The 226,346-nt window shown below is 69.3% G+C and carries 202 protein-coding genes, 3 tRNA genes, 1 pseudogene and 1 riboswitch (2 of these 207 cut by a window edge); of the genes and pseudogenes, 116 read left to right on the forward strand and 90 right to left on the reverse strand.

The genetic code is table 11. The features are described 5' to 3' along the window. Both A4W93_RS06575 and A4W93_RS06580 read left to right on the forward strand, forming a co-directional pair. On the forward strand, positions 1–646 hold the 3' end of the coding sequence (locus A4W93_RS06575; RefSeq protein WP_169726511.1) for a tannase/feruloyl esterase family alpha/beta hydrolase. 974 nt of this gene lie to the left of the window's left edge; the window shows 646 of its 1,620 coding nt (coding positions 975–1,620); its start codon lies off the left edge, out of view; the stop codon is at positions 644–646. 119 nt (positions 647–765) lie between these two features. Further along, positions 766–1,476, forward strand: coding sequence for an energy transducer TonB (locus A4W93_RS06580; protein ID WP_085749858.1), 711 nt, complete (start codon positions 766–768; stop codon positions 1,474–1,476). Positions 1,477–1,489: 13 nt separating this feature from the next. Here the strand turns inward: A4W93_RS06580 and A4W93_RS06585 are convergent, their stop codons facing one another. From A4W93_RS06585 to A4W93_RS06615, 7 genes are all read right to left on the reverse strand, one after another. Continuing rightward, complete coding sequence (locus tag A4W93_RS06585) at positions 1,490–2,683, reverse strand: serine hydrolase domain-containing protein (protein WP_085749859.1); 1,194 nt, start codon at positions 2,681–2,683, stop codon at positions 1,490–1,492. Positions 2,684–2,685: 2 nt separating this feature from the next. Continuing rightward, positions 2,686–3,438, reverse strand: a complete 753-nt coding sequence (locus tag A4W93_RS06590) for an SDR family oxidoreductase (RefSeq protein ID WP_085749860.1) — start codon at positions 3,436–3,438, stop codon at positions 2,686–2,688. A 10-nt stretch (positions 3,439–3,448) separates the two neighbouring features. Further along, positions 3,449–4,294, reverse strand: a complete 846-nt coding sequence (locus A4W93_RS06595; RefSeq protein ID WP_085749861.1) for a fumarylacetoacetate hydrolase family protein — start codon at positions 4,292–4,294, stop codon at positions 3,449–3,451. A gap of 46 nt (positions 4,295–4,340) precedes the next feature. Beyond that, a complete protein-coding gene (locus A4W93_RS06600; RefSeq protein WP_085749862.1) occupies positions 4,341–6,089 on the reverse strand; it encodes an IlvD/Edd family dehydratase in 1,749 nt (582 codons plus the stop codon). Beyond that, positions 6,082–7,422 carry a glycoside hydrolase family 1 protein gene (locus tag A4W93_RS06605; protein ID WP_085749863.1) on the reverse strand — a complete coding sequence of 447 codons (1,341 nt, stop codon included), beginning with the start codon at positions 7,420–7,422 and terminating at the stop codon, positions 6,082–6,084. Before A4W93_RS06605 ends, A4W93_RS06600 begins: the two co-directional genes overlap by 8 nt. A 297-nt stretch (positions 7,423–7,719) precedes the next feature. After that, complete coding sequence (locus A4W93_RS06610; protein ID WP_085749864.1) at positions 7,720–9,147, reverse strand: MFS transporter; 1,428 nt, start codon at positions 9,145–9,147, stop codon at positions 7,720–7,722. A 76-nt stretch (positions 9,148–9,223) separates the two neighbouring features. Further along, positions 9,224–10,270 carry a family 43 glycosylhydrolase gene (locus A4W93_RS06615; RefSeq protein ID WP_218919187.1) on the reverse strand — a complete coding sequence of 349 codons (1,047 nt, stop codon included), beginning with the start codon at positions 10,268–10,270 and terminating at the stop codon, positions 9,224–9,226. A 463-nt stretch (positions 10,271–10,733) separates the two neighbouring features. On the opposite strand from A4W93_RS06615, the gene A4W93_RS06620 reads away from it, so the two are divergent. Beyond that, entirely contained in the window at positions 10,734–11,501 is a 768-nt protein-coding gene (locus A4W93_RS06620; protein WP_085749866.1) for an SDR family NAD(P)-dependent oxidoreductase, read from the forward strand. Between the two features lie 73 nt (positions 11,502–11,574). On the opposite strand, the gene A4W93_RS29520 is transcribed toward A4W93_RS06620, so the two are convergent. Genes A4W93_RS29520 through A4W93_RS06640 form a run of 4 tightly spaced genes read right to left on the reverse strand, consistent with a single transcriptional unit; the run spans position 11,575 to position 13,986 of the window. Continuing rightward, a complete protein-coding gene (locus A4W93_RS29520; RefSeq protein WP_099959867.1) occupies positions 11,575–12,273 on the reverse strand; it encodes an energy transducer TonB in 699 nt (232 codons plus the stop codon). Further along, positions 12,270–12,704, reverse strand: a complete 435-nt coding sequence (locus tag A4W93_RS06630; protein WP_085749868.1) for an ExbD/TolR family protein — start codon at positions 12,702–12,704, stop codon at positions 12,270–12,272. The genes A4W93_RS29520 and A4W93_RS06630 overlap by 4 nt, the downstream gene beginning before the upstream one ends. A 3-nt stretch (positions 12,705–12,707) precedes the next feature. Further along, positions 12,708–13,136 (reverse strand): ExbD/TolR family protein, encoded by a 429-nt coding sequence (locus A4W93_RS06635; RefSeq protein ID WP_085749869.1) that lies wholly within the window; start codon positions 13,134–13,136, stop codon positions 12,708–12,710. A 22-nt stretch (positions 13,137–13,158) separates the two neighbouring features. Beyond that, complete coding sequence (locus A4W93_RS06640) at positions 13,159–13,986, reverse strand: MotA/TolQ/ExbB proton channel family protein (protein ID WP_085749870.1); 828 nt, start codon at positions 13,984–13,986, stop codon at positions 13,159–13,161. Between the two features lie 422 nt (positions 13,987–14,408). Here A4W93_RS06640 and A4W93_RS06645 point away from each other — a divergent pair, with 422 nt between their 5' ends. Together A4W93_RS06645 and A4W93_RS06650 are read left to right on the forward strand one after the other, a co-directional pair. Further along, on the forward strand, positions 14,409–15,089 hold the full coding sequence (locus tag A4W93_RS06645; protein ID WP_085749871.1) for a response regulator: 681 nt from the start codon (positions 14,409–14,411) through the stop codon (positions 15,087–15,089). Further along, entirely contained in the window at positions 15,086–16,456 is a 1,371-nt protein-coding gene (locus tag A4W93_RS06650) for a sensor histidine kinase (RefSeq protein WP_085749872.1), read from the forward strand. The genes A4W93_RS06645 and A4W93_RS06650 overlap by 4 nt, the downstream gene beginning before the upstream one ends. A 34-nt stretch (positions 16,457–16,490) precedes the next feature. Here A4W93_RS06650 and A4W93_RS29525 read toward each other — a convergent pair whose 3' ends face one another. Then, entirely contained in the window at positions 16,491–16,934 is a 444-nt protein-coding gene (locus A4W93_RS29525) for a hypothetical protein (RefSeq protein ID WP_157131600.1), read from the reverse strand. A 232-nt stretch (positions 16,935–17,166) separates the two neighbouring features. Between A4W93_RS29525 and A4W93_RS06660 the strand changes: the two genes are divergently transcribed. Further along, positions 17,167–18,342, forward strand: a complete 1,176-nt coding sequence (locus A4W93_RS06660; RefSeq protein ID WP_085749874.1) for a GGDEF domain-containing protein — start codon at positions 17,167–17,169, stop codon at positions 18,340–18,342. A gap of 94 nt (positions 18,343–18,436) precedes the next feature. On the opposite strand, the gene A4W93_RS06665 is transcribed toward A4W93_RS06660, so the two are convergent. Next, complete coding sequence (locus tag A4W93_RS06665) at positions 18,437–19,768, reverse strand: MFS transporter (protein WP_157782127.1); 1,332 nt, start codon at positions 19,766–19,768, stop codon at positions 18,437–18,439. A gap of 507 nt (positions 19,769–20,275) precedes the next feature. Between A4W93_RS06665 and A4W93_RS06670 the strand changes: the two genes are divergently transcribed. Further along, positions 20,276–22,654 (forward strand): glycosyl hydrolase, encoded by a 2,379-nt coding sequence (locus A4W93_RS06670; RefSeq protein WP_085749876.1) that lies wholly within the window; start codon positions 20,276–20,278, stop codon positions 22,652–22,654. A 49-nt stretch (positions 22,655–22,703) separates the two neighbouring features. On the opposite strand, the gene A4W93_RS06675 is transcribed toward A4W93_RS06670, so the two are convergent. From A4W93_RS06675 to A4W93_RS06695, 5 genes are all read right to left on the reverse strand, one after another. Next, a complete protein-coding gene (locus tag A4W93_RS06675; protein ID WP_085749877.1) occupies positions 22,704–23,099 on the reverse strand; it encodes a type 2 periplasmic-binding domain-containing protein in 396 nt (131 codons plus the stop codon). A gap of 12 nt (positions 23,100–23,111) precedes the next feature. Next, on the reverse strand, positions 23,112–24,197 hold the full coding sequence (locus tag A4W93_RS06680) for a hypothetical protein (protein ID WP_157131602.1): 1,086 nt from the start codon (positions 24,195–24,197) through the stop codon (positions 23,112–23,114). A 115-nt stretch (positions 24,198–24,312) separates the two neighbouring features. Further along, positions 24,313–25,902 carry a methyl-accepting chemotaxis protein gene (locus A4W93_RS06685; protein WP_085749879.1) on the reverse strand — a complete coding sequence of 530 codons (1,590 nt, stop codon included), beginning with the start codon at positions 25,900–25,902 and terminating at the stop codon, positions 24,313–24,315. A 22-nt stretch (positions 25,903–25,924) separates the two neighbouring features. Continuing rightward, positions 25,925–26,230, reverse strand: a complete 306-nt coding sequence (locus A4W93_RS06690; RefSeq protein WP_157782128.1) for an energy transducer TonB — start codon at positions 26,228–26,230, stop codon at positions 25,925–25,927. 105 nt (positions 26,231–26,335) lie between these two features. Beyond that, on the reverse strand, positions 26,336–27,349 hold the full coding sequence (locus tag A4W93_RS06695) for a LysR family transcriptional regulator (RefSeq protein ID WP_169726512.1): 1,014 nt from the start codon (positions 27,347–27,349) through the stop codon (positions 26,336–26,338). A gap of 498 nt (positions 27,350–27,847) precedes the next feature. On the opposite strand from A4W93_RS06695, the gene A4W93_RS06700 reads away from it, so the two are divergent. Continuing rightward, a complete protein-coding gene (locus tag A4W93_RS06700; RefSeq protein WP_085749882.1) occupies positions 27,848–28,033 on the forward strand; it encodes a hypothetical protein in 186 nt (61 codons plus the stop codon). A gap of 49 nt (positions 28,034–28,082) precedes the next feature. On the opposite strand, the gene A4W93_RS06705 is transcribed toward A4W93_RS06700, so the two are convergent. Then, on the reverse strand, positions 28,083–28,718 hold the full coding sequence (locus A4W93_RS06705) for a TetR/AcrR family transcriptional regulator (RefSeq protein ID WP_085749883.1): 636 nt from the start codon (positions 28,716–28,718) through the stop codon (positions 28,083–28,085). Between the two features lie 178 nt (positions 28,719–28,896). On the opposite strand from A4W93_RS06705, the gene A4W93_RS06710 reads away from it, so the two are divergent. The 18 genes from A4W93_RS06710 to A4W93_RS06795 all read left to right on the forward strand — a co-directional run bounded on the left by A4W93_RS06710 (position 28,897) and on the right by A4W93_RS06795 (position 46,086). Continuing rightward, on the forward strand, positions 28,897–29,718 hold the full coding sequence (locus A4W93_RS06710) for an alpha/beta fold hydrolase (protein WP_085749884.1): 822 nt from the start codon (positions 28,897–28,899) through the stop codon (positions 29,716–29,718). Between the two features lie 13 nt (positions 29,719–29,731). Further along, positions 29,732–30,031, forward strand: a complete 300-nt coding sequence (locus tag A4W93_RS06715) for an extradiol ring-cleavage dioxygenase (RefSeq protein ID WP_085749885.1) — start codon at positions 29,732–29,734, stop codon at positions 30,029–30,031. 9 nt (positions 30,032–30,040) lie between these two features. Beyond that, positions 30,041–30,877 (forward strand): DODA-type extradiol aromatic ring-opening family dioxygenase, encoded by an 837-nt coding sequence (locus A4W93_RS06720; protein ID WP_085749886.1) that lies wholly within the window; start codon positions 30,041–30,043, stop codon positions 30,875–30,877. 4 nt (positions 30,878–30,881) lie between these two features. After that, positions 30,882–31,226 carry a non-heme iron oxygenase ferredoxin subunit gene (locus tag A4W93_RS06725; protein ID WP_085749887.1) on the forward strand — a complete coding sequence of 115 codons (345 nt, stop codon included), beginning with the start codon at positions 30,882–30,884 and terminating at the stop codon, positions 31,224–31,226. Positions 31,227–31,238: 12 nt separating this feature from the next. Next, positions 31,239–32,633 carry an aromatic ring-hydroxylating oxygenase subunit alpha gene (locus A4W93_RS06730; protein ID WP_085749888.1) on the forward strand — a complete coding sequence of 465 codons (1,395 nt, stop codon included), beginning with the start codon at positions 31,239–31,241 and terminating at the stop codon, positions 32,631–32,633. After that, on the forward strand, positions 32,630–33,169 hold the full coding sequence (locus A4W93_RS06735; protein WP_085749889.1) for a 3-phenylpropionate/cinnamic acid dioxygenase subunit beta: 540 nt from the start codon (positions 32,630–32,632) through the stop codon (positions 33,167–33,169). The genes A4W93_RS06730 and A4W93_RS06735 overlap by 4 nt, the downstream gene beginning before the upstream one ends. Before the next feature lie 40 nt (positions 33,170–33,209). Further along, the gene (hcaB, locus tag A4W93_RS06740; protein ID WP_085749890.1) at positions 33,210–34,004 is read left to right on the forward strand and encodes a 3-(cis-5,6-dihydroxycyclohexa-1,3-dien-1-yl)propanoate dehydrogenase; all 795 of its coding nucleotides are present in this window, start codon (positions 33,210–33,212) and stop codon (positions 34,002–34,004) included. 8 nt (positions 34,005–34,012) lie between these two features. After that, the gene (locus tag A4W93_RS06745; protein ID WP_085749891.1) at positions 34,013–35,017 is read left to right on the forward strand and encodes an NAD(P)H-dependent flavin oxidoreductase; all 1,005 of its coding nucleotides are present in this window, start codon (positions 34,013–34,015) and stop codon (positions 35,015–35,017) included. 29 nt (positions 35,018–35,046) lie between these two features. Then, positions 35,047–35,823 carry a 2-keto-4-pentenoate hydratase gene (locus A4W93_RS06750; RefSeq protein WP_407081711.1) on the forward strand — a complete coding sequence of 259 codons (777 nt, stop codon included), beginning with the start codon at positions 35,047–35,049 and terminating at the stop codon, positions 35,821–35,823. 49 nt (positions 35,824–35,872) lie between these two features. After that, positions 35,873–37,018, forward strand: coding sequence for an ABC transporter substrate-binding protein (locus A4W93_RS06755; RefSeq protein ID WP_085749893.1), 1,146 nt, complete (start codon positions 35,873–35,875; stop codon positions 37,016–37,018). 22 nt (positions 37,019–37,040) lie between these two features. Beyond that, positions 37,041–38,843, forward strand: coding sequence for a feruloyl-CoA synthase (locus A4W93_RS06760; RefSeq protein ID WP_320409213.1), 1,803 nt, complete (start codon positions 37,041–37,043; stop codon positions 38,841–38,843). Positions 38,844–38,879: 36 nt separating this feature from the next. Continuing rightward, positions 38,880–39,827, forward strand: coding sequence for an acetaldehyde dehydrogenase (acetylating) (locus tag A4W93_RS06765; protein WP_085749895.1), 948 nt, complete (start codon positions 38,880–38,882; stop codon positions 39,825–39,827). Between the two features lie 14 nt (positions 39,828–39,841). After that, positions 39,842–40,876 (forward strand): 4-hydroxy-2-oxovalerate aldolase, encoded by a 1,035-nt coding sequence (gene dmpG / locus A4W93_RS06770; RefSeq protein ID WP_085749896.1) that lies wholly within the window; start codon positions 39,842–39,844, stop codon positions 40,874–40,876. Then, on the forward strand, positions 40,876–41,874 hold the full coding sequence (locus A4W93_RS06775; protein WP_085749897.1) for an FAD-binding oxidoreductase: 999 nt from the start codon (positions 40,876–40,878) through the stop codon (positions 41,872–41,874). The genes dmpG and A4W93_RS06775 overlap by 1 nt, the downstream gene beginning before the upstream one ends. Positions 41,875–41,970: 96 nt before the next feature. Next, entirely contained in the window at positions 41,971–43,020 is a 1,050-nt protein-coding gene (locus A4W93_RS06780; protein ID WP_085749898.1) for a branched-chain amino acid ABC transporter permease, read from the forward strand. 4 nt (positions 43,021–43,024) lie between these two features. Then, positions 43,025–44,878, forward strand: a complete 1,854-nt coding sequence (locus tag A4W93_RS06785) for a branched-chain amino acid ABC transporter ATP-binding protein/permease (RefSeq protein ID WP_085749899.1) — start codon at positions 43,025–43,027, stop codon at positions 44,876–44,878. Then, positions 44,875–45,639: an ABC transporter ATP-binding protein gene (locus A4W93_RS06790; protein ID WP_085749900.1), complete on the forward strand. Its 765-nt coding sequence runs from the start codon at positions 44,875–44,877 to the stop codon at positions 45,637–45,639. Before A4W93_RS06785 ends, A4W93_RS06790 begins: the two co-directional genes overlap by 4 nt. 12 nt (positions 45,640–45,651) lie before the next feature. Then, positions 45,652–46,086: a hotdog fold thioesterase gene (locus A4W93_RS06795; RefSeq protein WP_085749901.1), complete on the forward strand. Its 435-nt coding sequence runs from the start codon at positions 45,652–45,654 to the stop codon at positions 46,084–46,086. 2,260 nt (positions 46,087–48,346) lie between these two features. Here A4W93_RS06795 and A4W93_RS06800 read toward each other — a convergent pair. Both A4W93_RS06800 and A4W93_RS06805 read right to left on the reverse strand, forming a co-directional pair. Then, positions 48,347–48,616, reverse strand: coding sequence for a hypothetical protein (locus A4W93_RS06800; RefSeq protein ID WP_085749902.1), 270 nt, complete (start codon positions 48,614–48,616; stop codon positions 48,347–48,349). A gap of 167 nt (positions 48,617–48,783) precedes the next feature. Next, positions 48,784–49,215 carry a hypothetical protein gene (locus A4W93_RS06805; RefSeq protein WP_085749903.1) on the reverse strand — a complete coding sequence of 144 codons (432 nt, stop codon included), beginning with the start codon at positions 49,213–49,215 and terminating at the stop codon, positions 48,784–48,786. Between the two features lie 146 nt (positions 49,216–49,361). Here A4W93_RS06805 and A4W93_RS29530 point away from each other — a divergent pair, with 146 nt between their 5' ends. Beyond that, positions 49,362–49,514, forward strand: a complete 153-nt coding sequence (locus A4W93_RS29530) for a hypothetical protein (protein ID WP_157131603.1) — start codon at positions 49,362–49,364, stop codon at positions 49,512–49,514. A gap of 150 nt (positions 49,515–49,664) precedes the next feature. Here the strand turns inward: A4W93_RS29530 and A4W93_RS29535 are convergent, their stop codons facing one another. Continuing rightward, positions 49,665–50,345: a hypothetical protein gene (locus tag A4W93_RS29535; protein ID WP_157131604.1), complete on the reverse strand. Its 681-nt coding sequence runs from the start codon at positions 50,343–50,345 to the stop codon at positions 49,665–49,667. A 60-nt stretch (positions 50,346–50,405) separates the two neighbouring features. Here A4W93_RS29535 and A4W93_RS06810 point away from each other — a divergent pair, with 60 nt between their 5' ends. Further along, on the forward strand, positions 50,406–50,687 hold the full coding sequence (locus tag A4W93_RS06810) for a helix-turn-helix domain-containing protein (protein WP_085749904.1): 282 nt from the start codon (positions 50,406–50,408) through the stop codon (positions 50,685–50,687). 462 nt (positions 50,688–51,149) lie between these two features. Beyond that, on the forward strand, positions 51,150–51,557 hold the full coding sequence (locus A4W93_RS29540; protein ID WP_157131605.1) for a hypothetical protein: 408 nt from the start codon (positions 51,150–51,152) through the stop codon (positions 51,555–51,557). 199 nt (positions 51,558–51,756) lie between these two features. Here the strand turns inward: A4W93_RS29540 and A4W93_RS06820 are convergent. Continuing rightward, positions 51,757–52,877 (reverse strand): IS3 family transposase gene (locus tag A4W93_RS06820; protein ID WP_407081698.1). Its coding sequence is split into 2 segments (ribosomal slippage): positions 51,757–52,613 and positions 52,613–52,877, totalling 1,122 coding nucleotides; the frame shifts between segments, so codons are not numbered across the junction. A 627-nt stretch (positions 52,878–53,504) separates the two neighbouring features. Here A4W93_RS06820 and A4W93_RS29545 point away from each other — a divergent pair. Continuing rightward, on the forward strand, positions 53,505–53,975 hold the full coding sequence (locus tag A4W93_RS29545; RefSeq protein WP_157131606.1) for a hypothetical protein: 471 nt from the start codon (positions 53,505–53,507) through the stop codon (positions 53,973–53,975). After that, entirely contained in the window at positions 53,935–54,639 is a 705-nt protein-coding gene (locus A4W93_RS29550) for a hypothetical protein (protein ID WP_157131607.1), read from the forward strand. Before A4W93_RS29545 ends, A4W93_RS29550 begins: the two co-directional genes overlap by 41 nt. Positions 54,640–54,852: 213 nt before the next feature. On the opposite strand, the gene A4W93_RS06825 is transcribed toward A4W93_RS29550, so the two are convergent. From A4W93_RS06825 to A4W93_RS06835, 3 genes are read right to left on the reverse strand one after another with little or no spacing between them, the layout of a single operon-like run. Then, on the reverse strand, positions 54,853–56,667 hold the full coding sequence (locus A4W93_RS06825) for a coiled-coil domain-containing protein (protein ID WP_085749906.1): 1,815 nt from the start codon (positions 56,665–56,667) through the stop codon (positions 54,853–54,855). Next, positions 56,664–57,158: an ABC-three component system middle component 2 gene (locus tag A4W93_RS06830; protein ID WP_085749907.1), complete on the reverse strand. Its 495-nt coding sequence runs from the start codon at positions 57,156–57,158 to the stop codon at positions 56,664–56,666. The genes A4W93_RS06825 and A4W93_RS06830 overlap by 4 nt, the downstream gene beginning before the upstream one ends. Then, positions 57,146–58,303, reverse strand: a complete 1,158-nt coding sequence (locus A4W93_RS06835; RefSeq protein ID WP_237357713.1) for an ABC-three component system protein — start codon at positions 58,301–58,303, stop codon at positions 57,146–57,148. Before A4W93_RS06835 ends, A4W93_RS06830 begins: the two co-directional genes overlap by 13 nt. Positions 58,304–58,910: 607 nt before the next feature. Between A4W93_RS06835 and A4W93_RS06840 the strand changes: the two genes are divergently transcribed. After that, positions 58,911–58,987, forward strand: a tRNA-Arg gene (locus A4W93_RS06840). A 157-nt stretch (positions 58,988–59,144) separates the two neighbouring features. Here the strand turns inward: A4W93_RS06840 and lnt are convergent. From lnt to A4W93_RS06855, 3 genes are read right to left on the reverse strand one after another with little or no spacing between them, the layout of a single operon-like run. Then, positions 59,145–61,595: an apolipoprotein N-acyltransferase gene (lnt, locus tag A4W93_RS06845; RefSeq protein WP_237357714.1), complete on the reverse strand. Its 2,451-nt coding sequence runs from the start codon at positions 61,593–61,595 to the stop codon at positions 59,145–59,147. After that, positions 61,592–62,251: a hypothetical protein gene (locus A4W93_RS06850; protein ID WP_085749908.1), complete on the reverse strand. Its 660-nt coding sequence runs from the start codon at positions 62,249–62,251 to the stop codon at positions 61,592–61,594. The genes lnt and A4W93_RS06850 overlap by 4 nt, the downstream gene beginning before the upstream one ends. A 17-nt stretch (positions 62,252–62,268) precedes the next feature. Next, positions 62,269–63,360 carry a hypothetical protein gene (locus A4W93_RS06855; protein ID WP_085749909.1) on the reverse strand — a complete coding sequence of 364 codons (1,092 nt, stop codon included), beginning with the start codon at positions 63,358–63,360 and terminating at the stop codon, positions 62,269–62,271. A gap of 502 nt (positions 63,361–63,862) precedes the next feature. On the opposite strand from A4W93_RS06855, the gene A4W93_RS06860 reads away from it, so the two are divergent. From A4W93_RS06860 to A4W93_RS06875, 4 genes are all read left to right on the forward strand, one after another. Then, positions 63,863–63,938: transfer RNA gene (locus A4W93_RS06860), tRNA-Arg, on the forward strand. 10 nt (positions 63,939–63,948) lie between these two features. Then, a tRNA-Glu gene (locus A4W93_RS06865) sits at positions 63,949–64,024 on the forward strand. Between the two features lie 66 nt (positions 64,025–64,090). Next, the gene (locus tag A4W93_RS06870) at positions 64,091–64,654 is read left to right on the forward strand and encodes an HNH endonuclease (RefSeq protein ID WP_085749910.1); all 564 of its coding nucleotides are present in this window, start codon (positions 64,091–64,093) and stop codon (positions 64,652–64,654) included. Between the two features lie 114 nt (positions 64,655–64,768). Next, complete coding sequence (locus tag A4W93_RS06875) at positions 64,769–66,040, forward strand: acyl-CoA dehydrogenase family protein (protein ID WP_085749911.1); 1,272 nt, start codon at positions 64,769–64,771, stop codon at positions 66,038–66,040. A gap of 12 nt (positions 66,041–66,052) precedes the next feature. On the opposite strand, the gene A4W93_RS06880 is transcribed toward A4W93_RS06875, so the two are convergent. Continuing rightward, the gene (locus tag A4W93_RS06880; RefSeq protein WP_237357715.1) at positions 66,053–67,051 is read right to left on the reverse strand and encodes a LacI family DNA-binding transcriptional regulator; all 999 of its coding nucleotides are present in this window, start codon (positions 67,049–67,051) and stop codon (positions 66,053–66,055) included. Positions 67,052–67,261: 210 nt separating this feature from the next. Between A4W93_RS06880 and A4W93_RS06885 the strand changes: the two genes are divergently transcribed. From A4W93_RS06885 to A4W93_RS06905, 5 genes are read left to right on the forward strand one after another with little or no spacing between them, the layout of a single operon-like run. Continuing rightward, positions 67,262–68,203 (forward strand): substrate-binding domain-containing protein, encoded by a 942-nt coding sequence (locus tag A4W93_RS06885; RefSeq protein ID WP_085749912.1) that lies wholly within the window; start codon positions 67,262–67,264, stop codon positions 68,201–68,203. Positions 68,204–68,237: 34 nt separating this feature from the next. Continuing rightward, positions 68,238–69,767 carry a sugar ABC transporter ATP-binding protein gene (locus tag A4W93_RS06890; protein WP_085749913.1) on the forward strand — a complete coding sequence of 510 codons (1,530 nt, stop codon included), beginning with the start codon at positions 68,238–68,240 and terminating at the stop codon, positions 69,765–69,767. Then, on the forward strand, positions 69,764–70,735 hold the full coding sequence (locus tag A4W93_RS06895; RefSeq protein ID WP_085749914.1) for an ABC transporter permease: 972 nt from the start codon (positions 69,764–69,766) through the stop codon (positions 70,733–70,735). The genes A4W93_RS06890 and A4W93_RS06895 overlap by 4 nt, the downstream gene beginning before the upstream one ends. A gap of 10 nt (positions 70,736–70,745) precedes the next feature. After that, positions 70,746–71,804 carry a sugar phosphate isomerase/epimerase family protein gene (locus A4W93_RS06900; protein WP_085754062.1) on the forward strand — a complete coding sequence of 353 codons (1,059 nt, stop codon included), beginning with the start codon at positions 70,746–70,748 and terminating at the stop codon, positions 71,802–71,804. Further along, positions 71,801–72,973 (forward strand): Gfo/Idh/MocA family protein, encoded by a 1,173-nt coding sequence (locus A4W93_RS06905; protein ID WP_237357716.1) that lies wholly within the window; start codon positions 71,801–71,803, stop codon positions 72,971–72,973. The genes A4W93_RS06900 and A4W93_RS06905 overlap by 4 nt, the downstream gene beginning before the upstream one ends. A gap of 4 nt (positions 72,974–72,977) precedes the next feature. Here the strand turns inward: A4W93_RS06905 and A4W93_RS06910 are convergent, their stop codons facing one another. After that, a complete protein-coding gene (locus tag A4W93_RS06910) occupies positions 72,978–73,382 on the reverse strand; it encodes a hypothetical protein (protein WP_099959868.1) in 405 nt (134 codons plus the stop codon). A 155-nt stretch (positions 73,383–73,537) separates the two neighbouring features. Between A4W93_RS06910 and A4W93_RS06915 the strand changes: the two genes are divergently transcribed. The 3 genes from A4W93_RS06915 (at position 73,538) to A4W93_RS06925 (ending at position 75,838) form a co-directional block, all read left to right on the forward strand. Continuing rightward, positions 73,538–74,413, forward strand: coding sequence for a DMT family transporter (locus A4W93_RS06915; RefSeq protein WP_237357717.1), 876 nt, complete (start codon positions 73,538–73,540; stop codon positions 74,411–74,413). After that, positions 74,410–74,871: a GNAT family N-acetyltransferase gene (locus tag A4W93_RS06920; protein ID WP_085749918.1), complete on the forward strand. Its 462-nt coding sequence runs from the start codon at positions 74,410–74,412 to the stop codon at positions 74,869–74,871. The genes A4W93_RS06915 and A4W93_RS06920 overlap by 4 nt, the downstream gene beginning before the upstream one ends. Before the next feature lie 103 nt (positions 74,872–74,974). Then, complete coding sequence (locus A4W93_RS06925) at positions 74,975–75,838, forward strand: molybdopterin-binding protein (protein WP_085749919.1); 864 nt, start codon at positions 74,975–74,977, stop codon at positions 75,836–75,838. Between the two features lie 124 nt (positions 75,839–75,962). On the opposite strand, the gene A4W93_RS06930 is transcribed toward A4W93_RS06925, so the two are convergent. Continuing rightward, the gene (locus A4W93_RS06930; protein ID WP_157131608.1) at positions 75,963–76,961 is read right to left on the reverse strand and encodes a molybdopterin-dependent oxidoreductase; all 999 of its coding nucleotides are present in this window, start codon (positions 76,959–76,961) and stop codon (positions 75,963–75,965) included. Between the two features lie 88 nt (positions 76,962–77,049). On the opposite strand from A4W93_RS06930, the gene A4W93_RS06935 reads away from it, so the two are divergent. Then, on the forward strand, positions 77,050–77,454 hold the full coding sequence (locus A4W93_RS06935; protein WP_085749920.1) for a winged helix-turn-helix domain-containing protein: 405 nt from the start codon (positions 77,050–77,052) through the stop codon (positions 77,452–77,454). Position 77,455: 1 nt separating this feature from the next. Here the strand turns inward: A4W93_RS06935 and A4W93_RS06940 are convergent, their stop codons facing one another. Together A4W93_RS06940 and A4W93_RS06945 are read right to left on the reverse strand one after the other, a co-directional pair. Next, entirely contained in the window at positions 77,456–78,343 is an 888-nt protein-coding gene (locus tag A4W93_RS06940) for a GIY-YIG nuclease family protein (RefSeq protein ID WP_157131609.1), read from the reverse strand. Between the two features lie 26 nt (positions 78,344–78,369). Next, positions 78,370–79,416, reverse strand: coding sequence for an AraC family transcriptional regulator (locus A4W93_RS06945; RefSeq protein ID WP_085749922.1), 1,047 nt, complete (start codon positions 79,414–79,416; stop codon positions 78,370–78,372). A 147-nt stretch (positions 79,417–79,563) separates the two neighbouring features. Between A4W93_RS06945 and A4W93_RS06950 the strand changes: the two genes are divergently transcribed. From A4W93_RS06950 to A4W93_RS06965, 4 genes are read left to right on the forward strand one after another with little or no spacing between them, the layout of a single operon-like run. Next, complete coding sequence (locus tag A4W93_RS06950; RefSeq protein ID WP_085749923.1) at positions 79,564–81,030, forward strand: coniferyl aldehyde dehydrogenase; 1,467 nt, start codon at positions 79,564–79,566, stop codon at positions 81,028–81,030. Positions 81,031–81,067: 37 nt separating this feature from the next. Next, a complete protein-coding gene (locus A4W93_RS06955; protein ID WP_085749924.1) occupies positions 81,068–82,666 on the forward strand; it encodes a GMC family oxidoreductase in 1,599 nt (532 codons plus the stop codon). A gap of 38 nt (positions 82,667–82,704) precedes the next feature. After that, positions 82,705–84,657 (forward strand): alkyl/aryl-sulfatase, encoded by a 1,953-nt coding sequence (locus tag A4W93_RS06960; protein WP_085749925.1) that lies wholly within the window; start codon positions 82,705–82,707, stop codon positions 84,655–84,657. A gap of 29 nt (positions 84,658–84,686) precedes the next feature. After that, positions 84,687–86,327: an AMP-binding protein gene (locus A4W93_RS06965; protein WP_085749926.1), complete on the forward strand. Its 1,641-nt coding sequence runs from the start codon at positions 84,687–84,689 to the stop codon at positions 86,325–86,327. 25 nt (positions 86,328–86,352) lie between these two features. Here A4W93_RS06965 and A4W93_RS06970 read toward each other — a convergent pair whose 3' ends face one another. The 7 genes from A4W93_RS06970 to A4W93_RS07000 form a co-directional block, all read right to left on the reverse strand. Continuing rightward, on the reverse strand, positions 86,353–86,553 hold the full coding sequence (locus A4W93_RS06970) for a DUF6496 domain-containing protein (protein WP_085749927.1): 201 nt from the start codon (positions 86,551–86,553) through the stop codon (positions 86,353–86,355). 30 nt (positions 86,554–86,583) lie between these two features. Further along, complete coding sequence (locus tag A4W93_RS06975; RefSeq protein ID WP_320409214.1) at positions 86,584–86,871, reverse strand: hypothetical protein; 288 nt, start codon at positions 86,869–86,871, stop codon at positions 86,584–86,586. 97 nt (positions 86,872–86,968) lie between these two features. Beyond that, the gene (locus tag A4W93_RS06980) at positions 86,969–87,838 is read right to left on the reverse strand and encodes an EAL domain-containing protein (protein WP_157782129.1); all 870 of its coding nucleotides are present in this window, start codon (positions 87,836–87,838) and stop codon (positions 86,969–86,971) included. Next, positions 87,831–88,568 (reverse strand): GGDEF domain-containing protein, encoded by a 738-nt coding sequence (locus tag A4W93_RS06985; protein ID WP_085749929.1) that lies wholly within the window; start codon positions 88,566–88,568, stop codon positions 87,831–87,833. The genes A4W93_RS06980 and A4W93_RS06985 overlap by 8 nt, the downstream gene beginning before the upstream one ends. Positions 88,569–88,584: 16 nt before the next feature. Further along, on the reverse strand, positions 88,585–88,977 hold the full coding sequence (locus A4W93_RS06990; RefSeq protein WP_085749930.1) for a DUF1987 domain-containing protein: 393 nt from the start codon (positions 88,975–88,977) through the stop codon (positions 88,585–88,587). Between the two features lie 25 nt (positions 88,978–89,002). Then, positions 89,003–89,572, reverse strand: coding sequence for a SiaB family protein kinase (locus A4W93_RS06995; protein ID WP_085749931.1), 570 nt, complete (start codon positions 89,570–89,572; stop codon positions 89,003–89,005). A 10-nt stretch (positions 89,573–89,582) separates the two neighbouring features. After that, entirely contained in the window at positions 89,583–90,827 is a 1,245-nt protein-coding gene (locus tag A4W93_RS07000; RefSeq protein WP_237357718.1) for a SpoIIE family protein phosphatase, read from the reverse strand. 323 nt (positions 90,828–91,150) lie between these two features. Between A4W93_RS07000 and kdpF the strand changes: the two genes are divergently transcribed. From kdpF to A4W93_RS07030, 6 genes are read left to right on the forward strand one after another with little or no spacing between them, the layout of a single operon-like run. Beyond that, entirely contained in the window at positions 91,151–91,243 is a 93-nt protein-coding gene (kdpF, locus tag A4W93_RS07005; protein ID WP_085749932.1) for a K(+)-transporting ATPase subunit F, read from the forward strand. Then, positions 91,240–92,943, forward strand: coding sequence for a potassium-transporting ATPase subunit KdpA (gene kdpA, locus A4W93_RS07010; protein ID WP_085749933.1), 1,704 nt, complete (start codon positions 91,240–91,242; stop codon positions 92,941–92,943). Before kdpF ends, kdpA begins: the two co-directional genes overlap by 4 nt. A 7-nt stretch (positions 92,944–92,950) precedes the next feature. Further along, entirely contained in the window at positions 92,951–95,068 is a 2,118-nt protein-coding gene (kdpB, locus tag A4W93_RS07015; RefSeq protein ID WP_085749934.1) for a potassium-transporting ATPase subunit KdpB, read from the forward strand. Positions 95,069–95,081: 13 nt separating this feature from the next. Beyond that, a complete protein-coding gene (gene kdpC / locus A4W93_RS07020; RefSeq protein ID WP_085749935.1) occupies positions 95,082–95,699 on the forward strand; it encodes a potassium-transporting ATPase subunit KdpC in 618 nt (205 codons plus the stop codon). Further along, positions 95,696–98,410, forward strand: a complete 2,715-nt coding sequence (locus tag A4W93_RS07025; protein WP_085749936.1) for a DUF4118 domain-containing protein — start codon at positions 95,696–95,698, stop codon at positions 98,408–98,410. The genes kdpC and A4W93_RS07025 overlap by 4 nt, the downstream gene beginning before the upstream one ends. Continuing rightward, positions 98,403–99,089: a response regulator gene (locus tag A4W93_RS07030; protein WP_085749937.1), complete on the forward strand. Its 687-nt coding sequence runs from the start codon at positions 98,403–98,405 to the stop codon at positions 99,087–99,089. The genes A4W93_RS07025 and A4W93_RS07030 overlap by 8 nt, the downstream gene beginning before the upstream one ends. A 5-nt stretch (positions 99,090–99,094) precedes the next feature. On the opposite strand, the gene A4W93_RS07035 is transcribed toward A4W93_RS07030, so the two are convergent. Further along, positions 99,095–100,573, reverse strand: a complete 1,479-nt coding sequence (locus A4W93_RS07035) for an alpha/beta hydrolase (RefSeq protein ID WP_085749938.1) — start codon at positions 100,571–100,573, stop codon at positions 99,095–99,097. Positions 100,574–100,679: 106 nt separating this feature from the next. Between A4W93_RS07035 and A4W93_RS07040 the strand changes: the two genes are divergently transcribed. After that, entirely contained in the window at positions 100,680–101,675 is a 996-nt protein-coding gene (locus A4W93_RS07040) for an OmpA family protein (protein ID WP_237357719.1), read from the forward strand. Positions 101,676–101,702: 27 nt separating this feature from the next. On the opposite strand, the gene A4W93_RS07045 is transcribed toward A4W93_RS07040, so the two are convergent. Then, positions 101,703–102,395, reverse strand: coding sequence for a GntR family transcriptional regulator (locus A4W93_RS07045; protein ID WP_085749939.1), 693 nt, complete (start codon positions 102,393–102,395; stop codon positions 101,703–101,705). Positions 102,396–102,500: 105 nt separating this feature from the next. Between A4W93_RS07045 and A4W93_RS07050 the strand changes: the two genes are divergently transcribed. The 6 genes from A4W93_RS07050 to A4W93_RS29555 all read left to right on the forward strand — a co-directional run bounded on the left by A4W93_RS07050 (position 102,501) and on the right by A4W93_RS29555 (position 108,498). Then, positions 102,501–103,775: a glucarate dehydratase family protein gene (locus A4W93_RS07050; protein ID WP_085749940.1), complete on the forward strand. Its 1,275-nt coding sequence runs from the start codon at positions 102,501–102,503 to the stop codon at positions 103,773–103,775. A gap of 38 nt (positions 103,776–103,813) precedes the next feature. After that, positions 103,814–104,773: a TRAP transporter substrate-binding protein gene (locus tag A4W93_RS07055; protein ID WP_085749941.1), complete on the forward strand. Its 960-nt coding sequence runs from the start codon at positions 103,814–103,816 to the stop codon at positions 104,771–104,773. A 2-nt stretch (positions 104,774–104,775) separates the two neighbouring features. Then, on the forward strand, positions 104,776–105,345 hold the full coding sequence (locus tag A4W93_RS07060; protein ID WP_320409215.1) for a TRAP transporter small permease: 570 nt from the start codon (positions 104,776–104,778) through the stop codon (positions 105,343–105,345). Positions 105,346–105,353: 8 nt separating this feature from the next. Beyond that, positions 105,354–106,643, forward strand: a complete 1,290-nt coding sequence (locus tag A4W93_RS07065; RefSeq protein ID WP_085749942.1) for a TRAP transporter large permease — start codon at positions 105,354–105,356, stop codon at positions 106,641–106,643. A gap of 22 nt (positions 106,644–106,665) precedes the next feature. Beyond that, on the forward strand, positions 106,666–107,436 hold the full coding sequence (locus A4W93_RS07070) for an HpcH/HpaI aldolase family protein (protein ID WP_085749943.1): 771 nt from the start codon (positions 106,666–106,668) through the stop codon (positions 107,434–107,436). Positions 107,437–107,649: 213 nt separating this feature from the next. Beyond that, positions 107,650–108,498, forward strand: a complete 849-nt coding sequence (locus tag A4W93_RS29555; protein WP_099959869.1) for a hypothetical protein — start codon at positions 107,650–107,652, stop codon at positions 108,496–108,498. A 15-nt stretch (positions 108,499–108,513) separates the two neighbouring features. Here the strand turns inward: A4W93_RS29555 and A4W93_RS07085 are convergent, their stop codons facing one another. Further along, on the reverse strand, positions 108,514–110,940 hold the full coding sequence (locus A4W93_RS07085; protein ID WP_085749946.1) for a DUF3772 domain-containing protein: 2,427 nt from the start codon (positions 110,938–110,940) through the stop codon (positions 108,514–108,516). Between the two features lie 30 nt (positions 110,941–110,970). After that, positions 110,971–111,831 carry a CHAD domain-containing protein gene (locus A4W93_RS07090; protein WP_085749947.1) on the reverse strand — a complete coding sequence of 287 codons (861 nt, stop codon included), beginning with the start codon at positions 111,829–111,831 and terminating at the stop codon, positions 110,971–110,973. 176 nt (positions 111,832–112,007) lie between these two features. Here A4W93_RS07090 and A4W93_RS07095 point away from each other — a divergent pair, with 176 nt between their 5' ends. From A4W93_RS07095 to A4W93_RS07110, 4 genes are all read left to right on the forward strand, one after another. Further along, complete coding sequence (locus A4W93_RS07095) at positions 112,008–112,799, forward strand: MetQ/NlpA family ABC transporter substrate-binding protein (protein WP_085749948.1); 792 nt, start codon at positions 112,008–112,010, stop codon at positions 112,797–112,799. A gap of 64 nt (positions 112,800–112,863) precedes the next feature. Beyond that, positions 112,864–114,885, forward strand: a complete 2,022-nt coding sequence (locus A4W93_RS07100; protein WP_085749949.1) for a DEAD/DEAH box helicase — start codon at positions 112,864–112,866, stop codon at positions 114,883–114,885. Positions 114,886–114,926: 41 nt separating this feature from the next. Then, positions 114,927–116,039, forward strand: coding sequence for a 3-deoxy-7-phosphoheptulonate synthase (locus tag A4W93_RS07105; protein ID WP_085754068.1), 1,113 nt, complete (start codon positions 114,927–114,929; stop codon positions 116,037–116,039). A gap of 27 nt (positions 116,040–116,066) precedes the next feature. Further along, on the forward strand, positions 116,067–116,639 hold the full coding sequence (locus A4W93_RS07110; protein WP_085749950.1) for a restriction endonuclease: 573 nt from the start codon (positions 116,067–116,069) through the stop codon (positions 116,637–116,639). On the opposite strand, the gene A4W93_RS07115 is transcribed toward A4W93_RS07110, so the two are convergent. Both A4W93_RS07115 and A4W93_RS07120 read right to left on the reverse strand, forming a co-directional pair. Beyond that, a complete protein-coding gene (locus A4W93_RS07115) occupies positions 116,626–117,558 on the reverse strand; it encodes an electron transfer flavoprotein subunit alpha/FixB family protein (protein ID WP_085749951.1) in 933 nt (310 codons plus the stop codon). The two genes, A4W93_RS07110 and A4W93_RS07115, sit on opposite strands and share 14 nt — an antisense overlap. An 18-nt stretch (positions 117,559–117,576) precedes the next feature. After that, positions 117,577–118,326, reverse strand: coding sequence for an electron transfer flavoprotein subunit beta/FixA family protein (locus A4W93_RS07120; RefSeq protein ID WP_085754069.1), 750 nt, complete (start codon positions 118,324–118,326; stop codon positions 117,577–117,579). A gap of 126 nt (positions 118,327–118,452) precedes the next feature. On the opposite strand from A4W93_RS07120, the gene A4W93_RS07125 reads away from it, so the two are divergent. From A4W93_RS07125 to A4W93_RS07150, 6 genes are read left to right on the forward strand one after another with little or no spacing between them, the layout of a single operon-like run. Beyond that, entirely contained in the window at positions 118,453–119,637 is a 1,185-nt protein-coding gene (locus A4W93_RS07125; RefSeq protein WP_085749952.1) for an acyl-CoA dehydrogenase family protein, read from the forward strand. Between the two features lie 13 nt (positions 119,638–119,650). Further along, positions 119,651–120,772: an acyl-CoA dehydrogenase family protein gene (locus A4W93_RS07130; RefSeq protein ID WP_085749953.1), complete on the forward strand. Its 1,122-nt coding sequence runs from the start codon at positions 119,651–119,653 to the stop codon at positions 120,770–120,772. Further along, positions 120,769–122,244 carry a hypothetical protein gene (locus A4W93_RS07135; RefSeq protein ID WP_085749954.1) on the forward strand — a complete coding sequence of 492 codons (1,476 nt, stop codon included), beginning with the start codon at positions 120,769–120,771 and terminating at the stop codon, positions 122,242–122,244. Before A4W93_RS07130 ends, A4W93_RS07135 begins: the two co-directional genes overlap by 4 nt. Further along, the gene (locus A4W93_RS07140; RefSeq protein WP_085749955.1) at positions 122,241–123,023 is read left to right on the forward strand and encodes an enoyl-CoA hydratase-related protein; all 783 of its coding nucleotides are present in this window, start codon (positions 122,241–122,243) and stop codon (positions 123,021–123,023) included. Before A4W93_RS07135 ends, A4W93_RS07140 begins: the two co-directional genes overlap by 4 nt. A 2-nt stretch (positions 123,024–123,025) precedes the next feature. After that, positions 123,026–124,186, forward strand: coding sequence for an acyl-CoA dehydrogenase family protein (locus A4W93_RS07145; protein WP_085749956.1), 1,161 nt, complete (start codon positions 123,026–123,028; stop codon positions 124,184–124,186). Next, positions 124,183–124,944 carry an SDR family NAD(P)-dependent oxidoreductase gene (locus tag A4W93_RS07150; protein WP_085749957.1) on the forward strand — a complete coding sequence of 254 codons (762 nt, stop codon included), beginning with the start codon at positions 124,183–124,185 and terminating at the stop codon, positions 124,942–124,944. Before A4W93_RS07145 ends, A4W93_RS07150 begins: the two co-directional genes overlap by 4 nt. On the opposite strand, the gene A4W93_RS07155 is transcribed toward A4W93_RS07150, so the two are convergent. Next, positions 124,945–127,593, reverse strand: coding sequence for a winged helix-turn-helix domain-containing protein (locus A4W93_RS07155; RefSeq protein ID WP_085749958.1), 2,649 nt, complete (start codon positions 127,591–127,593; stop codon positions 124,945–124,947). A 203-nt stretch (positions 127,594–127,796) separates the two neighbouring features. Here A4W93_RS07155 and A4W93_RS07160 point away from each other — a divergent pair, with 203 nt between their 5' ends. The 6 genes from A4W93_RS07160 (at position 127,797) to A4W93_RS07185 (ending at position 138,412) form a co-directional block, all read left to right on the forward strand. Beyond that, a complete protein-coding gene (locus tag A4W93_RS07160) occupies positions 127,797–129,689 on the forward strand; it encodes a DUF1302 domain-containing protein (protein WP_085749959.1) in 1,893 nt (630 codons plus the stop codon). A gap of 27 nt (positions 129,690–129,716) precedes the next feature. Beyond that, positions 129,717–131,060 (forward strand): DUF1329 domain-containing protein, encoded by a 1,344-nt coding sequence (locus tag A4W93_RS07165; RefSeq protein WP_085749960.1) that lies wholly within the window; start codon positions 129,717–129,719, stop codon positions 131,058–131,060. Positions 131,061–131,064: 4 nt separating this feature from the next. Further along, positions 131,065–132,201, forward strand: coding sequence for a WD40/YVTN/BNR-like repeat-containing protein (locus tag A4W93_RS07170; protein WP_085749961.1), 1,137 nt, complete (start codon positions 131,065–131,067; stop codon positions 132,199–132,201). Continuing rightward, positions 132,198–134,573 carry an efflux RND transporter permease subunit gene (locus tag A4W93_RS07175; RefSeq protein ID WP_085749962.1) on the forward strand — a complete coding sequence of 792 codons (2,376 nt, stop codon included), beginning with the start codon at positions 132,198–132,200 and terminating at the stop codon, positions 134,571–134,573. Before A4W93_RS07170 ends, A4W93_RS07175 begins: the two co-directional genes overlap by 4 nt. Before the next feature lie 429 nt (positions 134,574–135,002). Next, positions 135,003–137,909 (forward strand): di-heme oxidoredictase family protein, encoded by a 2,907-nt coding sequence (locus A4W93_RS07180; protein ID WP_085749963.1) that lies wholly within the window; start codon positions 135,003–135,005, stop codon positions 137,907–137,909. A 53-nt stretch (positions 137,910–137,962) separates the two neighbouring features. Beyond that, positions 137,963–138,412, forward strand: a complete 450-nt coding sequence (locus A4W93_RS07185; RefSeq protein WP_157131610.1) for a hypothetical protein — start codon at positions 137,963–137,965, stop codon at positions 138,410–138,412. A gap of 1 nt (position 138,413) precedes the next feature. Here A4W93_RS07185 and A4W93_RS07190 read toward each other — a convergent pair whose 3' ends face one another. The 5 genes from A4W93_RS07190 to roxA all read right to left on the reverse strand — a co-directional run bounded on the left by A4W93_RS07190 (position 138,414) and on the right by roxA (position 143,945). Next, positions 138,414–139,325, reverse strand: a complete 912-nt coding sequence (locus tag A4W93_RS07190) for an oxygenase MpaB family protein (RefSeq protein ID WP_085749965.1) — start codon at positions 139,323–139,325, stop codon at positions 138,414–138,416. Next, entirely contained in the window at positions 139,322–139,738 is a 417-nt protein-coding gene (locus A4W93_RS07195) for a GFA family protein (protein ID WP_085749966.1), read from the reverse strand. Before A4W93_RS07195 ends, A4W93_RS07190 begins: the two co-directional genes overlap by 4 nt. Then, positions 139,735–141,156 (reverse strand): aldehyde dehydrogenase family protein, encoded by a 1,422-nt coding sequence (locus A4W93_RS07200; RefSeq protein WP_085749967.1) that lies wholly within the window; start codon positions 141,154–141,156, stop codon positions 139,735–139,737. Before A4W93_RS07200 ends, A4W93_RS07195 begins: the two co-directional genes overlap by 4 nt. A 13-nt stretch (positions 141,157–141,169) precedes the next feature. Further along, positions 141,170–141,796, reverse strand: a complete 627-nt coding sequence (locus A4W93_RS07205; protein ID WP_085749968.1) for a tetratricopeptide repeat protein — start codon at positions 141,794–141,796, stop codon at positions 141,170–141,172. Between the two features lie 127 nt (positions 141,797–141,923). Further along, on the reverse strand, positions 141,924–143,945 hold the full coding sequence (gene roxA, locus A4W93_RS07210; RefSeq protein ID WP_085749969.1) for a rubber dioxygenase RoxA: 2,022 nt from the start codon (positions 143,943–143,945) through the stop codon (positions 141,924–141,926). A 236-nt stretch (positions 143,946–144,181) separates the two neighbouring features. On the opposite strand from roxA, the gene A4W93_RS07215 reads away from it, so the two are divergent. The 6 genes and pseudogenes from A4W93_RS07215 (at position 144,182) to A4W93_RS07240 (ending at position 151,919) form a co-directional block, all read left to right on the forward strand. Then, on the forward strand, positions 144,182–145,327 hold the full coding sequence (locus tag A4W93_RS07215) for an NAD(P)-dependent alcohol dehydrogenase (RefSeq protein WP_085749970.1): 1,146 nt from the start codon (positions 144,182–144,184) through the stop codon (positions 145,325–145,327). Positions 145,328–145,368: 41 nt separating this feature from the next. Continuing rightward, on the forward strand, positions 145,369–146,493 hold the full coding sequence (locus A4W93_RS07220) for a CaiB/BaiF CoA transferase family protein (protein ID WP_085749971.1): 1,125 nt from the start codon (positions 145,369–145,371) through the stop codon (positions 146,491–146,493). 9 nt (positions 146,494–146,502) lie between these two features. Next, positions 146,503–148,059 (forward strand): acyl-CoA synthetase, encoded by a 1,557-nt coding sequence (locus A4W93_RS07225; RefSeq protein WP_085749972.1) that lies wholly within the window; start codon positions 146,503–146,505, stop codon positions 148,057–148,059. Position 148,060: 1 nt separating this feature from the next. Then, positions 148,061–149,209, forward strand: coding sequence for an acyl-CoA dehydrogenase family protein (locus A4W93_RS07230; protein WP_085749973.1), 1,149 nt, complete (start codon positions 148,061–148,063; stop codon positions 149,207–149,209). Positions 149,210–149,211: 2 nt separating this feature from the next. Further along, positions 149,212–150,792, forward strand: a pseudogene (locus A4W93_RS07235) (GMC family oxidoreductase); the annotation flags it as partial. A 65-nt stretch (positions 150,793–150,857) separates the two neighbouring features. After that, a complete protein-coding gene (locus tag A4W93_RS07240; protein ID WP_085749975.1) occupies positions 150,858–151,919 on the forward strand; it encodes a hypothetical protein in 1,062 nt (353 codons plus the stop codon). Between the two features lie 43 nt (positions 151,920–151,962). On the opposite strand, the gene A4W93_RS07245 is transcribed toward A4W93_RS07240, so the two are convergent. The 6 genes from A4W93_RS07245 to A4W93_RS07270 form a co-directional block, all read right to left on the reverse strand. Beyond that, the gene (locus A4W93_RS07245; protein WP_085749976.1) at positions 151,963–152,964 is read right to left on the reverse strand and encodes a Bug family tripartite tricarboxylate transporter substrate binding protein; all 1,002 of its coding nucleotides are present in this window, start codon (positions 152,962–152,964) and stop codon (positions 151,963–151,965) included. A 65-nt stretch (positions 152,965–153,029) separates the two neighbouring features. Next, positions 153,030–154,013: a LysR family transcriptional regulator gene (locus A4W93_RS07250; protein ID WP_085749977.1), complete on the reverse strand. Its 984-nt coding sequence runs from the start codon at positions 154,011–154,013 to the stop codon at positions 153,030–153,032. 80 nt (positions 154,014–154,093) lie between these two features. After that, positions 154,094–155,002, reverse strand: a complete 909-nt coding sequence (locus A4W93_RS07255) for a DUF2145 domain-containing protein (RefSeq protein ID WP_085749978.1) — start codon at positions 155,000–155,002, stop codon at positions 154,094–154,096. 5 nt (positions 155,003–155,007) lie between these two features. After that, the gene (locus A4W93_RS07260; protein WP_085749979.1) at positions 155,008–155,490 is read right to left on the reverse strand and encodes a hypothetical protein; all 483 of its coding nucleotides are present in this window, start codon (positions 155,488–155,490) and stop codon (positions 155,008–155,010) included. Between the two features lie 141 nt (positions 155,491–155,631). Continuing rightward, positions 155,632–156,636: an AraC family transcriptional regulator gene (locus A4W93_RS07265; protein WP_085749980.1), complete on the reverse strand. Its 1,005-nt coding sequence runs from the start codon at positions 156,634–156,636 to the stop codon at positions 155,632–155,634. Between the two features lie 8 nt (positions 156,637–156,644). Then, positions 156,645–157,544 (reverse strand): diguanylate cyclase domain-containing protein, encoded by a 900-nt coding sequence (locus tag A4W93_RS07270; protein WP_085749981.1) that lies wholly within the window; start codon positions 157,542–157,544, stop codon positions 156,645–156,647. 263 nt (positions 157,545–157,807) lie between these two features. Between A4W93_RS07270 and A4W93_RS07275 the strand changes: the two genes are divergently transcribed. After that, a complete protein-coding gene (locus A4W93_RS07275) occupies positions 157,808–160,285 on the forward strand; it encodes a TonB-dependent receptor (RefSeq protein ID WP_085749982.1) in 2,478 nt (825 codons plus the stop codon). A gap of 11 nt (positions 160,286–160,296) precedes the next feature. Then, on the forward strand, positions 160,297–162,144 hold the full coding sequence (locus tag A4W93_RS07280) for a phytase (RefSeq protein ID WP_085749983.1): 1,848 nt from the start codon (positions 160,297–160,299) through the stop codon (positions 162,142–162,144). Between the two features lie 143 nt (positions 162,145–162,287). Here A4W93_RS07280 and A4W93_RS07285 read toward each other — a convergent pair whose 3' ends face one another. Continuing rightward, the gene (locus tag A4W93_RS07285; RefSeq protein WP_085749984.1) at positions 162,288–163,178 is read right to left on the reverse strand and encodes an AraC family transcriptional regulator; all 891 of its coding nucleotides are present in this window, start codon (positions 163,176–163,178) and stop codon (positions 162,288–162,290) included. Positions 163,179–163,308: 130 nt separating this feature from the next. On the opposite strand from A4W93_RS07285, the gene A4W93_RS07290 reads away from it, so the two are divergent. Next, on the forward strand, positions 163,309–164,745 hold the full coding sequence (locus A4W93_RS07290; protein WP_157782130.1) for an SMI1/KNR4 family protein: 1,437 nt from the start codon (positions 163,309–163,311) through the stop codon (positions 164,743–164,745). Between the two features lie 34 nt (positions 164,746–164,779). Further along, positions 164,780–165,403 (forward strand): hypothetical protein, encoded by a 624-nt coding sequence (locus A4W93_RS07295; protein ID WP_085749986.1) that lies wholly within the window; start codon positions 164,780–164,782, stop codon positions 165,401–165,403. A 135-nt stretch (positions 165,404–165,538) separates the two neighbouring features. Here the strand turns inward: A4W93_RS07295 and A4W93_RS07300 are convergent, their stop codons facing one another. Continuing rightward, on the reverse strand, positions 165,539–166,735 hold the full coding sequence (locus A4W93_RS07300; protein WP_237357720.1) for a Fic family protein: 1,197 nt from the start codon (positions 166,733–166,735) through the stop codon (positions 165,539–165,541). Positions 166,736–166,792: 57 nt separating this feature from the next. Then, on the reverse strand, positions 166,793–169,495 hold the full coding sequence (locus A4W93_RS07305; RefSeq protein WP_085749988.1) for a winged helix-turn-helix domain-containing protein: 2,703 nt from the start codon (positions 169,493–169,495) through the stop codon (positions 166,793–166,795). Positions 169,496–169,692: 197 nt separating this feature from the next. On the opposite strand from A4W93_RS07305, the gene A4W93_RS07310 reads away from it, so the two are divergent. From A4W93_RS07310 to A4W93_RS07345, 8 genes are all read left to right on the forward strand, one after another. After that, positions 169,693–170,898, forward strand: coding sequence for an acetyl-CoA C-acetyltransferase (locus tag A4W93_RS07310; protein ID WP_085749989.1), 1,206 nt, complete (start codon positions 169,693–169,695; stop codon positions 170,896–170,898). Between the two features lie 4 nt (positions 170,899–170,902). Beyond that, positions 170,903–171,802 carry an enoyl-CoA hydratase-related protein gene (locus tag A4W93_RS07315; RefSeq protein WP_085749990.1) on the forward strand — a complete coding sequence of 300 codons (900 nt, stop codon included), beginning with the start codon at positions 170,903–170,905 and terminating at the stop codon, positions 171,800–171,802. Next, positions 171,799–172,770, forward strand: a complete 972-nt coding sequence (locus A4W93_RS07320; RefSeq protein WP_085749991.1) for an NAD(P)H-dependent flavin oxidoreductase — start codon at positions 171,799–171,801, stop codon at positions 172,768–172,770. Before A4W93_RS07315 ends, A4W93_RS07320 begins: the two co-directional genes overlap by 4 nt. A 75-nt stretch (positions 172,771–172,845) precedes the next feature. Next, a complete protein-coding gene (gene fadB / locus A4W93_RS07325) occupies positions 172,846–174,993 on the forward strand; it encodes a fatty acid oxidation complex subunit alpha FadB (RefSeq protein WP_085749992.1) in 2,148 nt (715 codons plus the stop codon). A gap of 28 nt (positions 174,994–175,021) precedes the next feature. Then, the gene (locus A4W93_RS07330; protein WP_085749993.1) at positions 175,022–175,804 is read left to right on the forward strand and encodes an SDR family NAD(P)-dependent oxidoreductase; all 783 of its coding nucleotides are present in this window, start codon (positions 175,022–175,024) and stop codon (positions 175,802–175,804) included. Between the two features lie 28 nt (positions 175,805–175,832). After that, positions 175,833–177,011, forward strand: a complete 1,179-nt coding sequence (locus A4W93_RS07335; protein ID WP_085749994.1) for an acetyl-CoA C-acetyltransferase — start codon at positions 175,833–175,835, stop codon at positions 177,009–177,011. Next, positions 177,008–177,817 (forward strand): enoyl-CoA hydratase-related protein, encoded by an 810-nt coding sequence (locus A4W93_RS07340; protein ID WP_085749995.1) that lies wholly within the window; start codon positions 177,008–177,010, stop codon positions 177,815–177,817. Before A4W93_RS07335 ends, A4W93_RS07340 begins: the two co-directional genes overlap by 4 nt. Then, positions 177,814–178,818: a phosphotransferase family protein gene (locus tag A4W93_RS07345; RefSeq protein WP_085749996.1), complete on the forward strand. Its 1,005-nt coding sequence runs from the start codon at positions 177,814–177,816 to the stop codon at positions 178,816–178,818. The genes A4W93_RS07340 and A4W93_RS07345 overlap by 4 nt, the downstream gene beginning before the upstream one ends. A gap of 94 nt (positions 178,819–178,912) precedes the next feature. Here the strand turns inward: A4W93_RS07345 and A4W93_RS07350 are convergent, their stop codons facing one another. Beyond that, positions 178,913–180,079, reverse strand: a complete 1,167-nt coding sequence (locus tag A4W93_RS07350) for a CaiB/BaiF CoA transferase family protein (RefSeq protein WP_085749997.1) — start codon at positions 180,077–180,079, stop codon at positions 178,913–178,915. A gap of 87 nt (positions 180,080–180,166) precedes the next feature. Here A4W93_RS07350 and A4W93_RS07355 point away from each other — a divergent pair, with 87 nt between their 5' ends. The 3 genes from A4W93_RS07355 to A4W93_RS07365 all read left to right on the forward strand — a co-directional run bounded on the left by A4W93_RS07355 (position 180,167) and on the right by A4W93_RS07365 (position 182,533). Then, complete coding sequence (locus A4W93_RS07355; RefSeq protein ID WP_085749998.1) at positions 180,167–180,946, forward strand: enoyl-CoA hydratase; 780 nt, start codon at positions 180,167–180,169, stop codon at positions 180,944–180,946. 145 nt (positions 180,947–181,091) lie between these two features. Further along, the gene (locus A4W93_RS07360; protein WP_085749999.1) at positions 181,092–181,667 is read left to right on the forward strand and encodes a BPSL1445 family SYLF domain-containing lipoprotein; all 576 of its coding nucleotides are present in this window, start codon (positions 181,092–181,094) and stop codon (positions 181,665–181,667) included. A 44-nt stretch (positions 181,668–181,711) separates the two neighbouring features. Continuing rightward, positions 181,712–182,533 (forward strand): amidohydrolase family protein, encoded by an 822-nt coding sequence (locus A4W93_RS07365; RefSeq protein WP_085750000.1) that lies wholly within the window; start codon positions 181,712–181,714, stop codon positions 182,531–182,533. On the opposite strand, the gene A4W93_RS07370 is transcribed toward A4W93_RS07365, so the two are convergent. From A4W93_RS07370 to A4W93_RS07410, 9 genes are all read right to left on the reverse strand, one after another. Further along, positions 182,530–183,993, reverse strand: a complete 1,464-nt coding sequence (locus A4W93_RS07370) for an efflux transporter outer membrane subunit (RefSeq protein ID WP_085750001.1) — start codon at positions 183,991–183,993, stop codon at positions 182,530–182,532. The two genes, A4W93_RS07365 and A4W93_RS07370, sit on opposite strands and share 4 nt — an antisense overlap. After that, a complete protein-coding gene (locus A4W93_RS07375) occupies positions 183,990–184,889 on the reverse strand; it encodes an efflux RND transporter periplasmic adaptor subunit (RefSeq protein WP_085750002.1) in 900 nt (299 codons plus the stop codon). The genes A4W93_RS07370 and A4W93_RS07375 overlap by 4 nt, the downstream gene beginning before the upstream one ends. A gap of 7 nt (positions 184,890–184,896) precedes the next feature. Continuing rightward, positions 184,897–185,103 (reverse strand): DUF1656 domain-containing protein, encoded by a 207-nt coding sequence (locus tag A4W93_RS07380; protein ID WP_085750003.1) that lies wholly within the window; start codon positions 185,101–185,103, stop codon positions 184,897–184,899. Continuing rightward, entirely contained in the window at positions 185,100–187,136 is a 2,037-nt protein-coding gene (locus tag A4W93_RS07385; protein ID WP_085750004.1) for an FUSC family protein, read from the reverse strand. Before A4W93_RS07385 ends, A4W93_RS07380 begins: the two co-directional genes overlap by 4 nt. Next, entirely contained in the window at positions 187,133–187,645 is a 513-nt protein-coding gene (locus tag A4W93_RS07390) for a MarR family winged helix-turn-helix transcriptional regulator (RefSeq protein ID WP_169726513.1), read from the reverse strand. Before A4W93_RS07390 ends, A4W93_RS07385 begins: the two co-directional genes overlap by 4 nt. 77 nt (positions 187,646–187,722) lie before the next feature. Then, positions 187,723–188,526 (reverse strand): ABC transporter permease, encoded by an 804-nt coding sequence (locus A4W93_RS07395; RefSeq protein ID WP_085750005.1) that lies wholly within the window; start codon positions 188,524–188,526, stop codon positions 187,723–187,725. 1 nt (position 188,527) lies between these two features. Next, positions 188,528–189,340, reverse strand: coding sequence for an ABC transporter permease (locus tag A4W93_RS07400; RefSeq protein ID WP_085750006.1), 813 nt, complete (start codon positions 189,338–189,340; stop codon positions 188,528–188,530). Continuing rightward, positions 189,340–190,335 carry an ABC transporter ATP-binding protein gene (locus A4W93_RS07405; RefSeq protein ID WP_085750007.1) on the reverse strand — a complete coding sequence of 332 codons (996 nt, stop codon included), beginning with the start codon at positions 190,333–190,335 and terminating at the stop codon, positions 189,340–189,342. Before A4W93_RS07405 ends, A4W93_RS07400 begins: the two co-directional genes overlap by 1 nt. 60 nt (positions 190,336–190,395) lie before the next feature. After that, positions 190,396–191,397 (reverse strand): SphA family protein, encoded by a 1,002-nt coding sequence (locus tag A4W93_RS07410; RefSeq protein WP_157782131.1) that lies wholly within the window; start codon positions 191,395–191,397, stop codon positions 190,396–190,398. Positions 191,398–191,660: 263 nt separating this feature from the next. On the opposite strand from A4W93_RS07410, the gene A4W93_RS07415 reads away from it, so the two are divergent. Then, a complete protein-coding gene (locus A4W93_RS07415) occupies positions 191,661–192,254 on the forward strand; it encodes a chalcone isomerase family protein (protein WP_085750009.1) in 594 nt (197 codons plus the stop codon). A 12-nt stretch (positions 192,255–192,266) separates the two neighbouring features. Here A4W93_RS07415 and A4W93_RS07420 read toward each other — a convergent pair whose 3' ends face one another. From A4W93_RS07420 to A4W93_RS07450, 7 genes are all read right to left on the reverse strand, one after another. Beyond that, positions 192,267–193,169, reverse strand: coding sequence for an aldo/keto reductase (locus tag A4W93_RS07420; protein ID WP_174694903.1), 903 nt, complete (start codon positions 193,167–193,169; stop codon positions 192,267–192,269). A gap of 39 nt (positions 193,170–193,208) precedes the next feature. Further along, positions 193,209–193,472, reverse strand: a complete 264-nt coding sequence (locus A4W93_RS07425; RefSeq protein ID WP_085750011.1) for a hypothetical protein — start codon at positions 193,470–193,472, stop codon at positions 193,209–193,211. 7 nt (positions 193,473–193,479) lie between these two features. Further along, positions 193,480–194,181, reverse strand: a complete 702-nt coding sequence (locus tag A4W93_RS07430) for a dienelactone hydrolase family protein (protein ID WP_085750012.1) — start codon at positions 194,179–194,181, stop codon at positions 193,480–193,482. A 97-nt stretch (positions 194,182–194,278) separates the two neighbouring features. Beyond that, a complete protein-coding gene (locus tag A4W93_RS07435) occupies positions 194,279–196,426 on the reverse strand; it encodes a TonB-dependent receptor (RefSeq protein WP_157131612.1) in 2,148 nt (715 codons plus the stop codon). Between the two features lie 143 nt (positions 196,427–196,569). Then, complete coding sequence (locus A4W93_RS07440; protein WP_085750014.1) at positions 196,570–197,265, reverse strand: response regulator transcription factor; 696 nt, start codon at positions 197,263–197,265, stop codon at positions 196,570–196,572. A 193-nt stretch (positions 197,266–197,458) separates the two neighbouring features. After that, entirely contained in the window at positions 197,459–200,155 is a 2,697-nt protein-coding gene (locus A4W93_RS07445) for an ATP-binding protein (protein ID WP_169726514.1), read from the reverse strand. Between the two features lie 75 nt (positions 200,156–200,230). After that, positions 200,231–201,619, reverse strand: coding sequence for an 8-oxoguanine deaminase (locus tag A4W93_RS07450; protein ID WP_085750016.1), 1,389 nt, complete (start codon positions 201,617–201,619; stop codon positions 200,231–200,233). Positions 201,620–201,741: 122 nt separating this feature from the next. On the opposite strand from A4W93_RS07450, the gene A4W93_RS07455 reads away from it, so the two are divergent. The 5 genes from A4W93_RS07455 to A4W93_RS07475 are packed head-to-tail and all read left to right on the forward strand — an operon-like array spanning position 201,742 to position 206,788. After that, entirely contained in the window at positions 201,742–202,704 is a 963-nt protein-coding gene (locus A4W93_RS07455; protein ID WP_085750017.1) for an aliphatic sulfonate ABC transporter substrate-binding protein, read from the forward strand. A 23-nt stretch (positions 202,705–202,727) separates the two neighbouring features. Then, entirely contained in the window at positions 202,728–203,513 is a 786-nt protein-coding gene (locus A4W93_RS07460) for an inositol monophosphatase family protein (protein ID WP_085750018.1), read from the forward strand. A gap of 55 nt (positions 203,514–203,568) precedes the next feature. Next, entirely contained in the window at positions 203,569–204,162 is a 594-nt protein-coding gene (locus A4W93_RS07465; protein ID WP_085750019.1) for a cysteine dioxygenase family protein, read from the forward strand. Next, complete coding sequence (locus tag A4W93_RS07470; RefSeq protein ID WP_085750020.1) at positions 204,159–205,733, forward strand: rhodanese-related sulfurtransferase; 1,575 nt, start codon at positions 204,159–204,161, stop codon at positions 205,731–205,733. Before A4W93_RS07465 ends, A4W93_RS07470 begins: the two co-directional genes overlap by 4 nt. Before the next feature lie 53 nt (positions 205,734–205,786). Then, entirely contained in the window at positions 205,787–206,788 is a 1,002-nt protein-coding gene (locus A4W93_RS07475; protein WP_085750021.1) for an aromatic ring-hydroxylating oxygenase subunit alpha, read from the forward strand. On the opposite strand, the gene A4W93_RS07480 is transcribed toward A4W93_RS07475, so the two are convergent. Continuing rightward, a complete protein-coding gene (locus tag A4W93_RS07480) occupies positions 206,789–207,232 on the reverse strand; it encodes a MarR family winged helix-turn-helix transcriptional regulator (protein ID WP_085750022.1) in 444 nt (147 codons plus the stop codon). Positions 207,233–207,308: 76 nt separating this feature from the next. Here A4W93_RS07480 and A4W93_RS07485 point away from each other — a divergent pair, with 76 nt between their 5' ends. Continuing rightward, positions 207,309–208,094 (forward strand): siderophore-interacting protein, encoded by a 786-nt coding sequence (locus tag A4W93_RS07485; RefSeq protein ID WP_085750023.1) that lies wholly within the window; start codon positions 207,309–207,311, stop codon positions 208,092–208,094. Between the two features lie 19 nt (positions 208,095–208,113). On the opposite strand, the gene A4W93_RS07490 is transcribed toward A4W93_RS07485, so the two are convergent. Next, the gene (locus A4W93_RS07490) at positions 208,114–209,106 is read right to left on the reverse strand and encodes a sensor domain-containing diguanylate cyclase (protein ID WP_169726515.1); all 993 of its coding nucleotides are present in this window, start codon (positions 209,104–209,106) and stop codon (positions 208,114–208,116) included. 173 nt (positions 209,107–209,279) lie between these two features. Between A4W93_RS07490 and A4W93_RS07495 the strand changes: the two genes are divergently transcribed. Then, the gene (locus A4W93_RS07495; protein WP_085750025.1) at positions 209,280–209,855 is read left to right on the forward strand and encodes a flavin reductase family protein; all 576 of its coding nucleotides are present in this window, start codon (positions 209,280–209,282) and stop codon (positions 209,853–209,855) included. A gap of 93 nt (positions 209,856–209,948) precedes the next feature. Here the strand turns inward: A4W93_RS07495 and A4W93_RS07500 are convergent, their stop codons facing one another. Further along, the gene (locus A4W93_RS07500; RefSeq protein ID WP_237357721.1) at positions 209,949–210,935 is read right to left on the reverse strand and encodes a ribonuclease T2 family protein; all 987 of its coding nucleotides are present in this window, start codon (positions 210,933–210,935) and stop codon (positions 209,949–209,951) included. A 69-nt stretch (positions 210,936–211,004) separates the two neighbouring features. On the opposite strand from A4W93_RS07500, the gene A4W93_RS07505 reads away from it, so the two are divergent. Continuing rightward, positions 211,005–212,180, forward strand: a complete 1,176-nt coding sequence (locus tag A4W93_RS07505; RefSeq protein ID WP_085750026.1) for a TolB family protein — start codon at positions 211,005–211,007, stop codon at positions 212,178–212,180. Positions 212,181–212,406: 226 nt separating this feature from the next. After that, positions 212,407–213,948, forward strand: coding sequence for a phospholipase D-like domain-containing protein (locus A4W93_RS07510; RefSeq protein WP_237357784.1), 1,542 nt, complete (start codon positions 212,407–212,409; stop codon positions 213,946–213,948). Positions 213,949–213,976: 28 nt separating this feature from the next. Here the strand turns inward: A4W93_RS07510 and A4W93_RS07515 are convergent, their stop codons facing one another. From A4W93_RS07515 to A4W93_RS07535, 5 genes are all read right to left on the reverse strand, one after another. Beyond that, a complete protein-coding gene (locus A4W93_RS07515) occupies positions 213,977–214,549 on the reverse strand; it encodes a TetR/AcrR family transcriptional regulator (RefSeq protein ID WP_085750028.1) in 573 nt (190 codons plus the stop codon). An 81-nt stretch (positions 214,550–214,630) separates the two neighbouring features. Beyond that, on the reverse strand, positions 214,631–215,431 hold the full coding sequence (locus A4W93_RS07520; RefSeq protein ID WP_085750029.1) for an SDR family NAD(P)-dependent oxidoreductase: 801 nt from the start codon (positions 215,429–215,431) through the stop codon (positions 214,631–214,633). A gap of 356 nt (positions 215,432–215,787) precedes the next feature. Further along, positions 215,788–216,774 carry an acrylyl-CoA reductase (NADPH) gene (gene acuI / locus A4W93_RS07525; RefSeq protein WP_085750030.1) on the reverse strand — a complete coding sequence of 329 codons (987 nt, stop codon included), beginning with the start codon at positions 216,772–216,774 and terminating at the stop codon, positions 215,788–215,790. 142 nt (positions 216,775–216,916) lie between these two features. Next, positions 216,917–217,624: a DUF899 family protein gene (locus tag A4W93_RS07530; protein WP_085750031.1), complete on the reverse strand. Its 708-nt coding sequence runs from the start codon at positions 217,622–217,624 to the stop codon at positions 216,917–216,919. 131 nt (positions 217,625–217,755) lie between these two features. Continuing rightward, a complete protein-coding gene (locus A4W93_RS07535) occupies positions 217,756–217,938 on the reverse strand; it encodes a hypothetical protein (RefSeq protein WP_085750032.1) in 183 nt (60 codons plus the stop codon). Between the two features lie 108 nt (positions 217,939–218,046). Between A4W93_RS07535 and A4W93_RS07540 the strand changes: the two genes are divergently transcribed. From A4W93_RS07540 to A4W93_RS07550, 3 genes are all read left to right on the forward strand, one after another. After that, on the forward strand, positions 218,047–218,961 hold the full coding sequence (locus A4W93_RS07540) for a LysR family transcriptional regulator (protein WP_085750033.1): 915 nt from the start codon (positions 218,047–218,049) through the stop codon (positions 218,959–218,961). A gap of 2 nt (positions 218,962–218,963) precedes the next feature. Continuing rightward, positions 218,964–219,887, forward strand: coding sequence for a 2-hydroxyacid dehydrogenase (locus tag A4W93_RS07545; protein WP_085754072.1), 924 nt, complete (start codon positions 218,964–218,966; stop codon positions 219,885–219,887). A 69-nt stretch (positions 219,888–219,956) separates the two neighbouring features. Continuing rightward, positions 219,957–220,181 (forward strand): hypothetical protein, encoded by a 225-nt coding sequence (locus tag A4W93_RS07550; RefSeq protein ID WP_085750034.1) that lies wholly within the window; start codon positions 219,957–219,959, stop codon positions 220,179–220,181. 3 nt (positions 220,182–220,184) lie between these two features. Here the strand turns inward: A4W93_RS07550 and A4W93_RS07555 are convergent, their stop codons facing one another. Next, entirely contained in the window at positions 220,185–221,090 is a 906-nt protein-coding gene (locus A4W93_RS07555; RefSeq protein WP_085750035.1) for a LysR family transcriptional regulator, read from the reverse strand. A gap of 112 nt (positions 221,091–221,202) precedes the next feature. On the opposite strand from A4W93_RS07555, the gene A4W93_RS07560 reads away from it, so the two are divergent. Together A4W93_RS07560 and A4W93_RS07565 are read left to right on the forward strand one after the other, a co-directional pair. Next, positions 221,203–221,970: an SDR family NAD(P)-dependent oxidoreductase gene (locus tag A4W93_RS07560; protein ID WP_085750036.1), complete on the forward strand. Its 768-nt coding sequence runs from the start codon at positions 221,203–221,205 to the stop codon at positions 221,968–221,970. A gap of 85 nt (positions 221,971–222,055) precedes the next feature. Continuing rightward, a riboswitch (FMN riboswitch) is annotated at positions 222,056–222,208 on the forward strand. Positions 222,209–222,307: 99 nt separating this feature from the next. Continuing rightward, the gene (locus A4W93_RS07565) at positions 222,308–222,781 is read left to right on the forward strand and encodes a 6,7-dimethyl-8-ribityllumazine synthase (protein WP_085750037.1); all 474 of its coding nucleotides are present in this window, start codon (positions 222,308–222,310) and stop codon (positions 222,779–222,781) included. Here the strand turns inward: A4W93_RS07565 and A4W93_RS07570 are convergent, their stop codons facing one another. After that, positions 222,782–223,687: a DMT family transporter gene (locus tag A4W93_RS07570; protein ID WP_085750038.1), complete on the reverse strand. Its 906-nt coding sequence runs from the start codon at positions 223,685–223,687 to the stop codon at positions 222,782–222,784. Between the two features lie 50 nt (positions 223,688–223,737). Between A4W93_RS07570 and A4W93_RS07575 the strand changes: the two genes are divergently transcribed. Together A4W93_RS07575 and A4W93_RS07580 are read left to right on the forward strand one after the other, a co-directional pair. Then, positions 223,738–224,295, forward strand: coding sequence for a helix-turn-helix domain-containing protein (locus A4W93_RS07575; protein WP_085750039.1), 558 nt, complete (start codon positions 223,738–223,740; stop codon positions 224,293–224,295). Between the two features lie 65 nt (positions 224,296–224,360). Beyond that, positions 224,361–225,653, forward strand: a complete 1,293-nt coding sequence (locus A4W93_RS07580) for an alanine racemase (RefSeq protein WP_085750040.1) — start codon at positions 224,361–224,363, stop codon at positions 225,651–225,653. Here the strand turns inward: A4W93_RS07580 and A4W93_RS07585 are convergent. Then, positions 225,650–226,346, reverse strand: partial view of a LysR family transcriptional regulator gene (locus tag A4W93_RS07585; RefSeq protein ID WP_085750041.1) — the 3' portion only. Its footprint extends 164 nt past the window's final position; the window shows 697 of its 861 coding nt (coding positions 165–861); the start codon falls outside the window, past its right edge — the gene reads right to left on this strand; the stop codon is at positions 225,650–225,652. The genes A4W93_RS07580 and A4W93_RS07585 overlap by 4 nt on opposite strands.

Raw genomic sequence — 226,346 nt, forward strand, 5'->3', positions numbered from 1 at the left:
GTTCAGCCCGGGGAGTGAGTACAAGGAAGGGTGGAGCCTCTGGATCACGGGGCCGACCCTTCCGCTGGTCGGCACGGTCAAGAGCATGACGGGCGGGAGTCTTCTTTCGACGGACTTCTTCCGTTGGATGGTGCACGCCGATCCGGACTGGGAACGTGAGCGGTTCGACCTCGACAAGGATTTGCCGCTTGCCCGCCAGCGCCTCGCGGCGACCATCAACTCCGACCAGCTCGACATGACCCCGTTCTTCGCCCGGAACGGCAAGCTGATGCTCTATCACGGCTGGTCCGATGCGGCGTTGCCGCCGATGAACACGGTTCGCTACTTCGAAAGGCTGCAGGCCCGTCACGCGGACGCGGCGACGCAGCAGCTGCGCCTGTTCATGGCACCCGGGATGGGGCACTGCATGGGCGGCCCGGGTCCCAGCGTGTTCGATGCCCTGGACGCCATGGATCGATGGACGGAGGGTGGGCCGCCGCCGGAACAGATGGTGGCCACCAAGTTCGACAAGGACGCTGCAGGCGCCTTGGGTCAGACCGCCAAGGTGCAGCGCACCCGCCCGCTGTGCGCGTGGCCCAAGGTGGCACGGTGGACGGGCCAGGGCTCGATCGACGCGGCCGAGAACTTCAGCTGCCAGACCCCGTGAGGGCCTCGGAGCAAGGTCGGTGAAGGTGATGCCGCGTGTCGCCGGTGTGTGTCGGGGCGACCTTGGAATTCATCGCGGGACACCCCGTGGAACGGGGTCGTCAGCCAGGAGTACCACTGATGATCAAGCGTGTCGTTCGATCGCGGGCGGCGGGGAAGCTCGCTCTCGCCATCTCCGCGGTCGTGAACGTGCTGACTGCGCAGGCGCAAGGCACCACGCCGACACCGTCGGCCGTCAGTCCGCAGGCCATCCGGGAGGCTGACAACCCGCTGCGGTTGATCATCGAAGCGGGCAAGCTCAAGCGCCGAGCCAAGGCGGATGAGCCCGCCGCAGCGGAGCCTGAGAACCGGCCGACACGGGCAGCACCAGCACCGCGCCAAGCCGCGCCCAAGCCTGCGCAGATGCCCGCGAAAGCCCTGCCGTCCGCCAGCGAGGGCGTGGTTGCCGCAGAGTCTCTTCGCGCGCCGCCGCCCGAGGCGATCGCCTCTGCGCCGTCCATGGCCAAGGCGGCAAGCGGAGCCGAATCGGCCCGCCTGCCCGAGCGCGCGTCCGTCGAGGCACCGGGGGCCACCCCGGTCCCTTCGCGGCTGGTGCAGGTCGTGGAGCCCGAGATTCCCCTGGCCGTGCTGCGCCGCATGACCAGGGACATCGAAGTGGTGGTCGACTTCATCGTGAACGTCGACGGCAGTGTTTCGGATGTGACCGTCCGTTCCAGTCCGATCAAGGCGGTGGAGCCCGCGGTGGTGCAGGCCGTGGCCCAATGGCGCTACGCCCCGGTCTCCGAGGCGCGGGCGCAGTCGGCGCAACTGGTGCTTCAGGCCGGGCCCTGAACGGGCCCGGGCGTCAGCCCTGTGCGCGATGCGAGGAGACCGCGTCGCGAAGCACGGGGGCGATCACGCTGGTCAGGTTCGCACCCGGCTGCTGCACCATCGACACCACCGCCAGTTCGAGCTCCGGATCCGACCAGGTGACGGTGCCGTAAGCGCCGCCCCATCCGAACGTTCCCAGCCCTCGCCCGTGGCCGCATGACGGGTCCTCCAGCACCGCGACACCCAGGCCGAATCCGAAACCTCCGGTCCAGTCCGGGTAGACCTCGTCGAACAGCTGACCAACGTGGTTCCGCGCCATCGATCGGACCGACTCCGGCTTGAGGATCTGGCGCCCCTCAAGCGTGCCGTGGTTCAACAGCATCAGTTCGTAGCGCAGGAAGTCGTGGGCCGTGCTGAACAGATTGCCGGCCCCCGAAAGATGCCGGTACGGGCCATCGCCGAACATCGAGGGAATGGCCTGCCAGCTGTCCCCGGCCCTCTGGACGACCGGGACGATGCGCCCGCGCTCCGCCGCAGGCACGTTGAAGGCCGTGTCCCGCATGCCGAGGGGCTGGAACAGGCGCTCCTCGAGGAACACGTCGGCGCTCAGGCCCGAACAGACCTCGACGATGCGAAGCAGCGTGTCGAAGCCGTCGGTCGGGGAATAGGCCCAGCGGCTGCCAGGCTGGAAGTCCAACGCCATCGATCCGAGGCGATCGACGTAGTCGGCCAGGCTGTCGCCCTGACGGCGCTCGACCTTGTTGATGAGCGATGCAACCGACGTCAGTCCGCCCATCGGGGCGCTGGAGAGGCCGCCGGTATGGGTCAGCAGGTCCTTGATCCGGAGCTCGCGTTGTGCAGGGACGAGCCGGACCTCTTCCGGTGAGGTCGTTCCCGGCGGGGCGACGGCGACCTGTTGATCCTTGAAACTCGGAATGAAGCGGCTGACCGGGTCATCGATGTCGAGGCGCCCGTCTTCCTGCATCATCAGCACGGCCACGGCCGTGATGGACTTCGTCGACGACATCATCCGGAACAGATCATGAGCCTGCAGGCGCATGCCGGATGTCGCGTCGCGGAACCCCTGAGCTTCATGGAAGATCAGTTCGTTCCTGTGTGCCACGGCGGTCACGGTGCCGAGGATCCGGTCCTGGTCGATCTGCTGCTGCAGCGCGGCTCTCAGCGCGTCCACAGGCGGTGGAAGATGTGTTCCGGATGTGTGGCTCATCGTCAGTACGTCGCCCGACCCGCCGAAAGGTCGAACACGGCGCCGGTGGCGCAGGAGTTCTCCTCCGACAGCAGCCAGCAGACCATGGACACCACTTCGTCGACTTCGACGAACCGGCCCCGCGGAATCTTGGAGAGCATGTAGTCGATCTGGGCCTGTGGCATCTGATCGAACATCTTCGTGCGCGCCGCCGCCGGCGTGATCGCGTTGACCGCGATGTTCAGCGTTGCCGTCTCCTTGCCCAGGCTCTTGGTCAGGGCGAGCATGCCAGCCTTCGCGGCACCATACGCTGATGCGTTGGGATTGCCTTCCTTCGCCGCGATCGACGCGACGTTGACGATCCGGCCGTAGTCGGCCGCGATCATCACCTTGACCACGGCCTGGTTCACGTGGAAGGTGCTCACGAGGTTGGTTTGGATCACGCGGTTCCAGTCCTCGGGGGGGTAGTCCGCCAGCGGCGTGGTGGGACCCGTGATGCCGGCGCTGTGCACGAGGCCATCGATGCGGCCGCGGCGGGCCATCACATCGCGCACGGCGTCATGCACGGCGGCGTTGTCGGTCAGGTCGATGGACCGCGTTCCAACGCGGTCCCCGCCGTTCAGTTCCTGGCTCGCCGCGTCCAGCGCGCCGGCGTCGATGTCCCAGAGCTCGATGCTCGCGCCACTGGCGAGCAGCCGGGCGGCGATGCCCTTGCCGAAGCCGCCGGCGCCGCCGGTGATGACCACCACGCGGTTCTTGAAGTCGTAAGCGTTCATGGGTCCTCCGTCAGCTCGCCACCGTGAATTGAGACTGCTCGCCCAGACCCTGGATGCCCAGGCGCATGCGTTGTCCGGCGCGCAGGAAGACGGGCGTGGGCTTGATGCCCATGCCGACACCCGGTGGCGTGCCCGTGGAGATGACGTCGCCAGGCTGCAGGCTCATGAACTGGCTGAGGTAGGCCACCAGTTGCGGCACCTTGAAGATCATGTGGCGGGTGTTGCCGTTCTGGTAGCGGTGGCCGTCGACGTCGAGCCACATGTCGAGCGCGTGCGGGTCGGCCACCTCGTCCGACGTGACCAGCCACGGGCCGATCGGACCGAAGGTGTCGCACCCCTTGCCCTTGTCCCAGCTGCCGCCGCGCTCGAGCTGGTAGCTGCGTTCCGAGACGTCGTTGATGACGCAGAAGCCCGCGACGTGCGCCATCGCGTCCTCTTCCCGGATGTAGGCGCCGCCCTGGCCGATGACGACACCGAGTTCCACCTCCCAGTCCGTCTTCTCCGACGCGCGCGGAATCCTGACGTCGTCGTTCGGGCCGACCACCGACGAGAGCCATTTGCTGAACACGATGGGCTCGTTCGGAATGGGCATCCCGGACTCCGCCGCGTGATCGGAATAGTTGAGGCCGATGCAGATGAACTTCCCGATGCGACCCACGCACGGCCCCACACGCAGGCCGGCATCCAGCGCCGGCAGGCGGGTGTGGTCGAGCGCGCGCAGTGCCTGCAGCCCCTGGGGCAACAGGACCTCGCCGCCGATGTCCGGGACCACACCGGACAGGTCTCGGATCACTCCGCTCGTGTCCAGCAGGGCGGGACGCTCTTGGCCGGGGGCGCCGACGCGCATCAATTTCATGGTTCCAAACTCCTCTGTCTTGTCTCGCGCTTGTCGCCGGGGGCGTTCAATGCGAATGGGCGGGAATGTCGGCGCCTCGGCAGCCGACGAGAAAATCGAAGTCGCAGCCTTCATCGGCCTGCAGGACGTGTTCGAGGTAGAGGCCTCGGTAGCCGCCGGGGGGAGCGACCGGCGCGGTCTCGGCGGGCTGTTGCTCGCGGGCGGCGAGGCGCGCCTGCAGTACCTCGTCGGAGATGTCGAGGTGGATGCGACCGCCCATGGCATCGATCTCGATCCAGTCCCCATCGCGCACGATGGCCAGGGGGCCGCCGGCCCGTGCTTCGGGAGACACGTGCAGGACGACGGTGCCGTAGGCCGTGCCACTCATGCGGGCGTCGCTGATGCGGACCAGGTCGGTGACGCCTTGGGCGAGCAACTTCGGCGGCAGGCCCATGTTGCCGACCTCGGCCATGCCCGGATAGCCGAGCGGGCCGCAGTTCTTCAGGACCATGACGGACTGGGCGTCGACCGGCAGGTCCGGGTCGTTGATGCGCGACTTGTAGTGGTCGAAGTTCTCGAACACCACGGCGCGACCCGCATGCTTCAGCAGGGACGGTGTCGCGGCCGAAGGTTTCAGGACGGCGCCCCGCGGCGCGAGGTTCCCACGCAGCACGCACAGTCCGCCGTCGGCGGCGAGCGGCTTGTCGATGGGACGAATGACCTCGTCGTCGTGGATCGGGGCTTCGCGAACGTTGTTCCAGAGGGTGTCCCCGTTGACGGTCAGTGCGTCCGGGAAGGGGATCAGTCCGGCTTCGCCCAGTCGCCTCAGGACGGCAGGCAGGCCACCGGCATAGTAGAAGTCCTCCATCAGGAACTTGCCCGACGGCTGCAGGTTGACGATCGTGGGCGCGCCGCGTCCCCAGCGCGTCCAGTCGTCGAGGTCCAGCGCCACGCCGATGCGCCCGGCAATCGCCTTCAGGTGGATGACGGCGTTGGTGCTGCCGCCGATCGCCGCGATGGTGCGGATGGTGTTGCAGAAGGCCTCGCGGGTGAGGATCTTCGACAGCCGCAAGTCATCCCAGACCATCTGCACGATCCGCATGCCACTCATGTGGGCCAGGACGCTGCGGCGCGAATCCACGGCGGGGATGGCGGCGTTGTGAGGCAGGGTCACACCGAGCGCTTCCGCCATGCTGGCCATCGTGCTGGCGGTGCCCATGGTGTTGCAATGGCCCGCGGAGCGCGACATGTCGGCCTCGGCCGCCATGAAGTCGTGAATGGAAATGGTGCCGGCCTTCACTTGTTCGGAGAGCTGCCACACACCCGTGCCCGAGCCGATCGTCCCGCCCTTGTGGCGGCCGTTGAGCATGGGTCCGCCGGAGACGACGAGTGCCGGCACATCGCAGCTGGCAGCGCCCATCAGCAGCGCCGGCGTGGTCTTGTCGCAGCCGGTCAACAGGATGACGCCATCGATCGGATTCCCGCGGATGGCCTCTTCCACGTCCATGCTCGCGAGGTTCCGGGTCAGCATGGCGGTGGGCCGCAGGTTCGACTCGCCGTTGCTGAAGACCGGGAACTCCAGCGGGAAGCCGCCCGCCTCGATCACGCCTCGCTTCACGTGTTCCGCGAGCTGGCGGAAGTGCGCGTTGCAAGGTGTCAGCTCGCTGAACGTGTTGCAGATGCCGATGATCGGTTTGCCTGCGAACTGATGCGAGGCGATGCCCTGGTTGCGCATCCATCCGCGGTGGATGAAGCTGTTCTTGTCCGCGCCACCGAACCAATGGGACGAGCGAAGCGGCTTCTTGGCCTCAGTCATGCGCCTTGTCCTTCGTCAGCAGGTCCCGCAGGTCCTCGCCGGGGTCCGGCTGTGGCTGCATCTGGACATCGTCGGGCAACGAGCCGATCCGCGCGATGTTGCCGTAGAAGTAGGCGCTGCTCTTGGGCTTGCGCTCCATCGTCGTGCGGTCGACCCCGATGAGGCCGAACTGCATCTTGTAGCCGAAGTACCACTCGAAGTTGTCGAAGGCGGACCAGTAGAAGTACCCCAGCACCTGGATGCCTTCGGCGATGCACTGGTGGACGCCCGCCAGCGATCGGCCGATGAACTCGACCCGGTCCTTGTCGTTGGCGACGGCCGCCCCGTTCTCGCTGATGAGGATCGGCTTGTCGGTCTCGCGGGCGATGGTCCGCAGGACGCCGGCCAGGGCCTCCGGCGCGAACTCGAACTTCATCTGCGTCTGCATGGTGCCGGCGGGCACGTGGTACCGGCCGCCGACGTCGTAGATGGTCCGGGTGTAGGTCTGCGTGGAAACGAAGTCGTCATCGGCGATCAACGGCAACCATTGGCGGAACTTTCGTTGCCAGGCATCCAGCGCGTACTTCTCCGCGCCGGGCTTGGCCTGTGCCTGCTGCAGGGACAGGGAGAAGCCGACCTTGGCATGCGGTGCGACACGGCGGATCACGGCCCGTGCGGCCCGGTGCGCGGCCATGACGGTGGCGACGCCCTTCGCATCGACGGCCCCGATGAAGCTGCAATACAGCGACTCGTCGTCGATGCCGCAGCGCTCCGCGGCGGTCTTCTTCCATTGGTTGTTCGAGATGCGGTCGATCGCATCCCGGTCCCCCTTCACGATGAGCTGCTGGACATAGTCGTGCAACACGGCAGAGATGTTGCATTCGTTCATCGTCACGACGTGCCGCACCCGCGCTCCCAGTCGCTGCATGACGCGCTCGACGTACTGCGCGAAGCGCACCGGCGTCTCGTCGCCTCGCCAGCCTCCGAACTTCATCAGCCACTGGGGCGAGGTGAAGTGGTGCAGCGTGATGACCGGCTCCAGGCCGTGCCGGATGCAGGTGTCGCAGACGTCGGCATAGTGGTCCAGAACCTCGTCGCTCCATACCCCCGGGGCGGGTTCCACGCGGGCCCACTCGATGGAGAAGCGGTACGCCTTCAAGCCGAGCCTGGCGAGCAACTCGATGTCGGTGGCGTAGCGGTTCCAGTGATCCAGCGCGTCACCGGACGGTTCGACGAAGGGCGAACCGGGCAGTTGTTCCTCGAGCCAGAGGTCGGCGTTGGTGTTGCGACCCTCGACCTGGTGGGCCGAAGTGGCGGCACCCCAGAGGAAGCCGGCGGGGAATGTTCGCTGCATGTGTTTCGATTCCGTGTTGGTCGTTCGGCGGGTGTTCCGAGGGATTCTCCGGACGGCACTGCGGCGCGCACACAGTGCTTGTCCGCGCACCGCATGGGTGGCCGGGGTTCGCTCGATGGGGGGCGGGGTTGGGGATACCCCCCGGTCTGGCGGGGCCGGACGGACGTTTCGAGCCGCGCCGGGGCGAGCTTCGCCCGCGCGCGGCCTCGCGGACGGCGATCTCGGAGGGCGGGACGCAGGAGGAGGCCCGGCATTAGCCGGGCTTATCCCGCAGTTCAGCTCGAACGTGTGGTGTCGTCAGGACGAACGTTTGACGGGCACGATCAGCGCCGCGGCCACGACGACGACGGCGGCGCCGACGATCCAGACCAGCTGGTAGGAGCCCGTCAGGGCGACGACCTGGCCCGCGACGATCGGGCCCAAGGTCATGCCCAGCGTGGTGGAGGCGTTCGTCATGCCGAGATCGCGGCCCGCGGATCCGTCCTTGTCGGGCAGCACCTCGATCATCAGCGCGGTGTCGATCGCGTAGTACATGCCGAGGGCGATGCCGGCGATGGCCTGCTGGATGAAGATCGCGGGGAGCGTCGGCCAGAAGGCGGGCACGAGGAAGGAGAAGGCCATGGCCAGCGACCCGACGATCACGAAGATCTTGCGCTTCTTCCAGCGGTCCGACAGCTTGGCGGAGAGGGCCATCGCGATCAGCGTGGCAGGCAATGCCACCAGGCCCATCAGCGGCGCGATCTTGGCGGCTTCGGTCACCGACAGCGCCGGCTGGATGTAGCTCTGCAGCATGTAGACGGCGAAGGTGCCGGTCAGCTGCCAGCCCAGCATGAAGACGGCGCGGCCGGTCCACACGAACGCGAAGTCACGGTCCTTCAGGGAGGCGAACAGCGAGCGGAACATGTCCCAGGGCGAGACCTTCGGCGCCCGCAGGTCGAGTGACGAACGGTCCGGCGCGAAGCGCAGGAAGGCGAAGCACAGGACGATCAATGCGACCCCCAGGGGGAGGGCCGCATTGACGCCCATCACGGCGTACAGCTGCCCCGTCGTCACGGCGCCGCACAGCGCGCCCAGCATCAGGCCCAGGCCACCCAGCGTCGATACGCGCGCGAGGTTGTCTTCCGGGACACGGTCGGCGACCGTGGTGTTGAGCGGGCCCTGGGCCAGGCTCACCGCCAGTTGAACGAGCGAGAACGCTGCGATCAACAGCCCCACGGTCGTCGAGAAGCGCAGTGTCGTGATCGCCGCCGCGCCGAGCACCGCTCCCGCGGCGATCCAGGGCGCGCGCCGGCCCCAGGCCGATCGCGTGCGGTCCGAGAGGACGCCGACGATGGGTTGAACCAGCATGGTGAGGGCGAACACGATGGTCATGCCCAGAGAGAGGGCGCCGGCACGGGCCACCTCGTAACGGCTCAGCAGGTCGAGGAGTCGGGTTTGCTCCGCATCGGGAACGACCTTGCCCGCCGTGATGGCGGCTTTGAGGTCGGTCAGCTGCTTCAGGTCGACGCTGGCGTCGGGCCCGACGAAGAACTTGGCGAACTCGATTCGCTGGAGCTCGAGGGGGAAGATGATGGACGACACGCCGCCGAGCGCCGCCGTGATGGCGAAGACGGCCAGCGGCATCGCGATCTTGTAGCGGCGGAAGGCAGGCCCCGGCGTGTACTTGCCGGTCGGCTCCGCCGCGGCCGCCTCGGGCCCTGCGTGTTCGTGGACGATGGTCGTCATTCCTGGTCTCCGGTGATCATGCCGGCGCGTGCGTCCGGCACATGAAAAGTGATGGCTTCAGCTTCGCCTCGGGCGCTCATTCGAATTCTTCGAGCGACCATTCCGATCGCCACTCGATGCGGGGCCGGTCGCCGTCGAAGCGCAGCGGAAGCCACACATGACCCGACTTCGATGTGTCGACCGCGGCAAACAAGGTGTGAGCCAGCTGCTTGTCTTCGTCGCTCAGCTCCTGCTTCGGGACCGCGAAGGCCTTCTCGAAGATGGACCACACACGGGCGGACAGTTCCCCGCTCTCGAATTCGGCGCCCTCCAGGGTGAGCCACCGGTCCGCGATGGCGATGTAGAGGTCGCGCTTGCCCGGATGCTTGAACACGGAGCTGATCTGCGAGTTGAAGGAGGTCCGGGTCACATCGGTCGGGTGCAGGTCACCCAGCTCCGTCCACGGGCCGTGGATGTTCTCCGCGACCGCCGCTTCCGATGGGTTGGGGAAGTAGTGGGTCGTTCCCGACGTCAGCAGGTAGTGCTTGCCTTGTCTGTGGAAGTGCGCCGGTGCCTCCCGGACCGACGGCACGCCGGGGCGAGGGAAGTGGGCGCTGTGGTGGCCGGTGAAGTCCGTGTAGTCGTCGGTCAGGTCGGCGCAGATCATGTCCGAGTGGACGCGTTCGAACACCATGGTGCCGCGCCCGGTGATCGAGTCCACGACCAGGTCGAAGTCGCCGGCGCTCATGCCCAGCGGCAACTGATCGCGGCGGACGAGTTCGTAGGGGCCCAACAGCGAATCCGCCGTGAGCACGGATCGGGTCTGCGCGGTCTCGCCCATGACCTTGATCCAGCACACGTACTTCCTGGTCTTTGCGTTGAAGACGATGTGAGGACGGTCCATCATCCGGGCCGGGTGCAGCGGCGAGCTCCGGTCTTCGGGCTCGGGGGCGATGATGACGCCGCGGTCCTCCCAGTGGTACAGGTCCTTGGACGAGTAGCACTTCACGCCCCAGTGCCAGATGTCGTCCTTGCCCGTGGTGCGTTCCTTGTTCTCGCCGTACCAGAAGAACGTATCGCCTTCCTGGATGACTGAGCCGCCATGAATTGCGATCGGTTTGCCGGAGATATCCAGCCAGGTCATTCCAGGGCGAAACATGGTTACTCCACGGTTACTGCGAGGTGGACGGGGGCTGCACGGCCGGGCCCGCCTTGGGGGGCTCGCCGGTACGGACCGGCGGGCGCGGTGCATTGTCGACGTCGTTCACGGGTGCGTCCTATAGCTCGCTGCTTCTGCTCAACATTCGATGTACTAATGTGGGCGGATCACGAATCGGCGGCGTTGGCGTCAGGCCAGAGAGGTGGGCATGTTGTGCGCGCGACATCTCGCGGTCGGTTGCGCCGAGGCGGTGGGCCTCGAACTTTTTACCGGGTTTTCACTGTTCAAGTGCTGCAGTGCATCAGATCCTGAAGCAGCACGAGCCTGATGCAGTGTGGTGAATCTCCAGTCGCTCCGGAATCGCTGCTGGGGCACCATCGTGCGGAGAACCGTGGTCATGCGGCGGGAGGCCGTTCGCCACGCCCATCCGACAAAGGAGCACATCCGCATGAAAAACTCTTCCGCCATCTATCCCAGCCTGGCCGGCAGGCACATCTTCATCACCGGGGGCAGTTCGGGGATCGGTGGCGACATGGTGGCCGCGTTCGCGCGACAGGGGGCCCGCGTGTCCTTCGTCGGACGCAGTGCCTCGTCGGCTGAGAAGGTCGTGCGCGCCTGTGAGGGTGCGGCGGTTCAACCGCACTTCATCCCCGTCGATCTCGCCGACGTGGACGCCTTGCGCGCCGCGTTCGGTGAAGCGATCGAGCGATCCGGTGACCTCGATGTCCTGGTGAACAATGCCGCCAACGACGAGCGCCACGCCTTCCTCGAGGTGACACCCGAGTACTTCGATCAGCGCGTGGCCATCAACCTCAAGGCGCACTTCTTCGCGGCACAGGCCGCGTTGCCGTCGATGCGGCGGCGTGGGGGTGGCAGCGTCATCAACGTCGGCTCGACCAGCTGGAAGCTCAAGGGGGCAGGCTACGCGGCCTACGCGACCTGCAAGTCGGCGGCCACCGGGCTGACGCGCAGCCTGGCTCGCGAGTTCGGTCCCGACAGCATCCGCGTCAACACGTTGACGCCGGGCTGGGTGATGACGGAGCGGCAGCTCGACCGGTGGGTGGACGAGGCCGGGGAACGCGCCATGGACGAGAACCACTGTCTGCCGGGGCGCATCCTGGGAAGCGATGTGGCCGATCTCGCCCTCTTCCTGGCTGCCGACGAGAGCCGGATGATCACGGCACAGGAGTTCGTCATCGACGCAGGGTGGACCTGAGTCGATCGCCCGGGCTGAAGTCTTTGAAGGCTGGCCTGGCGCCCGACGAGGGTCGCCAGGCCAGCTAGCCGGGTCACTGACCTCTGAAGACCACGTCCAGCGGCACGATCATCTCGGCCTCTCCGGTGGCGCTGCACTGGATGCGGCGAACCGCCGGCAGGACGTAGCGCTGATAGGCCTTGGGACCGGAGACCGGCTGCACGTCGACGATCCGGTTTCCTTGAACGCGAAGGGAAACCTTGACGGTGCCATCGATGCCGACTTTGTCGTAGACCCCATCGAGCGCCTGCTGGAGGGTCGCCATGTACCCCGGGCAGGCGATGGATGCCTCGACGCTCACGGGGGCCGGCGGCGGTGCGGGGGGCGCAGGCGGCGCGGGCGGCGGCGGCACGGGCTGCGTCGTCTGGACCGCCGTGATCGTCGGGGCCGCAGGCGCTGCCACGGCCACCTCGGGTGGGGGCACGTACGCGGGCGGCGGCGGCTTGGGCGCCTTCGGCGCATCCACGATCTTCTCGACCTTCCGCGGCGGTGGCGGCGGTGGCGGCGGGGGCGGAGGTGGTGGCGGCGGCAGCTTGACCTCCTGGATGATGCTCGCCTCGAGCGGTTTCTTGACCACCTCGACCGCCTTGCGGGCCAGGCCGGACACGAGGGCATAGCCCAGCAACCCGTGGAAGCCGACCATCACGGCCAGGCCGACGGGGCTGAACTTTCCTTTCGGCTTGAAGTCCCGGCTGGGACGTGGTGCGGGGGCGTTGATTGCGCTGGCATTCATTGGACGAACTGCTCCGAGCCGACGATTCCGATCTTGGTGAGCCCCTGCCGTTGCGCCGAGGCCATGACCCCTGCGACGACTTCATATCGCGCCTTGCGGTCCGGTCGCAGGTGCACCTCCGGCTGGATCGGTTGGGCCGCGATCAGCTCCATGCGACGCTGCAGTTCCGGCATGTCGGGGATGCTCTCGCCGTTCCACAGGATGGTGCTGCTCGCATCGATGTCCAGCCGCAAGACCTCAGGCTCCACCGTCGGCGGCGGCGGGTTGCCGGTCGGCATGTTGATGTCGACGGAATGAAGCTGGATCGGGATGGTGATGATCAGCATGATGAGCAGGACCAGCATCACGTCGATCAGCGGCGTGGTGTTGATGTCCATCATGGGTTCGTCCGCCGTCGCGGTGTATCGACGGGCTTTCGCCTTGTTTTTCATTCGTCACCCGTTGGATGGCGGTTCGGTGATGAACCCGATCTTCGAGATGCCCGCCCGCTGGCACGCATAGATGATGCGGCCGACGGGTTCGTAGTCGCTCTTCCAGTCGCCCCGGATGTGGACGCCCGGCTGGGGCGACATCACGGCCACCTTCTTCAGCCGGTCGACGAGCGCCTCCGTGTCCCTGATGGGCGCGTCGTACCAGTAGATGCGACCCGCACGGTCGACCGAGATGACGATGTCTTCCGGTTTGCTCTCCCGGACTTCGTTGCGCTCTTTCGGCAGATCGACCGGCACCGAGTAGTTCACCACCGGAATCGTGATCAGGAAGATGATCAGCAGGACCAGCATCACGTCGACGAGCGGCGTGGTGTTGATCGTCGAAACGAGCTGGTCTTCTCCGGCACCCGAAGAAGGAATGTTCATGCCCATGGCAGCGCTTCCTCGGCCGGCGTCAGGCCGTCTGCGGTTTCGCGAGCAGGACCGAGTGGAGTTCTCCGCTGAAGTCGCGCACGTTGTCCATCACGGCCGTGTTCCGGCGCAGCAGCCAGTTGTATCCCAGCACCGCGGGCACCGCCACGGCGAGACCGATGGCCGTCATGATGAGTGCCTCGCCCACCGGGCCGGCCACCTTGTCGATGGAGGCCTGGCCCGCGACACCGATGGCGGTCAACGCGTGGTAGATGCCCCAGACGGTGCCGAAGAGGCCGACGAACGGGGAGGTCGAGCCGACGGTCGCCAGCAGCGACATGCCGTTGGACAGGCGACGCTGCACCCGCTCGGTGGCGCGGTGGATCGACAGATCCACCCAGTCGTTGAAGTCCACCGCGGCCCGCAGGCCGCTGTGCTTCTGCGTCGCTTCGATGCCGGCTTCGGCAATGAACCGGAACGGGCTTCCATCGGCCAATCGGGTTGCGCCGGCCTTGACCGTTCCGGCCTCCCAGAAGTCCTTCTCGGCCTTCGCGGCCTGGCGGCCCATGCGGGACTGCTCGAGGAGCTTCGTCACGATGACGTACCAGCTGGCCATGCTCATGATCGCCAGCATCACCAGCACGCCCTTCGCGACGGCGTCACTCTGGCGCCACATCGCTTCCACGCCGTACGGGTTGTCCACCTTGGCGGCCGCGGCCTTGGCGACAGGCGCTGCGGACGCCACGGCGGCCGGCACCGACGACGCGGGTTGATCCGCCTGCGCCACCGCCGCATCCGTACCGACCAGCATTCCCAGGCAAAGGCACGCGGCCGAGGCCACCCGTTGCATCCAATACTTCCGCACACTCATCGTCACTTCTCCAACTGTCAGGTATTGATGGATTGAGCATCCGCGGACCCGAGGTGGTCTTCGCGACGCATGTCATGACGATAGTGAGGGGGGCTGTTCATCGCGATCGGACATGCCCGGGGCTGGGCGAAGCATGTGCCCGATGTGGGGTTCGGGCGCGTGCTCAGGTGACTCAGGGAATCCACCAATCTCCTTCGCCGCGAGATTTCGCTTCAACCCCTCTCCAACGGGGCCTCGGCCGTGGGAGTTCGACGCTTCGAAGCTCACATTAGGAAATCGAATGCAGCACATGGGCTGCGGGATGTCGCTCCCAAGTCCGCCTTTGTCGGTCAGAAGTCACTGAGCAGCGCCTCGCCTTGCGGGCCCTCGCGATCGGGCGGCTCTCTACAATCCGCAGTTCGCCAGCAAGCAGATCCATCATTGTGAAAATCCTGATCGTGGAAGACGAGCCGGAGCTGGCCCAGGCAGTCGCTGCGGCATTTCGAAGAGACAACGCAGTGGTCGACTGCGCCGAGTCGCGTCTGGTGGCCGAACACCTGGTTCTCTCGGGCTCCCACGACGTCGTCGTCCTGGACCGTGGACTTCCCGACGGGGATGGCCTGAAGCTGATCGAATTCATGCGGGACGCCGGATTGGCGGCACCTGTGCTGGTACTGACCGCGATGGGTGAAGTTGCCGAGCGGGTCAAAAGCCTGGACTGCGGTGCCGACGATTACCTGGCCAAGCCGTTTTCCATGGACGAGCTGACAGCGCGGGTGCGCGCGCTGACACGCCGGCCCAGCCTTCGCAGTGCCAACGTGAGCACGCTGGGGCGGCTTCGCTATGACCACGATCGACGCGAGGCGACCTGCGGCGAGGCGTTGCTGGTGCTGACCCGCCGGGAGCTCCTGGTTCTCGACACCCTGCTGCTGCATCGCGGCAGGACCGTGCTTCGAGACACCCTCCAGCAGGGCGTCTACGGCGATGCGGAAGACATTCGCTCGAACTCGCTCGACGCCCACGTTTCGCGTTTGCGGAGCAAACTGCAGGAGGCGGATGCGCAGGTCGAGATCCACGCCATTCGCGGCGTGGGTTACCTGATCAAGGCCACCGTCGCGGCATGAAGATCCAGTCCCTTCGTTGGCGACTGGTCAGGGACCTGGTGGTGCTGCAGGTCGCGGTCAGTTTGCTGGTGTTGTGCGGCCTCCTGATCTTGAGCTGGAGCCTGGACAAGCTTCGCGATGAATCCGGCGACCGGTCGGCAGCGATCCTGGTGGCGGCCCTGGGGCATGGCCCTGATGGGCTGAGTCTGGAGCCGACGGAGGACGTTCGGTGGCTTCAGTCCGAGGCCACGGACTTGTGGTTCGTCGCGCGAGACGACCGTGGCGGCGAGTTGAAGCACGGACACGTGCCTCCTCGCTACCTCTCGCTGATCGATTCGACTTCGGGCTTCGGCGCGGCCTCGCTCGATTTTCCCGTCGTGGAAGATGGGCGTCAGGCCGTGCGGTTGCGGCGCTGGCAGACCGCCGACGGGGCGATCAACCTCGTCGTGAGCACGGGCGCGCCGTTGCGTGTCCATGACGTCTTCCGCGGCACCCTGCTGGCCTTCCTCATCCTGATCGCCCCGATGGCCCTCTTCACGAGCCTCGCGTTCGTGGTGGCCGTGCCCTGGGTCGTCAAGCGCGGACTTCGCGGGCTGCAGCTGATGGGCAAGCGGGCCGAGCGGATCAGCATGACGCAGCGGTCGGAGCGCCTTCCGCTGGACTCGGCGCCGTCCGAGGTGCGGCCTCTGGTCGAGGCTGTCAATCGCGCGTTCGATCGGCTGAATCAGGGCTATCTGCAGCAGGAGCGGTTTCTCGCCGATGCGGCCCATGAACTGCGCACACCCATCGCCACACTTCAGGTGAACATCGAAGCGCTCCCGGAAGGCCCGGGGCGCGCCGCGCTGTTGCGCTCCGTGATTCGCCTCGGAACGTTGGCTGAACAACTCCTCGATCTGCAGAGGCTGGTGCGTCCGACGGCTTCTCGCGAATCGTTCGACCTGAAGCCGCTGTGCGAGAGGGTCGCGGCGGACCTCGCGCCGCTGGCGATCCAGAGCGATTGCAATCTCTCGGTCGAAGCACGTCCGCTCATCGTGACGGGGGACGAGACCTCCATCGAACGCGCATTGAGCAACCTGATCCAGAACGCCATCGAGCACGGTGGCCCGGGTTGTGACATCAATGTCGCGCTCGTGCATCCGGCATGCATCGAAGTCTCCGATTCGGGGCCGGGCATCCCGGAGGCCGAACGTGATCGGGTGGTCGAGCCGTTCCACCGCCTCAAGCCGCGATCTCGCGGCGCCGGTCTGGGCTTGCACTTGGTGGCCGAGGTCGCGCGTCTGCATGGCGGCCGCATGACCGTCGGACGCAGTTCTGCGGGCGGGGCGTTGATCCGGCTCTTCTTGAGCGACCAGGGCGAAACGCCTGCGGTCGATGCGAGTGCAGGGTGAATCCGGGAACGGGTGCCGGGCGCAGGGACGATGGTCAGATCAGTCGTTGGTGTTTCTCGAGTTGACGGAGCACCTGTTCTCCGTCGCCTTCGCACACGACTTCCACGATGGTCCGATGCCCGAAGTCTGGCAACTGTCGGCCAGCCAGCCAGCGCTTCGCCTTCAGCCGGTCGGCCTCCAGCTGGTACGCCAAGTCTGCGATCTCTCGCATCATCCGCCTTCTCATCGTCATGCGCTCGTTCCGGTCATCGATCTTCGACAGGATGATCGGCCTGGACCATTGCGCCAACATTGCGTGGTCACGGCATGCGCTTCGGGGGAGCGCGATAGCGATGGGCGGCAGGTCGCCGCCCTCACGCGCCGCAGTACCTCGAGGCTTCTTGTGAAAGCCGAGGTCCGTTGTCTCCGGTGAAGGCATTGGAACAGCGGTCAGGGTCTTTGCAGAGGCGGAGATGTCCTCAACGGCGACCGCGTTCACGGTGCGTCGGTGCAAGGGACATCTGCGCTTCGGATGAGGGTTAACGCTGAGCGGTACGGTCGCGAGTTCGGAATCACCCTTCGCTGCGGGCCGTGCCGGGCCGAAAACGCCTGGAACGGCGGCCCCATTAGTTCCACTAACCCAGAGGATGCTCGCCTTCGCGGCCATAAGAATCCGCGCGGGTGCGCAATAGTTCCAGAGGTTCCACGGACAACCTGACGATATCCCCGCGATGGAGTGGTTCAATCATCTCGACCCAGACGCGCTGCTGGCCTTCAACCTGATCCTCGGGATCTCCATGTCGGTGATCCTGGTGGTCACACGCCTCGGGCTCGGGAATGCCGCCGGCCGGGTCGACGTGTGGCTCGTCGGCTCGTTTCTCCTGCTCGCCGCGCGGCTTGCCGTTCCGCTCGGCCAGTTGCTGCTGCCCGTCGCCTGGGAGGTCGACACCTCGGAGATCGTCTTCCCGCTGGTGCTCGCGGGGCTGTACTGGCAGGCCGAGGGGATGCGGGTCCTGCACCGAGGGCCGACCCGGTTGAGACGGATCGTCATCGTCTCGTTGACGTTGGCCGTGGTCGCCGGCCTGGTGCAGTCACGCATCGACGAGCGGGTTCTCCCCGCGCTGCTGTGCGCCGTCAACCTTCTCCTGATCCGGAACGCCGTCCTTCTCGGGCGGCACTTCTGGGGCGGCCGGTTGCTGGCCGTGGCGGCATCCATCCTGCTGACGTTCAACGTGCTCATGGTCACGGCGGCAGGCCACTCTCCAGAGGAGATCGGGCGCAGGGCGCTGCTCCTGGAGATGGTCTGGGCCCTGTTCAGCACCGCGGGCTTCCTGCAGTGCCTGTACCAGGACATCCGCGACCGGCTGGCAGCCGCGGCCGTCACCGATGCCCTGACCGGCGCGATGAACCGCACGGGCCTGATGCCCATGCTCCGCCGGGACATCGAACTGGCGCGGCGTGACGGTGACCTGTCGGTCGTCCTCTGCGATCTGGATCATTTCAAGTCCATCAACGATACGCTCGGCCATCCCACGGGGGACAAGGTGCTGCAGCGCTTCGTGGCGAAGGCGAAGGGGTGCCTGCGGGCCAGCGACCTCCTGGGTCGATGGGGGGGCGAGGAGTTCCTGGTGGTGCTGCCGAAGAGCACCTTGGCCGAAGCCGTGTCCGTGGCCGAACGTGTCCAGCAGACCATCGCCGAATGCGAGGCGGCACCGAAGTTCACCTTCAGCGCGGGCATCGCGTGCGCCAGTGAGGCGCGAGTTCGATACAACCTGGAGGAACTCCTTGCCGTCGCGGACGAGCGCCTGTACGTGGCGAAGCGCACGCGCAACACGGTGGTGTCGACGGACGGCCCCGCCTCGAGTCAGAGGGAGTCCGAGCAACGGTCTGACGAACCGGCTTCGTGATGGGCGAGGCCTTTCCGGCGGGACGCGGCGATCAAGCGCCTGGTGTCTTGCGCAGGTGAGCGCGGCTGCTCGGCACGTGCAATGTCATGCAGCCTTATCTCACCCGCTTCACGGGAAAGATGGCGAGCGCCGCAATCAAGGTCAGCACCATCGCCGTCAACCAGATCATGCGATAGCCCCCGGTTGCCGCCAGAACTCCGCCAGCCATGATGGGACCGATGGCCTGGCCGAGATTGCTGGCCAGAGCCCCGATCCCGAGGTCGCGCCCTGCGGCGTCCTTGTCCGGCAGCACGTCGATCAGCAGCGCCTGGTCGACCACCAGGAACGTGCCCACGGCGATGCCGGCGAGCACGTGTTGGGCGTACAAGGCCCAGAGTGCCGGCCAGACGAATGGCACGGCCATGGAAACCGAGAGCAGGATCGAAGCGCCGATGACGAATGGCTTGCGCCGATGGATCCTGTCCGACCAGCGGCCCGAGATCACCATGGCGAGCAACGTGGCAGGCAAGCCAACGACATGCAGAAGCGGCATGGTCCGGGCTGCTTCCTCCGGGTTCAGGCCCGGCTCGATGTAGGACTGCAACATGTAGATGCCGAAGGTGCTGCTGACGCTGTAGCCGAACAGCATCACGACCCGCGCGACGAAGACCCAGCGGAAGTCGGCATGGCGCAGCGCCACGGTGAAGGACTTCAGGTGGCCGGCGACGGAAACCTTGTCCAGGGGCAGCGCCCCGGATGAAGCGTCACGGCTCAGCGTGACGAACAGCAAGGTGACCAAGCAGACGGTCACCCCGAAGATCAAGTAACTGCCGGTGCCGAGCTTGCCAAAGGCAGCGCCCGCCACCCCGAGGCCGATCACATAGCCGATGAGCAGACCGATGCCAGCCACTGCGGACATCATCCCGCGCTTCAAGGCGGGCACCCGGTCCACGATGGTCGCGCTGAGGGGGCCGCCGACGAAGGCATGAGCGACGGAAGCCAAGGTGTAGCCGGCGATCAACTGCCCGACAGAGTCTGCAAGGTACATCGTCAGCACTCCCAGCATCGCCAGCGCCGCCCCTGCGACCATCCAGGGCGCGCGGCGCCCCCAGCGGCTTCGTGTCCTGTCCGACGCCACGCCAACGGCTGGTTGGAGGGCCATGGTGGCGGCGATGGCCAACGAAGCGGCGAGCGAAACGTCGGAGGCCTTCGCGGCCTCGAAGGCTGTCAGCACGCCGAGCAACTTCTGTTGTTCGGCCGAGGGACTGACGGCACCCGCTGCCACCTGAGCCTTCAAGGCGATCAACTCCTGCAAGTTGACCTGGCCCATTGCGCCGACAAAGAATTGCGCGAACTCGAGCTGCTGGATGTGCAATGGCAGGATGACAGTGCCGATGCCGCCCAGGATGGCTGTCAAGGACAGCGCGACGAGGAGGTAGCAGGCCATGTAGCGCCCCATCGAAGAGCCGGTTGGGGCTGCGGAAGACGGGTCTCCGGACTCGGGGAAGGTCGCAGTGGCTGTTTTCATGACGAGGTGGATGCGCGAGGCCAGGGATGACACCCGCAAGCGTGGCTTCCGACAACGCGGGGACTTCGTTCGCGCAGGTGAAGGCCTTGCCACGCTGGGGTGCGCGGAGGTGGCGCAGTGAAGCTTCCACCTGAATTCATTGTGTCCACGGCGCGCGCCATATCAATTAGCGCGATTCGGCGCCCCGAGTAGCAAGGCTAATGCGGCCGGGCGAGAGCGTGTGCGGAGGCGCGGCCTTGCGGCGAATGCGACCGGTTCATAGGGGAATACCTTCAGGGTTCTCCGACGTCACCGAACCGGGACGCCGTTGGCGGGGGGGCTCGGTACAGGGAAAGCTGCGGTGCGTTCAGGGTGGGCGTCTTGCACGATTGCCGGTATCCACGCTGCCCCCAGTCCCGCTTCGCGAACGAACACCGGGGACCGGGCATGGGCGCGACTGACAACGACAACGGACCCATGCGCCAAAAGATTGCCGTCCTCATCGGGACCCCTGTTCTTGCCCTGGCCGCCTACGCGCAAACGGTGGACCCCCGCGACTTCGCTGCGCCCCCGGCCCGGCACCGGCCGACCGTGACGACAGAAGAAGGCGCGGGGTACCGTGCGCCGCTGGACATGGTGGCGCGACGTGCGGTTGAGGAACTCGATGCGGGCAGCATCATGGTCAGCCCGCAAGGAGACAAGGCTCGCGCGCTGCCGATCGACAGGGCGGGGCTTTCCCCTTTCGTGCTCGGCTTGTTGGATACCTATCCCAGAGGTGCGAGCCCGTGGCTTCCGAAGGCGCTGCCCGGTGAGGCCGGCTTGGGCAGCTACCTGGCGGACGGCATGTCTGGTCCCGGCCGGCCTGCCGGCCTGGGCTACATGACCCCCGAGTGGTTCGCCAAGATGCGTGAACTGCTCAACTTGGCCAAGGTGAATGGGCGAACCGCGATCTACTACGACGAGGCCGGCTTTCCGAGTGGCAGCGCCGATCACACCCTTCCGGCACGCTTCAATCGCAAGCTGCTTCGTCGCGAGGAATCGACGGTCTCATCCCGCCAGCCGTTCAGCTTCGACCTGTCCCAGGGCGAGCGTCCGGTGGCTGTCGTTGCGCTGGATACCTCAACCGGCAAGCGGGTTGACCTCCTGGCAGAAGCGAAGGACGAAAAGATCGAATGGCTCGCGCCGCGAGGCAACTGGCGTGTTCAGCGCTACTACGTTTCGACGTCGGTGTCCAAGAAGCTGAAGCCAGACTATTTCGCCGCGGCGGACTACCTCGATCCGGAGGCAGCCCGCTGGTTCATTGCAAACAGCTACGACCGCGCTTACGGCGGATTGTCCGAGTTCTTCGGTTCGACCATCCGCTTCACCTTCTTCGATGACGTGGGCATCTTCCCCGACGAGAAGACATGGCACCCCACCATCGCTGAACGATTCCAGAAGATCACCGGGCGGCCTGCAGCGCTGTACTACCCGGCTCTATGGGATGAGATCGGGCCGGACACCGCCGCTGCGCGCGTTGGCTTCTACAAGGCACGAGCCGAGTTGCTGGGCGAGGCCTTTCCCAAGCTCGTCACGGAGTGGGCGCATCAGCACGGCGTTCTCTCCACCGGGCACGCGCCTGGCAACTTCGACCTCCAGCCGACCGACATGAGCGGTGACCCGTTCAAGTTCTACGCCTACACCGACGTGCCGATGGCCGACGTGCTGTGGGGCCTGGGCTTTGCGCGCGGGGGCTTCAAGCTGGTCAGTTCCGTGTCCGCGCAGCGAGACCTCCCGTTGACCGCAGCCGAAGCATTCAGCGTCACGCATGACGCCAACGGCTATCGCCGCATGATCGAGCTCTTCACGCGCGGGTTCAACCACTTCATCCTCGGTGGTCGCAATCCTTCACAAGCTCACGGCACGGGGGCCGAGCTCAGCCAATGGGCTGGCAGAAGTTCCTATCTCCTGCAAGGGGGCCGGCACGTGGCCGACATTGCGATGCTGTTCCCGATCGAGTCGTTGCAAGCCTTCTTTGCTTTCAACGCGCCGGAGAATTCAGCCGCGTTGCCCACGGGCGCCCATGCCTATCGCGATGCCGACTACCAGGCTGTCGGCGAGATGCTGTTCAGCGAACTGCATCGCGACTTCACCTTCGTGCACCCTGATGCGCTCGGTGGTGACAAACTGCAGGTGCGAGGCCGCGAACTGGTGATGCAGAACAGGGTCAACGAGGAGCGATTCCGAGTGCTGCTGCTGCCAGGCGGCGACGTGCTGGCGGTGGCTGCACTCGAGAAGGCCAAGGCCTTCTTCGATGCCGGTGGCAGCATCGTGGCGACGTCGCTCTTGCCCACGCGCTCCGCCGAGTTCGGTGCGGACCGGCGAGTGAAGAAGCTGGTCTCCGAGATCTTCGGAGACTTGGCCGCCAGCGGTACGCCAGGCGAGATCCGCCGCAACGGTGCCGGCGGTCAAGCGGTGTTCTTGCCGAATCCGAGTGCAGGCCTTCTGGCCTCGACCTTCGAGCGCCTCGGGTTGCTGCCCGACCTCGCGTTCCAGCCGCGGCCGACGGCTACGACGGGCAACGGCGTCTTCAACTACATTCATCGCCAACGTGATGGCCGCGACATCTACTACTTCGGCAACTCCAGTGACACGCCCGTCCGCACGCTCGTCACATTGCGCGGCCGACTGGAACAGGTGCAACTGTGGAATCCGCACGACGGGAGGTCGCAGGATGCGGAAGGCTTGAAGTATCGATCGGTCCAGGGCGAGACGGTGACGGATGTCGAACTGTCGGTGCCTGCGGTGTCGTCGGTCGCGCTGGTCGGCCGAGCGGCCGCGCCGTGACGGGGACGCGTCCCGGCGCTGCAAGACGCCGTCCCGGCAAACGGTTCGACTAGTCGAGAGTCAAAAGCACCTTCACCGACCCATCGATGGCGGATGAATCGATGTATCCGATCGCCTTGGGATTGGCCGCGATTTCTCGCTTCAGCGCCGTGGCATCAGCGAACTCCTTGGGTGGTCGGCCCTTGCCCGTGAAGACGATGCGAGCCCAGGTTGCTTTCATCTGCGACACTTCGCGCCCCATGGCCTTGTCGTAGAACTGCGCCTTCGTGGGCGAAGCATCGGGGAGGTCGAGCGGCATCGCCAGCGCGCTCTTGCCGAGGTACACGTTGGCGACTTGTTCCTTCGTCAGGGGAGAAGCCATGGGATGCCCGACCACGACCACACCCGCATTGGCGGTCATGGCGCATGCAATGGCCAACAGGGCGACAAGCGATATTTTGTGCATCAGGCGCCTCGTTCAGAAGATGAAATCGAGGGCGATGCTCAAGACATTGGTCTTGTCGCCGGGGCCGATCACCACGGGCGAGAAGCTCGCTCCGACGGTACCCTTCGGGTCCACATGGTCGAACTGAAGCTTCAAGGCCGCGCCGGGAACAAGGTCCCAACGCACACCCGCGGTCTCACTACTCTGGTTGCCGCTGCTCCTTGACAGGATGGCCAGCTGGCCGGACTTCAAGCCGGCGACGGCAATGTACGGTGTCAGCGAGCCGAATCGGTACGCAGCCGTGGCGTACCAGCCTTTCGCGCCCATCTCGGGCAGCAGGCCCACCTCCCGCTTGACGTACTCCGCGGCGAACTTGAACCGGGCGCCTTCGTACTGATAACCCAAGCCGGTGAACGCATAGGGGATGTCGATGTCCGTGGGGAGGCCACTGCGGTACCACGGAAGAACGACGTCCGCCTTGAACTGACCGAAGCGGATGCTGCCAACGGGCGTATCGAACGTGGCGTTGTAGCCCCAGACCTTGTCGGCGTCCAGCTCGGTGTTGCCTTGGGGAATCGATCCCTTGCCACCCATCGCGGACAGCGTGAGGGAACTGGAGCCCATCGGGATGCGGTAGGTCCCGTCGACGCCGTACACACGTTTGAGAAAGTTGACCGCATACACCTCGTTGGGCATGCGCACCATCGTGTTCGAATAACCGATGTTTCGACCGTCGGACACCATGAACACGGCGGGCGCCATGCGCCCCAGGCGGAACGCCAGGTCCGGACTCGGGTTGGCGCTCAGGTAGGCCCATTCGAGGTCGGCGCGGATGCCGGGCTTCATGCGTTGCTCCGCGAGTACCTGGGCGGTCGCACCGAACCAGTCGGCCCTGAAGTCGGCCTGCACCCCCAGCTTGGAGTCGACCACCCAACTGCCGGAGCTGGTCGCGCCCTCGAAGGCGTTCTCACGCACGAACACGTCCTGGTCGTTGTCCGTGACCACGGCGCCGGCGGTGCCGAACCCGCTGAGCGTGACGTACTCCCCGAATGAGGTGGCTGCGTTCGCCGACGCGCCGGCCAAGGCGACGCACATCGCCAGACATTGTGTTCGTTTCATGGGTACTGCTTGTTGAACTCGTGGACCCGGACGACCTGCGCGCCCGCTACCACCATCGGGTATCGGGCGCGCAGTACGTGACTTGAACTCGCGCGGCGCCAGACCGCGAGAAATGTCACTGGAGGACTGGGTCGTGCGCGCCGGCCGTCTGGAAGAAGGAGACCGAGGTGGACAGATCTCGGGCACTGTCCTTCAGCGCCTGGACCGAGTCACCCAGGCGCACGACGAGGCCGCCGTTCTGCCGTGTGCTCTGGTCGACTTCGTACATCGCGCCGCTGACCTGTTCGACACCCTTGGTCTGTTCGTCGGCGGCCGCTGCGATCCGCTCGAGCAACTGGCTCACGGCGTTGACCTTGGCGATGACGTTGTCGATCTTCTTGCCCGCGTCACTGACGAACGTGTTGCCGGCCTCGACGTGCTCGGAGGACGTCTGGATCAGGTGCCGGACCTCCCGCGCCGCCTGGGCACTCCGCCCGGCGAGCGCTCGCACTTCGGAGGAGACCACGGCGAACCCCTTGCCGTGCTCGCCCGCCCGTGCGGCTTCCACCGCTGCGTTCAGCGCGAGGATGTTGGTCTGGAACGCGATCCCGTCGATGACGGCGATGATGTCCCCGATGCGGGCGCTCGACGATGCGATGGACTGCATGGTGGAGATCACGGTGTGGACCGCTTCGCCCCCGGCGGAAGCCGCCACGCGAGCGCCCTCGGCCATGCCGGCGGCTTCGACCGTGAGTTGCGTGGTGCCCTGCAGGGCGCTGGCGATCTGGTCGACGGACGCCGCGGTCTGCTGGAGGCTGCCACCGGTGCGGGAGGTGCGTGTCGCCAGCGCATCGTTTCCGTCCGAGATGGCGCTGGAGTCCTGGTCGATGCGGGCCGCGGCGTGGCTGACCTGCGTGACGACGCCGGCCAGCACGGAGCGCATCTGCTCCAGCTTGTCCAGCATTTCGCCGATCTCGTCGGCAACGTGGCCCTGGATGGGCGTCGACAGGTCACCTGCCGCGATCGTCTCCACGGCCATCTTGGCGCGGCGCACCGGCAGGAGAATCGAGCGTGCGATGACGATGGCGGCGAGGCTTCCCAGCAACACGGCCGCGGCAACCAGCCCGCTCGTCACCAGCACGGTCATGCGGGCCAGGTCGGTGCCCTCGGTCGAGCGCCTGGTGGCTTCGGCGGCTTCGTGCTGGACCATGTCTTCCAGCGCCCGTTGATAGGCGGCTTGCGCGGGGCGCATGTCCATCACCAGGACCTGCCTCGCGTCGTCCACCGTGCCGTCGCGCTGCGCGGTGCGGAACTTCGCGACCGACGCGGTGAACTTCTCCTTCTCCTGGAAAAGCGCCTGCAGCTTTTCAGCATCGGCACCGCCCACGTTCATCTGGCGCAACTCCACCTCGACGTCGTGCGCGCTCTGGAGGGCCTGGTCGATGAGCGCCTGCTGGCGGCGAAGCTGCTTCGCCTCGTCGAGCAACAGCAGATCGCGAGCGGCCGTCGAGATCGTCGACACGCCCGTTTGCAGCAACTGGGCTCGTCGAATCTGCGACAGGCCCGTGCTGGCCGTCTCTTCCATGTCCGTCGCCAGGCGATGCGCACCGTAGGCCCCGTAGGCGCCCACGACGATCAGCAGTGCGATCTGGAGCAGGAAGTTCAGCGTCAGGCGATGCCACAACCGGGGCTTGAGCATTCGTTCTCCGCGATTCATCTCGATCATTTGCAACTCCCAATCGACAAGTTCATTCGTCCTGCGAGAAGACGAGCTTGATCTCCGTGGCGTCCGCTTTGCCGGTGGATTCGAACTTCCATCGCGACAGCGCGCTGATCGCCGACTCGTTGAAGACCTTCGCCCGTTCCGGAACCGCCTCGATGATCTGCACGTTGGTCACGGCGCCCTGCCCATCGACGGACACCTTTGCCTTGAGGACGCCCTCGGAAATCTTCCGCCGGGCCGCCTCCGCCGGAAACTCCGGCGGGACCTTCTTGAGCACCTTGAGCGGGGTGGTCTGCGCGGTGGCGAGGGGCGACGCTGCCAGCAGGCCCAATGCGGCCAGGAAGACGGGGCCGCAGGATCTGGGAATGGGACGGAGTTTCACGGGTTCACCTTCGGTTCTGATGGAGTCGCACGGCGTGTGCCGTGGCAGTCCAAGCTACTTCGACGAAGGGGAGCCCGATCTGGAATCGATTAAATCGATGTCTAGCGGGGCGAGGTGTTCGCCGAGACCTTCCTGCAGATCTGGCGGCAAGGCGAAGGTGGCGCTGAGGTGGTCTCGCAGCGCGGCCGTCCAGGGGGTCATGGGCTGGTTCAGGTGCCAGAGCAGGCCGACATCGACGAGCGGGATGTCATCGTCGAGGGCGATGGCGCGGACTCTGCGACCCACGGGCGGCCAGGGCCAGAAGGTCGCGTCCGAGAGCACCGTGACGGCGAGGCCGCTGGCGATGAGTTCACGCGCGGATCCGACGGACGCGGTTCGCAGGACGTTCGACTGCGGCACACCGGCCTGTTGCCAGAGGGGGGCTGCGTCTCCCGCATCCTCTCCCGACCCGACCACCACGAATCGGTAGGGTGCCAGGTCCTTCAACGCGACAGAGGACCGCTCGGAAAGCGGGTGGCCGTCTCCCACCCACACGCGGCGGCGCACTCTCGTGAGCGTGCGCCTGGCGAGCCTGCGGTGGCTGTGGAACTCCGCGAGGCGTGCCGCGGCGAGGTCGATCTGGCCGCACTCCAGCGCGGCCTCCACGTCCCCGGTCTGCAACTGAACCGGGACGACGGTCACGCTGGGGCAGCATTCCTGGAATCGCGAGACCAACGGCAGCAGGGCGTAGCCGACCAGTGTTTCGGTGGCGCCGATGTGCACGGTGCCCGTGAGGCCCGAATCGACGGACTGCTCCGCGAGGCCGCTGGCGCTCACCGCGGACTCCAGTACCGCTTGGGCACGTTGCAGAAACGCCGAACCGGCCTCGGTGAGGGACACACCTCTCCGCTCACGACGGAAGAGCACCAGTCCCAGCGCGCGCTCCAGTTCCGCCACGGCGGCCGTCATCGTTGGCTGCGTGATGTGGCACTGCGCCGCTGCAACGGAGATCTGGCCCGTGCGAGCCACCGCGCAGAAGTACTGCAATTGACGCAACGTGAATCGGATCTTGGGAGTGGACTGGTCCATGCGGTGCCGGTCAGGCTGCGTGCCTGTGGGGATCGGTTGGGCGAGGCCACGTTGCGCCGCTCGTGTCGTGTGGCTTCTCCGACGCGGTGGGCGGAAACCAATGACGACGTCGCTGCGCGACATGTGACGAGAACAGAGCATCCATCAGCGGCGCCGTTGTCCAAAGCGGGCAACCACCGGGCGTTCATCGCGTCCGGGTCCATGCGCTGATCGCCAGATCTGCGGCGCTACTCGGGTTTGCCCTCGCCGGTGGACCGGCCTGCGGGCCGCCGCTGGGGAATCTCCTGCGGGAGTGGCGTCCCGAAGAATGCGCCGCATCCCCGAGGCCGCGGCGAAATAAGAGTTGCTTATGCCGGGGATCAGCGGTGCGAAGGGCGTGGAACTTCTCGAGGCGGCCCGAGTTCCGGTCTCTCGCCTTCGCTTGCTTCATTCCATACAGATGTGTACGCTGCAAGCCTTGCCGGCGAACGGGACGCGCCGCTGTCAACAGGAGTGCCAGTGGACCGACAAACCGCAAGCGACACGTGGATCCAGGGCTACGTCGACGGATTTCTTTCAACCGGACGACGCATCGTGCGGGTGCTCACGATGCCCGAGGTGCTGGAGCCGGCTATGCGGGATTCCCCGGAGTCGCTCTACCGCGTCGCGTACGAGCGGGGACGAAACGACGCCCTCGCGGCGTGATGCCGGCCGGATCGGGTCGAGTGCGCCGCTCCGCACTTGGGCGTCGACGTCATCGACTCGCTTCGTTCCAAGGGCGGCGGTCCATGACGACGCGCTCCGTGAACTCGCGCCGCTCGAGCTGCTGGCGCTCGGTGCCGTGGGCGCCCAGCAAAGACTCGGTGAGCATGTAGCCGTACAGCATGAACGCGCGGTGCCGGGCATCCGAAATGCCGAAACCGAGGGCAGAGAAGCACTGCGCGATGTAGGAGAGGCGCTGCGCGTCGACATCGTCGACCACCTGCCGCGCCATGGCGTCGCGTCGCGCCCATGCGCGGATCCCCAGTTCGATCGACGCTGAGTGAAGCGCGGCCCGGCCGCGGAACGGCAGCGAGACCAGCTCCCGGATCAGGTCATGGGGTCTCGCCCCGCTCTTCTCGAAGCGGTGGATGACCTGCGCGGTCGCCTCGCTGCGCCAGCGCTTCAAGAGCCGTTCGAGCAGGTCGTTGCGGTCCTTGAAATGCCAGTAGAAGCTGCCCCGCGTGACCTTCATCCCCCTCGCCAGGACGTCGATGCGCACGGAGTCGATGCTCTTGTCGACGAGGAGTTCGGCGGCGGCCGCGATCCAGTCCTCGGGGGTCAGTTGGCTTTTGCCTTGGGTGGTGAAGTCCTCGACTGCGTCATGTTCATCGACGCGGGCTGCGTTCATTGGGGAATTTCCTCGGGATCGGGGGGGGCATGCCGGTGGCTGGCGTTGCATCGGTCCAACCATACAACAGTGAACGGAAAATTCAATCCACTAGGGCAAACACCTGCAATTTGATCCTTGTCATGGCGCTTCCAATTCGTACCATTCACATACACAAGTGTATGGCGTGGAGCGCGACATGAGCGAACACCCTGGTATTGGCAGAACCCTCGTCGCCGCGGAGCACGAGACCAACTACTTCGACGAAGGCCGCGGCAAGCCGCTGTTCCTGTTGCACGGATCCGGTCCCGGCGTGTCCGCATGGACGAACTGGGCGAAGGTGATGCCTGACCTGGCGAAGGACTTCCGTGTGATCGCTCCGGACATCGCCGGCTTCGGCTTCACCGAGTTCAGGGCCGACAGCAAGTACGACATCAAGCTCTGGGTGAAGCACCTTGTCGGCATCCTCGACGCACTCGGCATCGAGAAGGCGTCGTTCGTCGGCAACTCCTTCGGCGGTGCACTGTCCGTCGGCCTGGCGCTCTTCGCGCCGCAGCGGGTCGATCGCCTCGTGCTGCTCGGCACGCCCGCGGGCGAGTTCGAGCAGACGCCGGGTTTGCGCTCGGCCTGGGAGTACGAGCCGAGCCTCGAGAACATGGAGCGCACGATGCGCCTGTTCCCGTACGACCAGTCGATCATCACGCCCGAGATGGTGTCCACGCGCTATGAAGCGAGCGCGCGGCCCGGAGCACAGGACGCGTTGCGCAAGCTGCTGCCGAAGCCGAACACGGAGGGCCCCACGATCGTCCGCGGCTTCCCGAAGGAGTCGCTCGAGAAGATCACCGCGCCGACGCTCGTGCTTCACGGCCGCGAGGACCGCGTGGTGCCGGTGCAATGTGGCCTGCTCCTGGCCAACAGCATTCCGCGAGCCGAGCTCCACCTGTTCGGTCAATCCGGCCACTGGGTGCAGACGGAGCACCGCGAGCGCTTCCTCCAGCTCGTCCGTGCCTTCGTGGCGTGACCGGAGCAACGCTGTGAGTCGCAACGTCCTCGAGAAGCTCATGCACCAGCTGTGCATCGACCGCGCCACGAAACAGCGCTTTCGTGACGAGCCGGAGAAGCTGCTCCAGCGTCTGGCCCTCACCGACGAGGAGAAGGCGATGCTCCTCTCCTTCGACGTCGCGGGCCTGCAGCGCCTTGGTGTGAACCCGATGTTGACGATGGGGTACTGGCAGGAGAACGCCCCGGACCGCTCGCCCGGTGCCTACATGAAGGCCCTCCGCCCCGACGCCGTTGACTCGTCGTCGGTCTTCTCCGCCGCCCTCAAGCGATAAGGATCCAACGTGGGAAAGATTGTCGGAGGCTTCCTCGTTCCGCACGACCCGGTGATGTTCGTGGCGCCCGAAGCGCCCGCTCCGGATGTGGCCAAGCGGATGTGGGCTGCGTTCGCGACGTGCGCCAGGCGGCTCGCGGAGCTCGAACCCACCAGCGTCGTGATCGTGGGCGCGGACCACTACATGTTGTTCGGCACCTCCTGCCTGCCGCAGTACGTGATCGGCACGGGTGACGTCGACGGACCGATCGACGCGTTGCCGGGCCTGCGGCGCGGTCCCATCCAGGCGAACGAAGCGCTGGCGACGCACATCGCCCGCCACGGGCACCAGAACGGTTTCGACTGGGCCGTGGCACGAGCCTTCACCGTCGACCACGCGGTCGGCATCCCCAACCAGCTGCTCGTGGATCCGCTGCGCGAGGGAGGTCGGCACGTGGGCACGGTGCCGATCTATCTGGCAGCGGGGGTGGATCCGTACATCCCGCTGCGTCGGGCGGCCCAGCTCGGCGGTGCGGTCCGGGCCGCCGTCGAGGCCGCGCCGTGCGACGAGCGTGTCGCCGTGATCGGCAGTGGTGGCATCAGCCACTGGGTCGGGCTTCCCGAGATGGGGCGTGTCAACGAGGCGTTCGATCGCGAGATCCTCGACTACGCGGTGCGTGGCGACCTGGACGGGCTGGTCGCGCTGAGCGACGACTACATCCTCGCCAACGGCGGCAACGGCGGGATGGAAATCCGCCAGTGGGCGTGTGCGATGGGGGCGATGCCGGGGGCGACGGGCGAGGTCATCGACTACGAGCCGGTGCCCGAATGGGTGACCGGTCTCGGTTTCGTTCAACTGCATGCATGAAGTCATGAGCCAACGGGTCCATCTTTTCAAGAAGGGCGAGCTTTCGCCGGGAAACATCCGCCGTGTCGACGTGCACGGCATGGCGGTCGCTGTCTACAACGTGGAGGGCGTGTTCTATGCCACTCAGGACGGCTGTACGCACGCCACCGCATCGCTGTCCGAGGGAGAGATCGTCGACGGCGACTGCATCGCCTGCCCGGTGCACGACGGCACCTTTCACATCCCGAGCGGACAGCCGCTGAGCTTCCCGTGCGAAGTGGCGCTGCGCACCTACAAGGTCATCGATGCCGGCGATGAGGTCGTCGTCGACATGGAGCAGGAAGCCGACGAAGCGTCCGGCGGCATCTGAGAGGAACAAGGCATGTGCAACGACACCCGAACCCAGCCCATCCGCCTGAAGCGACGTCCCGCGAGCGATGCGCGCGAGAACCTGGACCAGCTGCTCGACCTCGAGAACGGCCGCATGTCGCGAAACATGTTCTGGGACCATGACATCTACGAGCAGGAACTGGAAAAGATCTTCGCGCGTTGCTGGCTGTTCGTGGGCCATGAGTCGCAGATCCCGAAATCCGGCGACTACATCACGACCTACCTCGGCGAGGACAACGTCATCGTGGTCCGCCAGAAGGACGGTGCCGTCAAGGCGTTCCTGAACACGTGTCCCCATCGCGGGAACAAGGTGTGTTTCGCCGACGCGGGGAGCGCCCGGCAATTCGTCTGCAACTACCACGGCTGGTCGTTCGGGATCGACGGAGGCCTGAAGGGCATGCATGCGAGCGAGGCCTACGAGGCGTCGGGCCTCGACAAGAGCCAGCACGGCCTGCATCCGGTCGCGGGGATCGAGAGCTACCGGGGCCTGATCTTCGCCACCCTGGACCCCGCGGCTCCGTCCCTCGCGGAGTACCTCGGTGACTTCCGCTACTACCTCGATGCCGTCTTCGACATGGACGAGGGGGGAACCGAGTTCGTCGGCGGCTGCGTGAAGTCGGTGATCCAGTGCAACTGGAAATACGCGTCGGAGAACTTCGTCGGCGACATCCTGCACGCGGGGTGGACACACGACTCCGGCGCGAGGGCGATGATCGGCGGACCCGTGGCGGAAGTGCACAAGTTCCCCGAGCAGTCCTACCACGTGAACTTCAACGGCCACGGCTGGGAGTTCAACCAGGACATCGTGGGCAACGCCGCGACGCTCGGCGAAAAGGACCTCGTGAAGTACCTCTACAACCTGCAGCCGCGGGTGGCGGAGCGACTGGGGGAGGTCCGCTCGCGGATGATCGGCAGCATCTCGTCGGCCACGCTGTTTCCCAACACCTCGTTCCTTCCCGGGCAGAACACCTTCCGCACGTGGCATCCGCGGGGGCCGGGGCAGATCGAACTGCACACCTGGACCTTCGTCAACAAGGCGGCCCCGCAGGACATCAAGGACAAGTGGCGCAAGGGCACGATGATGACCTTCAGCCCCACCGGGGTCTTCGAGATGGACGACGGAGAGAACTGGGAGTACAGCACGAAGACCAACGCGGGCTTCGTCACCCGGCAGCAGGACCTCTACATGGGCCTCGGTTCCAACACCCGGCTGGCGGACAGCGGTCTTCCGGGCAACGTCTTCAAGGGCCAGATCAACGAAGCGAACCAGCGTGCGTTCTACCAGCGGTGGCTGGACCTGATGAAGTCGAAGACCTGGGCCGAGGTCCCGCAGCGCGACACGCCGATGCTCCCGACGACCGGCACGGCGCAGGAGAAGGCGGCATGAACGCGACCGAGAACGTCCTCGAGGAGCGTCTCGTCGGCGCGCAGGTTCATCGCGAGATCGAACAGTTCCTGTACCGCGAGGCGCGCCTGCTCGACACCGAACGCCTGGACGACTGGCTCGCCCTGATGGCGGACGACGTGCACTACTGGATGCCCAGCATGGAGAACCGGCGGCGCAACGACAAGCACGGCGCCTATCAGGCCGACGGCGGCGCCTTCTTCAATGACAACCTGCGCGACCTGACGCGCCGGGTCGCCCGTTTCAAGCAGCCAACCGCCTGGGCGGAAGACCCTCCGACCCGGCACACGCATGTCGTGAGCGGCATCGAGGCGTTCGCGGCGGGTCGGGACGATGAGTACGTCGTGCATTCGACCTTCGTGAACTACCGCAGCCGCGTCGAGAAGGACAACGACCTCCTGGTCGGGCGACGCGAGGACCTGCTCCGGCGGGTGGACGGAGGGCTCCGGATCGCACGGCGGAAGGTCCTGATCACGCAGTCGATCCTGATGGCGAAGAACCTGAACACGTTCCTGTGATGGAGCGTGGGAATCCATAGAGCGAAGAGCTGGAGGAGACATGGGCTGGTTGAAAGGGCAGGTCGCGCTGGTGACCGGAGGCGGCTCCGGCATCGGACGGGCGGTGGTGAAGAGATTCCTCGACGAGGGTGCCGAGGGGGTCGGGGTGTTCGTGCGCAATCCCGACCACGTCGCGCAACTGACCGAGGAACATGGAGACAAGGTCGTGGTGCACGCGGGTGACGTCCGTTCACCCGCGGACAACGACGCCATCGTCACGAAAACGGTGGCGCGTTGGGGAAAGCTGGACACGTTGGTCGGCAACGCCGGCGTCTGGGATTTCATGACCGGCATCGAGAAGCTGTCGATCGAGCAGGTGGCCGAGAGCTTCGTCGAGGTGTTCGGGGTCAATGTCCTGGCCTATGCGCTGGCGGCGAGAGCCGCCGCGGCGCATCTTCGGAAGTCGAGGGGAAGCATGATCTTCACGCTGTCGAACTCCGCGTTCCACGCGGGCGGAGGTGGCCCGTTGTACGTGGCATCGAAGCATGCCGGCCTCGGGCTGATCAGGCAGCTGGCCTACGACTTCGCGCCGGACGTGCGCGTCAACGGCGTGGCACCCGGGGCAACGATGACGCCCCTGCGCGGGCCGGTTTCGCTCGGCAAGAACGAGCGGCGCCTGTCCGACATCAAGGGCTTCGAGGAGAACATCGCCGCCAGCACGCCTCTCAAGTTCGTGGCCCAGCCGCACGAGCACACCGGCCACTACGTCCTGCTCGCCTCCAAGGAGAACAGCCGCGCCACGACGGCGCACGTCATCCACAGCGACGGCGGATGGGACATCCGCCCACTGCGTTGAAAGAACCCATGACCCTGGACAGAAACCTGACACCGTCCCAGCGCGACTTCCTGTCCCTGATGGACCGGAGCACGTTGCCGATGATGGCCGCACCCATGTTCCTCGTGAGTGGTCCGGAGCTCGTGATCGCCTGCGCCAAGGCGGGCATCATCGGTTCGTATCCGGCGGCCAATGCGCGCAACATCGAGGTGCTCGACGACTGGATGGCCCGCACCCGTGACGGCGTGCAGCAGGGCGATGCCGAGGCGCCGTGGGCGCTCAACATGATCGTCCACAGCAGCTACGACCGGTTCGATCGCGAGCTGGAACTCGTGTTGCGGTACCGGCCGAAGATCGTGTCCACCGCCCTCGGCAGCCCGCGCCGGGTGCTGGATGCCGTGCACGGCTACGGCGGCATCGTGATCGCCGATGTGGTCACGCCATCGATGGCAAGGAAGGCTGCGGATGCGGGTGTCGACGCCCTGGTGCTCGTGACCAACGGTGCGGGGGGCCACACCGGGCACTTCAACCCGTTCGCGTTCGTCTCCGAGGTGAGGGAGTTCTGGCAAGGCCCGCTCGGCCTCGCCGGTGCGATCACGTCCGGCCGCGACATCCGCGCGGCACAGCTGCTCGGTGCCGACTTCGTGCTCGCGGGAACCCGCTTCATCGCCACGCGGGAAAGCCAGGCCGCGGACGCCTACCGCGAGATGGTCGTGGCCAGCCGCATCGAAGACCTGGTGCAGACCCGCGCGGTCTCGGGCGTGCTGGCGAACTGGCTCAAGCCCACCGTGGAGGCCGCCGGCTTCTCGGAGGCGCAGCTGAACGAGGAGAAGAAGATCGACTTCTCCGGAGACATCGTCGACGCCCCGAAGGCGTGGAAGTCCGTCTGGTCCGCCGGCCACGGCGTCGGCGGCATAGAACGCGTGGCCTCGACCGCGGACGTCGTGGCCGAGCTGCACCGCGGTTACGTGACGGCCCTGCAGGACGAAAGCGTCCAGCTGCGCGCGCTCGCGGAACGGCATCTGAACCAGTGACCCAGCCCCAGGAGCATTCCATGAGCGACATGACCCCCATCCAGCGCGCGGCCCTGGACCTTCGCGAGGCCCGTTCGGCGCGGAAGCCGATCCCGCGGATCTCCGAAACGTACGGCTTGACCGGTGCCGAGCAGGCGTACGCCGTGTCGCGCCTGAACATCGAGGCCGGGCTGGCGGAAGGGCGCCGGATCTCCGGCAAGAAGATCGGACTGACCTCCAGGGCGGTGCAGCAGCAGCTGGGCGTCGACCAGCCCGACTACGGCGTCCTCTTCGCCGACATGGAACTGCTGGATGGCGAGGACGTGGACACCTCGAGGCTCATCCAGCCGAAGGCCGAAGGTGAAGTGGCCTTTGTCGTGGGCCGCGACCTGGCCGACGAGCAACTGACCTGGGCGCGCTTCCTCGCGGGGCTCGAGTACGCACTGCCCGCGATCGAGATCGTGGACAGCGCGATCCAGGACTGGAAGATCACGCTCGTGGACACCGTCGCCGACAACGCTTCGTGCGGTGTCTACGTGCTGGGGCACGAGCCGCGCCGCATCGGCGATCTGTCGCTCGCCGGCCTCGGCATGGACTTCCGCAAGAACGGACAGACCGCGTCGGTGGGCAGCGGCGTCGCCTGCCTCGGCAACCCGCTGCTGTCGGCCTACTGGCTCGCCAAGACGATGCGTTCCCTTGGCGAGCCGCTGAAGGCGGGCGACGTGGTGCTGTCGGGTGCCCTGGGTCCGATGTTCCCCTTCCTGGCCGGTGACGCACTGGATCTGGAGATCGCCGGTCTCGGCCGCGTCCGGAGCCGCGCGGTCTGATGGCTCCGTTCTGTCTCGTGCATTCCCTGAATTCTGCTGGAGAAACGACATGATCCGCCGCCACTTCATCCTCGCGTCGACGCTCGCTTCGCTCGGACTCTCTCTGGCCCCGGCCCAAGCCCAGACCTCTGGCGTGACGATCGGCGTGACGCTCAGCACCACCGGCCCAGCGGCGTCGCTCGGCATCGCCGAGAAGAACACGATCGAGCTGCTGCCCAAGACGCTCGGTGGCTTGCCCGTGAACTACATCGTGCTCGACGATGCGTCCGATCCGACCCAGGCCGCGAAGAACGCTCGCCGCTTCGTCGATGCCGACCGCGCGGACGCGATCATCGGCACGTCCAACGTGCCGGGTTCGCTGGCGGTCGCCGAAGTGGCGAACGAGACCAGGACGCCGCAGATCGCGCTCGCACCCTTCGCGCCGAAACAGATCCCGTGGGTGTTTCCGCTGCCGCAGTCGGTCGAGGTGATGTCGACGGCGCTCTTCGAGCACATGAAGTCGACCGGGGTGAAGACGCTCGGTTTCGTGGGGTTCAGCGATGCCTACGGCGAAGCCTGGCTGCAGGAGGTGCAGAAGACCGCGCCCCGCTTCGGCGTCGACGTCGTCGTGGTGGAGCGTTTCGCACGGACCGACCAGAGCGTCACGGCGCAGACGCTCAAGGTCATCCAGGCGAAGCCGGACGCCGTGCTGGTGGCCGGCAGCGGCACGCCGTCGGCCCTGCCGATGCGGGCGCTGCGTGAGCGTGGCTACAAGGGCCAGTTCTACCAGACCCACGGCGTGGCCAACAACGACTTCCTCCGTGTCGCCGGCTCTGCGGACGAGGGGGCGATCCTGCCCACGGGCAACGTGCTGGTGGTCGAGCAGCTGCCCGACGGCAACCCGAGCAAGAAGGTCGGCCTGGCTTACGTGCGGGCCTACGAAAGCAAGTACGGCACCGGTTCGCGCAGCCCGTTCGGCGCCTACGCCCACGACGCGTACCTGGTCCTGGACCGCGCCGTGGCGGTGGCGGCCGCGAAGGCCAAGCCGGGATCCCCCGAGTTCCGCGCCGCGCTGCGCGACGCGCTCGAGACCACCCGGGACCTGGCGACGACCCACGGGGTCGTCACGATGAGCGCCACCGATCACTCCGGCTTCGGCGCCACGAGCCGCGTCCTCGTGACCATCGAGAAGAACACGTGGAAGCTGCTCAAGTGACCACCGCCTCCGGGGAATGAACATGCCGCACACGTTCTTCGACAATCCCGCGATGCTGGCGCCACCCAGCGTGTACCGGGAAGAGCTTCCCGGGGGCGGGTTCGTCCTGCATGCCACCGAGGTGCTCGGAGGTGTCACTCGGTGCATCGGCGACTGGCTCGAACATTGGGCCCGGCTGACTCCCAACGCGTTGTTCCTCGCGGAACGCGACGAGTCCGGGCAGTGGGTCAGGCTGACCTACGGCGAGACGCGACGGCGGATCGGGCGCATTGCCCAGGGGTTGCTGGACCTGGGCATCGGGCCGGATCAGACGGTCGTCTGCCTGTCGGACAACAGCCTGGACCACGCGTTGTTGATGTTCGCGACGATGCACATCGGCCGGCCGTTCACGTCGGTGTCGAGCGCCTACTCGCGTGTTGCCAAGGATCACGCGAAGATCGGGGCCATCCTGGCGCAGCTGCCGGCCGGCGTGCTCTACGCGAGCGACGGAGCGGTCTATGGCGCCGCCATCCGGGCGTGTGTGCTGGGTTGCCCCGTCGTGCTGAGCCACAACACCTGCGAAGTCGCGGGCGCCCACTCGTTCGCGGAGATCGCCCGCACGCAGGAGTCTCCTGCGGTGATGGAGGCGTTCGCGCGCATCACGCCTCGCACGCATGCCAAGTACCTGCTGACATCCGGCTCGACGGGCAAACCGAAGGTGGTCGTGAACACGCACCGCATGCTGTGTGCGAACCAGCAGCAGATGCGCCAGAGCTGGCGGTTCCTGCGGGACGAGAAGCCGGTCGTGGTGTCCTGGCTGCCGTGGAGCCATACGTTCGGCACGAACCACAACATGAACCTGGTGCTTTGCAACGGGGGTTCGCTGTACATCGACGAGGGTCGGCCCGTTCCGGGACTGATGGAGAAGTCGGTCCGCAACCTCCGGGAGATTCAGCCCACGCTGTATTTCAACGTGCCACGGGGATTCGACACCCTGGTTTCCTTCCTCGAGGAGGACGAGACGTTCGCGCGCGACTTCCTCGCCCGCATTCGGGGGATCTTCTTCGCGGCCGCTGCACTCCCGAAGGTCACGTGGGATCGCATGGAGCGCTGCGCGCGGGCCGTGAAGGGCGACGACGTGTGGTTCACCTCGGCGTGGGGATCGACCGAGACGGCACCGGTCCTCACCAACGTCAGCTGGAAGCTCGACGGCCCGGGCTGCATCGGCCTGCCGGTCGCCGGCAGCAGCATCAAGTTCCTGCCCAACGGCGACAAGCTCGAGATGCGCGTGAAGGGACCGCAGGTCTTCACGGAGTACCTCGGCAACCCGGAGCAGACGGAGGCTGCCTTCGACAGGGACGGCTACTACCGCATCGGCGACGCCGGGCTTCTGATGGACGAAGCGCGGCCCGAGCAGGGCATCCGCTTCGACGGCCGCGTGGCCGAGGACTTCAAGCTGACCACCGGGACCTGGGTGTCGGTGGGAATGCTGCGCCTGCGCGTGATCGATGCCCTCGCACCGCACGTCCAGGATGCGGTGATCACGGGTCACGACAGGGACGAGATCGGGCTGCTGGTCTTCCCCTCGGCGGCGGCGAAGGGGCTTTCCCGCGCCCAGTGGGTGGACCACGTGATGGGTGGCCTCATGAAGTTGCGGAGCACCGGTGGGGGCTCCTCGCAGTGTCCCGCGCGAGCGCTGGTGATGGACGAACCCCTCAGCCTCGATGCGGGTGAGATCACCGACAAGGGCTACGTCAACCAGCGTGGCGTGCTGACCCGGCGCGCGGCACTGGTGGAGATGTTGCATGCATCGCCGAAGTCCGAACTCGTGATCCTGCTGGATTGACTGCGGCACGACTGGTTGTCGCACTTGGAGACATTGATGAGCAAGAAACTGAAGGCCGCGATCATCGGCTCGGGAAACATCGGCACCGATCTGTTGATCAAGATCATGCGCCATGGCAAGAACCTCGAGGTCGGCGCCCTCGTGGGCATCGACCCCGCCTCGGATGGCCTCGAACGGGCACGGCGCCTGGGTGTCGCGACCACGCACGAAGGCGTGGAAGGGCTCGTGCGAATGACCGAGTTCGCCGACATCGACGTGGTGTTCGATGCGACGAGCGCCTCCGCCCACCTCCGCAACGATGCGTTCCTGCGGCACAGGAAGCCCGGCATTCGCCTGGTGGACCTGACGCCGGCGGCCATCGGACCGTACTGCATTCCGGTCGTCAACGGCGATGCCCATCTGGACGCGGAGAACGTCAACATGGTGACCTGCGGTGGCCAGGCCACGATTCCCATCGTGGCTGCCGTCAGCCGCGTGGCGAAGGTGCACTACGGAGAGATCGTCGCCAGCATTTCCAGCAGGAGCGCGGGACCGGGGACGCGCGCCAACATCGACGAGTTCACCGAGACGACGTCGAAGGCCATCGAGGTGGTGGGCGGCGCGACGAAGGGGAAGGCCATCATCGTGCTCAACCCGGCCGAGCCGCCGCTCATCATGCGTGACACGGTCTACACCCTCAGTGAACCCGCCGCCGAAGGCGCGATCGAGCGTTCCGTCGAGGAGATGGTCCGGGCCGTGCAGCAATACGTGCCGGGCTATCGGCTCAAGCAGCGCGTGCAGTTCGATCGCATCGAAGCCGACCGGCCGATCAACATCCCGGGCATCGGCAGCCGGCTGACGGGACTCAAGACCTCGGTGTTCCTGGAGGTGGAGGGCGCCGCGCACTACCTCCCGGCCTACGCAGGCAACCTCGACATCATGACCAGCGCGGCGCTCCGCACCGCCGATCGCATGGCCGAGAAGATGCTGGCAACGACGGCGTGACGGAGGAGGCGACGATGAACGCGAAGAAGATCTACATCTCGGACGTGACGCTGCGCGACGGCAGTCATGCGATCCGGCACCAGTACTCGCTGGACCAGGCCCGGCAGATCGCCCGCGCGCTGGACGAGGCGAAAGTCGATTCGATCGAGGTCGCGCACGGCGATGGTCTGCTCGGAGGAAGCTTCAACTACGGTTTCGGCGCACACACGGACATCGAGTGGATCGAAGCCGTCGCGAGCGCGGTCAGGCACGCCAGGATCGCGACCCTTCTACTGCCGGGCATCGGCACGGTCCACGACCTGAAGGCGGCCTATGAGGCCGGGGCACGCGTCGTCCGTGTGGCGACGCATTGCACCGAGGCCGACATCTCCCGCCAGCACATCGAGTACGCGCGCCACCTCGGCATGGAAGCCGTGGGCTTCCTGATGATGAGCCACATGCAGACGCCCAAGGGTCTTGCCGAGCAGGCGAAGCTGATGGAAAGCTACGGCGCCACGGTGTGCTACGTCGTCGATTCGGGTGGCGCGCTCAGCATGAACGACGTCCGTGATCGCTTCCGCGCGTTCAAGGACACGCTGAAGCCCGAAACCCAGACGGGCATGCACGCGCACCACAACCTCAGCCTGGGCGTTGCGAACAGCATCGTCGCGGTCGAAGAAGGCTGTGATCGTGTCGATGCGAGCCTGTCGGGCATGGGCGCCGGCGCGGGCAACGCGCCGTTGGAGGTGTTCGTCGCCGCGGCGGATCGCATGGGCTGGAACCATGGCACCGACCTCCACAAGCTGATGGACGCCGCCGACGACATCGTGCGTCCCCTGCAGGACCGCCCGGTGCGTGTGGACCGCGAGACGCTCGCGCTCGGCTACGCCGGCGTCTACAGCAGCTTCCTCCGCCATGTCGAGGTGGCCGCGAAGAAGTACCAGCTCAAGACCGTGGACATCCTCGTGGAACTCGGCAGGCGCCGAATGGTGGGAGGCCAGGAAGACATGATCGTCGACGTGGCCCTCGACCTGCTCAAGCGGTCCGGAACACCTTCGACGGCGGGCTGATGATGGCGGAGGTGTTTCAGATCCGGCTCGAACCGCACGGCGCGGCGTTCGAGTGCGGCACGAACCAGACCATCCTCGATGCCGCGGTCGCGGCAGGCCACTGGTTGCCGCACAGTTGCCGTGCCGGCAGTTGCGACACGTGCTGCCTCGATCTGGTCGAGGGAGCAGTGATCCATCCGGAGGGCGTTCAATTGCCCGGTGGGGGAAAGTGTCGGACTTGCCAGGCCCATCCCGCGCGCGACGTGGTCCTGCTGGCCCCGAACGTGCCGAGGGAGCCCGGCCAGCGGGTCGTCACCGCGGGAGCTCGCGTGATCGACGTGTCGCGGCCCAGCGCGGACGTCACGGTGGTGAAGCTGCAGCTGCCGAGCGGGTCGGGCTTCAAGTTCCGGGCGGGGCAGTACGCCGACGTACTGATGAAGGACGGCGCACGCCGCAGCTACAGCATGGCCAACGTGCCCAACGACGAGGGTGTGATCGAGTGGCACGTTCGGCGGATGGAAGGCGGCAGGTTTTCCACCCACGCCTACGACAAGTTGAAAGTGAAGGACCTCCTGAGGGTCCAGGGGCCGTTCGGCTCCTTCATGCTGAGCGACCGACCCGCCCCGATCGTGCTGCTCGCCTCGGGCACCGGTTACGCGCCGATCGCGTCGATGCTGCAGGCCCACCATGCGGAAATCGCGGCGCGCGGCGCGGTGCTCTATTGGGGAGGCCGACAGTGGAGTGATCTCTACGCGGTGGATTCGATCGATGCGTGGGAGGCGACCTTCCCGGGCGTCCGCATCGTTCCCGTGCTGTCGGAGCCTGGTGCCGGCTGGCGTGGGCGCTCCGGGTTCGTCCATGCCGCCGTGCTCGAGGACTTGCCGGATCTTTCCATGCACGAGGTCTATGCCTGCGGCAACCCGCTGATGATCGATGCCGCGCGTGCAGCGTACGTCGGCGAGCGTGGGCTTCCATCCGAGCATTTCCACAGCGATGCCTTCGTCCTGACCAACAGGTAGCGCCAGGTTCACAGCGCCGCGTGCTGCTCGATCCAACGCGGACCCGCCACCCACCTCGACATCGGCGCCACCGTGGCGCGTGAGGAGATTTCGCAAATGGATTTCGGTATCGCGGTCATCCTGGCTCAGGATGGCATCACGAACGGGGCGGTGTATGCCCTGTTGGCGATGGCACTCGTGCTGGTGTTTTCGGTGACACGGATCATCTTTCTCGCGCAGGGCGAGTTCGTCGGGTTCGGTGCGCTGACCCTGGCTGGGTTGCAGTCCGGTCACTTCCCCCGGCTGGTCTGGCTGCTGATGGCGCTCGGCCTGTTGTCCTTCTGCGTCGATGTCGTGGCCGGACTGCAGCAGCGCCGCCACAAGCCCTTCCCGGTGGCCCGGATCGGCCGCAGAGCCATCGAGAACATCGCCTACCCGGCCGGCATGTGGGTGGCGTCGATGGCCGTGCCCTGGCAGGGCATGCCGATGGCCGTGCAGATCGTCTTCGTGCTGATGCTGACGGTGCCGATCGGCCTGTCGATCTATCGCCTGGCGTATCAGCCTGTTGCCGAAGCATCGGTTCTGGTGCTCATCATCGTGTCCGTGGCAGTCCATTTCGCCACCCTGTGCCTGGGCCTGCTGGTGTTCGGTCCGGAAGGTTCTCGTACCGACCCGTTCACCGACTGGGTCGTCTCGGCCGGCGGGGTGGACGTCGCAGGCCAGAGCCTGGTGGTGATCGCCGTGGCGACGGGGCTCATCGGGCTGCTGTACGCATTCTTCGAGCGCACGCTCAAGGGCAAGGCGTTGCGGGCCACCGCGGTCAACCGCAACGGCGCGCGTCTCGTGGGCATCGGCACGGTTCAGGCGGGACGGCTCGCCTTCGCGCTCGCCACGGGCCTGGGCGCACTCGCAGGCATCCTGATCGGGCCGATGAACACGGTGCAGTACGACACCGGCTTCGTCGTGGCGCTGAAGGGGTTCGTGGCCGCGATCATCGGCGGCCTGGCCAGCTACCCACTGGCCGCCGCCGGCGCGCTGCTCGTCGGCCTGCTCGAGAGCTATTCGTCGTTCTGGCACAGCGCCTACAAGGAGGTGATCGTCTTCACGCTCATCCTGCCAGTGCTCGCCTGGCGTTCGCTGCGCTCTCCGCATTCGGACGAGGAGTGAGCTCATGTCCGCCACCAAGGAAGACCTCGTGGATCTGATCGCTTCGACCCCACCGCGGCGCACGGCGCGCTTCGGTCCCGGGAGACTCCAGCTGGTCCTGCTCGTCGCGGCGCTCGCCGTGCCGTTGCTGCCCGTGCCGGGGTTCTGGATCACCCTCGGAAACTACATCGGTCTCTATGCCATCGTGGCGCTGGGCCTGGTCTTGCTCACCGGCGTCGGGGGACTGACCTCGTTCGGCCAGGCGGCGTTCGTCGGGCTCGGTGCCTATTCGAGCGCGTACCTGTCCACCGCGGCGGGCATGTCGCCGTGGCTCGGATTGCCGGCCGGGTGGGTCGTCTCGGGCCTGGCCGCCACGGTGATCGGCGCCGTCACGGTCCGGCTTTCGGGTCACTACCTTCCCCTCGCCACGATTGCGTGGGCACTTTCGCTCTACTACCTGTTCGGCAACCTCGAGTTCCTCGGCAAGTTCGATGGCCTGTCGGGCGTGCCCCCGCTGCAGTTCGGCTCGCAGGAGCTCGGGAGCCCCCGAGCCATGTACGTGGTGATCTGGCTTTGCCTCGCTGCCTGTCTCGTCCTGCTGATGAACCTGCTCAATTCGCGGCCTGGCCGTGCGATCCGTTCACTGTCGAAGGGCCGCACCATGCCTGAGGCGATGGGCATCGACACGGCGAAGTACAAGTTGCTGGTGTTCGTGCTCGCGGCGCTGATGGCGAGCCTGTCCGGCTGGCTGTACGCCCACCTGCAGCGATCGGTCAGTGCCACGCCATTCGGTCTCAACATGGGCATCGAGTACCTGTTCATGGCGGTGGTCGGTGGCATCGGCCACGTGTGGGGGGCGCTGCTCGGCGCCGCGCTCCTGACGATCCTCAAGAGTCAGCTTCAGCACGTGCTGCCGTCCCTGCTCGGCTCCAATGGCAACTACGAGATGCTCGTGTTCGGCGTGTTGATCGTCGTGTTGCTGCAACGCGCGCGACAGGGGCTGTGGCCGTGGATCGCCGACCGGTGGACGCGTGTCCAGACCCCGGACCCCGCGGTGATGCCTCCAGCGGCCACCCCCGCCGGATTCTCGAAAGTGCCGCGGCGGGCGAAGCCCGAGCCGGGATCGGTCATCCTGTCGGTGGACCAGGTTCGCAAGCAGTTTGGCGGGCTGGTCGCCATCAACGACATGAAGTTCGAGGTTCATGCCGCGGAGATCATCGGCCTCATCGGTCCCAACGGGGCAGGCAAGTCCACGATGTTCAACCTGATCACCGGCGTCCTCCCGGTGTCCTCGGGGGAGATTCGCTTCGCCGGCGGAAGGATCGACGGCCTCGATGCCCGCCGGATCGTTCAACGGGGCGTGGGCCGCACCTTCCAGCACGTTCACCTGATCCCTCACCTGTCGGTGCTGGAGAACGTCGCGATGGGCGCTCACCTGCGCGGGACCGCCGGTCCCATCGCGGCGGCGCTGCGGTTCGATCGCGAGGAAGAAGCAAGACTGCTGCACCTCGCTGCGGAGCAGGTTCGGCGTGTCGGTCTCGGGGAGGTCATGCACACCCCGGCGGGGAACCTGGCGCTCGGACAGCAACGCATCCTGGAGATCGCGCGGGCCCTGTGCACCGATCCCGTCCTGTTGCTGCTGGATGAGCCTGCAGCGGGATTGCGTCTGCAGGAGAAGAACGCGCTGGCCGAGTTGCTGCGGGCGCTCCAGCGGGAGGGCATGGCCGTGCTGCTCGTCGAACACGACATGGACTTCGTCATGGGACTCGCCGATCGCCTGGTGGTGATGGAGTTCGGTCGCAAGATCGCCGAGGGTCTGCCAGCCGACATCCAACGCGACGAGGCCGTTCTGGCGGCCTATCTGGGGGGCATCGAATGAGCGCGGACAGAAGAATGCGGGAGGAGAAGCCCGTACTGGAAACCCGGCATCTGGCCGTCAGCCATGGCCGTGTCGAAGTTCTGCATGACGCGTCGATCCGGGTGGGGGCCGGGCAGATCGTCACGGTGATCGGCCCCAATGGCGCCGGCAAGTCCACGTTGCTCAACGCCATCATGGGCCTCCTGCCCGACTCCAGCCGCATCCGCGGCGACGTCCGCCATGACGGGGTCGACGTGGGCCACGACGATGTCGAACAGCGTCTCGAGCGCGGTATCGCACTCGTTCCGGAGCGGCGCGAGTTGTTCGCGTCGATGACGGTGCAGGACAACCTCGCGCTGGGTGCCTATCGACGGCGAGCGTCGGGTCGGTCGAGAGCGCAGTCGCTCGAGCGGATCTATGCGCTGTTTCCTCGGCTGAAGGAACGGCGCCACCAGCAGGCGGGCACGATGTCCGGTGGCGAGCGGCAGATGCTGGCGATCGGCCGCGCGCTGATGAGCGATCCGAAGGTCCTGATGCTCGACGAACCGTCGCTGGGACTCGCGCCCCGGGTGATGGCAGACGTGTTCCAGATCATTTCGGATCTGCGCGGCACGGGCGTCGCCACGCTCCTGATCGAGCAGAACTCCCGTGCCGCCCTCAAGGTGTCCGACTACGGTTACGTGCTGGAGGTAGGAGAGATCACCCTGGAGGGGCCAGCGAAGGCACTGGCCGTGAATCCACGGGTGGTCGATGCGTACCTCGGGGTGGCCCGAGCGAACTGAACAGGAGGCGACATGGTGATCTGGTTTCGTGAATTCTCCGTGGCGGAGCTCAATGCCAAGGGCGCGGATTGCGCGAATGGGCATTTGGGCATCGAACTCACCGAATTCGGTGATGACTTTCTCCGTGGCCGCATGCCGGTGGACTACCGCACGCGACAGCCGGCCGGCGTGCTCCACGGCGGCGCGTCGGTGCTGTTCGCCGAGACACTGGCGTCATGGGCTGGCTCGCTCACGGTGGACCCCGCGCAGTTCCATTGCGTGGGCCTCGAGATCAACGCGAACCACGTCCGTGCCGTGAAGAGCGGACATGTCCACGGCCTTGCGACCCCGGCCCATCTGGGCGGCAAGAGCCAGGTATGGGACGTGCGGATCACGGACGACGAGGGGAAAGCAGTGTGTGTCTCTCGGGTGACGCTGGCCGTGCTGTCGGTGCCGAACGCCTACTGAGCGAGAGGGATCCCGCGCGAGTTGGAAGGGCGCCCGGTCGATCTGACGCCCGCCCAAAGGCAATGGATGGCCAGCAGTGCGCTCGAGCGGTCCTTGATCGGCGCGCGGGCGTGATTGCTTGACCGACTACTGAGACGCATTACAGAGAACGATTACAGAGAGAGATTACAGAGAAGGGTTTCGCTCAACTTGCCTCTTCGAGTCCTGCTTGAAACCAATCTGGGCGGGCAGGCGTTCCGGATCGGGCCCTGGCCACCCTGACTGATACTTCGCTTCCCAAAGTTTGGCGTGGGAGCGCAAGAGATGGCGAAGTTGCCGCCGCACGCCGCCGTAGGCGCAGTAGAACCTCACCCATTGCGCAGTCTCGTTTGCCAGAACACGGCCTTGGCCCGTGGACACCAACGTGGTCAGTCGGCGCTCGAGGCCAAGCATCGTGGACTCCTGGAGTCTCCATGTCCATGCGTACTGCTTGTCGTGCCGAGGCTCGTGAATCAGAACGTATTCGGAAAGCTCAGGGCACCTCGTGGCCCACGCCTCTTGAGCGAAGGGCGATGTTGCTGGCACCAGAAGGGCCGGAGGCGTCGCCATCAAGAAGCACTGGATGTGTTCGGGCATTGACACGACCGGGGCACCCAGTGACAGCGCACTCGGTAAGCCGCGCGCCTTGCGGTCCTGTCGCTTCCACGCGGGAAGCTGGGTTCCGTATCGTTCGGGCCACTTCAACTGCAGGATGGATTCGGCCTTCGTCCGGGGTAGGGGTGGCGTGACGGTCCAGCAGCGATAGCCCCGGGTCCAGTTCAACAAGATGGACTGCAGGGCCGGATTCAGGTGTTCATGGATGTGCATGGGGTAAGTGCTTGATTTCCCACGTGATAGCGAGCCGGCCTTATCACGTGGAATGAAGGTGGTGTTTGCGCGGCTCGTAGCGGGGGATGTGGCACATCACCGTGTATCAGGCACAAGCAAGGCGACCGAGTGGCAACTGCTCCCAGGCGGATCGACGGCCCCCCTGTGCATCCCGGCCGAGATGCAGAGGCGGGCCGCCAACCCGCCGAAGAACTCGTCATCGACCAGGAGCGCAATGCTCCAGAGGACCGCCAGTCCTCACGCCCGTGGGTCGCCAACCCAAGGGAGTCTGCTAGTTGGCGCCGGATGCAGTGAAAGTTGCATGTCCGGTGCGAGGGCGAGGGCAGGGATTAATCCGGCAGATGCCGAGTAACCCCCTGTTTTCAGCCCATGAACCAGACCGCATGAGCGGTTGGTAGGCGTGCGAGCAGGAAACGGCGACCGGGCGGAAATGCCTGGGCGACCTGATCGTGGTGAAAGGAGGTGCAAGCCCTCTCCTGGGAGGCGCGGGAAAGCCGCGCAACCAGTGCCGCAGACGATGGCAGTTCAAGTCGGAGCAAGACCGACGTCGGCATCACGGATGAAGCATCCGGGGATGTCGGGGGAGCTGATGGTGAACGGGGTCGCGCCCGGAAGCCTGAAGCCTCGACTGATAGCTTAAACGTCTAAAAGCGCCCGACTCGAAAGGGTGCGATGCGGAGAAGTTCGAAAGGTCGCTACGGCGACCGACAGGTGCTAGGGCTGCGATGCCCGCTGCTGACCTGAACGGCAACCAACTCGTAAGGGGATCTCTTTACCGCCTTCGGGCCCCCGAAATCTGGAAGATGCGTCCAGAGACAGAGGTTGGAACAGCCGGGTCACATCTAGAACTTCGTAGAACACAGCTGCGGTCTAACTGTGGAAATCTCGTCCGATTCGGCACACGTGGCAGTGTGTCGGCAACCCAGTAGCGATGGGTGGTCAGCGGATGGGGTGAGAGCGTGGTCCGTGTAGGCAATGAAGGCCTGGCCGAAAGCCAGTGCCGAGATCGAAAGATCACGATCGGTTGGCACCGATCGCGCCGACAGGCCGAGCTAGCAGAGTATCGATGACAAGCGGAGCCGGGAGGCTCCATGGGAGCGGTCGGGGGTGGTTCCCCGGCCGCGGTCACTTCTTGGGCGTTGGCGCGCCCTTCAATACAGAAAGGAAAGGAGCGGCCCTGTAGGCCGCATAGAAGTCGATGCGCGTGCGTGCGCGTCGATGATGAAGTGCTGGCTTCACGAGAGCCGGTAGACAAGGAGGACTCGTGCTCACGGCATGCGGTAAATGTCGACGGACATTTCCGCGGATCACGTGAGTTCAATCCAGACCTGGCGACAGGTCGACCCTCGAGCCCCCGGACAGCGTCCGGGGGCTACTTCTCACGATCAGTCCGTCACTTGTTTCGGTGGGACAAGTGAGCGAGCCGATTCATCTCGGTGTCGGCAATGCGCCGCACCAGTTCTTCTTCGGCGTCACAGGCTTGCTCGGCTTGCCGACGCTCACGCGCCAACTGCAGGTCGATCTCGACGCGTGCCTTCAGTCGCTGGCCCCAGCGCTGAAATCGCCCTTCCGGATTTCCGAGCAGCCAAAGCAGCCAAAGCAGCGGTGCGACGCCGATGACGGCACACGGTGCGGCGGAATAGAACCACAGAAGGGCTTCCATCTTCTGACTCCATGGCCGCAAGGCCTCAAGTTCGGACTCTCAGGTCCCGGCTGACCCGAGCGTGATGACAGCATTCCATTGCAGCATTGAATGCTGTCATGGAATGCTGTTAACCGATCCTGTTAAGCGCAGCCTAGCCACCGGACCTTGAGACGCTCGGATGCCTGTCAGTCCCAGCAGCCTCCACGGCTGCACCTGTTCGGATCGAGAAGACCATCGCCGCAGTACAGGGCGTCATAGGGCCGGAGCACGTCCTTCGCACTGAAGCTTTCGTCCTCCGTCAGCTGCCAGGGGAGTGCGTGACCCCCGAGCTGGGTGGATCCATCGATGTGGCTGGCGGTCGCTCCGGAGAGCGCCTGTCTGGCTGCCCATGTGGAGAAAGCCGCAGTAGAGATTCCTGCGACCCAGCAGGCGCCGGCAACGGTCACGACGTTTGCGAGGAGCAGAACGCCCGCGACAACCGCGCCGATGATCACGCCAGGAATCGCGCCGACGGTCGCAAAGCCGAGCATCACGACGAGTCCGGTGATCCATGACGACTTGTCTTGCGAATCGCTCGTGTCCGCATCGCTCAACGAAGTTGGCTGGAGGTTCTCCATGTCGCAATGTTATCAATAGACACGTGACTTCAGTTAACATGTGGCGTCGATTTGACGCTTCTCTCACGCTCCCCCGCCAGACCAATTGTTCGTTTCAGGCGCTCGCACTACCCTTGGCAAGAATCCGTTCACTACAGGACACCGGCATGGACATACTTCTGCTTCTGGTTTTGCTCGCAGTGATCGGCGGCGGCGGTTACTACGTGTCGCAACGGACAACGGTCACGAGGGCGCAGCAGGATGCCATCGTGCGTGGCGAACTCGATCCCGACACACTCCAGCGTAAGAACACGGGCTAGGCGTTTGGGCGGCGGGCGCATGCGCTGACTTGCGGCTGCCCGGACTGCCCGTGTGCGCAGTGGTTGCGACTGGCACTCGTACCGACCACAACCCGCAATCACGAGGTTGTAGTTGCAGGAGCGGCGAGCTGGCCCGCCACTCCCGTTCCGCTAGGCCGGACCGCACAGGCCAATGGCCAGGTTGCTCACGGGAAAACCGCAGGCGTGTACCTCAAGTCGTTCCAGCCGGAACGAAGGATCGATCCCAAGGGTGCGTGTCCGTTGCTGGATCCACGGCCAGATCGAGGCTGCATTGCACGTTTCCACGGCCTCGCACCGAGTGACCCGCTTGTGCGGAAGAGGCGGCGTGCCCAGCACCACGCGCCTGGGCGTGAAATCGCAGTCCCACCCCGTCATGACCACCTTGACGTCCTGCCGCCGAACCAGCTCTCTGTCGGCCGAGGGCGGCGCCAATGGGAATTCCTCCACACCTCCAATCGCCTGTCGGGCTGCGCTCGACAGTGACTCGGAGCTGATCTCGCCTCGGTCATGCTCGTACTGCCGCTGGGTCAGAACCGTGACGACCAGCCCCGGAGATTGGAAGCACCAGGATGCGCGGGCGACTGCGACATACCAGCTCGAGTCGCATCGGGCGAAGAACAGGTAGTAGGCCCGAAGCTCGTGGTGTCGACTGGGGTCGTTCAGCGGTACGCCTTTGCCGGTGTTCAGCACATCCAGAACGTCTGTGGCAGACAGGCCGGTGCGCTGGGCGATCCGCTTCCTCGCATGAGGATGAAGTCGGTAGTGAAGGACGGGATGTTCGCCCCGATGAGAAATAAAGTCGTTCTGCACCCTGAAATGTTATCTATTGACACGTGTCAAAAGTGAACGTGTTGCGCACAGTTGACGCCCATGCGTCCCAGCCGCAACCCAGTCCTGCTCGAAGCTCTCGGATCGTGTCTCAAAGACCGGCGGATCGAGCTCGGCATCACGCAGGAGGATGTGGCAAGCGCGGCTGGGATCGACCGCCCCTACATCACGTTGATCGAGTCAGCGCGCAAGCAGCCAACCATCAGCGTGCTCTGGAAACTGGCCGCCGCGGTGCAATTCAGCCCGGCCGAGTTCGCCGAAAGGATCGAACGGCGGCATCGCGCCTTGAAGAGGCGGGCGAGAGAAGCGCCCTCGGAGGTTTAACAGCAGCGCGTTGGCTAGTGCATCGATGCAGGCCGACGTGGAAGCAACACGCCACTCGGCTCTATGTCTGGCGGGTCTGTGCGCAAGCAGCCCTCTTCGCTCGACTAGGCTCGTTGCTTGGTCCCGAGTCGTTGCCCTCTGAGCCGCCCGCAGATTGCTCGGGAGTTCCATGCTGGGCCGCTCAGGGCCACTTGGACGTGACCGCGCGCGCTCCGTTCAATCGCACGTTCGGTAGCCGGCCTTCGACGGTGGCACATAGGCTTTGCCGCGAAACCGATGCTGGTGGGCTCTCCTCGGTGGGACAGAAGTCACACTTTGCGCTCCATCGCGCGTTCGTCCGCTGGCGCGGTTCAACGCTGCCGTAGCGTCCTGATTTTCACTTCGAATGTTGGTCATTGCCTTGGGTCACGACAACCCCCGTAGCGGCGTGACACCAACCCGTAACTCGAAAGTGAATTCATCATGATGACCATCAAAATTCATTCCGGCTCCGGCCGCTTGACCCATGCTGACCAACCTCATCCGGGCGATGCACACCTGAAGGGGCGTCTCTCTCTCCAACTCAGCGAGGATCCGAAACAGCCCGAGTTCTGCCTGGAGGCCGCAGGCTGGTTCGATGTCGATGCAGCGGGGCAGCCATACTATCGACTGACTTTCCAAGGTTATCCGGGAACGCTTCACCGTTGCATCGACAAGATCACCGAGGACTGCCCAGACTACTTTGGCAGTGTTGGATTCGACGAAGGCGACGGTCTCCTCGGTTGGAAGCGAGAGGATGAACATGGCCGTTTCATCGAATTGAAGATCTACAAGTGGATCCCCAATCCGTTCAAGAACGATGGCGGCGAAAAGGCCGGCATCGTCGGCTGAGCGTCCGTAACTCAAGTGAGCCCCGCGTCTATGACGCGGGGCTCTTTTCATGGTGCGCCCGGCACGGGCGCACTCTTGGAGGTGCAAGTCCTCCCGTAAGTTGATCACAGCGAACGGAGCGAAGCGCAACTGCATGAGGGCGACCGAGTGTGGGGAGGAAGCGTGGAGCGAAGCTGCGAGCCGATCGTAAGCTCCCCCGTCAAGTAGACATTCCATTCCTGGAGTCTGCGGCAGTGGTCAGCCTAGGCAGGAACTTGCGCGGAGGCAGCCCGCCCAGGGCGTCGTGAGGTCGGTGCTCGTTGTAGTCGAGCAACCATTCCTCGGTGATGTGTTGAACCTGCTGGATCGAATGGAACAGGTACGTGTCGAGCACCTCGGTGCGGTACGTGCGGTTGAAGCGCTCGATGTAGGCGTTCTGGTTCGGTTCGCCCGGTTCGATGAAGCGCAGCGCGATTCCCTTGGCCGCGGCCCACTCGGTGAACTCGTGCGAGGTCATCTCGGGGCCGTTGTCCAGGCGGATCGAATCGGGCCTGCCGTACCAGTCGATCAGGCGACTGATCGTGCGGATCAAGCGCCGCGCCGGGATCGATGTTCCGATCTCGATAGCGAGGGCCTCGCGATTCGCCTCGTCGATCACGTTGAGTGTGCGGAACCGGCGGCCGTCGTAGAGCGCGTAGTGCATGAAGTCCAGGGCCCAGCCCTGGTTGACGAACTCGCCCGCCTGCAGCGGCACCGGGTCGCGTTGAGGAACACGCTTCTTCGTTCGCCTCGGCAGGTTCAGTCCCATTTCGCAGTACACGCGCCAGACCCTCTTGTGGTTCCACGGCCGTCCGTCCAGGCGCAGCCGATCAAAGCACTTCCAGAAGCCCCAACGGCTGCGACGTTCGACCACAACGTTCAGGGCCTCGATCACTTCGGCATCTCGCACCAGGCCATCCACTGGCCCTCGGTAGTACGCCGCCCGCGACAGGCCTGCAGCTGCGCAGGCCCGCTTGATCGGCACACGGTGATCCTCGATCATGAGTTGCACCGCCTGCCGCTTCGCAGACGGCGTCACCACTTTCGGGAGACAACGTCCTTCAGTGCGGTGTTCTCCAGGGCCAGATCGGCGTACATGCGCTTGAGCTTGGCGTTCTCGGCCTCGAGCTCGCGCATGCGCGTCAGGTCGCTCACCGAGACGCCCGCGTACTTGCTCTTCCAGGCGTAGTACGTCGCTGCGCTGATGCCGTGCTTGCGGCACACCTCGGCGACGGCCAGCCCCGACTCGCCTTCCTTCAAGATCGCCACGATCTGGCTCTCGCTGAACTTGCTCTTTCTCATCGCGTCCTCTTCTTCCTTGTGAGGCCGCATTTTCCAGATTCAGGTGTCTATTGGTTGGGGGAGCTTACGATCGGCAACGGCTGCTCACTGACGAATTGCCCCGCGGGTCGCTCGGCATGCGCCGATCGGCTGGCGGATTGTTCGAACGATGCTGCCTATGGCCGTTAGCGCGCCCCATCAAGGCCGGACATCTGGCCCCGAAAGCTAGTTCCTTCTGGCGCTGGCCGATTGATCCCCTTGCCGACCAACCGCCCTTGGCGGGCGCAGTTCGGAAGGGGCAGACCCCAGCCAATCCTCCAAGGGAGCTCGCGTCTATGACGTGGGGCTGTTTTCATTGCTCACTCAGTTCCGCAGTGTTCCTGCACACGTCCAAATTGACGCGACAGGTGGTGGCGTAGCTGAGATCGAGTGGTTGCTGGCGCCAGGCAGACGATGGGCCATGAGGGGAGGTCGCCTCAGCGGGTGAGCGCAGGTACAAGCCCTACCCTTGACGTTATAGCATTGAGGCTATATATTGAAGTTGGGGCGTCATGGAACGTGACGTACGGGCCACTACACAAGGACGAGAGATGCAACGACCAAACCACTTGCTGGCTAGAGCTAGCCTGACCTCGGGGACTTTCACGAATGACCAAGGTATCGCTTCCGGCGATTGAGAGCTTCACGCGGCAACATGACTCGTTTTGCATTGCGAAATCTAGCAATCCATTGACCAAGCGCGAGCGTGTTTCGCTTTATTTCGCCATTATTCACGACGTGCCTCGCGGCTGTTCTTGTAAGGAAACAAAGGATTTTGCAGATTCAGTTTTAAACACCATTGAGGATGAGTTCTCTGGTGTTCCGTATGATGAGGGCGATTGGAAGCACGACGATCGGCTCTACCCGGCGAAGGAAGACAACCGCCGGCACTCTCCTGTGGATGAGGTATCGATTTATCGGCACAAGCAGCATGAATCTTACTTCGGTATAAACGGTGCAATTCGCGTAGTGCAACGCACCGGCAAGGTATTTTCGGTCGACCTCGCGGGGTCTGACGGACTAACGATTGGTGACCTCCTTGAATCAGGCACTCAGCAACTTCCTGTCAGCAGTTCATAGGACTGTTGGTGACTCGCTGTCTAGCGAGATTTCTGAACCATACGATCCTTCTGGGGTATGGTTTGTTGATCTCGCTTTGGATACTTATAAGCTCATTGTTCAATATTCGCCGCGGCTGGGTTTTGGCCTGTCAACTGAAGCATCTGATTTCGGTGACGCCCCCGATGAGCGATTCGAGTCTGAACATGCAGCTGCGCAGCGAGCCGTTCAGCTGCTGACGACTAAAGGGCAAACCATTCCGCCGACAACTCTGTTTGGCTTGCGTGGATCCCAGACCCAATCGCAGGTGGCTAGCTCAATGTCAATTAAGCAGCCTAGCTACGCCAGAATGGAGCATGCCCAACTTTGTTCGTTCGAAGTGAAGACACTGGCGCGTGCGGTAAAGGCGATGCATGCAACACTCCTTTTGGTGGTGCAAAGTGAGGATGGGAAGTTCTTTGTTCTTCAGGATAGCCAAGAGAATATGAAGGGAAGTTCAGCTTGCGCGAGTGAAGCTGATCATTTCCGTTTCTCTGGTTCGGCCGTTGGTTTGGTTGCATTGCCTTCGGTGGGAGTTCAGCACATTGATGCTTCGGACAATGTGGTCGTTGGCAACTTTGGAGCAGAATCTCCAGCGAAGCGGCGACCGAGGGTCAAGCCCGCGCTGGATCAGGCCCGCGAGTAGTCGTTCGTTAAGAGTAGCGCTACCATCCGACAGTCTCTTAGTTTGTCGGCGGTGCAGCTTGTCGAAGAATGCGCGATGCCGCTCTCGCGCGGCGTTGGGGAGCAGACCAAACGAGATGACTTCGATGTATTCCGAGCGAGTTCTTGTTCGCGTCATTGAAGCCAACCCCGTTCTCGCTGACCCTCGTCAGGGTTGCCCAAGCCGAGCGGCGGTCTAGTCTGAGGAATCCTGAGCGCCGGGGTAGAAACCTCGGCGCCCCTCGTCGTCGCCATCGCCAATGAATTCCAGCGGCTGCAGCAAGACTTTGGAGTCGTCCTTGATTTCCTGGTTTTCCAGAATGACGACTTGACCTGGACCTCTCCATTCGGCCAGCCACGCATAGAAGCGATCGGTAACGGTCGAAACCGCGACATCTCGCTGCTCCTTGCTTTTGGGGTCGGCATAGGACTTGAGCGGCGAATCCACGACGACAAAGCCCAGGTGCGGATGCCCTTTGCCAACTGCATGCTCCATGACGGCGATCGTCAGGGCAGTCAGGAAGATCGAGCGCTTGCCGGCTCCAAAATCGAGGCGGGCACGTCCGTCGAGTATCAGGTCGCAAGCATCGGCGTCAAGCAGCACGGACTGGATGCTGGTGAAACCCCAAGCGTGCAGGTACCGCTTTGCATGTGCGGCCACATCGTTTGCCGCAGCGCCGACATTGCGACTCAGCGGAATCTTCTTCTGCTTCTTGGCGGTCGCCAGCCTCGTGTGCTCGGTGACGAGTTGAGCCTCCTCGTCGAACTTTGCCAGTTGCTCCGACAGGGCACTGCGGCGGACGGCGAGGGACTTGGGATCACCGGAAAACTCGTAGCGCGTTTCGTTCACACGCGCTCTCTCGGTGGTTTCCAGTTCAGTCAGGTTCTCCCGTAACGTCGCGACTGTCTGCCCCATCCGGTTGGCACGGTCGCGTTCGCGCGCGAGTGCCACGGCGAGTCCTTGTCTCAGGATAACGATCTTCTCGACTTCTGCCTTCAACGCCTTTCGGTATCCGTCTTGGGCGCCCTGGCGCAATTGCCGCGGGTCGACTTGCGCGTCCGCCGAGGTTCCACACAATGGACACGGAACCTCTTCAAGCGCCTGGAACATTGCGACGCCCTCCCAGGTGGCACCGAGACGTTCGCTGTCACTCTTGTACTTCGCGTCCAGCAGATTGAACCGCTCGATCATGGACAGGCAATGATTCCGGTCCCTCTCAGCAGCTTTCAGCTCCTCGTTCTTACTCAGGACATCTTCTCGGACGCTCTTGAGCGAGTTGGCTCGGGCATCGTAGTGTCGCGTCATCGCACCGAGCGCGACGTCTACGCGTTCCAGGGCATCGGCGACGTCAGCCTTGGTTTGGTCGTTGGGCAGATCCGCACGGACACGTCGCAGCGCTTCCTCAACTCCTAGAATCTGTCCAGAGAGCCGGTCCAACTCTTTCGACGTCTTGACGAGTTCGATGGCGGAATCGTCCGTCCCGGTGAGAAGCATGTGAAACGCAGCGACCCGCTGGGTCGCGTTGGCGACCGGCCCGGCGGTCGCATCTTCACTAATCATCGTCGGCTGCGAAAGCAGGAACCAATGGCGCAGATCACCACTGGTAACACCGCCACGCTTCGAGCGTGACCTTAGCAACTGCTTGCCTGACGCACCCGCGTGGCGCACGAGGAAGTCGCTGATGTCTTCGTCATGAACGTCGCGCTGCGGCAGGGCATCCTCTCGCTCGTGCAACTTGATCAGGCCGGAGTCGCCTCCTGCGTGAGCGCGACGTACCTCGAATGTGCCCTCGTCGGTCTCCAGCGTCAGAGTGAGCAAGTCGTAGCCGGATGCTTCAGGGATCTTCTTGGGCAGCTTGTCCCCGCCAAGGAGATACCACAGGCAATCGCGGATGTACGACTTGCCGGTATCACTTGCGCCTCGTACGAGCATCGCAGGGTCACGAAAATCTACCCGCGCATCGGGTTTGCCCGGGCCGGTTGCGAGCAGTGAGACGAGCGTAACTGTCATAGGAGGTATGGCTGCTTCACAGCTTCAAGTTCAGCGCCCCAGAGGTGCCCGTTTTCGCCAAAGAGGCTCAGAAGCTCGTTCGAGCTCGCTCGGCCGAACCGTTCGGCTGCCCACACGCAGCGTTCCTGCAGGTCGCGCCAGTACTTCGACGACAACGATCCAACCATCGTGAAGCTGCTCTCGCCAGCGACGTACGTCATTCCTCGGTCGTCAAGGACCACGTCTATCAAGCCGCGCGTGCTCATGAGGTAGAGGCCTTGCTCTATCCGTTCCCGCCGGCTGAACAATTCGGCGTTCCGGTACGGCACCGGCGTATGCAGGCTCGAAGGGCCCCCCACGTCCTTGGAGTAGATGATTGCGTAGTCGAGCAACACCAGCTTCTGCAAGTCCGCCCCAGTTGGCCGAAGCGCGAACAGAAGGTAGACCATGCGCAGCCCGAGCTCGAACGGGGTGTTGAACAGCTCTGGCTGTTGGCGCTTTAACGAACCCATGTGAGCTTCTTCTCGTTGATCAGATGATGGCAGCTCCCGGGAAGGTCACCACCGCGCAACCGGGAGTGCAGCACGCTGTCGGTCACAGCGAGGGCGTGGGCTGCATCGATTGCGGCGTCGTGGCGCGCGAGGCCGGTTTTCAGCAGCGGGCTTTTCACCTTGAGCTTGATGCCCTTCAAGACCATCTCGAGCAGGTTCTTGAATTCGTCTTCGATGTAGATGTCGCGACTGAACCGCTTGAGCCCTTCGGCTGCATAGAATGCTTCGCGAGCTGCAGCGAGATGTTCGCCATAGACCTCGTTTGCCAGTACTTCCGCGAGATCCATCGGCACCCCTTCCGCCTCCGTGTAGGCACGGATGAGTTCGGAGATGTACGTCATCTCATACGCCTCGGCCTGCGCGGGAACCTCGGGATCATCGCCCCGCTCCGGTTCGATCCCGAACAGCTTGCAGTGGGCGTTGGTATCGATGGCATGCCATGCCAACAGGTCGACTACCTGGCACTCCCGGAACCGCGTGAAGTCGAAGGCATCGATGAAATCCTTCATCTTCGGTGTCAGCTTGGCCGCGTGGTCCTTGAGGCCGTGGCTGCCGGCTTTCCACGCGCTCAACAGTCCCGTGCGCAGGTTGTCAGGTTGAGCTAGCAGGTCGTGCAGTTCCGGACCCGCGTTCTTTGGCGCACAGAAGTAGTAGTGCCTCGGCACGGGGAAGCTGTTGGCAAGGAGGTGCCCGAAAAACTTCACGAGCTCCGGGTAGGCATTGCCGGGCGTCAGGCGTTGCTCGTAGTGCTTAGCCTGATAGAGGTCCCAGCCGTCGGGAACCAGCGCAGCCTGAAGCCGGGCCTCGACGTCGCGCCCTTTGTCACCGGCGTTTCCGAGCACTTTGACGGAGACGTACTTGGCCCTGCCGAAGGTCCGCTGGCGGCAGGCTGCTGCAATGAACTCTTCCCACTCCTTGTCGGAGACTGTGTGCAGAAAAACCGAGGGCGGGACAGTTCCGCGCTTCACCACTAGTCGATTTTTTTTCGGCTTCCGGAGCTTCGCAGGGGCGGGCGGCTTCTCGCCGTCGTCACCCGGGATCGGGACGTGTCCGCCGCTTTCGCTTGGCGCACCTGAGGCGGTCGCCGTTGGTCGTTCTTGTGCCATGCGCTTGCATGCCTCCCCTGAGACAGCTGGTCGTGGACCTGTTGATTTGCCACGCATTGTTACTCAAGTTGTCCCGGCCGGGTGTTGGCTCGACGGTTGCCAATGTCGGAATGCACACGATCCTTAGGACACTCAACTTGGATGCAGTTGGCCTGCCTCGGCAGTTGCGTCAGAGCGGGGAGCAGCTATGCCTCTTCGTCCGTCCACCGAACTAGCGAGCTGCCCCGTTCAAGCGGTGTGCGACACGTGCGTGACTGCGACTCTTTTGCCGAGGCTGCGGACCTTGCCGCCCAGAAGTTGGGGCGCTTTGTCCAGGCAAGGCCATTGGGGACTTTTGGGGGACTGACCTGCGCAAAACACCGCAAAGCGGGGAAGTGATGTTGGAACGAACGGCCACAAACCCCTTATGAATCAGCTACTTGGCGGCAAGGAGGAAACTACGAACCAAGGGGTCGTGGGTTCGATTCCTGCCAGCCGCACCAGAACTTACTGTTCTAGAGAAACGGGTCAGTCCGAAAGGATTGACCCGTTTTTCTTTGGGCGATCGCATCACGACGTCAGTCGAAGCGGCGATCACCCCTGAAAACAGGTTATAGTCGAGGGCTTCGCGGCTGTAGCTCAGCTGGATAGAGTACTTGGCTACGAACCAAGGGGTCGTGGGTTCGATTCCTGCCAGCCGCACCAGAACTTACTGTTCTAGAACAACGGGTTAGCTCCTCACAGGGCTAGCCCGTTGTTCTTTGTGTGGGCATGGGATGTCCTTGTGGCAGTGGGGGGCGGTCAGGCCGTCCGGCGGCGAACGGGTTGCCGCCGGCGTGGACCCAGCGGTTCTGACGCGAGGTCAGCCGCCGTAGATCCGGAACGCCAGCCACGCCGGCATGCCGAGGTACAGCACGGCGAGGCCGAGGCGTTCGAGGCCGCGTCGGACCGCGATGGCCATCCGGGGCCGCGCCGCCACGCTCAGCAGCGTGCCGGCCTCGGTCACCGCGCGCAGCGCCGCCGCCGTCACCACGACGCCGATGGCCCAGGACGCCCACCAGAGGGCGAAGCCGGTGAGGTAGGCCGCGGGGCCGTACGCGTGGTACTCGCCGAGCGGGTCGCCGAAGTTGATGTTCTGGTGGAGTACGAAGGCCGGGACGGCCAGCAGGAACGACAAGCCCGCGAACTTCACGAGCGGGTGATCCAGCCAGCCTCGGCGGGTGGTGGTGCGCACGGTGGTGAACGTGAGCGGGGCGGCGGTCGGCGAGGCACCACCGCGCGCGTCCGTCAGCACGCGGGCCAGTGCGGCGGGGTGGGCATGGACGAGGTGAAGGCGCTCGCCCGAGGCCATCCGCAGCGACGCCCCGGCGCCGGGGACCGGGACGCGCCACGGGGTGACCTCCGCGATCTCCGTGACCGGGAACGCCAGGCGCTGCCGGCCCTGCGTCAGCACGAGCATTTCCGACTCGAGGGTGGCGCGCGCCGCGAACGCCCGCAGCACCAGCCATGCGGCCAGTTCCGGCACGAGGCACAGGGTGGTGAACAGCCGGATCAGCGCGAGCGTGTTGGACGGCAGCGAACCGTCGCCCACGAGGAACGCGGCGGCCATCCACAGCAGGCTGCCGCGCGCGAAGGCGCGCAGCAGGCCGGCCACGGCCCGTGCGAGTGGGGGCAACACGGCCACGGTGGCGGGCAGGGCCGGGGCGTCGGCGGGGGCGTCGTCCAGTCGAGGCCCCCAAGCGCGGAAGGCCGCCACCGCGGCCAGCAGCACCAGGAAGGCCGCGGCCACGCGTCCCACCCAGTCGCCCCAGCGCACCATCAGCGTGGCCGGCGGCTCGCCCACCGGCAGATCGCCGATCACCAGCGTGCGTTCGCCCACCTTCGTGCCGGCGACCACCGTGCCCGTGCGGTCGATGGCAGCGCTGTGGCCGTTCGACGTGACGCGGAACTGCGGCAGGCGGGTCTCGATGCTGCGGAACGCCGCGGCGGTCTGGTGCATCGCCATGCCGAGCGGATCGGCGGTGAACCAGGCGTCGTTCGACATCGTCACGATGGCCTGCGCGCCCAGCCGGGCGCCGTCGATCGCGAGGCCGGTGTCGACGTCGTCGAGGCAGATCATCGGCAGCACCGGGACCTCGCGCCCGTCGCGCAGGCGCAGCGGGAAGACGCGCGCGCCGGTGCCGGGCCTCCAGGTGCCGGTCCAGGGCAGCCACTCCCGCAGCAGCTCGCCATCGAGCCATGCCGGCACGTATTCGGTGAAGGCGAAGAGACGGGTCTTGCGGTAGAAGCCGAGCGGCCCCACGCCTGGGTCCACGAATGCGGCGGCGTTGTACTCGCCCTCCGCGTCGGTGTCGTAGGTGCCGAACACGAAGGGTACGCCCGCGGCCCGCACGATGCCGACGATCTCCTGGTCGAGCTCGGCGCCGGCCTCGGTCTTCGGGTGGCCGAAGGTCAGCGGGTACACGGTCTCGGTCCACAGCACCGCGTCCGCGTGCTGGCGTTCGATCGCGTCGTAGGACATCGCGTAGTGCGTGTCGAGCACCTCGCGCAGCACGGCCTCGGCGCCCTTCTCGCGGCGCAGGCGGTCGTAGTCGGTGATGTTCGACTGCACGAGGCCCACGCGCATCGGCCGTTCCGCGGGCGCCGGCCGATCGGCCAGGCGCGACAGCGCGGCCTGTCCGTACCCGGCCAGCAGCAGCGGCACCAGCGCGGCCAGTCCGAGCGGCCAGGCGACGTCGCGGACACGGCCGGCCCGGTGCGCGAAGGCCGAGGCGAGGCCTTCGTTCGCGAGCAGCAGCAGCACGGTCAACCCGGCTGTGCCCCCCACGTCGGCGGCCTGCCGCAGCAGTGCGGACGGGTACAGCCCGTAGCCGAGCGTGTCCCCCAGCAGCTTCGGGAGCAGCCACTCCGCCGCCACCCAGGCCGACGCGCCGGCCGGCGCGCGCAGCGCCCGGCCGTGACGACGGCCCGCGGCGTGGCGCACCACCGCGAAGGCGATGAACTGCGGCTGCAGCAGCGGCGCGGCGAGCAGCAGCACCGCCATGCCCGCGGGCGTGCCCACCTGGGCGTAGCTGCCGATCGCGGTGCCGAACCAGCCGAACGCGGCGGCCGTGAAGGCGACCGACATCCCCCAGCCGCTCAGCAGCGCACCCGCGAACGAACGGGTGGTGTCGAGCGATCGCAACCAGGGCACGAAGGCGAGGAAGCCGAGCGCCCAGGCGCCCCGCGCGAAGAGGCCGGCCAGCGCGGCGCTGGCGAGGACACCGGCCACCAGGTGGACGCCGGGCCGGGAAAGCAGGGACGGAGGATTCACTTGTCGGGCGCGAGGGCAGAGGGGATCACGACACGGCGCAGCGGCAGGCCCGGCGGGGCCTGTTCCGGCCGCACGACACGGTCCGCGGGGATCGCGATCGGTCGGCCCGCGGCGTCGAGGACCTGGCGGTCTTGCGCGTACATCAGGATGGGCTCGATGTCCTGGCCGTCGTCGGTGGTCTGGAAGTGGCGGACGTAGCCGTCGGGCAGCACGAAGTCCGCGGGGACGGCGAGCCCCACGAGGTTGGGCCGCGTGTCGGGCGGGCTGAAAGCGCCGATGCCGGTGTGCACGCCGGCCGCATGCAGGCGGTCGAGCACGTCCTTCATCGTCGGCTGTTCACCGGGGTTGAGGTAGCTGCGCAGGTCGGGGGTGAGGTCGCCGTCGGCCTCGCGCACGGGCGATGCGGGCGATGGTCGGGAGGGCTCCGCGGCGGCAGTGATTGCCGATGCCGCCGTCGCGACCCGCTCCGGCGGCGGCACCGCTTCGAACGGAACCAGCGCACGGGGCCGCGCCGTGGGCACACCCGCGCCCGTGGGCGGGTCCGCCGGCAGCGTCAGCCAGTACAACCCCCCGCCGGCGACGCACAGCGCCACCAGCAGGAGACCGAACGAGGGGCGGAACGTCCCTCGTCCGTGCGCCGCGCCCGTTCCGTTCATCGGCGCCCCGCGACGGCTCAGGGCGCCGTCGGGTTGCCGACGGACATCGCCCAGCCGGTGCGCTCGTGGGCGTAGCGGTCCCAGATCGGGCTCTTGCCGTTCGTGAACGACGTGTAGCGCGGCGAAGCCGAGCCCGAGGCCGTGCCGGTCAGGCCCGTGGAGACGCTGCCGCCGGTGAAGGTCGGGTGCGTGTCGTCCGACTGGATGTAGTCGTACGTCGTGCTGGCCGTGATCTGCTTCAGGTTGGCGTCCTTGATCGTCGACCGCAGCGTCTTCGTGATGCGGGTGACGTAGGAGGCTTCGCTCTCGCCCGGCACGTACTTGATGGCCTCGGAGTCGACCAGGCCGTCGCCGTTGGTGTCGTAGTCGGCGGCGTGGTACATCGCGAAGCTGTCGACGTACACGAAACCCTTCTGGCGGGCGTAGTCGCCCATCAGCCAGTTCACGCGGGCGGCGTAGCCCAGCATCATCTCGGAGATGTTCACGCCCTTGCCGGTGCTGGCGTCCTTGCAGCTGCTGGTCTTGTTGTAGCGGTCGAGGCCGGGGTAGTGCAGGTTCGAGATGATCTTCACCTTCACGCCGGAGTACGCGTTGGCGTTGATGTAGTCCATGGCCTTCGCCACGTGGGTGCGGCAGCTTTCCGTGCCGGACTCCAGCTTGGCGTAGCTGCAGGTGCCCGTCTGGCCGTCGAAGTCGGAGCGGTTCTGCAGGCCGTCGTTGCCGCACATCTCGAACGCGACCACGCGGGTCGAGCTGTTCTGCATGTACGAGCGCTCGGCGACGATCTTGTTCTCGTAGATGTCCTTGGCGAGCGCGCCCGACTTCGTGCGGCGGATGCTCTCGATGTCGGCCTTCCACAGCGCGGACAGGTATTCGGCCTGAACCGTGGGGCCGGGGTACTTGGCCACGCTGGTGACGCCGGTGTTGAAGCCGGCGAAGATCGAGTCGCCGTAGGCCACGACGCGGTACTTCGTGGTGGTGAGGGACCGGTTGACGGTCCAGGAGGCGTTCTGGGTGATCGTGCTGGCGGCGGCGTCGGCACCCACGGCCAGCAAGGCCAGGGCGGGCAGCAGCGCGCGCAACGCGGCGCGGCGTCGGAAGGTCGTCATGGGAGTCTCCTGTGTCTTTGTAGTGAGCCATGACGTCGGGACACCCGGCGATGGGCTTCCCGCGTGCAGGCGTCTGAAATGTAGACGACCGTGCGTTTTTGCCGCCATCCGGAGAATCCCGCGAGTCCGGAGCCGTCAAGCGGTCCGTGACCCGGGTGCGATGTTGTAAAGAGTCTTCACGAATTCTTCCGGCAAGGGGTTGACGATTCCGTAAAGAGTCTTAACAATCTCGGGCACGGATCGCATGAGGCAGGTGCCTCGTGGTCCGCAGGAACACCCGAACGAATCGAAGGAACCACCGTGAACCGCCCTCGGCCCTTGACCACGAACCAGCCGCTGCCCTCGGGCGCAGCCGCGTTCGTTCGTGTCGGTGCGGAGCGCCGCAGCGACCTTCGCAGCCATGAGGATCCGAAACATCCGGGAGAGGGAGCGGCTTAGCCGCAACCTCGTCGCTCGCAAGAGGCCCGGACTCCGAAAGGATCCGGGCCCTTGTTTTTTCAACGCCTCGTTGGCTCAGTGGACAGAGCGTCTGGTTACGAACCAGAAGGTCACACGTTCGAATCGTGTACGAGGCTCCACGTCACCGGCGTCTCGCTCGTCCAGCGGTCCAGGACACCTGGCTTTCATCCAGGAAACAGGGGTTCGACTCCCCTGCGAGACACCAGCCATCCGTCGACCCCTTCCGAGCTGGTGGGGCGCGCAGCCCCACCTCGGAAAGGAGGAACCCGGAATGCACCACGACGTGCTCCAGCTCGACATCAACGGAACGCCCCAGGCCTGGATCTCGCCGCAGGAGGCCGCGCTGCACTACGCGACCCACGCGGTGGCATGGTTCGACGGCGACGGGCCGCTGACGACGCTGCGCGGCGGGATCAACGTGGCCACCGGCCTGCAGTCGCTGATCGAGGTGCATCCGATCATCGCGTTGCGCGGCATGTCGAAGGTCAACCTGTTCGACATCGAGACCGCGTTCTGCCGCAACAAGCTGATGCGCCGCGACCGCCACTGCTGCGCGTACTGCGGCCTCGCGTTCCCCGATCGCGAGCTCACGGTGGACCACATCCTGCCGCAGAGCCGTGGTGGCAAGGACGGCTGGATGTCGTGTGTCGCGGCCTGCGCGGCGTGCAACTTCCGCAAGGCCGACCGCACGCCGGACGAGGCCGGGATGCCGCTGCTGTACCTGCCGTACGTGCCGTCGCGTTTCGAAGCGTTCCTGCTCGGCGGGCGTCGCATCCGTGCCGACGTGCACGGATGGCTGGCCAGCCGCCTGCCCAAGGGCTCGCGGCTCAGCTGAACATCGTCTGATGCAGATCAACACGCGGCGGGCGAGACGTCACGGACACGACACGGCGACGGAGGGGGGCTTGGTACGGTGGGCGCTGTCTTCATTCGACACCCAAGGCACCCCATGGACTTCGACCTCTCTCCCCGGACCCGAGACCTGCAGCAGCGCCTGCAGGCCTTCATGGACCGGCACATCTTCCCGGCCGAATCGACGTACCACCAGGAGCTGGCCGCCAACACGCTCGCCGGACGGCGGTGGACGCCGCTGAAGACGATCGAGGCGCTGAAGGAGGCGGCGAAGGCCGAGGGCCTCTGGAACCTGTTCCTGCCGAACGACACGGCCGCCCTCGCGAAGAAGACCGGCGGCGGATTGACGAACCTCGAGTACGCGCCGCTCGCCGAGATCATGGGCCGGGTGCCGTGGGCCTCCGAGGTGTTCAACTGCTCGGCCCCGGACACCGGCAACATGGAGACGATCGCCCGCTACGGCACCGACGCGCACCGCGAACGCTGGCTGGTGCCGCTGCTCGCGGGCGAGATCCGCTCGGCGTTCGCGATGACCGAGCCGGACGTGGCCTCGAGCGATGCCACCAACATCGCCACGCGCATCGATCGCGTGGGTGAGCAGTACGTGATCAATGGGCGGAAGTGGTGGATCTCCGGGGCATCGGACCCGCGGTGTGCCGTGCTGGTCACGATGGGCAAGGCCGATGCGCAGGCGCCGAAGCACCTGCAGCAGAGCATGGTGCTCGTGCCCGCGGACACGCCGGGCGTGCGCGTCGTGCGCCCGTTGAACGTGATGGGCTACGACGACGCGCCGCATGGCCACGCCGAGATCGTCTTCGAGGACGTGCGGGTGCCGGTGGACAGCGTGCTGCTCGGCGAAGGCCGCGGCTTCGAGATCGCCCAGGGCCGCCTCGGTCCTGGCCGCATCCACCACTGCATGCGCCTCATCGGCCTGGCCGAACGGGCGCTCGAACTGATGTGCCGCCGCGTGTCGACACGCATCGCCTTCGGCAAACCCGTCGGTGCACAGACCGTGACACAGGAGCGCATCGCCGAAGCCCGCTGCCGCATCGAGCAGGCGCGCCTGCTGACGCTGAAGGCGGCGTGGCTGATGGACAAGGCGGGCAACAAGGTGGCGAAGTCCGAGATCGCGATGATCAAGGTCGTCGCGCCGACCATGGCGTGCCAGGTCATCGACTGGGCCATCCAGGCCCACGGCGGGGGTGGGATGTGCGACGACTTCCCGCTCGCGTTCTTCTACGCGCAGGCGCGCACGCTGCGGTTCGCCGACGGGCCGGACGAAGTGCATCGCAACGCCATCGCGAAGTGGGAGCTGGGCCGGTACGCGGCGGCGCCGGCCAGCGACACGATGCCGGTCACCCGCTTCTGAAGGGCAGAGGCGTCAGGCCGACTCGCGCACCAGCAGCGTGTGCGGCAGCGTGCGGGCCACGGGCTCCTCGCCGGCCAGGCGCTGCAGCAGCATCTCGGTGGCCGCGGCGCCCAGTTCGCGCATCGGCTGGCCGATGGTCGTGAGCCCCGGCTCGAACACTTCGGACAGCGGGATGTTGTCGAAGCCCATGACCGCGACGTCGTGCGGCACGCGCCGGCCCGCGCGGCTGAAGGCCTTGATGGCCCCGATGGCGAGGGTGTCCGACACCGCGAACACCGCGGTGGGGGGCGACTGCAGCGACAGCAGGGCCCCGGCCTCCTGGGCGCCCATCGCGAAGTCGGTGCCGGGTGCGATGCGCACCAGCGCCGGGTCGACGGCGATGCCGGCGCGTTCGAGCGCGAGTGCATACCCCTCGTGCCGCTGGCGCGCCCAGCGGAACCGTTCGTCGGCGGCGATCAGCGCGATGCGCCGGTGGCCGCGGTTCAGCAGGTACTGCACCGCGTCGATGGCCGCCTGGCGGTGGTCGATGCTGACGTACGGCATGCTGGCATCGGGCACGAACTCCGAACACGCGACCCAGGGCACGCGCCGCAGCTCTTCCAGCACCGGTTCGCTTTCATCGAGGTGGGCGAGGCTGATCACGCCGTCGGCGAGGCGGTCGTACACCGCGTCGAGGCCGGTGCGGTGCGGCTCGTCGTCGCCCGAGGTGTCGGCCAGCACGATCTTGTAGCCGCGCTGCCGGGCCACCGTTTCCACCCCCTGCACGATCTGGCCGTAAAACGGGTTGGCCACGTCCGGCACGAGCACGAGCAGCAGGTTGCTGCGGGCCCGCGCCAGGTTGCGCCCGAACGCGTTGGCCCGGAAGCCGAGGGCCAGCACGGCCGCCTCGACCCGCTGGCGCGTCTCTTCGCCCACCGGCTTGCTGTTGTTCAGCACCCGCGACACGGTGGCGATCGACACACCGGCGTGTTCGGCCACGGCGTTGATCGACGGAAGTTTCTTGATGCTCACGGGCGTGTTGTTGGGAAAATATTTTCCCCGAGCTTATCACCCTGATGGACCAGTAGGAGCAGCCGTTACCGTCGAGATTTCCCGTGGTGTTTACCCGGATTCGGGCAAATTGGGAAAACGCTTACCCTTCGCTCCGTCCGATCCCGAGGGGTGCCGCCGGCCGGTTCACGGCGCGCCCCCGACCCCTCCCAGAACCGAGGAACGAAGACCATGCAGCGCCGCCTTTTCTCCCTTGTCCCCGTGCTCGCCCTCGTCGCCGGTCTGCACGCCCCGCAGCTGGCCAGCGCGCAGGACGTGACCATCGGCATGTCGTTCCCGTCCGCCACGCACGGCTGGATGGGCGCGATCATCAAGAACGCCCAGGACCAGGCGAAGGCCAGCGGCGTGCGCCACGTGATGACCACCGCGGCGGACCCGAACAAGCAGACCAACGACGTCGAGGACCTGATCGCCAAGAAGGTGGGCGCCGTGGTGATGCTGCCGATCGAGACCGACGCGATGACCCGCGCGGCCGCGAAGCTGAAGGCCGCGAACATCCCGCTGATCATCGTGGACCGCGAGGTGAAGACGGACGACTACGCCGCGCTGATCAAGGGCGACAACGTGGGCATCGGCGCCAACGCCGCGGCCTACATCGGCCAGGCGCTGGGCGGCAGCGGCAGCGTGGTCGAGATCATCGGCGTGCCGGCCAGCGTGACCGTGCAGCGCTCGCAGGGCTTCCGCGACGCCGTGGCCAAGTCCTACCCCGGCCTGAAGGTCATCGCGAGCCAGGCCGGTGACTTCCAGCGCGAGAAGTCGCTCAACGTGATGCAGAACGTGCTGCAGCAGCACCCGAAGATCGATGCCGTCTACACCCACGACGACGAGATGGCCCTCGGCGTGCTGCAGGCCATCCGCGAGGCGAAGCGCACCGACATCAAGGTGGTGACCGGCGCCGGCGGCAGCAAGGCGGTCTACAAGCTCATCGCCGACAAGGACCCGGTGATGAAGGCGACGTTCGTGTACTCGCCGCTGATGGTCAAGGACGCCGTCAAGGTGGCGGTGGACGTCGCCCGCGGCAGCAAGCCCGCGAACAAGGTCATCACGATCCCCGCCACGGCGGTGACCGCGACGAACGTGGCCTCGCTGTACGACGCCAAGGCGAACTACTGAGCGGTCACCGGCAAGCGCTTTCCTGGTTGACTCGATGGACACCACCCCCAAGCCGCGCCTCGACATGCGGGACATCGCCGTCTCGTACGGCCCCGTGCAGGTCCTGCACGGCGTGGACCTGCGGCTCGCGCCGGCCGAAATCCACGCCCTGCTGGGCGAGAACGGCGCCGGCAAGTCGTCGCTGATGAACGTGCTGGGCGGCGTGGTGGCGCCGGTGCGGGGCACCGTGGCGATCGACGGCACGGTGCACCCGCTCCGCACGCCCCGCGAGGCGCAGCGCGCCGGGGTGGCGTTCATCCACCAGGAACTGAACCTGATCAACGACCTCGACGTCGCGGAGAACCTGTTCCTCGGCCGCGAACTGCGCACCGCCGGCTTCCGGCAGGCCGGGCGGATGCGGCAGCGCGCCGCCGACGTGCTGGACCGCCTCGGCGTGCGACTGCGGCCCGACACGCTCGTGGGCACCCTCGACGCCGCGCACAAGCAGTTCGTCGAGATCGCCCGTGCGCTGCTGTTCGACGCCCGCGTCGTCATCCTCGACGAACCCACCACGGCGCTCGCGGAACACGAGGTGGCCCAGCTGTTCGCGTGCATGCGGCAGCTGAGGGACCAGGGGGTCGCGATGGTCTACATCTCGCACAAGCTGCGCGAGGTGACCCAGGTGTGCGACCGCTACACGGTGCTGCGCGACGGCCGTGTCGTGGCGAACGGCGCCGTTGCGGACACCGACGAACACCGCCTCGCCGACGCGATGGTCGGCGCCACCCTCGCGGCGCGCAGCACGCCCGTGCCCCACGCGGTCGGCGAGCCGCTGCTGTCGGTCGAGGGCCTGCACGCGCCCGGCGTGCACGGCATCGACTTCCGCGTCCGCGCGGGGGAGGTGGTCGGCCTGACGGGGCTGGCCGGCGACGGCCGCGCCGAACTGATCGACACGCTGTGCGGCAACGTGCCGCCGCACGCGGGCCGCATCGGCATCGCCGGCCACACCCGGGCGCCGCGCTCCCCGCGGGCCGCGCTGCGCCAGGGCCTCGGCCTCGTGCCGCGCAACCGCAAGGAAAGCAGCATCCTCAAGGACCTCACGATCCAGCAGAACCAGTCGATCAGCGCGATGTCCGCGGTGTCGCGCTGGGGCGCGGTCGACGGGCGTGCCGAACGCGCCCGCGCGCAGGCCGCGCGCGAGCAACTGCGCATCAAGCTCCATCACCTCGACGATCCCATCACGAGCCTGTCGGGCGGCAACCAGCAGAAGGTGATCCTCGCCAAGTGGCTCGCGACCGGCGCCCCGGTGCTCGTGCTCGACAACCCGACGCAGGGCGTCGACGTGGGCGCGAAGGCCGAGATCTACCCGCTGATCCGCGGCCTCGCCGCGCAGGGGAAGGCGGTGGTCGTGTCGAGCGCCGAGATCCCGGAACTGCAGCAGGTGTGCGACCGCGTGCTCGTGTTCTACCGCGGGCGCATCGTCGCCGAGCTCACCAACGCCCAGGTCGAGGAAGACGCCGTGATCCGCTGCGCCACCGGCGTCGGGCACGCCCCGAGTCCTGTCCATTCCACCGAATCCCCATGACCGCACCCGCCACGCTCCCTCGGCCCGCGACCGCCCCCTGGCGGGACTTCGGCGCCCGCCTCTGGACCGACTACAGCGCCGTGTTCGCCCTCGTGGCGGTGGTGGTGTTCGCCGCCGTGATGAGCCCGCAGTTCGCCACGCCGCAGAACCTGCTCAACATCGTCCGCCAGGTCAGCGTGGTCGGCATCGTGGCGCTCGGCATGACGCTCGTCATCATCGTGGGCGGCATCGACCTGTCGGTGGGGGCGGTGCTCGCGCTGTCCGGCGGCGCCGCGCTGTGGACCCTCGGCCTGACGGACCAGCCGTGGCTCGGTGTCGCCGCGGGCCTCGCCACCGGCCTGCTGGCCGGGGCCGTCAACGGGCTGCTCGTCACGTGGGGCCGGCTGCCCTCGTTCATCGCCACGCTCGGCATGCTGGCGGCCGCCCGCTCGCTGATCCTCTACATCGCCGACGGCGGCAGCGTCTCGAACGACAACGCCGGCTACGGCGACATCGCGAACTCGCAGTGGCTCGGCCTCGCGACCCCCATCTGGTTCTTCGGCCTCACGGCGCTGGTGCTGCACGCCGTGATGAAACACTCGGTGTTCGGCCGCTACGTCTACGCGGTGGGCAGCAACGAACGCGCCTCGCGGCTGTCGGCGCTGCCGGTGGCGGGCGTGAAGTTCGCCGTCTACACGCTGTGCGGCGGGCTGGCCGCACTGGGCGCGGTGCTCGAGTCGTCGCGGCTCAACTCCGTCTCGTCGGCCAACTCGGGCCTCGCCTACGAACTCGACGCCATCGCGGCCGTGATCATCGGCGGCACACGCATGTCGGGCGGGCGCGGCAAGATCCTCGGCACCGTCATCGGCGTGCTGATCCTCGGCATCCTCAACAACGCACTGAACCTGATGAACGTCTCGCCGTACCTGCAGGGCATGGTCAAGGGCCTGATCATCGTGCTCGCGGTGCTGGTACAGAAGAAGGACTGATCCCTTGAGCATCGACAAACTCCGGGGCCCCGGCCTCTTCCTGGCGCAGTTCATCGACACGACGCCGCCGTTCGACACGCTCGACGGCCTCGCCGGCTGGGCGGCCGGGCTCGGTTTCCGTGCCGTGCAGATCCCCACCAGCGCGCCGCACATCTTCGACCTGCCGCTCGCGGCCCGCAGCCAGGCGTACTGCGACGACGTCCAGGGGCGCCTCGCGGCCCATGGCCTCGTCATCAGCGAACTGTCCACCCATCTGCAGGGCCAGCTGCTCGCGGTGCACCCGGCCTACGACTCGCTGTTCGACGGCTTCGCCGACGCGGCCGTGCGCGGCCGCCCGGCCGACCGCACCGTGTGGGCCGAGGAGCAGCTGAAGTTCGCGGCCCAGGCCTCGCGCCGGCTCGGGCTCACGTCGCACGTCACCTTCTCCGGCGCACTCGCTTGGCCGTACCTGTACCCGTGGCCCGCGCGGCCCGCGGGGCTCGTCGAGACGGCGTTCACCGAACTCGCGCGCCGATGGCGCCCGGTGCTGGACGCGTTCGACGACGCGGGCACGGACGTCTGCTATGAACTGCACCCGGGCGAGGACCTCTTCGACGGCACCACGTTCGAGCGGTTCCTCGACGCGGTGGAGCAGCACCCACGCGCCCGCATCCTCTACGACCCGAGCCACATGCTGCTGCAGCAGATGGACTACCTCGGCTTCATCGACGTGTACCACGCGCGCATCGGCGCCTTCCACGTGAAGGACGCCGAGTTCCGCCCGAGTGCGCGGCAAGGCGTGTACGGCGGCTACGCGCCCTGGATCGACCGGGCCGGCCGCTTCCGCTCGCTCGGCGACGGGCAGATCGACTTCACGTCCATCTTCAGCAAGTTCACGCAGCACGGCATCGACTGCTGGGCCGTGCTCGAGTGGGAGTGCTGCCTCAAGCACCCGGAGGACGGTGCACGCGAGGGCGCGGCCTTCATCCGCGACCACCTGATCCGGCGCACCGAACGTGCCTTCGACGACTTCGCCGAGGCCGGCACCGACACCGCGCAGCTGCGCCGGCTGATGGGGTTGTCCGCATGAGCGCGGCACCACGCCGGTTGCGCCTCGGCATGGTCGGCGGCGGGGAGGGCGCCTTCATCGGCAACGTGCACCGCATCGCCGCGCGGCTCGACGACGAATGGTCGCTGGTGGCGGGCGCCCTGTCGTCCGACGCGGCGCGGGCGCGCAGCAGCGCGGCGGCCCTGCGCCTCGACCCCGAACGCAGCTACACCGATTTCACCGAGATGGCCCGGCGCGAGGCCGAGCGCCACCGCGTGTCCGGCGACGGCATCGATGCGGTCGCGATCGTGACCCCGAACCACCTGCACGCCCCGGTGGCCCACGCGTTCCTCGACGCCGGCATCGACGTCATCTGCGACAAGCCCCTGGCGCTGACCCTGGACGAAGGCCGTTTGCTGGCGACCAAGGCGCGCGACACCGGCCGCTTCTTCGGCGTCACCTACAACTACAGCGGCTACCCGATGGTGCGGCGCGCGCGGGCCCTGGTGCGCGACGGTCGGCTGGGGGCGCTGCGCGCGATCCAGGTCGAGTACGCGCAGGACTGGCTGGGCGAGGCCATCGAGGCGGCGGGCCACAAGCAGGCCGCATGGCGCACCGACCCGGCCCTGTCGGGCCACGCCGGCTGCCTGGGCGACATCGGCACGCATGCGTACCACCTCGCGTGTTTCGTGACCGGGCTCACCGCGCGGTCGGTCAGCGCGGAACTGAGCACCTTCGTCGCAGGGCGCCAGGTCGACGACCACGTCCAGGCGATGCTGCGCTTCGATCACGGCGTGCGCGGCACGCTGTGGGCGAGCCAGGTGGCCAGCGGCGCGGCCAACGGCCTGCGCCTGCGGGTCCATGGCGACCGCGCCAGCCTCGAGTTCGACCAGCAGCGGCCCGACGAACTGCTGTTGCGCGACCAGGGCGGCGACGAGACGCGCCTTCGGCGCGGTCGCACGCCGGCCGGTCCCACCGAACACCTGCGGCTGCCGGGCGGCCATCCGGAGGGGTTCATCGAGGCCTTCGCGCAGCTGTACCGCGATGCGGCGCAGGTGATTCGCGCGCGCCGGTCCGGCGACGCAGCGCCCGCGGCCGCCGCCGACCTCAGCACGGTGGACGACGGTGTTCGCGGGCTGGCATTCGTCGCCGCGACGCTGCGCAGTTCCGCCGCGTCGGGGCAGTGGACCCCGATCGAGGCGGACCGCTGACGCGTCAGGGCAGGCGCTTCTCGCCCTCGGGCGTCATCACCCACCGTGTGGTGGTCTCCTTGATGACCCCGCCGCCCTGGACGGAGCCCTTGACCGTGGTGTTGCTGTCGTTGTTCACGCGGGACTGGCAGTCCGCGCGATCGGCCTCCGGCAGTGCCTTGCAGCGGGCCAGCGCATTCGCCTCGAGCTGCGAACTGCTGGTCAGGCCGCCCCGGCGCGACTCGTTCAGCGCGGCGCCGGCTTCGCGCAGGCAGGTGGCCTTGTCCTGGTTCGTGTTCCCGCTTTCGCAGTTGGCGCGCTCCTGCTGGTAGCGGGCCTTCGCATCGGCGGGCGGGGTGGGGGACGCGGCGACGGCGCCGAAACACATCGCGGCGGCGGCGAGGGCGAGGAGGGGGGAGCGAGCGGACATGGTGAAGTCTCCTGTCATTCGATCGGACATGGCACAACACTAGCCCCGCACCCGCCCGATCCCCATCGGAGCCGCCCGCGACACCGCGTAGGACATCACCCGGGCGGCTTCGGGTGCTAGAGTGCCGCCTTCCCTGCAGTCCGCCCCGCCGAACCGTGACCTCGCCGACGTCCTCGCTGCCCAAAGCCACCGCCTGGATGGCCGGCTGGCTGTCGCTGATGCTGGTGGTGGCCGTTGCGGGCCGCGAGGCCACGCGCGAGTTGCAGGTGTTCGAGCTGATGCTGCTGCGGTCCGTGATCGGGCTGTTCCTGCTCTACCCGCTCGTGCATGCGAACGGCGGCTTCGCGTCGATCCGCACCACGCGGCTTCGGGAGCACGGGCTCCGCAACGCCGTGCACTACAGCGCGCAGTTCGGCTGGTTCTTCGCGCTCACGCTCATCCCCATGGCCCACGTCGTGGCCATCGAGTTCACGATGCCCCTCTGGACGGCGCTGCTCGCCGCGGCCTTCCTCGGCGAACGGTTCACGGCCTGGAAGGGCCTCGCGGTCGCGCTGGGGCTGGTCGGTGTGTTGATGATCGTGCGGCCCAACGCCGGCGGCATCAGCACCGGCGAGGCCATCGCGTTCGCCGCGGCCATCGGCTTCGCGGTGTCGGTGACCATGACCAAGTCGCTGACCCGCACCGAGTCGCCCGTGACCATCATCTTCTGGATGCTGGTGCTGCAGTCGGTGCTCGGCCTCGTCCCGGCGCTGTCGGTGTGGCAGTGGCCTTCGGCCGCGGTGTGGCCATGGGTGCTGCTCGTCGCGTTCGGCGGCACGTTCTCGCACTACTGCATGGCCCGCGCGCTGCGCCACGCCGACGCCACCGTGGTGGTGCCCCTGGACTTCCTGCGCGTGCCGCTGACCGCGGCCGCGGGCTGGTGGTTCTACAGCGAACGGTTCGACCTGCTGACCGCGCTCGGCGCCGGCCTGATCCTCGCGGGCAACCTCGTCAACCTGATGCGCCAGCGCGCCGCACGGACCTCGCCATGACCGCACCTTCCCTCACCTGGCGCTGCCAGTCGTTCGGCGAACTCGACGCCGCCACGCTCCATGCGATCCTGCAGCTCCGCTCGGAGGTCTTCGTGATCGAGCAGCAGTGCATCTACCAGGACGTCGACGGCAAGGACCCGCGGGCCCACCATGTCTCGGCATGGGACGGCGAGCACCTCGTGGCGTATGCCCGCGCGCTGCCGCCCGGCGTGTCGTTCGACGAGGCGAGCATCGGCCGCGTGGTGACCTCGCCGCGGTACCGCACGATCGGCGCCGGGCGCGAGCTGGTGGCCCGCAGCATCGAGGCCTGCGAGCAGGTGTTCGGCGCCCAGCCGATCCGCATCGGGGCGCAGAGCCACCTGCAGCGCTTCTACGGCAGTTTCGGCTTCGTGCCGTGTTCGGACGAATACGTCGAGGACGGCATTCCGCACATCGACATGCTGAGGCCCGCCATTTGATCGATTTGTACCGGCCGAGGCGAGGATGCGGCGGTGCGGGTGGCCGGAACGGTGCGATAGGCATGCTCAAATACAACGGACCGTTCATGCCTCAGCGCCTCTCATGCAGCCTGCACTCCAGCGTTCCGAGCAGTTCATCCTGGGCGGTGATGTCGACCGCTCGGGTCCCGTCACGTTGTCCCAGCTGAGGGCGTTGCCCGCGTCACGGCAGGCCGCGTCCGGTGCACACGCCCAGGTCGGCGCGAGCCTCTGGTCCGTGCTGGACCGCGCGGGCCTCCAGATCGACGCCAGCCGCCGCAACGACCTGCTCAACCGCTACGTGCTGGTCACCGGCTCGGACGGCCGCAAGGTGGTGTTCTCGCTCGGTGAACTCAGCCCCCACTTCGGCAACCGGCAAGGGCTCGTGGCCTATGCCGACGCGGTCGACGGCGTGCTTTCGCCGCTGCCCGACAAGGGCCTGCTGCAGATCCGTGCGACCGGCGACCTCCAGGACGGCCGGCTCGTCGCGTGGCCGGCGCGGGTCGACGTGCGCAGCTCGGCGTCGACCGTGCCGGAGCAGGGCGACGTCGTCTCGAACGCCGTGCGCGTGAGCGGCGCGGTGCGCCGGCCCGGCACCTTCGACCTGGCCGCACTGAAGGCGCTGCCCGCCGTCACGCGCACGGTGGGCGCGGACACCTACGTGGGCGTCAGCCTGTGGCACCTGCTGAATACCACGCTGGGCCTCGCCGCCGGGCAGCCGCTCGGCATGTACGTCGTGGCCAGCGGCAGCGACGGCCAGAAGGCGGTGGTGTCGATCGGCGAGATCGACCCGGCTGCGGGCAACCAGTCCGTGCTGGTCGCGTACCAGGTCAACGGCGTGCCGATCGACGTCGACGGCTTCGCACGGCTCGTGGTGCCGAACGACGCGCGCAAGAGCCGGCACGTGTCGAGCCTGATGGCGCTCGAGATGTTCGTGGCCCGGCCGTAGTGGTTCGTCCGCAGACGTCCCGGAAGAGCCGCTGGAACACACCGCTGGCGTAGTGCGCCAGCACGCGACGGCGCGAGGAGGGGGCGCCGCACAGCGGCGGTGCGTCAGCCGGGAACCGCGGAACTCAGGGCGCGGGCCGCGCGGCGAGCACCTCGATGCCAACGAGGTTCGACACGAATCGCCCGGCCTTCGTGTCGCCGGGGACCACCAGCCGGGCGAAGCCGCTGGTGGTCAGGGGCGCACCGTCGACCTCGTACGCGATGAGGTTCGGCGCGTTGCCGAAGCCGGGCTCGATCTCGCCCAGCGCGATGAGTGCCCGGTAGCCGTCGCTGCCGGTGGCCACCACGTACTTGCCGAGCACGTCGTTCTTGACCGCGGGATCCAGCACGAGGCCCGTCGTGGTGTTGAGAAAGTCCCACAGGCTCACGCCGCGGTAGACGTTCGCACCCACCGTGCGGGTCACGGCGGGCAGGGCCTGCAGCGCAGCGAGGTCGTACGTTCCTGGTGACTTCACGGCACCGGAGACCGTGAACGAAGTGGTCACGCCACCTCCGGTGCCCGTGGCGGTCGAGCCGGCGTCGCGCACGTCCAGACGGGTCAGCGCGGAGACGTAGCGCCCGCCCTTGACGTCACCGGGCGCCGTCACGCGGACGGGGCCGTCGGTGCCGAGGGCGGACGACACGCCGCTCGCGGCCTCCTCGTAGACCACGAGGGACGGGCGGTTCCCGAAGTCGGGCTTGAGTTCGGCGAGCGAGAAGACGGCCTGGTAGCCGTCGGCGCCGGTCGCGAGGACGTACTTGCCCAGCACGTCGTTCTTGCGGGCCGCATCGACCTGGATGCCGGCCTGGTCCAGCAGGTTCCAGAGGTTCGTGCCGGTGTAGGTGTGGGTCTGAGGTCCCGCACCGCTGCCGTAGCTGACCGTCTGCGTCGTGGGCGGCAGGGCCTTCAGGTCGGCCACCGACAGCGACACCGGCCGGTCCAGTCCGCCCTGGACCGACAGCACCTTCGGCGAGGCCGCCGACGTCGGCACGACGTCGTCGGAGTCGCCGCCACACGCCGCGAACGAGGCGGCCGTGAGCATCACGGCGAGGGCGGCGGGCCATCGGGTTCGGAACGGGCGCATGCGGGGTCCTGGAAGTTCGATGTATTCATTCTGACATATCGATGTCCGGCTTCCGGCCCGCCGAGGCGCATCGGCTACGCTTGGGGCCATGGTCAAACTCCTTCGCAGCCGCGCCGCCCCCACCTCCGACAAGCCGCAGGTGCGCTTCCGCATGCGCGTCACCGTCGCGGAGGTCATCGCCATCGGTCCGGGCAAGGTCGCGCTGCTGGAGGCCGTGCGCGACCACGGCTCGATCTCGGCCGCGGCCAAGCAGCTCGACATGTCGTACCGGCGCGCCTGGGTGCTGGTGGACGAAACCAACCGGAGCCTGAAGAAGCCGGCGGTCGAGTCCGGTCACGGTGGGCAGAACGGCGGCGGCACCGCGCTGACGCCCGTGGGTGAGCAGGTGATCGCGCTCTACCGGACCATCGAGGAGAAGGCCGCGGCGGCCTGCGCCACCGAACTCAAGGCGCTCACGCGCCTGCTCGCCCCGCCGCCGTCCGGGGACGCCTGACCTACGCCGGCTCCGGCGTCGCCTCGCTGGTTTCCACGGGCGCCTCGGTCACCGGCCGCGCCGGCCTGTGTTCGTCGAACACGTCCTGCAGCGACCTGCGCGAGCAATTGCTCCAGTCCTTCGGGAACGTGCCGAACAGCGTGTCGAACGCACCGCTGGCCGTGATGCGGGTGGGCCGCGTGAAGGTGACCACGCCGGCCTCGTCGTCGAAGGTCGCGTCGCCGGCGTCCACCAGGGCCTGCACCTTCTCGAGCGTCTCGGGGAACTTGTTCACGCCGAGCCGGCTGTCGGCGTAGACCTCGATCGTTTTCGACACCGCGGACAGCACGCGCGCGCCGGCCTTGTCGAGCTTGCCGAAGCGGGCCCCGCGCGAGAGCGTGAAGAGCGCCTCGCGGTTGAACTGGAACACGTCGATGCCGGCGAACTCGAGGAGGGTGCGGATCGGGGCGAGGTACGCCTCCACCAGCTCGTCCGGTTCGGACACGTCGGCCATCGTGCGGTTCGCCACCTCGTAGCGACACGCTTCGCGCGCCCACTCGATGAAGGCCGACTCGACGGCCCGGGCGCGCGCCGTGGTCATCCACGGGCCCGCCGACGTGAAGACCAGCGCGACGGACCAGAAGGGCTTGTCCTTGTCCTGGAGGTCGCCGACCCGCGCGGGCACGCCCACGTGTCCGACGCTCAAGTACCGCTGCGCAGCCGTGGTTCTCGCATAGTCGTCGGCGAACAGGACACACACGCAGGCCTTGCCCAACTTCTCCACGCCGGCCTTGCGCCACTTCAGGTAACTCTCGCGGCTCATGCGGAGGATCTGTCCGTCCCACCCTGCCGCAGATATCTCTCTGATGCCGTCGAGGCCACTCGCCTCGATGCGGATGAATCTTGTCATCGGTGGATTATCGCGCGCGCGGGCGTTCAGCCCGGCGCCTCGCGGAACGCCGTGGGCGCCTGCCCGGTCCACTTGCGAAACGCCTTGCGGAAGTTCGACGCGTCCGAGAACCCGACGCGGTTCGCGATCTGCTCGACGGGCATCGCCGTGTCGCGCAGGTACTCGATGGCGAGCGAACAGCGCACCTCGTCCACCAGGGCCTGATAGCCCTGGCCCTCGTCGGCGAGGCGGCGGTGCAGGGTGCGCACCGACAGGCCGAGCCGTTCGGCCATCTCTTCCGCGCCGGGGAAGGTGCCGCGGCTGTTGAGGCAGGCCGTGCGGATGTGGCGTGCAAGTTCCGATTCTTCCGGCAAGCGTTCCAGCAGGCGCTCGCAGAACGAGGCGCACAGGCCGGCCGTGATCGGGTTGGCGTTGGGGCAGGGGCGTTGCAGCACGTCCGCGTCGAAGTGCCATTCCATCACGGGCTGCTCGAACCGGACGGGGCATCCGAAGAGGCGCTCGTAGGCCGCGGCGTACGCCGGGCGCCGGTACGGCAGCAGCAGCAGCCGTGACGGCAGCGGGGCCTCGAGCACGCAGCTCGTGAGTTTCAGGATGGAGGCGAACCAGAACTCGGTGGCGAGCGGCAGCACGTCGCCCAGGGCCATGACGTCGTGGCCTTCGAAGATCGCCATGCCGTTGTCGATCCGGAAGCGCTTTTCAAGCACCGGGCCGGCGAGGCGGATGTGCCGGATGCCGAAGTCCACCGCCTCGCCGAAGTTGGTGCTGCTGACGAGCGCGTAGCCGAGCACGCCGAAGTCGCTGAGGCGCTGGCGGCTGCCGGCGCGCAGGCCGACGTCGGTGGCCGACGACAGCCGCAGCGTGTTGCGGAAGATCGCCACCTTCTGCGCCGGCGAGATGCGCGCCTGCACGTCGTCCAGCTGGGCGGGCGTGAGGCCCGTGCCCTGCAGCAGCGCCGTGGCCTCGATGCCGTGGTCGGCCATTTCGGCGAACAGCGCCTGCAGGCCCAGCAGGTGGTGGGCGTCGGAGGCGAGCGCTCCGGATTCGCGGGCGATGACCTGGACGGTGGCGGTCATGGGGCTGTCGGGGTTTACGCGCAAGGGCCATCAGTTTGGCAGATTTCCACCCGTTGCTGGCGCCAAGCAACCTCGCCGGTGTGGGCAGTTCGACGCACCATCTTCCGGTTCGGCACGCATTCGCGGCCGGCCCGAGACGAGGACACGATGAACGACCGACTTGCCCCTCACGAGACGACCGGCGCCGGCCTTGCCGGCACCTTCGCGGCCCAGCGCGCCGCGTTCGCGCGGCATCCGTTCCCGGTCGCCGCGGAGCGCCGCGGCCACCTGCGCGCGCTCAAGCGGCAGCTGCTGCGCTACCAGGACGTGCTGGCCGACGCGATGAGCCGGGACTTCGGCCACCGGGCGCACGCCGAGTCGAAGATGCTCGACGTGCTCGCGTCCACCCTCGAGATCAACCATGCGATCTCCCACGTGCGGCGCTGGATGCGCCCGAGCCGGCGGGCCACGGAACTCCTCTTCCTGACGAACCGGCTGCGGGTGACCTACCAGCCCAAGGGCGTGGTGGGGGTCATCGTGCCGTGGAACTTCCCGCTGTACCTGGCGCTGGGGCCGCTCGCGGCGGCGCTCGCCGCCGGCAACCGCGTGATGGTCAAGATGCCCGAGGTGACGCCGGCCACGAACGCGGTGCTGCGCTGCCTGCTGGCCGAGGTGTTCCCGGCCGACCACGTCGCCGTCGTCGGCGAGGAGCTGGCCGACCCGAACGCCTTCACGTCGCTGCCTTTCGACCACATCGTCTTCACGGGTTCACCCGCGGTCGGGCGCATCGTGATGCGCACGGCCTCGCAGAACCTCACCCCGGTCACGCTGGAACTCGGCGGCAAGTCGCCGGCGGTGGTGACCCGTGGCTATCCCGTGGCCGAAGCCGCCGCGCGCATCGCCCACGGCAAGTCGACGAACGCCGGGCAGATCTGCGTGTCGCCGGACTACGCCCTCGTGCCGCGCGAACTCGTGCCGGAGTTCGTCGCCGAGGTGCGCGCCGCCTTCGGCCGCAGCTTCGGGGAGAGCGTGGCGAACCACCCGGACTACACCTCGATCGTCAACGATCGCCACCACCGCCGCATGGTGGACCTGCTGGACGACGCCCGGGCGAAGGGCGCGACGGTGCTGGCCTGCGGCGGCGGCGGGCTCGGCCGGCGTTTGCCGCTGCAGGTGGTCACCGGGGTCACCGACGGGATGAAGCTGATGCAGGAGGAGATCTTCGGGCCGATCCTGCCGGTGGTGCCGTACGACACGCTCGACGACGCCATCGCCCGCATCCGCACCGGTCCGCGCCCGCTCGCGCTCTACGCCTTCGGCCACGACACCGCCGAACGAGAGCGGCTGCTGAAGAACACGCACTCCGGCGGGGTCACCGTCAACGACTGGGGCTGGCACGTGATGAACCACGACGCGCCGTTCGGCGGGGTCGGGAACTCGGGCATGGGCACGTACCACGGCATCGAGGGGTTCCGGGAGCTGTCGCACGCGCGGACCGTGTTCAAGCGGCACCGCTTCTACCCGATCGGGCTGTTCTATCCGCCCTACGGGAACTTCGTGCAGCGCCTCGTGCTGCGCCTGTGGCTGGGCAAGGCGGACCCGACCCTCGCATCGAACACCGCCGGCCGGCACTGACGCCCACGCATTGGAAGGAGAGACAAGGATGAGCCACATGGAATTCGACTACGTCGTCGTGGGAGGCGGCTCCGCGGGATGTGTCCTCGCGTCGCGCCTGACGGAAGACCCGGCCGTGAGCGTCTGCCTGCTGGAGGCCGGCGGTCCCGACGACAGCGTGCTGATCCACGCGCCGGTGGGGGTCGTCGCGATGATGCCGACCAAGATCAACAACTACGGCTACGAGACCGTGCCGCAGCCCGGCCTCAACGGGCGCCGCGGCTACCAGCCGCGGGGCAAGACGCTCGGTGGGTCGAGCTCGATCAACGCGATGCTCTACGTCCGCGGCAACCGCTGGGACTACGACCACTGGTCGTCGCTCGGCAACACGGGCTGGTCGTTCGACGAGGTGCTGCCGTACTTCAAGCGGTCCGAGCACAGCGAGATCCACGGCGCGGACGCCTTCCACGGCACCGGCGGACCCATCAACGTCACGTATCCGCGGCACCAGAGCCCGTTCAACGACCTGTTCATCGCGGCCGCGGGCACGCAGGGCATCCCGGCGAACCCGGACTACAACGGCGGCGTGCAGACGGGCGCCTTCCAGTACGAGGTCACGCAGAAGAACGGCGAACGCTGCAGCGCGGCCAAGGGCTATCTGACGCCGAACCTGTCGCGGCCCAACCTGCGCGTGGTGACGCGCGCGGTGTCCTCGCGCATCGTGTTCGACGACGGGCGCGCCGTCGGCGTCGACTTCCACCAGGGCAACGAGGCCGCGCACGTGCGCGCGCGCCGCGAGGTCATCGTCGCCGGTGGCGCGTTCGGATCGCCGCAGCTGCTGATGCTGTCGGGACTCGGTCCCGCGGCCCACCTGCGGGAGATGGGGATCGACGTGGTGCGCGACATTCCCGGCGTCGGCCAGAACCTGCAGGACCACATCGACTACGTGCAGACCTGGCGGGTGCGCAGCGACACCGAAAGCTTCGGCGTGTCCGCGCTCGGAGGTGTGCGGATGGCCAGGGCGATGTTCGAGTGGAAGCGGCAGCGCACCGGCCGCATCACGAGTTCGCTCGCGACCGCGGGGGCGTTCTTCTGTTCCCGGCCGGACGTCCAGGTGCCCGACCTGCAGCTGGTGTTCGTGCTGGCGATCGTCGACGACCATGCCCGCAAGATGCATCTCGGACACGGCATCTCGTGCCACGTCGACGTGCTGCGGCCGTTCAGCCGGGGCGAAGTGCGGCTGGCCAGCCGCGACGCCCGCGAGGCGCCGTCGATCGACCCGCGCTTCTTCGACGACGAGCGTGACCTGCGGCTGCTCGTCGCCGGCGCGCAGGTGCAGCAGCGGCTGATGGAGTCGAGCGTGTTCGACGGCGTCCGCGGCAAGCAGCTGTACCCGACCCGGGCCGACGACGTCGCCGGCCTGACCGCGGACATCCGCAACCGCGCCGACACGCAGTACCACCCCGTCGGAACCTGCCGGATGGGCCCCACGGGCGACCCTGGCGCGGTGGTCGATGCGCAGCTGCGCGTGCGCGGCGTGCGGGGGCTGCGCGTCTGCGACGCGTCGGTGATGCCCACCATCGTCGGCGGCAACACCAACGCCCCCACGCTCATGGTCGCCGAGAAGGCCGCGGACCTGATCCGCGCGGCCGCCTGACCTTTCCCGAAACACGCATCCCGAGAGAACCGATCCCCATGAAACTCCGTTGCCTGTCCCTGGCCCTCCTTTCCCTCGGCGCGCACACCGCCGCCCGGTCGCACGATGCGCCCCAGCCCGCGAGCAGCATCACCGCGGCGGCCAACAAGGCCTTCGGCGCCGCCCTCGACCTCGGCAGCAAGGAGGACATGCAGAACGCCACGCGCGGCTTCATCGCCCGACTCGATGACCCGGTCATCTCGAACGCCAAGGGCGAACCGGTGTGGGACGGCCGGCAGTTCACCTTCATCCGGGGCGACGCGCCGGCCACGGTGAACCCGAGCCTGTGGCGGCAGGAGAAGCTCAACAACGAGGTGGGCCTGTTCGAGGTCACCGACGGCATCTACCAGGTGCGCGGCTACGACCTCGCGAACATGACGCTCGTGCGCGGCGACACGGGCTGGATCGTCATCGACCCGCTGATGTCCGCCGAAGTGGCGCGGCACACGCTCGAATTCGCGATGCAGCGCCTCGGGCGCAAGCCGGTGGTGGCGGTGATCTACACCCACAGCCACGTCGACCACTTCGGTGGTGTCCGCGGCGTGGTGGACGAGGCTGACGTGCGCTCGGGCAAGGTGCCGGTCTATGCGCCGGAGGGCTTCATGGCCCATGCCGTCGCGGAAAACGTGCTCGCGGGCAACGCGATGACCCGCCGCGCCCAGTACCAGTTCGGCACGCCGCTGCCGTTCGGCCCGCAGGGCGCGGTGGGGTCGGGCCTCGGCAAGGCGCTCTCCACCGGCACGATCGGCCTGATCGCCCCGACACAGATCATCCGCAAGACCGGCGAGGAGCGGACGATCGACGGCCTGCAGGTGGTCTTCCAGATGGCCAACGGCTCGGAGGCTCCGTCGGAGATGGCCTTCTACTTCCCGCGCTACAAGGCGGTGTGCCTGTCCGAGGTGGTCACGGCCCACATGCACAACGTCTACACGCTGCGTGGCGCCCAGGTGCGCGATGCACTCGGCTGGAGCAAGTACATCAACGAGATGATGGACTTCCACCCGGAGGCCGCCGTGGCCTTCCGCAGCCACCACTGGCCGGTCTGGGGGAGCGACAACATCCGCCGCACGCTCGTGAACCAGCGCGACATGTACCGCTTCCTGCACGACGAGGCGGTCAACCTGCTCAACAAGGGGGCGAAGCCGGACGACCTGGGCAACGCGACGTACTTCCCGAAGGGCCTGACGAACGACTTCGCGACCCGTGGCTACTACGGCACGCTGAGCCACAACCTGCGCGGCGTCTACAACTACTACCTCGGCTACTACGACGGCAACCCTGCCACGCTGCATCGCGTCACGCCGGTCGAACAGGCTCGCGGCTACGTCGCCGCCATCGGCGGCGCCGACGCCGTGGTCGCCAAGGCCCGCGCCGCGTTCGACGCGGGCGAGTACCGCTGGGCCGCACAGCTCAACGACAACGCCGTCATGGCCGACCCCGCGAACATGCGCGCCCGCCAGCTGCAGGCCGACATCCTCGAGCAGCTCGGCTACCAGGCCGAGTCCGGCGTGTGGCGCAACGAATACCTCGTGGCGGCCAAGGAGCTGCGTGAAGGCGTGAAGCCGGTGCGGCTGTCGACGCAGGGACCGGACATGGTCCGCGGCATGTCGCTCGACATGGTGTTCGACTTCCTCGCGGTGCGCCTGAACCACCGGAAGGTGGACGGTCTCGACCTGGGCATCCAGATCGACTTCACCGACACCAAGGACACCTATGCGCTGGAGCTGTCGAACGCGGTGCTGAACAACACGAAGGGCCGCCGCCTCGCGAAGCCGCAGGTCTCGCTCGCGCTGAGCCAGCCGGCCTTCTTCAAGATGCTGCTGGGCGGCGTGCCGCTGCCGCAGCTGGTGGCCGCGGGCGAGGCGAAGGTGTCCGGCGATCCGGCGGCGCTCGGCGCCGTGTTCTCGCACATCGAGACCTTCGCGCCGCTGTTCCCGATCGTCACGCCCTGATGTCCCTCGATTCCCCCCTGGAGACCGCCATGCAGGAACGTCCCTGGCTGAAGACCTACCGTGAGTTCGGGATTCCGCCCGAAGTGGGCCCCGAAGCCCACACGACCGTCACCGCGATGCTCGAGGCCGCGATGGTGCGGCACGCCGACCGTCCGGCATTCCGCTTCGCCGGCCAGACCCTGCGGTACGCGGACGTGGACCGCCTGTCCCGCGACTTCGCCGCCTGGCTGCAGTCGCAGGGCGTGCGCGCGGGCGACCGCGTGGCCGTGATGCTGCCGAACGTGCTCGCCTTCCCGGTGGCGATGCTGGGCATCCTGCGGGCCGGCGCCGTGCAGGTCAACGTCAACCCGCTCTACACGCCACGCGAGCTCGAGCACCAGCTGCTCGACGCCGGGGTGGAGACGCTCGTGGTCTTCAACGGCTCGACGGCCACGCTCGGCCAGGTGCTCGGGCGCACCGGCCTGCGGCGCGTGATCACCGTGGGGTTCGGCCTCGCTTCGGCCGCATCGCCCGGCGACCCGCCCGTGCACGCGAGCGTGGTGGGCGAGGGCACGATCGCGCTGGGAGATGCCCTGGCTCGGGGAGCCTCGCTGCCATTCACGCCGGTGCCGCTCGGCCGCGACGACCTGATCTTCCTGCAGTACACGGGAGGCACCACGGGCGTGTCCAAGGGCGCGGCGCTGACCCACGGCAACCTGCTCGCGAACCGCGCGCAGTTCGCGCTCTTCATGCCGGACGCGATGCGCGAGGGCGAGGAGGTCGTGGTCACCGCGATCCCGCTGTACCACATCTTCGCGCTGATGGTGAACTTCATCACGTACGCGAGCATCGGCGCGGAGAACTGGCTCGTGCCGAACCCGCGCGACATGGACGCCTTCGTGGGCGTGCTGCAGCAGGCCCGCCCCACGGTGATCACCGGGGTCAACACGCTGTACGCCGGCCTGGTCCAGCACCCCGGACTGCGCAACGTCGACTGGTCGCGCCTGCGGCTCTCGGTGGGCGGTGGCGCGGCCATCGTGCCGACCGTGTCGTCGCGCTGGCAGCAGGTCACCGGCCGGTTCATCCGCGAAGGCTACGGCCTGTCGGAGACGAGTCCCGTGGCCTCGTTCAATCCGGCCGCGGTGGCCGGGTTCACCGGCACGACCGGCCTGCCGATGCCCTCGACCGACATCCGCCTGCTCGACGACGCCGGATGCGACGTGGCCGAGGGCGAGGCGGGTGAGGTCTGCATCCGCGGCCCGCAGGTCATGCGCGGCTACTGGGGGCGCCCGGAGGCAGATGTGTCGGCCTTCACCGGCGACGGCTACTTCAGGACCGGGGATGTCGGCGTCTTCGATGCCCGCGGCTTCCTGAAGATCGTCGACCGCAAGAAGGACATGATCGTCGTCTCGGGCTTCAACGTGTACCCGAACGAGGTGGAGGCGGTCGCCAGCGCCTGTCCCGGCGTGTCCGAATGCGCCTGCGTGGGCGTGCCGGACGAGAAGTCGGGTGAGGCCGTGTGCCTGGTGGTCGTGCGCCTGCCCGCTGCGTCGCTGACCGAGGCGCAGGTCGTCGCGCACTGCCGGTCGGGGCTGGCCGGCTACAAGCTGCCGAAGGTCGTCCGGTTCGTCGACGCGCTCCCGAAGTCCACCGTCGGCAAGGTGCTGCGGCGGGAGCTGCGTGTGGCGTGACAGCTTGAACCGGCTGTCGCGGACGTCAGGCCCTCTTCGCGGGGGCCTTCTTCGCCGGAGGAACCTTCCCGCCCTCGCGCCGCGCTTCCGAAAGCCCGATCGCGATCGCCTGCTTGCGGCTGGTGACCTTCTCACCCGTCGAACCGCTCCGGAGGGTGCCTTCCTTGCGTTCGTGCATCGCGGCCTCGACCTTCTCCGATGCCTTCTTGCCGTACTTCGTCGCCATGGGATGCTCCTCGGTGGTGAAGCCCGCAGCCTACGGTGGCCGCGATCGAAAGTCTGTAGGAGCGTGGGCCGCCGAGTCCGGCCCGGCTTCGTTCTTTCCGGCGCCTCGAACGTTCAGCACGAACAAGCCCACCTGGAGTGCGATCAGTGCATGCGCCTGCGTGTGCCAGCCCCACGCCACCCACAGCACGTTGCTGCCCATGAACACCCAGAACCCCCAGCTGCGCCGCCGGCGGTCCTGTGACGCGACCAGCCAGGCCGCAGCGAGCGAGGCCAGCATGGCGGGCCACTGGATGGCATCGAGGAGGGCGTCGGGCACGGGGCGAGGTGGAAAGCCGGAACCTCACCAGCGTACGGAGGTGCGCGCCGGTCCGTTGTAGGACCGCGGGCGCGATCCAGGTCGGACGGCCGTCCGGTCACTCGCTCCGGCTGAGGCGGGCGAGGGCGTCGAGCAGCAGGTCCGTTCGCGGCGACGGCGACGGCCGCGCGAACAGGTAGCCCTGGAACAGGCTCGTGCCCAGGTCGCGCAGCACGCGCCAGTCGTCGGCCTGCTCCAGCCCCTCGGCGATGACCGCGGCGCCGCTGCTGTGCGCCATCTCGAGGATCGAACGCACGAACTGCCGCCGCAGCGGGTCGCGGGCGACGCCGTCGACGAAGTGGCGGTCGATCTTGACGAAGTCGGGGCGCAGGTCGAGCCAGCGCTTGAGGCTCGCGAAGCCCTGGCCCAGGTCGTCGAGCGCGAAGCTCAGGCCCGAGGCGCGCAGCGACGCGACCACCGTCGCGAGCGCCTCCTCGTCCAGCACGGCGCGGGTCTCGGTCAGCTCGACGACGATGTCGTCGGCCGGCAGCCCGCAGCGGGCGAGTTCGGGCAGGCTCAGCGGATGGCGGTGGCGGGTGGAGATCAGCGTGTCGGCGCTGACGTTGATGAACACGCGGCCGGGCAGCTGCAGGTCCACGAACTTGCGGATGATGCGACGCACCACGTGGCGTTCCAGCTCCACGAGCCGGCCCAGTTCGGCGGCGACCTGGAACAGCACCGGGGGCGACGCCAGCGGGGACGTGGACGGCGGACGCACCAGCGCCTCGAAGCCCAGCACGCGCACTTGGGCGCTGTCGACGATGGGTTGGAAGTGCACGTCGAACTCGCGCCGCGCGATCAGCTGGTCGAGCGCGCGGGCGAGCGGGTGGCCGTCCGGGGGCAGGGTGCCTGGTTCGGTGTCCGGGGCGAGCCGCAGACGCGGGACGGCGGCGCGCGAAAGGCTCGCGGCGAAGGTCGCGTCAGCCATAGACATGGTCGGCGCACATGACCCGGTTGCGTCCCCCGCGCTTGGCGGCGTAGAGCGCCTCGTCGGCGCAGCGGTACGCGACGTCGAAGCTGCTGCCCTTGGCGAGCGCGCCCACGCCGAAGCTCGCGGTGACCGCGCTGCGGTCGGGCAGGTGGAAGTCGTGGGCCGCGATGGCCGCGCGCATCTGCTCGGCGAGGGTCTCGGCGACGTCGATGGAGCGGCCCGGCAGCAGCACGGTGAACTCCTCGCCGCCCACGCGCCCGATGCGTGCGGCCGGCGGCACGAGGGGCTGCAGGCAGGCCACGACGCCGCGGATCACCTGGTCGCCGACCGGGTGCCCGAAGCTGTCGTTGATGCGCTTGAAGTGGTCGATGTCCAGCACCACGAGCGCCATGCCGGAGGTGCCCAGCAGGGTGCGGGCGTGTTCGATGACGGCGGCGCGGTTCAGCACGCCGGTCAGCGAGTCGTGCGTGGCGCGGTACTCCAGTTCGCCCGCCAGTTCGTGCAGGCGCTGGTTGAGCCGGTTCATCTCCAGTTCTTCGCGGTCGCTGCGGCCGATCAGCCGGCGGGTCTCGCGCAGCAGCCGCTCGTAGCCGGCCAGCAGGCCGCCGAGGGCCTCGCGGTGTTCGGCGAGGCCGGCGTGCGGATCGTCGAACGTGGCCCGGGCCGCGGACAGCACGCGGGTCTCGGCGTCGAAGAGGTCGGGGGAGGGCGTGAGGTCGGGTGACATGGCAGGCCTCGATGCCTCAGCCGGAGTGCACCGGCTGGAGGACGAAATCGATCAGGGGGAAGTCGTCGCGCAGCTCCTCGCCGAACTCCAGCATGGTGTCGTCCTCCTCGTCGTGGAACCAGTGCACCGTGACGCGGTTGTCGCCGGCATCCACCGCGCCGCTCAGCGCCTCGATCATGTTGAACAGCATCTTCGTGCTGGAGCTGTTGAAGTAGGCGAGCGCGATGTGCAGCTCGATCTGCTGGCCGGCGCAGCCTGCCAGGTACGCGCGCAGCGGCGGCAGCACGTCGCCGTAGAAGGCGGCGGCGTTCTCGGGGTACGACTCGCCGCGCAGGCTGTGGCGGTGCTGGTCGAACTTGAAGTCCACCTCGGGCGTGCTGGGGGTGGGGGCGATGTAGAGGTTTTCCATCCGACGTGTCTCTCGGTCTCGGTGCTTAGATGACGGCCTTCAGGCAGAAGACGGTGGTGTCGTCCCGGCCGTCGACGCGCTGGAAGTCGAAGACCAGCGGGCCGCGTGCGTCGCGCGCCATGGTCAGCAGGCCCATGCCGGCGCCCTTGCTGCCTTCGGGGGCCTCGCCGCGCAGGGTGTCCTTGTAGGCCTGCTTGATCTCGGCCAGGGTCATCTGGCGGAGGGTGTCGAGCTTGTGGCGCAGCTCCTCGGCCACGCCGGACTCGACCGGGTTGGCGCACAGCAGCAGGTGGCCGTCGTCGTGGTCGAGGATGCAGACCGAGCCGTGGCGCAGCTCGCGCTGGGTCTCGCTCGGCGGGGTCAGGGCGTCGGAGGAGTAGTGCACGATGTTCTGCGCCATCTCGATGAAGGACGAGAACAGCTTGCGCCGCGTGGGGCCGTCCACGCCGCTGACCTCCAGCTGCAGCTTCACCGCCTCGGCCATGGCCGCGATGATGTTCTGCGAGAAGTAGCCGACGTAGTAGAAGATGACCCGGTGCTGCCGGGCCTGGTCGAAGAAGGGGCCGTATTCGTGGATCAAGGGTGCGGTTGCCATGCCGTGGGTCCTAGGCGCGGAAGCAGAAGAAGGTGACGTCGTCACGCCGCAGGTGCTCCCCCTGCCACGCCTGCAGTTCGCGCTGCACCGTGGCGTTGATGTCGGCGGCCTTCGCGTCGCGCTGCGCGAGCAGCACGTCGCGGATGCGGCGCTTGCCGAACGCGATGGCCTTCGGGCCGCCGATCTGGTCGATCAGCCCGTCGGTGGTGACGAAGACCAGGCTGCCGGGCTGCAGCGGCACGGTCTGGTTCTGCCACGTGAAGTCGGAGTCGCTGTCGACGTAGCCCACGCCCTTGCGGTCGCCGTCGATCATCTCGACGCCGGCCTGGCCCGGGTGCAGCACGAACAGCGAGGACTTGGCGCCGGAGAAGTGGAGCTCGCGCCGCGCGGTGTCGAACCAGAAGCACGCGGCGTCCATGCCGTCGTTGGAGCCCGGGGTCTCGTCGGTGCCGTCCACCTGGCCGAGCATCTGCTTGATGCTGCGGTTCACGGTGGACAGCAGCTGCGCGGGGTCACGCGGGCCGAACTGCTCGATCGCCTTGCTGAGCGTGATCGACGCGATCAGGGTCATGAAGGCGCCCGGCACGCCGTGCCCGGTGCAGTCGGCCACGGTGGCGAACCAGCCTTCGGGCGTCGCGGTGAACTGGTAGAAGTCGCCGCCGACCACGTCGCGCGGTTCCCACACGAGGTCGGCCTCGGTGCCGGACAGGGCGAGCGCCTCGCGCGACGTGCGCAGCATCGAGCGCTGGATCACGCTCGCGTACTCGATGCTGTGCATCACCTGCCGGTTGCGCGTGGCCTGCACCTCGGCCACGACCCGCATCAGCTGCAGGCCCTGGCCCACGCCCGAGAAGGCGCCGTCGCGGGTCACGATGAAGCCGTCGGACAGGGCCTTCTCGCCGTGCTCGACGGTCTTGAAGGTCAGCTCCTCGATGCCCATCGCGGCGTCGACGACGAGCGGGTCCTTGTCCATGAACGCGATGCAGCTCTTGCGGTTGTAGAGCTCCCGGTGGAACGGTTTGCTCATCTGCGAGAGGAAGATGTTGCGGTTGATCAGCCCGATGGGCTGGAGGCCCTCGACCACGGGCAGGCTGTTCAAGTCGCGGTGCCGCGTGAACACGTCCATGACCTGTTCGTTGGTCTGGTCGGTGGTCATCGCCGGCACCGGCACGGACAGGTCGGCGGCGCTGGGCTGGCGAAAGCGCGGGCGGACGTCCTGGAGGTATTCGGGAAGGGTGGAGAGGGGTGCGTGCATGGGCGCGCGAAGCGGAAGTACTGCGTGAGCCCGGGAGGTTACAAATTGAAAACAACACGGATGTGACAGTCCGGAGACAGCGCGCTTGCGAGCCGCGAAATCGTCGCCCGGCGTGACCGAAGTCACGAGGTGCGGCCTTGATGCCGTCTTGATGCCCGCGGCCGGAATCTTTGCACGGCCTTGATGCCCTCGTTCCTACGATCCCTCCATCTCATTTGGAGGCGATCGATGGACGACGCGATGTACCTGGCGCTCGCGGTGGCGGGCTGGTTCCTGGTGGTGGGTTTCGCCGCGGGTTGCGCCCGGCTGGAAGGGGGGCGCGCATGAACGGCATGGTCATCCTGGGCGGGCTCGTGTCCGCCGGGCTGCTGGTGTACCTGGTGGCCGCCCTCCTGCAACCGGAGAACTTCTCGTGAGCGCCCATGCCTGGGCCTTGCTGGCCGTCTTCAGCCTCGTTCTCCTGGGGCTGGCGTACCCGCTCGCGCGGTACGTCACGCACGTGGTCGAGGGGCGCGCCCGCTGGGCCGAGCGCTTCGAACGCGTGATCTTCCGCCTGTGCGGCGTCAAGGCCGACGCCGAGATGGGCTGGCTGCAATACACCCTCGCGCTGCTGCTCTTCAACGGCCTCGGGCTGCTCGCCGTGTATGCGCTGCAACGTTTCCAGCTGTTCCTGCCGCTCAACCCGGAGGGCTTCGCGAACGTGTCGCCCGACTCGTCGTTCAACACGGCGGTCAGCTTCGTGTCGAACACGAACTGGCAGGGCTACGCCGGTGAAGCCACGATGAGCTACCTGACGCAGATGCTGGGCCTCACGGTGCAGAACTTCCTGTCCGCCGCCACCGGCATCGTGGTCGTCATCGCGCTGATCCGCGGCATCGCCCGGCACAGCGTGAAGACGATCGGCAACGCCTGGGTCGACCTGACGCGCATCACGCTCTGGGTGCTGCTGCCGATCGCCCTCGTGCTGGCGATGGTGCAGGTGCAGCAGGGGGGCATCCAGAACTTCGACGGGCATGTGCAGGCGACGACGCTGCAAGGGGCGGCGCAGACGCTGCCGATGGGGCCGGCCTCGTCGCAGGTGGCCATCAAGATGCTCGGGACCAATGGCGGCGGCTTCTTCAACGCCAACGCCGCCCACCCCTTCGAGAACCCGACGCCGCTCTCGAACTTCGTGCAGATGCTCGCGATCTTCCTGATCCCGGCGGCGCTGTGTTTCGTGTTCGGCCGCATGGTGGGCGACGCGCGCCAGGGCTGGACCATCTTCGCGGCGATGGGCGTGATGTTCATCGCGGGCGTGGTGGCCACGACCACGTTCGAGGCGCAGGGCAACCCGCGGTTCGATGCGCTCGGGGTCGACCAGGCGGTGTCGGTGGCGCAGGCGGGCGGCAACATGGAAGGCAAGGAGACCCGTTTCGGCATCGCCGAGTCGGCGTTGTTCGCCACCATCACCACGGCCGCGTCGTGCGGCGCGGTGAACGGCATGCACGACTCGTTCACGCCGCTCGGCGGGATGGTGCCGCTCGTCAACATGCAGCTGGGCGAAGTGATCTTCGGCGGCACCGGCACGGGGCTGTACGGCATGCTGGTGTTCGCCATCCTGGCGGTGTTCATCGCCGGGCTGATGATCGGCCGCACGCCCGAGTACCTCGGCAAGAAGATCGAGGCGCACGAGATGAAGATGGCCTCGATGGCGATTCTCGTCACGCCGCTGCTGGTGCTGGTGGGGACGGCCGTCGCCGTGATGGCCGACGCGGGCCGCGCGGGTGTGGCCAACCCCGGCACGCACGGTTTCACGGAGATCCTCTACGCCTTCACGTCCGCCGCGAACAACAACGGCAGTGCGTTCGCGGGCCTGTCGGCCAACACGCCGTTCTACAACGTGATGCTCGGTCTGGCGATGGGGTTCGGACGCTTCGGCGTGATCGTGCCGGTGCTCGCCATCGCCGGCTCGCTGGCCGCGAAGAAGCGCCTGGCCGTGACCGGCGGGACGATGCCCACGCACGGCGCGCTCTTCGTCACGCTGCTGATCGGCACCGTGCTGCTGGTCGGCCTGTTGAACTACGTGCCGTCGCTGGCCCTCGGGCCCGTCGCCGAGCACCTGATGCCCTGGAAGTGAACGAACCATGACGCGCAAGACCTTCACCCTGTTCGACCCGGCGCTCGTGAAGCCGGCCATCGCGGACGCGTTCCGCAAGCTCGACCCCCGCGTGCAGTGGCGCAACCCCGTGATGTTCGTCGTCTACGTGGGCAGCCTCGTCACCACGGCGCTGTGCGCCCAGGCCTTCTCCGGTGACGGCGAGGCGCCCGCGGGCTTCATCCTGGCGGTGGCGCTGTGGCTGTGGTTCACCGTGCTGTTCGCCAACTTCGCCGAGGCGCTGGCCGAGGGCCGCAGCAAGGCCCAGGCGGCCTCGCTGCGCAGTCTGAAGAAGCAGACCTGGGCCAAGCTGATGGAGGCGCCGAAGTTCGGTGCCAAGTGGCACCCCATCGAGTCGAGCCAGCTCAAGAGGGGCAACGTGGTCATCGTGATGGCCGGCGACGTGGTGCCCGCCGACGGCGAGGTGATCGCCGGCGTCGCGTCGGTGGACGAGAGCGCCATCACCGGCGAGTCGGCGCCGGTCATCCGCGAATCGGGCGGCGACTTCTCGGCCGTGACCGGCGGCACGAAGGTGCTGTCCGACTGGGTCATCGTGCGCATCACCGCGAACCCGGGCGAGACCTTCGTCGACCGCATGATCGCGATGGTGGAGGGCGCCAAGCGCCAGAAGACCCCGAACGAGATCGCGCTGACGATCCTGCTCGTGGCACTCACCATCGTGTTCCTCGTGGTGACCGTGACGCTGCTGCCGTACTCGCTGTTCAGTGTCGACGCCACGCAGTCGGGCCGCCCGGTGAGTGTCACCGTGCTGATCGCGCTGCTCGTGTGCCTGATCCCCACCACCATCGCCGGCCTGCTCTCGGCCATCGGCGTGGCGGGCATGAGCCGCATGATGCAGGCCAACGTGATCGCGACCTCGGGCCGTGCCGTGGAGGCCGCGGGCGACGTGGACGTGCTGCTGCTCGACAAGACCGGCACCATCACGCTCGGCAACCGCCACGCCGCGGCCTTCCTGCCGGCGCCCGGGGTGGACGAGGCCGAACTCGCCGACGCGGCCCAGCTGGCCTCGCTGGCGGACGAGACGCCCGAGGGCCGCAGCATCGTGGTGCTCGCGAAGCAGAAGTTCAACCTGCGCGAGCGCGACGTCGGCGCCCTCGGCGCCCAGTTCGTTCACTTCTCGGCGCAGACGCGCATGAGCGGCGTCGACCTGCCGCTCGAGTCGCCCGCGCCGCGCGTGGTCGGCAGCGACGTGCTGCCGGTGGCCGTGCGAATGGTGCGCAAGGGCGCCGCGGCCGCCATCCGCAAGCACGTGGAGGGCCTCGGCGGCGCGTTCCCCGCGGCGCTGGACGCGGTGGTGGACGACGTCTCGCGCCGCGGCAGCACGCCGCTGGTGGTGTGCGACGGCGTCAAGGCGCTCGGCGTGATCGAGCTGAAGGACATCGTCAAGGGTGGCATCAAGGAGCGTTTCGCCGAGCTGCGCCGCATGGGCATCCAGACCGTGATGGTGACCGGCGACAACCGCCTCACCGCGGCCGCCATCGCCGCGGAAGCGGGCGTGGACGACTTCCTCGCCGAGGCCACCCCCGAGCAGAAGCTCGCCCTCATCCGCCAGTACCAGGGCGAGGGCCGGCTCGTCGCGATGACCGGCGACGGCACGAACGACGCCCCCGCGCTGGCCCAGGCCGACGTGGCCGTGGCGATGAACTCGGGCACGCAGGCGGCCAAGGAGGCCGGCAACATGGTCGACCTCGACAGCAACCCGACGAAGCTGATCGAGGTGGTCGAGACCGGCAAGCAGATGCTGATGACGCGCGGCGCCCTGACCACGTTCAGCATCGCCAACGACGTGGCCAAGTACTTCGCGATCATCCCGGCCGCCTTCGTCACCACGTACCCGCAGCTGGCCGCGCTCGACGTGATGCACCTCGGCAGCCCGTCGTCGGCCATCCTGTCGGCCGTGATCTTCAACGCGCTGGTGATCGTGTTCCTGATCCCGCTGGCGCTGAAGGGCGTGCCGTACCGGCCCGTGGGTGCCGCGCTGCTGCTGCGCCGCAACCTGCTGGTGTACGGCCTGGGCGGCCTCGTCGTTCCCTTCATCGGCATCAAGGCCATCGACCTGCTGCTGAACCTCGTGCACTTCGCTTGATCCGGAGAAGACCATGAAACAACTCATCCGCCCCGCTGTGTCCCTCTTCGTGCTGATGTCCGTGGTGACCGGCCTCGCGTACCCGGTGCTGGTGACCGGCGCGGCCCGCATCGCGTTCCCGGATCAGGCGGCGGGCAGCCTCGTCGAGGTGGACGGCCAGGTGATCGGCTCCACGCTGATCGGCCAGGACTTCACCGATCCGAAGTACCTGTGGGGCCGCCCGTCGGCCACGGCCACGTCGCCGTACAACGGCGGCGCCTCGGGAGGGTCGAACCTGGGGCTGTCGAACCCGGCGCTGGCCGACGCCGTGAAGGCCCGTGTCGCGGCGCTGAAGGCGGCCGACCCGGGCAACACGGCGGCGGTGCCGGTGGACCTGGTGACGGCGTCCGGCAGCGGGCTCGATCCGCACGTCAGCGTGGCGGCGGCCGAGTACCAGGTCGCCCGCGTCGCGCGGGCGCGCCAGCTGGCGCCGGACCAGGTGCGGTCGGTCATCGCGCGGCACACGGAAGGCCGCCTGTCCGGCCTGCTGGGTGAACCGCGCGTGAACGTGCTGGCGGTGAACCTGGACCTCGACCGGCAGACCGCGCGCGCAGTTGCTACGATGGCCGCCGTCCCGCCCGCGTCCCGATGATCCCTCCGCGTCCCGACCCCGACCACCTGCTGGCCCGCCTCCAGGAGGAGGCCGTGCGGGCGGACCGGGGCCGGTTCAAGATCTTCTTCGGGGCCTCGGCCGGCGTCGGCAAGACCTTCGCGATGCTGTCGGCCGCGCGCGCCGCGCGGGCGAACGGGGTCGACGTGGTGGTGGGTGTGGTCGAGACCCACGGCAGGGCCGAGACCCAGGCGCTGGTGGACGGCCTCGAGCGGCTGCCGCCGAAGGCGGTGGCGTACCGCGACCGCACGCTCGCCACCTTCGACCTCGACGCGGCGCTGGCCCGCCGGCCGCAGCTGATCCTGATGGACGAGCTGGCGTTCTCCAACGTCGCCGGCGCGCGCCACCCGAAGCGCTGGCAGGACGTGGAGGAACTGCTCGACGCGGGCATCGACGTCTGGTCCACCGTCAACGTGCAGCACCTGGAGACGCTGAACGACGTCGTGAGCGGCATCACCGGCGTCCAGGTGCGCGAGACCGTGCCGGACCGCGTGTTCGACGAGGCCGACGAGGTCGTCATCGTCGACCTCCCGCCCGACGACCTGCTGCAGCGGCTCAAGGAGGGCAAGGTCTACATGCCCGAGCAGGCCGCCACGGCCGTGCGCAACTTCTTCCGCAAGGGCAACCTGATCGCGCTGCGGGAACTCGCGCTGCGCCGCACGGCCGATCGCGTGGACGACGAGATGCTCGACTATCGGCGCTCGCGTTCGGTGGCCCCGGTGTGGCAGACCCGTGAGGCGCTGCTGCTGTGCATCGGGCCCGACGAGCGCGGCGACAAGCTCGTGCACGCCACGGCGCGCATGGCGGCGCAGCTGGGGGTGCCGTGGCACTGCATCCACGTCGAGACGCCGCGGCTGCAGCGCCTGCCCGAGGCGGCGCGGCAGCACGTGTTCCGGCTGCTGAAGCTGGCGCAGGAGTCGGGTGCGCGCACGGCCACGCTGGCCGGCGCGTCGCTGCCCGCGGCGGTGGTCAAGTACGCCCACGAGTTCAACCTGTCGCGTGTGGTGCTGGGACGCGACCCGCGGCGCCACGCACCACCGTGGCGGCAGACGCTCGCCGAGGCCGTCGGCGCCCAGGGCATCGACCTCGACGTCATCCAGATCGCCTTGCCCGAGCGGGGACGGCACCGGCCGTCGGCCGACAGGTCCACCGCCCCCGACGCGGCCGCCGGCCGCGCGGTGCGGCCCTACGCCTGGAGCGCCGCGGTGTGCGGCCTCGCCGGGCTGGCCACGGCGCCGCTGCACGCGGTGCTCGAGCCCACGAACATCGTCATGCTGTTCCTGCTGGCCGTGGTGTTCGTCGCGGTGCGCTTCGGCCGCGGGCCCGCGGTGCTCGCGGCGTTCCTGAGCGTGGGCGCCTTCGACTTCTTCTACGTGCCGCCGCGGTTCACGTTCAACGTGGGCGACGCGCAGTACCTCGTCACGTTCGCCGTGATGCTGGTGGTCGCGCTCGTGATCGGGCAGCTGACGGCGGGCCTCAAGTTCCAGGCGCGGGTGGCCACGTCGCGCGAGGAGCGCGTGCGGGCGTTGTACGAGATGTCGCGCGACCTGTCCGGCGCGCTGGTGCCGGAGCAGATCGCCGGGATCGCGGCGCGGTTCCTGAAGTCCGAGTTCGGCGCCCGCGTGGCGCTGATGCTCGCGGGACCGGATGACCGCATGACCACGGCCGTGCCGCTGGCCGACCTGCCGACAGGCATCGAGGCCGGGGTCGCGCAATGGGCGTTCGACCATGCCGAGGCGTCCGGGCTCGGCACGCACACGCTGCCGGCCTCGCCGCTGCTGTACCTGCCGCTCAAGGCGCCGATGCGCATGCGGGGCGTGCTGGTGATCGAACCGCGCGACCCGGCGCGGCTCGCGGGGCCGGAGCAGCGGCAGCTGCTGGAGACGTGTGCCTCGCTGCTCGCGATCTCGATCGAGCGGATCCACTACGTCGAGGTGGCGCAGTCCACCATCGTGCAGATGGAGTCCGAGCGCCTCCGCCACTCGCTGCTCGCGGCCATCTCGCACGACCTGCGCACGCCGCTGGCCGCACTCGTCAGCATGGCCGACACGCTGGCCCTCACGGCGGGCGAGGGCTCGGGCCGGCCCGCCGAGATCGCGCAGGCCATGCGCGATGCGGCCTCGCGCATGAGTTCGCAGGTGTCCAACCTGCTCGACATGGCGCGGCTGCAGTCGGGCCAGGTGCACCTGCGCCGGCAGTGGCTGCCGCTGGAGGAGTCGCTGGGCGGCGCGATCCGCGCGGTGCAGGGCGTGCTGGCACCAGGGCGTGTGCGCGTGCGGTTGGCCGGCGACCTGCCCCTGGTCCACATCGACCCGGCCCTGTTCGAGCGGGTGTTGTGCAACCTGCTGGAGAACGCGGCCAAATACGCGCCCGCCGGTTCCCCCATCGACATCGGCGCCGTGGTCGCGGGCGACCACGTGCGCATCGTCGTGGACGACCAGGGCCCCGGCCTGCCGCCCCAGCGCGAGGAGGCCGTCTTCGAGATGTTCGAGCGCGGCCGCAAGGAAAGCGCGACCCCCGGCGTCGGGCTGGGCCTCGCGATCTGCCGCGCCATCGTCGAGGCGCACGGCGGCACGATCCGCGGCGAGACCCGCGACGGCGGCGGCGCGCGCTTCACCATCGACCTCCCGCGCGGCGACCCGCCGTCGCTCGACCTGCCCCCTTCCGAAGACACCGAAGACAGCCATGAGTGAACCCGCGCAACGCATCCTGGTCGTGGAGGACGAGGCGGAGATCCGGCGCTTCGTGAGCCTGGCGCTGTCCCGCGAGCAGTTCGAGGTGTTCGAGGCCGACGGCGTCGAGCGTGGCCTGATCGAGGCCGGCACGCGCCGGCCCGACCTGGTCGTGCTGGACCTGGGCCTGCCCGACGGGGACGGCGTCGACCTGATCCGGCAGCTGCGCACCTGGTCCGACATCCCGGTGCTGGTGCTGTCGGCCCGCACCGACGAGGCCGACAAGGTCGAGGCGCTCAACGCCGGGGCCGACGACTACCTCATCAAGCCCTTCGGCGTGGCCGAGCTGCTGGCGCGCGTGCGCGCCCACCTGCGGCGCCGGGCCACCGTGGGCGGCTCGCAGGTGATCGAGTTCGGCGACGTGACGATGGACCTCGCGCGCCGCACGGTGACGAAGGCGGGGCAGGGGCTTCACGTGACCCCCATCGAGTACCGCCTTCTGGCCCACCTCGTGGCCCATCCCGACGCCGTGCTGACGCACCGTCAGCTGCTGCACGCCGTGTGGGGCCCGGGCCATGCGGAGGATGGCCACTACCTGCGCGTCTACATGGCGCAGCTGCGCAAGAAGATCGAACTGGATCCGGCGCAGCCGCGGCACCTGCTGACGGAGACGGGGATCGGGTACCGCTTCGTCGCCTGACGGCCCTACTTCGGCCGAGCGATCCCCTCGTCGATCCGCCGCAGCACATACGGAAAGAACGGGTTCGACGACATGCGCACGAGCGCTTCGCCGTTGACCACGAGCGCGGCCCGTTCACCCCGCACGGCCATCGCGCCGAGGTGGGCGCCGAAGGACTCGTCGGACGTGGGGGCCGAGCCGTACAGCGAATCGCTGGGCGGGAAGGGCAGGGCCACGTGCGACAGCGAGAACACGTCGCGCGGATAGGTGAGGCCCAGCTCGTGCGGCGTCTCGGCCGTGGTGCCGGCGTCCGTGCGCCGTTCGGTGACTTCCAGCGAGCGCGTGCCCGCGTTGGTGATCACCGCCGTGTGGAAGCGCCGCGGCGCGGGCGGCAGCAGGCGGCTGGCCAGGGCGTTGCTCCCCGGGCGCATCAGCGGGCCGAGGTCGGCGTTGTGGTTGTAGTCGAAGAGCACCAGTTCGCTGCCGTTCGCCGGCAGGTGGGCGTAGAAGGCCGTGACGACCGCGGGTGCACTCACCGTGTAGTCCAGCACCGACTGGAACGTGAGCACCGGCGGCATCGCGGCGATGCGGCCGCTGCGGGCCTCGCGCTGGATGGCCTGCTGCAGCGCGCGCGAGAACAGCGACGACTCGCGTGCCGCGTGCACGGGGAACGAGTTGTACTTGAACGGGTTGAACTCGGGGAGCACGTCGAGCCACGCGGCGTTGGCGAAGGCCGGGAACACTGCAGGCCATCCGAGCACGCCGGCGAACCGCGCGAGGCTCGTGACACCGATCATCGGCGACAGCAGCACCACACGGTCGGGGCGACCGAGCTTTGAATCACCGAGTGCGTCCAGCGTGTGGTTCATCGCGAGCGTGCCGCCGTTGGAGAAGCCCACGAGGTGCAGCGGCGCCGGGGCGGGCACGCGCCGCCGCGCCTCGCGCACGGCCAGCCGCGTGGCCGCGGCCCAGTCCTCCCAGTCGACGTCGGTCAGGCCGGCGGGCACCGTGCCGTGGCCCGGCATCCGTGGCGCCACCGCGGTCCAGCCGCGGGCCTGGTAGTGCCGGGCGATGTGGCGCAGGCTGTAGGGCGAGTCGGTCAGCCCGTGCAGCAGCACGACCACACCCGACGGCGGGCCGGCGGGTTCGAGCACGTAGGACCGGTTCCAGTCCTGCGCGAAGCGGGCGGGGTGCAGCGGGCTCGACGCGCTGTAGCGGTTCGAGGGCAGCTGGTCCTCCGGTGCGAGGGCCGCGGTCACCTCCTTCTCCACGTCGGCGAACACGGTGGCTTCCGCCGCGAGGTACGCAGCCCAGTCGGCCGAATCGAGTTCGGCGGCACGCAACTCGTGGGGCACGTGCGTGTGCCACGGCGACAGCGGCCGGCTGCGCCACGCGTCCCATGCGCGGACCGCGAAGATGGTGGCCACGATCACGGCCGTGACGAGCAGCGCGAGCCGCGCGGCCCGCACCAGCCGGTGACGAGGGGGAGGTGTGGTGGAGGACATGACCGCTGCCGACTGTACCGGCAATCGCCGCCCCCCCTAGGTTGAGGTCGCATCGTGGCGCTTCCGCTCCCTAGAATTTCCGGCCATCGAACAGGGAGCCGGGAAGATGCTGAAGAAGTGCATGTGGATCGCCGCCGCGGGCCTGCTGGCCGCGGCTGGCATCGCGGGTGCGGCCATGCCCGCGCAGGACACGGTCAAGGGCGGCAAGGACCACCCGCTGCTGTCGCGCTTCGAGGGCGCGAAGCTCGTGGGCTACGACACGAAGGCCTACACCGACGTGAAGCTCGTGATGGGTCAGGTCGTCGACAACGGTGCGCGCACGCCGGACAAGTGGCTGCCGCTGGAGGGCCGCTACACACGCCTCGCCTACAACTACTCGCCGCAGCGCGGGTCGATCGAGGTCATGCGCAACTACGAGGCGGCACTGAAGCAGGCGGGCATGACGGTGCTGTACGCCTGCGGGAAGGAGACCTGTGGCGCGGAGTTCGGCGACATGATGCTGCAGCGCATCGGCACCGCGATCTTCCCGGACACCACCTACTGGTCGCCCTTCAACTACGGGAGAAAGAACGAGCGGTACGTGCTGGCCCAGGGCAAGCGCCCCGACGGGTCCAGCGTCTACGCGGCCGTGTACGTCGTTGACGCGGTGGAGCAGCAGAACGGCGGCGTCTACGTCGAACTGGTCGAGAGCGAGAAGCTCGAATCCGGCAAGGTCACCGCGAACCTGAGCGCCGAGACCATGGCCAAGGGCATCGCCACCGACGGCAAGGTCGCCGTCTACGGGGTGTACTTCGACACCGGCAAGTCGGACGTGAAGCCTCAGTCCACCGCCGCGCTCGACGAGATGGCCAAGCTGCTGAAGAACCAGCCGGCGCTGAAGGTCTACATCGTGGGGCACACCGACAGCCAGGGGAACCTGCCGGCGAACCTCGACCTGTCGCAGCGGCGCGCGGAGGCGGTCGTCAAGGCGCTCGAGGCCCAGTACAAGGTCGACCCGAAGCGGCTGTTCGCGAAGGGCGTCGCGTCGCTGGCGCCGGTGGCCACCAACGACAGCGATGCGGGGCGGGAGAAGAACCGGCGGGTGGAGTTGGTGAAGCAGTAGCGAACCGCTGTTCGCAAGGAGCGGCGGTCACCCCTCCGTCACGTACTCCGGATGCCGCCGCCGCACCTCGTCGATGCGGGCAAGGGTGCCTGAGAGGTGATCGTTCAACGCGGCACGCGCGGCCTCCGGATCCCGCGCCGCGATCGCATCGACGATGCCCTCGTGGTCCTTCACCACCGCGAGCGTCTTCCCCTCCACCGGCAGGTGCAGGTGCCTCAGCCGGTCGATGTGCCCGCTGACCCGCCGCACCAGGTCCCACAGCTCCGACACCCCTGCCGCCTCGTACATCTGCTGGTGGAAGGCCTGGTCGAGCTTCAGGAATTTCGGGTAGTCCTTCAGGTCGCAGACCTTGCGCTGCGACTCGATGGTGGCGCGCAGGTGCGCGACGAGTTCGGCGTCGCCCTGTTCGGCCAGCACCCGCACCACCTCCAGTTCCACCGACCGGCGCAGGAAGTGCGCCTGCGTGGCCGACTTCAGGTTGATGCGGCTCACGAGCGTGGCGTGTTGCGGGAAGATGTCGACGAGGCCTTCCTCGCCCAGCTTCATCAGCGCGTCGCGCACCGGGGTCTGGCTCAGGCCGTAGCGGCTCGCGAGTTCGGTGCGGGACAGCACCGTGGCCGGCGCGAGTTCGAGCGTGACGATCATCTCGCGCAGGCGCTCGAACACCTGCGGCGCGGCATGGCGCGAGCGGTCGAGGGCGTCGGGTTCTTTCGTTCTCATGGGTTGATTGTAGGGAGCATTTTCCCTAGTGACGCACTAATGTATTAGTGCTTTACTTGCGGCCAGCCCCCGGATTTCCCGCATCCGGACGAACAGAAAGCCCCCATGCCCCGTGACGTCACCCTCACCCGGGTCCGCGTGACCCCCATCGCGTTCCGCGACGGCCCGCTGCTCAATGCCGCGGGCATCCACGAGCCCTGGGCGCTGCGCGCCATCGTCGAGCTGGAGACCAGCGACGGCCGCGTCGGCATCTCCGAAACCTACGGCGACGAGCCGATGCTGCGGGTGCTGGCCGAGGCGCAGGGGCTGGTGCTCGGGTTGTCCCCGTTCGACCTCAACACGATGGAGGAGCGCGTGCGCGCCGCCATCCATCCGGTCGCCGGTGCGGTGGAGTTCGAACTGGCGCCCGGCTCGCACAGCGCGAAGAACGCGGCGAAGGTGGCCAGCACCTTCGAGGTGGCGATGCTGGACCTGCAGGGGCAGATGCTCGGCGCGCCCATCGTCGACCTGCTCGGCGGGCGCGTGCGCGACACCGTGCCGTACAGCGCCTACCTCTTCTTCAAGCACGCCGAACACATCGAGCGCCCCTACGCGCCCGACGCGTGGGGCGAGGGCCTGTCGCCCGAGCAGGTCGTGGCCCAGGCCCGCCGCATGATCTCGCTCTACGGCTTTCGCAGCATCAAGCTCAAGGGCGGCGTGTTCGAACCTGCCCACGAGATCGCCTGCATGCGCGCGCTGCACGCCGCGTTCCCCGGTGTGCCGCTGCGGCTCGACCCCAACGCGAACTGGTCCCTCGCGACGAGCATCGCGGCGGCCGAACAACTCGACGACGTGCTGGAGTACTACGAGGACCCGTGCCCCGGCCTCGCGGGCATGGCGGAACTCGCCCGCCACACGAAGTTGCCGCTCGCGACCAACATGGTGATCACCACGCTCGACGACTTCCGCAAGGGCGCCGACACCGGGGCCGTGAAGGTGCTGCTGTCCGACCACCACTACTGGGGCGGCCTGCGCGTGACGCAGACCCTCGCCCGCATGTGCCGCCTGTGGGACCTGGGCCTGTCGATGCATTCGAACTCGCACCTGGGCATCAGCCTGATGGCGATGACCCACGTGGCCGCCGCCGTGCCGAACCTCACCTACGCCTGCGACACGCACTACCCGTGGCAGGAAGAAGAGGTGATCGCCGGCGGCCGCGTGCCGTTCGAGGACGGCGCGGTGCGCGTGCCCACGACGCCGGGGCTTGGCGTGACGCTGGACCGCGAGCGCCTTGCCGAACTCCACGAGCAATACCGTCGCTGCGGCGTGCGCAACCGCGACGACCTGAGCCAGATGCGCAAGTACGACCCCGGGTTCACCGGCCGGCAGCCCCGGTTCTGAACGCCGTGCCCGACGCCTTCCCCCACCGGAGACCTTCGATGAAAACCCTGCTCCTGCCGATCCTGCTGGCCGCCGCCTGTGGCGCCCAGGCCGCCGAGTTCCGCTCGGCCGACGTCCACAACAGCGACGACTACCCCACCGTCGCCGCGGTGCGGTACATGAGCGAGCAGCTCGACAAGCGCAGCAGCGGCCGCTACAAGATCAAGGTCTTCAACAAGAGCGCGCTCGGCAACGAGAAGGAAACGCTCGATCAGGTGAAGATCGGCGCGCTCGAGATGAACCGCGTGAACATCAGCACGCTGAACGCCATCTGTCCGAAGAGCCTCGTGCCCACCATGCCGTTCCTCTTCGACTCCACCGCGCACATGCGCAAGAAGCTCGATGGCCCCATCGGCGAGGAGATCCTCAAGGGCTGCGAGTCGCAGGGCCTCGTGGGCCTCGCGTTCTACGACAGCGGCTCGCGCTCCATCTACGCGAAGAAGCCGGTGCGCAGCCTGGCCGACGCGAAGGGCCTGAAGATCCGCGTGCAGCCGTCCGACCTGTGGGTGGCCGTGGCCGCCGCGATGGGCGCCAACGCCACGCCGATGCCCACCGGCGAGGTCTACACCGCGCTGAAGACGGGCCTGATCGACGCGGCCGAGAACAACGTGCCGTCGTACGAGGGCTTCAAGCACTACGAGGCCGTGAAGGTCTACTCGCGCACCGAACACTCGATGGCGCCCGAGGTGCTGCTGATCTCGAAGGCGGTGTTCGACCGCATGTCCGCGGCCGACCAGGAACTCTTCCGGTCCACCGCCAAGGCCTCGGTGCAGTTCCAGCGCCAGAAGTGGGACGAGCAGGAGGCCAAGGCGCTCGACATCGTGCGCAAGTCCGGCTCGCAGTTCGTGGACGACGTCGACAAGGCCGCGTTCAAGGCGGCCATGGCGCCGGTGTACGCGAAGTTCATCACGACGCCCGACCTGCAGCGGCTCGTGAAGGCCGTGCAGGAGTCCAAGTGATCGTGGACGCGACCGACTCGGCGGCGCTGTCGCCGGTCGCGCCGGCCATCGACGCGGGCCCGGCGCGGCCCGCGGCGGACCACCCGTACAACCGCCTGTGCGCGCGGTTGAGCAAGGCGTGCCTCGTGCTGGCCGTCCTCGGGCTCGGCGGCATCATCCTGAGCGTGCAGGCCCAGGTGATCGGGCGCTACGTCTTCAACGACACGCCCACGTGGACCGAGGCGCTCGCGCTGCAGTTGGTGCTGTACGTCACCGCGTTCGGCGTGGCGGTGGGCGTGCGCGACGCGGGCCACATCGGGCTCGAATCGCTCGTGACCCTGTTGCCCGACCGCTGGCGCCTGCGCGTCGAGGTGCTCATCCACGCGCTGGTGGGCCTCTTCGGCGGCATCCTGGTGCACAGCAGCTGGCTGTGGACGCGCCTCAAGTGGGGCGAACTCGACCCGATGCTCGGCATGCCCGTGGGCATCGACTACCTGTCGCTCGTGATCGCTGGGACGCTTGTCGTGATGTTCTCGATCGAACACATCCTCGCGCTGCTGCGCGGCGAGGACATCGTCCCTGCGTGGCACTGAAAGACTCCATGGAACTGGCCGTTCTCTCGCTGAGCTTCCTCCTGCTGCTGGTGATCGGCGTGCCGGTCGCCTTCTCGATCGGCCTCGCGTCGGTCGCCACCGTGCTCTACGCCGGCGTGCCGGTGCCCGTCGTCGTGCAGAAGATGGTGGGGGGCATGCAGGTGTTCTCGTTCCTCGCGATCCCGTTCTTCGTCTTCGCGGGCGAGCTGATGCTGTACGGCGGCATCGCCGACCGCATCGTGCGCTTCGCCAACGCCCTCGTGGGCCACGTGCGCGGCGGCCTCGGCATGAGCAATGTGGTGGGCTGCACACTGTTCGGCGGCGTGGCGGGCTCGGCGCTGGCCGACGTGTCCGCGATGGGGTCCGTGATGATCCCGCTGATGAAGAAGGAGGGGTACGACGCCGACTACGCCGTCAACGTCACCACCCACTCGGCGCTGGTGGGCGTGCTGATGCCCACCTCGCACAACCTGATCATCTTCACGCTGGCCACCACCGGCATCGCGTCGGTGAGCGTGCTGAGCCTGATCCTCGCGGCCATCGTCCCGGCGCTGCTGCTGACGTTGTGCAACCTGGGCGCGGCGTACTACGTGGCGGTCAAGCGCGGCTACGCGACCCGTGGCGCCTTCCCCGGCTGGGGCGAGGTGCTGCGCGCGTTCCTCGGGGCGCTGCCCGGCCTGCTGATCGTCGTGATCATCCTGGTGGGCATCCTGTCCGGCGTGTTCACAGCCACCGAGTCCGCGGCCACCGCGGTGTTCTGGGCACTGCTGGTCACCGCCATCGTGTACCGCTCGCTGGACTGGCCGCACTTCCTGAAGGCCTGCGCGAAGGCGTGCAAGACCACCGGCGTGGTGCTGCTGCTGATCGGCATCTCGTCCGCCTTCGGCTACTTCATGGCGCTGTACGAGGTGCCGCAGAAGACCGGCGCGCTGATGCAGATGGTGTCGGACAACCCGCTCGTGATCTTCTTCCTGATCAACCTGCTGCTGTTCCTGCTGGGCACCTTCCTCGACATGGCGGCGACCATCCTCGTGTGCACGCCGATCTTCCTGCCCATCGCGATGCACTACGGCATGGACCCGGCCCAGTTCGGCATCGTGATGCTGATCAACTGCGCGCTCGGGCTGAACACGCCGCCCGTCGGGGTGACGCAGTTCGTGGGCTGCGCCATCGGAGGCATCTCGGTGGGGCAGGTCATGAAGTCCATCCTGCCGTTCTACAGCGCCCTCGGCCTGTGCCTGATGCTCGTCACCTACGTGCCGGCGTTCTCGCTGTGGCTGCCCTCGCTCTTCAAGTGACCCCTCTTTCCAGGAGCCGACGATGAGACCCAATCGCCTTCGTGAACTCTGGCGCACCGGCGGTGCCGCCGTGAACGGCTGGCTCGCCATTCCCAACAGCTTTTCGGCCGAGACCATGGCCCACCAGGGCTGGGACTCGCTGACCATCGACCTGCAACACGGCATGGTCGACTACGCCACGATGGTGCCGATGCTGCAGGCCATCTCCACCACCCCCACGGTACCGGTGGTGCGCGTGCCGTGGCTCGAGGCCGGCATCCTGATGAAGGTGCTGGACGCGGGCGCCTACGGCGTGATCTGCCCGATGGTCAACACGCGCGAGGACGCGCAGCGCCTCGTCGCGTACACCCACTACGCGCCGCGCGGCACGCGCAGCTTCGGGCCGGTGCGCGCGTCGCTGTACGGCGGGCCCGACTACGCGGCGCACGCGAACGACACCATCGTCACGTTCGCGATGATCGAGACCGCGGCGGCGCTGGATCACCTCGACGACATCCTGTCCGTCGAGGGGCTGGATGCCATCTACGTGGGCCCGTCCGACCTGTCGCTCGCGCTCGGCTGCCGCCCGGTGTTCGACGACGTGGACCCGAAGGCGGCCGAGGCCATCGACCACATCCTCGCGCGGGCGAAACACCACGGCGTGGTGGCCGGCATCCACAACGGCACCACCGAGGCGGCGCTCGCGCGCATCGCCAAGGGGTTCCAGTTCGTCACGGTGGGGTCGGACGCGCGGCTGATGGCGGCGGGGGCGCGGCAGGTGGTGGATCGGATGCAGGCGGGGCTGGGGCGCTGAAAGAAGTCCGGAGAACGGCGGCGAGGCAGAAGAACAGTGCGCGCTGGGCCGACAGTGGCGCAAGCGACTCGATCGGCGCGTGCAGACGAGATCGATGACGAAACCCGAATCATCGTCACCCCGGCGAACGCCGGGGCCCGTTGCAGCACAATGAGCCCGGGCGAGGTGTCTCGGGGCTGTACCTCGCCGTGGACATTCCGGCAAGGGCGATGCATGAACCTCTTCGGGTGGGGCAAGAAGGACAAGCGCGTGACCTTCCAGCAGGATCCGGTCGGGTTCCTGCTGCAGGACGCCGACGACCAGATCGAGATCTGTCGGCAGGCCATCGGACCGAACCGGGAGGGCCGGCAGTTCGCCCTCATGGCCCGGAACGTCCGCACCGTCTTGGGATGCGTTCTCGAGCGGGTCGCCTTGCAGGCGCGGGCGCCGGATGGGCGCGGGACGGTCCGTGCGGAACTCGAGCGGTGCCGGCCGTACATCGCCCTCCTGATCGCGGCGGTGGAACTCCGCGCGAGTGACCGGAGCGCGACCGATCCCTTTGTGCTCGCCAGCACATTCACCCCGGCTATCCTCGCCGCGATGCTGCTGGGCGACTGGCCCCTCGCCGACCAGGTGTCGAAGGCCTCCTGCAGCGCGGCCGTGAGGGAGGAGGGCGGAGAGGCCGACAGCGGAGGCGTGCACGACGAGGAGGCGAGGATGGCCGCCGCGGCGGTCACCGACGATGGCATCGCCCTCGGTCGGCTGCGAGCGCGGTTCGCGCGGGACCGGGTCTCGGATCCCTACTTCCTGCGGCACTTCCACCACGACGTGGCCATGGACCTGATCGTGCACCGCGACGAGGCCGGGTTCGCGAAGGAGATGGCGGCCCACGAAAGCCGCTTCCTCGCCCGGGCGGCCGACCCGTCCACGAAACAGCGCCCGCTGCTGGACGCCTGCTTCGACGAGAACCGCCTCGTCATCGACGTCTGGGCCGTCGCACTGTGCCTCCTCGCGCGCCACCGTGGCATGGTGGTCGACGTGAACACGGAGTGTCTGCCGCTGGACCTGTTCGGCGCCGGTTGACCGTTGGCCTCGGGCTCAAGCCGGAGCCGCGGGCGGCGGGGGCACGGTGCCCACCGACTCCACCGGCTGCGACACCAGCATCGTCGGCGGCTTGCCCAACGACAACCCCGCCTCCCGCAACCGTTCCAGCACGTCGAACAGCAGGTCGCTGCGCACGCCGTAGGCTGCACGCGGTGAACTGACGAAGCCGCTGGCGTTGAACACGAGGTTCGTGCCGTCGATGCCGTCGAGCTGCACGTTCGGCGCGGGCGAGGGCAGTACACCGGGGTGGGACTGGAAGGCCGTCAGCAGCACCTCGCGCGCCTTCTGCGTGTCGGTCGACAGCGGCATCGGCAGCTTGATCTGCACCATGCCCAGCGGGTCGGTGTAGGTGACGTTGCGCACGATCTTCGTGATGAACTCGGAGTTCGGCACGATGACGGTCGAGCGGTCGCCCATCTGGATCTCGGTGGCGCGCACGTTGATGCGGCGGATGTCGCCCTCGACGCCCGACAGCGACACCCAGTCGCCCACCTTCACCGGCCGCTCGGCGAGCAGGATCAGGCCGGACACGAAGTTCTGCACCACCGCCTGCAGGCCGAAGCCGATGCCCACCGACAGCGCGCTGGCCACCCACGCCACGCGTTCGAGGCCCACGCCGACGGCCGACATCGCGAGCGCGATCACGGCCACCGCACCCGCGTAGCCGAACAGCGTGGTCACCGACAGGCGCATGCCCGCGTCCATGCGGGTGGTGGGCATGTAGCGCTTGCCCAGCCAGTCCTTCAGCATCCGAACCGCGATGAACCCGACGACGAGGACCAGCACGCCCTGCAGCAGCGCGGCGGGCTTGATGCTGATCTCGCCGATGCTCAGCCCGTCGTTGAGGTGGTCGGCCCGGCGCAGCAGTTCGAGCGGGCCTTCGCCGTACGGGGCGAGCAGCAGGACCAGCGCGAAGAGCCCGATCACGATGCGGCTCATGCCCGACAGCAGCACGGCGGTCTGCTCGCGCGTGCGCGGTGGCGCGGCCGAGCCCTCGGCCGGCTGGCCGTGCGGGGACTCGGTGGGCGCGAGCAGGGTCATGAAGAGGTCGTCGACCAGCACGGCCAGCAGGTAGGCCGTGGCCAGGACGATGAGGCCCCACACGAGCTGGTTGACCACGAAGGTGCCCAGCGCGACGTGGCCCGACAGCAGCGCGATCACCGCGGCGCCCAGCACGATCCAGGCGACCGTGCGTACCGTCTGCATCCACAGCGGCGGGGAGGGCTCGGGCGGTGCGTCGGATGCGGCGGCCTCGGCCGGGCGCGGGCGGACGCGCCGCAGGGCGACGGCCAGGAACAGGATGAAGGTCAGCGAGGCGAGCGCATGGATGCCCGACGAGGCCATTGCGCCCGGGCCCACCGCGACCACGAGGCGCGTGGTGAACCCGGCCAGCACGATCAGCGCACCGAAGGCCAGCGGGAACCAGCGCAGGCGGCTGGCCGTGCGGTCCGGGATCGGCGGCAGCCGCCACGAGGGTTTGCCGGACGACAGCAGGGCGATGCCCAGGCCCGCGGTGAAACCGCCGAACCACACGATGGCCTCCATGCCGGAGACCAGCCGGGCGTCCGCCATGGTCAACGTGTCGCCGGACTCCAGCGCGAGGGCGATCACGTGGGCGGCGAGGCCCGGCGCCAACGTCCACGCGGCCACGACGCCCACGGCATGCAGCGACCGCCGCAGGCGGCCGGCCGGCACGCGGGTGGCGCTGAGGTGCAGCAGCAGCCGCTGGCACGCGACGCCCAGCCCCAGCAGCACCGCGACCGCGGCGGCGACGGCCAGCCAGCGGCCCGCCGGCACGGACCCCAGCGCCCCGGACAGGCTGGTGCGCCAGCGCTCGAACCGCCGCAACTCGGCCGGCAGGTCGTCGCCCAGTTCCTTCCAGAACGTGGGCCCGAGGATCGCGGGCGACCGTTCGCCCAGCTTCGCACTGAACTGGGACCGGCGCAGCGCCGTGGCGGTCGCCGCCGCCTGCTCGGCTTCTACCGCGAGCAGCCGCGCCAGCTTGATCTGCGAGTCGAGCGTGGACACCTGCCGCATCAGCTGCGCCCGGTGCGCGGCGATGTCCGGCGATTCCTTCACCCCGTCGGCCGGCGTGCCCAGTTCGGCGAGCCGGGCCTTCACGTCGGCGAGTTCCGGTGCGAAGGCCGTGGCCGCATTGTTCGCCTGCGTCTGCACCGACTCCACCCGCTTGCCGAGGGCCTGCATGCCGGCGTCGTCCAGCGTCTCGACCTGGATGCTGCGGATGGCCTCCATCTCCTTGCGGGCGGTGTCCAGCAACACCGCGGGTTCGGGCGGTGGGGGCGCCTGCGCGAACCCGGGGGCGGGCAGCGCGAGCAGCACGCACCACGCGATCAGCCAGGCGCGGACGAACGACAGGCCGGTGCGGCGCACCGGGCGGGGAGGTGTCGTGGGCGGGAGCATCGGGCGATCGTACCCCCGTCACCGGGTGGGTCAGCGCGGCGTCTTCGGCCGCCCGTGCCAGAAGGGCTCTGCCTTGCCGGCACGCCGAAGGGCCTTGGCCGCGACGTGCGCCGACACCGGCTGGCGCGCCGTGAGCCAGCCCACCGCGAACCAGGCCTCGGGGTGGCGGGGGGCCCGGGCGCGGAAGTGGTCGAGGGCCGTGGCCTCGTCGTTGTGTTCACCCAGCGCGTCCTGCGCGGGCTTCAGCGCATCGAAGTACGCGGACACCTTCGCCCCCCGGTAGGCCGGCGCGATGAACTCCGCGAGGTAGCGCAGGCGCTTGAGCCGCTTGCGGACCGCGTGCTGTTCCTCGGCGGGCATCTCCGCGAAACGTGTCGCGCTCTTGCGGACCTGGCGGTGCAGCTTGTCCAGGCGCACGCCCACCGCGTCGAGGGTGTCGCCGTCGAAGGCGTCGGCGTCCGGGCCGGGCGGCTCCACGGTGAAGAGGCTCAAGGCCTTCAGCGCTTGCTGCAGAGGACGGGCGCGCGCCAGCGATGCGGGGGAGGGCGACCGGGCACCCACCGCGTCCGCCTCGAGCCCGGGTGCCCCGGCCCGCCACAGTGCCTGCCCGGTCTTCGATGCGAGCAGCGTCTGGTCGCGGTGTTTGCCCAGTTCGCGGAAGGTGTGGGCCAGCACCGGCTCCCAGCCGGGGTCGAGCCGCGCATTGAACTCCGGCAGCTCGCGCAGCGCGGTGCGCAGGCGGCGCAGCCCGACGCGCAGCTGGTGCACGTGCTCGGGGTCCTGGCTGCCGGCCGACAGTTCGCGGGCGTTGCGCAGGACCGGGTCGAGGCAGGCCGCGACGGCCTGCTGGACGAAGCGCCGGGGATCCGCCGGCACGGGGGTGTCTGTCATGGTGGGGAACTCCTGGACCACACACGGGCCACCTTAACGGATTCCGTGCGGAGGCAACGAACGATTCCGGCGTCTCCCTTCCATCGTTCCGCGCATGAGCACGTGCCGGAATGTCAGTTGGTGCGGCGCGGTCCTCGCCTTAACGTGGCACCCATCGACTGCTTCACCAGGATCCCATGCGCCAACTGCTCCCCCTCCTCTCCGTGCTCGCCGCCTTCGCCGTGCCTGTCGCGGCCTCCGCGCAGGACACCCTGCGCGTCGCCGCGTCCCCCGTGCCCCACGCCGAGATCCTCGAGTTCGTGAAGCCGAAGCTCAAGGCCCAGGGTGTGGACCTCGAGGTCAAGGTGTTCACCGACTACGTGCAGCCCAACATCGCCGTGGCCGACAAGCTCGTCGACGCGAACTTCTTCCAGCACCAACCGTACCTCGATGCGTTCAACCGCGACCGCAAGACGAGCATCGTGGCCGTGCCCGATGGCCTGGTCCACGTCGAACCGTTCGGCGCCTACTCGAAGAAGATCCAGCGCGTGGCCGACCTGCCGGTAGGCGCCACCATCGCGATCCCGAACGACCCGTCCAACACGGGCCGTGCGCTCGTGCTGCTGCAGAAGCAGGGCCTGATCAAGCTGAAGGATCCGTCGAAGATCCTGTCGACCGCGCGCGACATCGCCGAGAACCCGAAGAAGCTCGTCTTCCGCGAACTGGAGGCCGCGCAGCTGCCGCGTGCACTGCCCGACGTCGACCTGGCGCTGATCAACACGAACTACGCGCTGGAGGCCAAGCTCGTGCCCACGCGCGACGCGCTGTTCATCGAGGGCGCCGACTCGCCGTACGCGAACCTGCTGGCCGCACGCAACGACAACGCGGCCAGCCCGGCGTTGAAGAAGCTGATCGCGGTGCTGCACACGCCGGAGGTGAAGAAGTTCATCGAGGAGAAGTACAAGGGCGCGGTCGTTCCCGCGTTCTGACACGGGCGGCCGGGGGGCGGACGGGGTAAGCTCCCGCCCCCATGTTCTTCCTTTACCCCTGGCGATGAGCCTCGCCGACCTGCGCGCGGCGATCGACGCCGAACTCGCGGCCACGCCCGAGTTCTACGATTTCAAGGTGCTGCGTTCCGAACGGGACGGTGTGCTCTGGCGCGTGACGCTGGAGCCCGGCTACGTCTACGCGGAAGGCCAGCGGCCCGGCCAGGCGTCGGCCCAGGCCCTGCTCGACGACAGCCTCGACGGTGCGTCCGCCTGGTGGGGGTCGCCCGCCCGCGGCGGCGCCAGCGTGCTCGCCGTGGTGCCCGAGGACGACCAGCTGGTGCTGCAGAACGCGAGCGGCCCGCCGCCGGGGCCCGACTTCCTCATCCGCCTGTACCCCACGCGGTTCCTGAACGCCGTGGCCGAGGCCTGGTGGGACACCGCGTGGGCCGAACGCGCCTGGGCGTGTCTCCCCGACCTGGCGGCGCCGCAAGCGGTGGCCGGTGGCCCGACGCTCACCGGCGCCCCGTTCCGCTGGCTGCGTCCCGCCCAGCGCGCGGCGCTGTCCCTCGTCGACCACGGCAGCGCGTTCCTGTGGGGCCCGCCCGGCACGGGCAAGACCACCACGCTGGGCGTGCTGCTGGCCGAATACCTCGACACCCGGCCCGCGGCGCGGGTGCTGCTGCTGTCCACCACCAACCAGGCGGTGGACCTGGCCACCATCGCCGTCGACAAGGCGCTGGAGAAGGGCCGCCGCGAGCATTGCCGCGGCGCCGTGCGCCGCCTCGGCGCCCGCTTCCATGCGGCCGCCTATGCCGGCCGGGAGCACCTGATCCCCGGGGACGACGGCGGGGTCATCACACGGCTCGCCCGGGCCGAGGCCGCGCGGCCGTCGCCCCGTGACACGGCGGCGCTCAAGCTGTGGTCCGACCGGGTGGCCGCGCTGCGCGACGAGCTGCGCGCCGCGTCGCTGGCGGTGCTGCAGCAGTGCCGGCTGGCCAGCATGACGACCACGCGTGCCGCCTTCACGCTGAAGACGCTGCGGCAGCTCGCCCCCGACGGCGAACCGCCGTTCGACCTCGTGGTGTTCGACGAAGCGAGCCAGGTGAGCCTCGCGCATGCGCTCGTGCTGATGCCGCTCGGCCGGGCGTGCCTGTTCGCGGGCGACCCGTTGCAGCTGTCGCCGGTGCAGCGGTCCCCCGACCGCCTCGCGCGCCGCTGGCTCGGCCGCTCGGCGTTCGCCGAGAAGCCGGTGCGCGGGCCTTCGGTGGTGTTGCTCGACGAGCAGTCGCGCATGGCCGCGCCCATCAGCGACCTCGTGAGCGACCTGTTCTACGACGGCGCGCTGCGCGTGGCCACCGATGCGCTGGCATCGCCCGCGTGGACGGCGGCGCGCCGCCGCGCCTTCGCCGGCATCGATGCCGACACACCGGTGTCCGTGCAACGCATGAAGCGCGACGGAGCCTGGTCGGCCACCGAACGCGGGCCGGTGCGGCGCGAGTCGGCGGACGCCATCGCCGACGCCGTGGCCACCGCGCTGGAGAGCGGCGAGTGGTCGCCCGACGAGGTGATCGTGCTCACGCCGTTCCGTGCGCAGCGGGCGCTGATCCGCCAGCGGCTGCGCGCGCGGGGCGTGCCCGAGTCGGTGAAGGTCAGCACCGTGCACCGCGCGCAGGGCAGCGAGGCGCCGGTCGTGCTGTTCGACCCGGCCGACGGCACCCAGCCCTTCCTGCAGACCGAGGAGGCACGTCGCCTCGTCAACGTGGCGCTCAGCCGCGCGCAGGCCAAGGTGGTGGTCTACCTGTCGGCGGGCGATGCCACGAACCCGCTGCTCGCGCCCATCGTGCAGCGGCTGCGGCTCGCCGGCGACACCCGGGAGGCCGTGCCGCTGCTCGATCTGGCGCGCGACGCCGGCTTCCCGGCGAACGCCGTGGGCCGACGCGTGGTGGCGGGTCGGCTCGTGGGCGAGGCGGACGCCGTGAGCCCGGATGGGCAGCAGCTCTGGGTCGTCAACGAACGGTCGGGCGCGCGCGTGGCGATCGACGTGGCGTTCTGGCGGGCGCGGGCGGTGGACCCGGCCGCGAGATAATCCGCAGTCGCCCCGATCCCGGGGCCTTGCAGGACATCGCCATGACCATCGGCCAGCATCCGCGGGTTGTCGAACCCAACGAGGAAACTCCCCAGGCCACCCGCCTCGACGACGTGCGGATCCGTGAGATCCGCCCGCTCATCTCCGCCGCACTGCTGCAGTACGACCTGCCGGCCGATGCCGCCACGCAGGCCTTCGTCGAACGCAGCCGCACCGCCATCGCCGACGTGCTGCACGGGCGCGACGACCGCCTGCTGGTCGTCGTGGGGCCGTGCTCCATCCACGACCGCGAGCAGGCGCTCGAATACGCAGACCGCCTACGCGCGTTCGCCGACCGCGTCGGCGAGGACCTGCTGCTCGTGATGCGCGTGTACTTCGAGAAGCCACGCACCACCGTCGGCTGGAAGGGCTACATCAACGACCCGCGGCTCGACGGCAGCTTCCGCATCAACGAGGGCCTGCGGCTCGCGCGCGAACTGCTGCTCGACATCGCCCGCAAGGGTCTGCCCAGCGCCACCGAGTTCCTCGACCTGCTGAGCCCGCAGTACATCGCGGACCTCGTCAGCTGGGGCGCCATCGGCGCGCGCACCACCGAAAGCCCGAGCCACCGCCAGCTGGCGTCCGGCCTGAGCTGCGTGGTGGGCTTCAAGAACGGCACCGACGGCAGCATGCAGGTGGCCACCGACGCACTCGTCGCGTCCCGTTCACCGCATTCGTTCATGGGCATGACCAAGATGGGGCAGGCCGCCATCTTCGACACCGCGGGCAACGAGGACGCCCACGTCATCCTGCGGGGCGGCTCGAAGGGACCGAACTACAGCGCGGCCGACGTCGACGCGGCGTGTGTGTCGCTGAAGAAGGCGGGTGTGATCGAACGTGTGATGATCGACTGCTCGCACGCCAACTCGGCGAAGCAGTACGCCCGGCAGATCGAGGTCGCGGACGACATCGCCGGACGCCTGGCCGCCGGCGAACGCCGCGTGATGGGCCTGATGATCGAGAGCCACCTCGAGGAAGGCCAGCAGGCGTTGAAGCCGGGCGTGCCGCTCGCGCGGGGTGTGTCCATCACCGACGGCTGCATCGGCTGGGCACAGACCGAACCGCTGCTGCTCCGCCTGGCCGAGGCCGTGCGCCAGCGCCGCCAGTCCACCTGACCTTCGGAGACTCCCTTGAAGTTCCAAATGGCGAAGAACTCGCTCTTCGCGATCCTGCTGCGTTCGCCGTGGTGGATCAGCCTCGTCGTCGCGGGGGCGTTCATGGCCGTGGGCCTGGGCCTGCTGCCGGACCCGTTCCGCATTCCCGTCGCACTGACGAGCCTGCCGTTCCTCGTGATCGCGGTCATCGCGCTGCGCCGCCAGTGGGATCGTCCCGGCGCGGCCCGCATCGAGCAGACGCGGCAGGCGGTGTCCGCGATGGCGTGGCCGGCGTTCTCGGCCCTGCTGGAGCAGTCGTTCGTGCGCGACGGCTACGCGGTGCAGCGCCGGCAGGCCGACGCGTACGACTTCGAACTGGAACGCCGCGGGCGCCGCATGCTGGTGAGCGCACGGCGCTGGAAGTCGGCGCGCACCGGGCTGGAAGCCCTGAAGGCACTGCACACCGCACGCGACCAGAACGAGGTCGAGGACGCGCTCTACATCGGCCTCGGGGTCCTCAGCGACAACGCCGTGCCGTACGCCACCGAACAGCGCGTGTCGGTCTGGCAGGCGCCGGAACTCGCGTACGCGCTGCGCGGCCTGCCGCTCACAAAGTCCTGACCAGTTCCGGCACCGCGGCGAACAGGTCGGCCTCCAGGCCGTAGTCGGCCACGCTGAAGATCGGCGCTTCGGGGTCCTTGTTGATCGCGACGATCACCTTGGAGTCCTTCATGCCGGCCAGGTGCTGGATGGCCCCGGAGATGCCGGCCGCGATGTAGAGCTGCGGCGCGACGATCTTGCCGGTCTGGCCCACCTGCCAGTCGTTCGGGGCATAGCCCGCGTCGACCGCGGCGCGGCTCGCGCCGAGTGCGGCGCCGAGCTTGTCGGCCAGCGGGGTCAGCACTTCGTTGAACTGGGTCGCGCTGCCGAGCGCTCGGCCACCGGACACGATGATCTTCGCGGCGGTCAGTTCGGGGCGGTCGTTCCTGGCGATCTCGCTGCCCACGAAGCTCGACTTGCCGCTGTCGGCCGTGGCCGTGGCGGCCTCGACGGCGGCGCTGCCACCCGTGGCGGCCGCGGCATCGAAGCCCGTCGAACGCACGGTGATCACCTTGACCTTGTCGCTGCTCTGCACGGTGGCGATGGCGTTGCCGGCGTAGATCAGGCGCTCGAACGTGTCGGGGCTCACCACCTTCGTGATGTCGCTCACCTGGCCGACGTCGAGCAGGGCCGCAACGCGCGGAGCGACGTTCTTGCCCGAGGCCGTGGCCGGGAAGACGATGTGGCTGTACGAACCGGCCAGCGCGATGACTTGCGCGGCGACGTTTTCGGCGAGGCCGTGCTCGAAGCCGGCGGCGTCGGCGTGGATCACCTTGGCCACGCCGGCGATCTGCGATGCGGCCTTGGCGGCGTCGGCGGCGTTCGAGCCGGCGACCAGGACGTGCACGTCACCACCCAGCTGGGCGGCGGCGGTCACGGTGTTCAGGGTGGCGCCCTTGATGGATTGGTTGTCGTGTTCGGCGATGACGAGTGCGGTCATGTTCTTGTGCTCCTGGGATCAGAGGACCTTGGCGGTGTTCTTCAGCTTGTCGACCAGCGTGGCGACATCCGGCACCTTGATGCCAGCCGACCGCTTCGGCGGCTCGCTGACCTTCAGCGTCTTGATGCGCGGGGCCACGTCCACCCCCAGGTCGGACGGCTTCACCACTTCCAGCGGCTTCTTCTTCGCCTTCATGATGTTCGGCAGCGTCACGTAGCGCGGCTCGTTCAGGCGCAGGTCGGTCGTCACGACCGCCGGCAGCGTGAGCTTGAGCGTCTCCAGACCCCCGTCGACTTCACGCGTGACCGAGGCACCATCGGCAGCCAGTTCCACCTTGCTGGCGAACGTCGCCTGCGGCAGGCCCGCGAGCGCCGCCAGCATCTGGCCCGTCTGGTTGTTGTCGTCGTCGATGGCCTGCTTGCCCAGGATCACGAGCGACGGCTGTTCCTTGTCCACCAGCGCCTTGAGCAGCTTGGCCACGGCCAGCGGCTGCAGCTCGTCCGTGCTCTCGACCAGGATGGCGCGGTCGGCACCGATGGCCATCGCCGTGCGCAGGGTTTCCTGCGCTTGCGTGGGGCCGCACGAGACGGCGATCACTTCCGTGACCACACCCTTCTCCTTCAGCCGCACCGCCTCTTCGACGGCGATCTCGTCGAACGGGTTCATGCTCATCTTCACGTTCAAGAGGTCCACCCCCGTGCCGTCGCTCTTCACGCGAACCTTCACGTTGTAGTCCACCACCCGTTTCACCGCGACCAGAACCTTCACCACACACCTCCTTGTTGCATTGCATCAAGTGTGGGTGGGGCGCGGCTGTCCGGGGATCGTCGTTTCTGACGATTCACAAGGTGCGGGCGAGCACCGACACTGCCTCATCCCCAGAAGGTGAACTGCATGGTGCTGAACGAGAAAGACGCGGCCTTCCGCGACGAGGTGAGGGCGTTCCTGGCCACGGGCCTGAGCGACGAACTGCGGGTGGCGGGCCGCCGCTGCTCCGGCATCTTCTCCGACTACCCCGAGGGCATCCGCTGGCTGCGCTGCCTCGCGCAGCGCGGGTGGAGCGTGCCGCACTGGCCCGTCGAACACGGCGGCACCGGCTGGACGCCGATGCAGCACTACCTGTTCGCCGCCGAACTCGCCGCGGCGGACGCACCGCCGCTCGCGCCCATGGGCACGCACATGGTGGGCCCGGTCATCATCGCGTTCGGCACGCCGGAGCAGCAGCAGCGCTGGCTGCCGGGCATCCGCTCCGGCGAGGACTACTGGGCCCAGGGCTACTCCGAACCGGGCGCCGGCTCCGACCTCGCGGGCCTGCAGTGCAAGGCGGTGCGCGACGGCGACGAGTACGTCATCAACGGCACGAAGATCTGGACCACGCACGCGCAGTACGCGAACAAGATGTTCTGCCTGGTGCGCACCGCGAGCGGCGGCAAGCCGCAGCAGGGCATCAGTTTCCTGTGCTTCGACCTGCAGCGGCCGGGCATCACGGTGCGGCCCATCATCAGCATCTCGGGCGACCACGAGCTGAACCAGGTGTTCTTCGACGATGTGCGCGTGCCTGCGTCGAGCCTGCTCGGCGACGAGAACACGGGCTGGACCATCGCCAAGTACCTGCTGCAGCACGAACGCGGCGGCGCCTGGGCGCCGAACCTGCGCGCGCGGCTCAAGCGCCTGCGCCTTGCGCTGGCCGAGGCCTTCGGGGACCGTCACGGCCCCGAGCGCCATGACCTCGCGATGAAACTCGCCGATGCGGAATGCCGCATCGACGCGGTGCAGGCCCTCGAGATGAAGGCGCTGGAAGCCCATGCGCGTGGCGAGGCCCCCGGCATCCGCCCGTCGATCGGCAAGCTGCTGGGCACCGAGACGCGGCAGCGCCTGACCGAGATCGGCATCGAGATCGGCGGCCTGTATGCCACCGCGCGTGTGCCCATGGAGCTGTGCGAGAGCGACCCGCTCGGCGTGCCCGAGAGCGCCGCGTTCGGCATGAGCGCGTACCTGAACGACCGCGCCGCCTCCATCTACGCCGGCACGAACGAAGTGCAGCGCAACCTGATCGCCGCCCACCTGCTGGCCGGTTGAGGAACCCCATCCCATGACCTCCGGATTCGCTCTGAACGACACCCAGGCGATGCTGCGCGACAGCCTCGCGCGTTTCCTCAGCGAGCAGTACGACGTGGAGATCCGCGCCCGGACGCTCGCAGCCGCCGACCACCAGCCGCCGCTGTGGCGCGCCTTCGCGCACCAGCTGGGCCTGCTGGGCGCGGCGCTGCCCGAGTCCGTGGGCGGGCTCGGCGGCGGCCTCGTCGACCACCTCGTCATCATGGAAGTGCTGGGCGAACACCTCGCCGCCGAGCCCTACCTGTCCACCGGCGTGGTGGGGGGCGGGTTGCTGTCGCGCACGCCCGGGGCCACGGCGCAGCGGCTGCTCTCGCGCATCGTCGACGGCGACGCGGTGATCGCGCTGGCCGCCGGCGAGCCGCATTCCCGGCACGAACTCGACGACCTGCGTTCGACCGTCACGCGCGACGGCGACGGCTGGCGACTCGACGGCCGCAAGGCCGTGGTGCACTGCGCCCCGTGGGCCACCGACCTGCTGGCCGTGGCGCGCGACGACGCGGGTGGCCTCGCGCTGCTCGTGGTGCCGGTGGAGACCCTGGGCGTGCGCCGCCGCGACTACCGCACGCTCGACGGCGGCCGCGCGAGCGAGGTGGTGTTCGACCACGTGAAGCTGCCGGCCGAGAGCCACCTCGGCGAGGCCGGCGCGCTGCTGGAGCAGGTGCTCGACGAGGCCACGCTGGCGGTGTGCGCCGAGGCGGGCGGCGTGCTGTCGCGCCTGGTCGCCGACACCGTCGCGTACGTGAAACAGCGCCGCCAGTTCGGCGTGCCCATCGCGAGCTTCCAGGTGCTGCAGCATCGCCTGGCCGACATGTCCGTCGCGCTGGAGCAGGCCACGGCGATCACCGCGACGGCGGCCACCGCATTCCGCGGGTCGGCCGCCGCACGCGCGCGGGCCGTGTCGTCGGCCAAGGTCACCGTGGCGCGCGCCTGCCGCACCGTGGGCCAGGGCGCGGTGCAGCTGCACGGCGGCATGGGCATGACCGAGGAACTGGCGGTGGGCCACTACTTCCGCCGCGCCACGCAGATCGAGCTGCAGTTCGGATCCATCGACCACCACCTCCGCCGCATCGACCGCCTGTCGGCGCAGGCGGCATGATCCGGACGCCCGTCATCGTCGGGGTCGGTGAGATCACCCACCGCGAGAAGGACCCTGCGCTCGGTCTCGAACCGCTGGTGCTGATGGCGCAGGCGCTGCGCGCCGCGGCAACCGACGCGGGCATCGCCGCCACGGCCGTCGATTCGCTCGACGTGGTGTGCGAACACTCGTGGCCCTACGACGACGTGTGCGGGCGACTGTCCGCGTGGCTGGAGATGATGCCGCGCCATCGGGCCTACGCGCCGGCCGGGGGCGAATCGCCGGTGCGGCTGATCCACGAGGCGGCGCTGCGCATCGCGCGGGGCGAGTCCGACGTCGCCGTGGTGGTGGGTGCCGAGGCGGGGCACACGGTGGCCGCCGCGCGCAAGGTGCGCCTCGCGCTGCCGTGGACCCCGCGCGACCCGAACGCGCGCCTGCTCAAGGGCTCCGACCTGTGCCACCCGGTGGCGGTGGCCCACGGCGTGACCACCCCCACCACGGTGTACCCGTTCTACGAAAACGCGACCCTCGCGGCCTGGGGCCAGACCCCGCGCGAGGCGATGGCCGATGCGGCGGCACTCTGGTCGCGTTGCTCCGAGGTGGCCGAACAGAACCCGCACGCGTGGAGCCGCCAGCGGTTCTCGCCCGACGACGTCGCGACCCCCAGCGACCGCAACCGGCTGATCGCGTGGCCCTACACGCTGCGCCAGGTGGCGAACCCGTTGGTCAACATGGGGGCAGCGGTGCTGCTGACCCACGCGGCGCACGCCCGTGCCCTGGGCATCCCGGAGCACCGCATGGTGCCGGTGCTGGGCGGCGCCCGCGCGAACGAGGCGCGCGATTTCCTGGCCCGCCCCGACTACCGCGGCTCCACCGCGCAGGACGCGGTGCTGTCCGCGTTGATGGAACGGGCCGGCCCCTTCGACCTGCAGGAGCTCTACAGCTGTTTCCCCGTCGTGCCGAAGATGGCGCGGCGCACGCTGCGGCTCGACCCTGCCGCGCCCACCACCGCCACCGGCGGCCTGAGCTTCTTCGGCGCGCCGCTGAACAACTACATGACCCACGCTGCCGCGGCGCTGGTGCGTGCACTGCGCGAGCGGCCCGGCCAGCGCGCGCTGCTGTACGGGCAGGGCGAGTACGTGACCAAGCACCACGCGCTGGTGCTCGGGCGGGGCACGCCGTTCCTCGACGACGAACCCGCGGCGCAGCAGGCCGCCGACGCGACGCGCGGACCGGCGCCCGACCTCGTGCTCGACCACGTGGGCGACGCGGTGCTGGAGACCTTCACCGTCGTGTACGACCGCGACGGCCACCCCGAGGCGGGGGTCGTGATCGCCCTCACGCCGGGCGGCCAGCGCCTGATGGCGCGGGTGCCGCCCGACGACTCCGCCACCCTCGCCACGCTGACCGGCCTCGACCGCAGCCCCGTGGGGCGCCGCGGCCGCACCGCCCCGGCTCCCGATTCCCTGTTGCGCTGGACCTTCGAACCATGACCCCTGATCCCGTGGTGACCCTGGAAAAACTCCCGGGCCACGTCGTCCGCATCACGCTGAACCGCCCCGCCGCCCGCAACGCCGTCGACGGCGACGTGGCCGAGCGGCTCGACGCCCTCGTGGCCGAGACCGAGGCCGACCCCGACACCTGGGTCGTCGTGCTGACCGGTGCCGGCCCCGATGCGTTCTGCGCGGGCGCCGACCTGAAGGCCATTGCCGCGGGCCATGGCCGCCGGCTGCGCACCGCGCGCGGCGGCTTCGCCGGGTTCGTGGACGCGCCCCGCGCGAAGCCGTGGATCGCGGCCGTGAACGGCGCGGCACTGGCGGGCGGCGCCGAGATCGCGCTCGCGTGCGACCTCGTCGTGGCGGCCGACCACGCGGTGTTCGGCCTGCCCGAGGTGCAACGCGGGTTGATCGCCGGCGCGGGCGGCCTGTACCGCCTGCCGCGGGCGCTGCCGCGCCACCTCGCGCTGGAACTGATCGCCACCGGCGACCCGCTCGACGCCCAGCGTGCCCACCGCCACGGCCTTGTGAACCGCCTGGTGCCGAAGGAAAATGTGCAGGACGCGGCCCTCGAGCTCGCGGCACGCATCGCGCGCAACGCGCCGCTCGCCGTGCGCGAGAGCCTCGCCATCGCCCGCCGGGCCCACGAACTCGATGACGAGGCGCTTCGCCAACTGAGCGCGAAAGGCCTCGCGGCCGTGGCCGCCACGGAGGACTTCAAGGAAGGCCCGCGCGCCTTCATCGAGAAGCGCGCGCCGAACTGGGCGGGACGCTGACCATGGACTTTTCGCTCACCTCGCGGCAGCTCGACCTGCAGCAGCGCACCCGCCGGTTCATCGCCGACGTGGTGATCCCGTACGAACACGACCCGCGCCACACGCCGCACGGCCCCGGGCCCACGCTGCGCGCCGAACTCGTCCAGCATGCGCGCAGCGCCGGGCTGCTCACGCCGCACGGTCCGGTGGACCTCGGCGGCCTCGGCCTCTCCCACGCCGACAAGGCCGTGGTGTTCGAGGAGGCCGGCTACTCGCCGCTCGGTCCCACCGCGATGAACATCCACGCGCCGGACGAAGGCAACGTGCACCTGCTCGACGTGGTGGCCACGCCCGCGCAGCGCGCCCGCTGGCTCGCGCCGCTGGTCGCGGGCGACGTGCGCTCGTGCTTCTGCATGACCGAGCCGCCTCCGGGCGCGGGCTCCGACCCGGGCATGCTGCGCACCACCGCGCGGCGTGACGGCGACCACTTCGTCATCGACGGGATCAAGCAGCACATCACCGGTGCGGTGGGCGCGGGCTTCGCGATCATCATGGCGCGGGCGGAGGAAGGCGCCACGATGTTCCTCGCCGACATGGACCAGCCCGGCATCACCATCGAACGCCAGATCGACGCACTCGACAGCTGCTTCACCGGCGGCCATGCCATCGTGCGCTTCGACGGGCTGCGCGTGCCCGCGAGCGACGTGCTGGGCGAGGTGGGCCAGGGCCTGCGCTACGCCCAGGTGCGCCTGGCACCGGCACGGCTGACGCATTGCATGCGCTGGCTGGGCGCGGCCCGCCGTGCGCACGACACCGCCTGCGCGTACGCCCGCGACCGCGAGGCCTTCGGCCAGCCGCTGGCCGCGCACGAGGGCGTGGGGTTCCAGCTGGCCGACAACGAGATGGACCTGCACGTCGCCCGCCTCACGGTGTGGCACTGCGCCTGGGTGCTCGACCAGGGGCATCACGGCGGGCACGAGTCCAGCCTCGCGAAGGTGATCTGTTCCGAGGCCGAGTGGCGCGTGGTCGACCGCTGCGTGCAGGTGCTGGGCGGCACGGGTGTGACCGACCTCAGCATCGTCTCCCGCATCTTCGCCGACATGCGCGCCTTCCGCATCTACGACGGCCCGAGCGAGGTGCACCGCTGGCGCATCGGCCGGTCCATCGCGAAGGGTCCGCGATGAGGACGGACCTCTCCGGCCGCCTGGCGCTCGTGACTGGCGCGTCGAGCGGCCTCGGCCGGCACTTCGCCGCCACGCTCGCCGCGGCCGGCGTCCACGTGCTGCTGGCCGCGCGCCGGCTCGACCGGCTGGAGACCGATGTCGCCGCGTTGGCGGCGACGGGTGCACGCGCCGGTGCCGTGGAACTCGACGTGACCGATGCTGCGTCGGTCACCCGTGCGTTCGACCGCATCGAGACCGCCTGGGGCGTGCCCGACATCGTCGTGAACAACGCGGGCGTGGCGGTGTCCCGGCCGGCGCTCGGACAGGACGAGGCCGCGTGGGACCAGGTGGTCGACACGAACCTCAAGGGCGCCTGGCTCGTCGCCACCGAGGCGGCGCGGAGGCTGGTGGCCGCGAAGCGCGGGGGGAGTGTCGTCAACGTCGCGTCCATCCTGGGCGAACGCGTGGGCAAGGCCGTGGCGCCGTACTGCGCGTCGAAGGCGGGGCTGCTGCACCTCACGAAGGCGCTCGCGCTCGAATGGGCCGAACACGGCATCCGCGTCAATGCGCTCGCGCCGGGCTACATCGCCACCGACCTGAACCGCGACTTCCTCGCGAGCGAGGCGGGGCAGCGGCTGATGGCACGGGTGCCGCAGCGGCGGTTCGGGCGGCCCGAGGACCTCGACGGACCGTTGCTGCTGCTGGTGTCCGACGCGGGGGCGTACATGACCGGGTCGGTGATCGCGGTGGATGGGGGACACCTCGTCAGCTCGCTCTGATCACCGGATCACCGCCAGCCTCCTCGCCGCCGCCACCGCCTGCATCCGGCTGTGCGCATTGAGCTTCAGGTTGATGCTGCGCAGGTGCGTGCGCACCGTGCTGTCCGACACCTCCAGCTTCTCCGCCATCGCCCCGTTCGAATAGCCCTCGGCCAGCAGCTGCAGCACGCGGATCTCCTGGCGCGTGAGGGTCGCGAGCGAGTCGTCGGGCGCGGCCGGTCCGTCGGCGGTCGGCGAGGGTGCCCCGAGTGCCGTCGTGAGCCGCTGCAGGTAGTCGCCGAAGATCGGGTCGCTGCGGCCCGGAGCTTCGCCGATCGCGGTCGACAGCCGCCACAGCAGTGGTGACAGCGCCGGCCCTTCGTCGATCACGAGGCGCATGAACCCTTCCGGGCACGCGTCGCGCAGCGCGCCATCGAGCGTCGCCACCGCACCGGCGATGTCGGCCGCGCGGTGCTGGGCCATGGCCTTCAGCACCCGCAGCTTCAGCGACCGCCGGTGGCGCGACGACGCGCGGGCCTCCGCCAGTTCGACGTCGATGCGCGCGAGCGCGGCCGCGGGGTCGCCGAACGCGATTTCCCAGCGCACGCGGCCCACCGCCAGGTCTTCCAGGTCGTGCGACGGCAGCCGCTGCGCGCGCACGCGCTCCCAGAGTCCGGGCGTGTCGGCCTTGTCCATCGCCTCGCGCGACGCGAGCGCGTGGCCCTGCATCAGCAGCAGCCGGCCGCGTTCGAGGCGCGCCGACGCGATCACGCGCGGCAGCTGGCGGTGGTGGCCCAGGTACTCCAGTTCCGAGAGTACCTGGCGGGCGGTGTCGATGTCGCCGCGGTCGAACGCGATGCGCGAGCGCAGCACGTGGCTCAGGATCAGGTGGTCGGGCAACGCGACGTCGCGCACCAGCGGCTGGTAGACGTTGAGGAGGTGCCGGGCCGCGTCGAGCTGCCCCGACTCGTACACCGTGCTCGCGTGCAGCACCCCCGCCCACGCGTTGCCGTGGGCGTGCGGGAAGACGCCGGCCCGGGCCTCGCCCGCGGCCATGCGGAAGCGTGCGGCGGCCTGGCGCAGGCGGCCCTCGTGCAGGTCGAGGATGCCTTCCATCGACTCGGTGTACGGGCGCGTGAACGCCGTGGTGTGCGAGGTGCCGCGCGCGGCCTCCAGCAGCCGGTGCGAGCCGCCGGGGTCGCCGCGCACGGACAGCACGTGGGCCATCGTGTTGTGCAGCACGATGTCGACGAGGGGGCGGCAGGTGGGCAGGCGCTGCAGCGCCGGCAGGCCCGTGGCGAGGGCCTCGCCGTAGGCGTCCATCATCGCGTGCAGCAGCGGCAGCAGTGCCCCCACGTGCGCGCGCACCGCGGGGTGCGTGTCCTGCTCCAGGCCGCCGTGCTGCAGGCGTTCCATCGCGATGGCGGGGCCGCGCGTGAAGCAGTCGGACCACACGCCGGCCACCTGCAGCAGGCGGTGGGCGTCCACCAGGTCCGGGGGCAGGGCGCCGATCCACCGCGCGAGCAGCCGCATGCGGCCCTGCTCGATGAAGCTCTCCGCGTGCTGCACGAGCAGCCCCGCGGCGTGTGGCATGTCGCCGCCCTCGATCGCATGTTCGATCGCGGGTACCACACGCTGCCGCGCCTCGTACCAGCCCGAGGCGGCGAGGTGCAGCCGCGCGGTCCACGTGGGGTGTTCGCTCGCGAGGCGCGCGCGCAGGAAGTCGGCGAAGAGGCTGTGGTAGCGCCACGTGCGCTCCTCGCCGGGCAGTGCGGTGACGAAGAGGTTGTCGGCCTCGAGCCGCTCCAGCAGCCACGCGCTCTCGGCGCCGGGCACCAGCGTGTCGCACAGCGACACGTCGAGCCGGTGCAGGATGCTCGTGCGCAGCAGGAACTGGCGCGTGGCCTCGGGCTGCTGTGCGAGCACGGCCTCCGCCAGGTAGGCGGCCACGGTGCGGTTCGAGCCCGAGAAGCGGGCGATGAAATCGCCGCCCGGCGGCTGCCGCTGCAGGGCGACCGCGGCGAGCGCGAGCGCGGCCACCCAGCCCTCGGTCTTGTGGTGCAGCTGCACGACGGCCTCGGGCGACAGCGGCAGGTGGGGCCGCAGCTGGAAGTAGCGTTCGGTGTCGGCGAGCGTGAAGCGCAGGTCCTCGGTGTCGATGTCGAGCAGCTGGCCGCGCGCGCGCAGGCGGCCGAGCCCGAGGTCGGGCCGCGTGCGCACGCCGATCACGATGCGGCCGCCCGCGGGCAGGTGGTCGATCAGCTCGCGCACCAGCGCGATCACGGCGCGGTCCTGGATGCGTTCGAAGTCGTCGAGGAACAGCACGTAGGGCGACGGATGGGTCGCGAGGCGCCGCATCAGCTCGGCGGGTGCGGGCGGCTGCGGCGCGTCGGGCGCGAGCCGCGCGACGGCCTCGCCCAGCCGGTGCACGAACCGCGCGGCGTCGTTGTCGGCCGCATCGAGGCCGAACCACGCGGTGGCGGTGCCATGGGCCTCGAGGCGTTCGCGCATCTGGCCCATCGTCGTGGTCTTGCCGAAACCCGCGGGGGCGCGCACGACGATCACCCGCGCCGACGTGGCGGCACAGGCGTGCTGGCACAGCGCATCCCGCGGCACCTGCGGGCTGGGCGGGGCGGTGCGCACGGCGCGCGGGGCAACGGCTTCGTTCATCTCGGCACCTTTCTGGTTCGGTCCGATCGTGCGACGGCCACGCGCGCCGCGCACCGTCGTTTCCGACGATCCGGCGGCGGCCGCGACCTGTCGATGCGCGCTCCCCCAAATCGTCCGAAGTGACGATTCCGGGCCGGCGGTCCCGTTCGTACAGTGCCCTGGCACAAGAGGACAGGACCCCCCCCAGAGGACAGGACCACACCATGACACTTGAACACGCCGCGGCCCGGGGGCCGCATCGCCAAGCCAGGAAGAACGCCCGCCTGGCCCCGTCGCGCACTGCGCTGCTCGTCGCGTTGGCCTGGGGAGGGGCGGCCCACGCGGGCACCACCGACCTCGGCGACGGCCTCGAGGCCGTGTGGTCGATCAACGCATCGGTCACGGGCGGCTGGCGCACCCGCAACGCCGATCCCGACTTGATCGGCCCCGGCGACGGCGGCACCGGCTCGAGCTACACGGGCTCGGCCAACAAGAACTTCGACAAGGGCGACAACTTCTCCACGCTGTTCCGCGTGATCGGCGACGTGAACCTGCGCAAGGACGACTACGGCGTGATGCTGCGCGCCAAGGCCTGGGACAACTACCGGCTCAGCAGCCGCTCCGTGCAGTTCGGCGCGCCGAGCAACGACTACATCGCGAACACCGAGCTGAACGATTCCGCCTTCGACACGAACCTGTCGAAGTTCCGCGGCGCCGAGCTGCTCGACGCCTACGTCTACGGCAGCTTCGACGTCGCCGAGAACGCGCAGGCGAAGGTGCGCCTCGGCCAGCACGTGGTGAACTTCGGCGAGAGCCTCTTCGTGCCCGGCGTGAACCAGTACTCGGTGCTGGACGTGAACGCGCTGCGCCAGGCCGGCACGTTGCTGAAGGAGGCGCTGCTGCCGGTGCCGCAGATCTCGGCCAACCTGAGCCTGCCCGACGGCACGTCGCTCGAGGGCTTCTACCAGTTCCAGTGGAAGCGCACGAGCATCGACGGTTGCGGCACCTACTGGTCGCCGGCCACCGCGCTCAACTGCACGAACGGCTCCACCCTGGTGGCGAACGACAGCGTGTTCGGCCCGCTGCCGTCGGGCGCCGCGTGGAACGGCTCGGCGGCCACCGGTGGCGCGAACTTCCGCTTCTCGCTGCTGGACGACCGCGAGCCGAGCAACGGCGGCCAGTTCGGCCTCGCCGCGAAACACACGTTCGAAGCCATCGACACCGAGATGGGCGCGTACTACGTCAACTACAAGACGCACGTGCCGAACCTCTCGGGCGTGCGCGACATGACGACGGTGCCGGGCTCGGTGTACTACGCCCAGGCCCCGCTCGGCTCGGTGTTCTGGGACTACGACGCGAAGAACATCCAGGTGGCGGGCATCAGCGCGGCCACCGTGATCGGCGGGTGGGCCGTGGCCGGCGAGATGTCGTACACGAAGGACTTCCCGGTGCAGATCAGCTCGGTGGACGGCTTCTTCGCGATGGCCGCGCCGGGTCCGAACGGCACGGTGGGTGTCGGCCCGATGGCCTCGCGCTGGGGCTCCACGGCCTCGCCGCTCGGCTCGGGTGCGTACAACGAAGGCCGCGACTACAAGGACAAGATCCAGCTGCAGATGTCGACGATCAAGCTGTTCTCGGGCGTGCTCGGGGCGTCGTCGGCCTCGCTGCTCGGCGAGGTGGCGTTCCAGCACTGGACGGGCATCGGCGACCCGTACACGTCGGTGCGCTACGGCCGGGGCTTCGAGTACGGCGCGGCCGCCCACGTGACCTACGGCGGCGCCTGCCCGGCGGCCGCCACCAACGCGGCGAACTGCACGCAGGACGGCTACTTCACCTCGAACGCCTGGGGCGTGCGCGCCCTGATGGAGCTCGAGTACCCCGCGCTGATCCCGAACGTGGTGGTGCGCCCGCGCCTGTACCTGCAGTCCGACGTGAAGGGCTGGTCGGCCGACGGCGTGTTCAGCGAAGGCCGCTATGTGATTGCCCCCGGCATCAAGTTCGACTTCCAGAAGACCGCCTGGCTCGACCTCAGCTACAGCCGCTACAACCCCAACGCCCGCTTCGACAGCTTCCACGACCGCGACTACCTCGCCGCCGTGCTCGGCGCGAGCTTCTGACCCCGCGCCCTTTCCGGAGACTTCCGCATGAACCCCATCCGCCATCGCGCCGGCGCCCTCGGACTGCTCGCGCTCTTTGTCTTCGCCGTCCAGGCGAAGGCCCCGGCCGACCAGATCGACAAGCTCGGCAAGGAACTCACCCCCGTCGGCGCCGAACGCGCCGGCAACAAGGACGGCACCATTCCCCCGTGGGAAGGCGGTGTCACCAAGGCTCCGGCCGGCTTCGACGCCAACAAGGGCTGGGCCGACCCGTTCCCGGGCGACAAGCCGCTCTACACGATCACCGCGGCGAACGCCGAGCAGTACAAGGACAAGCTCGCGCCGGGCCAGCTCGCGCTGCTCAAGCGCTACCCGTCGTACAAGATGCCGGTGTACCCCACGCGCCGCTCGGCCGCGTTCCCCGAGTCCATCTACGCGGCCATCAAGAAGGAGGCCGGCACGATCGACACGGCCAACGAAGGCAACTCGGTGCTCGACGCCGTGGGCAGCACGGTGCCGTTCCCGATCCCGAACAACGGCGTCGAGGCCATCTGGAACCATGCGTTCCGCTACCGCGGCGCCACGCTCGTGCGCCACCAGACCGAGTTCCCGGTGCAGGGCAACGGCGCGTTCACGCCGGTCAAGCGCCACGAGGAGACCATCTTCGGCATCGGCCTGAAGGAAACGCCGAACGTGCTGTTCTACTTCCGCACGAACTACAAGGCGCCGGCGGCCATCGCGGGCGAGGCGCTGCTGGCGCACGACTTCATCGACCAGGTGAAGCAGCCGCGCGCCGCCTGGGTCTACAACCCCGGCACGCGGCGTGTGCTGCGCGCGCCGGAGGTGTCGTACGACACGCCGCGCAACGGCTGCGACGGCCTGTCGACCGTGGACGACTACGACGGCTTCAACGGCTCGCCCGACCGCTTCGAATGGAAGCTCGTGGGCAAGCGCGAGATGATCGTCTCGTACAACAACAACAAGCTCACCGACAAGGGCCTCAAGTACACCGACATCGTCAAGCCGGGAACGATCAACCAGGACCTGGTGCGCTACGAGCTGCACCGCGTGTGGGTGGTGGAGGCGAACCTGCGCCAGGGCAAGAGCCACGTGTACCGCAAGCGCGTGTACTACCTCGACGAGGACTCGTGGCAGATCGCCCACGCCGACCTGTACGACGGCCGCGGTGAACTGTGGCGCGTGCTCGAGATCTTCGGCGTGCAGTTCTACAACGCGCCGGCCTTCTTCATCGGCGGCTCGGCCCAGTACGACCTGCAGGCACGGCGCTACGTCGTCAGTGGCCTGACCAACGAGGAGAAGCCGATCGAGTTCAACACGCCGCTGAAGGCGTCGGACTTCACCACCGCAGCCCTGCGGCGCACCGGCAACTGACGGCGTGGGCACGAACCCGATCCGGCCGCGCGCGGGCGCGGCCCTCCTGACCTCGCTGGTCCTCGTGGGTGCGGCGTGGGGCATCGCGGTCAGCGCCCCGGCGCTGGCCGAGGGACTCGACCTGCTGGCCTCGCCCGCGCCAGCCACCCGCAAGGGACCGCAGCGGCTGCTGGTGGACGTGACCACGGCCGGCCACCGGCTCGTCGCGGTGGGGCAGGGCGGCCTCGTGCTGCGCTCGGACGACCGCGGCGCGCGCTGGACGCAGGCCGAGGTGCCCACGTCCGTGATGCTCACGTCGGTCACCTTCGCCGACGACCGCATCGGCTGGGCCGTGGGGCACGACGGCGTGATCCTCGGCACCCGCGACGGCGGTGTGACGTGGGTGCGCCAGTTCGACGGCAAGGCCGGCGACGCTCAGGCCCTCGCGGCCACCCAGGCGCAGCTCGCGCGCATCGACGAGTCGTCGCCGCGCCGGGAGGTCGCCGAGGACGCGCTCGGTGCGGCCGAGGCCGCGGTGTCCGCCGGGCCGTCGCGCCCGCTGATGGCCGTGCGCTTCTTCGACACCGAGACCGGCTTCGCGGCCGGCGCGTTCGGGCAGCTGTTCCGCACCGACAACGGCGGCCGGCAGTGGACCTACATCGGCGACCGCCTCGACAACCTCGAGGGCCTGCACCTCAACGGGCTGACGTTGACGCCCGAGGGCGACGTGCTCGTGGCGGCCGAGGCCGGCACGGTGTTCCGCTCGCGTGACCGCGGGCAGACGTGGACGCGCTCGGAGGTGGGCTACAAGGGCCACCTCTACGGCGTGCTGGCGCTGCCGAAGTCGGTGCTGGTGGCCTACGGGTTCCGCGGCCACCTGTTCCGCTCGACGGACGGCGGCGCGCACTGGGTGCCCGCGGCCAGCCGCACGACCAAGACGCTGGTGGCCGGCCTGCTGCAGAGCGACCGCGCGCTGCTGCTCGATGAAGAAGGCCAGGTGCTCGCGAGCACCGACGGCGGCGCGACGTTCTCGCCGGCCGGGCCCCGCCTGCAGGTGCGCCGCCTCGGCGGCTTCGCGCTGGCGGGCGGCGACACGATGGTGACCGTGGGACAGGGAGGCGCCGCCGTGTTCCCCGCCCCGCTGCCGAGGAGCAACCGATGACCGTGAAACCCACCCTCGGCGACCGCGTCGAGGCCTTCGCCGAGCGCGTGCTGTTCTCGCGCCGGCCGCTCTGGCTCGCGTTCTTCGCGGTGGCCTCGCTCGTGCTGCTGTGGCAGGCCCTGCTGCTGCGGCCGGACGCGAGCTTCCAGAAGATGGTGCCGGCGAACCATCCGTTCATCCAGAACACCCTGCGCTTCGAGAACGAGCTGCGCCCGCTCGGCAACACCGTGCGCATCGCGGTGGAGGCGACCGAGGGCGACATCTACAGCCGCGAGTACCTCGACACCGTGCGCCAGGTGACCGACGAGGTCTTCTACATCCCGGGCATCGACCGAGGCAACCTGCGTTCGCTGTGGACCCCGAACACCCTGTGGTTCGAGGCCACCGAGGACGGGCTGCGCTCGGGCAAGGTGGTGCCGGCCGACTTCGGCAGCCTCGGGCTCTCGCGCGACGTGGCCGTGGTGCGCGACAACATCGCGAAGGCCGGGCTCGTGGGCAGCCTGGTCGCCAACGACCACCGCTCCAGCGTGATCGTGGCGCCGCTGCTCGAGAACGATCCGGACACGGGCCAGAAGCTCGACTACGGCGTGTTCTCGACGCGCCTCGAGCAGCAGCTGCGCGCGAAGTACGAACGGCCCGGCATCCGCATCCACATCGTCGGGTTCGCGAAGCTGGTGGGTGACCTGATCCACGGGGCCGCGTCCATCGGCCTCTTCTTCCTGCTCACCGTGGTGCTGACCACCGCGCTGCTGTGGGTGTACTCGCGCTGCTGGCGCAGCACCTCGGTGACCATCGCGTGCTGCCTGCTCGCGGTGGCCTGGCACCTCGGGGTGATGCACCTGCTCGGCTTCGGGCTCGATCCGTACTCCATCCTCGTGCCGTTCCTGACGTTCGCGATCGGGGTGTCGCACGCGGTGCAGAACATCAACACCTTCGCGGTGGAGAGCCTGCGCGGCGCGACGAAGGAGGGGGCCGCGCGCGCCACGTTCCGGCTGCTGTTCGTGCCGGGCACGGTGGCACTGCTGTGCGACGTGGTGGGCTTCTCGACGCTGCTCGTGATCGACATCGGCGTGATCCGCGAACTCGCGATCAGCGCGAGCATCGGCGTGGCCGTCATCATCTTCACGAAGATGTTCCTGCTGCCCGTGGCGATGTCGTACGCCGGCATCTCCGGGTCGGGCCTGCGCGCGGCCGAACGGCGCGCACGGGGGCCGCACCGCCTCGCGGGGGCCATCGCGTCGCTCGCCTCCGGCGGCCGTGCGGTCGTGGTGGTGGCGCTCGCCACCGGCGTGGCCGTGCTGGGCTTCGCGATGAGCCGCCACCTGCAGATCGGCGACCTCGACCCCGGCGCGCCGGAACTGCGGCCCACGTCCCGGTACAACACCGATGTCGCCTTCTTCTCGCAGCACTACGCGACGAGTGCCGACACGTTCGTCGTGATGGTCAGGACACCGCCGGGCGACTGCGGGGCGTATGCCACCGCGGCCACCGTGACCCGGCTGCAATGGGCGCTGGAGGAGACCCCGGGGGTGCAGGGCACCGTCTCGCTGTTCGACTGGATGACGCAGATCATCGCGGGCACGTACGGCGGCAACCTGAAGTGGTCGACGGTCACGCGCAACCGCTACATCTCGAACTCGGCCCACAAGGGCATCCCGCAATCGTTCTACAACAACGACTGCTCGATGCTGCCGGTGATCGCGTACCTCGCGGACCACAAGGCGGCCACGCTCGAAGGGGTGGTGAAGACGGTGGAGGCGTTCGCCGCGCGCCACGGCGGACCGCAGGCGGAGATCCTGCTGGCGGCCGGCAACGCGGGCATCGAGGCGGCCACGAACCAGGTGGTGGCCGAATCGTGGCGGCCGATGCTGTTCCTCGTGTACGGCATCGTGGCGGTGCTGCTGATGCTCGAGTTCCGCTCGATCCGCGTGACGCTGTGCCTGCTGATCCCGCTCGTGATCACGTCGCTGCTGTGCGAGGCGGTGATGACGGTGATGGGCCTCGGCGTGAAGGTGGCCACGCTGCCGGTGATCGCGCTCGGCGTGGGCATCGGCGTGGACTACGGCATCTACCTCTACAACCGGCTCGAGCACGAGCTGGCGCGCGGCTTGCCGCTGCGCGACGCGTACTTCGAGACGATGAAGACGACGGGCCTCGCCGTCGCGTTCACCGGCATCACGCTCGCCGCGGGGGTGCTCACGTGGATCTTCTCGGAGATCAAGTTCCAGGCCGACATGGGCCTGCTGCTGACCTTCATGTTCCTGTGGAACATGGTGGGCGCGGTGGTGCTGATCCCCGCGCTGGCGGCGGTGATGGGGATCGGGCGGCGCGGGAGCGTCGCGGCGGGGACGGTGGTGCAGGCGCGGGCCTGAGGGGCCTCCTCTCACCGGTCATCCCGGCGAAGGCCGGGACCCCGGGCCTCGTTCGACGCGTTCAACCAGGTCCAGGGCCCCGGCCTCCGCCGGGGTGACAGCCTTCTTGTTTCGTCCGCGCATTCGATTTGAGCGAACGAACCTGACGCAACCGGCCACCCGTGTTCCATCCGTGGCCGGAGCCGCCGCCCCGGAATGTCGAACCGTCGACTCGTTTCGTCACTCATGTAACCAACGGAACACCGTGCGCTATGGCACATTCCAGGCCCTGACGTGGCGGCACGCCCTTTTTTGGAACCGATATCAAACGTGTTTCGAAGTTGGCATCATTTCTGCACTGTGTCCACGCAGACAAGTTCGTCGCCGGGACAAAGCGGGACCTCTCGGTGACTGCCATGTCACCCCAAGAACGATCAAGAGGTCCCGAGCATGAACCACCCCACCCCCGTGAAGCCGTCGAGGTCGCGCCCCGCGCTGGCGTTGACATCCCTGTTCTTCGCCGCGGCGCTGGCCGCCTGCGGCGGCGGCAAGTCCACCGAGCCCGACAACGCGGCGGCCCCGACGCCGAACGCCAACGAGCCCGTGCTGGAGAACCCGACGCCGGCACCCGCGCCGTCGCTGCCGGTCGGCGACACGCCGGCCGCCACGCCGTCGCTGCCGCCGGCGCAGCAGTTGCCGTCCGGCGTCGACATGAGCAACCCCGGCGTCGCCGTGAAGGTGACCGCGGCGACGGCCTCGTCGTCCACCAACGACGGCAGCAACGCCTCGAAGGCCATCGACGGCGTCGCGACGACCCGCTGGGAAAGCGGCCGCACGGACAACGAGTGGATCCAGTTCGACTTCGGCGCGAAGACCTCGCTGGGTTACCTGAAGCTCGTGTGGGAGAACGCGTACGGCAAGGAGTACGCGCTCGAGGCGTCCGATGACGGCGCCACCTGGTACCAGCTCCGCTACGTCACCAACGCCAAGGGCGGCACCGAGGAGTTCTTCAACCTCAACGCCAACGTGCGGTACGTGCGCCTGCGCGGCGTGGCCCGCGGCACGCAGTACGGCTACTCCCTGTTCGAGGTGGAGTTCAAGTCGCCCGGCAGCGACAACTCGCTGCCCGTGCTCGCCACGTCGGCCGAGAAGTTCCCGCCGGCGAACTCGCCGCTGGCCGCCGCGCCGGCCGTGCAGGACCCGCTGGAGACCGTGCAGTTCTCGCTGCCCGACGGCACGCTCGTCACCCGCTTCGGCATGGTCGGCCGTTCACGCCACGCCCGCGAGCGCGGCGAGGACTGGAACGAGATCGGCTATGGCGTCAACGAGACCGTGGACGCAAACGGAAAACCGGTCGACAAGGGCCCCGGCGCCCACCTGAACTGGGTCGCCAACTACTTCAAGAACCGCACCTGGGGTGTCGAGTTCATCGACAACAGCCGCGTGGCCGGTGTCACGAAGCCGTCGATCATCGTCAACCAGTACTACCAGCAGAAGCAGAAGGGCGGCGGCCATTCGTTCGTGCGCCGCTTCGACACCACGGGCGTCACCGGCTTCGGCTGGATGAGCCCGGGCGACCTGCTCGACGACACGACGTACTCGGTGAACGACGCCGTGTGCCCGGTCGTGCCGAAGCCCCCGCAGAAGGCGCTGGCCCGCCCCACCAGTGGCTACAACAACGTCATCGGCGCCAACGACGGCTGCAGCGTGGTCTTCGACGACTACCCCGCGCACTCGCAGCTCGTGGCCGACGGCAACGGCGTGCTCGTGCCGAACGGCGTGCGGGTCAACGCCCGTTCGCTCAAGGCCGGCGACGTCATCGAGTTCACCGGCTCGTTCTTCTCCACGCGTGCCGCCATGGACGCCGTGGGTGACAACGGTGCCGTGCGCTACTACACCAACGAACTCACCTACGTGGTGGGCACGGGCCTGCGTCCCTGGTACGGCGTGCAGCCGCGACTGATGAACGAGCCGCTGCCGGCGGAGACGCTGTCGGGCGGCATCGGATCGGTGTCGTACGACTACGCCGACAACGCGCAGTACATCTTCCAGCAGCCGCACAACAACATCGGCATGCAGAACATGCAGCGCTTCGTCGAAGGCCGCCGCTGGATCCACACGAACCTGACCACCGGCGAACACACGGAAGCGAACAACGACAAGAACAACGACGGTGTCGGCCTGCAGGGTCCCCGCTTCAACCAGTCCTCGTGCTTCGGCTGCCACATCAACAACGGCCGCGGCGTCGCCCCGGCCGTGGTGAACCAGCGCCTCGACACGATGGCCGTGCGCACCGCCGCGCTCGACGCGGGTGGCAAGCAGATCCCGCATCCGACCTATGGCCTGGGCGTGCAGATGAACGCCATGACGAACGGCAAGCCGCAGGACTGGGGCATGGCCGTGCGCGTGGCGGGCTTCGACACGAAGACCGTGACGCTGGCCGACGGCACCGCCGTGGAACTGCGCAAGCCGAAGGTCTCCTTCGACGGCCCGACGCCGGCCGCCTTCTCGCTGCGCAGCGCGCAGCCGATGATCGGCATGGGCCTGCTCGAAGCCATTCCCGATGCCGAGATCCTGTCGCGCGTGCGCACCACGGCCGATGCCGACGGTGTGAAGGGCACGGCCAACTACGGCTATGACCCCGAGACCGGCGCCGTGAAGCTCGGGCGCTACGGCTGGAAGGCCTCGAAGGTGAGCCTGCGCCACCAGACCGCCTCCGCCGCGCTGCTCGACATGTCGGTGACGACGCCCGTGTACCCGAGCCGCGACTGCCTCGCCGGTCCCGCGAACTGCAAGACCGGCCCGGCCGCGAAGGGCCTCACCGAGGACCAGCTGGTGCTGATGACGCGTTACCTGCGCCTGCTGGCCGTGCCGGCCCAGCGCAGCCTGACGAGCGGCTTCCCGAAGGGGGTGTCGCCCATCTCGTACCTCGACGTCAACCCGGCGCAGGTCGCGGCCGGCGCGAAGGTCTTCGACACGCTGAAGTGCAGCACCTGCCACGTCACGTCGATCCAGACCGGCGAAGGCTCGGAGATGGCCGAGACGCGGAAGCAGACCATCAAGCCGTACACCGACCTGCTGCTGCACGACATGGGCACCGGCCTGGCCGACACCCTGACCGAAGGCCAGGCCACCGGCAGCATGTGGCGCACTCCGGCGCTGTGGGGCATCGGCTACACCGAGCTGGTCGCCGCCAGCAAGAGCGTGCCGGTGGGTTACCTGCATGACAGCCGTGCCCGCACGCTGACCGAGGCCATCCTGTGGCACGACGGTGAAGGCGCGGCCAGCCGCCGGCGCTTCGAGGCGATCTCGAAGGCGGACCGGGATGCGCTGCTCGCGTTCCTGAAGTCGCTGTAAGGCGAAGTCCGGAAGGGGCGGCCACGGCCGCCCCTTTTTGCGTTCTGGTCCCCATGAACCAACCTGCACCCGTCGTCAACGGCCCGTGGCCGTTGCGCGCCCTGAAGATCGCCACCGCGTTCCTGCTCGGCACGCCGGCGACCTTGGTCTGGCTGCCGTACATGGTGCCGTTCGCGCTCTTCGGTCCGTTCTCGCTGGTGCGCGACGCGCTGGCCGGCCGCATCAGGTTCACGGACCTGCACGTCGTGGCCGTCGCGGCCGCGGGCACTGCCGGGCTCGTGGGCTTCTGGCTGTGGGTCTTCGACCACCCGGGACGGACGGTGCGCATGCAGCGCATCGTCGGCGTGCTGTGGCTGGCCGGGGCCGCGACGCTGGGGTCGAACCTGGCGGTGCCGAACCTGGCGGACATCTGGTTCAACACCACGGCGGTGCTCTGCGCCGCGGTCACCCTGGCAGGGCTCTGGATGCTCGTGCGGCCGAGAACACCCTCGGCCGCACGGTGAGTCAGTCGGGCCGCTTCGCGTACGGCGGGCCCAGCGACTCCACGGTGTACGTGTTGCCCGGATACGTCCGGTTCACGTGATTCACCAGCAGCTTCGGCGCCCGCTCCAGCGGCGCCCGCCGGTGCAGGCGGCCCCTGAGGCGCAGCGCACCCCGCACCAGCGCCGCGTACCACCGCGGCGGCGCGGTGTGCCCGATGGCGGGGTGCAGGCGTTCCGGCACCAGGCTCAGCACCGACCACGTCACGAGCCCGCGCAGCGGCCAGGGCAGCCACGCGGCCATCACGCGCATCGTGCTGTCGGCCACGCGCTGGTTGGCCGGGTCGTAGATGAACTCGCGGGCCTCGTACTCGGCGACGAAGGCATCGAACGCCGCCTTGTCGGCCGGGATGTCCGTCATGCCCATGCGCCGCCCGATCTCGCACCAGTAGTGGAACCAGGCAGCCTCCTCGTGCGGGGTGAACGCGCGCCACGCGAAGTCGGCCATCCACTTCACCGGGAACTCGATGAAGGTCCACAGCACGAAGAGGTAGTCCTCGTTGCGGATCGAGAAGAACGAGTGGATGTGGTTCATCTGCGCGATGGACCGCTCGCCGAGTTCCCCGTCCCAGCCGCACTCCATGAATTGGCCGATCAGCAGGCGGGTGTCGTCGTAGCGCTTCTGGCCGCGGTTCGCGAACTCGGCCGTGCGGTCGAGCAGGCCGGAGACGGTGCGGCTGCCGTACGTGTGGAACAGCGCGAGTTCGGTGGAGCGCAGCAGGTCGAACGGGAACTCGTGGGCGTACAGCAGGTGGACGATGCGCTGGCAGTCGCGCACTGCATCCAGTGAAGCGATCTCCTCCTGCACCGACGGCGCGTGCGCCTGCCAGAAGCGGCGGCGGTGGGGGAGTGAATGCAGCGGACAGCCAGTGGTCATGCGGGTTGCTCCGGAAAACACGGCACGTCGGATGGTAAGGCCACCCACGGTTGCGCGCTACCGCACCACAGGTGCAGCTTCGGCGCCAGCCACGACGGGTCGTCGAGCGTGCCGGCCTTCAGCGCGATGACACCCGGCCGCGCCGGCGAGTCGGTGAGCACCGGCGTGCCGCAGCGGCCACAGAAGCGGCGGCGCACCTCGCGGCCGCTGGCGGCCTTGCCGGCGAACGAGTCGAGTTCGCCCTCGATCGACAGGTCGGCCGCCGGCATCGCCAGCAGTACCGAGAAGGCCGAGCCCGACTGCCGCTGGCAGTCGCGGCAGTGGCACACGAGCGCACGCGCCTTCGCGGTGATGGCGCGGTAGCGCACGCGTCCGCACAGGCACGCGCCAGTGGCGGTCTCGGGCGCGCTCAAGCCGCCTTCCTCCGCGTCATCGACACCGTCTGCGGCATCGTGTACTCCAGCAGGCCCTCGAGCCCCTGCTCGACCCCCAGCCCCGACTGCTTGTGCCCGGCCATCGGTTTCATCGGCGTGATGGTGTGGATCTCGTTGACCCACACGGTGCCGGCCTGCAGGCGGTGGGCGATGCGCAGCGCGAGCGCCTCGTCGCGGCACCACACCGACGCGCCGAGGCCGTACGGCGAGGCGTTCGCGCGGGCGATGGCATCGTCCACGTCGGTGAACTTCAGCAGCGGCAGGATCGGGCCGAAGGGCTCCTCCTGCACGATGCGCGAGTCCTCGGGCGGGTTGTCGACGAGGGTGGGCGGGAAGAAGAAGCCGGCACCGGCCGGCACGTCGCCGCCGGCGATGATGCGCTGGCCCTGGCGGCGGCAGTCGTCGAGCAGGCCCTTCAGGCGCTCGAACTGCGGGCGGTTCTGCACCGGGCCCAGTTCGACGCCCTCGTCGGTGCCGCGTCCCACGCGCGTGGCGGCGGCGAGTTTCACCAGGGCGGCCGACAGCTTGTCGTACACGGCCTCGTGCACGTACAGCCGCTTGATCGCGAGGCAGAACTGCGCGCTGTTCGCGAACGCGCCCCAGAACAGCACGGGGGCCAGCGCGTCGACGTCCACGTCGGGCATCACGATGGCCGCGTCGTTGCCGCCGAGTTCGAGCGTCAGGCGCTTGAGCGTGGGCGCGGCGCTTTCCATCACGCGGCGGCCGGTGGCCGTCGACCCGGTGAAGCTGATCTTGTCGAGACCGGGGTGCGAGGACATCCACGGCCCGAGCGCGTCGCCGCCGCTGACGGTGTTCAGCACGCCCGGCGGGATCGCGTCGCGCAGCAGCTCGGCGAAGCGCAGCGTGGTGAGCGGCGTGAACGGCGAGGGCTTGAGCACCACGGTGTTGCCGGCCAGCAGCGCCGGCGCGATCTTGAAGAAGGCCAGCGCGATGGGGAAGTTCCACGGCACGATGGCGCCCACCACCCCGATGGGCACGCGGCGCACCTCGACGAGGGTTTCGGCGGTGTCGGCGAGCACGTGCGTGCCCGGCTCCAGCTTCGCGATCTCGGCGCACCAGTACGCCGCCGTCATCACCTCCTCGACGGCGCGCGCGAGCGGCTTGCCCTGTTCCTGCACGAGCAGCGCGCCGAGCGCGTCCTTGTGTGTCATCAGCGTGCCGGCGATGGCGCCGAGCACCGCGCGCCGCTCCACCAGCGGCGTGGCGGCCCAGCCCGGTGCGGCGCGGCGGGCCGAGGCCACGGCCGCATCGAGCTGCTCGGACGAGCAGTCGGGCACCTCGGCGAAGACCTGGCCGGTGGCGGGATCGGTCACGGACAGGCGCTGCGAGGAGGTGACGGCGCGGCCGTCGATCGTCATCGTGAACGGGGCATTCATGGGCGGGTCCTTGTCATTTCGAGGGAGAGGAGGCGGCGCTGTCGGCGATCTGGATCGCCTGGCGCAGCTGCTGGGCGAAGGGGTGCGAGGTGTCGAGGTGCTCGAGGGCGTCCTCGAAGTGCTTCTTCGCGACGGCGGGTTGGCCGCGGTCGAGCGCGACGCGGCCGAGCAGCGCATGGGCCATCACGTTGCCGGGGTCGAGGGCCAGCGCCTTGTCGAGGTGCTTCTCGGCCTCGGCGTTGAGCTTGCGGCCGTTGGCGTTGCCGAGCGATCGGCCGAGTTCGGCGTGGGCCATCGCGTCGTCGGGTTTCAGGCGGACGATGTTGCGGTAGGCCTTCACCGCGTCCTCCTGGCGGCCCATCACCGTGTAGGCGCGGCCGAGCATCTGCCAGCTGTCGAGGTCGTCGGGGTTGGCCTTCACCCGCTGTTCGAGCTGCAGCACGAGCGCGGGGCCGTCGGACGCGGGCGCGGAGGCGGGGGCTTCGGCCGCGGCGGGCGGTTGAGCGGGGACGGCGGGCGTGGCCTGGGCCGAGGGCATGCCGGCGATCAGCGCACCGGCGCCCGCGAATGCGGCGGTCACCAGTGCGAGCAGGCCGACGAGGAAGCGGCGCGAGGGCCGCGAGGTGTCTTGGGAGGTCATGCGGTACTCCTGGGCAAGGAAAAGAAGCGGCCGGAAAACCGGTCGGCACCGCACCGGCGGGTGGCCGGTGCGGTGCCGACGGACAGGGGCGGGTGGCCCCTGTCCGGACTCCGGGTCCGCGGACCGGTCACAGCGTCTTCATGTACTCCAGGATGGCGAGGCGCTCCGCGTCGGTCAGCGACTTCGTGAAGTCGTGGCCGCCGTTGCCCTGCCCATACAGGTAGGTGTTGAAGATCATCCGGGACTTGATCTGCTTGTCGGTCACGGGCGGCGGCGACTGGTAGGCCAGCGAGTTCTGGCCGGCGACCGCGTTGGCGATCGAGGCGAACACGATGTCCTCCGTGGCCATCTGCGGCGAGCAGGGCAGGAACGGGTTCGTCAGCACGTTGTTGCTGCAGGCGACCGTCGTGTACTTCCAGCCGAGCTTCGTGAAGTCGTAGGACGCATAGCTCGCGTCGTAGCCCTGGTTCTTGCCGAAGATGCCGGGCGCCGTGTAGTTGCGCTTCCAGATCTTCGGACGGTCCGACGGCTTGAGCACGCCCCACACGTCCGGCACCGAGCCGTTGTGGAAGAACGGTGCGCTGCCCCACGTGCCGTACAGCGGCGGTGCCACGTAGCCGAACGGCTTGATCCACTCGTTGGGGCCGAGCGGCGAGTAGACCGGGCCCATGCCACGGTCGTACGCGGCGCGGGGAACGCGGCGGGCCACGCTGGTCAGGACGTCGTCGTAGTAGTTGTTCCAGTCCTTGCTGAGTTCGTTGTACGCCCACCAGCTGCTGTTCCAGGCCCGGCGCTTCTTCTCGTCGGCCATCAGCCCCACGCGCTGCGGGTCGGTGCCGATGGTCTCGGTCGGCGTGATCACGCCGGCCACGCCCTTCAGGCGCGGGTCGGGCAGGAAGGCCGGGTCGTTGGCGTAGCGCGGCGCGTAGACGCCGTGGCAGCTGGCGCACGAACCGTTGCCGGGCTGCTTCGGGATCTCCGCGTTCGCGTTGTTGGCCCACAGGTCACGCGTGTGGAAGATCACGGCCCCCTGCTCGGCGAGCGGGGTGTTGATCGTGCCCGGATACTTCGGCGGTGACAGCGACAGGAAGAAGTTGTTGTTGTCCTCGAACTCCGTCGCCAGCGCACGGCGCTTCGGACCGTCGCGGAACAGGTTCGCGACACCGAACGCCATCTCGGAACGCACGTTGTCGGAGGTCAGCGCGCCGTCCCAGAACTGGCGCGGCTTCCAGGCGCGGTGCCACCAGTTCGGCGCCTTCGACATGCCGGCCGCGTGCGACGGGAACCACTCGAGCAGGCTCGGGACGAGCTGCAGCGAGTCCATGTCCCAGATGGCGGGCAGGGCGTCGAGGATGCCGATGGCGTCCGTCGTGCCGCGGCCCACGCTCCACGGGATCGGCAGCAGCTGCAGCGGCAGCGTGACGACGTTCGCGCGGTAGATGTCGGACGAGGTCAGGCCGGCGTCGTTCGCGTCGTTCGAGCGGCCGTGCAGGAAGGGGGCCTCGGCTTCCGTGCCCAGACGCGAGTCGTGGCACGCCGAACAGGTGGAACCGATGAGGCCGTTCCAGCGGCCGTTCTCGTCCTTGTCCTGCATGAAGCCGAGGGGCAGCTGGCCGCTGCCGCCGTTGGTCTGATTCGGGTCTTCGCCGGGCAGCGGGTACGGATTGCGGAACGGGGCCTTGGTCGCGCCGTAGCGCTTGGCGGCCTGTTCGTCGAAATCGGGCGGACGCAGCAGGTAACCCCAGGTCAGGTGCAGGTTGTGCCAGCCGAGCGCGGTGCTGAACGGCTGGAAGTACTGCTTGCCGCGCATGTTCGCCTGGCCGCGGGCCACGGACGCGCGGAACTCGCCGCAGGTCTTCACGCGCGGCGGCAGTTTGGCCACGAACGGCTCGGGCGGGTTGTGCAGGTCGACGTACCAGGCGTTGAACTGGATCGCGGCCCCGGGGGTGTTGACCCCTTGCTTGACGAGCGTGCGGGGGTCCACCGGCAGCGGGGTGGCATCGGGCTGGCCGTCGCAGGCGCGCGCCCACGGGGCGCGGATCACCTGCTGGTCCAGCAGCGGCAGGTCCGCGGCCATCGCTGCGTGCGGCGCCGCCATCAGGGCGGGCAGCACGAACAGCGCGCGGCTGCGCCATCGTTGGGTTGTCATGTCGTGTTCTCCTTGTGTACCTTCGCGGCTCTCGTACGGCGGGTGGGAAGGCACGTCACATCCCGCAGCCGTCCGACAGTACGTTTCGGGGTCCGGCGGCTCCCTCGTCAATTGCGACGATTTTTCGGGCCGGCGGGGCGGCGCCGCCACGCGGTCGCGAACCGTCCGAACCGACGATGGGCGGCGCGGGGCGCGGTTCCTACGATGGGGTCACTGTCATCCGGAGAGCCCCTGTCATGGAGATCCGCGCCGCCGTGGCCCGCCCGCCCGGTGTCTTTTCGCTCGAAACCGTCGAACTCGATGCCCCGCGGGCCGGTGAAGCCCTCGTGCGCATCGTCGCGGCCGGCCTCTGCCACACCGACGTGGCCGCCCTCGACCAGCACCTGCCGTATCCGCTGCCCGCGGTGCTCGGCCATGAGGGCGTGGGATTCGTGGAGGCGGTGGGTGACGGCGTCACGCGGCTCGCGCCGGGTGACGCCGTCGTGCTCACCTACGGCGCGTGCGGGGTGTGCGCCAACTGCCAGTCCGGGCGGCCCGCGTACTGCCTGCAGTCGCGCCGGCTGAACTTCGCGCCGTGCCGGCCCGACGGGTCGTGTTCGCACCACGCGCTCGGGCGCCCGCTGTCGGCCGGGTTCTTCGGGCAGTCGTCGTTCGCCACCCATGCGTTGGTGCGCGAGCGCAACGCGGTCAAGGTGCCCGGCGCCGTCACGGCCGACGAACTGGCCACGCTGGCCCCGCTCGGGTGTGGTGTGCAGACGGGGGCGGGCGCGGTGCTCAACGTGCTGAAGCCGGCGGTGGGGTCCACCGTCGCCATCTTCGGGATGGGGGCGGTGGGGCTGTCGGCGGTGCTGGCGGCGAAGCTCGCGGGCTGCTCGCGGATCGTCGCGGTCGACCTGCACGCGGGGCGGCTGGACCTGGCCGCCGAGCTTGGAGCCACCGACCTCGTGCGTGCCGGCGACGGCCCGGCGGGTCCCCAGGTGCAAGCCCGGGTGGCCGGCGGCACCGACTTCGCGGTGGAGGCCACGGGCATTCCCTCGGTCATGGCCGATGCCGTGGCGTCCACCCATCGCACCGGGACGACCGTGCTGCTGGGGCTCGCCGCGGCCGGGTCGTCGGTGACCTTCGACGCGAGCCTGCTGCTGAGCGGCCGCACCGTGCGCTCGTCCATCGAGGGCGACGGCGTGCCGGAGGTGTTCATTCCCCGATTGATCGCGCTGCACCGTGCGGGTAGCCTGCCGTTCGACCGCTTCTGCAGGCACTACCCGGTGGATGCGATCAACGACGCGGTGGCGGATTGCCGGCGCGGCGACACGATCAAGCCCATCCTCCACATGGACGCAGGCGACTTTCGTCGCTTCGGACGATCGTCCGCCGCCGCATGAGCGGCCATGATCACGTCGACAACACGCAGGGGGACACAGGCATGGCGGGTCCGCTCGACGGTTTGAAGGTGGTGGAACTCGCGGGACTCGGCCCCGCGCCGTTCTGCGCGATGCTGCTGGCCGACCTGGGTGCCGACGTGGTCCGCATCGCCCGGCCCGGCAGCCCCGAGCCGGGCCCGGCCGACGTCACGTCGCGCGGGCGGCCCTCGGTGCGGCTCGACCTGCGCAGCCCCGACGGCGTGGCCGCGGTGCTCGCGATGGTGCAGGGCGCCGACCTGCTGGTCGAAGGCTTCCGCCCCGGGGTCATGGAACGCCTGGGCCTCGGGCCCGCGCCGTGCCACGCGGTCAACCCGCGGCTCGTCTACGGCCGCATGACCGGCTGGGGCCAGCACGGTCCGCTCGCGCACGCGGCCGGCCACGACATCAACTACGTGGCCCTCAGCGGCGCGCTGCACGCCATCGGGCGGTCGCACGACACGCCGGTGCCGCCCCTCAACTTCGTGGCCGACTACGGCGGCGGGGCGGTGCTGCTGGCCTTCGGGCTGATGTGTGCGCTGCACGAGTCGCGCGCCTCGGGCCGCGGCCAGGTGGTGGACGCCGCGATGACCGACGGCTCGGCGCTGCTCTCGGCCATGTACTACGGCCTGAAGGCCGCGGGCCAGTGGACGAGCCAGCGCGGCGAGAACCTCCTCGACGGCGCGGCCCCGTTCTACGACACGTATGCCTGCGCCGACGGCCGCTTCGTCGCCATCGGCGCGCTGGAGCCCGAGTTCTATGCGCTGCTGCGCGAGCGCTGTGGCATCCAGGACCCCCTGTTCGACGCGCAGATGGACACCACCCGCTGGCCCATGCAGAAGGTGCGGCTGGCCGATGTCTTCCGCACCCGCACGCGCGACGAGTGGTGTGCGCTGCTGGAAGGCACCGACGCGTGTTTCGCGCCGGTGCTCGACTGGGACGAGGCGCCGTCGCACGCGCACAACCTCGCCCGCGAGACCTTCGTCACCGTCGACGGCGTGGTCCAGCCGTCGCCGGCCCCGCGGTTCAGCCGGACACCCGCCCGGCCGCCGCAGCCTCGAACCCCCACCGACCCGGCCGCGCTGCTGCGCGCCTGGGGTGTGGACGAATCCCTGGCCGCGCGGCTTGCCGCCGGCCCGAACCCTGCCTAGGAGAGTCGCATGCACCTGACGCAATCCCTGCACAAGGCGCTGCGCGAGCGCCCGGAGGCCACCGCGGTGGTCTGCGGGCCTCAGCGCGCCACGTTCAGCCAGTTCACCGAGCGGGTCTCGCGCCTGGGCGCCGTGTTGCGCGGCCTGGGCATGGGCCCGGGCGACCGCGTGGGCATGATGAGCCTGAACTCGATGGCCTACGTCGAGTACCTGTTCGGCACGTGGTGGGGCGGCGGGGCCATCAACCCGGTGAACTTCCGCTGGAGCGCGAAGGAGGTGGCGTACTCGCTCGACGACTGCGACACCCGCATCCTGCTCGTCGACAAGTTCTTCGCCCCGCAGATCGCGGCGATCCGGCCGCTGTCGAAATCGCTGGAGGTCGTCGTCTACACCGGCGAGGGCCCGGCGCCCGAGGGCATGCTCTCGTACGAGGACCTGATGGCCGCCGCCACGCCGATGGAAGACGCCTTCCCGGGTGGCGACGACCTCGCCGCGGTGATGTACACCGGCGGCACCACCGGCATGCCGAAGGGTGTGATGCTGAGCCACACGAACCTGTGCATCAACGCACTGAGCGCGGTGGCCGCGGTGCCGCGCCAGGGCGAGGCGGTGGGGCTGGTGGCCGCGCCGTTCTTCCACGTGGGCGGCTGCGGCCTGTCGCTGCAGATGATGCAGCGGCTGATCCCGCAGGTGGTGGTGCCCATGTTCGACGAGGTCGCCATCCTGCAGGCCATCCAGGCGGAGAAGGTCACCGAGACTTTCCTCGTGCCCACGATGATCAAGCGGCTCATCGAACACCCGCGCTTCAAGGAGTTCGACCTGTCGAGCTTCCACCTGATGCTGTACGGCGCCGCGCCCATCGACGCCGTGCTGCTCGGCCAGGCCATGGACGCGCTGCCCGGCGCGAACTTCTGCCAGGCCTATGGCATGACCGAACTGGCGCCCACCATCTCGGTGCTGCTGCCCGACGACCACCGTCCGGGTCCGGACCAGGCCAAGCGCCTGCGCTCGGCCGGCCGCCCCGTGCCCATCGCCGAGGTGCGCATCGTCGACAACGACGGCCGCGACCTGCCCCCGGGCCAGGTGGGCGAGATCACCGCCCGCGGCCCGATGGTGATGAAGGGCTACTGGAACAAGCCCGCCGAGACGGCGAAGGCGCTGCGCGACGGCTGGATGTTCACGGGCGACGGCGGCTACATGGACAAGGAGGGCTACCTCTACGTCGTCGACCGCCTGAAGGACATGATCGTCACCGGCGGCGAGAACGTGTACTCCGCCGAGGTGGAGAACGCCATCGCCCAGCTGCCCGAGGTGTCGATGTGCGCCGTGATCGGCGTGCCCGACGACCACTGGGGCGAACGGGTGCACGCGGTGATCGTGCCGCGGCCCGGCACCACGCTGGAGGAGGCGCGGGTCATCGCCCACTGCCGCGACCTGATCGCGGGCTACAAGTGCCCGCGCAGCGTGGAGTTCCGCACCGAGCTGCCCCTGTCGCCCGCCGGCAAGCTGCAGAAGTTCATCCTGCGCGAGCCCTTCTGGGCCGGCCGCGAACGGCGGGTCAACTGACATGGCATTGACATTCAAGCGGTCCTGGACCGACGAAGACCTCGACCTCTACCGCGACTCGGTGGGCCGTTTCCTCGAGGCCGAGATGGTGCCCGGCGACGAGGACGCCCGCCACCGCGGCAACGTGGGCCACGCGCTGTGGCGCCATGCCGGCGAACTCGGCTTCCTGTGCAGCGACATCCCCGAGGAATGGGGCGGCGCCGGCGGTGACTTCCGCCACGAGGCGGTGCTTTGCGAGGAGATGGCCCGCCGCGGCCTCACCGGCATGGGCACGTCCGTGCATGCCATCGTCGCGCACTACCTGCTCAACCACGGCACGCCCGACCAGAAGGCGCGCTACCTGCCGCGCCTCGCGAAGGGCGAGCTGGTGGGCGCCATCGCGATGACGGAACCGGGCACGGGCTCGGACCTGCAGGCCATCCGCACGCGCGCCGAGCGGCGTGGCGACACCTACGTGCTCAACGGCAGCAAGACCTTCATCACGAACGGCTTCCTCGCCGGGCTGGTGCTGGTGGTCGCGAAGACCGACCCCGCGCAGGCCGCGCGCGGCACGTCCATCCTGATCGTCGAGACGAAGGACCTGCCCGGCTACCGCGTGGGCCGCGTGCTCGACAAGGTGGGCCTGAAGGCGCAGGACACCTCCGAACTGTTCTTCGACGACGTGGTGGTGCCGGCCGCGAACCTGCTGGGCGGCCAGGAGGGGCAGGGCTTCTTCCAGCTGATGGGCGACCTGCCGTACGAGCGGCTCATCATCGGCGTGCTGGCGCAGGCGTCGATGGAAGGCGCGTACGCGGCGACCCTCGACTACGTGCGCGAACGAAAGGCCTTCGGCAAACCCGTCGCGGAGTTCCAGAACACCCGTTTCAAGCTCGCCGAGATCGCCACCACGCTCACCGTGGGCCGCGCGTTCATCGACCGCTGCGTCGATCAACTGCTGGCCGGCCAGCTCGACACCGCCACGGCGTCGATGGCCAAGCTGTGGGCCTCGGAGGCGCAGGGGCGCGTGGTCGACGAATGCGTGCAGCTCTTCGGCGGCTATGGCTACATGAACGAGTACCTGATCGGCCGCATGTACACCGACGCGCGCGTGCAGCGCATCTACGGTGGCACCAGCGAGGTGATGAAGGAAGTCATCTCCCGCGCACTCTAGCCATGGACACCTTCGACTACATCGTGGTCGGCGGCGGCTCGGCCGGCTCGGTGCTGGCCGGCCGCCTGACCGAGGACCCGGACACGCGCGTGCTGGTGCTGGAGAGCGGCGGGGGCGGCAGCAGCTGGGTGGTGAACACACCGGCCGCCGTCGTCGCGATGCTTCCGACGCGCCTGAACAACCATGCCTTCGAGACCGTGCCCCAGGCGGGCCTGGGCGGACGCCGCGGCTACCAGCCGCGGGGCAAGTGCCTGGGCGGTTCGTCGGCCATCAACGCGATGGTGTACGTGCGCGGCCACCGCTGGGACTACGACCACTGGGCCTCGCTCGGCAACCCGGGCTGGGGCTATGACGACCTGCTGCCGTACTTCCGGCGCAGCGAACACAACGAGGTGTTCGACGACGACTTTCACGGGCAGGGCGGGCCGCTGAACGTGAGCGGCCTGCGCACCGGGAACCCGTTCCACGAGGTGTTCCTGCAGGCCGCACGCGAGGTGGACTACCCGCTCACCGACGACTTCAACGGCGCGGAGCAGGAAGGCTGCGGCATCTACCAGGTCACGCAGAAGAACGGCGAACGCTGGAGCGTGGCGAGGGGCTACCTGCTGCCGCACATGGGCGTGCGGCCGAACCTCGAGGTGCGCACGCGGGTCACCGTGCTGCGCGTGCTGTTCGAGGGGCGGCGGGCGGTGGGGGTCGAGTGCCTGCAGGACGGCCGCCGTGTCACGCTGCGGGCCCGCGCCGAGGTGCTGCTGAGCGCGGGCGCGCTGCAGACACCGCAGCTGCTGCAGCTGTCGGGGGTGGGGCCGGCTTCCCATCTTCAGTCGGTCGGCGTTCCCGTGGTGCACGACCTCGCGGGCGTGGGCGGCAACCTGCAGGACCATCCCGACTTCATCTTCGGCTACCAGGCGAAGAGCCTCGACCTCGTGGGCCTCACGCCGCGCGGCTTCGCCCGCACGGCACGCGAGCTGCGGCGCTACTCGCGCGACCGCCGCGGCGCCATCACCAGCAACTTCGCGGAGGCCGGTGCCTTCCTGAAGTCCGATCCGTCGTTGCCCGCGCCGGACCTGCAGCTGCACTTCGTCGTCAGCATCGCCGAGGACCACGCGCGCAAGCTGCACTTGGCCCATGGCTACTCGTGCCATGTGTGCCTGCTGCGGCCGCGCAGCCGGGGCACGGTGCGGCTGCGCGACGCGGATCCCCTGTCGGCACCCGACATCGATCCCGCGTTCCTCGAGCATCCCGATGACCTCGCGCAGATGGTGAAGGGCTTCCGGATGACACAACGGCTGATGGACGCGCCGTCGCTCGCGCGGTGGCGCACGAAGGACCTGTTCACCGAGGGCGTGCGGACCGACGACGAGGTCCGCGCGGTTCTGCGGGCCCGTGTCGACTCCGTCTATCACCCGGTCGGGACCTGCCGCATGGGGCACGATGCCGACGCGGTGGTGGATGCGCAGCTGCGCGTGCACGGCCTCGACGGGCTGCGGGTGGTGGATGCCTCGATCATGCCCACCGTGGTGGGCGGGAACACGAATGCGCCGGTGGTGGCGATTGCGGAGAAAGCGGTGGACCTGATCCGGGCGCGGGTGCACTGACGGATTTGTCCGCTACGATGCGGCCCCATCACACCAGCGGAGGGCATTCAGTGGCCAAGTTCGTGATCCTGAACTTCGAGGACGATGACCAGGGGCAGACGCCGAACTCGACGGTGCCCGCGGTGATGCGCAAGAGCAGCACCGGCGCGGTCGCCGTGCCGGGCCACGTGACGGGGTCGGCCCGCTCGACGGTGGAAGGGGTCGCGGCGAAGGCCCGGGCCAAGGAGACCTTCTTCCGCAAGAACGTCGTCCACCACTACTCCGGCATCGACCTCATCCGCCGGGACGCCGCCGGCACGCTCGGCCGCAACGACGTGGCCCAGGTGCGCGCCGACGTCGCGGCGGCCAGGAAGGTCTACATCATCCTGCACGGTGCGCCGGACGTCACCGAACACGGTTTCACCAACGCCCAGACCCACATCGGCTGGCGCGAACTCAGCTCGCTGGCGCTGCTGCTGTTTCCGGAACGTTCGGACCCGTACCGCATCAGCCTCGTGATGTGCTACGGCGCGCGCACCGACAACTTCCGGCTCAACCACCTCGGGGCGATGTCGCCGGGCGATCTCAAGACGAGCTTCGCCTACAAGTTCTTCCGCGCGCTCTGCAACTTCCGCAAGCTCTCGCTCACGGCCTGCACCGGTGCCGTGTCCACGCAGGGGAGCGACGGAACGAACGAGGTCGAGACGGAGGAGTGGGTGTCGGCCACGCTCGACGTGATCGACTACCAGAAGGACAAGCCCACCCGTGACCTGAGGAAGGACGACCTCGACTGGGTCAAGCAGGCCTACATCCGCAGCGGCACGGGCAGCCTCGCCGACTGGAACGCGTTGAGGGACGCGTTCTACACCGACCGCACCAAGGTGCCCAAGGGCTACTACGAGACCGAGATCAAGAAGTACATCGCGCACACCCAGCACCTGTACGACGACCTGCAGGCCGCCAAGTCGCAGGCCGCCCAGATGCACGGCGGCCTGTCCAACCGCAGCAAGTACGGGCGCATCCTCTACGACTACAGCCAGGGCGGGGTGCTCACCATCGTCAACAAGTACGGGGATCCGATGAATCCGGTGGCGGGGCAGAACTACCTGCTGTACCGGGGGCCGTTGCTCTGACCGGCGGGTGGGGCCGGGGCGGCATGGTCACCCCGGCGCTCGCTCAGTCCAGCTTGATCTTGCCTTCCTTCACCACCGCGGCCCAGCGCTGGGATTCGGCCGCGACGAAGTCCGCGAACGCCTTGCCCGCGAGCGTCGGCGGCTCGGCGCCGATGCTGTTCCAGGTCGCGATCACCTCCTTGGAATGCAGCGCGTTGCGCAGTTCCGTCGACATCTTTTCCATCGCAGGCGCCGGCGTGCCGCGCACGGCCCACAGGCCGTACCACGTGGCCACCTGGTAGCTCGGCAGGCCCGCCTGGATCGTGGTCGGGATGTCCGGGAAACCCGGCGCCGGCTTGTCGCTCGCGACGGCGATGGCGCGCAGGCGGCCGCTGCGGATGTGCGGCGCGGACGAGCCGAGGCCGTCGAACATCATGTCCACCTGGCCGCCGATCAGGTCCTGCAGGGCCGGGCCCGTGCCGCGGTAGGGGATGTGGGTGATGAACGTCTTCGTCTGCGCCTTGAACAGTTCACCGGCCAGGTGGTGGGACGAGCCGTTGCCGGCCGAGCCGTACGTCACCTTGCCGGGGTTCGCCTTCAGGTACGCGATGAGGCCCTTGAGGTCCGTGGCCGGGATGTTCTTCGGGTTCACGACGATCACCTGCGGCACGCTCGAGATCATCGCGACCGGCACGAAGTCGTTCGTGAGGTTGTAGTCGAGCTTCGGGTAGATGGACGGTGCGATCGCGTGGTGCACGCCGCCCATGAACCAGGTGTAGCCATCGGGTGCGGCCTTGGACGCGATGCCGGCCCCCAGGTTGCCGCCGGCGCCGCCGCGGTTGTCGAGGACGATCTGCTGGCCCAGCAGCTTGCCGAGGGGCGGGGCCAGCGGGCGCGCGAAGGCGTCCGTGCCGCCGCCCACCGGGAAGGGCACCACGATCGTGACCGGCTTCGTGGGCCAGGACTGGGCCTGGACGATCGCGGGGGCCAGGGTCAGGCCCAGGCCGGCTGCCGCGAAAAGCGCCGCGACGGTGCGGCGATGGAACGTGGACGAGGGGTTCCGCATGCTTTCTCCAGGTGGGTGAGCCGGTCGGTGCGACGCACGATAGGGGTGCGTGGCGGGGTGATCAATCATGCTCGATCGGCGACCGTTACGGGTTCCGTAATGGTCGCCGCAGTCCGGGGCTCGGGGCCCGGCGGGTGGCCGAGTTCGGTGGCGTGGGCGCGGCACGCCGACAGCAGCGACAGCAGGTTGGGGTCGCGTTCCCGGGTGCGCAGGAAGGCGACGCAGATCTTCTGGCGCATGCGGAAGCGCGGGGCGAGGGGCACCAGCACCACGTCGGCCGGCAGGGCGTGGCGGATGCGGCCCGGCAGCAGCGTGTGGCCCATGCCACCGCCCACGAGGTTCATCAGCGAGAAGATGTCGCCGGTTCGCATCACCACCTCGGGCGCGTAGCCGGCCGTGCGGAAGGCTTCCTCGAAGCGGTCGTGCGTGACGAACCCCTCGGTCAGGCTGACGAAGCGGTCGCCGGCGCAGTCGCCCAGGTCGATCGCCGCTTCGTCCGCGTGGGCCGACCCGCGCCGCGTGGCGAAGAACACCTCGTCCTCGAACAGCAGCTGCGTCTCCACGTCCGGCGCGTCGTCCGGCTCGCCCAGCAGGGCCGCGTCCACGATGCCGTCGCGCAGCTTGCGCAGCAGGTCGGCGTTGGAGCCGAGCACCAGCTCGGCCTCCAGCTCGGGGCGGCGCGACCGCAGGCCCAGCACCAGGGCGGGCACGGTGCCGCTCGTGAGCGAGTACAGCGAGCCGATGCGGATGCTGTCCCCGGCATAGCCCGCCGCCACGCGCGTGCTGCGGATGCCGTCCGCCATCGTGCGCAGCACCTCGCGCGCGACGTCGGCCAGCACGCGGGCCGCGTCGGTGGGCACCAGGTGGCGTCCCTCCGGGCGGAAGAGCGAGCAGCGCACGCCGGCTTCGAGCGAATGCAGGGCGCGGTGGACACTCACCGCGCTGGTGCCGAGGCGCTCGGCGGCGCGGCCGAGGCTGCCGGTCTCGAGGAACACGAGCAGCACCTCCAGCTTGCGGAAGCTGACTTGCTCGTCGATGGGGAGGGGCACGGCAGGATCAGGTCGAGGGATGGAACCGGATCCTCGCATCCGCCGGGCGGGGAATCGTGACGGCCGCCTACAGATTTACCCTAGGTTCCCAGCAGCGGGATGACCTCGTCGCCGGGAGCCGCCTCGCAGCCGTCACCCAGCGGAATCCACCCTCTCCGAACGACGATCTTCTGGTCGTCATGGCACAGCTCGGTGCGGGCCGCCTCGGGGGCCTGCTGGTGGACGAACGCCTCGATCGCGACCGGCAGGCTCACCTGGAGCTGGAGCGCCTCGACGTCGCTGCCGGGGTGGTCGCGCACGTGCAGCAGCGGCACGAAAGCGCCGGCGAGCAGCAGCAGGCGGGAGTCGAGCGTGATGCGGGCGGGGGCATAGCCTTGTGCCCGCAGCCAGGCCTGCGCCTCGTCGCGCGTGTGGACCGACCCTTCGGGTGCCCACGCCGCCGCCAGCAATTCGGCCACCCACTGGTTGCAGTTCTGGTAGCGCGTGCTGAACGGGTAGGCGTTGGCGCTGTAGTCGGCGTGCAGGAAGGCGAGGGCACGGGGCTTGTCCAGCGCCGTGTCGCGCAGCCGGGAGGCCAGCGGCGCGGGCAGGTGAACCACGGTGACGTGCCCGCGCCGCGGGTCGTCCATGCCGAGCAGGAAGCCGGCGACGCCCTCGTCGAACAGGCGCGAGCGCGACTCGTCGCACGCGTAGTACAGCTGGCGCACGGACCAGGCTCCGCCGTCGGCCCGGAGGGCGATGCCGGCGTGGGAATAGCGGATGTCGAAGCGCGCGAGGTCGAGGCCCGAGCGGGCGATGAGGGCGACGCCGCCCGGGGTGTCGTCGAGCGCCTGCCGCACGCGCGCCGCGAAGCGCAGCCTGTGGTCCTGGTCGGTCGCGTTGACTTCGGGCCGGCGCTCGCAGAAGTGCAGCGCGGTGGCGTGGGCGTCGACCCCGGCCGCGAGGCCGGCCATCAGCACCGCGCTGGCCGCGGCGACGCGGGGAGTCACCGGGATCAGAGGCGGACGACGCGCGTGCCGAGGTCCTGCTGCCAGTCGTCCTTCAGCGCGAGGAAGAAGGCCTGCCGCGTGTCGGCGTGAGCGAACTCGAAGCCGTAGGGACGCACGTTCGTGACGACGTGGTCGCCGGTGGCGATGGCGCGGGCCGCGAGGGCCTTCTCGGGCACGAACAGCACGAACTCGGGCGTGGCGGTCGGTTCGGCGCCCTGCAGCGTGAGGCGGAGCGTGCCGGGGCGGTCCGGTGCGGCGGCCACGTCGACCACGCGGTACTCGCCTTGGGCGACCTTCTTGTCCTTGTCGGGCGACGAGGCGTCGCTCGACCCGCCGATGGAATCGGAGACGCTGCCGGACGAAGCGGAGCCGGCGCTGGACCCCGCGCTGGAGGCGGAGGAGGCGGACCCTTCGGCGAAGGCGACGGGGGCGGCGAAGAGGGCGGCCAGGGTGAGGGTGGCGGTGGCGAGGAGGGGGGCGCGGTGCATGGGGTAACTCCTGGAAAGGGGTGCGCCGGGAGCGGTGGCCCGGTGGAGTGCCATTGTGCCTTGGTGAGATTTCAGGGCATGTCGTGGGCCAAGCCCGAGGTTCGAGGAGGCCGGGACGTGGCGGCCCGCATCCATCGCCTGTCAGAACGCATCGCGCAGCAGGCGAGGGGTGAGTCCGCTCCAGCGCTTGACCGAGCGCCGGAAGTTCGTGCTGTCGTGGATGCCCAGGTGTTCGGCGACCTGCCGGCTGTCGTAGCCGCGGCCGTGCATCAGGCGCAGGGTGGTGTGCAGGCGGATGCGGTCGATCTCGGCCTGGAAGTGGGTGCCGTGGGCGGCCAGGCGCCGTTTCAGGGTCGCCGGGCTCATGCCGAAGGCGAGGGCGGTGTCCTCGAGGCCGGGGCTGTCGAGCAGGGTGGCCTGCAGGTGGGTGTAGAGGGCGCCCAGCAGGCTGCCCCGCGGTTCTTCCGTGCGGGCCTGGGCCAGCAGCGCGTCGTGGGCGACGTCCGACGCGGCATGGCGGGTCGCGGGCCAGCACCGGTCGAGCTGCGCGGCGTCGATCAGCATCGCGTCGATCTGGCAATTGAAGCGCAACTGGCTGCCCAGGTGGGTCTCGTGGTGGTCGAGGTGGCGCGGGGGTGTGCGGTTGAACAGGAACCGCCAGGGCAGGCGTTCGCCCGCCATCCAGTCGCACAGCGATCTCATCGCGTTCATGTGCAGGTCGACGAGGAAGGGGCGCATCTCGGCGGGCGCGAGGGCGTCGGTCCAGTACAGCACGGCCTGTCCGCCTTCTTCCGTGAAGTGGGGGACCAGCAGCGGGGAGAGGCGGGCGGGATGTGCGACCAGGACCTGCAGCGCCCGGCGCAGCGTGCCGGCGCGCAGCAGTGCATGGCTGGCCGCGCCGAAATGGCCGGGGAGCGCCTGCTGGCCGAGCACGAACGGCGTGTCGGGGCTCGCCAGGAGGTGGAGGATGTTGCGCAACATCTGCAGGTACTGGGCCGGGCTCAGCAGCGAGTCGTGCGGAGCGAGTCCCGTGCCCTGCCACAGGGGCGCGGGGTCGAGGTCCAGCGCCTGGAGGTGCTCGACCAGCAGCGCAGGCTGGTGGCCGCGGTGGATGAGCGGCGTTCCGGCGTCGTAGAGGGGGCCCATGCCGCGCCTCAGGCCGTCACGGGCTCGGCGCCCGCCGGGGCCGCTTCGAGCATCCGGTTCAGCTGCGACAGCAGGGCCGAGGCGTCGCCGGCCACGGTGACGGCCGCGGTGCGCAGGTCCAGCGCGACCCGTTCTCCGCGGAGGGTGTGGAAGCGCATGCCCTGCACCATGCGGGCCAGGTGCCGCGCCGTGCGCTGCCCTTCGGAGAGGGCGGTCCGCGGGAGCAGCACGAGGAAGCGGTCTCCGGCGTGACGGCACAGGAGGTCTTCCGGCCGGAGGTTGAGCAGCAACTGGTGGGTGACGGACCGAAGCGCACGCACGCCGTCGCGCCGGTCGTGCTGGCGCAGCAGCGCCTGCAGGCCGTCGATCTCCAGCATCAGCAGGGCGGATGCAGGCGGTGTCCCGGCGTCCTGGTCGAGTGCGATCTGCTCGCGGAGATAGTCGGTGCTGGCGAGTTGCGTGATGCGGTCGAAGCCGCGGTGCTCGCGGAACAGGCGTTCGCGCTGGTGCATGTGTTCGCTGAGCTGGAACTGCTCGCGCCGCCAGCCCATCAGGCCCAGCGTCAGCAGCAGCATGCCGAGCGGGGTGAGTCCGGACTCCAGCCACTTGTCCACCCGCCAGGGCGCCGCGTGCATCGAGAACACCTCGTCGAGCGTGTCGGCCCAGGCACCGAGCGCGAGCAGGCCCAGCCCGAGGGCGAGCCGCAGGGTGACCTGCCCGGCCGGACGGCTGGCCAGCACGATGCGCATCCACGCGGCGGCCATCACCGCGGTGCCGCCTTCGCCGAGCAGGTCGATGCCTCGCCATGCGGAGGGCGGCTTGGGGCTGCCCGTCGCGGCGAACAGCAGGGCGACGGCAGCCGCGGCCAGCAGGAACAGATGCTGGAGGTTTCGGTTCTGGGGTGTCATGGATGAGCACTGTGCGACCTCACTGTGTCGGCCGCGTGGCGGTTCGGGCGCCGCGGTGCGGGGAGGGTCGGATCGGCTCACGCGGTGCGAAGGCCTCCGGGATGACACCGCGGCGGCGCCGGGCCGGGGGGGCGGGTGCGATCGGCTCAACCGCGGCGCGGGCGAGGCTCCGCACGGCTTTCCGCGCCGGGGGTGTCACCGGACCGACATGCCGCGTTCCTAGAGTCGCGCCGCTTGCAACCTCCAAGACCACAGGACCTCCGATGTACGCCCCACCCCTTCGACGCCACTGCGCACCCGCGGCGCTGAACCGCCTGAGCGCCGCCGTGCTGCTCGCGCTCGTTGTCCCTGCCCATGCCCAGGAATCCGCCACGCTGGCGCCGGTGGTCGTGCGGGGCCAGGCCGCCGCGACGGACCGCGCACTCGACGATCAGGAAGCCGCCGACGACATCCGCAGCGTCGTGCGCAACGACGGCATCGGGCGCCTGCCCGACCGGAACGCGGCCGAGGCGCTGCAGCGCCTGCCCGGCGTGTCGATCGAACGCGACCAGGGGGAGGGGCGCTATGTGCGCGTGCGGGGGCTCGGTCCCGATCTCAATGCGGTGACGATCAACGGCACCCGCGTGCCCTCGCCCGAGAGCGGCCGCCGGGCGGTGATGCTCGACGTGCTGCCCTCGGCCCTCATCGGCTCGGCCAGCGTGATCAAGACGCTGACCCCTGACATGGATGCCAACTCGCTCGGCGGCACCATCGACATCCGCACCTTGTCCGCCTTCGATCAACCCGGACGCCTGCTGTCGTTCGAGCTGGGGGGAAGCCACAGCGACAACGTCTCGAAGACGAGCCCGCTCGGCTCGCTGCTGTTCGCCGACCGCTTCATGGACGGCCGGCTCGGCGTGGCCTTCGGACTGAACGCCGAGCAGCGCAAGTTCGGCTCCGACAACGTCGAGACCGGTGGGGCGTGGGATGGCAACGCGCTGGAGGAGTTCGAACGCCGCGACTACCGGATCACCCGCGAACGCGTGGGCGCGGGGCTCAACCTCGAGTTCAAGCCGGCCAAGGGGCAGCTCTACTACCTGCGTTCGATGGCCAGCCAGTTCAGCGACGACGAAGTGCGCAACGCGCACACCATCGCGTTCGACGCCCCGCAGGAGGCCGGCGTGCTCGGCGATGCCGAGAGCGTGCGGTCGCTCAAGGCGCGCAAGGAGACGCAGCGCATCTACTCGCTGGCCCTCGGCACCGACCAGACCCTGGGCGACTGGGAGCTGAACCTCGCCGGCGGTGTCAGCCGCGCGAGCGAAACCACGCCGCGCTCGATCTCCGCGGCCGACTTCGACGGCGGCACCTACTCGAACGTCGGGTTCACCGACGGCCGCACCCCCACGCTGCTGGCGCCGGCGTCGATCAACGAGGCCGCCGGCTACTCGCTGAGCGAGATCGAACTCGAGGAGAACGCGGCGCGCGACCGCGAGTACACGCTCAAGCTCGACCTGGCCAAGTCGCTGCCGATCTTCGGCGCCGCGGGCCAGATCAAGTTCGGCGGCAAGATCAGCCGCCGCACGAAGACCAACGACCAGACCACGTGGACCTCGGACGACTTCGGCCCGGCACCGACCGACCTCGCGTCCTACGCCGGCCCGTCGCCCCGCTACCCGTTCGGGGCCTTCGGACCCACCATCCAGCCCGGGGCGATCCAGGCCATCCTGCCGGGTTCGGTGATCGAGGTGGACGAGGTCGAGTCGGTCATCAACGACTACACCATGAAGGAGAACCTCGACGCCGCCTACGTGCAGTCGAAGTTCCAGCTCGCCGACTGGCACCTGATCGCCGGCGTGCGCTACGAGGGCACCCGCTTCACGGCCAGCGGCACCGGCTACGACGAAGGCGCCGGCACGTTCATGCCCCGCGACAGCCAGCACCGCGACGACCACTGGCTGCCCGGCCTGCACGCACGCCACGACCTCGACGACACCACCTCGCTGCGCGCCGCCTGGACCAACACGGTCGTGCGGCCGACCTTCGAGCAGCTGCGGCCCGGCTTCACCATCGACGGCTCGGAAGGCGAGTTCGGCAACCCCGACCTGAAGCCGCTGCGTTCGTCCAACCTCGACCTGGGCATCGAGCGGCGCCTGGGCTACGCGGGGGCGGTGTCGGTCTACGGGTTCCACAAGAACATCCGCGACTTCGTCTTCCAGACCACCGCCGACATGAGCGCGGCCTTTCCCGGCGTGACCGACGCCACCACCTACGCCAACGGCGGGCAGGCGAAGGTCTATGGCGTCGAGCTGGCCTACACCCAGGCGCTGCGTTCGCTGCCGGCGCCGTGGAACGGCCTGCTGGTCGGGGCCAACGCCACCTTCTCGGATTCGCGGGCCGACGTCAGCGTGGGGGGCGTGTCGCGCCGCATCACCTTGCCCAGCCAGTCCAAGCGCGTCTTCAACCTGGTGCTGGGCTGGGAGAACCCGGTGTTCGGGGTGAGGCTGGCCGCCAACCACAAGTCGTCCTACCTGCTGGAGGTGGGTGCGATCGACGACCCGTCCACCGACCAGTACGTCGACGCGCAGACCCAGCTCGACCTGTCGATGCGCTACTCGGTGAGCAAGTCGCTGCAGTTCGCGTTCGACGTGCAGAACGTCACCGACGAGCCCTACTACGTCTACGCGGGCAGCCGCGACCGCAACGCGCAGTGGGAGGCCTACGGCCGCACCTACCGCCTCAGCATGAAGTACAACCTCGAGTGATGCCTGCACCCATGAACCTCTGGATCCCCTCGAGCGCCTGGGTCCGCCTCGGCGCGGCCCTGGTCCTGTCCGCTGCAACGACGGTGCAGGCCGCGGCGTTCCCGGACGACGTCGAGGAGGCCGTCGTGCTGGAGGGCGGCGCGGCGCTCGTCCTGCGGAAGAACGCGGTCGAGCTGCTCGACGCGGCCGGCACGGTCCGAGCCCGTGTGGCGATGCGAGGTGAATCGCTCGACGCGCGGCCCGGCCTGGGCCTGGTCGTCGATGCGAACACCGAGCGTGTCGTGCCGTGGCGCATCGACCTGGCGCGCGGCCAACTGACGGCCCTGCCGCCACTGCCCGATGCGGGTCAGGCGGTGTCGGCCGCCTGCCTGTACCGGGATGCGCAGGGGCTGTCGCACGTGTTCGTGATCGGGCGCAACGGCGTGGCCACCCAGTGGCTGCTGCACGGCGGCACGGCGCGGGCGGTGCGCACCCTGGCGGTCGCCCCGGATGCGGAAGGCTGCCGGGTCGATGACCGCACCCACCGGCTGTTCGTGAGCGAAGCCGGTGGGGTGTGGGCGCACCCGGCCCAGCCCGAAGGGGCGCCGCGGCGCGAGCCCGTCGCCCTGCTTCAACCGAACGGCCCCTTGAAGGAAGGCGGTGGGCCGGTCGAGGTGCTCGCCGACGGCAGCCTGGCGGTGGGGGACCCCGGGCGGGGCGAGGTGTTGCGGCTCGTGCACCGCGAGGGCCGGTGGCGAACGGCCGGACGCGGTGTGCTGCTGCCGCGTGCCGGCGCCGAACGCCTGGCGCTGTGGCACGACACCACCCGCACCCGGCTGGCGGTGCGGGACGCGTCGTCGGGCCACTGGTCGTTGCGGGACTTGCCCCCGGACGCGGCCCGGGCCACTCCCGCGGCCACGCCCCTGCCGATCGTGACCGCGCGGGTGCAGACCGACCCGGTGGCCCGGTTCGGCGATGCCGCCGACGACCCGGCAATCTGGGTCCATGCGACGGAGGCCACCCGCTCACGCGTGCTGGGCACCGACAAGAAGCGCGGCCTCGGGGTCTACGACCTGCAGGGGCGGGAGCTGCAGTTCCTCGACGTGGGCCGCATCAACAACGTCGACCTGCGCCAGGACGTGCTGCTGGGCAGCGAACGCCTGGACCTCGCGGTGGCCACCCAGCGCGACGAGCGCGGCCTGGTGCTCTTCCGCATCGCCGGAGACGGCACGGTGTCGGAGCTGGCCCGCCTGCCGACCGGGCTGAAGGACATCTACGGCGTGTGCCTCTACCGCTCGCCCGATGGCGCGCCCGAGGTCTACGTCAACGACAAGGACGGGCGAGTCCTTCACGGGCGGATCGAAGGCCCGGCCGCGCATCCCCAGCTGCGGCCCCTGCGCGAGTTCCGCCTGGGGTCCCAACCCGAAGGCTGCGTGGCGGACGAGACGCAGCAGGTGGTGTTCATCGGCGAGGAAAAACGCGGCGTGTGGCGCGTGGCCGCCGACGGGCCGGCCCGGCCGGTGATGGTGCTGCCGGTGGGACCGTGGCTGGCCGCCGACGTCGAGGGCATGGGCCTGTACCGGACCGGGCGCGCGAACTATCTCGTCGTGTCCAGCCAGGGCAACGACAGCTACGTCGTGCTCGATGCGGCACCCCCGCACCGGGTCCGCGGCGCCTTCCGCATCGGCATCGACCCCGACGCGGCGATCGACGGTGCGTCCGACACAGACGGCCTCGAAGTCAGCTCGCACGGCTTCGGCCCGGTCTTCGCCCGGGGCCTGCTGGTGGTGCAGGACGGCCGCAAGGTGTTGCCGGAGGCGCCGCAGAACTTCAAGTATGTGGCTTGGGAGGATGTGGCGAAGGCGCTGGGGTTGCCCTGAACGTTCGCGTCCCTGGGAGGGCGGCCGGGAACGAGGAGCCCACACACTCGAAGAATCCGACCTGACGCCGGAGGCTTGCTGCGCCGGCGGCGGCCGGCATTTCGCCAGGTTGCTGTGTTGGCCTGAGATGTGAAGCGGACATGTCATTCGAGCGGCAGGAACAACTCGGCCACCGCTTCATGTTCCGCCACCTCCGGGAAGAAGCTCAGCCGCCGGCAGTAGATCGGGAAGTCACGCAGCGTTTCGCCGCTGGCCGGGAGCCAGGTGCGATAGAGGAAGAGGGCCGCCGGCTCCAGGTCGTCCGTGTGGCCCACCACGCGCAGCACGGCGCAACGCCCGCCCGGGATGGCGCCCCGCTCGATCCGCTCCCCTTCCCGCTGGACCGTCTGCTGGTGCGGGTCGATGCCGACGCACAGGTCGACGTCGTAGTCCGCCGGGTCGGCCGGGCTTTTCTCGGACCGCCAGACGTTGAAGGTGGCGTGGTGGCGGGGATGCAGGCCGTTGGCCTTGCGCCATGCGATGAACCGCTGCAGCGTCGCGCCGAACATGGCCGGGTCGCCGCGGTGTTTCATGATGGCGACCGGCGTGGCGGGCTCCTCGCGGAGGGTCACGTCGTCCAGGGTGAAGGTTCGTGTCATGAGCTTGCTCCTGGCGTTGTTCAACGGCTCGAAGGCGGCGAACCACGAGGCCCAGTCGGCCCCGTTCCGGAAGACCGAGGGCGCTTGGCCGACCTGCTGGCGGAACGCCCGGGCGAAAGCGTCCGGCGCGTCGTACCCGGCGTCCAGGGCCACGTCCGTGACGCTCTGCTCGCTCCGGTAGGCCAGCTGGTATGACGCGCGCTTCATGCGGGTCAGCTGGATGTAGCGGTGGACGGTGAGGCCGAAGGTCGCTGAGAACTGCCGGTGGAAATGGAACTTGGACCAGACGGCGACGCGGCTGAGGGTTTCCAGGTCCAGGTCGTCGTCCAGGTGCTGGTCGATGTGCTCCAGCACCCTTTGCATTCGGGCGTGGTAGTGGGTGAGCGCCGTCTTCATGGGTCGTTTCGTCGTGGCAATGCCATTGGAGCCGATGGTGGCTCAACTTGCCCGACCGATCTTGCGGTTCCCGGACTTGTCGCCGTCGGCGGCCCATTGGCGAGAATGGTGCCCCGCCGGAGACGCACGCATGAACGACACCCCCCAACGAGCCCACCGCATCCTGGACAAGCTGTCGCAGGCCAAGGCCGCCGATCCCGATCTGGAGGTGTTCGGCGCGGATGCGCACGGCTACGTGGTCCATCCGCCGGCCAACCTTCAGGCCGTGAGCGATTTCGAGGTGCGCCTGGGCATCCAGCTGCCGCCGGCGTATCGGCAGTTTGTTCTTGAGGTGGGCAATGGCGGGGACGGATACCAGGGGTCGGCGGCGGGGCCGTTCTACGGGATCTACGGGGTCGGCGACAGCATGGGCGCCATGCAAAGCGAATCGTTGGCCAAAGTGGTGGCCAGGCCCTGCGTCCTCTCGCCGGGCATGTCACGCCCGGACTGGGAGGCACTGGTCACCCGGTTGGGCCTGGATGGCGACCTGGACGACGAGACGTATGACGAGGCGCACGACACCCTGTTCGGCGGTCTGCTCCCGCTGGGGTCGCAGGGCTGCTCGATGTATCACGGCCTGGTCGTGAACGGCCCGCACACGGGGCGCGTCGTCAACTTCGACATCGACCGCAGCGGACCGCCGGTCTTCGCATTCGAACCCGACTTCCTGACTTGGTACGAGCGATGGCTGGACGAAGTCATCTCGGGCGACCTACTGCAGGAGGGGCCCTCCTGGTTCGGCTACATGCGCGGGGGCCTCGAGGCCGAATTGCTCGCCGGCTGGCTGGGCAGCGAGGACGCGCAGACGGCGAACGAGTACCTCGTCGGACTGCTGTCCAAGAGGCGGTTGAGCGAGGCGACTCTGGACGCGTTGGTCGCTCGCCAGCCCGAGAATGGTGAGCACCGCCCGCTGGTCTGCCAGATCGTCTGCAAGCACGATCCGGACAAGGCTCGGGCGCTGCTCACTCTGCTGGCAGCACAGGAGCCGCTGTCCTTCCTGCAATGCCTTCATTGGCATGCGCGAGACCGCGCGCAGCAGTGGCAGGCGGAGGTTCTGGCAATCGCGGACCGCATCACCGATCTGGAGACCTTCCGCTTCTTCACCTACGTGCTGGAGGTGCTGCCTGTGGACCGCGGCTCCATCCTGACGCCGTTCACCCGCCACGAGCAGGCCGGCGTGCGCCGCCAGGCTCTGCATGCGCTGGGCAAGGTCGCGGACCGCCGGCCGCATCTGCATTGCTTCATCGCCGGGTTGCATGACGAGGACAGCACCGTCGTTCACGCTTCGCTGCAGGCGTTGCACGGCGTCAAGGACCGCTCCCTGCTTCCCCACTACCGGCGGGTCGCGGAGCGCTACCCCGAAGAGCGCGACCATGTGCTTGTCAACCTGGAGCACCGACTCAAGGAACTGGGAACCTCCCGGGCCACGCTGTTGCTGGCACCCGCAGGGGCAGCCCATGGCACGGGCCTCGGCGCGATGATGCGGCACTTCGCCAATCTGGTGACGGGGCGGCGAACCGGTCGTTGAGTCCGGTGATCTCCGCCATCCATGGGACCCTGGCATGACTCGGAAGTCCGTCGAAGCGCTGCGGGAGGAGTTGCGCCACCAGGGAAAGGCCGCGTGCAGCCATGGCGCGGCCATCTCCGATCCGTTCGGACCTCTGGCCGGCTCCCTCGCACTGTGCGCGGCCCTGTGGATGCTGCCAGCGACTGGCGCGGCATCCGGTGCCGACATGGACGACCTCGCGCGACGCCTTCGCCAGGACGGGGCGGAGCAGGTCAATCTTCAGTTGGGTGCGCAGACCCAGTTCATGGCGAGCCTGAACCAGGCCGCGGCCGATTGCGATCCGCCGGCGGTCCAACTGGCCGTGGCGCTCAGCCGAACCCGAGATGCCAAGGCCCGCGAGCTTCACGAAGAGTCGCTGCGCGCTGCCGTCGGGGCCTGCACCGACCTGGTCCTGTCGCTGCTGACGCCGGCCGAAGTGCCCAGGATCTGCGGGTCCGTCTCCGGTTGGACGGTGACCCAGACCGCCCGGGAGCTGCGACGCCGCATCGCCCAGCTCGACCTCGAAGAGCGTCGGCAAGCGACGCGGCATGGCAAGGCGTGCCGTGCGGCCTACCTGCACGAGTTGCAGACCACGCGGGTGGGGTTGAGGGTGGCGCCGTCGAGGAAGGCGGGACCGTGAAGGCCGCCTCCATCGACCGCTCCACCAGGATCAAGTCTGAAATCTGAACTTCAAACTTCTTCATTGCATGTTATCTGTCATGCAACGAATGAACAACGAACCCTGGTGGGTGTCCCGGAAAAACTGACCTGGCCCTCATGGGGCACTCGGAGGTTCATGGTTCCGGGCCTCCACACCATGAGTCCACCCCGGCATGGCGACGTAGTACCGGACCGCCTTCCCCGCTCCCGAGGTCCAAAGCTGTCCCGCGGCGACCATCGCGGCGAGATCGCGTGTCGCGGTCGGCTTGGAGGCTCCGGTCATCTTCATGTACTTCTCGGCGTTGAGCCCGCCTGCGAAGCCTCCGTCTCCGTCGTCCAGGAGGCGTTGCAGCACCTTGCGCTGGCGCGGGTTGACGGCTTCGCTCCCGTGCCGCTCCCAGAAACGTCGCTTCTGGATGGCCTGGTCGATGATGCTGCTCGAGGCCTCGCAGGCGCTGGTGACTTGTCGAGCGAACCAGCGGACCCACTCGGTGACGTCGCCAGTCCCTCGTGCGGCCTGGTTGAGCGCCTCGTAGTACTCGGCCCGGTGGGACATCAGCTGCTGGGACACGCTGTAGAGACGCAGGGGCTTGCCCTGGTGCTGGGCGATGGCCATGTCCATCACCGCACGTCCGACCCGCCCGTTGCCATCCTCGAACGGGTGGATGAGTTCGAACCAGAGGTGCGCGATCGCTGCTCGCGTGAACCCGTCCATCGCGGCGCCGGGAGCAGCCGGCTTGGTCGGGTCGGTGGCATTGAACCACTCGAGGAAGTGGTCCATCTCGGCCGGAACCGAGCGCGAGGGCGGGGCTTCGTAGTGGACGGTCTCCCGATCCGCCTGGCCACTGACGATCTGCATCGGCTCGGCGTGGTCGCGGAACCGGCCGACCGCGATGCGTTGGATGCCGGAGGTTCCGCCGGGGAACAGGGCCGACTGCCAGCGGCAGAGCCTGTCGGCGTCGAGGGGGACCGCGAAATTGTCCGTCGCGTCGTTGATGACCTCCACGAGCCCGTCGACATGGCGGTCGGTGCCACCGGTGTGCGGGAGGCCGAGCCGGCGCAGCACGGACGACCGAACAGCGGCCGCCGAGTAGTGCTGGCCTTCGATCGCGGCCGTGGCGATGACCTCGGCCGAGAGGACATGCACGGCAACCTCCCCATCGAGCGTGACGCCGATGGCCGCGGCCTGACCTTCCACCACCCCGTGGCTCTTGTGCGCCCGAGCGAGGTCTGCAGCCACCGAATCGGCTTGCACCGCGAAGCGCCGCCATGACGGTTGCTGCCAGATGAACTTGGGCTGCTTCGGGCTCATGAGCCGCATTGTGTCACATGCGGCTCACGAAATGAGCCGATTTTCGGCCGATGCGGCTCAGCGAATCACCGCCAACCGCCTCGCGATCGCTACTGCCTGCGTCCGGCTCTTCGCATTGAGCTTCATGTTGATGTTCCGCAAGTGCGTCCGCACCGTGCTGTCCGAGACGAACAGCTTCTCCGCCATCGCGCTGTTGGAGTAACCCTCGGCCAGCAGCTGCAGCACGCGGATCTCCTTGCGGGTGAGGGGTTCCTGGAGTGGATCCACCGAGGGCGTGGGAACCGCCTCGGGTTCGGCCGCTGACAGCGGTCCCGCCGCATCCAGCAGCCGCTGCAGGAAGTCATCGAACAGCGGATCGGTGGCATCGGACGCGTGCTGCCGATGCCGATGCAGCAGCGCCGCCGCCGGCTCCCCTTCGTCGAGCACGAGCCGCATCACCCCTTCCACACTCGCCGCGTGGAGCACTGGCGCCAGCGTGCGTGATGCAGCGTCCGGATCCCCCGCGCGCTGCAATGCCAGCGCCTGCAGCACCTGCAGTTTCATCACGCGCCGGCGGCGCCCCGACGCTTCGTCGCGCGCGATCTCCCGGGCGATGCCCGGCAGCGCCGCACGGGCATCTCCGAACATCAGCAACCACCGCAGGCGCCCGAGCGCCATGTCGTCGGTGTCGTGTGCCGGAAGCCGTTGCCGCGCCACCCGGTCCCACACCGCCGGATCGTCGGCCCGATCGAGTTCTTCGCGCGCAGCCTGCCCGTTCCCCTGCAGCATCAGCATCCGCGCCCGCTCCAGCTTCGCACTGCACACCACCCTCGGCAGCTGCCGGTGATGCCCCAGGTACTCCAGTTCGGTGAGCACGAGGAAGGCCGAGTCGATGTCCCCGCGGTGGAACGCGATGCGCGAGCGCAGCACGTGGCTCAGGATCATGTGGTCGGGCAGGCCGACGTCGCGCGCGAGGGGGAGGTAGATGTTGAGCAGGTGGTCGGCGGCGTCGAGGCGGTTCTCTTCGTAGACGGCCGAGGCGTACAGCACCCCGGCCCACGCGTTGCCGTTGTGATGCTCGTACGTGGCCGTCTGCGCCTGGCTCAGCACCATGCGGAAGCGCGCGGTGGCCTGGCGCAGCCGGCCTTCCTGCAGGTCGAGCAGGCCTTCCATCGACTCGGTGTACATGCGCACGAAGGGCGTGGCGCCGCGCGCGGCGCGGGTGGCGTCGAGCAGGCGGTGGGCCTCGTGGGATTCACCCATGACCGAGACCACGCTGGCCATCGCGTTGGTGAGCACGCTGTCGGCGAAGGGGCGTGACGTGGGCAGGCGGGCGAGGTTCTGGCGGCCGATCTCGTAGGCGTCCTCGTAGCGGTCCATCATGGCCAGCAGCAGCGGGCGCAGCGCGTTCTCGTGGGCGCGCACGACGGCGTCGCCGCTGCGGCCGGCGCCGGAACGGTCGAGGCGGGCCATGGCTTCCCACGGGCCCTGCGTGAAGCAGGCGGACCACACGGCCACCACTTCGAGCAGCGGGTGCGCGCGCAGCGCGGCCTCGGGCACGACGGAGAACCAGCGCGCGAGCAGCCGCATGCGGCCCTGGGCCAGGAAGGCCTCGGCGTGTAACACGAGCAGCGAGAGGGCGTGCGGGTAGTCGCCGCCGTCGATGGCGTGTTCGATGGCGGGCACCGGGCGCTGCTCGGCCTCGTACCAGCCGGACGCCGAGAGGTGCAGGCGCGCGAACTCGTCGGGCATCTCGCGCTGCAGCTGCGCGCGCAGGAAGTCGGCGAAGAGGCTGTGGTAGCGCCACGCGGGGCCGCCCGCGCCCTGCGCGTCGGCGGCGAGGGGGATCAGGAAGACGTTGGCGGCCTCCAGCTGCGCGAGGATGCGCACGCTGTCGGCCCGCGGGTTCAGGGCCTGGCACAGCGACGCGTTCAGGTCGCGCAGGATGCTGGTGCGCAGCAGGAAGCCGCGCACCTCGGGCGTCTGCTGCGCGAGCACGTCCTCCGCGAGGTAGTCGGCCACCGCGCGGTTCGAGCCCGAGAAACGTTCGATGAAGTCGCTGCCGGCGCCGTGGCGTTCGAGCGCGAGCGACGCGAGCCACAGCGCGGCCACCCAGCCCTCGGTCTTGCGGTTGAGCAGGGCCACGGCCTGCGGGGCGGGCGTGGCGCCGCCGCGGCGCTGGAAGAACTCGGTGGTTTCGTCGAGGGTGAAGCGCAGGTGTTCGGTGTCGACCTCGACGAGCTGGCCGCGGGCGCGCAGGCGGCCCAGGCCCAGGTCGGGCAGGCCCCGCGAGCCGATGACGACCTGGCCGCGGCGGGGCAGGTGGTCGAGCATCTCGCGCACGAGGCCCAGCACGGCGGGCTCCTGGATCACCTCGAAGTCGTCGAGGAAGAGCGCGAACGGCGAGGGGTGGCGCGCGAGCGCGGCCATGGGGTCGGCGGGCGCCGCGCCGAAGCCGTCGGCGGCGATGTCGGCCACGGCGTCGGCGAGGCACGCGAGGAAGCGTGGCACGTCGTTGTCGGCGCGGTCGAGCGTGAGCCAGGCGGTGTCGATGCCATCGGCCTCGAGTGCGGCGCGGGCCTGCAGCATGGACGTGGTCTTGCCGAAGCCGGCCGGCGCGCGCACCAGCACGAGGCGTGCGGTGACGGCCTGGCGGATGCGGTCGCACACGGAGAGCCGGGGGACCTGGTGGGGGTCGGCCGTGGGCGGACGGATCTTCGTCGACGGCGCCGTCACCGGCGTGGGCCGGACCGCCTGGCGGTCGGGGGGAAACGTCGGCATACCGCTGGGATCGGTCATGACTTCGGGCCGGTTCGAGGGAAGGGAGGTTCCGACGGAGGCGCATCGTGCGCCCGAATGCACTCTGGCGCCCACGTCCATACCGACGATTTTGCAGGGAAGCAAGCCCTTGGTGTGCTGGTGTTTTCCGTCGGTTCCGACGATGGGCCGTGCCCCGGCGGATTTCTAGACTGGATCGCATGAACACCGTCTATGTCTACGACCACCTGCGCACCCCGCGCGGCCGGGGCCGCCCCGACGGCGCCCTGCACGAGGTGCCGCCCGTCCACCTGGCCGCGGGGCTGCTCGCCTCGCTGCGGGCCCGCAACGGCTTCACGGGCGACGCCATCGACGACGTGGGCCTCGGCATCGTGATGCCCGTGGGCGAGCAGGGCGCCGACCTCACCCGCACCGCGCTGCTGGCCGCGGGCTACGGCGACACCGTCACCGGGTTCCAGGTGAACCGCTTCTGCACCTCGGGCCTCGACACCGTGAAGTTCGGTCATGCATTGATTGCATCGGGGCAGGCGGACGCGGTGATCGGCGGCGGGGTCGAGTCGATGTCGCGGGTGCCCATCGGCGCCGACGGCGGTGCGGCGTACGTGGACCCGCGCATCGGGGTCACGCACCCGTACATCCCGAACGGCGTGGCCGCCGACCTGATGGCCACGCTCAACGGCTTCACCCGCGACGACGTGGACGCCTACGCGGCCGAGAGCCAGCGGCGCGCGGCCGAGGCGGTGGCCGGCGGGCGGTTCGCGAAGTCCATCGACCCGGTGAAGGATGTGATCGGCCAGATCCTGCTCACCCACGACGAGGCCGTCCGGCCGGGCACGACCCGCGCCGACCTCGCCAAGCTCAAGCCCGCCTTCGCCGGTGTGGGCGCCGAGGGCTTCGACAGCATCGTGCTGCAGCGCTACCCGTCGCTGAAGGCGATCGACCACGTGCACACCGGCGGCAACTCGAGCGGCATCGTCGATGGCGCCGCCGTGGTGCTGCTCGGCAACGAGGACTTCGGCAAGCGCCACGGCGTGCGCCCGCGCGCCCGCGTGCTGGGCAGCGTGAGCGGCGCGAGCGAACCGCTGCTGAGCCTGGGCGGGCCGCTGCCGGTGGCCGAACGGCTGCTGGGGCGCCTGCGCATGTCGCCGGCCGACGTCGACCTGTACGAGGTCAACGAGGCCTTCGCGGTGGTACCGATGGTGGTGGCGCGGCACTTCGGGCTCGACCCGGAACGGGTCAACCCGAACGGCGGCGCCATCGCGCTGGGACACCCGCTCGGGGCCACCGGCGCCATCCTGCTCGGCACGGCGCTCGACGAACTGGAGCGGCGCGGCGAGGCCACCGCGCTCGTGACGCTGTGCGCCGCGGCGGGCCAGGCCACCGCGCTGGTCATCGAACGGGTCTGACACCATGGACGACAACACCCTGACCCTCACCGTCGACCGGGACGGCGTGGCCCTGATCGAGCTGTTCGCGGGCCACTTCACCGCACCGCTGGCCGTGGCCCTGGACACCGCGGTCGAGCAGGTGCTCACGGACCCCGCGATCGTCGGCGCCGTGATCACCGGTGCGGCACCGGACCGCTTCCTGCTCGGCGCGCGCATCGACGAACTGCTGGCCGGGGCCGACGCGGGCCTCGATGCCCCCACCATCGCCGCGCTCGTCGCGCCCGTGAACCGCACGCTGCGCCGCCTGGAAACAGGGGGCAAGCCGGTGGCCGCGGCCATCGGTGGCGACGCGCAGGGCGCGGGCTTCGAGCTGTGCCTCGCGTGCCACCACCGCGTGCTCGCGGACGACGAGGCGGTGCAGGTGGGGCTGCCCGAGGTGCGTGCCGGGCTGATCCCCGGCGGCGGAGGCACGCAGCGCCTGCCGCGCCTGATCGGCATCGAACGTGCGCTGCCGCTGCTGGCCGAGGGGCGCACGGTGAATCCGCACGCGGCCTTTCTGCTCGGGCTGGTGGAGGCCCTGCGGCCGCGCGACGACGTGGTCGCCACGGCACGCCGATGGGTGCTGTCGCAGGGGCCCACCGCGCAGCCGTGGGACACCAAGGGCTACGCGCTGCCGGGCGGCGCGGGTGCACTGGCGCCCCACGCGTCCGCGAGCTTCGGCCTGGGCCTCGCCCGCGTGCGCCGAGACACCGCTGACCGCGAGCCCGCGCCACTCGCGGTGCTGGCCGCCGTCTACGAAGGCACGCAGCTGCCGATGGACCGCGCGCTGGCGCTGGAGGCCAAGTTCTTCGGCCGCCTCGTGGCCGACCCCGCCGCGCGCGACCGCATGCGCGCGCACAACGACAACCCGGAGATCCGATGAAGACACGCGTGACCGAACGGCTGGGCATCGCCTGGCCCATCATCCAGGGCGGCATGATGTGGGTGGGGGTGGCCGAACTCGCCGCCGCCGTCTCGAACGCCGGCGGCTTGGGCATCATCACCGCGCTGACGCAGCCCACGCCCGACGACCTGCGCCGCGAGATCGAACGCACCCGCGCGCTGACCGACAAGCCGTTCGGCGTGAACCTCACGCTGCTGCCGTCGGTGAAACCGCCGCCGTATGCCGAGTACGTCGCGGCCATCGTCGAGAGCGGCATCCGCGTGGTCGAGACCGCGGGGCGCAGCCCGCGCGAGTACATCGACACCTTCAAGGCGCACGGCATCGCGGTGCTGCACAAGTGCACGTCGGTGCGCCATGCGCTGTCGGCCGAACGCGATGGCGTCGACATCGTGTCCATCGACGGCCTCGAATGCGCGGGCCACCCGGGCGAGGACGACGTGGGCGGCCTCGTGCTGATCCCGGCCGCGGCGCGCGCGCTGAAGATCCCCATCGTGGCCTCGGGCGGCATCGCCGACGGCCGCGGCATGGCGGCGGCGCTGGCCCTCGGTGCCGAGGGCGTGAACATGGGCACGCGCTTCTGCGTGACCCGCGAGGCGGCGATCCACGACGACATCAAGCAGGCGCTGGTGAAGGCGAACGAACGCGACACCGCGCTGATCTTCCGCTCGCTGCGCAACACCGCGCGGGTGTTCCGCAACGCCATCGCCGACGAGGTCCGGTCCATCGAGCAGCGGCCCGGGGGCTGCGAGTTCGAGGACATCCGCCCGCTGGTGCTGGGCACACGCGGCCGCGAGGCGCTGCGGTCCGGCGAGGTGGACGGCGGTGTCATCACCGCGGGCCAGTGCATCGGCCTGATCGACGACGTGCCCACCTGCGCCGAACTCATCGAGCGCATGGTGGCCGAGTGCCGCGAGCGCCTGTCTGTCGCGTCCCTGCAGGCCGCCTGATTCGTCGCTACCGACGATGGTGCGGCGCGGCATGGCTTCCTAGACTGACCTTCATCCGATCCACGAGGAGTTCTCTTGTTCCAAGGTGACAGCATCCAGGTGCGGCGGCTGGACGACGGTTTCGCTGAATTGTGTTTCGACCGCCAGGGCGACGCGATCAACAAGCTCGACGCCCGCACCGTCGACGAGTTCCAGCGCGCGACCAGCGTGATCGCCGCCGACGGCGACGTGCGCGGCGTGCTCGTGTCAAGCGCGAAGGACGTGTTCATCGTCGGCGCCGACATCGCCGAGTTCGGCGAGATGTTCAAGCAGCCCGCCGAACACATGGCGCGCGACGTGTACGCGAAGAACGGCATCATCAACGCGTTCGAGGACCTGGGCGTGCCGAGCGTCGTCGCCATCAACGGTTTCGCACTGGGCGGCGGTCTCGAGCTGGCGCTCGCGGCCTCGTTCCGCGTGATGTCGAACGATGCGCAGGTGGGGCTGCCCGAAGTGAAGCTCGGGCTGTTCCCGGGCTTCGGTGGCACGGTGCGCCTGTCGCGGGTCGCGGGGCCCGCGGTGGCGGTGGAATGGATCGCCGGCGGGCGGCCGTCGCGTGCGGCCTCGGCCCTCGCGGCCGGCGTGGTGGACCAGACCTGCGACCCCGCGGCGCTGCGCGAGACGGCGCTGACGCTGCTGCGCAGCGCGGCCGACGGCCACGCCGACTGGCGCGCCCGCCAGCAGCGCAAGCGCGAGCCGGTGCCGCGCCAGCCCGCCGAGCTGCGGTCGCTGTTCGACGGGGCGCTGGCCGACGTCGATGCCCGCAGTCCCAAGCACCAGCCCGCCGCGGCCATCGCGGTGCGCATGATGTCGCGTGCGGTCACGTGCACGCGTGCCGAGGCGCTGCGGCTCGAGTCCGCCGCGTTCGCCGAGGTGGCCAAGACGCAGGCGGCCGCGTCGCTCGTGCGGGCGTTCTTCAACGACCAGTTGCTGAAGAAGCGTTTCAAGTCCTACGGACAAGGTGCGCGGCCCGTGAAGTCGATGGCGGTGCTGGGCGCCGGCATCATGGGCGGTGGCATCGCGTACACGAGTGCGCTGCGCGGCACGCCGGTGCGGCTCAAGGACATCGCACCACCACCGCTCGCGCTGGGCATGAAGGAGGCGTCGCGCCAGCTCGCCCGGCAAGTGAAGACCGGCCGCATCGACCAGGCGAAGGCCGACGCGGTGCTGGCCACCATCCACCCGCAGCTGGACGACGCGGGCTTCGGCGAGGTGGACCTGGTGATCGAGGCGGTCGTCGAGAACCTCTCCGTCAAGCACCAGGTGCTGAGCGCGCTCGAAGGGGCCGTGCGGCCGGACACGGTCATCGCGTCGAACACCTCCAGCCTGCGCATCGACGACATCGCCCGCCCGCTCGCGCGGCCGGAGAACTTCGTCGGCATGCACTTCTTCAACCCGGTGCCGGTGATGGCGCTGGTGGAGGTGGTGCGGGGCGAACGCACGAGCGATGCCGCCGTGTCTACCGCGGTGGCGCATGCCGTGCGGATGGGCAAGACACCGGTGGTCGTGAAGGACTGCCCGGGTTTCCTCGTCAACCGCCTGATCACGCCGTACGTGTCGGGCTTCCTGCAGCTGCTGGCCGACGGCGCCGATTTCGCCGAGGTGGACCGCGTGATGGAAGCCTTCGGCTGGCCCATGGGCCCGGCCCTGCTGCAGGACGTCGTGGGCATGGACACCGGTGGCCACGTGGGCGACGTGATCGCGGCGGGCTACCCGCAGCGCATGCGCCCGGTGACACGCAACGCGGTGAAGCTGATGGTGGAACACCGGCGCTACGGCCAGAAGAGCGGTGCCGGGTTCTACCGGCACGGGCTCGACCCGTTCGGCAAGCCGGTGCGGTCGCCGGACCCCGAGGCGCAGGCGCTCGTCGCCACGCTGCAACTCGGCGGGCCGCGCACCTTCGGCGAGGCCGAGATCGTGGACCGGCTGATGCTGCCGATGGTGGTCGAGGCCGCCCACGCGCTGGAGGAAGGTGTCGTGGCCACCGCCGCCGAACTCGACATGGCGCTCACGCTGGGCCTCGGCTTCCCGGCCTACCTGGGCGGGGCGCTTCAGTACGCCGACTGGCTGGGCCTCGCCGAGGTGGTGGCGCGCTGCGAGCGGCTGGCCGCGCTCGGTCCGGCGTACGAACCCACGGCACGCATGCGCGAGATGGCGGCCACCGGCGGCCGCTTCCACGGCTGAACTTCCCTTCGAAGAAAGAACCCGAACGATGAAACTCGATGCAACCGTGACCGCCGTGGTGACCGGCGGCGCCTCCGGCCTCGGCGCCGCCACCGCGCGCCTGCTGGCCTCGCGCGGCGTGCGCGTGGCCCTGTTCGACCTCGACGCCGACAAGGGCGAGGCGCTGGCCGCCGAACTGGGCGGTGTGTTCTGCCGCGTGGACGTGATGTCGGACGACGCGGTGGACCAGGGCTTCGCGAAGTCCCGCGCGGCCATCGGCCAGGAACGTGTGCTCGTCAACTGCGCCGGCATCGGCAACGCGGTGAAGACCGCCAGCCGAGACAAGGCCAGCGGCGAGGTGCGCCACTTCCCCACCGCGGCCTTCGACCGCATCGTGCAGATCAACCTCGTGGGCACGTTCCGCTGCATCGCGAAGTCGGCCGCCGGCATGCTGTCGCTGCCGCCGCTGGCCGACGGCGAGCGCGGGGCCATCGTCAATACCGCCTCGGTGGCGGCGCAGGACGGGCAGATGGGGCAGGCCGCGTACTCGGCGTCGAAGGCCGGCATCGTGGGCCTCACGCTGCCGGTCGCGCGCGACCTGATGGGCGAGGGCATCCGCATCAACACCATCCTGCCGGGCATCTTCAACACGCCGCTGCTGCAGGCCGCGCCCGACCACGTGAAGGACGCGCTGGCCGCCTCCGTGCCGTTCCCGAAGCGGCTGGGCGATCCGGCGGAGTACGCTGCGCTGGCGGAACAGATGATCACGAACGGCTACTTCAACGGCGAATGCGTGCGCCTCGACGGCGCGATCCGCATGTCTCCGCGCTGAACCTCTTTTTCATCTCAAAGGATCGACCATGGCAGAAGCATTCATCGTCGCGGCGGCGCGCACGGCCGGTGGCCGGCGCGGCGGGCGCCTCTCGGGCTGGCACCCGGCCGACCTCGCCGCCCAGGTGCTCGACGCGCTCGTGACCCGCAGCGGCGTGGACCCCGCGGCCATCGACGACGTGATCATGGGCTGCGTGGGCCAGGCCGGCGAACAGGCGGCGAACGTGGCGCGCAACGCGATCCTGTCGTCGTCGCTGCCCGAGTCGGTGCCGGGCACCACCGTCGACCGCCAGTGCGGCTCGTCGCAGCAGGCGCTGCACTTCGCCGCGCAGGCGGTGATGTCGGGCACGCAGGACATCGTGATCGCCGCGGGCGTCGAGAGCATGACCCGCGTGCCGATGGGCCTGCCGATGACGCTGCCCGCGAAGAACGGCCTCGGCTTCTACGTGAGCCCGGGCATGCAGAAGCGCTACCCCGGCGTCGAGTTCAGCCAGTTCGCCGGCGCCGAGATGATCGCGAAGAAGTACGGCCTGACGCGCGAGGAGCTCGATGCCTACGCGTACGAGAGCCACCAGCGCGCCATCGAGGCGGTGCGTGCGGGCCGCTTCGAGGAGGAGATCGTGCCGGTCGCGGCGCGCAGCGCCGAGCTGGGGGACCTGAACGAGCTGCACACGGTCGACGAAGGCATCCGCTTCGATGCGTCGCTCGAAGGCATCGCGGCGGTCAAGCTGATCCAGGAGGGCGGGCGGGTCACCGCGGCCAGCGCGTCGCAGATCTGCGATGGCGCCAGCGGCGTGATGGTCGTCAACGAACGCGGCCTGAAGGCGCTGGGCGTGAAGCCGCTCGCGCGCATCCACCACATGAGCGTGATCGGGCACGACCCGGTCGTGATGCTGGAGGCACCCATCCCGGCGACGCAGCGTGCCCTGGACCGTGCGGGGCTGTCCATCGACGACATCGGGCTCTACGAGGTCAACGAGGCCTTCGCACCGGTGCCCATCGCGTGGCTCAAGGTGCTGGGGGCGGAGGCGGGCCGGCTCAACGTGAACGGCGGCGCCATCGCGCTGGGCCATCCGCTGGGGGGCTCGGGCACGAAGCTGATGACGACGCTCGTGCACGCGCTGCACCAGCGCGGCGTGCGCTACGGCCTGCAGACCATGTGCGAAGGCGGCGGCCTCGCCAACGTGACGATCGTCGAGCGCCTGTGACCACGGTGAACGTGCGCCTGGAGCGCGAGGGCGACGTGGCGGTGATCCGCCTCGTCAACACGGCGAAGCTGAACCCGCTGACCGTGCCGATGCAGATCGAGCTGCGGGCGGCGCTGGCCGAGGTGCGGGGCGATCCCTCGTACCGGGCCGTGCTGCTGACGGGGGAGGGCAAGGGCTTCTGCGTGGGGGCCGACCTGTCCGGCCTGGGCCGGCCCGAAGGGGACCCGCGCACGCTGGGAGCGTGGACGGCCGACATGATGACGGAGCAGTCGACGCCGCTGGTGCTCGACCTGCGGTCGATGCCGGTGCCGGTGGTGTGTGGACTCAACGGCGCGGCGGCGGGTGCGGGCGTGGGCCTCGCGCTCTCGGCCGACATCGTCGTCGCGGCGCGGTCGGCGTACTTCCTGATGCCGTTCGTGCCGAAGCTCGGGCTCGTGCCCGACCTCGGATCCACGTGGTTCCTCGAACGGCTCGTGGGGCGCTCGCGGGCCACGGCGCTGACGCTGCTGGGCGACCGGCTGTCGGCCGAGGAGGCGGTGCGCTGGGGGCTGGTGTGGTCGTGCGTGGACGATACCGAATTCGCGGCGCAGTCCCTCGCACTCGCTCAGCGGCTGGCGCGCCTGCCCGCGCACGGCATCGGCGAGACGCGGCGGGCCTACGACTCGGCCGCATCCAGCGACCTGGCCACGCAGCTCGCCTACGAGACCGGCCGGCAGCGCGAGATGATCGACCGGCCCGAGTTCCTCGAAGGGGTGGCGGCGTTCCAGCAGAAGCGCGAGCCGTCGTTCGCGCCCCGCAAGGGATGAGTTCCGCGGACTTCGACTTCGACCGGCTGCGCGGCTGGCTCGGCGAACGGATTCCCGGCGCCGAGGGGCCGATGCAGTGGCGGCGCGTGGGGGCGGGGCAGTCGAACCCCACCTTCCTCGTCGAGTTCGAGCAGCGTTCGCTCGTGCTGCGCAAGCAGCCGGCGGGCGAACTGCTGCCCTCGGCCCACGCCATCGACCGCGAGTACCGCGTGCTGAAGGCGTTGGCCGGCAGCGCCGTGCCGGTGCCGGCGGCCTTGTGCTGGTGTGACGACCGCACCGTGATCGGCACGCCGTTCTACGTGATGGACAAGCTCGAGGGCCGCGTGATGAGCGGCCACCAGCTTCGCGAGGTGCCGGCGGGCGAACGTGCCGCGTACTGGCATGCGATGGCGGGCACGCTCGCCGCGCTGCACGCGGTGGACTGGGAGGCGGTGGGCCTCGCCGACTACGGCCGCCCGGGCAACTTCTTCTCGCGCCAGATCGCCCGCTGGTCGCGCCAGTGGGCCGCCTCGCGCACGCGGGAGGACCGGCACATCGACCGGCTGGTCGACTGGCTGCCCGCGAACATCCCCGACCACGACACCACGGCCATCGCCCACGGCGACTTCCGCCTCGGCAACCTGATGTTCCATCCCACCGAGCCGGTGGTGATCGGCGTGCTCGACTGGGAGCTCTCGACCCTCGGCCACCCGCTGGCGGATGCCGCGTACAGCGCGATGGCGTGGCACACGGTGCCGGCGGCCTTCGACGGGCTGCGAGGGGTGGACCTGGTGTCGGCGAGCTTGCCGACGCAGGCGTCGTACCTTGCGGCGTACCGTGATGCCGGTGGGTGTTCGGAGCCGGTCACGGCCTTCCACCTGGCGTTTTCGCTGTTCCGCTTCGCGGTGATCCTCGAAGGGGTCGCGGCACGGGCGAAGGCGGGGAATGCGGCCGCGTCGGATGCGGCGGTGGTGGGGGCGCAGTCGGCGGCGTTCGCGGAGGCGGCGGCGGCGTTGATCTAGCCGGATGGTCATCCCGGCGAACGCCGGGACCCACCGTGGTCGACGCGCACAGGGGAACAGTGGGCCCCGGCGTTCGCCGGGGTGACCCGTCTGCCTACAGTCGCACTCCCAGCTCCTTCGCCACCTCCTCACTGTGCTCCCCGAACCCCGGCGCATGCCGCCCTGGTTCCGGCGTCCACGCGGAGAAGCGCACCGGCGGCCCCACCTCGACGTAGCGGCCTTCCGTCGGATGCTCCCGCTCCCGCAGCAGTCCCGAACCCTTGAGCTGGGGATCGTCCAGCAGGTCGCCGATCTCGTTGACCTTCATGGCCGGCACGTTCGCGGCCTTCAGCAGCGCGAGCCATTCGGCGGTGGTGCGCGCCGGGGTCAGCGCCGCGACCGCGTCGTGCATCTTCTGCATGTGCTTCCGCCGCGACCTGAGGTCGGCGAACATCGGTTCGGCGAGCCGCTCGCCCAGCCCGCACACCTCGAAGAGCCGCACCCAGCGGTCGTCGAGGTACGGGGCGATGGCGATCCAGCCGTCGGCGGTGCGCATCGGTTGGCGGCCCGGATCGACCTGGCGGCCATAGAGCGCGGGGCCCGTCGGGGGCACGAAGGTGCGGTCGCACAGGTGTTCGGCGAGGTTGAAGCTCGCCATCGCCTCGAACATCGGCACCTCCACGGCCTGGCCTTCACCGGTGCGCAGGCGGTGCACGATGGCGGCCAGCACGGCGTAGGCGGCGTGGAGGCCCGAGACCTTGTCGGCCACGGCCATCGGCAGGAAACGCGGCTGCGGGTTCCCGTCCACCGCCGGCAGCAGCGATGCCGCGCCGGAGGCGGCCTGGATGATGTCGTCGTAGGCCTGCAGGCCCGCGTTCGGGCCGCGCTGGTCGAAGCCGGTGCAGTGCACGTAGACGATGTCGGGACGCAGCGCGCGCACGGCCTCGACGCCGAAGCCCAGGCGTTCGATGGCGTCGGCGCGCAGGTTGTGGATGAACACGTCGCTCGTCTGCAGCAGCCGCGTCAGCGCGGCACGGCCGGCCTCGGAGCGCAGGTCCCAGTCGACCGAACGCTTGCCGCGGTTCAGGCGCAGGTGGGCGGGGCCCATGCCGGGCGTGACGGGAGGCCGCCCGATCAGGCGAACCGTGTCGCCGCCGCCGGCGGGTTCGACCTTGACGACGTCGGCGCCCAGGTCGGCGAGGATCTGCGTGGTGTAGGGGCCGAAGATCACCGTCGTCATGTCGGTGATGCGCAGGCCTTTCAGCATGGGGGAAGGGTTCATGAGGCGATGCTAGAAAGCGGGGGCGGCACGGGCAATCGTCCGATGCGACGAGCCGGAGTACAGTGCGCCGCAACAGGAGCGTGCACCATGACCTACGAAACCATCGAAACCCGCGTGGAAGCCGGCCAGGTCGGCATCGTCACGCTGAACCGCCCGAAGGCGCTCAATGCGCTCAACGACACGCTGATGGACGAACTCGGCGAGGCGCTGAAGGCGTTCGATGCCGACGAGGCCATCGGCTGCATCATCGTGACCGGCAGCGAGCGTGCGTTCGCCGCGGGGGCCGACATCGCCGCGATGGCGAAGTACACCTTCGCCGACGTCTACAAGGGCGACTTCATCACGCGCAACTGGGAGACGATCCGCTCGATCCGCAAGCCGGTGATCGCGGCCGTGTCGGGCTTCGCGCTCGGCGGCGGGTGCGAGCTGGCGATGATGTGCGACGTGATCATCGCGGCCGACAACGCGAAGTTCGGGCAGCCCGAGATCAAGCTCGGCGTGATCCCCGGGGCCGGCGGCACGCAGCGCCTGCCGCGTGCGGTGGGCAAGGCCAAGGCGATGGACCTCGTGCTCACCGGCCGCATGATGGATGCCGCGGAAGCCGAACGCGCCGGCCTCGTGAGCCGCGTGGTGCCGTACGAGAAGCTCGCCGACGAGGCGCTGGCGGCCGCCATCGTCATCAGCGGGTTCTCGCGCGTGGCCGTGATGGCCGCGAAGGAGGCGGTGAACCGGGCCTACGAGGGCGGACTGGCCGACGGCGTGATGTTCGAGCGTCGGCTCTTCCACTCGCTCTACGCGACCGAGGACCAGAAGGAAGGCATGGACGCCTTCCTGAACAAGCGCGCCGCGGTCTTCAAGCACCGCTGAATCGAGGCAGTCTGCCCTTTGGGGCAATGTGGCCCGCACGCCATTGACAAGGCCGGGCACCGGCAGGAGACTGCCTTTCGCTTCGGTGCCGCACTTCCTCTGGTGTTGTCCGAGCACGCCTCGCGATTCCACCAAGGAGATGAAAATGGACAAGCGTCGTTTTCTTTCACTCGCGGCAGGCGCCGCACTCGTCGGTGCCACCACCGGCTGCAGCACCACCAGCCCCAGCGCCTCGTCCGACCCCGCGGCACGCCGCCGCGGCATCGATGCCAAGGTCGACGAAGCCCTCGGCAAGCTCTTCGATCAGGTGCCGGGCTCGAAGGAGCTGGCGTCGAAGGCCAAGGGCATCCTGGTGTTCCCGTCGGTGGTGTCGGCCGGGTTCGTGGTCGGCGGCTCGTACGGCGAGGGCGCGTTGCGCAAGCATGGCACCAGCGCCGGCTACTACAGCACCAGTGCGGCCTCGGTCGGCCTGCTGGCCGGCGCCCAGTCGCGCTCGGTGTACCTGCTGTTCATGAACGACGAGGTGCTGAACAAGTTCGAGACCAGCAAGGGCTGGACGGCCGGGGTCGACGCCACCGTGACGGTGGCCGACGCCAGCGCCACCGCGGCCGTGGACACGAAGACGGGCCAGAAGCCCATCGTGGGCTACGTGCTGGCCGTGGGCGGCCTGATGGCCAACCTGAGCTTCGACGGCACGAAGTTCACGAAGATCGACATCTGACGCGGGGCGGCGCGGGGTTGGCGCTCCTGCGCTAACCTCCGCGCATGGACGACACCGACCTCCGCATCGACTGCCATGTGCACGTGTTCGACCCCGTGCGGTTTCCCTATGCGTCCGACACGGCCTACCGGCCGCAGGGCGCGGAGATCGCCACGGCGGCGCAGCTCGGCCGGGTGCTCGACGCACACGGCGTTCGGCATGCGGTGATCGTCGGTCCGAACTCGGGCTACGGGTTCGACAACCGCTGCCTGCTCGATGCGCTGGCCATCGGCCAGGGCCGCTACCGCGGCGTGGCCGTCGTGCCCAACGGCACGGGGCGCGACGAGTTGCAGGCGCTGCAGGCGGCCGGGGTGATCGGCATCGCGTTCAACCCGTCGCTGCTGGGCGTGGACTTCTACCGCGATGCGGGGCCGTTGCTCGAGCGTTTGCGGGACCTCGGGATGTGGGCGCAGGTGCAGGTCACGGGCGACCAGCTCGTGGACCTGGCGCCGATGCTCGAGGCGAGCGGGGCGAACCTCGTGTTCGACCACGGTGGGCGACCCGAGCCGCGGGCGGGCCTTTCGCAGCCCGGGTTCGTGAAGCTGCTCGAACTGGGCCGCGAGGGACGCGCGGTGGTGAAGCTGTCGGGCCTCGCGAAATGGTCGCACCAGCCTCATCCGTACGAGGACACGTGGCCCTTCGTGCAGGCGCTGGCGGATGCGTTCGGGACGGACGCGCTCGTGTGGGCGTCCGACTGGCCGTTCCTGCGCGCGCCCGACCGCATCGACTACGGGCCGCTGCAGGCACTCGCCGCACAACTGCTGCCCGACCCGCGGGTGCGGCACGCGGTGATGTGGGAGAACCCGCGCCGCCTCTTCGGCTTCTAGCGTTCCCAACCGCCGCCGAGTGTCAGGAACACCTGCACCTGGTCGTCGACCAGTTGCGCGTGCGACGCGGCGAGCGAGGCCTCGCCGGCTGCGAGCGAGCGTTCGGCGTCCAGCGTCTCGAGGTAGCCCACCTTGCCGCCCTCATAGAGCCTGCGCGTCTGCGAGGCCACGGTGCGGGCCTCGTCCACCGACACCTGCAGCGCGGCCTGGCGGTCCAGTTCGTGGGCGTACGTGGACAGCGCCGTCTCGGTCTCCCGCAGCGCGGTGAGCACGGCGCCGTCGAACTTCGCGAAGGCGCCCTCCGCGCCGGCCTCGGCCTGGGCCACGCGCGCATCGGCCACGCCGGTGTTGGGCAGGGTCCACGAGATCAGCGGGCCGAGGCTCCAGCTCACCGTGTCGCGGCTGCCGAGGCGGTCGAGCGGGCCGGCCGTGCCGGCGGACAGGCCCAGCGTCACCTTCGGATAGCGGTCGGCGATGGCGACGCCGATGCGGGCGGTGGCCGCGGCGAGTTCGCGTTCGGCCTGGCGCACGTCGGGCCGGCGCTGCAGCAGCGCGGCGCCGTCGCCGACAGGCATCGCACCCGCGACCTGCGGCGGGGTGCTGCACGAAGCGATGCCGGCGGGCAGCGACTGCGGCGGCTCGCCGATCAACGTGGCGAGCCGGAACGCCGCGCCCTGGCGCTGGGCCTGCAGCGGCGGGATCGCGGCGCGCAGCTGTTCGAGCTGGCTGCGTGCGCGGGCAGCGTCCACCTCGCCGACGCGGCCGGCCTGCTGGAGCCTGCGCGTCACGTCGACCGCCTGCTGCTGCAGGTCGATGGACCGTTGCGCGGCCTGCAGGCGCTGGCCCGTGGCGCACACGTCGGCGTAGGCGCGCGCGGTGCCGGCGGCCACGCTCACGCGGGCCACGTCGAGTGCGGCCGACGCGGCATCGGTGCCGGCCTGGGCCGCTTCGCCCGCACGGCGGATCTGGCCCAGCAGGTCCACCTGGTAGGCGACCGACACACCGGCGCTGCCGTGCCATGCCGACGGCGGCTCGTAGCCGGGCTTGAGCACCGACAGGCCGGAGGCGTGGCCGAACGACGGGTCGCCCGAGACCCCGATGGTGGGGTGGGCCGCGCCGTCCACCTCGGCCTGCAGGGCCTGCACGCGGGTGAGGTTCGCCGCGGCCTGGCGCAGGTCGGTGTTGTGGTCGAGGGCGCGGGCGACGAGGTCGTCGAGCACCGGGTCGTCGAACAGGCGCCACCAGTGGGACGGCAGCGGCGCCTGCGTGTAGGGACGGGCCGTGGGCGCGTCGGAGGCGGTGTCGTGGGTGCCGATGAACGGCGCGGCCGCGTCGGCGCGGCGGGCGAGGGCCGCATCGGGCTCGCGGTAGTCGGGTCCCGCGGGGGCGGTCGAGCAGGCGGCGAGCACGGCGGCGAGGGCCAGGGTGCCGAGGGCAGGGAGGAACTTCATGGCGTTCATCCCTTGCGTGCCGGTTCGACCACCTGCACGGTGACCGTCTGCCCCGCGACGAGCTGGGTGCCGTCGGGCAGCGGGTCGAGCTTCACGCGCACCGGCACACGCTGCGCGAGGCGCACCCAGTTGAACGTGGGGTTCACGCTCGGCAGCAGGTTCGCGCCGGTGGAGCGGTCGCGGTCGGCGATGCCGGCGGCGAGGCTCTCGACGCGCCCCGTGAACGAGGCACCCTGGCCCATGGGGGTCACGCGCACGGCGTCGCCGAGGTGGATGCGCGCGAGCTTGGTTTCCTCGAAGTAGCCCTCGACGTAGAACGATCGCGCGTCGACGAGTGCCAGCACCGGGTGGCCGACGGTGGCGTAGCTGCCCTGGCGCAGGTCGAGGTTCGTGACGAGGCCGTCGGCCGGCGCGCGCACCTCGGCGCGTTCGAGGTTCAGGCGCGCGGCGTCCACGGCCACCTCGGCCTGGGCCACGTTCGCGCGGGCCTGGTCGACGCGGGTGTGCGCCTGTTCGGTGGCCTCCTGCGACACGAGGGTGCCGAGGCCGGTGTTGCGGCGGTTCTCGCGGTCGGCCTGGGCCAGCGCGGTGCGCTGCGCGGTGAGGGCCACCTGGGCCTGGCGCAGCGCGAGCGTGTAGCGGGCGCGGTCCACCTCGAACAGCAGCGTGCCGGCCTGCACGGGCTGGTTGTCGTGCACCGGCACGGCGGTGACGAGGCCGGACACGTCGGCGGCGATCTGCACGACGTTGGCGCGCACGCGGCCGTCGCGGGTCCACGGTGCGCGTTCGTAGTGGTCCCACAGCCGCAGGCCGGCCCACGCGGCGGCGGCCACCGCCACGGCGGTCACCGCGAAGCGGGCGACGCGCTGGCGGTTCGGGGAATCGGAGAGGAAGCGGAAGGTCATGACGGTCTCACTGGAGGAATCGGGAGGCGCTGCTGAGGGCGAGGAGCACGAGCACGTACAGCGCGATGTCGAACAGGGCCGGGTGCCACACCCAGCGGTAGGCGCCGGTCGCGGCGAGCAGGTGGCGCAGGCCCCAGGTCACGAACAGGCCCAGGGTGGCGAGCACCAGCAGCCAGGGCAGGTACACGCCGAAGACGTTGGCTTCGCCGATCATGGGGACACTCCTTCGGGAACACGCGCGGACACGACCGGTGCCGGGGCGTCGGGGAACAGGGCGCGGCGCACGCCCACGAGCGCCCCGAGGCCGGCCGAACGTTCAGCCGACGCGGGGTCGTGGGTGGCGAGCGTGGCGGTCAGCGCGGCGTCGACGCGGTCGAGCAGGTGCGCCGGCTGGGCGGCGTCGCCACCGGCGCCGAGGTCGCGCAGCCAGCGGGCGAGGTCGGCCATCAGCGCACCGGTCACGCCGAGCGGCAGGTGCCAGCGCACGCGCTGCAGCGTGACGATGTCGGTGCCGAGGCGCAGGTCGCGCAGCGCGTCGGCGGGCAGACCGTCGATCTTGCCGCCGGACTGGGCCACGCGCGGGGCGATCAGCGCGATGCGGTCGAGCAGGCGCACGGTCTGCGCCGCGGCGTGCACGGGCTGGCGGGGCGAGGCCGCGACGCCGGCGAGTTCGCGCCACGTGGCCTGCTGGATGCGCCGCGCGCTCCAGTCGGCGCCGATGGAGCGCATCAGGCGCGTAGTGCGCGAGGCCACCACCACACCCACCACCTGGGCGATCATCGAGTTTGCGAAACTCGCGAGGTCGGCGTTGGCCGTGTCGTGCATCGCGAGCGTGGTGGCCACGCCCATCAGCACGGGCATCGCCGACAGCACCGTGGACGGGCGCGCCATCAGCGCGCCGAGCACGAGGAACACCGGTGCGCAGGCGAGCACGAGCATGCCGAAGTCGCGCACCGCGGGCAGCACGAACAGCACGTAGACGGCCGAGATGGGCACGGACCACAGCGTGAACGTGAGGAAGCCGTGGATGGCCGGCACGGGATCGTCCATCGACGCGAAGAAGCAGCAGAAGATCGCGGCCATCATCACCGCGGCCGAGCCGGTGGGCCAGCCGGTGAGGACCCAGAACGCACTGCACACGGCGATCGCGATCACCGCGGCCAGCGCCGACAGCAGCGCCATGCCGTGGTCGCGGTGCAGCACGTGGTCGCCCACCACGGACGGCTTCGGCGGCGTGGCGCCGGTCAGGCCGTGGTCCACGTCGCCGCGGCGGGCCAGTGCGGCGTGCCAGGTGGCCACGAGTTCGGCGAGACGTTCGGCGAGGGACACGCGCAGGGCGAGGGGCCAGCCGGCGTGGTCGTCCGACGTTTGCGTGGCGAATGTGTCCAGCGCGGTGCGCAGCGGGGTGTCGTCGTCCGGTGTCTGCACCCAGGCCGCGAACGCCGCGAGCAGTTCCATCACGTCGGGCGCAAGGCGCCCCTCGGCGGACTGCAGCGCCTGCAGGCGGTCTTCCACCGCGGAGAGGGCCGGGGTCAGCGCGGCGAGCTGGTCCTGCACCGCGCGCACGGCGTCGCCGCTGTGGCGCAGGTGGGTGGGGTCGAAGGGAATGTGGGTGGCGAGCAGGCGCAGCTGCGTGAGGTCGGCGGCGAGGCGCTGGCGGTCGGCGGTGAGGTCCTTCGCCGGTCCGCGCACGAGGTCGAGCAGCCACTGGCGCGCGTCGCGCAGGCCGCGGTCGAGCAGGCCCAGCACCGGAGCCGAGAGGCTTTGCGGCAGCACGACGGCGTGCACGAGCGAGGCGCACAGGATGCCGATGCCGATCTCCTCGACGCGCGCGGCGGCGATGTCGAAGAGCTGCAGCGGGGTGTCCACCGCGGGGAACCCGATCAGCGCGGCGGTGTAGCCGGCCAGCATGAAAAGGTACGAGCGCGGGGTGCGGTCGAGCAGCGAGAAGTAGAGGCATGCGCCGACCCACAGCGCGAGGCCCAGCGTGAGCAGCTCGGGTGAATTGATCAGCGCGGGCACGAGCAGCACGGCTGCGGCCGACCCGATCAGCGTGCCGCCGAAGCGGAACAGCGCCTTGGAGCGGACGGCGCCGGCGAGCGGGCTGGCCACGATGTACGCGGTCATCATCGCCCAGAAGGGGCGGGGCTGGCCGAGGCGGCTCGCGATGTACATCGCGAGCATCGCGGCCGCGAACGCCTTCACCGAGAAGATCAGTTCCGCGCGGCTGAAGCGCAGCGTGCTCATGGGCGCTTCACCGGCGGCTTGCGGCCCACGGCGGGTGGCGCGACCTCGACGGGCAGCAGGCCGAGGCGTTCGCGCAGCGTGGTGAACACGCGCAGGAAGGCCGCGATGTCGTCGTCGGGCACGCCCGCGAACACCTCGGTCCGCACGGCGTTCAGCGAGGTCTCGAGCTGCTCGCACGCGGCCCTGCCGGCGGCGGTGAGGTGCAGCGTCTTGGCACGGCGGTCCGTGGGGTCCTCGCGGCGATCGACGAGGCCGGCCTGCACGAGCTGGTCCATCGAGCGTGCGAGGGACGGGCCCTCGATGTTCAGGATGTCGGCCAGCACGCCCTGGCGCATGCCGTCGCCGTGCCGGCCGATCATCACGAGCGGCCAGGCCATCGACTGCGAGACACCGACGTGCGACACGGCCTGGTCGGCCACGGCGCGGTACGCGCGTTCGACCACCCCGAGCGAGGAGGTGATGGTCATCAGCGAGGTCTCGCGGAGGGTGCGGGCGGTGGTCCGGGTCATGGCGGCTCTTTAAATTAGCAAGCTTGCTATCTATTGTAGGCGCCTTCGGAAATTCTTGCAGGCCGGAGCCCCCCGGGTCAGCTCCCGGACGACGTGTAGTACCGCACGCCCACCCGCCACGCGGCGAAGCTGGCGGCGAGGAAGGCGAAGCCGGCGAGCGGCGACATCCAGCCGACCCAGGCCGGCGCGCCCAGCGGATCGGGGCGGCCGAGCAGGGCGACCGCGGGGTAGTACGCCACGCAGGCGAGCGGCACGACGAAGGTCAGCAGCTGCCGGAACCACCGCTCGTAGATCGCGAGCGGGTACTGCCCGGCTTCCACTCCGCCGTAGGTCAGCACGTTGGCCACCTCCAGGCTCTCGATGGTCCGGAACGACAGCGTGCCCTGCAGCACCAGGATGCCGAGGAACAGCGCCGCGCCGCCGGCCACGGCGAACAGCGCGAGCGCGACGGTCGCGGGAGTCCACGCGATGCCGGCCGACACGGTGGCGAAGCCGATCACCAGCAGCCCCTGCAGCAGGCGGCCCAGGCGGCTCACGCGCAGGTCGTGGCCCATCAACTGCAGTGTCAGCGCGCGCGGGCGCAGCAGCAGGCGGTCGAACGCGCCGGTGCGCAGGAACTCGGTGCCGAGCACGTCGAAGCCCCGTCCCAACGTGTCGGCCACGGCGAACATCACGTTGACGAGGCCGTAGAACAGCGCTACCTCGCCGATGCGCCAGCCCGCGACGTCACCGAAGCGGTGGAACAGCGCCCACACGGCGATCACCTCGATGCCCGTCGCGAGGAACTGGCCGAGGGTCAGCATCAGCGCCGACTCGGGGTAGCGCGCCTGGCCGCGCAACGAGGCGGCCACCAGCCGGGCGAAGAGAGGAAGGGTGCCCATGTCAGCCGCCCTGCACGTCGAGCCGGCGCATCGCGCCGCCCATCGCCGCGTGTCCCAGGGCGGCGAGCGTGGCGATCCAGAAGCATTGCAGGCCGAGCGCACCCACCGCCGTCCAGCCGGTGAACTCGCCGAAGTACAGGCGCACGGGGATGTCGAGCAGCCCGGCGAACGGCTGCAGCAGGAGCACGGCCTGCCAGGTGTCGGGCAGCAGCGCGAGCGGCAGCAGGTTGCCCGACAGCACGATCACGAGCGGTGTCGCGAGCGCGTTGATGCCACGGTCGTTCAGCAGCGCGGCGGTGGCGATGTTGAGGAGCATCACGAACGCGGCCGACAGCAGCAGGGCCAGCCCCGCCGACACGGCCGCGAACGCGCCCGCCGCAAGCGTCGCCGGCGGCTGCCAGGCCCATGCGCCGAGCCCGGCCAGCGGCAGCAGCACGACGGCGAACGTGGCCATCAGCGCCACCCGCGGCAGCACGCGCGCGGCGACCCAGCCGGTGGTGCGCGCGAACCAGAGCGCGTAGGCATCCACGGGCCGCAGGCGGTCGTACGCGACCGACCCGGTGCGCACCGACAGCGCCACCTCGGGGTCGCCCGCCCACGGCAGCAGGGCCAGCAGCCCCTGGGCGATCCAGGTGTACGTGATGGCGTGGGCGAGGGGCATCGACGCAGGGGCACCGCTGGCGTAGAAGGCCGCCAGCACCATCACCTTGATGCCACCCCACCAGCACTGGGTGACGAAGCCCGCGAGCGCGGCGGTGCGGTACTGCAGCATCTGCAGGAAGCGCGAGGTGAAGGCCGCGACGTACGGTCTCATCACGCTTCACCCGCGCCGTGCATGGCATAGAACCGAGAGATGACCTCCTCGATCGACAGGCCCTCGAGGTGGATGTCCGCCACCGCGTGCTCCGCGACGAGCCGCGCGATCAGCGCGGGCGCGGACGAGGTGGCCGGGTCGAAGCCGAACACCACGGTGCGGCCGTCGCGTTCGACCACGTCGGTGCCGGGCAGGTCGAACGTCTCGGGAGGCGTGCCGTCGAAGTCGACCACGAGCCGGCGCTGGGCGAGCACCTGCGTGCGCAAGGCGTCGACCGGGCTGTCGGCCAGCACCCGGCCGTGGCCGATGATGATGACCCGCTCGGCCAGCGCCTCGATGTCGTGCATGTCGTGCGTGGTCAGCAGCACGGTGGCGCCGCGTTCGCGGTTCGCGCGTTTCACGAAGTCGCGCACGGCCAGCTTCGACGGGGCATCGAGCCCGATGGTGGGTTCGTCGAGGAACAGCAGCTCGGGTTCGTGCAGGAGCGCGGCGGCGATCTCGGCCCGCATGCGCTGGCCGAGCGACAGCTGGCGCACGGGCTGGTCGAGCAGGCGCTCGAGCTGCAGCATCGCGACCAGTTCGTCGCGGGTGCGCCGGTAGCGCGCCGGGTCCACGCGGTAGATGTCGCGCAGCAGGTCGAAGCCTTCGCCCACCGGCAGGTCCCACCAGAGCTGGGTGCGCTGGCCGAAGACCACGCCGATGCGGCTCACGTGCCGCTCGCGGTCGTCGAAGGGGTGGCGGCCATCGACCTCCACGCGGCCGCCGTCGGGCCGCAGGATGCCGGCGAGGATCTTGATGGTGGTGGACTTGCCGGCGCCGTTGGGGCCGATCAGGCCCAGCAGCTCGCCGCGTTCGAGCGAGAACGTGACGCCGGAGAGCGCCTCCACCGTGCGGTGGCGGCGGTGGACGATGCCGCGCATGGCGCCCCACAGCCCCGGGTCGCGTTCGGCGATGCGGTACGACTTGACGAGCCGTTCGACGAGAACGTGGGGCATGGGGCGCGCGCCGGGCTGCCGCGGAGGCGGCGGGGCCCGGATTCTATCGGCGCGCCGGGATCAGTCGACGCGGAAGTTCAGGCGCAGCCAGCCCACCGTGCCTTCCGGACGGTTGCGGACGGCGAACTCCTGCATCACCTTGAAGTCGATGGCCCAGGTGCCGCTTTCGCTCAGGTACGCGACGGTCGGGCCGGCGCCGTAGGTCTGGACCTTGTTGCCGTCGGCCGCGACGTTGGCGCCCTTGTCCTTGGTGGTCTGCACGAGCGCGTAACCCTGCACGCCGATGCGCCACAGGTCGCCGAGCGGGTACACGGCCGCCCAGTCGGCGTGCAGGTACTGGCCCGACTTCACGCCGGTGTCGCGGTTGGTCGAGTTCACCGAGTAGGTGGTGCGCGTGCCGATCTGGAAGCCGTTCTCCCAGACGTGGGACGCGACGAGCAGCGGGCGCAGCGTCCAGTACTTGCCGGTGCCGATGTTCACGGCACGGCCGGCTTCGTAGTCGCCCGTGGGCGCGACGACGGCCAGGCCACCGGCCAGGCGCGAGGCCTCCTGCTGCCAGTCGACGAAGCCGGCGACTTCCATGTCGGCGATGCCGCTTTCCTCGCCGGACCGCGTGGCGGCCAGGGCGTTCAACGTGGGCTGCAGGGCCGCCACGGGGGACGACAGGCCGACCGTGGTGCGCTGCTTCACGAGCGGCAGCGAGGCCGAGAAGCCCAGGCGGCCGTCGGCGACCAGCTGCTCCGTGATCCAGGTGACGCGCGGCACGATCACGTCGGCGCGGACCTTCGTGTCCACCTTGACCGGCACCACGCCGACGCCCGGCACGGTGGCGGACTGGCTGACGTCGTCGCCGTTGTTGTCCTTCACCTTGTCGGCGCTGTAGTGCTGGTACCAGAGCTGGCCGTAGACGCCCGGGAACTGGGGCGTGGCGAGTTCGTACGACGGGGCGCCGAGCAGGGCGCGGACCTGCCCGTTCTCTGCGGCGAAGGCCGGGGCGGTGAAGGCGGCGGTCAGGGCCGACGCCAGGACGGCCAGACGGCGGACGGGGTTCGAAACGGTCATGGAGGTCTCTGCGGGTGGGGGTTTTGCGGATGGCCGGAAGGTCCGGCGGACGCGAATATAGCCCGCCCGTCGATAAAATCGAACGTTCGTTCTTATTTTGAGACGTTTGCACGTGCGCAATTCACGACACGCGCCAAAATGCACCCGAACTGCAATGTCTCGTCGAGATCGAGCGCTTACAGTCGCCATCGCGTCATCGTGAACGTTTTGTCACAAACCGTTCCACCGCTCGTGTTCGAACCCGTTCAGCCCCAAGGAAAACCATGACCCTGTCCCGCTACCTCGCCCCCCTGGCCCTCGTGATGGCCTTCGCCACCGGGGCGGCCCGCGCCGAAGTCGAAGTGGAGGGCTACAAGTTCGCCGACACGGCCACGGTCCAGGGCCAGACCCTGCACCTCAACGGCGCCGCGGTGTCGAGCATCCTGTCGATGAAGTCCACCGCCGTGGCCTTCTACCTGCCGAAGAAGCAGACGACGATGGACGGCGCGGTCGCCGAGAAGGGGGTCAAGCGCATCCACTTCTTCATGGTGCGCGAGGTGTCCGCCCGCGACCTGTCGAACGCCATGCTCGACCGCATCCGCCAGAACGTCTCCACCGCCGAGTTCTCGGCCAACATCGTGGCCACGTCGCAGCTGGGCACCGTGTTCGGCAACCGCAAGCGCGTGAACAAGGGCGACGAGGTGATCGTCGACTACTCGCCGTCCACGCAGACGACCGAGTTCTCGCTCAACGGCCAGAAGATCGGCGACTCCATCCAGGGCGAGGCCTTCTTCCCGATGCTGATGAAGGTGTGGATCGGCCCGAAGGTGCGTGGCGCCACGCGCGACGGGCTGCTGGGCGGCAAGGCGACCGACTGATTTCCCGGATGTCTAGACCGGCAGCACCTTGTCGGTCCAGAACGCTGACCCGGGCAGCACGCCCCGGCCGGCCGCCACGTTGTCCACCATGTGCTCGGCCCGGCTCGTCCCGGGAATCGCGCACGTGACGGCCGGGTGGCTCAGCACGAACTTCAGCAGCACCTGCGCCCACGACGTGGCGCCGATCTCGCCGGCCCAACCGGGCAGCGGTTCGTCGCGCAGCCGGCGCAGCAGGCCGCCGCCGCCGAACGGGCGGTTCACGATCACCGCCACGCCGCGGTCCGCCGCCAGCGGCAGCAGCCGCTCGGCGGCCTCGCGGTCGTCGAAGGCGTAGTTGATCTGCAGGAAGTCGAGCTTCTGCGACTTCAGCACCGCCTCCACCTCGGGATAGGCCGAGGCCGTGTAGTGCGTGACGCCCAGGTAGCGCACGCGGCCCTCGGCCTGCCAGCCGCGCAGCGTCGCGAGGTGCGTGCGCCAGTCGACGAGGTTGTGCACCTGCATCAGGTCGAGGCGCTTCGCACCGAGCAGCCGCATCGACGTCTCCATCTGCCGGATGCCGGCCTCGCGCCCCGTGGTCCACACCTTCGTCGCGAGGAACCCTTCACCCGCCTTGCCGCGAGCGGCCAGCACCTCGCCGGTGGTGGCCTCGGCGCGGCCGTACATCGGCGAGCTGTCGATCACCTTGCCGCCGGCGGCGAACAGCGTGTCGACGACCGCGGGCAGCCGCTGGTACTCGGCGCTGCCCGGGGCCTGGTCGAAGCCGATGTAGGTGCCGCAGCCGATCACGGGCAGCGGCTCGCGGGAAGACGGGATGGGGCGGGTGTGCATGGGCGGTGCGGCGGCGGGCACGCCGTGCGGCCAGAGCCCCGCGGCCGACAGGCCGGCGGCCCATCGGAGCCACTGGGCGCGGGTCAGGCGAGGGGCATCCATCACCTCAGTCTAGCGGTGGGGGGCTCACCCTTCCACACCACCCTGGAAATCGGCGAGCTTCACGCCGTCGACCGTGACGATGCGGTCGAGACGGATCGATTCGCCGGAGTCGAGTGTCATGTACTCGACCCCGTCGCGCCCGAAGAGGTCGGCGATCACCGCCGACACCTCGTGCCGCGTGCCGTCGTCGCCGACATAGACGACCGGGGCGCGGCGGGCCTTCGTCGCGAGCGACTCCAGCACGTCGTGGAATTCGCAGCTGATCGGTTGGTACGGTTCGGACGGCATGCGGGCCTCACTTCAGGTGGGTGTCGAAGAACGCGAGCGTACGCCCGTCGGCGAGCGCCGCGGCCGCGGCGTCGTGGTGCTGGCCGCCGTGGCGGGCGAAGGCGTGGTTGCAGCCGGGGTAGTCGTGGATCTTCACCTGCGGGTGGACGTCGAGGGCCGCGTGGATGGTCTTCTGCGCGTCCTTCGAGATGTACTCGTCCTCGCCCGCCAGGTGCATCAGCAGCGGTGTCTTCAGCGAACGCGCCTCGTCGACGTACTGCTCCGTGCCGCCGCCGTAGTAGGCCACCGCCGCATCGGCACCGTGTTTCGACGCGGTCCGGAAGGTCATCAGCCCGCCGAGGCAGAAGCCCATGATCCCGGCCTTGCCGGACGCGCCCGGCAGCGACCGCGCGTGGGCGAGCACCGCGGCCGCGTCTTCCACGCCCTGGTCGAAGTCGAAGGCCTGGTAAAGCGCGAAGCCCTTCTCCCATTCGGCCTGCGTGCGGTCGGACAGGTCGATGCCCGGCTCCAGGCGCCAGAACAGGTCGGGGCACACGGCGATGAACCCCTGCGACGCGAGCGTGTCGCAGGTCTCGCGCATGTCGGCGTTGATGCCGAAGATCTCCTGCATGACGACGATCGAGGGGGCCGGCGTGCCGCTGGCCGCGGGGCGCGCGAGGTAGGCGCCGAAGGCGCCGTCCGGGGTGGTGATGGTGATGCGTTCGCTCATGGGAGCTCCTTCGGGATGGGCCTTCAGGATGCATCGGCGCACCGCTGCGGTCATGTCCCCCAGGGTGCGCCCGGGACCTGAACGAAGGAGGGGGGCGTCAGTAGTCGTAGCGCGCGGTGAACATCAGCGTGCGCGGCGGGTTGTAGTAGACGGCGTGCACGCCGTAGACCGGGATGCGCGTGTGCAGCAGCGCGTACGACTTGTCGAACAGGTTGCGCACGCGCAGCGAGAAGGTCCAGTGGCGCGACGGGTCGATGAAGTTCGCACCGAGGTTCACGTAGGTCTGGTCCGGCGCCTTGAGCTCCGGGGTGTTCGCGACGTCGGTGTACTGGGCCTTCAGGTATTGCAGCGTGGCATCGAGGTTGGCCTCGGCGCCGTTCGAGAACGGCTGGCGGTAGCTCAGGGTGGTGCCGAGCGTGACCGGCGGTGCGTTCGGCAGGTCGTTGCCCACGTAGTCGCGCGAGGCCTGGCCCGTCGGGTTCGCGAACTCGTCGAAGCGCGACTTCAGCAGCTCGAGCGACAGGGTCCAGTCGACCTGGGCGCTCAGTTTCGCAGCCATGTCGATGTCGACCCCGTACGTGCGGGCCTTGCCGGCGTTCACGAGCACGGCGTCGGGCACCGTGACGCCGCCGATCACGAGGTTCGTGAGCGCCGCGAGGTAGTCGCGGTAGTCGTTGTAGAAGAACGCGACGTTCGCCGAGAGGCGGCCGCCGAGGAACCGGCCCTTGGCGCCGCCCTCCCACGTGGTGACCCGTTCGGGGTCGGTGGGGGTCTGCGCCGAGATCACCGATTCCGCGGCGCGGTTGTAGCCGCCGAACTTCGCGCCCTGGGCGATGCTCGTGTAGAGGTACAGGTCGGGCGACCACTGGTGGTCCACGCCCAGGCGCGGCAGCAGCCCGGTGTCCGACGTCGACAGCCCGTCCACTGAGTACACCGGCACGAGCGTGCCCGTGTTGTCGGTGCGGGCGAACGCGTTCGCGGCCTTTTGCCGCGTGTGGTACAGGCGCAGCCCGCCGATCACGCCGGTGCGTTCGTCCACCGCCTGGCGGGCCTGGCCGTACAGCCCGAGGTCCTGCGTCTCCTGGTGCGTGCGCGCATCCGAGTGCACGAGGCCCGCGGCGGGGTAGGCGTCCACGCCGCGCTGGAAGTCGAAACGGTCGGACACGAACATCGTGCCCACGGTCCACTGGCGTTTCGCCTCGCGGCCCTGCAGCTGGAACTCCTGCGTGAAGGCCTGCTGCTCGATGCGCTGGGACATCACGTACTGCGGCGTCGCGAGCCCGCCGAAGTCGGCGATCGTGGGGTCGTCCGTGTAGGCCCGGTAGCCGGTGATCGAGCGGAACATCAGGCCGTCGCCGAGCAGCGACTCGACCTTGAGGGACGCCCCGCCCGCCTGGCGTTCGAACGCACCGGGGCCGGCCGGGGTGTAGGTCACGCGGGGCGGGCCGCCGGCGGGGAAGTTGGCGGTGTTGGTGTCCGAGCCGTCCTTCAGCCCGTCGATGGCGAGCACGGCGCTGGTGGTGTCGCTCGCGGCCCAGCGCAGCTTCGCGCGGAACTGGGTGGCGTCGATGCGGTTGACGTCGGTGTCGAGCGTGGCGTTGCGCGCATAGCCGTCGTTCACCTTGCGCGAGAACGCGATGCTCGCCGACAGCGGCCCGTCGCCCAGCGGGCCGTTGGCATAGCCCCGTGCCTCGAAGGCGTCGAGGTTGCCGACGCCCATGGACAGCCAGGCGTTGGTGTCCGCAGACGGATCGATCGAGATGTAGCGCACGGCGCCGGCGGTGGCGTTCTGGCCGTACAGCGTGCCTTGCGGCCCGCGCAGCACCTCGATGCGTTCGATGTCCGGCAGGTCCCACAGCGCGGTGGCGTAGCCCCGGATGAGCGGCACGTCGTCGATGTAGATGCCCACGGCCTGCGCCATCGCCGGGGACGACACCCCCACGCCGCGGATGCCCACCGCCTGCGGCATGTTGCTGAAGCCGTTGGGCACGGACACGCCGGCCACCAGGCCCACGAGGTCGTTGAGCTGGGTGATGCCCTTGCGCTCGATCTCCTTCGAGTCCACGACGCCCACCGACACGGGGGTCCTGCGCAACACGTTCTCGACCCGTTCGGCGGTGACGGTGACCTCCGGCAGCGAAACCGGTTCCGCCGCGCCCTGGGCCGCGGCCCAGGGCGCCAGCAGGGACGCGCAGCCGGCGGCGACGGTCGAGGGGAGGAAACGGCGGGGCACGTGGGCGGTCATGGTGGCATCGGGACAGGGAAGGTGGTGGCGCACGGCGATCTGCACCGGGCGGCATCATGAGGGAGGGGGCCTGTCAATCGCCGTGAAATCTTGTGAAGGGCGTGAACCGGCACGCCCTTCACGAGCTTCACGACCCCCGGCGCTCAGCTGGCGAGCGGGCTCGGCTGCGTGAACACCGAGGCCGCGAACGGCCGCCCGGTGTCCTCGGGGAGGCGGCTCTCGTGCGGGACGGTGTCGTCGACGAGACCGCGGCCGGCCGCCACCGTGACGGCATGGGTGCGGCTGCGGGCGTCGAGCTTGCCCATGATGGCCTTCACGTGGGCCTTCACGGTGCCCACCGCGATGTCGAGGTCGGTGGCGATGGCCTTGTTGCACTGGCCCCGCGCCAGCAGGCGCAGCACGTCGACTTCCCGCGACGTGAGCGACTCGCGCGTCAAGCTGTCGGCCATGCGCTGCGCCACGGTCATGCACAGGTAGCGTGCCCCGTTGCCCAGCGCCCGCACGCAGCGCACCAGCTCCTCGGTGTGGCAGCTCGTCAGCAGGTAGCCGTGCACGCCCGATTCGAGCGCCTGCCGCACCTCGTGTTCGCGGTCGTGCACGGTGACCACCATCAGCCGCGTGGGGGCGGGGCGGCCGGGGCGGGGCGGGCGCGTGCGGGCCTCGGTGGCCAGGCGCAGGCCGCTGCGGTAGTCGGCGATGACGACGTCGGCCGGGCCCGTGTCGGCGGGGCGGACGTCGATGCCCGGCTGGGCCTGCAGCGCGTGCAGGGCGCCGGCCGCGATCAGCGGTTCGGCATGCTCGATGTGGACGATCAGGGGTCGGGATGCAGTGGTGTCCATGGGTTCTTCTCCTGTCTCGCGGGACGGGGCGATGCGCCGTGGCGCCCGCCTGCCCGCCGGGGGCTTGTCGGTTCTTCTCGGGTGTGGCGGGAAGAACCCGAAACTGCCGGGAGGTCCGACCACATGGACGAATGATCGGCGGCGGCCCCTCGGACCGCACGTGAAAAACGGTGAATCGGCGACAGGGTTCCGTTCAGCCGAGCAGCGCGCGCGCTTGACGGAGGTCGGCGGTGCCGTCGCCCTGCGTGAAGCGGTCCAGCACCGCGGCGAGCGCCGCGAGGTGCGCCGGGGACCGGTTCCATCGGGCAAGGCTCGTGGCGGTGCGCAGCTCCCACGACAGCGCCCCCTGCGCCCGCGCGACGGCGAGGGAGCGGTCGAACAGCGCACGGGCGGCGGCGAGGTCCCCCTCGGCGAGGTGCCGTTCCGCCACCCGCCGGAACACCTCCGCGGCGCCCCAGCCCACGTCGCCGCGGTCGTGGCGGGCGAAGGCCTCGGCGGTCGCGAACACGTCGGAGACGGTGGCGAGGGAATCCAGTTCCTTCAGGCTCCCGGGTTTCACCTCGGGGACCGGCGCGCCGGGGTCGTCGATCCGCGCGAGCGCGATGCCGTAGTGGTGCGCCCACGACTGCCAGTACGGCGACGAGTGCCGCCGCGCATGGTCGGCGAGGCGCTGCACGTGGTGCCGGGCCGCGTCCAGGTCGCCCCGCCAGAGCGCGAGCGGGCACAGCGACGACCCGAGCATCTGCGCGAGGGCATAGGGGTTCTCGGACTCGGCGAGCGCGAGCCCGGCCTGCGCGACGGTCCACGCCTCGTCCACCCGGCCCTCGATCCAGAGCGAACGCGACAGCACGATGCGCATCGCCACGCCGCGCGGGCTCAGCATCACGTAGCTGAGCGGGGCGCGGTCCGACGGCGCGTCCAGCACCCGTTCGACGAGCTGCCGCGAGCGCGCGTGTTCGCCGAGGTAGTGCGAGGTCATGCCCACGAGGCGGTCGGCCATCAGCCGGGTCATCGGGTTCCCGGACTCGTCGGCGAGGCGCCCGATGGCATGCGCGGCGGCGAGCGCCGCGTGGTAGTCGCCGGTGCCGTACGCGCGGCTCCAGACCCCGTGGAACGGTGCGACGCGGTGGGTGGGATCGCCGAGCTCGTTCGCGAGGTGGCGGGCCCGGTCGAACCCGGCGGCGGCGTCGACGGGGGCGACCGACTGCGAGCCGAGCATGCTCCGCGTGGTGAGCAGGCGCAGTTCCATCGCGGGGTCCTGCACGTGGCGCAGCGCGCGGTCGACCCACGGGCGGTACTCGTCGAGCAGGCCCATCTCGCCCATCAGCAGCGTGGCCGAACCCGTGAGTTCCACGCCCAGCGCGAGGGTGTCGGGCTGGGCGAAACACCAGGCGACGGCGGCGCGCACGTCGTCGACCAGGCGGGCGTGGGCCACGAGCCAGTCGCGGCGCGCGACGTCGTACCGCCCGCGCTCGGACTGCACCAGCACGTGGTGGAGGTGACGGGCGTGGCGGAGGTGGGCATCGCGGGCATGGGGGCCGGCGGCGAGCTTCTCGGCGGCGTAGTCGCGGGTGCTGACGAGCAGGCGGTACAGCGGCGCGGTGCCGCGGCCGTCGGTCGACACGAGCGACTTCGAGACGAGGTTGAGCACGGCCGCCGTGCGGTCCTCGCCGGCCACCGCCACGGCGGCGTCGAGCGGGAACGCGCTGCGGAACACCGAGAGCTGGTGCAGCGTGTCGCGCTCGGACGGGGGCAGCAGGTCGTGGCTCCAGTCGAGCATCGTGCGCAGCGTGCGGTGGCGCGGCTGCGTGGGCCGGCGGCCGCTGCCCAGCAGCCGGAGCCGGCCGCCGAGCTGCCGGGCGACGTCCGCGAGGCCGAGCGTCTCCACGCGCGCCGCGGCGAACTCGATCGCGAGCGGGATGCCGTCGAGGCGGCGGCACAGGTCGCGCACGAGTGGTGCGTTGCCGTCGTCCAGCGTGAACGACGCGGCCCGTTCGACGAACAACTGCACGGCGGGCCACGCGAGCGCGCCGGTGGCGGTGAGTCCGTCGCCGTCCGGCGGGATCTCGAGCGCGGCGACGCGGTGCACCGACTCGCTCTCGGCCTGCAGCGGCTCGCGGCTGGTGGCGAGGATGTGCACCGAGGGTGCGAGGCGCAGCAACTGTTCGGCGAACGTGGCGACGGCCTCGACGAGGTGCTCGCAGTTGTCGATGACGAACAGCAGGTGCCGGTCGTGGAGGAAGGCCGCGAGCGGCGGGAGCGGATCGTCGCGCGGCACCGACAGGTCGAACAGCGCGGCCACCGCGGCCGGCAGCAGCCGCGGGTCGGCGACCGAGGCGAGGTCGACGAAACGCACGCCGTCGCGCCACAGCGGCAGCACCGACTCCGCCAGCGCGAGCGCGAGCGTGGTCTTGCCCATCCCGCCGGGGCCGGTGATGGTGACGAGGCGGCGCGAGGGCACCTGGGCGGCGAGGTGGCGCAGCGCGTCGTCGCGGCCGAACAGCCGGGTGGTGCGGGCGGGCAGGTTGTGCGGTGCGATGGGCACGGGCGCCGCGGCATGCACCGGTGCCACGAAGCGGTAGCCGCGGCGGGGCACGTTGCGGATGAAACGTCCTTCGGCCGGGTCGTCGCCCAGCGCCTTGCGCAACGCGGCGATGTGCACCCGCAGGCTCGTCTCGTCGACCACCGACCCGGGCCACACACGTTCGGTGAGTTCGTCGCGGCTGACGACGTCGCCCGCGCGTTCCAGCAGCGCGATCAGCAGTTCGGTGGCGCGCTCGCCGAGCGGCACGCGCCGGTGGCCGTCGAGCAGCAGGCGTTCGGCGCGCAGCAGCCGGAACGGACCGAAGGCCCAGGCCGTCTCGTGGTCCCGCGTGCCCTGTGGCGACATGGCTGGTGGAGTTGGGTGAACGTGGTGGTGCCGGTTCCATCGCCCCCGGCTGGCGGGCGCCATTCTACGGAGATGTCAGCCGGCCACCAGTCGGGCCGCCAGCCGCTCGTGCCGTTCGATCAGCACCGGCAGGTCGACGCCGGTCGGCTGGCCGTCGCGCACCACCACGCGGCCGTTGACGACGGTGAAGGCGGCGCGCGGGCTGCCGCAGAACAGCAGCGCGGCGACCGGGTCGTGCACCGCGCCGCCGGCGAGGCGGGGCGAGCGTAGGTCGAACACGGCGAGGTCGGCCGCCATGCCGGGGGCGAGGTGGCCGATGTCGTCCCGGCCGAGCACGCGCGCCCCGCCGCGCGTGGCCACGGCGAGGGCGTCGCGGGCGGTCATGTCGCGCGGGCCGTGGTCGCAGCCGAACGGCTCCAGCGAGCGGCGCACCCGGGCGACGAGCATCGCCTGGCGCGCCTCGTCGAGCAGGTGCGCCGCGTCGTTGCTGGCGCTGCCGTCCACCCCGAGGCCCACCGGCACGCCGGCATCGAGCATCGCGCGCACCGGGGCGAGGCCGGAGGCCAGCCGCATGTTGCTGCACGGGCAGTGGGCCACGCCGGTGCCGGTGGCGGCGAAGCGGCCGATGCCGTGGGCGTCGAGCTTCACGCAGTGCGCGTGCCACACGTCGTCGCCGAGCCAGCCGACGCTCTCGGCGTATTGCGTGGGGGTCATGCCGAACGTGGCCTGGCTGTAGGCCACGTCGTGGTCGTTCTCGGCGAGGTGGGTGTGCAGGCGGGCACCCAGCGAGCGGGCGAGGGCGGCCGAGTCGCGCATCAACTCCCTGCTCACCGAAAACGGCGAGCAGGGTGCCGCGGCCACCCGCACCATCGCGAAGCGCGAGCGGTCGTGATGGCGCTCGATCACGCGCTGCGTGTCGGCGAGGATGTCCGCTTCGCTTTCGACGAGGTGGTCCGGCGGCAGGCCACCCGCGCTTTCGCCCACGCTCATGCTGCCGCGCGTGGGGTGGAAGCGCATGCCGGTGACGGCGGCCGCGGCGATGGTGTCGTCGAGGGTCACGCCGTTCGGGTACAGGTACAGGTGGTCGCTGCTGGTGGTGCAGCCCGACAGCAGCAGCTCGGTCATCGCGAGCTGCGCGGACACGTGGGCCATCTCGGGGGTGAGGCGCGACCAGATCGGGTACAGCGTGCGCAGCCAGCCGAAGAGCTCGGCGTCCTGCGCGGCGGGCACCGCGCGGGTCAGCGACTGGTACATGTGGTGGTGCGTGTTGACGAGGCCGGGCACGACGGCGTGGTGGCGGGCGTCGATGACTTCGTCGGCGGTGGCGGGCAGCGCATGGGACGGGCCGATGGCCTCGATGGCGGGGCCGCGGACGAACACGCTGGCGTCGTGCCATTCGGTGCGGTCGTCGTCCAGGGTGGCGACGACGCGGGCGTTGCGGATCAGCAGGGTGGGTTCGGTCATGGTGGCTCCCGCTTGCAAGTGCCGGGCCCGAAACGCATAAGCAAAGGCGGAGAACTTCGTTTTCCGCGCGGACCGGCGGCCGTAGTGTCTCAGCCTTCCGTCATCGAAGTCCCGAGGCCCCCATGTCCGACATCTTCCAAGGCGCGCTGCGCCGCCGCCACCTGCTGCTCGCCGGCGCCGCCGCACCGTTCGCCTCCGCATTCGCGGCCGACCCCGAGAAGGTGCGCGTCGGCTTCCAGAAGTCGTCCACGCTGACCATCCTGCTCAAGTCGCGCGGCACCCTCGAGAAGGCGCTGGCGCCGCTGAACGTGTCGGTGCAGTGGCACGAGTTCACGTCGGGCCTGCCACTGCTGGAAGCCCTGAACGTGGGCGCGGTGGATCTGACCGCCGACGTCGCCGACGCGGTGCCGCCGTTCGCGCTCGCCGCCGGCGCGAAGCTCACGTACTACGCGATCGAGTCGCCGTCGCCGCAGGCCCAGGCCATCGTCGTGCGCAAGGACTCGCCCGTCAGCAGCCTCGCCCAGCTGAAGGGCCGGAAGGTCGCGTTCGCGAAGGGCGCCGGCGCGCACTACCTGCTGCTCGAGGCGCTGGCCCAGGCCGGCCTGTCGATCAAGGACATCGAACCGGCGTACCTCACGCCCGCCGACGGTCGCGCCGCGTTCGAGAACGGCAGCGTCGCCGCGTGGGTGATCTGGGACCCGTTCCTCGCCGCCGTGCAGCGCCAGTCGAACGCCCGCATCCTGCAGGACGGCGGCAAGCTGTCGGCCTACCGCCGCTTCTACCTCGCCGCGTCGCCGTACGCGCAGCGCCGGGCCGACGTGCTCAACACGGTGTTCGCCGAACTGAAGAAGGCGGGCGAATGGGTCAAGGCCAACCCGGGCCCGGCCGCCGAATGGCACGGCCCGGTGATCGGCCTCGACGCCGCCACGGTGGAGGCCGCGAACCAGCGCCGCTCGTACCGTGTGCAGCCGGTGGACGCCGAGGCGCTGGCCGAGCAGCAGCGCATCGCCGACGCCTTCGTGCAGGCGAACATCATCCCGCGCAAGGTGGCGGTGGTGGAGTCACCTGTGTGGAAGCCGGCGTGAACGCGGGCCGCTAACATGACCGGATGACCTCCCTTCGCCACGACCAGGTGACCGCACTGATGCGTGCCGCCGCCGCCGACCTCATCGCTCCTCGCTTCCGCCGCCTGCAGCAGGGCGACGCGATCGAGAAGGCCCCGGGCGAGTGGGTGACCGTGGTCGACCGCGAGGTCGAGGCCCGGCTGACCCCGGCGCTGCGCGCGCTGGTGCCGGGCTCGCGGGTGGTGGGTGAGGAACAGTGCGCCGCCACGCCCGAACTGCTGGACCAGTTGGACGACGGGGTGGTGTGGCTCGTCGACCCGCTCGACGGCACGAACAACTTCATCGCGGGCCGCGAGCCGCTGTCGTCGATGGTCGCGCTGCTGGAAGGTGGCGAGACGGTGGCGGCGTGGATGCTCGACCCGCTGTCGGGCGTGATGCACCACGCCGAACGCGGGCAGGGCGCCTGGCGCGATGGCGAACGGGTGCATGCCCCCGAGGGCGCGGGGCTGCGCCGGGCCGTCGTCAAGACACGGTTCCTGCCCGAGGACCACAAGGCGCGCGTGGCGGCGTCGGCCGGCGTCGAGGTGCTTCCCGGCGTCAACTGCGCGGGCGCCGAGTACCCGGCCGTCGCGGCGGGTGGCTTCGACGCCGTGCTGTACTGGCGCACCCTCGCGTGGGACCACGCGCCGGGCACGCTGTTCGTGACCGAGGCCGGCGGCCATGCGGCCCGGCTCGACGGCACGCCGTACCGCGCGGGCGACCGGCGCCCCGGCCTGCTGGTGGCGCGCAGCCGTGCGGTGTGGGACACCGCCGCGGCCGCCTGGGGCTGACGCCGCCGTGCCGTGGTGAGATGATGGTCCCCCGACCCTGATCGAGACGGAAGTCATGTCCGACTGGCACCTCCCCGGCAACCCCGCCATCGCCGCGCCCCGGCCCGCGGCGCTCGGCCTGTTCGTCGACCGGCTGGACCAGCTGCTGTCGCGTGGCGCTGGCGAACCGGAGGTGCTCGCCTCGGGCAGCGCCTGGCTCGCCGAGCTGATCGCGTCCGACGACTGGCTGCCCGAACCCTGGACCCGCCCCGGCGAACGCTACCGCCAGTACCCGCTGCACGTGGACCCGGCCGGCCGCTTCTCGGTCGTGTCCTTCGTGTGGGGACCGGGCCAGGCCACGCCCATCCACGACCACCTGACCTGGGGCCTGATCGGCGTGCTGCGCGGCGCCGAGTTCTCGCAGGGCTTCCACTTCGCGGGCCGCCACGCGATGGTGCCGTCCGGGGCACCGGTGCGGCTCGAGCGCGGGCAGGTCGATGCCGTCTCGCCGAACATCGGCGACGTGCACCAGGTGCGCAACGCGTTCGACGACCGCGTGTCGATCAGCATCCATGCGTACGGGGCCGACATCGGCCGCGTCGAACGCGCCACGTATTCAGAGGACGGCACGCCCACGCCGTTCGTTTCCGGTTACTCGCAGATCCCATGAACATCTCCACCGTCACCCCCGCCCACGTCCGTTCCAAGCTCCTCGCCCGCGAGGAGATCGCCCTGCTCGACGTGCGCGAGGAGGATCCGTTCGCGCAGGCGCACCCGCTGTGGGCCGCGAACCTGCCGCTGTCGAAGCTGGAGCTGGAGGCCTGGGGACGGCTGCCGCGGCGCGACGTGCCCCTCGTGGTCTACGACGACGGTGAGGGTCTGGCCTTGCCCGCGGCGACGCGGCTGCGTGCCCTCGGCTACACCGACGTGTCGGTGCTCGCGGGGGGCCTCGCGGGCTGGCGCGACGCGGGCGGTGAAGTCTTCCGCGACGTCAACGTGCCCAGCAAGGCCTTCGGCGAACTGGTCGAGGCCGAGCGCCACACGCCGTCGCTCTCGGCCCCCGAGGTGAAGGCGCTGCTGGACGAGAAGGCCGACGTGGTGGTGCTCGACGCACGCCGCTTCGAGGAGTACCAGACCATGTCGATCCCGGGCGGCATCAGCGTGCCCGGTGCCGAGCTGGTGCTGCGCGTGCGCGACCTCGCGCCCGATCCGGCCACGCGCGTGATCGTCAACTGCGCCGGCCGCACGCGCAGCATCATCGGCACGCAGTCGCTCGTGAACGCGGGCATCCCGAACCCGGTGGCGGCGTTGCGCAACGGCACCATCGGCTGGACGCTCGCGGGCCAGTCGCTCGCGCACGGCCAGTCGCGCCGCTTCGCCGACGTGCCCGCGGGCGACCCCGCGGCCGCACGGGCTTCGGCCGACGACGTGGCGCGCCGCGCCGGCGTGGCCGTGATCGACGACACGCAGCTCGCGGCCTGGCTCGCCGAAGCCCATCGCACCACCTATCGCCTCGACGTGCGCACGCCGGAGGAATATGCGCGCGGGCACCGCCGCGGCTTCCGTGGCGCGCCGGGCGGCCAGCTGGTGCAGGAGACCGACGTGCACGCGCCCGTGCGCGGCGCGCGCCTCGTGCTGACCGACGACGATGGCGTGCGGGCCCGCATGTCCGCGTCGTGGCTCGCGCAGATGGGTTGGGACGTGGCCGTGATCGACGGCCTGGGTGGCGACGTCGAGACCGGCCCCGACGTGGCGCCGCGGCCGGACACTCCCGTGGTGCGCAGCGTCGCCCCCGTGACCCTCGCCGACTGGCTCGCCACCGGCGACACCGCGGTGATCGACGTCACCGCCAGCGCGAACCACGTGGCACGCCACGTCGCCGGCGCATGGTGGTCGCCGCGCTCGCTGCTGCCCGAGGCGCTGAAGGTCATCCCGCGCACCCGCCGCTACGTGGTCACGTGTGGCACAAGCCTGCTGGCCCGTTTCGCGGCCGACGACCTGAAGGCGCTGACGGATGCGGAGGTGTGGGTGCTCGAAGGGGGCAACACCGCGTGGTTCGCCGCGGGCCTGCCCGACGAGCAGGGCGAGGCACGCCTGGCTGCCCCGCGCGTCGACCGCTACCGCCGCCCGTACGAAGGCACCGACAACGCCCGCGAGGCGATGCAGGCGTACCTCGACTGGGAGTTCGGACTCGTGGCGCAGCTGGGCCGCGACGGCACGCACTTCTTCCGAGTGATCTGATCGGGTGTTCCGATCTGCAATCATCGGAGGGTTGTTGCCGTACCGACCTTCCGATGACCCCGAATGATCCCGTTCTCCGGAACGACTGGTTTCCCGTCGCCTGGAGCGACCAGCTGGCCGCTGGCGCTTCCCTCCCCGTGCGCCTCCTCGACGAGGAACTGGTGCTCTGGCGCCGCGCCGACGGGTCCGTGCACGTGTGGGACGACCGCTGCCCGCACCGTGGCGCGAAGCTGTCGCTGGGCCGTGTCGTCGACGACACGCTGACCTGCCCGTACCACGGCTGGCGCTTCGACGGCGAAGGCCGCTGCGTGCTCAAGCCGGCCCAGCCGTCCACGCCGTGCCCGCCGCAACCCATGGTGCAGATGTTCCGCGCGCAGGAGCGCTACGGCATCGTCTGGGTGTGCCTCGGCAAACCGGCGCACGACGTGGTGCCGTACCCCGAGTTCGCCGACACGCGGCTTCGCCACATCCAGGCCGGGCCGTACGCGGTGAACGCCTGCGCGCCGCGGGTGGTCGAGAACTTCATCGACATGGCGCACTTCTCGTTCGTGCACGAGGGCATCCTCGGCGCGGCCGGTGACACCGAGGTGCCGCCGTACGACGTGGAGGCCTTCGTCGACGACTCCGGCGAGGCGGGCGTGCGGGCGGTGGGCATGCGCGTCAGCCAGCCGCGGGCCAACCTGCAGGCCGAGGGGGCGTCCGACGTGGTCTACGGCTACCGCATCTCGCGGCCGCTGTCGGCCATCCTCACCAAGCAGGTGGTGGGCACCGAGGTGGCCGAGGCCATCACGCTGTTCATCCAGCCGATGACCGAGACCGAGTGTCAGGTGTGGATGATCTTCTCGGGCATCCGCTCCCCGGAGCCCGACGAAGCCGTGCGCGACTTCCAGGACACGGTGTTCGCGCAGGACCGGCCCATCCTCGAGTCGCAGCGCCCGAAACGCCTGCCGCTCGACGCGCGGGCGGAACAGGCGCAGCGGGCGGACCTGCTGGCCGCGCACTACCGGAAGTTCCTCCGGGAGCGGGGGCTGGTCTACGGGGTGATCCCGGCCTGATCAGTCGCCCAGGTTCTTCTGCAACCGCGCCAGCAGCGACGCGAGCTGCTCGCGCTCGTCCGGCGTGAAGTCGGCCACCAGCTTCGCCGACAGCTTGCGCCGTTCGGCCGCGATGCCCTTGACCACCTCGCGACCCTCCGCCGTGAGTTCCAGTCGCAGCTTGCGCCGGTCGGTCTCGTCGGGCACGCGCACCAGCAGGCCCGCGTCCTCGACCTGCTGGATCAGCCGGTTGATCTGGCCCTTGTCCCGGCCCGTGCGTTCGACGAGGTCACCCTGCGTGGAGCCCGGGTGGCGGGCGACGTGGTGGAGGATGCGGGCCTCGGTGGGCGCGACTCGGCGGCCGCCGGCCTCCGGTGAGCCGCGCATGACCCGCGCCTTCAGCGCGTGCATCAGCGTGTGGATCTGCTCCATCACGTCGGGCGGGGAATCGGGGGAGGTGGCCATGGTGAAGTCATTGTAGTTGACAGTGTCAACCGTTCGATCGCATACTTGGTTGACACTATCAACGAATCAGGAACCCATGGCCGATTCCCTCCTCGAAGTGCGCCGCGTGCGCCACGAACTCCGCCGCCGCCGCGTCCAGGTGAGCCGCGTGACGCGGCTGAGCCCGCACATCGTCTCGATCACCTTCACCGGTGCGGACCTCGCCGGCTTCACCAGCGCCTCGTTCGACGACCACATCAAGCTCATGCTGCCCGCGCCGGGCACCTCCGAACTGGTGCTGCCGGAGCTCGGGCCCGACGGCCCGTCGTTCCCCGAAGGCGCGCCGCGCCCGGTGATGCGCGACTACACCCCACGCCGCTTCGACGCGGCCGCGCTCGAGCTCGACATCGAATTCGCGGTGCATGGCGACGGCCCCGCCGCCACATGGGCCGCGCAGGCCCGGCCCGGCCAGGAGGTCGGCATCGGCGGCCCGCGCGGTTCGTTCCTGATCCCCGAGGCCTTCGACTGGCACCTGCTGGTGGGCGACGACGCCGCGCTGCCCGCCATCGCGCGGCGGCTGGAGGAGCTGCCCGCGGGCAAACGGGTCATCGCCGTGCTGGCGGTGGCGCCGGAAGACCGCCGCGAGCTGCCGACGAAGGCGGACGTGGCGTGGCACTGGTGCGAGCCGTCGGGCCTGGTCGATGCCGTGCGTGCGTTGAAGATCCCGGACGGCGCGGGCTACAGCTGGGCCGCGGGCGAGGCGAAGGCCATGGCCGCGGTGCGCGAGGTGCTGGTGGGTGAGCTGGGCCTGGACCGCTCACGCGTGCGTGCGGCGGCCTATTGGAAGCAGGGGGCGCCCGGGCACCACGAGCGCATCGAGTGAAACCCGCGCGCGCAGGCGGTCAGGGGAGCGGCTGTCCGATCACTTGGTCGCGCCCCTGTGCCTTCGCGAGGTACATGCGCGCATCCGCCACCTTCATCAGCTCCACGACGCTGTTCGCGTGCGCGGGGAAGGTGGCCACGCCGAACGAGGCGGTCAGGCGCAGCGACGATCCCTCGATGGGGATGCGCACGTCCGCGAGGGCGGTGCGCCAGATCTCGGCGCGTTCGATGGCGCCGTCGTGGCCCATGCCCATCAGCAGCACCGCGAACTCCTCGCCGCCGAGGCGGAAGGCGAGGTCGCCCGAGCGCGTGGTCTCGCCGAGCAGGGCGCCCACGGCCTTCAGGGCCGCGTCGCCCACGGGGTGGCCGTGGTCGTCGTTGACGCGCTTGAAGTGGTCGATGTCGAGCATCACGAGCGACAGCATCGCGCCCTGGCGCCGCGCCCGTTCCATCTCGCGTTCGGCCACCTCGACGAAGTGGCGGCGGTTGTGCACGCCGGTGAGTTCGTCGCGGATGGCCTGCTCGCGCATCTGCGCGTGCAGTGCCTGGATGTGGGCGAGCTGCGCCTCGAGCCGCTCGTTGGCGCGGCGCAGGTCCTGCTCCGCGCGCTTGCGCTCGGTCACGTCGCGCGTGATGCCGAAGTAGCCGATGTGCAGGCCCGCGTCGTCGAACACGGGCACCGAGACGGTCTCGATCCACAGGCGGGCGCCGTCCTTGCGGAAGAACTCGCCGGTGTGACGCAGCGGGTGGATGTGGGCCAGCGGGTTGTCTGGGGTGCCGCGCTGCGCGGCGTGGGTGAGGATCTCGGCCCGGTACTCGGGTGTCATGAACTCCATGACGTTGCGGCCGTGGATCTCCTCGCGCGCGTAGCCCATCATGCGGCACATGTTGTCGCTGATGTGGACGAAGTGGCGCTCGACGTCGGTTTCCCAGAAGCTGTCGCCGCTGGCGTTCACCATGGCCAGGAGGCGGGCCTCGGTGATGGGACGCGGATCGGTGGGACGGTCGCTCATGGGGGAACAGGGGGCACGGCAGGGAGAGACGGGCCGGATCGGCGCCGTGGCTGCCATTACAACACCGCCGTCGTCGCGAAGGCACCCCCGCAGGTGGGGCCAACGGCCCCTCCGAGGCGTGCATCACGGTCCGCGGAGACAATCGTCCGGCACTTCTCCACACCGGATCGATCATGAGCCCCCATTTCCAACCCGTCGCGCTCGAACACGCGAGCCGGCTGATCAACCACGGCCCCACGGTGCTCGTGACCAGCGTCCACGGCGGACGCCGCAACGTGATGGCCGCGGCCTGGTCGATGCCGGTGGAGTTCACGCCACCGCGCATCGCGGTGGTGATCGACAAGAGCACCTTCACCCGCGAGCTGGTGATGGCCAGCGGTGCGTTCGCCCTGTGCCTCCCGGGCGCGGGGATCGTGGACCTGACCTACGCGGTGGGCAGCGACAGCGGGCGCGACACCGACAAGTTCGAACGGCTCGGCATCGCGGCCCGGCCGGGGCCGGTGCTGGGCATGCCCGTCATCGAGGCGGGCTGCGCCGCGTGGCTCGAATGCCGGCTGATTCCCGAACGGCACACGGAGGCCGCGTACGACACCTGTTTCGCCGAGGTGGTCGCGGCGGCCGCGGACGCGCGGGTGTTCTCGAACGGCCGCTGGCACTTCGGGGACGACAACGCGGCGCTGCAGACCATCCATCATCTCGGGGCGGGCAATTTCGTGCGCGCGGGCGGGGTGTTGCGGGCGAAGGCCTGACCCGGCCGATCGGAAGACGGGGATCAGGGGTGAAGGGCTCGGGGCCGATTGTCCGCGGGCGCCGGTCCGCCTTCATCCCTTGGTTTGATGACGTCAGCGGCCGCCGGCCTCCACCAGGATCTCGTCCCCGCGGCACTCCTTCGAATCGGATGGCCGCATGGCGGGCAGCGTCGGTCCGAGCAACTGGTCGAGCGATCCGCCTTCCTTGAAGTCGACGGGCAGCTTCACGCGCACCTCGAACAGCTGCTTGTTCGTGCACAGCAGCGTGATCGCGTTCGCCGCTTGCGGCCGGCCCGTGTCGGCCACCACGCGTTCGTAGAAGGCCTTGCGCGAGATGGCCCCGCCGGCGTTCGTCGCGATGTAGCGGCCGGCGGCGGACGCGTCGAGGGTCTTCACCGCGGCCACGGCGCGGCGGAAGTACGTGTCGTCGTCCATCGGCGTGCAGGTGCCGTGCTTGTTCCATTCGTGCCGGCCGAAGGCCTGCTCGTACTGGAAGTTGGGCATCCACGGGCGGACGAGGGCGAGGGTGTCGGGCCGCAGGTCCAGCTGCGGACCGGGGCAGGCGCCGTAGCGGGTGCCGCACGACTGGCGGTTGGGCCACAGGCCGTGCAGCGTGAGGTGGGTCACCACCAGGCGGCGGTCGGCGAGGCGGTCGCACTCGGGTTTCGTGCCCTGGTACTTCACGTGTTCGCAGAAGCCCGGCTGCCACGAGACGGCGAGCACGTAGCTGTCGAACTCGCCAGCGATGTTGCACTGCCCGCCACCGCCTCGCGGTGCCGCGGCCGCCGCCTCGACGGACGCCGTGCCGCAGTCGGCGGCCACCCAGCGCTGGGACCCGGCCACGTCGATCCGCAGCCAGCGCCGGTCGGGCCCGTTGACCTCGCGCACCGGGTAGGCCGTGCCCGGCGCCGTGCGCACATCGCCCGGGTTCGTGCCCTTGCGGAAGGACTGGAAGGCTTCGCACGAGCGGGTCGCGGTGAAGGTGCCGGAGGCGGGTTCGCTGGCCGAGGCGATGGAGGCGGCGAACAGCAGCGCGGTCGGCAGCGTGCGCGTCATGGCGCGGAGGAGGGCGTGGGGCATGGCCGCGGATGCTACCGTGCCGCCCGGCGCTAACATCTCGCTCCGGGACCAGATTCAGGGAGGGAACCCATGCGCACGCTGTCCATCGCCAACGGCGAACTGTGGTTGCACGCCGAAGGCACGGCCTCGCGGCAGATCGAATCGCCCTTCGCAAAGGAGCTGATCGAACGTGCGGCCCAGAGCCGCCGCAACACCGGCTGGAAACACGCACCGCGCGAGGGGCAGAGCGGCGTGATCCCGTCGAACAGCCTGTGGGGCCGGCGCTCCGGAGCGGACGCGGGCCCGATGCAGGTGCGGTTCCTGCACGCGTGCCGTGCGGCCGACGACGACTCGCTGTACTACGTGCTGTCGGTCGGTGACACCACCGGCGTGTTCCGCCGCCACCTCGCCGAGGACCGTGAGGTGCGCCTGTTCCACCGCGCCGGGTGGGAGTGCGAGGGCTTCGCGTTCAACGCGGACGACCGGCGGCTCTTCATCGCGTCGCGCAACACCGACGGCACGGCCCACGTCGAGGTGTACGACGAGGACGGCAACCGCACCGGCGTCATCACCGATGGCGACTGTGTCGACGCGTCGCCGTCGCTCGTGCCCGGGCGCGGCAAGACCGTCGTGTACCAGTCGAGCGGGGTCGCGCGCCATGCGCAGGGCGGGCACCTCGTGGCCATCGGCCATGCGTGCATCAACATGCTCGACTACGGCTCGGGCCGGCTCGACACGCTGCTCGACGACCGCCACCACGACTTCGTCGGGCCGCGCATGGACACCCAGGGCCGCCTGTTCGCCATCCGGCGTCCGGCCGACAAGCCGGTGCACCAGCGCGCCGGCACCGCGCTGTCGGACACGCTGCTGATGCCGTTCCGCCTGCTCAAGGCCGTGTTCGGCTACCTGAACTTCTTCTCGATGGTGTACGGCAAGGAGCCCCTGCGTTCGTCCGGCGGGCCGCGCACCCCGGAACTCGACCAGGACCTGGGCCAGCTGTGGCTGCACGGCCGCATGATCGAGCTGTCGAAGGTCAAGGCCGACCCGCAGCACGGCGGCTACCTCGTGCCGCGCAACTGGGAACTGGTGCGCATCGACCGCCCGGGTGATGCGCCGGAGGTGCTGGCCCAGCACGTCGCCGGCTTCGACATCGACCGCCGCGGCAACGTGGTGTGGACCAACGGCTACGACATCTTCACGCTGATCGACGGCGCCCGCTGCGGCGTGGCGCGGCAGCAGCAGGTGGCCTCGGTGGCGGTGCTCTGAGCGGCGGTTGAACCGCGTGCTCCACGCGAACGGGGCCGAAAGACGTTGAGTTCGCGCGCGGTTGCTCGTACGATATGACCGGTCATCTTAAGGTCCGTGCGTCCCGCACCTCGTGAACATGCCTGCCGCTTGCCCACACCGCTCTGGCGTTCGACGGACCCGGTTTCCGGTTCGCCTCTTTCCGCATGCTGCGCTGGCTCGGCTGGGCCGGACTGTCTTGACGGTAGTGCTGGGCGTCCTGCTGATGCAGGGCTGTGCGTCCATCGGGAGGTCGCACCATCCGCGCGCCGAGGCCGTCGCCGCCAGGCCTTCCGACACGCTCTCGATGTGGGGCGGCCAGGATGTGCTGGGCGATGGCGAGTCGGCGCTTCGGCCGCTCGCCACCGGGGCCTACGCGTGGGACGCCCGGATGACGATCATCCAGCAGGCGCAGCGCACGCTGGACGTGCAGTACTACCTGCTGAAGGACGACGGCTCGGGTCGGGCGTTCCTCCGTGCGCTCCGTGACGCCGCCGGACGTGGGGTCCGGGTGCGCCTTCTGGTCGACGATCTCTACACCATCAGCGAGGACGCCCTCCTGGCGAACTTCGCAGCGATCGAAAACGTGGAGGTTCGGCTGTTCAATCCGTTCCCGATGGGCCGTTCGACGCATGTGACGCGCTGGGGACTCTCTCTCTTCGATGTCGCCCGCTTGAACCACCGGATGCACAACAAGTTGATGATCGCGGACGGTGCGATGGCCATCGTCGGGGGGCGAAACATCGCCGACGAATATTTCCTGCGAAGCACCGATGGCAACTTCATCGACTTCGACCTGCTGATCGCGGGTGCCGCGGTGCCCGAACTCGCCGCCGCGTTCGACGCCTACTGGAACAGCCCCCGTGTGTTCGACGTCTCCGAACTCGAGCCCGGCCTGCCGGACGAGATGGCGCGCCGGATCGCGTTCGACGTGTCGACGAAGGAATTCGCCGCAGCGGCGCCCGGGCTGGCCCCGTCGGAGCGGGATCTTCTCGGCTACGGCCCGCTCTCGGGGGACATCGGGCATCCGCCCCTCAAGATGGTTCGGGCCAGGATCCAGGTCTTCGCCGACGATCCCGAGAAGGTGTCGGGGCAAGCCGAATCAGGGGCCGACTCGACGACGGTCACCTCCCAGGTGCTGGACGCCATCAACCGGGCCCGGGAAGATCTGCTCCTCGTGTCGCCGTACTTCGTGCCGGGCAAGCTCGGAATGGAGAACATCGGGCGGGGCCGGCAGCAGGGCGTCGCCGTCACGCTGGTCACCAATTCCCTCGCGGCCAACGACGAACCCTATGTGAGTGCGGCGTTCGCCCGATATCGGAAGCCGCTGCTGAAGATGGGGGTCCAGGTCCACGAGGTGAGTCCCGAGGTGCTCGATGCCGGGAAGGACCGCCGCCCGCGGCACCTGGCGACAACCTCGGGGCGACTGCACGTCAAGGGAGCAGTCATCGACCGTCGATGGACGTTCGTCGGTTCGATGAACATGGACTTCCGTTCCTCGCGCGTGAACACCGAAATCGGCGTGCTCGTGGACAGCCCGGAATTCGCAGCGGACGTGGCCGGCCTGATCGACCGCCTGCATGCCATGGGCATGTACCGGCTGAGGCTGTCGCCCGAAACGCAGGACATCGAATGGGTCGAGCACCGTGATGGCAAGGAAGTCGTCCACGTCGACGAGCCCGGCGTGGACTGGGTGACCCGCCTGAAGATCTTCACGCTGTTCCCGTTCATCAGCGAGACGCTGCTGTAGGCCGCCGGACGTGGCCTGGCGACGCCTGCTACTTCAGGAGGACGTCGAACACGAGGGTGTTGAAGTCCTTGAGCGGTTCCTCGCTCCGGACGACCTTCATTCGCACCAGCGTTCCTTGCCATGCATTCAGCACGAAGCGGGCCAGCAGGGCGGGATCTCCGGCCTGCGCGATGTCCCCCTTCGCCTGTGCTTCGCCGATGGCCTCCGCGATCAGCCCGGTCCACGCCCGAAAGACGCCGAGGAACGCCTCGCGCGACTTCTCGTGCGTGTCGGCGATCTCGGAACTCATTGTGCCGAGGTAGCAGCCCGCCTTGTAGCCTCGGTCCTTGGCGGTCTTCCAGTTCGTGCGGAAATGGCGCTTCAGGCGTTCGATGGGTTGGAGCCGCTTGTCGCGGAGAACCTCGACCCCGCTGCGTTCGATGTAGAGCGCCAACGCGGCGAGGGCGAGGTCTTCCTTGCCCGCGAAGTGGTTGTAGAACGAGCCCTTGGGAACGCCCGCCGCGTCGGTCAAGTCCTGCACGCTGGAGCCGTTGAAGCCAAGCGACTGGAAGACATCCAGCGATGCTTCGACGAGTCGCTCACGAACGTTGGGTTGTCCCATGCTGTACCTGCGGAGTAAAACGCGATTGTCTCGCACCGCGGGTGGAGCTGTCGACGTGCCCCATCGGGACACGCCGCCGGGTCATCCTGCCCGGTATCGCGACGCGGGTCGCCCCGTCTGGGTCGCGGCGAACAGCCGTGCCCGCGCCTGTTCGAAGTCGGTCCAGAGCTGCGCGTCTTCCACCGAGGGCCAGGTGACCGCTTCGCCTTCATCGAGTGCGCGCAACGCGGCATCGACCAGGTCGGGTGTCGACATCACGCTGTCCTGGTTCAACACCGAGAGCGGCACGCCCGAAATGCCTTCGGACCAGAGGTCGGTGGCCGTGACCCCCGGAAGAAGCACCTGTGCCTTCACCCCCGTGGAGGCGAGTTCCGCCTGAAGCGCGCGCGTGAAGGCCAGCACGTACGCCTTGGTGCCGCTGTAGACCGCGCTGATGGGGAGGGACTGGATCGCCAGGACGGACGCCACGTTGACGATGGTGCCCTGGTTCCGCGCGAGGAATCCGGGCAGCACCGCGCGGGTCAGGCGCGTCAGCGCGGCGATGTTCAGCGACACCTGCGACATCGCGTCCTCCGCCGTGGCGCCGGCAAGGGGCGCCAGCCGGGCAACGCCCGCGTTGTTCACGAGCATGCCGATGCGCTTGTCGGAGGCGAGCACCTTCTCGATGCCCGAGACCCCCGAGTCGGTGCCGAGGTCTGCCGCGAGGGTCTCGACCCGCACGCCATGGGCGCTCGACAGTTCGTGGGCGAGTTTCTCGAGGCGGTCCAGGCGCCGGGCCACGAGGATCAGGTCGTGCCCGCGTGCGGCCAGGCGTTGGGCATAGACGGCCCCGATGCCGGAAGAGGCTCCGGTGATGACCGCGGTCTTGCTGGAGTCGGACATGGTATTTCCTCAAGGGTTGGAAGGATGAGCGAACCGCTCGCGGACCGACATCCGCGAGGTGGTCACCCAGCCGCGTCGCAGTCTTCGAGCGAAGTGGAGCCGCAGCGCGGCAGATCTCCGCCATGGCACTGCACTGCTGCCGCGACGGATGCAGGCTGCGCGACGTCGGTCTCGCCCGCCGGTGGTTCAACGACCCGGACGGAAGGCGCGCCAGCGGTACGCCGTGCGTGCCGTCGTTGGGCCCGCACCAGCATCCGGGAGTAAGACAGGGGAGCCTCCGATGTCACGTCCGTCTCCCGAGCAGCGGGGCTGCGAGCGTCGTGGGCTTGCCCATCCCGCCGGCGCGCGCGGGATGTTCAACGATTCACGTCGACCAGGGTCCGGCCGCGCACCGCGCCTTGCAGGACCTGCACCGCTTTCGCCGCGGCGCCATCCAGGCCGACCGTCGAGGTCATGCCTTCCAGCAGGCTGCCGTCGAGGTCCGTGGCGAGCCGCGCCCAGGCCTGCTCGCGCGCGCGCATCGGTGCGTTGACCGTGTCGATGCCCGCGAGCGTCACGCCGCGCAGGATGTACGGCGCCATGCTGCCCGGAAGGTCCATGCCTTGCGCCAGGCCGCAGGCGGCCACGGCCCCGCCGTACCGTGTCTGGGCCAGCACGTTCACCAGCGTGTGGCTGCCCACCGTGTCCACCGCGCCGTCCCAGCGTTCCATGCCCAGAGGGCGTTCCGCCGCGGCGGACAGGGTCGAGCGATCGATGATCTCGGCTGCGCCGAGGTTGCGGAGATAGGCCTCCTCGGATGCCCGCCCGGTCGATGCGAGCACCCGGTATCCGCGCTTCGCGAGAAGGGCGATCGCCACCGAGCCGACACCGCCTGCCGCGCCGGTCACCAGCACCTGGCCGCCCGTTACGCCGTTCCGCTCCAGCGCGAGCACGCACAGCATGGCCGCGAACCCGGCGGTGCCGATGGCGGCCGCCTGGCGCGTCGAGATGCCGGATGGCAGCTTGACGAGCCAGTCCCCCGGCACGCGGGCGCGTTGGGCGAAACCTCCGTGGTGCGTCACGCCCGCCTCGCGGCCGTTGAGGACGACCTTGTCGCCGGCCTTGAAGCCGGGATGGGACGACTCGAGCACGGTGCCGGCCAGGTCGATGCCCGGCGTCATCGGAAAGCGTTTGATGAAACCGCCGAGTCCGGTGATGGCCAGACCGTCCTTGTAGTTGACGGTCGAGTACTCGACGGCGATGGTCACGTCGCCCGGGTCCAGGTCGGTGTCGTCGAGCGACACGACGGAGGCTGTCAGCTTGCCGTCGGCCTGGGTGACACGAACGCCTTTGAATGATCCCATGGGTGCTCCTTGAAATGATGTACATCAGCTTGCGAACGGCGGCAAGGATCCGATGTGCGGTCACTATAAGATGACCGGTCATCTCTTGTAAAGGGCAGCATGTGTCCCTCGGGCAAAGGCCGGAGCTCGGGACGGGCTCGGTCTAGTACGACAGCTTCGGATACCACTTCGGATCGCGCCCGCCCGGCGTCAGGTCGAACAGGTGCCAGATCGGCATGATGTCGACCGGGCCGCGCGGGTCCTGGCCGGGGTCGGCCATGTCGAAGCCCATCTCGTCGGCATAGGTGAGGAAGATGCGGCCACCTTCCTTCTGGAACACGCAGAAGCCGGCGTTGTCCTCGCCCTTCGCAGGGTCCTCGTCGGCGTAGTCGCGGTTGAAGCTGTTCGCGCCGGACGACACGACGGGAAGGTGCTGCCAGCCCCGTTCGCGCTTGAACGCGGTGAGGCGCTCGATGGGCGAGCGGGCGATCACGGCGAAGCCCACGCGCTGCAGGATGTCGGGCGACTCGCCGTCCAGTGCACCCAGCAGGCAGGTGCACATGGGGCACGGGCGCTCGCGTTGCGGGCCGAACATCCAGTTGTAGGTGACGAGGGTGTCGTGCGGGCCGAACAGCTGCGCCAGCTTCACGGGGCCCTGTTCGCCGACGAACGTGTAGTCCTCCGGCACTTCGCCGCCCAGGGGCAGCGCGCGGCGTTGTGCGGCCACGCGTTCGACGTGGCGGCGCAGTTCGATCTCCTCCGCGAGCAGCGCGACACGCGCCTCGCGGTAGGCCGGGGTTTCGTTGGGGAAGCGGCGGTGGGTCAGCGCGGCCAGGTCACTGGCCGGCTTCAGGCTGGGGGTGGGGCTCATCGGATTCTCCTGTGCGACGGGGTCAGGGGAACGGCGGCACCGGTGGTACCGCCAAAGATAAGCCAACAGGTTAACTCACGGGTGCTGGCGGCGCCAGCACCCGGCATGTCGCCGTGCGGGTCTTCCCCGCGTCAGACGCCCGACGCGCCCGCGAGCGCATCGGCCGATTCGCGCAGCGTGCGGCGTTCGGCCACCAGGGCGGCCTGGCGTGCCGCCTCGGCGTGGGCCTGGGTCGGCTGGGGCGCCGTGGGAGGAACGGGCATCCGCGGAGGCGCTTGCAGCGGCGTACCGGTGGGATGGCTCATGAAGTTCATGGCGGTCTCCTTGTTGTGGTGACCTGATCTTCCCGAAGCGCAAGAATCCAGTAAAGCGAATTCCATTGGCGGTTAAATGCAAGAATGTTGCACTGAAAGGCTCGTTTCATGGACATCTCCCTCGCCCGCACCTTCCTCGAGATCGTCGCCGCCGGCAGCTTCCTGCGCGCGGCCGAGCGGCTGCACGTCACGCAGACCGCCGTCAGTGCGCGCGTGCGTTCACTGGAGGACGAACTCGGCGCACGCCTCTTCGTGCGCAACAAGGCGGGCGCCACGCTGACCCCGGCCGGCGAGCAGTTCGTGCGGCACGCGCGGCAGCTCGTGCAGGTGTGGGAACGCGCGCGCCACCAGGTCGCGGTGCCCGCGGGCCGCAGCTCGGTGCTCACCATCGGCTGCGAGATGAGCCTGTGGGACCCGCTGCTGCTCGACTGGCTGCTGCGCATGCGCACCGACGCGCCGCAGCTCGCGCTGCGCACCGAGGTGGGGTTCCCCGCCGACCTGATCGAGCAGGTGATGGCCGGGTCGCTCGACATCGCGGTGGTGTACGCGCCGCAGCAGAGGCCGGGCCTGCGCATCGAGCTGCTGATCGAGGAGAAGCTCGTGCTCGTCACGACGCGCCGCGGGCGCCGGGCCATCGACCCGTCCGACTACGTGTACGTGGACTGGGGGCCGGAGTTCGCTGCGCAGCACGCGCTCGCGTTCCCCGAACTCGGCAACGCCGGTGTCATCGCGGGGCTCGGTCCGCTTGGGCGCGAGTACATCCTCGCGGCCGGCGGGTCGGGCTACATCCGCCAGGCGGTGGTGCGGGGGCACCTGGAGCACGGCCGACTGCACCGGGTGCCGGGCGCGCCGGAGTTCCTGTACCCCGCCTACGCGGTGTTCGCCGAAGGGGCCGACGAGGCCGTCGTGGCGCCCGCGCTCGCGGCGCTGAAGCAGGCCGCGAAGGGGGCGATGGCGCCGCCCTCGCGGCCCGCGCGCAGGGGTAGCATCGTCCCTCCAGCAAAACGAAGGGGCCGGGCGTGAAGATCGTGTGCAGTTTCGGGGCGGGCCCCGCCGAGGCGCGGCCGTGGATCGACGACCTCGCGCAGGCGCTGCCCGGCGCGGTGGTGGTGGGCGACGAGGGCGACGCAGGGCTGGACGCCGACTACGCCGTCGTGTGGCGCGCGCCGCAGCACTTCTTCGACCGGCACCGGCGCCTCAAGGCCATCTTCGCCGCGGGCGCGGGCGTCGATGCGCTGCTGTCGCTCGCGCTGCCGTCGGGCGTGCCGGTGGTGCGCCTCGAAGACGCGGGCATGGGCGAGCAGATGGCCGACTACGTCGTGCACGCGCTGCTGCGGTACTTCCGCCGCTTCGACACCTACGCCGCGCTGCAGGCCGGCCGCACCTGGCAGCCGCTGCCGTCCGAACGCAAGGCCGACTGGCCGGTGGGTGTGCTGGGCCTCGGCGCGCTGGGGCAGACCGTGGCGCAGGCCGTCCGTGCACTGGGCTTCCCGGTGGCCGGCTGGACCCGTTCGCCGCGCGAGTTGGCGGGCGTCGAGACGTTCTCGGGACCGTCCGGCTTCGCCCCGTTCCTCGCGCGCACGCGGGTGCTGGTCGACGTGCTGCCGCTCACGGCCGACACGCGCGACCTCATTGACGCCAAGGTGTTCGCGGGCCTGCGGTCGCCGGCGTACTTCATCAACGTCGCGCGTGGCGCGCACGTGGTCGAGTCGGACCTGCTCGAGGCGCTGGCGAGTGGTCACCTCGCCGGTGCGGCGCTCGACGTCTGCCGCGACGAACCGGCGCGGCCGCACCACCCGTTCTGGCGCCACCCGCGCATCGCGCTCACGCCACACGTCGCCGCGATGACGCTGCGGCGCGAGTCCGTCGCGCAGATCGCATTCAAGATCGGTGCGCTCGAACGATCGGAACCGATCGATGGTGTGATATCGCACGAACGGGGGTACTGATCCTCCGCGAGAGGGGTACGGGGCTGTCATGCGGAAGTGGTATCGTGGGCCGAAACATCAGGAGACCCCATGTTCCGGCTTTCCAGTTCGTTGTCCGAGCCCCGCCGCGAGGCGCTGCGCAATGCCCTGCTCGACACCGTGGACCTCCTGAAGAAACGCCGGGCCTCCGACATCGCCCCCTCCGACATCGAGGACTACATCGCCCTCGACTGGTTCGAATGGAACGGCGGCAGCCTCCGCCTCACCGACGTGGGGCGCAACGTCTGCAAGCAGGTGACGGCCGGCCTGGCCTGACCTTCACCGGCCGGCGCTCACGTAGGGCGCCAGCACCTCCACCAGCCAGTCCATCAGCACGGCCACGCGCCGCGGCAGGTTGCGGCGTCCGGGGTACAGCAGCGACACGGCCATCGGCTTTGCGCGCCACTTCGGCAGCACCTCCACGAGCCGGCCTTCGGCGAGGTGCTGCGTCATGCCCACCAGCGGAGCCTGGATCAGCCCGAGGCCCGCGAGGCACGCCGCTTCGTAGGCATCGGTGTTGTTGACGGTGATGACCCCGTCCATGTCGAGCAGCTTCCAGCCCTTGCCGTCGGGGTACTCCCAGCCCGGAGGCCGTGCGTCGAGCGTCTGCGAGTAGCGCACGAGGCGGTGGTGCGCCAGGTCGTCCAGGCGCTTCGGCGTGCCGAACGCCTCGAGATAGGCCGGGCTCGCGCAGTTCACCATGCGCATGTGGCCCACGGGCCGCGCGACGAGGTTGGAGTCGTCGAGCGTGCCGATGCGCAACACGCAGTCGAAGCCGCCGTCGATCACGTCGACGCGCCGGTCGGTGGTGCTCAGTTCGATGGCGAGGCCGGGGTGCAGCGCGAGGAACTCGGGCAGGCGCGGGATCACCGCGGTGCGTGCGATGCGCGTGGGCAGGTCGATGCGCAGCCGGCCCTTGAGGCTTCCCGGGCCCTGCTGGAACATCGACTGCACCTGCTCGGCGTCGGCCAGCAGCGCCGCCGCGCGTTCGACGAAGGCCTCCCCGTCCGGCGTGAGGCGCACGCTGCGCGTGGTGCGGTGGAGCAGTCGGGTGCCCAGCTGCGTCTCGAGCCCCTGCACCGTGGTCGACACGCGCGCCTTGGGCATGCCCAGCTGCTCCGCCGCGCGCGTGAAGCTCGCCAGTTCCGCGACTTTGACGAAGGTGCGCAGGGCGTCGAGTTCCATGGGCTGTTTGTTCTCGCTGGCTGAACGGTGAGATCGGGCCTCGCGACTTTATCCGCAGCGGTGCACTTCCTACAGTGCATGCACCGACTCATCACCTCATCGAGGCACCGACATGACCAGCACCCAACACCCCATCACCCTCGTCACCGGCGGCAGCCGCGGCCTCGGCCGCAACGCCGCGCTGGCGCTGGCCGCCCGCGGCCACGACATCGTGCTGACCTACCGCGGCAGCGAGGCCGCCGCGCACGAGGTGGTGGTGGCCATCGAGGCGCTCGGCCGCCGCGCGGTGGCGCTGTCCCTCGACGTGGGCGACAGCGCGTCGTTCCCCGCGTTCGCGGCACGCGTGAAGCAGGTGCTGGCCGCCACGTGGCAGCGCACGGCGTTCGACCACCTCGTCAACAACGCCGGCATCGGCATCCACGCGGCCTTCGCCGACACCACCGAGGCCCAGTTCGACGAGCTGATGCGCATCCAGCTCAAGGGCCCGTTCTTCCTGACGCAGGCGCTGCTGCCACTGATCGCCGACGGCGGGGCGATCCTCAACGTGTCCACCGGCCTCGCGCGGTTCACGCTGCCGGGCTTCGCCGCGTACGCGGCGATGAAGGGGGGCATCGAGGTGCTGACGCGCTACCAGGCGAAGGAACTGGGCGCCCGCGGCATCCGCGTGAACACGCTCGCTCCCGGCGCCATCGAGACCGACTTCGGCGGCGGCGTGGTGCGCGACAACGCGCAGATGAACGCGGGCATCGCCGCGCAGACGGCCCTCGGCCGCGTGGGCCTGCCGGATGACATCGGGCAGGCCGTGTCGGCGCTGCTGTCGGCCGACAGCCGCTGGATCAACGGCCAGCGGGTCGAGGCGTCGGGTGGCATGTTCCTGTGACGGGCGATTGACCGGTGTCACGTGGCGGACTGCGGGTTTTCCGCAGGTCCGTTATCATCGGCCCGTGGCGGGTGCGAACCCGCCGCTGCGTTCTCAGGGCGGGGCGGAATTCCCCACCGGCGGTGATGGCGACTCGTTCGCACAAGCCCGCGAGCGCCCGGCACTCCCCGTGCCGGGGTCAGCAGACCCGGTTGGATCCCGGGGCCGACGGTCACAGTCCGGATGAAAGAGAGCGCGACGTCCTCCATCACCATGGTGGCTCCCTGCCGGGCGCCGCCCGTGGCGTGGCGGACTCGTGCGCCCTGATTCTGGCCTTTGTCGTTCATTGAAGAACACCATGAATCAGTCTGTTGCCTCCTCCTCCCAACGTCCCCGCTTCGCGTTCGTGCATGGCCAGTGGCATGCCGACATCGTCGAGCGTGCCCTCGAAGGTTTCCTCGCCGAACTGGGCCGCTTGGGGCTTCCCGCCGATGCGGTCGACGTCTTCGGCGTGCCCGGCGCCTTCGAGATCCCGCTGCACGCCAAGCGCCTCGCCGAGACCGGCCGCTACGCCGCGATCGTGGCCTCGGCCCTCGTGGTCGACGGCGGCATCTACCGCCACGATTTCGTGGCCGACACCGTGGTGTCGGCGCTGATGCGCGTGCAGCTCGACACCGGCGTGCCCGTGATGTCGGCCGTGCTCACGCCGCACCACTTCCACGAGCACGAGGAACACCGCCGCTACTTCAGCGAACACTTCGTGAAGAAGGGCGCCGAGGCGGCCGTGGCCGCGGTGCGCACGGTGGAGTCGCTGCGGCGCATCACCGCCTGATCAGGCAGGGTGTTCGGTCGTCGCCGGTTTGCGGGACGTCACGACCAGGCCGAGCACGATGAGGACGCCGCCGGTGATCCCGAGCGGCCCCAACTGTTCGCCCGCGATGCGGCCCACGAGCCCGGCCCACACCGGTTCGAGCGAGTAGATCAGCGTCGCGCGCGTGGCCGACACCACCTGCTGTGCCCAGTTCATGGCGAACTGGATGAAGGCGGTGGCGGCGGCCAGCCCGACGAGGGTGAACACGAACGTGGGGTGCAGTTCGGGCATGCCCTCGCCGCGCACCACCGACACCGCGGCGCAGGCCGTGCCCACGAACACCATCTGCACGAACGCGAGCCGCGACGGGTCGCAGCCGTGGGCGAAGCGGCTCAGCAGGATGATCTCGAAGGCGATGGCGAGCGCCGCCGTGATGGTGAGCGCCTCGCCGATGCCGAACTGCCAGTCGAGCGCCGTGGGGTCGGCGAGGCACACCGTGCCGGCGAACGCGAGCGCGATGCCGATCCACGCGGCCACCGACGGCGCACGCTTCTGCCACACCCACTGCACGAGCGGCACCATGGGCACGTACAGCGCCGTGAGGAACGCCGACTTGCTGCTGGAGATGGTCTCGAGCCCCATGCACTGCAGCGAGTAGCCGAAGAAGAGCGCGGTGCCGATGAGCGCGCCCACGCGCAGCTCGTGCGCCGTGATCTTCAGCAGCTTGCCTCGCAGGAACACCGCGAGCATCAGCGCGGCCAGTCCGAAGCGCACGCCCACCAGCGCGAACGGCCCGCTCCACTGCAGCGCGTTGTGCACGGCGAGGAACGTGCCGCCCCACAGCATCGTGATGAAGACGAGCACGGCCTCGCGGCGGTGGTGCGGGGCGGAGGCGGCGGGAGCGGGCAGGGTGGCGGAAGTGTTCATGGCGGGGATTGCGCAATAAACTGCGCAAGGATGGGCAGTATACTGCGCACATGACCGGCAGTTCCCTCGAAGTCCTTCAGCATCTGTCGGACAACCTGCGCGCGGCCCGTGCCGCGCGGGGCCTGAGCCAGCAGGCGCTCGCCGACGCCTCGGGCGTGAGCCGCCGCATGCTGGTGTCGCTGGAAGCCGGTGACGCCAACGTCAGCTTCGCCACGCTCGACCGCCTCGCGCGGGTGCTGGGGGTCACGTTCGCGGAGCTGATCCGCCCCGCCGCCGGCGGCGAGGCTCCGGTGCTCGCCTGGCGTGGTGAACGCGAGGGCAGCCACGCCACGCTGCTGCAGAGCCACCAGCTGGGCCAGGGGGCGTTCGAGTTGTGGGAGTGGCGGCTGGCGGCGGGTGAACGGTACGTGGCCACGACCGACCCCGCCGGGTTCCACGAGATGCTCTACATCGCCGACGGCACGCTGACCCTGAAGATCGGGCGCCGCAAGCTGGCGCTGGGGGCCGGGCGGTCCCACCTGTTCCCCACCGACACCGGGTACGAGTACCTCAACGAGGGGGACGTGCCCTGCGTGTTCCTGAAGAACGTGATCGCGTTCGCGAACTGAGGTCGCGCTCGCCGCGATGACCGTGTGTCCTTGTCCCCCATTCCTCAACCGGCGATGATGTCCCCATGACCCCCGACGACCTGCTCGACCCGCTGCTGCAGTCCGGCATGAAGGGTTTCCCGCACGGCCAGCGCCTGATGCGCCGCAGCGAGGTGGCCCAGCTCGGCTGGAACGTGCTCGCCGACGACCTGCCACTGCCGGTCGCGGTGCTCAAGCGCGAGGCGCTGGAGCACAACGTGGCCTGGATGCAGCGGCGCGCGTCGCGCTGGGGGGTGGACCTGGCGCCGCACGGCAAGACCACGATGTCGCCGCAGCTCTTCGCGCGCCAGCTCGACGCCGGGGCCTGGGGCATCACGTTCGCCAACGTCACGCAACTCGCGGTGGGCGTGGCGGCCGGCGTGCGCAACACGCTGATCGCGAACCAGGTGTTCGCGGATGCCGATCTCGCCTGCATCCAGCAGCTGCGCCGCGACCACGCGGGCCTGCGGGTCGTGTTCCTCGTCGACTCGCTCGCGCAGCTGGACCTCGTCGAGGCGTGGCGCGCGCGCCGCCCGCCGTCCGAGCCGTTCGAGGCACTGATCGAGGTGGGGGTGCCCGGCGGCCGCACCGGCGTGCGTTCCGCGGCCGAGGGCGAGGCGCTGGCCACGCGGCTGCATGCCAGCACCGCGGTGAACCTCGTCGGCATCGAATGCTACGAGGGGCTCGGTGCCCGGGGCGACCGCGCTGCCGACGAGGCCTACGCGAACGCGCTGATGGACCGCGTCGAGGCGCTCGCCGTGTTCTGCGACACGGCGGGGCTGTTCGACACCGACGAGGTGCTGATGTCCGCCGGAGGCTCCGCGATCTTCGACCTGGTGGCGGGCCGGCTCGTGCCGACGCTCGGCCGCGGCGTGCGCGGGCTGCTGCGCTCGGGGTGCTACATCACGCACGACCACGGCTTCTACCGGCGCATGGTGCACGAGGTGGAGGCCCGCCTCGGCTGCGTCTGCGACAGCACGCTGAAGCCCGCGCTCGAGGTGTGGGCCGCGGTGCAGTCGAGCCCCGAACCCGGCCTCGCGATCGTCGCGGCCGGCAAGCGCGACCTCTCCTTCGACATGACGATGCCCATCCCCCAGTTCCGCGCCGCGCGCGGCGCGCGCACCGCGTCGCCCGTGCCCGCGAGCTGGCGCATCGACGCGCTCAACGACCAGCACGCCTACCTGCGGTGGGATCCCGCGGACGAGCCGTTCGCCCCCGTGGTGGGCGAACGCGTGGGCCTCGGCATCTCGCACCCGTGCACCACGTTCGACAAGTGGCCGTGGATGCCCGTGGTGGACGCCGACTACCGTGTCGTCGACGCCGTCACGACGCACTTCTAGGCGGCGACTTCGGCCAGCAGCCAGTCGCGGAAGTCCCGCATCGCCGGTGTCGGCCGCTTCGACTTCAAGCGCGTGAGCCAGTAGCGTCCCGTGACCACCTCGTGGGCGAAGGGCCGGACGAGGCGCGCGTCGGCGAGGTCTGTCGCGAACATCGCCGGCGGCAGCAGCGCCACCCCCGCACCGGCCGCCGCGGCGGCGGCCATCGTCGTCGACGAATCGAACACGGGGCCGCGCAGCAGCGGGCAGGGCCGGCCCGCGGCCGCGAACCAGTGGGCCCATTCGTCGGCCCGGTATGAACGCAGCAGCGTCTCGCGCGCGAGGTCCGCGGGATGGTGCAGGCGCTCGGCCACCGCCGGGGCGCACACCGGCGAGAGCGGCGCCTCGAGCAGCGGGTCGGCCTCGGTGCCGTGCCACGCGCCGTCGCCGAACCGCACGGCGAAGTCGAGGCCTTCGCCTGCGAGGTCCACGCGGTTGTTGTTCGTGAAGAGCCGCAGGTCCACGAAGGGATGCTGGCGCCGCCACGCGTCGAGCCGCGGCATCAGCCAGCCGACCGCGAACGTGCCGACGGCCGCCACGGTGAGCGACTCGCGGAAGCGCCCGTCCTCGAACTGGCCCAGCACCGCGCCGATGCGCCCGAAGCTGTCGGCCAGCACGGGCAGCAGCGCGAGGCCTTCGTCGGTGAGCGCGAGGCCG

The organism is Piscinibacter gummiphilus (genome assembly GCF_002116905.1).
Classification (GTDB): Bacteria; Pseudomonadota; Gammaproteobacteria; order Burkholderiales; family Burkholderiaceae_C; genus Rhizobacter; species Rhizobacter gummiphilus.

Excerpts from the sequence above, each read along its gene's own strand:
- A4W93_RS07090 (WP_085749947.1), bottom strand. The coding sequence starts at position 111,831 with ATGACAGACACCCCCGTGCCGGCGGATCCCCGGCGCTTCGTCCAGCAG.
- A4W93_RS07165 (WP_085749960.1), top strand. The coding sequence starts at position 129,717 with ATGAACCCCATCCGCCATCGCGCCGGCGCCCTCGGACTGCTCGCGCTC.
- A4W93_RS06745 (WP_085749891.1), top strand. The coding sequence starts at position 34,013 with ATGACCCTGGACAGAAACCTGACACCGTCCCAGCGCGACTTCCTGTCC.
- A4W93_RS07355 (WP_085749998.1), top strand. The coding sequence starts at position 180,167 with ATGACCTACGAAACCATCGAAACCCGCGTGGAAGCCGGCCAGGTCGGC.
- A4W93_RS07330 (WP_085749993.1), top strand. The coding sequence starts at position 175,022 with ATGAAACTCGATGCAACCGTGACCGCCGTGGTGACCGGCGGCGCCTCC.
- A4W93_RS07280 (WP_085749983.1), top strand. The coding sequence starts at position 160,297 with ATGAACCTCTGGATCCCCTCGAGCGCCTGGGTCCGCCTCGGCGCGGCC.
- A4W93_RS07065 (WP_085749942.1), top strand. The coding sequence starts at position 105,354 with ATGGAACTGGCCGTTCTCTCGCTGAGCTTCCTCCTGCTGCTGGTGATC.
- A4W93_RS07505 (WP_085750026.1), top strand. The coding sequence starts at position 211,005 with ATGCGCACGCTGTCCATCGCCAACGGCGAACTGTGGTTGCACGCCGAA.
- A4W93_RS07570 (WP_085750038.1), bottom strand. The coding sequence starts at position 223,687 with ATGAACACTTCCGCCACCCTGCCCGCTCCCGCCGCCTCCGCCCCGCAC.
- A4W93_RS06610 (WP_085749864.1), bottom strand. The coding sequence starts at position 9,147 with ATGACGACCATCGTCCACGAACACGCAGGGCCCGAGGCGGCCGCGGCG.
- A4W93_RS07245 (WP_085749976.1), bottom strand. The coding sequence starts at position 152,964 with ATGCGGAACCCCTCGTCCACGTTCCATCGCCGCACCGTCGCGGCGCTT.
- A4W93_RS07385 (WP_085750004.1), bottom strand. The coding sequence starts at position 187,136 with ATGAGCACGCTGCGCTTCAGCCGCGCGGAACTGATCTTCTCGGTGAAG.
- A4W93_RS07130 (WP_085749953.1), top strand. The coding sequence starts at position 119,651 with ATGACCTCCGGATTCGCTCTGAACGACACCCAGGCGATGCTGCGCGAC.
- A4W93_RS07085 (WP_085749946.1), bottom strand. The coding sequence starts at position 110,940 with ATGCTCCCGCCCACGACACCTCCCCGCCCGGTGCGCCGCACCGGCCTG.
- A4W93_RS07000 (WP_237357718.1), bottom strand. The coding sequence starts at position 90,827 with ATGCACGCACCCCTCTCCACCCTTCCCGAATACCTCCAGGACGTCCGC.
- A4W93_RS07575 (WP_085750039.1), top strand. The coding sequence starts at position 223,738 with ATGACCGGCAGTTCCCTCGAAGTCCTTCAGCATCTGTCGGACAACCTG.
- A4W93_RS06615 (WP_218919187.1), bottom strand. The coding sequence starts at position 10,270 with ATGACCTGGCTGGATATCTCCGGCAAACCGATCGCAATTCATGGCGGC.
- A4W93_RS07025 (WP_085749936.1), top strand. The coding sequence starts at position 95,696 with ATGATCCCTCCGCGTCCCGACCCCGACCACCTGCTGGCCCGCCTCCAG.
- A4W93_RS07045 (WP_085749939.1), bottom strand. The coding sequence starts at position 102,395 with ATGAGAACGAAAGAACCCGACGCCCTCGACCGCTCGCGCCATGCCGCG.
- A4W93_RS06705 (WP_085749883.1), bottom strand. The coding sequence starts at position 28,718 with ATGAACGCAGCCCGCGTCGATGAACATGACGCAGTCGAGGACTTCACC.
- A4W93_RS07375 (WP_085750002.1), bottom strand. The coding sequence starts at position 184,889 with ATGACCTTCCGCTTCCTCTCCGATTCCCCGAACCGCCAGCGCGTCGCC.
- A4W93_RS07110 (WP_085749950.1), top strand. The coding sequence starts at position 116,067 with ATGGCGAAGAACTCGCTCTTCGCGATCCTGCTGCGTTCGCCGTGGTGG.
- A4W93_RS07500 (WP_237357721.1), bottom strand. The coding sequence starts at position 210,935 with ATGCCCCACGCCCTCCTCCGCGCCATGACGCGCACGCTGCCGACCGCG.
- A4W93_RS07395 (WP_085750005.1), bottom strand. The coding sequence starts at position 188,526 with ATGGGCACCCTTCCTCTCTTCGCCCGGCTGGTGGCCGCCTCGTTGCGC.
- A4W93_RS06935 (WP_085749920.1), top strand. The coding sequence starts at position 77,050 with ATGGTCAAACTCCTTCGCAGCCGCGCCGCCCCCACCTCCGACAAGCCG.
- A4W93_RS06635 (WP_085749869.1), bottom strand. The coding sequence starts at position 13,136 with ATGGGCATGAACATTCCTTCTTCGGGTGCCGGAGAAGACCAGCTCGTT.
- A4W93_RS07145 (WP_085749956.1), top strand. The coding sequence starts at position 123,026 with ATGGACTTTTCGCTCACCTCGCGGCAGCTCGACCTGCAGCAGCGCACC.
- A4W93_RS07495 (WP_085750025.1), top strand. The coding sequence starts at position 209,280 with ATGAGCCCCCATTTCCAACCCGTCGCGCTCGAACACGCGAGCCGGCTG.
- A4W93_RS29545 (WP_157131606.1), top strand. The coding sequence starts at position 53,505 with ATGACCAAGGTATCGCTTCCGGCGATTGAGAGCTTCACGCGGCAACAT.
- A4W93_RS07115 (WP_085749951.1), bottom strand. The coding sequence starts at position 117,558 with ATGACCGCACTCGTCATCGCCGAACACGACAACCAATCCATCAAGGGC.
- A4W93_RS06805 (WP_085749903.1), bottom strand. The coding sequence starts at position 49,215 with ATGGAGAACCTCCAGCCAACTTCGTTGAGCGATGCGGACACGAGCGAT.
- A4W93_RS06660 (WP_085749874.1), top strand. The coding sequence starts at position 17,167 with ATGGAGTGGTTCAATCATCTCGACCCAGACGCGCTGCTGGCCTTCAAC.
- A4W93_RS07440 (WP_085750014.1), bottom strand. The coding sequence starts at position 197,265 with ATGGACACCACTGCATCCCGACCCCTGATCGTCCACATCGAGCATGCC.
- A4W93_RS06970 (WP_085749927.1), bottom strand. The coding sequence starts at position 86,553 with ATGGCGACGAAGTACGGCAAGAAGGCATCGGAGAAGGTCGAGGCCGCG.
- A4W93_RS07295 (WP_085749986.1), top strand. The coding sequence starts at position 164,780 with ATGACTCGGAAGTCCGTCGAAGCGCTGCGGGAGGAGTTGCGCCACCAG.
- A4W93_RS07135 (WP_085749954.1), top strand. The coding sequence starts at position 120,769 with ATGATCCGGACGCCCGTCATCGTCGGGGTCGGTGAGATCACCCACCGC.
- A4W93_RS06760 (WP_320409213.1), top strand. The coding sequence starts at position 37,041 with ATGCCGCACACGTTCTTCGACAATCCCGCGATGCTGGCGCCACCCAGC.
- A4W93_RS06695 (WP_169726512.1), bottom strand. The coding sequence starts at position 27,349 with ATGGACCAGTCCACTCCCAAGATCCGATTCACGTTGCGTCAATTGCAG.
- A4W93_RS07230 (WP_085749973.1), top strand. The coding sequence starts at position 148,061 with ATGGCATTGACATTCAAGCGGTCCTGGACCGACGAAGACCTCGACCTC.
- A4W93_RS07035 (WP_085749938.1), bottom strand. The coding sequence starts at position 100,573 with ATGTCCTCCACCACACCTCCCCCTCGTCACCGGCTGGTGCGGGCCGCG.
- A4W93_RS07535 (WP_085750032.1), bottom strand. The coding sequence starts at position 217,938 with ATGAACTTCATGAGCCATCCCACCGGTACGCCGCTGCAAGCGCCTCCG.
- A4W93_RS07300 (WP_237357720.1), bottom strand. The coding sequence starts at position 166,735 with ATGAGCCCGAAGCAGCCCAAGTTCATCTGGCAGCAACCGTCATGGCGG.
- A4W93_RS07390 (WP_169726513.1), bottom strand. The coding sequence starts at position 187,645 with ATGACCCGGACCACCGCCCGCACCCTCCGCGAGACCTCGCTGATGACC.
- A4W93_RS07220 (WP_085749971.1), top strand. The coding sequence starts at position 145,369 with ATGGCGGGTCCGCTCGACGGTTTGAAGGTGGTGGAACTCGCGGGACTC.
- A4W93_RS07410 (WP_157782131.1), bottom strand. The coding sequence starts at position 191,397 with ATGACCGTTTCGAACCCCGTCCGCCGTCTGGCCGTCCTGGCGTCGGCC.
- A4W93_RS07370 (WP_085750001.1), bottom strand. The coding sequence starts at position 183,993 with ATGAACGCCATGAAGTTCCTCCCTGCCCTCGGCACCCTGGCCCTCGCC.
- A4W93_RS06640 (WP_085749870.1), bottom strand. The coding sequence starts at position 13,986 with ATGAGTGTGCGGAAGTATTGGATGCAACGGGTGGCCTCGGCCGCGTGC.
- A4W93_RS06905 (WP_237357716.1), top strand. The coding sequence starts at position 71,801 with ATGAGCGCGGCACCACGCCGGTTGCGCCTCGGCATGGTCGGCGGCGGG.
- A4W93_RS06600 (WP_085749862.1), bottom strand. The coding sequence starts at position 6,089 with ATGACTGAGGCCAAGAAGCCGCTTCGCTCGTCCCATTGGTTCGGTGGC.
- A4W93_RS06585 (WP_085749859.1), bottom strand. The coding sequence starts at position 2,683 with ATGAGCCACACATCCGGAACACATCTTCCACCGCCTGTGGACGCGCTG.
- A4W93_RS07335 (WP_085749994.1), top strand. The coding sequence starts at position 175,833 with ATGGCAGAAGCATTCATCGTCGCGGCGGCGCGCACGGCCGGTGGCCGG.
- A4W93_RS07405 (WP_085750007.1), bottom strand. The coding sequence starts at position 190,335 with ATGCCCCACGTTCTCGTCGAACGGCTCGTCAAGTCGTACCGCATCGCC.
- A4W93_RS06765 (WP_085749895.1), top strand. The coding sequence starts at position 38,880 with ATGAGCAAGAAACTGAAGGCCGCGATCATCGGCTCGGGAAACATCGGC.
- A4W93_RS07160 (WP_085749959.1), top strand. The coding sequence starts at position 127,797 with ATGACACTTGAACACGCCGCGGCCCGGGGGCCGCATCGCCAAGCCAGG.
- A4W93_RS07125 (WP_085749952.1), top strand. The coding sequence starts at position 118,453 with ATGGTGCTGAACGAGAAAGACGCGGCCTTCCGCGACGAGGTGAGGGCG.
- A4W93_RS07470 (WP_085750020.1), top strand. The coding sequence starts at position 204,159 with ATGAACATCTCCACCGTCACCCCCGCCCACGTCCGTTCCAAGCTCCTC.
- A4W93_RS07055 (WP_085749941.1), top strand. The coding sequence starts at position 103,814 with ATGAAAACCCTGCTCCTGCCGATCCTGCTGGCCGCCGCCTGTGGCGCC.
- A4W93_RS07485 (WP_085750023.1), top strand. The coding sequence starts at position 207,309 with ATGGCCGATTCCCTCCTCGAAGTGCGCCGCGTGCGCCACGAACTCCGC.
- A4W93_RS06725 (WP_085749887.1), top strand. The coding sequence starts at position 30,882 with ATGAGCCAACGGGTCCATCTTTTCAAGAAGGGCGAGCTTTCGCCGGGA.
- A4W93_RS07140 (WP_085749955.1), top strand. The coding sequence starts at position 122,241 with ATGACCCCTGATCCCGTGGTGACCCTGGAAAAACTCCCGGGCCACGTC.
- A4W93_RS06950 (WP_085749923.1), top strand. The coding sequence starts at position 79,564 with ATGAACGACCGACTTGCCCCTCACGAGACGACCGGCGCCGGCCTTGCC.
- A4W93_RS06595 (WP_085749861.1), bottom strand. The coding sequence starts at position 4,294 with ATGAAATTGATGCGCGTCGGCGCCCCCGGCCAAGAGCGTCCCGCCCTG.
- A4W93_RS07465 (WP_085750019.1), top strand. The coding sequence starts at position 203,569 with ATGTCCGACTGGCACCTCCCCGGCAACCCCGCCATCGCCGCGCCCCGG.
- A4W93_RS06985 (WP_085749929.1), bottom strand. The coding sequence starts at position 88,568 with ATGTCACCCGACCTCACGCCCTCCCCCGACCTCTTCGACGCCGAGACC.
- A4W93_RS07475 (WP_085750021.1), top strand. The coding sequence starts at position 205,787 with ATGACCCCGAATGATCCCGTTCTCCGGAACGACTGGTTTCCCGTCGCC.
- A4W93_RS29530 (WP_157131603.1), top strand. The coding sequence starts at position 49,362 with ATGGACATACTTCTGCTTCTGGTTTTGCTCGCAGTGATCGGCGGCGGC.
- A4W93_RS07415 (WP_085750009.1), top strand. The coding sequence starts at position 191,661 with ATGACCCTGTCCCGCTACCTCGCCCCCCTGGCCCTCGTGATGGCCTTC.
- A4W93_RS06675 (WP_085749877.1), bottom strand. The coding sequence starts at position 23,099 with ATGCACAAAATATCGCTTGTCGCCCTGTTGGCCATTGCATGCGCCATG.
- A4W93_RS07560 (WP_085750036.1), top strand. The coding sequence starts at position 221,203 with ATGACCAGCACCCAACACCCCATCACCCTCGTCACCGGCGGCAGCCGC.
- A4W93_RS07095 (WP_085749948.1), top strand. The coding sequence starts at position 112,008 with ATGCGCCAACTGCTCCCCCTCCTCTCCGTGCTCGCCGCCTTCGCCGTG.
- A4W93_RS07175 (WP_085749962.1), top strand. The coding sequence starts at position 132,198 with ATGACCGTGAAACCCACCCTCGGCGACCGCGTCGAGGCCTTCGCCGAG.
- A4W93_RS06955 (WP_085749924.1), top strand. The coding sequence starts at position 81,068 with ATGGAATTCGACTACGTCGTCGTGGGAGGCGGCTCCGCGGGATGTGTC.
- A4W93_RS07185 (WP_157131610.1), top strand. The coding sequence starts at position 137,963 with ATGAACCAACCTGCACCCGTCGTCAACGGCCCGTGGCCGTTGCGCGCC.
- A4W93_RS07430 (WP_085750012.1), bottom strand. The coding sequence starts at position 194,181 with ATGAGCGAACGCATCACCATCACCACCCCGGACGGCGCCTTCGGCGCC.
- A4W93_RS06680 (WP_157131602.1), bottom strand. The coding sequence starts at position 24,197 with ATGAAACGAACACAATGTCTGGCGATGTGCGTCGCCTTGGCCGGCGCG.
- A4W93_RS29520 (WP_099959867.1), bottom strand. The coding sequence starts at position 12,273 with ATGAATGCCAGCGCAATCAACGCCCCCGCACCACGTCCCAGCCGGGAC.
- A4W93_RS07070 (WP_085749943.1), top strand. The coding sequence starts at position 106,666 with ATGAGACCCAATCGCCTTCGTGAACTCTGGCGCACCGGCGGTGCCGCC.
- A4W93_RS06590 (WP_085749860.1), bottom strand. The coding sequence starts at position 3,438 with ATGAACGCTTACGACTTCAAGAACCGCGTGGTGGTCATCACCGGCGGC.
- A4W93_RS06910 (WP_099959868.1), bottom strand. The coding sequence starts at position 73,382 with ATGTCCGCTCGCTCCCCCCTCCTCGCCCTCGCCGCCGCCGCGATGTGT.
- A4W93_RS07550 (WP_085750034.1), top strand. The coding sequence starts at position 219,957 with ATGTTCCGGCTTTCCAGTTCGTTGTCCGAGCCCCGCCGCGAGGCGCTG.
- A4W93_RS06670 (WP_085749876.1), top strand. The coding sequence starts at position 20,276 with ATGGGCGCGACTGACAACGACAACGGACCCATGCGCCAAAAGATTGCC.
- A4W93_RS06980 (WP_157782129.1), bottom strand. The coding sequence starts at position 87,838 with ATGGCTGACGCGACCTTCGCCGCGAGCCTTTCGCGCGCCGCCGTCCCG.
- A4W93_RS29555 (WP_099959869.1), top strand. The coding sequence starts at position 107,650 with ATGAACCTCTTCGGGTGGGGCAAGAAGGACAAGCGCGTGACCTTCCAG.
- A4W93_RS06665 (WP_157782127.1), bottom strand. The coding sequence starts at position 19,768 with ATGGCCTGCTACCTCCTCGTCGCGCTGTCCTTGACAGCCATCCTGGGC.
- A4W93_RS06785 (WP_085749899.1), top strand. The coding sequence starts at position 43,025 with ATGTCCGCCACCAAGGAAGACCTCGTGGATCTGATCGCTTCGACCCCA.
- A4W93_RS07290 (WP_157782130.1), top strand. The coding sequence starts at position 163,309 with ATGAACGACACCCCCCAACGAGCCCACCGCATCCTGGACAAGCTGTCG.
- A4W93_RS06930 (WP_157131608.1), bottom strand. The coding sequence starts at position 76,961 with ATGCGCCCGTTCCGAACCCGATGGCCCGCCGCCCTCGCCGTGATGCTC.
- A4W93_RS06775 (WP_085749897.1), top strand. The coding sequence starts at position 40,876 with ATGATGGCGGAGGTGTTTCAGATCCGGCTCGAACCGCACGGCGCGGCG.
- A4W93_RS07285 (WP_085749984.1), bottom strand. The coding sequence starts at position 163,178 with ATGAAGACGGCGCTCACCCACTACCACGCCCGAATGCAAAGGGTGCTG.
- A4W93_RS07225 (WP_085749972.1), top strand. The coding sequence starts at position 146,503 with ATGCACCTGACGCAATCCCTGCACAAGGCGCTGCGCGAGCGCCCGGAG.
- A4W93_RS07320 (WP_085749991.1), top strand. The coding sequence starts at position 171,799 with ATGAAGACACGCGTGACCGAACGGCTGGGCATCGCCTGGCCCATCATC.
- hcaB (WP_085749890.1), top strand. The coding sequence starts at position 33,210 with ATGGGCTGGTTGAAAGGGCAGGTCGCGCTGGTGACCGGAGGCGGCTCC.
- A4W93_RS06965 (WP_085749926.1), top strand. The coding sequence starts at position 84,687 with ATGCAGGAACGTCCCTGGCTGAAGACCTACCGTGAGTTCGGGATTCCG.
- A4W93_RS07555 (WP_085750035.1), bottom strand. The coding sequence starts at position 221,090 with ATGGAACTCGACGCCCTGCGCACCTTCGTCAAAGTCGCGGAACTGGCG.
- A4W93_RS07490 (WP_169726515.1), bottom strand. The coding sequence starts at position 209,106 with ATGAGCGACCGTCCCACCGATCCGCGTCCCATCACCGAGGCCCGCCTC.
- A4W93_RS07260 (WP_085749979.1), bottom strand. The coding sequence starts at position 155,490 with ATGCACCGCGCCCCCCTCCTCGCCACCGCCACCCTCACCCTGGCCGCC.
- A4W93_RS06580 (WP_085749858.1), top strand. The coding sequence starts at position 766 with ATGATCAAGCGTGTCGTTCGATCGCGGGCGGCGGGGAAGCTCGCTCTC.
- A4W93_RS06890 (WP_085749913.1), top strand. The coding sequence starts at position 68,238 with ATGGACACCACCCCCAAGCCGCGCCTCGACATGCGGGACATCGCCGTC.
- A4W93_RS06710 (WP_085749884.1), top strand. The coding sequence starts at position 28,897 with ATGAGCGAACACCCTGGTATTGGCAGAACCCTCGTCGCCGCGGAGCAC.
- A4W93_RS06795 (WP_085749901.1), top strand. The coding sequence starts at position 45,652 with ATGGTGATCTGGTTTCGTGAATTCTCCGTGGCGGAGCTCAATGCCAAG.
- A4W93_RS07365 (WP_085750000.1), top strand. The coding sequence starts at position 181,712 with ATGGACGACACCGACCTCCGCATCGACTGCCATGTGCACGTGTTCGAC.
- A4W93_RS07030 (WP_085749937.1), top strand. The coding sequence starts at position 98,403 with ATGAGTGAACCCGCGCAACGCATCCTGGTCGTGGAGGACGAGGCGGAG.
- A4W93_RS06790 (WP_085749900.1), top strand. The coding sequence starts at position 44,875 with ATGAGCGCGGACAGAAGAATGCGGGAGGAGAAGCCCGTACTGGAAACC.
- A4W93_RS06735 (WP_085749889.1), top strand. The coding sequence starts at position 32,630 with ATGAACGCGACCGAGAACGTCCTCGAGGAGCGTCTCGTCGGCGCGCAG.
- A4W93_RS06730 (WP_085749888.1), top strand. The coding sequence starts at position 31,239 with ATGTGCAACGACACCCGAACCCAGCCCATCCGCCTGAAGCGACGTCCC.
- A4W93_RS07540 (WP_085750033.1), top strand. The coding sequence starts at position 218,047 with ATGGACATCTCCCTCGCCCGCACCTTCCTCGAGATCGTCGCCGCCGGC.
- A4W93_RS07380 (WP_085750003.1), bottom strand. The coding sequence starts at position 185,103 with ATGATCGGCGAAGCCAACGTCTTCGGCGTGTACCTGCCCTGGCTGCTG.
- A4W93_RS07360 (WP_085749999.1), top strand. The coding sequence starts at position 181,092 with ATGGACAAGCGTCGTTTTCTTTCACTCGCGGCAGGCGCCGCACTCGTC.
- A4W93_RS07435 (WP_157131612.1), bottom strand. The coding sequence starts at position 196,426 with ATGACCGCCCACGTGCCCCGCCGTTTCCTCCCCTCGACCGTCGCCGCC.
- A4W93_RS06940 (WP_157131609.1), bottom strand. The coding sequence starts at position 78,343 with ATGACAAGATTCATCCGCATCGAGGCGAGTGGCCTCGACGGCATCAGA.
- A4W93_RS07310 (WP_085749989.1), top strand. The coding sequence starts at position 169,693 with ATGAACACCGTCTATGTCTACGACCACCTGCGCACCCCGCGCGGCCGG.
- A4W93_RS07270 (WP_085749981.1), bottom strand. The coding sequence starts at position 157,544 with ATGACACCCCAGAACCGAAACCTCCAGCATCTGTTCCTGCTGGCCGCG.
- A4W93_RS07425 (WP_085750011.1), bottom strand. The coding sequence starts at position 193,472 with ATGCCGTCCGAACCGTACCAACCGATCAGCTGCGAATTCCACGACGTG.
- acuI (WP_085750030.1), bottom strand. The coding sequence starts at position 216,774 with ATGGGATCATTCAAAGGCGTTCGTGTCACCCAGGCCGACGGCAAGCTG.
- A4W93_RS06960 (WP_085749925.1), top strand. The coding sequence starts at position 82,705 with ATGAAACTCCGTTGCCTGTCCCTGGCCCTCCTTTCCCTCGGCGCGCAC.
- A4W93_RS07190 (WP_085749965.1), bottom strand. The coding sequence starts at position 139,325 with ATGACCACTGGCTGTCCGCTGCATTCACTCCCCCACCGCCGCCGCTTC.
- A4W93_RS06755 (WP_085749893.1), top strand. The coding sequence starts at position 35,873 with ATGATCCGCCGCCACTTCATCCTCGCGTCGACGCTCGCTTCGCTCGGA.
- A4W93_RS06830 (WP_085749907.1), bottom strand. The coding sequence starts at position 57,158 with ATGGGTTCGTTAAAGCGCCAACAGCCAGAGCTGTTCAACACCCCGTTC.
- A4W93_RS06800 (WP_085749902.1), bottom strand. The coding sequence starts at position 48,616 with ATGGAAGCCCTTCTGTGGTTCTATTCCGCCGCACCGTGTGCCGTCATC.
- A4W93_RS07100 (WP_085749949.1), top strand. The coding sequence starts at position 112,864 with ATGAGCCTCGCCGACCTGCGCGCGGCGATCGACGCCGAACTCGCGGCC.
- A4W93_RS07455 (WP_085750017.1), top strand. The coding sequence starts at position 201,742 with ATGTCCGACATCTTCCAAGGCGCGCTGCGCCGCCGCCACCTGCTGCTC.
- A4W93_RS07530 (WP_085750031.1), bottom strand. The coding sequence starts at position 217,624 with ATGAGCCCCACCCCCAGCCTGAAGCCGGCCAGTGACCTGGCCGCGCTG.
- A4W93_RS06850 (WP_085749908.1), bottom strand. The coding sequence starts at position 62,251 with ATGAACGGAACGGGCGCGGCGCACGGACGAGGGACGTTCCGCCCCTCG.
- A4W93_RS06875 (WP_085749911.1), top strand. The coding sequence starts at position 64,769 with ATGGACTTCGACCTCTCTCCCCGGACCCGAGACCTGCAGCAGCGCCTG.
- A4W93_RS07520 (WP_085750029.1), bottom strand. The coding sequence starts at position 215,431 with ATGTCCGACTCCAGCAAGACCGCGGTCATCACCGGAGCCTCTTCCGGC.
- roxA (WP_085749969.1), bottom strand. The coding sequence starts at position 143,945 with ATGACAACCCAACGATGGCGCAGCCGCGCGCTGTTCGTGCTGCCCGCC.
- A4W93_RS07040 (WP_237357719.1), top strand. The coding sequence starts at position 100,680 with ATGCTGAAGAAGTGCATGTGGATCGCCGCCGCGGGCCTGCTGGCCGCG.
- A4W93_RS07315 (WP_085749990.1), top strand. The coding sequence starts at position 170,903 with ATGGACGACAACACCCTGACCCTCACCGTCGACCGGGACGGCGTGGCC.
- A4W93_RS06605 (WP_085749863.1), bottom strand. The coding sequence starts at position 7,422 with ATGCAGCGAACATTCCCCGCCGGCTTCCTCTGGGGTGCCGCCACTTCG.
- A4W93_RS07155 (WP_085749958.1), bottom strand. The coding sequence starts at position 127,593 with ATGAACGAAGCCGTTGCCCCGCGCGCCGTGCGCACCGCCCCGCCCAGC.
- A4W93_RS06835 (WP_237357713.1), bottom strand. The coding sequence starts at position 58,303 with ATGGCACAAGAACGACCAACGGCGACCGCCTCAGGTGCGCCAAGCGAA.
- A4W93_RS06685 (WP_085749879.1), bottom strand. The coding sequence starts at position 25,902 with ATGATCGAGATGAATCGCGGAGAACGAATGCTCAAGCCCCGGTTGTGG.
- A4W93_RS07400 (WP_085750006.1), bottom strand. The coding sequence starts at position 189,340 with ATGAGACCGTACGTCGCGGCCTTCACCTCGCGCTTCCTGCAGATGCTG.
- A4W93_RS07480 (WP_085750022.1), bottom strand. The coding sequence starts at position 207,232 with ATGGCCACCTCCCCCGATTCCCCGCCCGACGTGATGGAGCAGATCCAC.
- A4W93_RS07460 (WP_085750018.1), top strand. The coding sequence starts at position 202,728 with ATGACCTCCCTTCGCCACGACCAGGTGACCGCACTGATGCGTGCCGCC.
- A4W93_RS07345 (WP_085749996.1), top strand. The coding sequence starts at position 177,814 with ATGAGTTCCGCGGACTTCGACTTCGACCGGCTGCGCGGCTGGCTCGGC.
- A4W93_RS07350 (WP_085749997.1), bottom strand. The coding sequence starts at position 180,079 with ATGAACCCTTCCCCCATGCTGAAAGGCCTGCGCATCACCGACATGACG.
- A4W93_RS07150 (WP_085749957.1), top strand. The coding sequence starts at position 124,183 with ATGAGGACGGACCTCTCCGGCCGCCTGGCGCTCGTGACTGGCGCGTCG.
- A4W93_RS06630 (WP_085749868.1), bottom strand. The coding sequence starts at position 12,704 with ATGAAAAACAAGGCGAAAGCCCGTCGATACACCGCGACGGCGGACGAA.
- A4W93_RS07450 (WP_085750016.1), bottom strand. The coding sequence starts at position 201,619 with ATGACCGAACCCACCCTGCTGATCCGCAACGCCCGCGTCGTCGCCACC.
- A4W93_RS07205 (WP_085749968.1), bottom strand. The coding sequence starts at position 141,796 with ATGACCTCCCAAGACACCTCGCGGCCCTCGCGCCGCTTCCTCGTCGGC.
- A4W93_RS07265 (WP_085749980.1), bottom strand. The coding sequence starts at position 156,636 with ATGGGCCCCCTCTACGACGCCGGAACGCCGCTCATCCACCGCGGCCAC.
- kdpB (WP_085749934.1), top strand. The coding sequence starts at position 92,951 with ATGACGCGCAAGACCTTCACCCTGTTCGACCCGGCGCTCGTGAAGCCG.
- A4W93_RS06870 (WP_085749910.1), top strand. The coding sequence starts at position 64,091 with ATGCACCACGACGTGCTCCAGCTCGACATCAACGGAACGCCCCAGGCC.
- A4W93_RS06855 (WP_085749909.1), bottom strand. The coding sequence starts at position 63,360 with ATGACGACCTTCCGACGCCGCGCCGCGTTGCGCGCGCTGCTGCCCGCC.
- A4W93_RS07200 (WP_085749967.1), bottom strand. The coding sequence starts at position 141,156 with ATGAATGCCCCGTTCACGATGACGATCGACGGCCGCGCCGTCACCTCC.
- A4W93_RS07050 (WP_085749940.1), top strand. The coding sequence starts at position 102,501 with ATGCCCCGTGACGTCACCCTCACCCGGGTCCGCGTGACCCCCATCGCG.
- A4W93_RS06990 (WP_085749930.1), bottom strand. The coding sequence starts at position 88,977 with ATGGAAAACCTCTACATCGCCCCCACCCCCAGCACGCCCGAGGTGGAC.
- A4W93_RS06925 (WP_085749919.1), top strand. The coding sequence starts at position 74,975 with ATGCAGCCTGCACTCCAGCGTTCCGAGCAGTTCATCCTGGGCGGTGAT.
- A4W93_RS07180 (WP_085749963.1), top strand. The coding sequence starts at position 135,003 with ATGAACCACCCCACCCCCGTGAAGCCGTCGAGGTCGCGCCCCGCGCTG.
- A4W93_RS07445 (WP_169726514.1), bottom strand. The coding sequence starts at position 200,155 with ATGTCGCCACAGGGCACGCGGGACCACGAGACGGCCTGGGCCTTCGGT.
- A4W93_RS07275 (WP_085749982.1), top strand. The coding sequence starts at position 157,808 with ATGTACGCCCCACCCCTTCGACGCCACTGCGCACCCGCGGCGCTGAAC.
- A4W93_RS06920 (WP_085749918.1), top strand. The coding sequence starts at position 74,410 with ATGACCGCACCTTCCCTCACCTGGCGCTGCCAGTCGTTCGGCGAACTC.
- A4W93_RS07580 (WP_085750040.1), top strand. The coding sequence starts at position 224,361 with ATGACCCCCGACGACCTGCTCGACCCGCTGCTGCAGTCCGGCATGAAG.
- A4W93_RS07305 (WP_085749988.1), bottom strand. The coding sequence starts at position 169,495 with ATGCCGACGTTTCCCCCCGACCGCCAGGCGGTCCGGCCCACGCCGGTG.
- A4W93_RS06895 (WP_085749914.1), top strand. The coding sequence starts at position 69,764 with ATGACCGCACCCGCCACGCTCCCTCGGCCCGCGACCGCCCCCTGGCGG.
- A4W93_RS06780 (WP_085749898.1), top strand. The coding sequence starts at position 41,971 with ATGGATTTCGGTATCGCGGTCATCCTGGCTCAGGATGGCATCACGAAC.
- A4W93_RS06825 (WP_085749906.1), bottom strand. The coding sequence starts at position 56,667 with ATGACAGTTACGCTCGTCTCACTGCTCGCAACCGGCCCGGGCAAACCC.
- A4W93_RS07105 (WP_085754068.1), top strand. The coding sequence starts at position 114,927 with ATGACCATCGGCCAGCATCCGCGGGTTGTCGAACCCAACGAGGAAACT.
- kdpC (WP_085749935.1), top strand. The coding sequence starts at position 95,082 with ATGAAACAACTCATCCGCCCCGCTGTGTCCCTCTTCGTGCTGATGTCC.
- A4W93_RS06885 (WP_085749912.1), top strand. The coding sequence starts at position 67,262 with ATGCAGCGCCGCCTTTTCTCCCTTGTCCCCGTGCTCGCCCTCGTCGCC.
- A4W93_RS06650 (WP_085749872.1), top strand. The coding sequence starts at position 15,086 with ATGAAGATCCAGTCCCTTCGTTGGCGACTGGTCAGGGACCTGGTGGTG.
- A4W93_RS06810 (WP_085749904.1), top strand. The coding sequence starts at position 50,406 with ATGCGTCCCAGCCGCAACCCAGTCCTGCTCGAAGCTCTCGGATCGTGT.
- A4W93_RS29540 (WP_157131605.1), top strand. The coding sequence starts at position 51,150 with ATGATGACCATCAAAATTCATTCCGGCTCCGGCCGCTTGACCCATGCT.
- A4W93_RS07215 (WP_085749970.1), top strand. The coding sequence starts at position 144,182 with ATGGAGATCCGCGCCGCCGTGGCCCGCCCGCCCGGTGTCTTTTCGCTC.
- A4W93_RS06995 (WP_085749931.1), bottom strand. The coding sequence starts at position 89,572 with ATGGCAACCGCACCCTTGATCCACGAATACGGCCCCTTCTTCGACCAG.
- A4W93_RS07515 (WP_085750028.1), bottom strand. The coding sequence starts at position 214,549 with ATGGGACAACCCAACGTTCGTGAGCGACTCGTCGAAGCATCGCTGGAT.
- A4W93_RS06945 (WP_085749922.1), bottom strand. The coding sequence starts at position 79,416 with ATGACCGCCACCGTCCAGGTCATCGCCCGCGAATCCGGAGCGCTCGCC.
- kdpF (WP_085749932.1), top strand. The coding sequence starts at position 91,151 with ATGAACGGCATGGTCATCCTGGGCGGGCTCGTGTCCGCCGGGCTGCTG.
- A4W93_RS06750 (WP_407081711.1), top strand. The coding sequence starts at position 35,047 with ATGACCCCCATCCAGCGCGCGGCCCTGGACCTTCGCGAGGCCCGTTCG.
- A4W93_RS06620 (WP_085749866.1), top strand. The coding sequence starts at position 10,734 with ATGAAAAACTCTTCCGCCATCTATCCCAGCCTGGCCGGCAGGCACATC.
- A4W93_RS07565 (WP_085750037.1), top strand. The coding sequence starts at position 222,308 with ATGAATCAGTCTGTTGCCTCCTCCTCCCAACGTCCCCGCTTCGCGTTC.
- dmpG (WP_085749896.1), top strand. The coding sequence starts at position 39,842 with ATGAACGCGAAGAAGATCTACATCTCGGACGTGACGCTGCGCGACGGC.